Genomic DNA, 230686 nt, shown 5'->3' with positions numbered 1-230686 from the left:
TTTTACTTTCATCCGTTAAATCCCCATCTTGGTGGTTAATAAGTTGCCGTGAACTTCAGTCGGCAACTTGGCGGCGATTTTATCAGGTTTCGCCATTCCCTTAGTGGTCTGGAAGCTGAACTAAGTTTCAGAAGTTTCCGAAAATTTGTCCCGCAACCGATCCAAAGCGCGCTTGTAGCGCATTTTCGTTGCGCTCAAGCCCATGTGCATGATGTCGGCAATCTCTTGAAACTCGAGCTCTGCGACAAAACGTAGCACCAGAATTTCACGGTCTATCGGGTTGACGTGCACCAACCAGCGATCCAGACCGCCACGCTCCTCGACTTTGGGTGTTTTTTCGTCGGAAGCCTCTTCGAGCGGATCCAAACTCAAGGCGTCAATCAATCGACGCTTGCGCCGCTCTTTTCGATATTGGGTAATGCATTCGTTATAGGTAATGCTGTAGAGCCAAGTCTTGAACTTGGACTTACCCTCAAAGTTCTTCAGGCCATAGAGAACCTTGAGCATCACCTCCTGACAGACATCATCAGCGTCCCTGTCGTTCCCCAAGTAACGTGCGCAAACGTTAAATAATGTTCGCTGGTAACGCCGCATCAGCTCTTCATACGCACGGGTGATATGAAACAGCTCGTCATGGGCACGCGTCACCAGCTCCTCATCGGTGAGCTCGCGGGGGTCGTAGCGCGTTGGCAGGGCTTGAGCTTTGTTCAAAACGAGTCGGGCCGACAGTCAGGACGAAAAGTGCCCGGCAGGTCACACCTGCCGGGCAGCTGCATAAAATAACAGATTGGCGTCAGCGACTGTTCACGCGTTGCTCGAGCATGACGCGATTGGCCACCGATACTAGCTCACCGGTATCGGTCAACAGGGTGGTTTTCACTGTGCCGATCTCTTCGATCTGCCCTTCGACCTCACCCACCTGCACATGTTGCCCGACCTGATACAACTCGCGCACATAGATGCCGGCCAGAATCTGGCTGGCGATATCTCGGCTGCCCAGCCCCAGCGCCAATGCCACGGCCAGGCCGACGGAAATCAGTACGATGGCGATGACGTTGTTGAGCAGGTCGGTCTTGATTTCCAGCTGACCGATGGCAACCGAGATGCTGATGATGATCACCAGGCCTTGCGCCACACGTCCCAAGCCGTTGGCATACTCCAGGCCGACGCCTTCGGCGGCGCCACGCACCAGGCTGCTGACCAGTTGCGCTAGGAGCACGCCAGCCAGCAGTACCAGCGCCGCGCCGAACACCTTGGGTAGATACAGCGCCAGCACGTCGAGGGTCGCGGAGACACGTTGCAGGCCGAGCGATTCAGCGGCAGACACCAGGAAGATCAGCAGCACGAACCAGTAAACGATCTTGCCGATCAGGGTCGATACCGACGCATGAATGCCGACGCGCGCCAGCAGCTTGGTCAGGCCGGTACCGGTCATCAAACGGTCCAGGCCAACCTTGCCAAGCAGCTTGGACAGCAGCGTGTCGAGCAACTTGGCCACGACGAAGCCAAGCAATACCAGCACCAGCGCCACGAACAGATTGGGGATGAAGCCAGCAACCTTGCTCCACAGTGCGGTCATCGCGGAGATCAGGCTTTGAGTCCAGGGATCGAGTTCCATTTCAGTCAGCCTTGTCAGCAGAAGCGGAGGATTGGGTACGGCGTGATACTGGCGCCACATGCGCCGAACCATTATTCAGGGCGATCATCAGCGCCTGCGCCCAGTGACCGACCAGGCTGAACAGGTCACCCGCTCCGACCTGGCGGTTGGCGGTCTTGAGAACCCGGTGCAGACAGGCATCGTCGTCATGGCTGGACGGCGCGGCCTTGAGCAAATCGCGTAAAGATTCTTCGAATGGATCGTGCATGCGCACCTCACGGGATGTCACGGCTAGACGCAGTAGCCGGCGGATGAGTCACACATCACAACCAGCGCCAGCGGCGGAAAAGTAGCAGTTGGCCCAGCGCCAAAAGGATCATCAGGCCACAGGCGATAAAGAAACCGAGCGGGCTTTCGGCGCCAGGAATGCCGCCAACATTGATGCCCAGCAGGCCCGTAAGGAAGGTCAGCGGCAGGAACATACCGGCGATCACGGTAAAACGGTACATGATGCGGTTCATCCGCTCTGCAAGGCGCTGATTCTCAGCTTCGAGTACCAGACTGACGCGCTCGCGCAACAATTCGAGTTCTTCGAGATAGCGCGTCAGCCGGTTATGCAGTTCGTTCCAGTAGTCATCGTCATCCTCGACGAACCAGGGCTGGCGACTGCGCATCATCTGCGCATACAGATCACGCTGCGGCGCCAGGAAACGCCGTAGCCCGGCGGCGCGGCGGCGCAGCTGCAACATCAGGCTGTGATCGGGACGATAGCGCTCGTCAGCGTCCAGACGATCCTCTTCGACATCGAGCTGATCACTCAACTCGGCGATCAGGTCATCGACGCGGTTGGTCAGGTGCCGCGCCAGCTCCAGCAGCAGCTCGGAGGACGTGCGTGGCCCCTTGCCCGCCAGCAGATCGGCAATCAGCGCATCGGTCGCCAGCAGCGGTCGTAGGCGCAGGGAAATTACCCGACGAGCATCGGCAAAGATGCGCACCGAGACCATGTCTTCCGGCTCGGCGCCCGGGTTGCGATTGATGCCCCGCAGAAACAGCAGCAGTTCATCACGCGGCAACGGCAACAAGCGTGGCCGGGTGTTCTCTTCCAGTAGCAGATCACAGCTGAACTCATCCAGGCCACTGTGCTCGCGCAACCAGTGCTGCGCCGGGGCCTGACTACGATCCCAGTGCAGCCACAGGCTTTCCTGCTCGCTCAGTTGCAGGCCATCCAGTTGCTCGCGGCTGATGCTGCGCGCACCACCACGGCCATCGAGCACGAAGGCATGCAGCAGTGCCGAGCCCTGATCCACCATCGGGTTATTCCGGCATTTCCAGGGCTTGCGGAGAGACGATCACACCGTTGTTGTCGGCGTACAGGTAGTCGCCCGGCTTGAAGGTCACGCCGCCGAAGGTGACCGGCACATTCAGATCACCGATGCCGCGCTTGTCGGTCTTCATCGGATGGCTGGCCAGCGCCTGCACACCCAGGTTGGTCTGCGCGATGACATCAACATCACGGATACAGCCGTAGACCAGGATGCCCTCCCAGCCATTTTTGGCCGCTTTTTCGGCCAGCATGTCACCCAGCAGCGCCCGACGCAGCGAGCCGCCGCCATCGACGACCAGTACTTTCCCCTGACCTGGCAGATCGACCTGCTCCTTCACCAGCGAGTTGTCTTCATGGCACTTGATGGTGACGATTTGGCCACCAAAGGAATCACGGCCACCGTAGTTGGCGAACATCGGCTCGACGACCTGAACCAACTCCGGATAGGCATCGCACAGATCAGGGGTGATGTAGTGCATGGCAGAACTCCTTTCGACAATGAATGAACGACAGGCAAGTGGAAGATCAGGAAATGACCACCACCAAACGATGCGTCACATCTTACCGCCAAGCACTCGCCGAAGAAACGTTACGATAGCTCAGACACCCGCAACGGCGGCCTGCTCGGTGAACTCTACAGGCAGTCGCAGGTATTGCAGCCAGTATTCGGTCAGCGGCCAAACTTCGCGCTGCGCCTCTTTGCTGACCAACATTTCAATGTGCCCGAAATCGCTGCTGAAGCCTTTCTCCTTACCCAACAGTAGAAAGTGCCTCGGCGCGCTACTGCATTGCTCCAGAAGCTTGCGACAGGCCCAAGCAGGATCATCGAAATCGGCAGCAGCTGCCACGGCCATAAGCGGTACGCTCACCTCAGCGAGGCCTGCCCACCAGTCCTTCCGCCCATCACCGAATCGCCCGAACAGCCTGAGCCAACGTAGAACTTCCAGCGCCAGCCCGATAGGTTCATCTTCAGGGCCGCGCTTCAGGCGCCGGCCGGACAGGTAAGGAAAGGCGCGCAGCAGTAGACGCGCGCCCCACTCTATCGGAGGTATCTTCAGCGGCCAGTAACTGCGGCTGACCTGACTGCCGAACAACGCAACCGAGCTGGCACGCGACTGATCGAGATAACCACCACCCAACGCAGCCGCCAGGATCACCCCGCCTAGCGAGTGGCCAATCCAGTGTGCGGCCTGCCCGGTCTGCTCGAATAGGAAATCGGCGATGGCCGGCACGTCGTAGTGCACGTACTGCGCCACGCTGTTGTCGCGATAGCCTTCATTGCGCGGCGAAAGGCCGTGGCCGCGCATTTCGGCGATCCACACGTCAAACCCCGCACGCGCCAGATAGGCGCCAAGGCCTATGCCCTTGGGCGAGTACCAGAAACGTCGGTTGGAAAAACTACCATGCAGCAACACCACAGGCACGCCGCGCGCACCTTCGGCATCCGCCAGGCCTACTCGCGTTAACGCCAGCTCTACACTGGAATCCGGACTGTTGTTGGGCTTCAGACGATAGACGTCTTCACTGAGATCGCCACGTAGCTCGGCACTGATCAGCGCGACGGGGAAAAGCTCACTACTGCTTTGCATGGATCGGAAAACCGCAATGGCGCTGTACCACAAAGAAGAACGAAACCCATAAAAAACCGTCGGAGCGACGTTCAAATCGCTGGCGACGGCTTCGCGTGACTACCCAGAAAAAAGGCGGGATCAACCCGCCCTCTTTCCGCGTCAGCTACTGCTCTCAGGCAGGCTGCGCCTCGGCCAGGAAGAACCAGGTGTCGAGGACCGAATCGGGGTTCAGCGAGACGCTCTCGATGCCTTGCTCCATCAGCCACCTGGCCAGATCCGGGTGATCCGAAGGGCCCTGACCGCAGATGCCGATGTACTTGCCGGCCTTGTTACAGGCAGCGATGGCATTGGCCAGCAGCTTCTTCACCGCCGGGTTACGCTCATCGAACAGGTGGGCGACGATACCGGAGTCGCGATCCAGGCCCAGTGTCAGCTGGGTCAGGTCGTTGGAGCCGATGGAGAAACCGTCGAAGAACTCGAGGAACTCTTCAGCCAGAATGGCGTTGGACGGCAGCTCGCACATCATGATGACCTTCAGGCCATCCTGACCGCGAGCCAGGCCATTGCTGGCCAGCAGCTCGACCACTTGCGACGCCTCGCCCAGGGTACGCACGAACGGCACCATGATCTCGACGTTGGTCAGGCCCATCTCGTTGCGCACTTTCTTCAGCGCGCGGCATTCCAGCTCGAAACAGTCGCGGAAGGATTCGCTGATGTAGCGCGAAGCACCACGGAAGCCCAGCATCGGGTTCTCTTCTTCCGGCTCATACAGCTTGCCGCCGATCAGGTTGGCGTATTCGTTGGACTTGAAGTCCGACAGGCGCACGATGACTTTCTTCGGCCAGAAGGCGGCGGCCAAGGTGCTGATACCCTCGACCAGCTTCTCGACGTAGAAGTCGACCGGATCACCGTAACCGGCGATGCGTTTCTCGACGCTGTCCTTGATCTCCGGCGGCAGGCTGGAGAAGTTCAGCAGCGCCTTCGGGTGCACGCCGATCATGCGGTTGATGATGAATTCCAGGCGAGCCAGGCCAACCCCTTCGTTCGGCAGTTGAGCGAAGTCGAAAGCGCGATCCGGGTTGCCGACGTTCATCATGATCTTGAACGGCAGATCCGGCATGGCGTCGACCGAGTTCTTGCGAATGTCGAAGCCCAGTTCGCCTTCGAAGATGAAACCGGTATCGCCTTCGGCGCAGGATACGGTCACACCCTGACCGTCCTTGAGCACGCTGGTGGCGTTGCCGCAACCGACCACGGCCGGAATGCCCAGCTCACGGGCGATGATCGCCGCGTGGCAGGTACGGCCGCCGCGGTTGGTGACGATGGCGCTGGCGCGCTTCATCACCGGCTCCCAGTCCGGGTCGGTCATGTCGGAGACCAGCACGTCGCCCGGCTGCACCTTGTCCATCTCGGATACGTCGTGGATCACGCGCACCTTGCCGGCGCCGATGCGCTGACCGATGGCGCGGCCTTCGACCAGCACGGTGCCCTTCTCTTTCAGCAGGTAGCGCTCCATCACGGTGGCGCTGGCGCGGCTCTTCACGGTTTCCGGACGGGCCTGCACGATGTACAGCTTGCCGTCGTCACCGTCCTTGGCCCACTCGATGTCCATCGGGCGGCCGTAGTGTTTCTCGATGATCAATGCCTGCTTGGCCAGCTCGCTGACCTCGGCGTCGCTGATGCAGAAGCGCGCGCGCTCGGCACGGTCGACTTCCACGGTCTTCACCGAACGACCGGCCTTGGCTTCGTCGCCGTAGATCATCTTGATCGCCTTGCTGCCCAGGTTGCGACGCAGGATCGCCGGGCGCCCCGCTTCCAGGGTTGGCTTGTGCACGTAGAACTCGTCGGGGTTCACCGCACCTTGCACGACGGTCTCACCGAGGCCATAGGCACCGGTGATAAACACCACATCACGGAAACCGGATTCGGTGTCCAGGGTGAACATCACACCGGCGGTACCAGTTTCCGAACGCACCATACGCTGTACGCCGGCAGACAGAGCGACCAGCTTGTGGTCGAAGCCCTGGTGCACGCGGTAAGCGATAGCACGGTCGTTGAACAGGGAAGCGAAGACTTCCTTGGCGGCGCGAATCACGTTGTCCACACCGCGGATATTGAGGAAGGTTTCCTGCTGCCCCGCAAAAGAGGCATCCGGCAGGTCTTCGGCGGTGGCGGAGGAACGCACGGCCACGGCCATGTTGTCGTTGCCGGCGCTCATGGTGGCGAAGGCTTCGCGGATCTGCTTGTCCAGCTCAGCCGGGAACTCGGCGTCCATCACCCACTGGCGAATCTGCGCGCCGGTCTTGGCCAGGGCGTTGACGTCATCGACATCGAGTGCGTCAAGCGCTGCGTGGATCTGCGCATTCAGGCCGCTTTGCTCGAGAAAATCGCGGTAGGCCTGAGCCGTAGTGGCGAAACCGCCGGGAACCGAGACACCGGCGCCGGCCAGGTTACTGATCATCTCGCCGAGGGATGCGTTCTTGCCCCCCACATGCTCAACATCGTGATTGCCGAGCTTATCGAGGGAAACTACGTACTCTACCAAGATGATCTCTCCACTAACTGTATTGGAAAAGCTCAGTGGGCTGCGCAATGTCGAACGACCGAGGTCGCGCGATTGTGGCCTTGCCCTTGTATAAGTAACAATGCCGAACCCGGTGGGCCCGACGTAAAACGCGGCCTATCATAGCCAAGAATCGAACTCAGCTTAAGGCCTTTGGCGCAAATGAAACGAACCGCTTTCTTCATCTCCGACGGCACCGGCATCACGGCCGAAACCTTGGGCCAGAGCCTGCTCGCACAGTTCGAGAACATTCAGTTCACCAAACTGACGCGCCCTTATATCGACAGCATCGAAAAAGCGCGCGCCATGGTACAACAAATCGATGCCGCCGCTGAAAGGGACGGCGCCCGCCCGATCATCTTCGACACCATCGTCAATCGCGATATTCGTGCGATCCTCGATACCGCCAATGGTTTCATGATCGATATTTTCTCGACCTTCCTTTCCCCCCTGGAGCAGGAGCTGAGCTCGCACTCCTCCTACTCGGTCGGCAAGTCACACTCCATCGGCCAGCACTCCAACTACATGGAACGCATCGAGGCGGTGAACTTCGCCCTCGACAACGATGATGGCGCCCGTACCCACTATTACGACAAGGCCGATCTGATCCTGGTCGGCGTGTCGCGCTGCGGCAAGACGCCTACCTGTCTGTACATGGCCATGCAGTACGGCATACGCGCCGCCAACTACCCGCTGACCGAAGACGACATGGAGCGCCTGCAGCTCCCAGACTCACTGAAAAAGTACCGCGACAAGCTGTTTGGCCTGACCATAGACCCGGATCGTCTCACCGCCATCCGCCACGAACGCAAGCCCAACAGCCGCTACGCCAGTTTCGCCCAGTGCGAGTTCGAAGTGCGCGAGGTGGAAGGTCTGTTCCGCCGTGAAAACATTGCCTTCATCAACTCCACGCATTTCTCGGTGGAGGAGATTTCGGCCAAGATCCTGGTGGAAAAAGGTGTTGAACGGCGCCTTAAATAACCACAGCAAGCCGATGATTTAAAAGAGAAATAGCTCGAAAACTCGAGCCATTTCTAGCTTTCGCCGTCAGAAACTTCCGCCCGGCACCCGCACCGAGCCTTCCATCAGGATGCGCGCGCTGCGACTCATCACGGCCTTGGTCACTGTCCACTGGCCGTCGACCCGTTTGGCCTGAGCGCCAACGCGCAAGGTGCCGGACGGATGACCGAAACGTACCGCTTCGCGCTCACCGCCCCCCGCAGCCAGGTTGACCAGGGTGCCGGGAATCGCCGCCGCCGTGCCGATGGCCACCGCGCAGGTGCCCATCATCGCGTGGTGCAACTTGCCCATGGACAGCGCGCGTACCAGCAGATCGACATCACCCGCTTTCACCTGCTTGCCGCTAGAGGTGAGGTAGTCCTTGGGTGGGCTGACAAAGGCGATCTTCGGGGTGTGCTGACGTGTCGCAGCTTCTTCCGCCGTTTTGATCAGGCCCATGCGCAACGCGCCGGCAATGCGGATCTGCTCGAAGCGCGCCAGTTGCGCCGGGTCACCGTTGATAGCCTCGCGCAGCTCGGTGCCCTGGTAGCCGATGTCTTCGGCGTTGACGAAGATGGTCGGGATGCCGGCGGTGATCATGGTCGCCTTGAAGGTACCGATGCCCGGCACTTCGAGGTCATCGATCAGGTTGCCGGTCGGGAACATCGAACCGCCCTCCTCGCCATCATCAGATGGGTCGAGGAATTCCAGCACGATCTCCGCCGCTGGGAAGGTCACGCCGTCCAGTTCGAAATCGCCAGTTTCCTGCACCTGGCCACCCGTGACCGGTACATGGGCGATGATGGTTTTCTGGATATTGGCCTGCCAGATACGCACCTCACAGGTGCCATTCTCGGGAATACGTGCCGGATCGACCAAGCCGGCATGGATGGCGAAGGCACCAGCCGCAGTGGACAGGTTGCCGCAATTGCCGCTCCAGTCGACGAAGGCCTTGTCGATGGAGACCTGACCGTAGAGGTAGTCGACATCGTGTTCGGGCTGGGTGCTTTTCGACAGGATCACGCACTTGGAGGTGCTCGAGGTGGCGCCGCCCATGCCGTCGATATGCGCCGAGTACGGATCGGGGCTGCCGATCACGCGCATGAACAGCTTGTCGCGCGCCTCGCCCGGCACCTGGCAGCGCTCGGGCAGATCCTGCAGACGGAAGAACACGCCCTTGCTGGTGCCGCCACGCATATAGGTGGCGGGGATTTTAACTTGAGGCAGATGAGCCATGAGTGCAGTCCTGAGTAGCCCGGATGCAATCCGGGAATGATGGTGCTGGTTTTCCCGGATTTCATCCGGGCTACGCGCTTGTCTCCCCTCTCCCGCTTGCGGGAGAGGGGCCGGGGGAGAGGGTCTATCAGACAGCACCGAGCCGCCTGCACCACCCTCTCCCCAGCCCTCTCCCATAAATGGGAGAGGGAGCTATCAAGCCACCGCGCCTTCGAGGAAGTCCTTGGCGAAGCGCTGCAGCACGCCGCCGGCCTGGTACACGCTGACATCGGCAGCGGTATCCAGACGGCAGGTCACCGTCACCTTGAGTGTCTCGCCGTTACGGCGATTGATCACCAGGGTCAGGTCGCAGCGCGGCGAGATCTCGCCTTCGATGTCAAAGGTTTCGGTGCCGTCCAGCGCCAGGGTAAGACGCGTGGTACCCGGTTTGAACTCCACCGGCAGCACGCCCATGCCCACCAGATTGGTGCGGTGAATGCGCTCGAAGCCTTCGGCGACGATCACCTCGACGCCAGCGAGACGCACACCCTTGGCCGCCCAGTCGCGCGACGAGCCCTGGCCGTAGTCGGCACCGGCGACGATGATCAGGTTCTGCTTACGGTTCATGTAGGTTTCGATGGCCTCCCACATGCGCATCACCTGGCCTTCCGGCTCGACACGGGCCAGCGAGCCCTTTTTCACCTGGCCATCGACCACCACCATCTCGTTGACCAGTTGCGGGTTGGCGAAGGTGGCACGCTGCGCAGTCAGGTGATCACCACGGTGGGTGGCGTAGGAGTTGAAGTCCTCTTCCGGCAGGCCCATTTTCGCCAGGTACTCGCCCGCTGCCGAGTCCGCCAGGATGGCATTGGACGGCGACAGGTGGTCGGTGGTGATGTTGTCCGGCAGGATCGCCAGCGGGCGCATGCCCTTGAGCGTGCGCTCGCCAGCCAGCGCGCCTTCCCAGTATGGCGGACGGCGGATGTAGGTGGACTGCGGGCGCCAGTCGTACAGCGGACTCTCGGCCTCCTGCACGCTGCCCAGGTCGAACATCGGGATGTAGATCTGCTTGAACTGCTCGGGCTTCACCGAGGCAGCGACGATGGCGTCGATTTCCTCATCGCTCGGCCACAAGTCCTTCAGCGTGATCGGATTGCCCCGGGCATCAGCGCCCAGCACATCCTGCTCGATATCGAAACGCACGGTGCCGGCAATCGCATAGGCCACCACCAGTGGCGGCGAAGCGAGGAAGGCCTGCTTGGCGTAGGGATGGATGCGCCCGTCGAAGTTGCGGTTACCCGAGAGCACGGCAGTGGCATACAGGTCGCGGTCGATGATTTCCTTCTGGATCGCAGGATCCAGCGCGCCGGACATGCCGTTGCAGGTGGTGCAGGCGTAGGCAACGATGCCGAAGCCGAGTTTCTCCAGTTCTGGCAGCAGACCGGCCTCTTCCAGGTACAGCTTGGCGACCTTGGAGCCTGGCGCGAACGACGTCTTCACCCAAGGCTTGCGCACCAGACCCAGCGCGTTGGCCTTCTTCGCCAGCAGACCGGCGGCAATGACGTTGCGCGGGTTGGAGGTATTGGTGCAGCTGGTGATGGCGGCGATGATCACCGCGCCGTCCGGCATCAATCCTTCGGCCTCTTCGACCTTGCCGCTCTGCAGTTTGGCTTCGTCGGCAATACCACGCTCGGCCAGTGCCGAAGTGGGCAGGCGGCGATGTGGGTTGCTCGGGCCAGCCATATTGCGCACGACGCTGCCCAGATCGAAGTGCAGCACGCGCTCGTACTCGGCGGTTTTCAGTGCGTCGCTCCACAGGCCCAGGGTCTTGGCGTAGTTTTCCACCAGCGCCACCTGCTCCGGCTCACGCCCGGTGAGCTTGAGGTAGTCGATGGTCTGGCCGTCGATATAGAACATCGAGGCGGTGGCGCCGTATTCCGGGCACATATTGGAGATGGTCGCGCGGTCGCCGATGGACAGACTGTCCGCGCCCTCGCCGAAGAACTCGACCCAGGCGCCCACCACCCGCTCCTTGCGCAGGAACTCGGTCAGCGCCAGGACGATATCGGTGGCGGTGATGCCGGGTTGGCGCTTGCCGGTCAGCTCGACGCCGACGATATCGGGCAGGCGCATCATCGACGGATGGCCGAGCATCACTGTCTCGGCTTCCAGGCCGCCGACGCCGATGGCGATCACGCCCAGGGCATCGACGTGCGGGGTGTGCGAGTCGGTGCCAACGCAGGTGTCAGGGAAGGCGATGCCGCCGCGCGCCTGGATCACCGGGCTCATCTTCTCCAGGTTGATCTGGTGCATGATGCCGTTGCCGGCCGGGATCACGTCGACGTTCTTGAACGCGGTCTTGGTCCAGTCGATGAAGTGGAAGCGATCCTCATTGCGGCGATCCTCGATGGCGCGGTTCTTCTCGAAGGCATCCGGATCGAAGCCCGGCGCCTCGACGGCCAGCGAGTGGTCGACGATCAGCTGGGTCGGCACCACCGGGTTGACCTTGGACGGGTCACCACCCTGCTCGGCGATGGCATCGCGCAGGCCGGCCAGGTCGACCAGCGCGGTCTGGCCGAGGATGTCGTGGCAGACCACGCGCGCCGGGTACCAGGGAAAGTCCAGGTCGCGCTTGCGGTAGATCAGTTGTTCCAGCGCAGCAGTCAGATCCTGCGGGTCGCAGCGACGCACCAGTTGCTCTGCAAGCACGCGCGAGGTGTAGGGCAGCTTGCTCCAGGCGCCGGCCTGGATCGCCTCGACCGCCTCACGGGCGTCGAAGTAATCCAGCGCGGTACCGGGCAAGCGCTTGCGGTATTGGCTATTCACGGTGTCATTCATCTTATTTGCGATCCTTGAGCGGCACGAACGTCAGGTCTTCGGGGCCTGTGTAGTTGGCGCTCGGGCGGATGATCTTGCCGTCGATGCGCTGCTCGATGACGTGCGCCGACCAACCGGCGGTGCGGGCGATGACGAACAGCGGGGTGAACATGGCAGTGGGCACGCCCATCATGTGGTAGCTCACGGCGCTGAACCAGTCGAGGTTGGGGAACATCTTTTTGATCTCCCACATCACGCTTTCCAGGCGCTCGGCGATGTCATACATCTTGGTGTTGCCCTGCTCCACGGACAGCTCGCGGGCCACTTCCTTGATCACCTTGTTGCGCGGGTCGCTGACGGTGTAGACCGGGTGGCCGAAGCCGATGATGACTTCCTTCTTCTCGACACGGGCGCGGATGTCGGCCTCGGCTTCATCCGGACTGTCGTAGCGCTTCTGCACCTCGAAGGCTACTTCGTTGGCGCCGCCATGTTTCGGGCCACGTAGCGCGCCGATGGCGCCGGCGATGCAGGAGAACAGGTCGGAACCGGTGCCGGCGATCACCCGCGAAGTGAAGGTTGAGGCGTTGAACTCGTGCTCGGCATAAAGGTTCAGCGAGGTGTGCATGGCGCGCACCCAGGACTCGCGCGGCATCTCGCCGTGCAGCAGATGGAGGAAGTGGCCACCGATGGAATCGTCGTCGGTTTCCACCTCGATGCGCTTGCCGTTGTGGCTGTAGTGGTACCAGTACAGCAGCGCCGAACCCAGGCTGGCCATCAGCTTGTCGGCGATATCCCGCGCGCCCGGGTGGTTGTGGTCATCTTTCTCCGGCGCCAGGCAGCCGAGTACGGACACGGCGGTGCGCATCACATCCATCGGGTGGGCGGACGGCGGCAGTTGCTCCAGCGCCGCCTTGACCCCAGCCGGCAGGCCGCGCAGGGCCTTGAGCTTGGCCTTGTAGCCGGCCAGCTCGGCGACGTTGGGCAGCTTGCCGTGCACCAGCAGGTGGGCGATTTCCTCGAACTCGCAGCGATTGGCGAAGTCGAGCACGTCATAGCCACGGTAATGCAGGTCGTTGCCAGTGCGGCCAACGGTGCACAGTGCGGTGTTGCCGGCGGCGGTGCCGCTCAGGGCGACGGATTTTTTCGGTTTGAAGCCAGGGGTGGTTTCGGTGGCACTCATGGTTATCTCCTCGACTCTTTTTGTTCTGCTGAGCTCTGGGTAGGGTGGGCTTCAGCCCACCGCCTCAGCCAACCGGCAGCGCTGATGCGGTGGGCTGAAGCCCACCCTACGACCTCGCTGTTTTTACTTCTTGCCGGCGGCAAACAGCGCATCGAGCTTCTGCTCGAAGGCGTGGTAACCGATGCGGTCATAGAGCTCGGCGCGGGTCTGCATCAGCTCGATCACGTCCTTCTGGTGGCCGTTCTGGCGGATCGAGGTGTAGACACTTTCCGCCGCCTTGTTCGCCGCGCGGAAGGCCGACAACGGATACAGCTGGATGGCCACGCCAACCGAAGCCAGTTCGTCGCGGGTGAACAGCGGCGTGGCGCCGAATTCGGTGATGTTGGCCAGTACCGGTACGTTCAGCTCCTTGACGAAGCGTGCGTAGGTCGGCAAGTCGTAGGCCGCCTCGGCGAAGATTGCATCGGCGCCGGCCTCGACATAGCGCAGGCAGCGCTCGATGGCAGCGTCTACGCCTTCAGCCTGGATCGCATCGGTACGGGCGATGAGGAAGAACTCCGGGTCGGTCTTGGCATCAGCGGCAGCCTTGACGCGGTCGCACATCTCCTCGGTGGAGACGATCTCCTTGCCCGGACGATGACCGCAACGCTTGGCGCCGACCTGGTCTTCGATATGCGCGGCGGCGGCGCCGGCCTTGATCAGGTTCTTGATGGTGCGCTCGATGTTGAAGGCCGACGGGCCGAAGCCGGTGTCGATGTCCACCAGCAGCGGCAGATCGCAGACGTCGGTGATGCGGCGCACATCGGTCAACACGTCATCCAGAGTGTTGATGCCCAGATCAGGCAGGCCGAGGGAGCCAGCCGCGACACCACCGCCGGACAAGTAGATGGCACGAAAGCCCGCGCGCTTGGCCAGCAATGCATGGTTGGCGTTGATCGCACCGATCACCTGCAGCGGACTCTCGATGGCGAGGGCCTGGCGGAAGCGCTGGCCGGCGGAAAGCTGGGTCATGAATCACCTCGGGTCTTGGATGAAGTGGCGAGCGCATTCTGGTAATGGCGCTCGATATTGCGCTTAGACGCACCGATGTGACGGCGCATCAGCAGTTCGGCCAGTTCGCCGTCACGGTCGGCAATGGCATCGAGAATGCGGTGGTGTTCGGCGAAGGCCTGGTGCGGCCGGTTGGGCGTGGCGGAAAACTGCAGGCGGTACATACGCACCAACTGGTACAGCTCGTCGCAGAGCAATGTGGCCAGGGTGCGATTACCGCTGCCCTGAATGATCCGGTAGTGGAAATCGAAATCGCCTTCCTGCTGGTAATAGCCGACGCCGGCCTTAAAGGCGGCGTCCTGCTCATGCAGCTCCAACACCCGGCGCAGCTCGTCGATCTCCTGCTGGGTCATGCGCTCGGCAGCCAGACGACAGGCCATGCCTTCGAGCGACTCGCGGATTTCGTACAACTCGATCAGCTCGGCATGGCTGAGCGAGACCACCCGGGCGCCCACATGGGGTATGCGCACCAGCAGTTTCTGCCCCTCCAGGCGATGGATCGCCTCGCGCAGCGGCCCCCGGCTGATGCCGTAGGTACGCGCCAGTTCCGGTTCGGAGATCTTGCTGCCGGGCGCGATCTCGCCTTTGACGATAGCGGCCTGAATCAGGCGGAAAACATGCTCGGAAAGTGTTTCCGAATCCACCTGAGGACTTGTGGGGGTAGCTGATTCGACCAGCATGATTGTCGACACCGATATACTTCAGTGCCAGTAAAACTACGCCCAAAAGAGCAAAACGTCAAAGCAGACCAAAGTATTGTCGACAATATTTTGAGGAGACCCATACGAACAAGCCGCGACCTTACATGCAGAAAGCTGCATAACCTTCTGTCAGCACGGAAAATCCCCATGTTAGAATCCGCCCATTCGCGCCCGACTACCGACTTTTGCCATGCCTGCTAGACTGCCAGGCAGTTACTTATATGGCAGGATGCTGGCAGACGCTGTCGCCCACCCGCCTCTGGCAATCCCCTCTCAAGGACACATGAGACTGAAACCCTTCTCCTCGTTGCTCTGCCTGCTGACCCTGTCCTGCCCGGCTCTGGCCATGGACAAGTCGGTCTATGGCCTGAACGAATACATTCACATAGAAGAACTGGATCTGCAGGTCGCCGCCAAGCTCGATACCGGCGCCAAGACCGCTTCGCTCAGCGCGCGCGACATCAAGCGCTTCAAGCGTGACGGAGAGACCTGGGTGCGTTTCGTGCTGGCCATCGACGATGCCCATGAACGCACCATCGAACGCCCACTGGCGCGCATCAGCAAGATCAAGCGCCGCGCCGGCGACTACGATCCAGATGAAGGCAAGACCTACACGGCACGCCCGGTAATCGACCTTGAACTGTGCATGGGGCAGACCCTGCGCACGATCGAAGTGAACTTGACCGACAGAAGCGCATTCCAATACCCGCTTCTGATCGGCTCCGAAGCGCTCAAGTACTTCGAAGCCATGGTCGACCCAAGCCTTAAATACGCGGCCGGCAAACCCGACTGCACCGACGACGCAACCCCTGGCGAGTAATTCCCATGCGCTCTCTTACCCTGCATCTGAAAGTCCTGATCACCCTGTTGGTGACGTTGGGCATTCTGATTACGGCATACCAAATCTTCATTCTCGGCATTCCGGTCACCGAGGATGAGACCGACGATCTGTGGAACATCGACGCCAAGGTCGAGTTCCAGGCCACCCCGCGTGAGCCGGTGAAGCTGCAGATGTTCGTCCCGCCGCTGAACCAGGACTACGTCAGCCTCAACGAGAGCTTCATCTCCAACAACTACGGGGTCAGCGTCAATCGTGTCGACGGCAACCGCCGCGTCACCTGGTCGGCCCGTCGCGCCAACGGCAAGCAGACCCTCTACTACCGCCTGGTTCTAACCAAGCGCTACAGCGGTGAGCAGACGCCCGCCAAGGGCCCGATCTTCCGCGACAGCATTCCTGTGGAGGGCGCCGAGAAGATTGCCGCCGAAGCCCTGCTGGCGCCGATCCGCCAGCACTCGGCGGATGTCGAGACCTTCATCAGCGAGACCATTAAGCGCGTCAACAACGTCAATGACGACAACGTCAAGCTGTTGCTCGGTGGCGATGCCTCCACCGCCAACAAGGCCAAGGCCGTCGATCTGCTGCTGTCCATTGCCCACGTGCCGATGGAGCGCGTGCACACCATTCGCCTGCAAGCCGAGGTGGCGCAGTCGCCGGAACTCTGGCTGCGCAGCTTCAACGGCCAGAAGTGGCTGTACTTCAACCCGGAAACCGGTGAGCAGGGCCTGCCGGCTGATCGTCTGGTCTGGTGGATCGGCGACGGCGAACTGGTCAGCCTCGAAGGCGGTCGCCAGGCCACCATCAGCTTCAGCCTGAACAACAGCGAGATGAACGCCATTCGCCTAGCCAAGCTGACCGACGAGAACACCGACGCCAGCTTCCTCGAATACTCGCTGTACGGCCTGCCGCTGCAGACCCAGCAGACCTTCATGATCATGGTCATGATCCCGATCGGCGTGCTGGTCATCCTGATCCTGCGCAACCTCGGTGGCCTACAGACGCTGGGTACCTTCACCCCGGTGCTGATCGCCCTGGCCTTCCGTGAAACCCAGCTGGGCTTCGGTATCTTTTTGTTTACCGTGATCACCGCACTCGGCCTGTCACTACGCTCGTACCTCGAACACCTGAAGCTGCAGATGCTGCCGCGCCTGTCGGTGGTGCTGACCTTCGTCGTGGTGCTGATCGCCGCCATCAGCCTGTTCAGCCACAAGCTGGGCCTGGAGCGTGGTCTGTCGGTGGCGCTGTTCCCGATGGTGATTCTGACCATGACCATCGAACGCCTGTCGATCACCTGGGAAGAGCGCGGCGGCAGCCATGCCTTCAAGGTCGCCATCGGCACCCTGTTCGCCGCCACCATCGCCCACCTGCTGATGAGCGTGCCGCAACTGGTGTACTTCGTGTTCACCTTCCCGGCGATCCTGCTGATTCTGGTGGGTTTCATGCTGGCGATGGGTCGTTACCGCGGCTACCGCCTGACCGAACTGTTCCGTTTCAAAGCCTTCCTCAAGGACTAAGACCATGTTCGGCCTGATCAAGACGTGGAAGGCCCTTGAAGCCAAAGGCATCATGGGCATCAACCGACGCAACGCGGATTACGTGCTGAAGTACAACAAACGGCACCTGTACCCCATCGTCGACGACAAGATCATCACCAAGGAGCGGGCCATCGAGGCTGGCATCGATGTGCCGGAACTGTACGGCATCATCGAAACCGAGAAGGAAATCGACAAGCTCGATGAGATCATCGCCGGGCGCACCGACTTCGTCATCAAGCCGGCGCAGGGTGCCGGCGGTGACGGCATCATGGTGATCGCCGACCGCTTCGAGGATCGCTTCAAGACGGTATCCGGCAAGATCGTCAGCCACGAGGAGCTGGAACAGCAGATTTCCAGCATCCTTTCCGGCCTGTACTCGCTCGGCGGTCACCGTGACCGCGCGCTGATCGAGTATCGCGTGACCCCGGACACCATCTTCAAGAGCATCAGCTACGAAGGCGTACCGGACATCCGCATCATCGTGCTGATGGGGTATCCGGTGATGGCCATGCTGCGCCTGCCGACCCGTCAGTCCAACGGCAAGGCCAACCTGCACCAGGGTGCTATCGGCGTGGGTGTGGACCTGGCCACCGGCGTGACCCTGCGCGGTACCTGGCTGAACAATAAGATCAGCAAGCACCCGGACACCACCAACGCAGTGGACGGTGTGCAACTGCCGAACTGGGATGGCTTCATGAAACTCGCCGCCGGCTGCTATGAGTTGTGTGGCCTGGGTTACATCGGTGTGGACATGGTGCTGGATCAGGACAAGGGCCCGTTGATTCTCGAACTCAACGCCCGCCCCGGCCTGAACATCCAGATCGCCAACGACTGCGGCCTGACGCATCGCGCCCATGCGGTGGAAGCGCGCCTGGAAGAACTGAAAGCCAAGGGCATTCAGGAGACTGCCGAAGAGCGCGTGCGCTTCTCCCAGGAGCTGTTCGGCCATATCGTCAGCAAGGAAGTCTGACCCGCCATGCAGCCGTGAATCAGTCGCAACCTGCACTCAGGCAGGTTGCGCTCGATTCAGCTACAGCGTCATCGTCTGAAGCCCCTCCGCGCAGGGCAAACCCCTAGGACGAATGCTGACGGCAGACTACAATCGCGCTTCCGTCCCTTTCGACTGCCACGCATGCCCAGCTGCTCTCTGCACCCTCTTCCCTATCGAGCCGACCCCGGAGACTACTTCCGCCGCATCCGTCAGGCACCTGGCGCGGTGTTGCTCGATGCTGGCCGTCCGCTGGCCCAACGCGGGCGCTATGATCTGATGAGCGCCTGGCCCATGGCTGAGCTGGCACCCATGCCTGAAGAGTCGGGCAACGACTTTCTCCATCGCCTGCGCGATGCCCTGCAAGGCCTTGGCCAGGCCGAAATACCCGCGCACCAGGCACTGCCATTTGCCGGTGGCCTGATCGGCTATCTCGCCTACGACTTCGGGCGGCGCCTGGAGACGTTTGCCGAGCAGAACATCGATGATCAACACCTCGAAGATGCCCGCTTCGGCCTCTACGCCTGGGCACTGATCAGCGATCATCAATGCGAAACCAGCGTACTGATGTTTCATCCGGCGCTGCCACAGAACGAGCGCCAGCGCCTGCAGGCGCTGTTCGAGGCCGAGCCGGGCGATGACCAGGCAGCATTCCGCCTGCATCAGCCTTTTCGCGCCGATATCGATCAGAGCACCTATCGCCAGGCAATCGAGCGCATCCAGCACTATATCCTCGCTGGTGACTGCTATCAGGTGAACTTCGCTCAGCGCTTTCAGGCGCCCTGCGCCGGCGACCCCTGGGCGGCCTACCTGGCGCTACGCCAGGCCTGCCCCACGCCCTTCGCCGGCTTCCAGAACCTGGGCAATGGCAACGCCATTCTCAGCCTGTCGCCCGAACGTTTTCTCAAGGTCAGCGACAACCAGGTGGAAACCCGCCCGATCAAGGGCACCCGGCGTCGTGGCGCCGACACCGAAGATGACCAGGCACAAGCGCACGATCTGCTGGCCAGCCGCAAGGACCGCGCCGAAAACCTGATGATCGTCGATCTGCTGCGCAATGATCTCGGCCGTAGCTGCCGCATCGGCTCGGTCAAGGTGCCGCAGCTCTTCGCCCTGGAAAGCTACCCTAACGTGCACCATCTGGTCAGTTGCGTGACCGCCGAGCTGGCTCCCGGCAAGGACGCCCTGGATCTGATTGCCGGCAGCTTCCCTGGCGGCTCAATCACCGGCGCACCGAAGATCCGCGCCATGCAGATCATCGATGAACTGGAGCCGACAAGGCGCGGAGTCTACTGCGGCTCCCTGCTGTATCTCGACGTGCGCGGCGAAATGGACAGCTCCATCGCCATTCGCAGCTTGCTGGTCAAGAACGGCACGATCAGTTGCTGGGGCGGCGGTGGCATCGTCGCCGACTCCGACTGGCAGGCCGAATATCAGGAGTCGATCACCAAGGTGAAGGTGCTGCTGGAGACGCTGGAACACCTGCCCAAGATGCAGACCCCATGAATAACGCCGCGAAATCGCGGCGTTGTTCATGGATCTGGATTACAGACTCAACTTGCGGTTCGACGCCTTGAGAAACTCCTGCTTGAGATCCTCATAGCTGTGTACCGCCGGGAACTGCGGGAACTCGCGAATCACGTTGTACGGCGCATGGAACAGGATGCCGGCATGAGCCTCACTGAGCATGGTGGTGTCGTTATACGAGTCGCCAGCGGCGATCACGCGGTAGTAGAGGCTCTTGAAAGCGATCACCGACTGACGCTTGGGATCCTTCTGACGCAGCTGGTAGCTGACAACACGATCATTCTCGTCGGTGATCAGGCGGTGGCACAGCAACGTTGGAAAGCCGAGCTGACGCATCAGCGGCTGGGAGAACTCATAGAAGGTGTCGGAGAGAATCACCACCTGGAAGCGCTCACGCAGCCAGTCGACGAACTCCACGGCGCCGTCGAGCGGCTTGAGCGTGGCGATCACATCCTGAATGTCCTTGAGCTTCAGGCCGTGCTCATCAAGGATGCGCAGGCGCTGCTGCATCAGCACGTCGTAATCGGGGATGTCGCGGGTAGTCGCCTTGAGCGACTCGATACCGGTTTTTTCCGCAAAGGCGATCCAGATTTCCGGGACCAGTACACCTTCTAGGTCGAGACACGCGATTTCCACAGGCCACTCCTCGGTTGAGCCAAAAAGGAGTCGGCACTCTAGCCGCTGGCCCTTGCTCGCGCAATTACGCCTTCCTTATAACCATAAGAAAGACCAACAACCATCTTAGTTATTTAGCTGCATAACCGGCCTTTGTTACCATCGCGGCCTCACGCATACGATCTGGAGCCCTCAACATGGAACTCGACCTGGACGCGCTCAACACCGAACTCGGCAACCAGCCCGAAAAGCTGGTGCAATGGGCCATCGGGCTGGGCAAACCCGCCATCTGCACCACCAACTTCCGCCCGTTCGAAGCGGTGATCCTGCACATGGTCAGCCAGGTCAAACCGGACATTCCGGTGGTCTGGATGGACAGCGGCTACAACACCGAGGCGACCTATCGCTTCGCTGACGAGGTGACACGCAAGCTGGGCCTCAACCTCATCACCTATCTGCCCAAGCGCTCACGCGCGCATCGCGAGGCCATCGACGGCCCGGTGCCCAGCCTGGATGACCCTCGCCACGCTGCGTTCACCGAAGAGGTCAAGCTCGAGCCCTTTACCCGCGCCCTGCGCGAGATGGCACCAGGCGTCTGGTTCACCGCCCTGCGTGCTACCGATACCGCCGTGCGTGCGCAGATGGAACCGATCAGCATCAACCCGGACGGTCTGATCAAGGTCGCCCCACTGCTGCACTGGACATCCAAGGACCTGTATCAGTACCTGGTCGCCCACGACCTGCCAAACGAGTTCGATTACTTCGATCCGACCAAGGGCGAAGACAATCGCGAATGCGGCCTGCATCTGAACCACTGAGCTGCGTACAAAACCAAAATGGCGCCTTGATAGGCGCCATTTTTCGTGACACTTGCGGTGTCAGTGCATGGGCAACTCGACACCTGCAAACAGCTCTTCGAGCTCGGACTTGTTATGGCACTGCACGGCCTTGGCCAGCATGTCGCGGGTCAGGTGCGGGGCGAAGCGCTCGATGAAGTCACACATGAAGCCACGCAGGAAGGTGCCACGACGAAAGCCGATCTTGGTCACACTGGGCTCGAACAGGTCATCGGCATCGAGCACCACCAGATCAGGGTCGAGCTTGGCATCGACCGCCATCTTGGCCACGATGCCGACGCCCAGGTTCAGGCGCACGTAGGTCTTGATCACATCAGCGTCAGCAGCAGTGAATACCACCTTGGGTGTCAGGCCGCGATGGCTGAAGGCTTCATCCAGCTTCGAGCGCCCGGTGAAACCGAACACGTAGGTGACGATGGGATGCTCGGCCAGCGCTTCGAGGGTCAGCTTCGGCAGCTTGGTCAGGGGATGGCCCTGCGGTACCACCACGCAACGGTTCCAGCGGTAGCACGGCATCATGATCAGGTCGTTGAACAGCTCAAGGCCTTCGGTGGCGATGGCGAAATCGACACTGCCATCGGCGGCCATCTCGGCGATCTGCGTCGGCGTCCCCTGGTGCATGTGCAAGGCAACATCCGGGTACTGCTTGATAAAGGCACTGATCACCGGAGGCAGGGCGTAACGCGCCTGGGTATGCGTGGTGGCGATGGACAGCGTACCCTTCTTCTCGTTGGAGAATTCCTGAGCGATCTGCTTGATGCTTTCGACCTTGCGCAGGATCTCACCGGCCGTGGTGATGATGCGTTCACCCGCCGGAGTTACGCGGGTCAGATGCTTGCCGCTGCGGGCGAAGACTTCCACGCCCAGCTCATCCTCGAGCAAGCGAATCTGCTTGCTGATCCCTGGCTGCGAGGTGTACAGGCTCTGAGCAGTAGCCGATACATTGAGGTCGTGGTGCGCAACTTCCCAGATGTAGCGCAATTGCTGAAGCTTCATAGATTTCCCTCAGAGCAGTAAGGCGGGCCAAGAGCTGCCAACGCCATATATAACCATATTATTGGTCTAGTCTGTATATCAGCACATTTTATTATTTAAACTTACAATTCTCCCCGCCCCCGATGCTGCAGCATGGGCACCAGATACACCGGCACTTCTGATAGCTGCACGATCCGTGCGGACGTACGCCCCAGCGGTACGGTCATATCCGTGCCGTGGCTGTGACTGCCTACGACCAGCAGATCCACCCCAAGTTTCTGGGCCTCCTCGAGAATCACCGCAGGCGGGTCGCCCTGCAGTACGCGCACGGCTCGAATCATTTGCAGATCCTGCTGGCCTTCCCCCAGCTCGTCACGGAACCCTTCGAGCACACGCTGCTCGATACTGCTCATGACAGTGCCAAGGCCATTACGCCGTAACTCGCCAAGGGTGCCTTCGTCCAGGTAGGTCTGCAGGACGGACTCGGCAAACAACCCCATAGGCTCCACGGCATGCACCACGTACAGTTCGGCCTTGAAGCTGCGGCTCAGCGCCAGGGCATGCTGCAGCACATAGGAAGCATAAAGCCCCAGATCGGTGGCATAGAGTATCGAGCGGATCACGCGGCCTCCTTGACTGCTGGCGTAGGCCCTTATTGAGCTTAGCAGCGCATCAGGCAATGCAAGATCGGCAGCGTTATTTAGGACGAATGGCTATATGCAGGCGCCTGCGTGCCCTGGGGTCAGGGCAGCAGCTCGTTACTCACGCCATGCGGAACATGACCTGTGGCCACCACCTGACGCGCGCTCTCGCAATGCCCGGTCTGGTCATCGAAGAACACATCGGCGGCGAAGGCTTCGAGAACGGCCGACTTGTCCAGACCACCAAGGAAGAAGGACTCATCCAGGCGAATGTTCCACTCACGCAGGGTGCGAATCACTCGCTCGTGCGCAGGCGCCGAACGCGCGGTCACCAGCGCGGTGCGAATCGGGCATTCGGCTTCGGGAAATTCCTGCTGCAGCGCATGCAATGCGGCGAGAAACGGCTTGAAAGGCCCGCCAGGCAGGGCCTGTCGAGCGGATTCACGCTCATGATCCTGAAACGCGTTGAGGCCACCACTCTGGTAGACGCGCTCGGAGTCGTCGGAAAACAGCACGGCATCGCCATCGAAGGCGATGCGCAACTCGTTGCTGGTGGCCCGACGGGCGCCACCTGACAGCAAGGTAGCCGCGCCGAAACCGGCCTTCAGCGCGTTGCGCACATCATCGGCATGGGTAGACAGAAACAGATGGCAGCCGAAAGCCGCCAAATACGGATCAGGGCTACGGCCGCCAACGAAGGCGGCGCGGGAAATGCCGAGACCGTAGTGCTGGATCGAGTTGAACGCACGCAGCCCGGTATCGGCGCTGTTGCGCGACACCAGAATGACCTCGACGCGCTGCTCACTGAGTCGCGCGTTCAAGCCAAGCAGCTTCTCCACCAGCGGGAAGGCGTCGCCCGGCATCAGCACTTCGTCCTCATGCTCGATCTGGTAGCGGCGATAGGCTTCCACGCCTTCGCTTTCATAGATCTGGTGACTTTCACTCAGATCGAACAGCGCTCGCGAGGATATCGCCAGCACCAGCTTGTCCCCCAGTCCCTTGCCCATGCTTAGGCCTCCTGGCGAGCCTGAATGAACCGCAACGCCTGATACAACGCACGCACCCTGGGCATAACCAATCCCAAGGTTTGCGCAGCCGCCAGAGGCGCCTCGTAGATGGCATGCAACTCGGCCGGCCGCCCCTGGGCGAAGTCGTGGTACATGCTCGGCAGGTAATCGGGCATACGCTGCGTGGCGGCCAGCAGCTTGTCTGCGTAGCTTTCCGGCATGCTGTAACCGAGCGCCTGCGCGGCCTGCACCACTTCCTGCATCATATCGGCGATCAACGCGCGACTGTCGGCATTGCCCATCAGGCGCCGCGTATCGGCATCGAGCAGTACCGACAGGCCGTTATAGGGGATATTCCACACCAGCTTCTGCCAGCGCGTCTGCGCCAGATCACGCATTGCCGCCGAATCCAGGCCGGTGCTGCGCAGCAGGCTGGCGCCCTCCTCGGCCAACGCCAAACGCGCCTCGTCGCCATCCAGCGGCCCGGAGTGATAGGCCAGGTTGATCGCACCCAAGGCCTGATGCTCGATCACCCCGGGGGCACTGCGATGAACGCAGATGTAGCAGAGCCCACCGAGCAGATGCAGATCGTCGCGCAGCAACGGACGCAGCTCATCCTCCACCGCCAGCCCATTCTGCAACAGCACCACCTTGGCGCCTGGCGCTGCAGCCTTGGCAATCAGTGGCGCCAGCTCGGCATTGGCCGTGGTCTTGGCACCGACCAGCAACCAGTCGCACGGAGGCATCGCGTCAACATGCTGGTAGGCCTGTACCGGTGCCAGATTCAGTGCGCCATGTACCGCGCTGTTCAACTGCAGGCCTCGCTCGACCACCGCGCTGTACTCGCTGCGCAACAGAAAATGCACATCATGGCCGGCACGAGCCAGCAACATGCCGTAGAAACCACCGATGGCGCCGGTACCGATGATACCGATGCGTGGCGCGGGGAATTGGGACATCAAGGAAGCTCCTCAGCCGGACGAAGCAACGCCTCGTGCATGGCGGTTGACAGATCGCAATGGGTAAGGCGCGCAGACAGTGCGCCAAAGAAATGACCGTCCTTGACCATAAACAACGCTGGCAAGTGGAAAACTTCGTAGCGCGCCACCAGCCCGGCGTTATGACCGGCATCGATCCAGCACAGGCGCTCGAGCGGTAGCGGCATGGCGGGCAACGCCTGGCGTGCCCAGCGACAGCTGGCACAGCCCGTGCTTGTGAACACCACCAGCGAGGTGCCGGGAAGATCGAGCAGGCAGCGGTCGGCATCCAGATCGGTCAGTTCCAGTTGCGTCGCTATACTGAAGTCACTGATATCAGTTTGCCTGCATTCGAGGTCGGTGTTCATGCGTAAATTTCTGCGTCATCCAAGTGACATGCCGGTGGAGTTGGTGTTGCGCAGACAGTCCTGCATCCCCCGGCAACGGCTGAACAATATCAGCCTGGGCGGGGTCGCATGCAAGTCATCACGGGGCTTTCGTCGCGGCACCTCGATCGAGCTGCGCATCCCGCTGCTGGGCGATCAGGCGCGCTATCCCGGCGTGGTAGCCTGGTGCAGACGCCAGGAGAGCGACTATCTGGTGGGCATCGCCTTCATCGATGAGGACACCCTGTTCCGCGCCCGCATGGTCGAACAGGTCTGCCAGATCCAGCATTACCGGCAACAGCTCGAACACGAGTCTGGCCAGCCAGTCGCCATCGAGAAATGCGCGCAGGACTGGATCGCCAGGCATGCCGCCACCTTCCCCGACCTGGCCTAAGCCACTGTAGTACAGGCAGACAATCATCCGATACTGCCCATCTATCGGGCCTATTGAACTTAACGCCCATTGTCCCGCAGCCGCGTACGCGCTAAGGTTCGGCTCCCCCTGCACCAACTAGCTGTGCACCGCCATAGGGGATCGCTGGCGGCCGGCACCCGTGACCTGACGACCTGACCCGATGAATAGCACGATGGCTGATTTACCGATCGACGACCTTAACGTCGCTTCCAACGAAACCCTGATCACCCCCGATCAGCTCAAACGCGAAATCCCCCTGACCGATGCCGCGCTGAAGACCGTCGCCCATGGTCGTCAGGTGGTACGCGACATCCTCGACGGCAAGGATCATCGCCTGTTCGTGGTCGTCGGCCCTTGCTCCATCCACGACATCAAGGCCGCTCATGAGTATGCCGAGCGCCTCAAGGTGCTGGCTGCCGAGCTATCCGACAGCCTGTTCCTGGTCATGCGCGTGTACTTCGAGAAGCCGCGCACCACGGTCGGCTGGAAAGGCCTGATCAACGACCCCTATCTGGATGACTCGTTCAAGATCCAGGACGGTCTGCACATCGGCCGCAAGCTGCTGCGCGACCTGGCGGAAATGGGCCTGCCCACCGCCACCGAAGCGCTCGATCCGATTTCCCCGCAGTACCTGCAGGATCTGATCAGCTGGTCTGCCATCGGCGCCCGCACCACCGAGTCCCAGACCCACCGCGAAATGGCATCGGGCCTATCTTCGGCAGTCGGCTTCAAGAATGGTACCGACGGCGGCCTGACCGTGGCGATCAATGCCCTGCAGTCGGTTTCCAGCCCACACCGTTTCCTCGGCATCAACCAGGAAGGCGGCGTGTCCATTGTCACCACCAAGGGCAACGCCTACGGTCACGTGGTACTGCGTGGCGGCAACGGCAAACCCAACTATGATTCGGTCAGTGTGGCCATTTGTGAGCAGGAACTGACCAAAGCCGGCATCCGTCCGAATATCATGGTCGACTGCAGCCATGCCAACTCCAACAAGGACCCGGCTCTGCAGCCGCTGGTGCTGGAGAACGTGGCCAACCAGATTCTGGAAGGCAACAACTCCATCGTTGGCCTGATGGTCGAGAGCCACCTGGGCTGGGGCAACCAGTCGATTCCGAAGAATCTGTGCGACCTCAAGTACGGCGTCTCCATCACCGATGCCTGCATCGACTGGGACACCACCGAGAAAAGCCTGCGCAGCATGCACGCCAAGCTCAAGGATGTACTGCCCAAGCGCCCTCGCGGCTAAGCGGTAGCGCAGCAAAGCAAACGCCGGGCATTGCCCGGCGTTTTCATATCTGCGCTCAACGCAGGGTGGGCTTCAGCCCACCCCTGCCGAGCCGACTCTACTGGTGCCGCGAACGGCGTTCCATGTAGCGCTCAACATACGAACAGGAGGGAATCACCGTATAGCCCTTGCCTTCGGCATACTGCAGGGCATGTTCGGTGAGCGCGGCGGCAATACCGCGCCCGCGCAGGGTATTGGGGACGAAGGTGCGATAGATATCCAGCGTCTGCTTGCCCAGATCCATATAGGCCAGATAGGCGCGATCACCATCGACGGTCGTCACGAACTGATGACTCGTTTGGTCGTGATGGATGGAAAGCCCTTCGCTCATCTTCTCTCCTCAAGCCGCAAACCGTTAGCGGCGCACCTATTTTTACCTCATACCCGCATGTCGACGAAAGCGTAAATTTACATTTCAGCGCATTCCCTTCAAGACCCGGCCTTGCGGGCACAGACTGCCCGCGCAGGTTCAGAGGCTCAGAAGTGCAATGCACAGCAATACGGCAACCACTGGAATCAACACGGTGATGACGAAGATGTCCTTGTAGGCCTGCTTGTGCGTCAAGCCCATGATCATCAGCATGGCGATCACCGCACCGCAGTGCGGCAGCGAGTCCAATCCACCCGCAGCAATATTGGCGATACGGTGCAACACCTCAGGCTCGATGCCCATTTCCAGGTAACTGGGCGCCAGCGTCTGCATGAAAATCTGCAGGCCACCGGAAGACGAACCGACGATCCCGGAAACCACACTGACCGAAGCGAACACCGACAGCAGCGGCGGCAGATCCACCGCCAATATCCATTGAGCGAACTGGGCAAAACCCGCAGTCTGCGTCACCACACCGCCAAAACCGATCACCGCAGCCGTATTGAGCAGCGGCATGATCGCATCATCGGCCCCCTGCCCAAGCAGACTGACCGTGTTACGGCGCAGGCTCGGGAACAGCATCACGGCCACCCCTGTGGCAATCACCAGGGCAAGGCTGGGCCAGAGAATCGGCTGCGCCTGACTGAAGGCCAGCAAGCCTCCCAGAGCGCTCTCACCAGGCGCAGCCATACCTGATAAGGCGAGCAAGCGCGGCAGCAGAATGATCCCTAGCACCACGATGATCGGCACCAGCGCCATCCCCCAGTGCGGACCGCTACCGGGCGTGCCGGCCAACTGCTGCATGCGCTCATCCTGAGCATTGGGCTCGAAGCCCTCGCCACGCTCACGCGCCAGACGCCACTCGCGCTGCAGATAGGCCATCCCCAGAACGATCATCACCAGTGATGCGAACAAACCGATCCAGGCACCGGCGAACAGATCAGTCCCCAGCGCACTGGCGGCGATCACGTTATGAATCGAAGGTGAGCCAGGCAACGCCGTCATGGTGAAAGTGCCGGCGCCCAGCGCAGTGGCGGCACAGAATAGCCGCTTGGGCAGATTGGCCTCGCGCATCAGGGTGATACCCAGCGGATACATGGTGAAGATCACCACGAACACCACTACCCCGCCATAGGTCAGCACGGCACATACCAGCATTGCCACCCAGAGCGTGCGTTGCGTGCCCAGCCCACGGGTAATGGCCTGAGCGATACTGCTGGCGGCCTGGCTGGCAGCCATGACCTTGCCGAAAATCGCACCACAGAGAAACAGCACGAAGAACTTGCCGGCGAAGGTAAAGGCGCCCAACGGACCAAAAGGAAAATGCTCGAGTAACGCTCCCGTTACCGCTACACCATTGCTCAACGCCACCAGAATGGAACAAAGCAATGCCGCGATGAATATATTCACCCCACGCAACGCCATGAAGATAAGTAACGCCAAACCGAGCAACAGCCCCAAATTCCCAAGCATCTGCGTTCCCTCTTTTTGTTTTAGTTGCAAAGCTGGGGCATTTATAACAGCTCGTAAAAGCGTTGCACTGTTGCGATTGCGTAACTGAGTGTTTTTTAGCCAACCCCCTTGGGCGGTACCCTGCGCGCAGAAAAAAAACTGCAACTCTTGCCTTGGCTCCGTTTACTTACTAAAAGTAATAGGTAGTATGTACGCCGGCTAATTTCCCACAGTAGGGAAATTGCTTTTTATGGAAAACTCCACCTCAAGGGGAACACGATGAACAACGTTCTGAAATTCTCTGCTCTGGCTCTGGCCGCAGTTCTGGCTACCGGTTGCAGCAGCATGTCCAAAGAAACCGAAGCTCGTCTGACTGCTACCGAAGACGCAGCTGCCCGCGCTCAAGCCCGTGCCGACGAAGCCTACCGCAAGGCTGATGAAGCTCTGGCCGCCGCTCAGAAAGCTCAGCAGACCGCTGACGAAGCCAACGAGCGCGCTCTGCGCATGCTGGAAAAAGCAAGCCGCAAGTAATTTGCGACTCGTTTTTAGAAAGCCGCCCAGGCAACTGGTGCGGCTTTTTTATTGCCTGTCGCTGACCAGGCAATAAAAAAGCCGCCAACACGAATGCAGGCGGGTTGTAGACAACGGTATCGAATCAGAACGGGTTATCGTTGCTCGCAACGACCTGCTCGGTCTGCGCGGCAATCGGTACTGGCATACCGTCTTCGGCAGCCACCACCTCGCGTACCATGTCCCAGTCAAGACGCAGACCGCTGAGCTCGTCGCGCTTGAGCAGGGCGTTGATCACGGCCGTGTGCTTGTCGACAACCGACGGAACACCTTCATCGTCGAGCGGCGCATGCGCTTCCAGGTAGACCTTGTCGCCACTCACGCCGAACTTGTAGGGCTCATTGATGATGCGCACCGGCGTTCCCACCGGCACCATGCCTGCCAGTTCCAGCACGTTATGGTTGAGCATGCGGAAGCAGCCATGGCTGACGCGCATGCCAATACCGAACTTCTTGTTCGAACCGTGGATCAGGTAGCCCGGGAAGGACAACGTCATCTTGTACGGCCCCAACGGGTTGTCCGGGCCAGGCGGCACCACGGTGGGCAGAATGTCGCCCTCGGCAGCGTGCTCTTCACGAATCGACTTGGGCGGATACCAGGCCGGGTTCGGCGTCTTGACGGTCACACGCCCGGTTCCCAATGGCGAGCCCCAGCCTTCACGGCCGATACCCAACGGAAAGGTGTGCACCACATTCTGCCCTTTCGGGAAGTAATACAGACGGTACTCGGCCAGGTTGATCACGATACCTTCGCGCGGGCCAGGTGGCAGCACATAGCGGGTCGGCAGGATGATCTCGGTTCCCTCACCCGGCAGCCAGGGATCGACACCGGGGTTGGCGGCGACCATTTCCAGGTAGCCAAGATCGTTGGCCGTTCCCAGATCGGCGAACGTATCCTCGTACTTGGCCTTGATCACCTGTACCTGGCCCACCACATCCTCGCCTGGCGGCGGCAATGGCAGTTCGAGAGCCTGCACCGTGGCACTGCAGCACAGTGCGAGCAACGTCAGGCAGCGGTTGACCGCAGAGAAGCGCGACAACATCCGGGATGTCCCCTGAGAATGGAAAGATATGACGGCGATTGTACACCGCGTTTATAACAGCGGGCAGGCCTCAGCCGTCCGCCCAGTTCGAGCACAGACCCTGCCGCTGCGCCTCGAGCGTCGCCAAACAGGCGGGACAGAGTCGACTATCGCGCAGCCAGGGCTTTTCCAGTGCCTGCCAGCGTGGCCGGGCCGGTAACAAACCGCCACACAATGTCTGATCAGTATGGCCGCCCAGACGCAACTGGCGAGCCACCAGATGCACACGCACCTCACGACAGGCGAAAAGATCCAGCTGCTCATCCGGCTCGATCAATTGATAGGCGTATAGGGACCAGGCGAGACGCGGCATCTGGGGCTCCGTGACAGGCCGGCCACATTAGCCGAAAGGCTCGAGGCGGAAAAGCCTTGCTCGTTACAGTGTGCTGCACTCAAAACCTACTCAGAGCATGGGTTTGAGCGTCGGCCAGACATTATCCAGCAGTATTTCCTGCGCTGCCTCGGTCGGATGAATGCCGTCAGCCTGCATCATGCCCGGTACACCGCCCACCCCCTCAAGAAAGAACGGCACCAGAGGCACCTGCTTCTGCTCCGCCAGATCAGTGAAAACCTGGGCGAAAGCCGTGGTGTAACGCACGCCATAATTGGGTGGCAGCTTCATCCCCAGAAGCAGCACCTTGGCTCCTGCCTGCTGCGACTGCTCGACCATCGACGCAAGATTCTGTTGCAATTGCGCAAGGGGCTGTCCACGCAGCCCGTCATTGCCACCCAGCTCGATGATGACCAGCTCCGGCTTGTGCTCGACAAGTAGCGCAGACAGCCGTGCGGCGCCGCCTGCACTGGTGTCGCCACTGATCGAGGCATTGACCACCTGATGCTCGAACCCCTCTTGCACCAGGCGTTTTTCCAGCAAAGCGACCCAACCTTGCCGGCTATCCAGGCCAAAAGCGGCGCTGATACTATCGCCGACCACAAGCAGGGTGCCTGCAACCGCTCCCTGAGCCCAAAGCATCAGGCTCAAGGCACCACTGAACAACCATGCACGCATTTGGAATCTCCATGACTTCGAGCATTCTCGCTGCGCGGAACCTTAGCAAAGTGGTCAACAGCGCGGAAGGCGCACTGACCATCCTTCATGATCTCGACCTGGAACTGAACAAAGGCGACAGCCTGGCCATTGTCGGCGCCTCAGGGTCTGGTAAATCCACCCTGCTTGGCCTGCTCGCCGGCCTGGACTTGCCCAGCGGCGGCGCTGTATTGCTGGCCGGCAAGAACCTCAGCGAACTCGATGAAGACCAGCGTGCACGCCTGCGCGCCGAGCATGTCGGCTTCGTCTTCCAGTCGTTCCAACTGCTCGACAGCCTCACTGCGCTGGAAAACGTCATGCTGCCGCTGGAGCTGGAAGGTCAGGCCGATGCCCGTCAGCGCGCCCGCGCCCTGCTCGAACGGGTTGGCCTCGGTCAACGTCTGACGCACTACCCACGCCAGCTGTCCGGTGGCGAACAACAGCGTGTGGCCATTGCCCGCGCCTTCGCCGCCGAGCCGGACGTGTTGTTCGCCGACGAGCCCACCGGCAACCTCGACAGCCATACCGGCGAGCGCATCACCGAACTGCTCTTTCAGCTCAACCAGGAGCGCGGTACCACGCTGGTACTGGTCACCCATGACGAGCGCCTGGCGCACCGTTGCCAGCGCCTGATCCGCCTGGAAGCCGGGCACCTGATCGATCGCGTGGAGCCCTGATGAAACGCGTGCCCCTGTCTCGCCTGTTTTCGCTCGCTGCCCGCCAACTGCTGCGCGATGCCCGCGCCGGCGAGTTGCGGGTGCTGTTCTTCGCCTTGCTGGTGGCCGTGGCCTCCAGCAGCGCCATCGGCTATTTCAGCGCACGACTGAACGACGCCATGCTGCTGCGCGCCAGTGAATTTCTCGCTGCAGACCTGCGCCTGAGCGGCAGCACGCCCGCCAGCCAGGAGCAGATCGATGCAGGACTCAAGCTGGGGCTCGACCATGCTCAGGCCGTGGAATTTTCCAGCGTGGTCGCGGCACAGGGCGGCATTCAGTTGGCCAGCGTCAAGGCAGCCAACAGCTCTTATCCGCTGCGCGGAGAGCTGCGCAGTGCAACCGAGCCCTATGCCCCGGAAGAAGCCGGATCCGGCCCACGGCCGGGCGAAGTCTGGGCCGAAGCACGGCTGATGGCCGCGCTGAACCTGAACATCGGTGATGAACTGGAACTAGGCGCCAGGCCCCTGCGCCTTAGCCGCGTCTTGACCTATGACCCGGACACCGCCGGCGATTTCTACAGCCTGACACCGCGCGTGCTGATGCATCTGGATGACCTGGCCGCGACCGAGGTGGTACAACCCGGCAGCCGCGTACGATTTCGTGAGCTCTGGCGCGGCGACGCCAATGCCCTGGCGGCCTACCGTCAGGCAGTCGAAGCCGGCCTGCAGCCCAACCAGCGCCTGGATGACGCGCGCGACGGCAATCGCCAGGTCGGCGGCGCCCTCAGTCGCGCCGAACGTTATTTGAACCTGGCCAGCCTGGCCGCCGTGTTACTCGCCGGTGTCGCCGTGGCCCTGTCAGCGGCACGCTTCGCTGCCCGGCGCTTCGATGCCAGTGCCCTGCTGCGCTGCCTTGGCTTGTCGCGGCGTGAAGCACTGGCCTTGTTCGGCCTGCAACTGACACTGCTCGGGCTAGTCGCCTGCGTGATTGGCGCCCTGCTCGGCTGGGCTGGGCAGCACGTTCTTTTCTATCTGTTGCGCGGGCTGATCCCGGACGACCTGCCGCCCGCCGACCTGTGGCCCGCGTTGGCCGGGATGGCCACCGGTCTGGTGGCGCTGGCCGGTTTTGCTCTACCGCCGCTGGCTGCGCTGGGCCGCGTACCGCCATTACGCGTCTTACGCCGCGATATGCTGCCGGTACCGGCCAGCTCCTGGCTGGTCTATGGTGCAGCGCTGATCGCACTGGGCCTGATCATGTGGCGCCTGAGCCTGGATCTGCGCCTGACGCTGGCGCTGCTGGGTGGCGGGCTGCTCGCCGCTTTGCTGCTCGGTGGTTTGCTGTTGCTCGGCCTGCAGAGCCTGCGCCGCCTGCTGCAGCGTGCCGCCCTACCCTGGCGCCTGGGCCTGGGGCAACTGCTGCGTCACCCGCTGGCTGCTGCCGGGCAGTCGCTGGCTTTTGGCCTGATCCTGCTGGCCATGGCGCTGATCGCCCTGCTGCGCGGCGAGCTGCTCGACACCTGGCAGGACCAGTTGCCGGAGGACGCGCCCAACCACTTCGCCCTCAACGTGCTGCCGTCTGAGCGCGATGCCTTCGCCGCACGCCTGGCCGAACTGTCACCGCATCCGGCGCCGCTGTATCCGGTGGTGCCGGGCCGGCTGATCATGATCAACGATGAGCCGGTACGCCAACTGGTGAGCAAGGAAAGTCGCGGTGAACGCGCGACGCAACGTGATCTCAGCCTGACCTGGGCCGAGGAGCTACCAGCGGACAACCTGATCACCGCCGGCAGTTGGTGGGGCGCCGCACCGGCCGCTGACCTGCCCGGTGTCTCCGTCGAAGCCGAACTAGCCGAAAGCCTGCAACTGAAGCTCGGTGACCGCCTGCGCTTCAACGTCGGTGGCATCGAACGCGAAGCGCAGGTCACCAGCCTGCGCCAGGTGGACTGGGACAGCTTCCAACCCAACTTCTTCATGATCTTCGAGCCACAAACCCTGCAGGATCTGCCTGCCACCTACCTGACCAGCTTCTACCTGCCCCCCGGCAAGGACGTGGAACTGGTCAGCCTCAGCCGCGCCTTCCCCAGTGTCACCCTGCTGCAGGTCGACGCACTGCTGGCGCAGCTGCGCAGCATCCTCGCCCAGGTCACCCTGGCCATCGAATACGTGCTGTTGTTCGTGCTCGCCGCCGGCATCACCGTTCTGTTGGCCGGGCTGCAAGCCACGCTGGACGAGCGCATTCGCCAGGGTGCATTGCTGCGCGCACTGGGCGCCGAACGCGCGTTGCTGATCAGCGCCCGTCGCGCCGAATTCGGCCTGCTTGGCGCAGCCGCCGGCCTGCTTGCCGCGCTGGGCTGCGAACTGGTCAGTTTCCTGCTCTACCGCTATGCCTTCGACATGAACTGGCAGCCTCATCCCTGGCTGCTGGTGCTGCCGCTGATCGGCGCATTGCTGGTCGGGCTGGCTGGCGTACTCGGTACCCGCCGTGCACTGAATGCCAGCCCATTGAGCGTATTGCGCGAAGGCTGAGTTTGACGGAAGGGGTTTGCTAGACTGGCGCCCCTTTCATCGTTCAGAGCCACCATGAGCCGCTATCGCCCTCCTCGCCCTGCCGGTACCCCCTTGATCACGCCTGAAGGCGACGCGCGCCTGCGCGCCGAGCTGCACGAGCTGTGGCATGTGCGCAGGCCGCAGGTGACGCAGTCGGTCAGCGAAGCGGCGGCCCAGGGCGACCGTTCGGAAAATGCCGAATACACCTACGGCAAGAAGATGCTGCGCGAGATCGACAGCCGCGTACGCTTTCTCAGCAAACGCCTGGAGAAACTCAAGGTCGTCAGCGACAAGCCGTCCGATCCGAACAAGGTGTACTTCGGCGCCTGGGTCACCATCGAGGACGACAACGGCGAACAAGCGCGCTACCGCATCGTCGGCCCGGATGAGCTGGATCTGAAACAGGGGCTGATCAGCATCGACTCACCGCTGGCCCGCGCACTGCTCGGCAAGGAACTGGACGCCGAGGTACTGGTGCACAGCCCCAGTGGCGAGAAGACCTGCTATATCGTCGCAATCGACTATCCCTGAGCGTTTTCGGGGCGCGATTGCAAGGGCACTCAAGCGCCAGCTAGCGTCGGGTTATCAGGCCCTGGCGCGCTACCCGCACCAACTCGGCGACAGTGTGCGCCACATCATCAGCGCAGGGCGCCTGGATCACCGCCAGGTCGAAACTGTCGCGCGCGAAGCGGCTCAGTGACTCGCCGTTCTGCACGAACTGGATACGGAAGGCACGTTGCCCGCCCCAACGCTTGGGCCAGCCTTCGAGATAACGCAACAAGGTGGGTTGATGGCTGCCAGCGAGCAGCACGCGCGGATTGCGCAGCAGCAGCCCAGAGGTGATGGGGGCCAGACGAATAGGGGGTTGGGGACAGATCATGCTCAAGTCTCCGCCTCGAAAATCCCGCTGGGCAGCGGTGAGAGGCGACACCGAACCAGCGCTTTAGCGGAATTTCAGGCATCGATGACAACACCCTGTGGCGCCCCGCAAGTAGCTGTTTAAATCGGCGCAGGGCGCATCCTAGAGAAGCCTACGACGCACTGTCAAGGTACGCCCCGCGCCAGCTCGGCTCTGTTGCATGCAGCGTGCAGGCGCGGCTGAGGGCAAGCGTTCGTCTGGCTCAGGCGCTGTCGCGCATCACCAGTTCGAAGCCAACGTCGATGCAGTGCTGCTCGGGGGGGTCACCACGCATCAGGGCCAGCAGCATGTTGGCCGCCAGCTCACCGATACGGCCGCGCGTGGTACGCACCGTGCTCAGGGCCGGATGCATCCAGGCCGCTGCCGGCAGGTCGTTAAAGCCGGCGACGGCCAGGCGCCCTGGCACATCCAGACCCAGCTGCCGCGCCCGGAACAACGCGCCCATAGCCAGGTCGTCGTTATTGAAAAACACTGCATCGATCTGCGGCTGCTGCGCCAGCAGGCGATCGAGCAGCTCGGCGCCCAGGCCAATGGATGACAACTGCGGCGTCAGCAACTCCAACGCCGGGTCATGGCGATCCAGCTGACGCATCACCTGGCGATATCCCTCGGCGCGCTGCAAGGTACGCGGATCGAGCTGGGCTGCGGCGAAGGCAATATGCCGATAGCCACGCTGTACCAGGGCACGGGTCATGGCCGCACCGGCTTCGATCTGCGAGAAGCCGACGCAATACTCTTCCGGCTCTTCACTCAGTTCCATCAGCGTCACCAGCGGGCAGGTGCTGGCGCCGAGTATTTCCCGCGCTGCATCGCTGCGCTCGAAGCCGGTGACCAGAAGGCCTGCAGGCTGGTGCGCCAGGTAGGAGCGCAGCAGACGCTCATCTTCCTCGACCCGATAGTGGCTGACGCCAATCATCATCTCGAAACCGGCCGGCATCAGTACCCGCTGGATCGCCTCAACGGTATCGACGAACACCGAGTTCGACAGCGACGGAATCACCACCGCCACCAGGTTCGAGCGCGAACTGGCCAGTGCCCGCGCCGCCGGGTTGGGCACATAGCCCAGCGCCTGCGCAGCGCGCATCACCTGCTCGCGCAGCGCATCGGAGACCCGCCCCGGCTGCGACAACGCGCGCGAAGCAGACATCAGCGAGCAACCCGCAGCCTTGGCCACGTCGGACAGGGTGACGCGTTCGGCAGAGCGGCGACGGCGTTGAGTCATAGCGCCTCCATTGTTGATCAGCGGCCGATTCTACCAGCCCTGCCGTTGAATAAAGCGCGGGACACGCCGCCCGGGGTAACGCCACCATGCAAGGAGCGTTACCACCTGCGTGCCCCGCGAAACTGCGAACCTGCCCAGGTTCGGCTATATGCTACTCAGCCTGAGCCTGGGCAAGTCCTTACAAAGCAGCCTTCTCGGCTTCAGCCTGCACTTGATCGAACAGCTGCTGGCCGACTGTATCGACGACCTTCTGGATCGCCGGTGCGGCCTGCTCGCGCATGCGCTGTACTTCGGCCGGCGCCACTTCGTTGATCTGCATGCCCTTGTCTTTCAGCTCGGCCAACGCACGGGCGGCTTCCTCACGGGTGTCCTGACGCTCGAAGTCACGCGCCTTCTTCGCGGCTTCCATGAGAATGTTCTGCTCGGTCTGCGACAGGCCATCCCACCAGCGTTTGGACACGGTGACGATCCACGGGCTGTACACGTGGTTGGTCACGGTCAGGTACTTCTGCACCTCGTAGAACTTCGAGGAGAGGATGGTGTTGAACGGGTTCTCCTGGCCGTCGACGGCCTTGGTCTCCAGCGCGGTGAACAGCTCGGAGAACGGCAGCGGCACGGCATTGGCACCCATCAGTTTGAAGGTTTCGAGGAATACCGGGTTGGGCATCACGCGCAGTTTGACGCCGGAGAAATCCTCCAGCTTGCTGATCGGCCGCGTGTTGTTGGTCAGGTTGCGAAAGCCGTTTTCCCAGTACACCAGCCCGACCAGGCCCTTCTCCTCCAGCTTGTCCATCACCTGGCGACCCACCGGGCCGTCGAGCACGGCATCGGCCTGCTCGGCACTGCTAAACAGGAATGGCGTGTCCCACACCGCCATCTCCTTGGTGATGCCGACCAGGGTGGCGGTAGAGCCGACCATCATTTCCTGCGCGCCACCGATCAGCGCGCTCTGCATCTGATCGTCGGAGCCCAGGCTGGCGGCGCCGAAGGTGCGCACCTTGAGTTTGCCGTCGGAGGCCTTGGCCACCTCTTCGGCGAAGAGTTTGGCCGCACGGCCCTGGTTGCTGTTTTCGTTGAGGCCGTAACCGAAACGGATCATGCGCGAACGCACGTCATCGGCATGGGCGGTGAAGCTGGCGAGCGGGCTGCACAGCATGGCAGCGGTGAGGATGGCGAGCAGTGGACGTTTCATCGGGTCTACCTCTTATTGTTGTGAATGATGTCGGCGCGCCAACGCCGTCAGGTCAACTCAGCGCAGCCAGGCCAGCGGCACGGTGACGATGGACGGGAACGCCACCAGCAACGCGACGATGATCAGGTAAATCAGGAAGAACGGCATGACGCCGCGTACCAGCACCTCCATGCGCAACTTGCCGATACCGCCGACGACGTTAAGCACGGTGCCCACAGGCGGCGTGATCAGGCCGATGGAGCCGATCAGCACGAACATCACGCCGAAGTACACCGGATCGACGCCGGCCTTGATCGCGATGGGCGCCAGCACTGGCGCCAGAATCAGGATGGTCGGCGTCAGGTCGAGCACCATGCCCACTGCGATCATCAGCAGCATGATCGCCAGTACCAGCAGTTTGGGGTGCTCGGCCAGCGGCCCGAGCATGGCGCCGATTTCGTCCGGCAACTGCGCCAGGGTAATCATGTAGGCCGAGACCGTGGCCGCGGCGCACAGGAACATCACCGACGCCGTGGTGCGACTGGCACGGGTCAGGGTCTCCATCAGGTCGCTCCAGCTCAGCTCGCGGTAGAGCAAGGTGGACACGGCCAGCGCGTACATGGCGGCTACCACGGCGGCCTCGGTGGGCGTGAAGATCCCGAAGCGCAGACCGCCAACGATGATCACCGGCAGCATCAGGGCAGCGGCGCCGTCGATCAGCACGCGGCGACGCTCGGCGGCGCTGGCCTTGGGTGGCGTTGGCTCGGTGAAACCGCGAGCGATCAGCGTCCAGGCAACGATCAGGCCGGCGCCCATGATCAATCCCGGCACCAGGCCGGCCATGAACAGCTGGCTGATGGAGGTGTTGGTGACCACGCCATAGATCACGAACGGCATCGACGGCGGAATGATCGGCGCGATGATGCCGCCAGCGGCTACCAGGCCCGCCGAGGAATGCACCGGATAACCGCGCTGACGCATCATCGGCAACAGCAAGGTGGCCAGTGCCGCGGTATCGGCCAGGGCCGAGCCGGACATGCTGGCCAGCAGCACGGCGGCCGCAATGGCAACGTAGCCCAGACCGCCACGCAGGTGGCCGAAGTACGCCTGGGCCATGGCGATGATGCGCCGGGAAATGCCGCCGGCGTTCATCAGCTCACCAGCCAGGATGAAGAACGGCACCGCCAGCAGCGGGAAACTGTCGGCCCCGGCGAGCAGGTTCTGCGCCAGCAACTGTACGTCCCAGAAATCCAGGTACCACATCAGCACGGCCGCCGTGAGGATCAGGGCGAACGCTATGGGCATGCCAAAGGCCATGAACCCCAGCAGGGAGGAGAGAAATACCGCGACAGTCATCGGCAGGTCCTCGGTGGGCAGTGCCCGTCTTGTTGGAATTGGGCCAGCATCATTCGACGTGCGCCTGGGTCAGCGTTACCTGTGGCGCACGCCGCCAGAGATTGACCAACTGCACCACCGCCAGAATCGCCAGCACCAGCATGCTCGCCAATACCGGCAACATGGCCAGCACCACGGGGTAACCAACCACCGTACTGACGTTGCCCCAGCCGAACTGCACCTGATGCCAGGCACCCAGGGCCGAGAGCAGACTGGCGCCGGCAACCAGCAGCCAGCTCAGCGAATCCACCAGCCGTTGCGCCAGCAGCGGGAAGCGGTCGCGAATCATGCGGAAGGTCATCAGCTCGCCACGGCGCATGCTGGAGGCCACGCCGACGAACACCAGCCAGACGAAGGCCAGGCGCGATAGCTCCTCGGCACCCGGCCAGCCGGTGCCGAACACATAGCGCAGCACCACATTGGTGAACACGGCCACCACCATGAACGCCATCAGCACCGCCATCAGGTCGTCGGTCAGGCGATCGAACATGCGCGCGATGCGACCCTCATAGATCGGTTCGGCGCCTAGCTGGGCTGCCTGGTTAGCGCTATCAATTTCGCTATCGAAAATATCCTGAGCGCCGCTGGAAACCGCCTCCGAGGCATCGCGGCGCACCCATGCCTGGATATCGTCCACCAGCGCCTGTACCGGTTGCAGTGCATCGACCACACGCACATACGGCTCGCCCGCCGGGCTTTCGAGCGTGGCGAACTGGCTATCGACCAGGGAGATCGGCATGAAATGTCCGGGCCGAGCACCGACACGCTGCACCGCAGTGGCGTGGTCGATATTCAGGTGCACGAACTGCAGGCCGGGAATCGCCTGACGCAGGCGCTCACGGTAGGCACGCTTGAGCGCCGAACAGGCCAGCACGAAGCACTCGCCGGCGGCCTGCGCGGCCAGCATCTGCTCGCACAGTGCGTCCAGCCAGTGACGGCGGTCTTCATCACTCAGGGCAATGCCGGCGCGCATGCGTTCGACGTTTTCGGCAGGATGAAAATGATCGGCTTCGATATGGCGCCAGCCCAGGGCAGCTGCAACCGCCTGACTGATCTCGCTCTTACCGGAGCCACTGACCCCCATGACCACCAGGGTGGTACGGGCAGGCAATGCGGAAGGCTGCTGTTGCATGGGAACTCCATGGGCACCATCGCGTGGGCCGCTCATTGTTTGAGCCGGATGTTAGCGCTATCCAAAACGTTCGACAACCCTCCACCGGCAACATTTGGTAGAGCATTTCCTCCGCTCAAAGGCGATCCGCAGTGGATCGCCGCCGACTGACGCGATCAAGATCGCCTACCTGCCACGAAGGAGACATTTAGCGTATGCAACGGCTGAGACACTGCGCCTGGCTGCCCACCCTGTTCATGCCGCTGGTTGCCCAGGGCGAGGGTGCCAATGCCACTTACCAGGCCGAGCCACTGGTGGTGACCGGCAGCCGCTATCAGGCCAGCGGCTGGCAACTGCCCTTCTCGGTCAACCGCATCGATGCCGAACAGGCGACGCTGGGCAAACCGGGTGTCAACCTTTCCGAGGCGCTCGGCAGCGTGCCGGGCCTGGTGGTACAGAACCGCCAGAACTACGCGCAGGATCTGCAGATTTCCTCACGCGGCTTCGGCGCTCGCTCGGCCTTCGGCGTTCGTGGTATCAAGCTGCTGGCTGATGGCGTGCCGCTGTCCAACCCTGACGGCCAGGGCCAGGCCGCGACCTTCGACCTCGATACCCTGGAGCGTATCGAAGTGCTGCGCGGGCCATTCGCCAGCGTCTACGGCAGCAACTCCGGTGGCGTGATCCAGCTGTTCTCGCGTGATGGCGAAGGTGCGCCCAGGGTATCGGTCGACAGCTCGCAGGCCGCCTACGGCACCAGCCGTACTCGCATCGCGGCCGAGGGCGGCAACGACAAGGCCGGTTTCATCGTCAACCGCTCGCACTTCGAGACCGACGGTTATCGCGACCACAGCGGCGCCATCCTCGACAAGACCTTTGCCAAGCTGACGCTGTACCCGGACGATGTCAGCAAGCTCAGTCTGAGCTTCAGCGAGCTGGATCAGAATGACACCCAGGATCCACAAGGCCTGACCTGGGCTCAGGTGCAGAGCGACCGCCGCGCGGCGGCGCCCAGCGCACTGGAGTTCGATACGCGCAAGAACGTCGATCACCGCCAGTTCGCCCTCAACTACGAGCGCAGCTTTGCCGCCGGCACCTGGCAAAGCACGCTGTACAGCGGTACGCGGCGGGTGATTCAGTACCAGTCGATAGGGAAGGCATTCCAAGAAAACAACCCAAAACAATCAGGCGGTGTGATCGACTTCGAGCGCCGCTTCCACGGTATCGGCAACCGCTGGATTCAATCCTTCGACCTGGGCAGTAGCCTGCTCACTGTCACCACCGGCCTGGATTACGACTACTCGCGCGACGACCGTCAGGGCTATGAGAACTTTGTCGGCGACACCCTCGGGGTGAAAGGCAACCTGCGCCGCGACGAGCGGAACGAGGTCACCAGCCTGTCGCCCTACGTCCAGGCAGCCTGGCAACTGGGCAAGCTCGACCTGCAGGCAGGCCTACGCTACAACCATGTCGAATTTGATGTAGATGACAACTTTATCCTCTCCAGTGCCTGCCAAAATCCGCAAACTGAAAATTGCGACGACAGCGGCTCGGTCACCTACCGCGAACTGACGCCGACCCTGGGCGCCAGTTACGCCCTGCTGCCCGATCTGAACCTCTACGCCAGCTGGGGCAAGGGCGGTGAGACGCCGACGCTCAACGAACTGTCCTACTCCGGCCCCGACAACAGCTTCGGCTTCGACCTGCAGCCGGCTACCAGCGAGCAGATCGAAGTCGGCCTCAAGGCGCGTCTGACCGAGGCTACGCGCCTGCAACTGGCGCTGTTCCAGATCGATACCGACGACGAGCTGGTGGTCGAATCCGCCAGCGGTGGCCGCTCACGCTTCCAGAACGCCGCGCAAACCCGTCGTCGCGGCGTCGAGCTGGCGCTGGAAAGCCGTCTCAGCGACACCCTGCGCGCCAACCTGGCCTTCACGCAGATCGAGGCCATCTACAGCAAGAACTTCACCAGCAACACCCGCCTGATCGAATCGGGCAACAGGCTGCCGGGCATCCCCGCGCGCACCCTGTATGGCGAGCTGGCCTGGCAACCGCTGGGCTGGTTCAGCACCGCCGTCGAGGGACTCTATCGGAGCCAGCTTTACGTCGAGGACAGCAACACCGCCAAGACGGCGCCCAGCTATGCACTGTTCAACTGGCAAGCCCGCTTCGAGCAGAAGGCCGGCGCACTGACCTTTAATCAGGTGTTGCGCATCGACAACCTGCTGGATCGTGAATACATCGGCTCGGTGATCGTCGGTGACGGCAACGGCCGCTATTACGAACCCGGCCCGGAACGCGCCTGGTACGTTGGCGCCGGCGTGCAGTATCAGTTCGATTGAGGGACACGCTTTTGTAGGAGGCGCTTTAGCGGCGAGCTTTTGTCGTGGTTTGAGCACCTCCCACGCCCCATCACAAGTTGCGCGCGATCACCATCCGCTGCACATCGCTGGTGCCTTCATAGATCTGGCACACGCGCACGTCGCGGTAGATGCGCTCGACCGGGAAGTCTTTGAGGTAGCCGTATCCACCCAGGGTCTGGATCGCCGCCGAGCACACCCGCTCAGCCATTTCCGAGGCGAACAGCTTGGCCATCGACGCCTCGGTCAAACAGGGCTGACCGGCTTCGCGCAGGTTGGCGGCGTGATGCACCATCTGCCGGGCGACGGCGATCTGTGTGGCCATATCGGCCAGACGAAACGCCACCGCCTGGTGCTCGATGATCGGCTTGCCGAAGGTCACCCGCTCATGGGCGTAATCGCGCGCCGCCTCGAACGCGGCCCGCGCCATGCCCACCGCTTGCGCGGCGATACCGATGCGTCCGCCTTCCAGGTTGGCCAGGGCGATGCGATAGCCCTCACCCTCCTCGCCCAGGCGCAGATCGGCCGGGATACGCACGCCGTCGAACTGGATCTGGCAAGTATCGGAGGCATGCTGGCCGAGCTTTTCTTCGACCCGTACCACCGAAAACCCTGGCGTATCGGTGGGCACGATAAAGGCGCTGATGCCCTTCTTGCCAGCCTGCGGATCGGTCACGGCAAAGACGATGACCATGCCGGCGTGGCTGCCGGAGGTGATGAACTGCTTGGCGCCATCGAGCACGTAATGGTCGCCGTCACGCCGAGCGCGGGTACGCAGGTCGCTGGCATCGGAGCCGGCCTGCGGCTCAGTCAGGGCAAAGGCACCGAGCATCTCGCCACTGGCCAATGGGCGAAGAAATCGTTGCTTCTGCTCTTCACTGCCATATTTGAGGATCGGCATGCAGCCCACCGAGTTGTGCACGCTCATGATGGTGGAGCAGGCGCCATCACCCGCGGCGATTTCCTCGAGGGCCATGGCATAGGCCAGGTTGCTGGTCTCGGCACCGCCCCACTGCTGCGGCACCAGCATGCCCATAAAACCCAACTGGCCCATCTCGGTGATGGCTTCGGTCGGGAAGCGATGCGCGCGATCCCAGTCAGCAGCAAAGGGTTTCAGGCGCTCCTGGGCGAACTGGCGGGCCATATCACGGATCAGGATGTCTTCTTCGTTGGGCAGCATGGCTGGCTCCATACGTCGGGTGCGCCGTGCGCACCACTGTTTGGCAGAAACGCGCGGTGCGCACGGCCTGGGCGGCCCCACGACACCCTACGGGTCGATTCAATACAACTCGATGGCTACAGCGGTGGCTTCACCGCCGCCAATGCATACGGACGCCACACCACGCTTGAGCCCGCGTTGCTGCAAGGCCGCCAGCAGAGTGACCAGAATGCGCGCCCCGGACGCACCGATAGGGTGCCCCAGGGCGCAGGCGCCGCCGTGCACGTTGAGTTTGGCGTGGTCGATGCCCAGCTCACGCATGGCCACCATCGGCACCACGGCAAAAGCCTCGTTGATCTCGAACAGATCAACCGTCTCCAGGGCCCACTCGGTGCGCGCCAGCAAACGCTGGATCGCCGCCACTGGCGCGGTGGTGAACAGATTGGGCGCCTGCGCATGACCAGCATGGCCGACGATACGCGCCAGCGGCGTAAGGCCACGTTGCTGAGCCTGGGACAGGCGCATCAACAGCAGCGCGGCAGCGCCATCGGAAATGGAGCTAGCATTGGCCGCCGTCACCGTACCGCCCTCGCGGAACGCCGGCTTCAGGCCGGGAATCTTCTCCGGCCGCGCCTTGGGCGGCTGCTCGTCGCTATCCACCAGGCGCCGCTCGCGCCCCTCCGGCGCCTGCACGGCAACGATCTCGCCGGCGAAACTGCCGTCCGCAATCGCCTGCTGAGCACGGCGCAGCGACTCCAGGGCATAAGCATCCTGCTCCTCGCGGCTGAAGCGATACTGCTCGGCGCAATCCTCGGCGAAGGTGCCCATCAGCCGGCCACGCTCGTAGGCGTCCTCCAAACCGTCGAGGAACATATGGTCGAGCACCTGGCCATGGCCCATGCGATAACCACTACGGGCACGCGCCAGCAGATACGGCGCGCTGGACATGCTCTCCATGCCGCCAGCCACCAGCACATCGGCGCTGCCGACGAGCAACTGATCATGGCCGAGCATCAGCGCCTGCATGCCCGAGCCACACATCTTGTTCAGCGTGGTGCACTGCACCGCCTGGCTCAGGCCAGCCCCCAGCGCAGCCTGGCGCGCCGGGGCCTGGCCCTGACCGGCCTGCAGCACGCAGCCCATCAGCAGCGTATCCACCGCCTCGGCGGCGAGGCCGGCACGTTGCAGCGTGGCACGAATCGCCGCTGCGCCCAGTTCAGCCGCCGTCAGCCCGGCCAGATCACCGAGAAAGCCGCCCATGGGCGTGCGCGCGGAACTGACGATGACGACGGGGTCGAGTTGCTGGTTCATGAGCTTCACCTTCAATTGCGTAGCCCGGATGCAATCCGGGAAATATGCGTGGGGTCGTCCCGGATTGCATCCGGGCTGCCGTTACTTCGCCGCCATGCGCAGCGCGCCATCGAGGCGGATCACCTCGCCATTGAGCATGGCGTTCTCGACGATATGCCGCACCAATGCCGCGTACTCATCTGCTCGCCCCAGGCGCGGCGGGAACGGCACGTTGGCCGCCAGCGAATCACGCACCTCTTGCGGCATGCCGGCCATCATCGGCGTCTCGAACACGCCGGGGGCAATGCACATCACACGGATGCCCGAGCGCGCCAGATCACGCGCTGCAGGCAATGTCAGCGCCGCCACTCCGCCCTTGGACGCAGCATAGGCAGCCTGGCCCATCTGCCCGTCGAACGCCGCCACCGAGGCGGTATTGATGATGACCCCGCGTTCGCCCCCAGCGTTCGGGGTGTTTTGCGCCATGGCCTCGGCGGCGAGACGCAGCAGATTGAAGCTACCGATCAGGTTCACCTCGACGGTACGCCGGAAGCTGTCCAGACCATGCGCGCCGTTGCGCCCCAGCACCTTTTCGGCTGGTGCGATACCGGCGCAGTTGACCAATCCATGCAGCGCCCCGAAGGCCTCCAGCGCCTGCGCCACCGCTACGCGGCCATCTTCTTCGCGAGTGATATCGGCGCGCACGAAGCGTGCAGCCTCGCCCAGTTCGGTAATGGCCTGCTGCCCCGCCTCGGCGTTGATATCCAGCAGCACCACCTGGCCACCCTGCCCGACCAGTTCACGGGCCGTGGCCAGCCCAAGACCGGAGGCGCCGCCACTGATCAGGAATGTCGATTCGTCGATACGCATGCTCAGCCTCTGTGATTGTTGTGGGGTGAGATTGACAGGCAGATTTGCACAGGTTTACGTTAACGTAAAGGTAAACGAGCAATGACCATGTCCATCACCTACTCCATCTCCGATCTGGCCCGCGAACTGGACATCACCACGCGCGCCATCCGCTTCTACGAGGAGCAAGGCATGCTCGCGCCGGAGCGACGCGGTCAGGAGCGTATCTACAGCGCCAAGGACAAGGTGACGCTGAAACTCATCCTGCGTGGCAAGCGCATCGGCTTTTCGCTGGCCGAATGCCGCGAGCTGATCGAGCTGTATGACCCGGAAACCGGCAGCCGCAGGCAGTTGGAGACTTTCATGGGCAAGATCGCCGAACGCCGCCTGCAGCTTGAACAGCAGTTGCTGGATATCCAGCAGATGCAACTGGAGCTGGATACCGCCGAGGAGCGCTGCCTGGCTGCCCTGGCCGAGACTCAAGCCTAGCCAGCGCAGTGCGCAGCACAGATTCTGCCCCGGTGCGCATGGCGCACCCTACGACAACAACGACAGGTGACCCCATGAGCTACCCCACCCTCAACTTCGGCCTCGGCGAAACCCTCGACATGCTACGCGACTCGGTGCACCAGTTCGCCCAGGCCGAGCTGGCGCCGCGCGCTGCGCAGATCGACCGCGATAACGAATTCCCCATGGACATGTGGCGCAAGTTCGGCGACATGGGCCTGCTCGGCATCACGGTCAAGGAAGAGTACGGCGGCACCGACATGGGTTACCTGGCGCATGTACTGGCCATGGAGGAAATCAGCCGTGCCTCGGCCTCGGTGGGCCTGTCTTACGGCGCCCACTCCAACCTCTGCGTCAACCAGATCCACAAGAACGGCAGCGAAGCGCAGAAGCAGAAATACCTGCCCAAGCTGTGCTCCGGGGAGCATATCGGCGCCCTGGCCATGAGCGAACCCAATGCCGGCTCCGACGTGGTGTCGATGAAGCTGCGTGCGGAAAAGCGCGGCGACCGCTACGTGCTCAACGGCAACAAGATGTGGATCACCAACGGCCCGGACGCCCACACCTACGTGATCTACGCCAAGACCGACATCAACGCCGGCTCGCGTGGCATGACTGCCTTTATCGTCGAGCGCGACTTCAAGGGTTTCTCCCGCCACCAGAAGCTGGACAAGCTGGGCATGCGAGGCTCCAACACCTGCGAGCTGGTGTTCGAGGACTGCGAAGTGCCGGAAGAGAACATCTTGGGCGTCGAGGGCGGTGGCGTGCGCGTGCTGATGAGCGGCCTGGACTACGAGCGCACCGTGCTCTCCGGCGGCCCCACCGGGATCATGAGCGCCTGCATGGACGTGGTGCTGCCCCACGTGCATGAGCGCCAGCAATTCAAGCAGTCGATCGGCGAATTTCAGCTGGTGCAGGGCAAGCTGGCCGACATGTACGCCGGCATGAACGCCTCCAAGTCCTACCTCTATAACGTCGCCAAGGCCTGCGACCGCGGCGAGGAATCGCGCAAGGACGCCGCTGCGGTGATCCTCTATACCGCCGAAATGGCCACAAAAATGGCGCTGGACACCATCCAGTTGCTCGGCGGCAACGGCTACACCAACGAGTACCCGGCCGGGCGCCTGCTGCGTGACGCCAAGCTCTACGAGATCGGCGCCGGCACCAGCGAAATCCGCCGCATGCTGATCGGTCGCGAGCTGTTCAACGAGACCAAGTAAGGCATCTGTGATGGTTCCCACGCTCTGCGTGGGAACCTGAAACCGGACGCTCAGCGTCCGTTCTGGGGACGCAGAGCGTCCCTGGCGAAACTCCCACGCAGAGCGTGGGAGCGATCAAAACGGCACTGTGCGCACGGCGCACCCTACAGGAAGCGACCATGGCCATCCTGCACACCCAGATCAACACCCGCTCCCCGGAGTTCGCCGCCAACCAGGCGGCCATGCTCGCCCAGGTGGACGAACTGCGCGCCCTGCTCGCCCGCATCCATGAAGGCGGTGGCGCCAAGGCGCAGGAGCGCCACACCTCGCGCGGCAAGTTGCTGCCGCGTGAGCGCATAAACCGCCTGCTCGATGCCGGCTCGCCCTTTCTCGAGATCGGCCAGCTCGCCGCCCATGAGGTCTACGGCGAAGACGTACCGGCAGCTGGAGTGATCGCCGGCATCGGCCGTGTCGAAGGCGTCGAGTGCATGATCGTGGCCAACGATGCCACGGTGAAAGGCGGCTCCTACTACCCGCTGACGGTGAAGAAGCACCTGCGCGCCCAGGCCATCGCCCGCGAAAACCGCCTGCCGTGCATCTACCTGGTGGACTCCGGCGGCGCCAACCTGCCGCGCCAGGACGAGGTGTTCCCGGATCGCGAGCACTTCGGCCGGATCTTCTTCAACCAGGCCAATATGAGCGCGCTGGGCATCCCGCAGATCGCCGTGGTGATGGGCTCCTGCACCGCCGGTGGCGCCTACGTGCCGGCCATGAGCGACGAGACCATCATGGTGCGCGCACAGGCGACCATCTTCCTCGCCGGCCCGCCGCTGGTGAAGGCCGCCACCGGCGAAGTGGTGACCGCCGAAGAACTCGGCGGCGCCGACGTGCACTGCAAGACCAGCGGCGTGGCCGACCACTACGCCGAGGACGACGAACACGCCCTGGCCCTGGCCCGCCGCTGCATCAGCAATTTGAACTGGCGCAAGCTCGGCCAGCTCGACAGCCGCGCGCCCATCGCCCCACGCTACGCCGCCGAGGAGCTGTACGGGGTGATTCCGGCCGACGCCAAGCAGCCCTTCGATGTGCGTGAGGTGATCACGCGGATCGTCGACGACTCGCAACTGGATGAATTCAAGGCGCTGTTCGGCACCACCCTGGTGTGCGGCTTCGCCCGCATCAATGGCTATCCGGTGGCGATCCTGGCCAACAACGGCATTCTGTTCGCTGAAGCCGCACAGAAAGGTGCGCACTTCGTCGAGTTGGCCTGCCAGCGCGGCATCCCGCTGCTGTTCTTGCAGAACATCACTGGTTTCATGGTCGGCAAAAAGTACGAGGAAGGCGGCATCGCCAAGCACGGCGCCAAACTGGTCACCGCCGTGGCCTGCGCCCAGGTGCCCAAGTTCACCGTGATCATCGGCGGCAGCTTCGGTGCCGGCAACTACGGCATGTGCGGCCGCGCCTATGATCCACGCTTCCTGTGGATGTGGCCCAACGCGCGCATCGGCGTGATGGGCGCGCAGCAGGCGGCCGGCGTGCTGGTGCAGGTAAAGCGCGAACAGGCGCAACGCGCCGGTCAGCCTTACTCCGACGAGGACGAGCAGCGCTTGAAGCAACCCATCGTCGAGCAATACGAGCAGCAGGCACACGCCTTCTACTCCAGCGCCCGACTGTGGGACGACGGCGTGATCGACCCGGCGCAGACCCGCAAGGTACTGGCCCTGGCCCTGTCCGCCAGCCTCAACGCACCGATCGAGCCGACCCGTTTCGGCGTGTTCCGTATGTGACCCCCTGTAGGAGCGGCTTCAGCCGCGAACTCTGGCACGCTGATCGCGGCTGAAGCCGCTCCTACCCAGCCTTTCGAGCCTGACACCATGACCAACTTCACCACCGTACAGCTTGAGAAAGACCCGCGCGGCTTCGCCACTCTGTGGCTGAACCGCCCGGAAAAGAACAACGCCTTCAACGCCGAGATGATCCGCGAGCTGATCCTCGCCCTCGACGCCGTCGGTGAAGACAAGAGCCTGCGTTTTCTCCTGCTGCGTGGCCGTGGTAAGCACTTCTCCGCCGGCGCCGATCTGGCCTGGATGCAGCACGCGGCCACCCTGGATTACAACGCCAACCTGAATGATGCCCGCGAACTGGCCGAGCTGATGTACAACCTGCACGGTCTGAAGATCCCCACACTGGCAATCGTCCAGGGCGCGGCCTTCGGCGGTGCGGTGGGCCTGGCCAGTTGCTGCGACATGGCCATCGGTAGCGAAGATGCGCTGTTCTCGCTGTCGGAAGTACGCATCGGCCTCGCTCCGGCAGTGATCAGCCCCTTCGTTGTGCAAGCCATCGGCGAGCGCGCCGCCAAACGCTACGCGCTGACCGCCGAGCGTTTCGACGGCAAACGTGCCCGCGAACTGGGCCTGCTCGCCGAGTGCTACCCGGCCGCTGAACTGGACGCTCAGGTCGAAGCCTGGGTCGCCAACCTGCTGCACAACAGCCCACAAGCCATGCGCGCCAGCAAGGATCTGCTGCGCGAAGTCGGCAGCGGCGAACTGACCCCGGCCCTGCGCCGCTACACCGAAAACGCCATCGCCCGTCTGCGCGTCAGCGCCGAGGGCCAGGAAGGCCTGCGCGCGTTCCTGGAAAAACGCCAACCAAGCTGGCAGGAGCCATTCGCATGATCGATACCCTGCTGGTCGCCAATCGCGGCGAAATCGCCTGCCGCGTGATGCGCACGGCCAAGGCTATGGGCATTCGCACTGTCGCCGTGCACAGCGCCATCGATGCCCATGCACGGCATGTGCGCGAAGCTGACGTCGCGGTGAACCTCGACGGCGCCAAGCCTGGCGAAAGCTACCTGCTGATCGACAAGATCATCGCCGCCGCCAAGGCCAGCGGCGCACAAGCCATCCACCCGGGCTATGGCTTTCTCTCGGAGAACGCCGGTTTCGCCCGCGCCATCGAGCAGGCCGGACTGATCTTCCTCGGCCCGCCCGGCTTGGCCATCGATGCCATGGGCAGCAAGTCGGCGGCCAAATCGCTGATGGAGGCTGCCGGCGTGCCGCTGGTGCCGGGCTACCACGGCGAAGCGCAGGATTATGAAACCTTCCGCGAAGCCGCCGCGAACATCGGCTATCCGGTGCTGCTCAAGGCAGCCGCTGGCGGCGGTGGCAAGGGCATGAAGGTGGCCGAGTCCGAGGCGCAGCTCGCCGAAACGCTGGAATCTGCCCAGCGCGAAGCGCAGTCGGCCTTCGGCGACTCGCGCATGCTGGTGGAAAAATACGTGCTCAAGCCGCGCCACGTGGAGATCCAGGTATTCGCCGACCAGCACGGCAACTGCCTGTACCTCAACGAACGCGACTGCTCGATCCAGCGCCGCCATCAGAAAGTGGTGGAAGAAGCGCCAGCGCCGGGCCTGAGCCCCGAGCTGCGCCGCGCCATGGGCGAAGCGGCGGTCAAGGCGGCGCAGGCCATCGGCTACGTCGGCGCCGGCACCGTGGAATTCCTGCTGGACGAGCGTGGTGACTTCTTCTTCATGGAGATGAACACCCGCCTGCAGGTCGAGCACCCGGTCACCGAGGCCATCACCGGCCTCGATCTGGTGGCCTGGCAGATTCGCGTCGCTCGCGGCGAACCGCTGCCGATCACCCAACAGCAGGTGCCGCTGAACGGCCACGCCATCGAGGTGCGGCTGTATGCCGAAGACCCGGATCACGATTTCCTCCCCGCCACCGGCACCCTGGCGCTGTACCGCGAGGCCGCCAGCGGCGATGGGCGTCGTATCGACAGCGGCGTGGCCGAAGGCGACAGCGTATCGCCCTTCTATGACCCGATGCTGGGCAAGCTGATCGCCTGGGGTGAGAACCGTGAGCAGGCACGTCTGCGCCTGCTGGCCATGCTCGACGACACACTGGTCGGCGGCGTGAAGACCAACCTGGCGTTTCTGCGCCGCATCCTCGCCCATCCAGCGTTCGCCGCGTGCGAGCTGGACACGGGCTTTATCCCGCGTCATCAGCAGCAGTTACTGCCTGCACCAGGCGAGTTGCCGCAGGCCTTCTGGCAACTGGCAGCCGATGCCTGGGTGCAGAGCGAGGCGCCGCTGGCGCGCAACGACGACCTGCATTCGCCCTGGGCGGCCCGCAGTGGCTGGCGCTCCGGCGGCAAGGCGGAAATCGAGCTGCACCTGAGCTGCCAGGGCGAGAGTCGCAAGGTACGGGCGGCTCAAAACGCCTGCTTGCAGGGCGAAGTGCTGCTGGCGGAGATCGACGGTACGCGCCAGCACATTTGTGCCATCCGCCGTGGTGACAGCCTCTACTTGCAATGGCAAGGCGAGCTGTACACGATCAGCCGTTTCGATCCTATCGCGGCCGCCGAGGCCAGCCATGTCCAGCATAGTGGCCTCAGTGCGCCGATGAACGGCAGCATCGTTCGTGTGCTGGTCGAGCCCGGCCAGACGGTCGAAGCAGGCGCAGCCCTGGTGGTACTGGAGGCGATGAAGATGGAGCACAGCATCCGCGCCCCCGAGGCCGGTACGGTCAAGGCGCTGTATTGCCGCGAAGGCGAAATGGTCAGCGAAGGCACGGTGCTGGTCGAGCTAGAGCCGTAGATACTGTTATCTGGCGCAAGCGACATGGAGTTCGGGGTCGAACTTTCGTCCGGACTTCAGCACGCCAAAGGCCACATGCACGAGTTTGCGCATCATGGCACCGATGATGACTTTGGCTGGCTTGCCGTTACCGGCAAGCCGGTCACGATAGCGACGCCCCCAGTCGGTTCTGTACAGAGCCACCATCGCGGGCATGTACAGCGCACTGCGCAGCCGTGAGTGACCGACCTTGGACATCCGCGGCTTGCCCCTGACGCTGCTGCCAGACTCATACGCACGCACGCTCAAGCCGGCAAAGGCAACGAATTGGCGCGCCTTGTCGAAGCGTTCTCCTCCCAGGCCGTAGGCCAATAGAACGGATAAGGTGCGTTCCCCAAGACCAGGGATGGAGGTCAGCAGCTCACGCTTGCCTCGTAACATCGGGTCATCATCAAGCGTCTGGGATATCTGCAGTTCAATACGCTTGATCTCTTCGTCGAGCCATTGCAGGTGCTTGTCCAGACTTTCACGCACCGAGTCACGGGCCGACTCGATCCGGTTCTTTTCCTCGGTGCGCATGGTCACTAGGCCTTGAAGGCGCAGTACCAGCGCTTTTAACCGCTGCTCCGAAAGTGATGGAGCAACCCAAAGGGCAGGTTGTCGTTGCCGACAATAATCAGCCAACGCCCTTGCATCGATTGCATCAGTCTTGCTACGCAGACCCAGCGATTGAGCATGGGCTTTGGCCAGGGCTGGATTGATGACACTGACGCGATGCCCCGCATTGGCCAGATGTACAGCCACTGCCTCCCAGTAGATGCCCGTAGCCTCCATACAGATGTGCACTGTTGCTTGGGCGTGCTGATCGATCCAAGCGCACAACCCGACAAACCCTTCGGGGTTATTGGCGAAGACCTTGTTCTTGAATTTTGCACCCAGCATCAGGGCGCAATCGATTTTCTTCTTGGATATGTCGATTCCCAGAGGGATGAAGTCAAAAGAGCTCATGGCTTGCGCGATCCACCTTGTGAATGCTGACTCACGGCTTGGCCGGGTCGAAGATACTGTCCGATCTCTGGCAAGTTAAAGCAGGCAAACCGGTGCGAAATCTACATCACGGCCTTGTCGCCAAGGGTGGATACGGCATCCGGGTGCCTTGTGCTCAAGAGCGACTTGAGCAAAAACAAAATACAAGGGTGGATCACGCTTCACCGATCCACCGCATTCGCCTTGGACAAGGTGGGCTGAAGCCCACCCTACGCAGCAGATCTCGTGGGATGGGCCGGGCGGCGATCCGCTTCAGTCGCGTAGGGTGGGCTTCAGCCCACCGATTCAACTCGCTTTACTACGTCTTGCCGCAGACGGTGCGCACAGCGCACCCTACGGCATCCGCAACACCCGTGAGGACACCCTGATGAACCTGCCCAAATCCGTACGCCTGGTCGAAGTCGGCCCGCGCGACGGCCTGCAGAACGAGAAACAACCGATCAGCGTCGCCGACAAGGTACGCCTCACCGACGATCTCAGCGCCGCCGGCCTGAGCTATATCGAGGTGGGCAGCTTCGTCTCGCCCAAATGGGTGCCACAAATGGCTGGCTCCGCCGAAGTGTTCGCCGGTATCAAGCGGAAACCGGGCATCACCTACGCCGCCCTGGCGCCCAACCTGAAAGGCTTCGAGGCCGCGCTGGAGGCCAAGGTGGAAGAAGTGGCAGTGTTCGCCGCCGCCAGCGAGGCCTTCTCGCAGAAGAACATCAACTGCTCCATCGCCGAGAGCCTGCAGCGCTTCGTGCCGCTCCTGGAGGCCGCGAAAGCCGCCAATGTACGCGTACGCGGCTACGTCTCCTGCGTGCTGGGCTGCCCTTATGACGGCAACGTCGCCCCCGAGCAGGTCGCCAGCGTCGCCCGTGAACTCTATGCCATGGGCTGTTACGAGGTATCGCTGGGTGACACCATCGGCACCGGCACTGCAGGCCATGCACGCAAAATGATCGAGGTGGTTGGCCGCGAGATCCCGCGCGACAAGCTCGCCGGACACTTCCACGACACCTATGGCCAGGCGCTGGCCAATATCTACGCCAGCCTGCTCGAAGGCATCAGCGTGTTCGACAGCTCGGTTGCCGGCCTGGGCGGCTGCCCCTACGCCAAAGGCGCCACCGGTAACGTCGCCACCGAAGACGTGCTGTACCTCATGCAAGGCCTTGGCATCGAAACCGGCGTGGATATGAACCAGCTGATCGCTGCCGGGCAGCGTATTTGCCAAGTGCTGGGCAAGCACAACGGTTCGCGGGTGGCGCGGGCGCGCCTGAGTCAATGAGTGCAGGCGGATGACGCGTTGCTCATCCACCGTTGTGGTGGATCGGTGAGGCGTGATCGACGACGCGCAGTCCAGGATTACAGGCGGACTACAGGCTAAGCTGAAGTCGAGGGACAAGCACGACGAGGACTGAGCCATGCAGCACCCGCTATGGACACCTTCGCCCGCACGTATCGCCGCCAGCCGAATGGGCGCCTTCCGCTGCTTCGTCAACCAGCGCCATGGGCTGCAACTGGCCGACTACCCAGCCCTGCATGCCTGGAGCGTCGCGCAGCGTGAAGCCTTCTGGCAGGCCATCGTCGATTTCTTCGACATCCGCTTGCACACCCCCGCCGCATGCGTGCTGCGCGAAGGCCCGGCGATGCCGGACGCGCAGTGGTTCCCCGGTGCCACGCTGAATTTCGCCGAGCACCTGCTGCGTCGCCGCGACGGTCACCCGGCGCTGGTGGCCATCGCCGAGGACGGCAGCCGCGAACAACTCAGTCATGCGCAACTGGCCGCTCATATCGCCGGCCTGCAAAGAGCCCTGCGCGAGGCCGGCGTAGGCATCGGCGACCGCGTCGCGGCCTTCATGCCCAACACCTGGCAGACGGTGGTGGGTATGCTCGCCAGCGCCAGCCTGGGCGCCACCTGGTCGAGTTGCTCGCCGGACTTCGGCACCCAGGGCGTGCTCGACCGCTTCGGTCAGATCGAGCCCAAGGTGCTGATCGCTGCCGCCGGCTACCGTTACGCCGGCAAGTCCATCGACCTGACCGACAAAATCAATGAAATTCTCGCGCAACTGCCCAGCCTGGAGCGCCTGGTGATCGTGCCCTACTCACGCCATGAGGCCAGCCCAGCAGATTACAAGTCAGTTGCTCCAGTGGCCCTGTGGCAGGACTTCTACCAACCCGGCGGCGCGCCGCAGTTCACCCCGGTGCCGTTCGACCAGCCGCTGTATATCCTATACTCCAGCGGCACCACCGGCGTACCCAAGTGCATCGTCCATGGTGTTGGCGGCACCCTCTTGCAGCACCTCAAGGAACTGGGGCTGCACACCGACCTCGGCGCCAGCGACACCCTGTTCTACTACACCACCTGCGGCTGGATGATGTGGAACTGGCAGGTAGCAGGCCTGGCCCTGGGCGCCACCCTGGTGCTCTACGACGGCTCCCCCTTCCATCCTGCCCCCACGCGCCTGATCGACCTGATCGATGCCGAGAACATCTCGGTGTTCGGCACCAGCGCCAAATTCATCAGCGCACTGGAGAAGGCCGGCGTCAAACCGCGCGCGAGCCACACGCTGACCTCACTCAGGACGATCCTCTCCACCGGCTCGCCGCTGGCTCATGAAAGCTTCGACTACGTCTACCGCGACGTGAAAGCGGATCTGTGCTTGTCGTCGATCTCCGGCGGCACCGACATCGTCTCCTGCTTCGCCCTGGGCAACCCGACCCTGCCCGTCTGGCGCGGCGAGCTGCAGTGCAAGGGCCTGGGAATGGACGTGCAGGTGTGGGATGCAGACGGCCACCCGCTGAGCAGCGGCAAGGGCGAGTTGGTCTGCACCCGGCATTTTCCCTCGATGCCGCTGGGCTTCTGGAATGACGCTGATGGCGATAAATTCCGCGCTGCCTATTTCGCCACCTTCCCCGGCATCTGGGCCCACGGCGACTATGCCGAACAAACCGCGCATGGCGGCCTGCTCATCCATGGCCGCTCCGATGCCGTGCTCAACCCCGGCGGCGTGCGCATCGGCAGCGCAGAAATCTACCGTCAGGTGGAAAAGGTGCCGCAGGTACTGGAATCCATCGTCATCGGTCAGGACTGGCAAGGTGACGTACGCGTGGTGCTGTTCGTGCGCCTGCGCGATGGCGTGACGCTCGACGATAGCCTGCGTGAGGAGATCTGCCAGGCGATTCGCACCAACACCACACCGCGCCACGTACCGGCGAAAATCCTTCAGGTCGCCGATATTCCGCGCACCTTCAGCGGCAAGATCGTCGAACTGGCTGTGCGCAACGTCATCCATGGCCAACCGGTGAGGAATACCGACGCCCTGGCCAACCCGCAGGCCCTGGCGCTGTACCGAAATTTGCCCGAGTTGAATGAGTAGTCATGGCCCGAAGCCAGCACCCGGAAAAATCACTATACTGGCGCCATTTTTTCGTCCTCACTGAAATCGGGCCTGAATCGGGGGCCGATGGGGTACGCGGCGAGGGAGCGTCATGAACATCATCCAGCGCAACAACGTTCACTGTTTACCGGCAGCAGCGCACGATGCGCCAACGCTCGTCTATGGCCACGGTTTTGGTTGCAACAAGGACATGTGGAGCAGGGTCACGCCAGCCTTCACCCCGGCCTATCGGCAGGTTCTGTTCGACTATGTCGGCAGTGGCGAGTCCGACGCCAGCGCCTTCGATCCGATCCGCTACGGCCGGCTACAGGGTTATGTCGATGACCTGCTGGAAGTGTGCGATGCCCTCGCACTGTCGGGCGACCTGACCTTCGTCGGTCACTCGATCAGTTGCAGCATCGGCATACTCGCCGCCATCAGGCGCCCTCAGCTGTTTTCTCGGCTGATTCTTCTGGGCCCATCACCCTGCTTTCTCAACGACGAAGCGGATTACCGTGGCGGATTCGAACGCCAGGATCTGGAAGGGCTGCTGGAGCTGATGGCGCACAACTACATGGGCTGGGCCAAACAGTTCGCCCCGGTGGTCAGCGCCGCCGATGAATCGGCCGTCACCACACAACTCTCCGACAGTTTCTGCTCGACCGATCCGCTGATGGCCCGCACCTTCGCTCAGGCCACGTTCCTGTCCGATATACGCCCGGCGCTGCCGTCCTGCCCGGTGCCGAGCCTGATCCTGCACCACCAGCGTGACGCGCTGGTACCCGGCGCAGTTGCCGACTATCTGCACAAAGCGCTCGCCGACAGCAGGCTGGAAATCCTCGAAGTCAGCGGCCATTGCGCGCACATGAGCCACCCCGAGCTGGTCAGTGCCGCCATGCATCGCTATTTGCAGGGAGTCAACAGCCGTGTTCTATCTTGACTGTCTGCCCTGCCCGGTTCTGGTGACCGACTGCAATGGCCGCATCAAGCATGCCAACAACGATTTCAAGCGCCTGACAGACGCGGCCCTGAGCGGCGATATGGATCAGTTCTTTCCGCCAGCCAGCCGTATCTTCCTGCAAACCCATGCCTGGCCTTTGCTGCTGCGCAATGGCGAGTTCAACGAACTCTATCTGCAGCTGCAGTCGGGCGGCGGGCAGCTGATGCCCGTGATGACCAATGCCCGCATCAGTGAAGCCGAGGGTTCTGCCGAAGTCATCTGGCTGTTCTTCATCGCCAAGGATCGCCAGCGTTTCGAGACCGAGCTGCTCAAGGCCCGCCAGCAGGCACAGGAAAGTGCTGCACAACTGGCCAAGGCCAATCTGGCGCTGCAAAGCGCCTACGCGCAACTGGCCAACTACACGGTGGAAGTGGAAAGCGAGGCCGAACAGTTGGCACAACTGAGCCACAGCGACCCACTGACTGCATTGAGCAACCGCAGGGCACTGTCCCTGCATGTCGAACATTGGCTCGCCACTGCCACGGCGCAGGCCAATGGCAGCCTGCTGTTGATCGATATCGATCATTTCAAGCAGGTCAATGATCGTTTTGGCCACGCCGAGGGCGACAGGGTTCTGGTAGACCTCGCTCAGCGCCTGCTGCACAGCGTACGCAGTGGCGACAGCGTCGTGCGCTATGGCGGTGAGGAGTTTGCGATCTGGTTACCCGACGCTGATCTGGATGAAGCCAGCGATATTGCCCAGCGCGTGCATGAGCAGATCAGAACCCTGCAGGTTGCCAATGAAACGGTCACGGTGAGCATTGGCATTGCCTGCCTGCAACCTTGTGAACGCTACCTGACACAGTTGCTGGCAGCCGCCGACAGGGCACTGTATGAGGCCAAGGCCCAGGGCAGGAATCGCAGCGTCCGCCATGAGTAAGCCGCGTGCGCCGGGTCAAGGTGCACAGCGCCAATGCCCTCTACACTTCAGGTCACACTGACAACGGAACGTTAGCCGTGCACAACCTCTACTGCATATTCGCCACCGTGCTCTTCGCCGCAGCAGCATCGGCTGACGAGCCGGTGAAACTGTACATGCCGGACGCACCGCCGCTGACGCTGCACCAATACGAGGGCGGTCATGGCATGGTCGGCGATGTCACCCTGGCGGCTCTGGCCAGGCTCGGCAAACTGACCGAAATCGTTGCCGAACCCTGGCCACGCGCCCAGGCCAGCGTGGCCAGAGGTCGCAACATGCTGATCATTCCCCTGTCGCGCACGCCCGAACGCGAGGAGCTGTACACCTGGATCGCGCCGGTCATGGAACTGGAGCGTGCCTTCTTCAGCCTCGACGAGCCCGTGACGAGCTTCGCCGAGGCCCGTCAGCGTTACCGCCGCATCGGCGTTGGCCTGGGCACTGCGCAGGTCGCCATCCTCCAGCGTGAAGGCTTTCGCGACGAGCAGATCGTGCAACTCACGTCGGGCGAAAACCCCGTCCACCTGCTGAACCTGGAGCGTATCGACGCCTGGTTCACCGGCGTGCCGGAGGCGCTGTATATCTGGGAAGGTTCGAATTATCGCCAGCAGAATCTGCGCCGAAGCCCGACGCTGGTCAGTACCGGCCTCTATCTGAGCTGCTCGAAGGAATGCGATGCGCGACTGGTCGAAGACTTGCGCAGCGCCATCGCCGAACTCGAACTGGAAGGTATCAGCCAGCGCCTGCGTCAGGCCTATCTGCCGCTGCAGCCTGATCCTTGACGACCTGGCTGCCTGCCAGGCCCTGTTCTTTCCGCGATCCGTCAAATACCCTGCCGCCCCGGATCTTCTGGCAACGGCTCCTGCTCGATCTCCTCCAGCTTCAGTTCCAGCCCCCAATCACCGGCTGCAGCACTTTTCACTGCAACGGGCTGCGCCGCAGGGGCAGCAGCTACTGCAGGTGCAGGCCGTGCGTTGGCCGGGTTGTCGCGATGCAGCTTGAGTTTCAGGCGCACGTTGTTCGCCGAGTCGGCGTTCTTCACCGCCTCTTCCTCGTCGATTGCACCTTCGTGCACCAGATCGATCAGCGCCTGGTCGAAAGTCTGCATGCCGAGGTTCTTGGACTTCTCCATGATTTCCTTCAGCTCGGAAAACTCGTTGCGCTTGATCAGGTCGCGCACCGTCGGCGTGCCCAGCATCACCTCCACTGCGGCGCGGCGCTTGCCGTCAAGCGTCTTGACCAGGCGCTGGGAAACGAACGCCTTGAGGTTGTTGCCCAGGTCGTTGAGCAACTGCGGACGGCGATCTTCCGGGAAGAAGTTGATGATGCGGTCCAGCGCCTGGTTGGCATTGTTGGCGTGCAGCGTGGAGATCGCCAGGTGTCCGGTATCGGCGAAGGCCAGGGCGTGCTCCATGGTTTCGCGGTCGCGAATTTCGCCAATCAGGATCACATCCGGCGCCTGACGCAGGGTGTTCTTCAATGCCGCATGGAAGCTGCGGGTATCCACGCCCACCTCGCGCTGGTTGATGATCGACTTCTTGTGCCGGTGCACATACTCCACCGGGTCTTCGATGGTGATGATGTGACCGCCGCTGTTGCGATTGCGGTAGTCGATCAGCGCCGCCAGCGAGGTCGACTTGCCCGAACCGGTGCCGCCGACGAACAGCACCAGGCCGCGCTTCTCCATCACCGTGCCGAGCAGCACTTCGGGCAGTTTGAGGTCTTCGAAACGCGGAATATCCAGCTTGATGTTGCGCGCGACGATGGACACCTCGTTACGCTGCTTGAAGATGTTGATGCGGAAACGCCCGACCCCGGTCAGCGATATCGCCAGGTTCATCTCCAGTTCGCGCTCGAATTCCTCACGCTGGGCACTGTCCATGATCGAGTCGGCAATCGCCGCCACATCGCCGGCTTTCATCGGCTCCTGGCTCAGTGCCTTGAGCACGCCGTTGAACTTGGCGCAAGGCGGCGCGCCAGTGGACAGATACAGATCGGAGCCATCCTGACTGGACAGGATTTTCAGCATTGCGTGGAGATCCATGGCGGCGTTTCCGTGAGCGCGATTGAAATACCATAGGCCATGATTCGCTCGCGCAGCGGACAACGCACGGCCCATACAATTGACGCCATTCTGCTGGCGCAAGCAAAGCTGGCACAATAGCGCCCTGACAGAATTGAGGAGCCCATCAATGGCAAAGGCAATGGCCCGCCACATCCTGGTCAAGACCGAGGCAGAAGCCGCCGCCCTGAAAAAGCGTATCGCGGCCGGCGAGGCCTTCGACGTACTGGCGCGCAAGCATTCCACCTGCCCTTCCGGCAAGAAAGGCGGCGACCTCGGTGAAGTGCGCCCCGGGCAGATGGTGCGCGCCGTCGATCAGGTGATCTTCAAGAAGGCGCTGCGTGAAGTGCACGGCCCGGTGAAAACCCAGTTCGGCTACCACCTGATCCAGGTGTTCTATCGCGACTGAGGTTCGCTCAGGCGCTCGACGCGCTGGTTTGCGAGCCGACGGAGCGCCGTTGCCCTGCGCACAGGCGGCATGAGCACTACCGGCGCGCCTTCATAGCCTGTGCGGGTACCCTGGCACAGGCACGTGCTCGGCCATCAGCGCCACCACCCAATCGATGAACACCCGCAACTTGGCGCTGACATGCCGGTTCGCCGGGAAAGCCAGGTACATCGGCATCGGCGTCATCTGCCAGTCCTCGAACAAACCCACCAGCTCGCCACTGGCCAGATGTGGCCGGGCCATGTAGTGCGGCAACCAGAGTATGCCGAGGTCGGCCAGCCCGGCGGCCAGATACGCATTGCCGTCATCGACAATCAGCGCCGGACACCCCTGGGCTTCGATAACCTCCTCGCCCCGCCGCATGGCGTAAGGCAGGGCATTGCCTGTGCGCGACCAGAGAAAGCCCAGCGTGTCATGACTGCCATCTTGCAGCTCACGCGGATGGGCCGGTGTTCCCGCTCGTTGCAGGTAGCCCGGCGCGGCGTAGAGGCCCAGTTGCAGATCGCCGATATGCCGCGCAATCAGCGACTGATCGGTGATCTCCCCACCGCGCACCACGCAATCGACGTTCTCGCCAATGATGTCGACGATGCGGTCACTCACGCCCAGGGTCAGCTGAATGTCCGGATAGCGCGCGTAGAACGCCGGCAGCGCCGGGATCAGCAGCATGCACGCGAAGGGGCTGGGCACGTCCACACGCAAACGGCCGCGCGGTGCCAGTGACGCACTGGACAAGCTGGTTTCAGCATCGTCCAGCTCCGCCAGCAGACGTACCACACGCTCGTAATAGGCCGCCCCGTCGGCCGTGACGTTGACCTTGCGGGTGGTGCGATTGAGCAGGCGCACGCGCAGCCGCGCCTCCAGCTGCTGGATTAACTGCGTCACGCTGGTCTTGCTCATGTGCAGGGTGCTGGCTGCCTTGGTGAAGCTGCCGGTTTCCACCACCCGGGCAAAGGCCTGCATCGCATCGAAACGATCCATTTAACGCCACTCTTTAATCATTGATTGTTTGGATTCTACAAACAGTCATGACCAGAGTTGCACGTTTATCCAGCGCGGCGTCACTCCTAAAGTGCGGCTATCGATAACAGCGGGCCGCACTGGCTCCAACGGAGGTTCCCATGAATAGCAAGCGTGATGTGGTTTTCCCGGCAGAACGCCACGCCCTGTACGAGCTGCATCGCTACTCCCCGGCCATTCGCAGCAACGGCTTTCTGTTCGTCTCCGGCCAGGTCGGCAGCCGCAAGGACGGCTCGCCGGAACCGGATCTGCACGACCAGGTTCGCCGCACCTTCGCCAATCTCAACGCGATTCTCGCCGAAGCCGGTTGCAGCTTCGAAGATGTGGTCGACACCACCATCTTCATGGTCGACCCGCACGCCAAGTTCGAAACCATCTGGGAAGTGGCAGCCGACTACTGGGGCGAAGCGCCCTACCCGACGGTGACGGCCCTTGGCGTGACCTGGCTGGCCGGCTTCGATTTCGAGATCAAGGTGATCGCCAAGCTGCCACAGTGAATATTCCGCGCGCCGCCCGGCACGCCCCGCAAGACGCGGATCCACCTCACTCCCCGAGCAGCGCCCGCCAGCCGCCAGCGTCGCGAATCTGCAGTGACGCAGCGCGATCATCGTCCAACCGCAGCAGATACAGCCAGCCATGCTCGACCAGCTCGCGCACCACCTGATGGCTGGCGACCACCTGATCGATCATCGAGCGCGGCGCAGCGATGATCACGCTCAGACGCAGCGGCCGGTGTAGCCAGCGCTGGCCATCGTGCAGCGACTGGCGCGCCAGGCCGATGCGCAGATCGCCACCGTTGCCCTCGAATACCCCGATATTGCCGCCCACCACGTTGTGCAGCACCTTGTTGCCACTGCCAAAACGCTGGTTGTCGGTGGTCGAGGTCAGGTACTGCAGGTTGATCCAGTGCGCCACGACCATCGGTGCGGTCATGATCAACTCCAGCACCTTGCCACCCTCGTCATGTCGCCAGTCATAGTCATGCAGGAAGGCACGCCCCTGCAGGTCGAGACCGCGCGTGCGCGCACGCGGCGCAGCGATGAACGCGGCATTGCCGGCCAGCCCCCATTCCGGACGGGTCTGCGCCCAGTCAGCGGCGCGTCGGCGCAGGGCCGCCAGCAGGCGCTCCGGCCGCCTGCTCAGAGGCCCCAGCCCCAGACGCGCCGCACGCGCCTGACGCACCCGCACGGCTGCGCGGTCCAGCGCCTGGCGCAGGCGCTGCCAGCTTGGCACGAGGTCAGCCGGCAAGGCGTCACTGGCGAAGACCTGGACTTCGTCGGTGGTGGTGTTATGCAGCCCGGCCAGTACCTGGCAGTCCATCGGCAGCTCGATCCCCTGCCCGGCCAGCCCCAGGCGCACCTGCGGATCATTGAGCAATTCGGCCAGCGCGCGCGCATTGACCTCACCACTCTGGCCGCAACAGGCACCGCAATCCAGCCCGGCCGCCTGCGGATGGTTGGCGCTCTGGCTACCATGGCCGAGCAACAGGATCAGCGCTGGAAAATCTCGCGTCAGCCCCATCGCGCGCAGAATACGCGCCGCCAGTTGTACCCGCTGATCCGTGGCCAACGGCGCCAGCAGCGGGCTGAGACGCTGCCACTCGTCGCGCTTCAACCCCGCGCGCTCGGCAGGCGCCAGACCACGCAGCCAGCCGCCCGTGCGCCCGAGCAATGAGCCGGCGTAACCCAGGCCAAGCGACTCGACCAGGGTAAAACCCGACGCCGGCAAACGCTCGAACAGGCGCCAGCGCCCCTGCTGTGCCAGGCGAGCCTGACGCCGCGCGGCCAGTTGAGCGTCACCCGCCGCGTCACCGCAACTGTCGCTGACGCTCAGTTGCGGCGCCAGGAGGCCCGGCAACTGCGGCCGGCTGGCTGTCGTGCCGAGCGGCGTGTAAGCGATGGGCAAGCCGAAGAACCCGGCAAAGCCACCGGTCTGAACCGACGGACAGACCTCCTCCAGAGCACGACGCAGCGGCTCGGAGCGCACGTCGATGCAGAAATACACCTTGGCCAGCGTTGGCTCCACCGCCACGCCCTGCGCCTGGGCAGACTGCAAAAGCTGCTGCAGGTGCTCTTGCCAGGCCAGCTCTTCGGCGCGCTGCCATACCTGCAGCGCCTGCCAGGCAGACGACGGCTGGCGGCGGCGCCACTCCTGCCAGGCCTGGCGCCAGGCGTTCCAGCGGCTGCCCGGATCACGCCGGCGATCATCCACCAGCCACTCCCAGGCTGCACGAATGGCCAGCACGTCCAGCAGCGTGTCATCGTCGCCGCCGGCCTGGCGCGCCAGCCAGCGCCGGTAAGCGCACCAGGAGGCCCAACCCAGGCTGCGCAACAGCAGGCAGTCGAACCACTCCTCCAGCTCGTCAGCCCGCAACCCCAGGCGTTGCACGGCGACCTCCAGCGCCGCACGCGGCTGCCACGGCAACTCGACGATGCGGGCACTCAGGTCGCGACAGGCACTGAGCACGCTCATACCACGATCATCCTGCATGGCCTGACGCCAGGCCTGATACAGCCCGCCCTGGCGTTCGGCATGCCAATCGGCCTGATGCTCATCGAACCAGGCGGCGCAGCATTGACCGACTTGCCGGGTGATCAAGGCCGGCCAGCCCGGCAAGGCGATCTCGGCATCGGCCATGTCTTCCAGCAGCGGCAGGCCAGGTGCCTGTTCATTCTCGGCCTGCAGCGCCTGCAGCAGATCTGCCGGCGTCCGGCCCTGCGGATTGTCCCGCAGCACCTGCAGCAGGTGACGCTCGCCAATCTGCCCGTCAGCCCAGGCCTGGCGGTAATCGTCAGCCGCCAGCGTCAAGCGGCTGCCGGCACGCCGCCAGAGCTGCTCGGCCACTTCGGCCCAGGGCTGCTGGCGCCGCTCCCACAACGGGCTGACCGCGATCAGACGATCCAGCGGCCAGGTTGGCGCGATACGTTCGCAGGCTCGTGCAGCGGCGTCATGCAGGACGTCACGGTCGATGGCGACGACATGTTCGATGGCGGTCATGGGCGCTCTCCAGTGGCGGCGTGGTGGGCGGGCAGCGGACGCACAGGCCACAGACGGAAGGTCAGACGGGTGAAGTGTTCATCGAGGAAGAAGCCAGCAAATGCCGCCGGGTACAGGCGCCGCGCCAGCAACCCCTGTGGCCGCGCCACGATCAACGCCTGCAGCAGGTAAAGCCCGAAGAACAGCGCCAGGGCCACCAGACTCAAATACAGCGGCGCCGTGGCGGGCGCGGCACTGGCAGCGAGAATCCAGCCTGCCGCCAGGTGCCAGAGCAGATACAGGCCCAGCAACGCCACCAGCATCAGCACGGCGTACAGCGGCTGACGGCGCCGCAGGCACCAGGGCGCCAGGCCTACCGCAAGAATGGCCAGCGCCTCGAACGGCAGTGGGTGCATCGGCACCAGATAACGCCAGAGCTGATCAAGCAGCGCCATGGCCAGCACCGCAAGCCCCAGGGCCAGCAGCAGCGAGAACAGCTCCGGCGCCGCTCGCGGCTCCTGCAAGGCCTGATGGCGCACCTGCAACACCGTCTCTCCGCAAGCCAGGAAGGCATGCGCCTTGTACAGCGAGTGGGCCAACAGGTGCACCAGCGCCAGCTCGTAGAGGCCCAGGCCGCATTCGAGCAGCATGAAACCCATCTGTGCGCAGGTCGACCAGGCCAGACGCACCTTGATGCTGATGCCCGTCATCATCACCAGCGCTGCCAGCACGGCAGTCAGCCCCCCCACTACCACCAGCAAGGTCTGGGCAACCGGTGCTGCGGACAGCAAGGGGGCAAAACGCAGCAGGACGAAACCGCCCAGGTTGACCAGCCCGGCATGCAGCAGCGCCGACACCGGCGTCGGCGCCTCCATCACCTGGATCAGCCAGCCATGCACCGGCAACTGCGCAGACTTGAGGATCACCGCCAGCACCAGCAGCACCGCCGCCAGGTGCAGCTCCCAGCCCACAGCACCGCCAGCCTGCCGCAGCGCCACCTGCTCGAGAATCTGCGCCAGCTCGCTGCTGCCAGCCGCCTGCACCAGCAGTACGCAGGCCAACACCAGGCAGATATCGGCCAGGCGGCTGACGAGAAATTTCTTGTGCGCCACCACCAGCGCCATGGGCCGGTCGCGGTAGAAGGTCAGCAACTGATGCAGACACAGGCTGGAAACGATCCAGGCCGCCACCAGCGCGTACAGGTCACGACTGGTCACCACCATGGCCACCGCCGCCAGGGTGCCGAGCAACGCCAGCAGGTAGCGCCGCTGGCCGGGCTCGCCCTGCAAATAACGTGCGGAAAACTCGATGATCACCAGTGCCAGCAGACTGATCAGGCTGGCCATGGCCAGCCCCAGGCGGTCGGCCGGCTGGTCATCGAGGCCGGCCTGCACCAGCGCGGCCATCACCAACGCCAGGCCGGCGCCCCCAGCCAGGCGTCCCGGCCACCAGAGACTGGCCGTCCGGCGAGCCGGCCACAGTGCCACCGGTACCAGTGCCAGGGCGTACAGCCAGGGCAGCCAGGTGGCCAATTGAGAGGACAGAGGCAGCATGAGCGATCTCCAGAAACGAACGATGACGCCAGTCTCAGGGAGTGCTTTATTTATTTAAAATAGATTGATAAGAATCAAACATTCCTTTTTAGAGAACCAATCATGCGCCGGCTCAACTTCCATCACCTGCACTACTTCTGGGCCGTGGCCAAAGAAGGCAATCTGACCCGCGCCGCGCAATCGCTGCACGTTGCCCAGTCGGCACTTTCGACGCAGATCCGCGCCCTCGAGGAGCAACTCGGCCATGCGCTGTTCATCCGCTCCGGGCGTAATCTGCTGCTGAGCGAAGCCGGGCAGCTGGTGCTGGATTACGCCGACAGCATCTTCGCCCTCGGCAGTGAACTGCAGATGACCCTGCAAGGCGCGCTGCAGGCCAACCGGCAACTGCGCATCGGCGCCGTGGCCACGCTGTCGCGTAACTTTCAGGAGAACCTGCTGCGCCCTTTTCTCGGACGCAGCGAGCTGCGCATCACCCTGGAATCCGGCAGCCTCGGCGAGTTGCTGGAGCGCCTGGCCCTGCACAATCTCGATGTGGTGCTGACCAATCAGGCGGTCAGCAGCGATGCCCAACGCTCGTGGCGTTGCCGCCTGCTGGACAGGCAGAGCGTATGCCTGGTCGGCCCGCCGCGCTCCGGCAAGTTCGACCTGCAGCGCGACCTGCCGCAGGCCCGCCTGATCGTCCCCGGGCGCAGCAGCGATATCCGCAGTCAATTCGAACTGTTCTGCGACAGCCAGGGGCTGCAGCCGGACATCTGCGCCGAGGTCGACGACATGGCCATGCTGCGCCTGCTGGCCAGGGACTCCGGCGACCTGGCGCTGCTGCCGGCGGTGGTGGTGCAGGACGAACTGCAATCCGGTGCGCTACAGCTGTATGCCGAGATTCCCGAAATCGCCGAGCAGTTCTTCGCCGTTACCCTGCAGCGCCAGTTTCGTCTGGATATTCTCGATGAATTGCTGGGCCAGCCTGCGCTGACGACGCCGCGTATGCCACTGGCCCAGGCAGACCTCAGAGGTGAGTGAAGACCCGCTCGGCAGGCAGGCGCGACTTCGGCAGTGCGGCGTTGAAATCGCTGTCACTGCGATACCCCAGGGCCACGGCCACCACGCAGTTCAAGCCCTGCGCGACCAGGCCCAGTTCGGCGTCCAGCACCTGACGGTCGATGCCCTCCATCGGCGTGGCGTCGATCCCCTTGGCAGCAGCCCCCAGAAGCAACGTGCCGAGCGCCAGGTAGGCCTGCTTCTCCGCCCAGTGCGGGATGTCGCCCAGGCCACGGTGCAGTTCGACATAGCTGCGCCGCGTGTTGTGCTGGGTGGTGCGCGCCACCTCGTCACGGAAACGCCCATCATCGGCTTCCTGCTGCAGCAGATCGGCCAGATAGGCGTCGTCGAGATCGCGACGGACACAGATCAGGATCACATGCGAGGCATTGAGGATCTTCGCCTGGTTGTAGGCGAAGCCGCCCTGCGCGCCCTTGGCCAGGCGCGCCTTGCCCTCGGTGGTGCTGGCTACGACGAAATGCCACGGTTGCGAGTTGACCGAGGATGGCGACAGACGCAGCAACTCGAGCAACTCGTCGATAACCGCCTGCTCCACCTGGCGGCTGGCATCATAGGCCTTGGTGGTGTAGCGCTGACGCGCGAAGGAAACGGGGTTCATGGACAACCTCCTGATCGAATGAATGCAGCGAAATGAAAGTGAGTCTGACGCATGCCAAAGCAACACAACAGCGGTCATCTGCCCCTGGCCTTGCAGGGCAAAAATGGAAATCTCTCGCGTCTAGCCCATACAGGCCGGCGCCGCACGGTGCCATCCTCAGCCATTGCTGATCTGACGCGCGACGAAACGCTTGGCCGGCGCCACGATCTGTTCCTGCTCCGCCACCAGTGGCAAATCACGCGCGCCTTCGGCGGTCTGCCCGACCAGTGCGTAAAGGGTTGCCGTCGCCAGCTCCAGCGCCTGCGGCAAGGGCTGTCCGGCCAACAAGCGGCCCAGCAGCGTGGCCGAGAACACGTCACCCATGCCGTTGGGCAGGGGATGCAGGGCCAGCCGCGGCGTGGTCACCAGCCAGGCACCCTCGCCGTTCACGGCCAGGGTGCCCAGCTCGCTATCTGCGATATCCGGCGTCGCCAGGCTGGTGACCACCACCACATCCGGGCCACGGCCACGCAGCTGCCGGGCGACCTTCACCGCTTCCTGCAGGTTGGCCGGTTTCGCGCCGGTGAGCAGCTCGAACTCGAACTGATTGGGCGTGATGATATTGGCGCAAGGCATCGCCTGGTCACGCAAAAAGTCGGGAATCGCCGGATTGACGAACACGCCTCTGCCAACATCGCCCATCACCGGGTCGCACAGGTAACGCACGCTGGGGTTGTGCTGGCGAATCTCGCCCACGGCCTCGAGAATCACCCGCCCGCTATCGGCGTCGCCCAGGTAACCGGACAGCACCGCCGACAGCCGTTGCAGCACACCGCGCTCACGCAGCCCGAGCAGCACCTCGCGCACATGCTCGGCACCGAACACCTGGCCACGGAACTGGCCATAGCCGGTGTGATTGGAAAATTGCACGGTATGGATCGGCAGCACCTCGAACCCCAGGCGCTGCAACGGGAACACCGCAGCAGCATTGCCGACATGGCCCCAGGCGACATGCGACTGGATGGACAGAACGAGGGGCGGTTGCGTGGCGCTCATGGTGATCCCTGCTGATCGAGTACGACAGGCCACGGATTATTCGCCAAGCGCCACGCCCACGCCAGCCGCAAGGCCTCCATCGGAAGGAGCGGGACTCCTGCAACAGGACAACGCCACACCTGGCCTGTCGGCGCACGGCTAAGCCGCCGGCACGCCGCCCCACTCCACCCTGTTGCGCCCATGCGTCTTGCCCCAATACAGCGCCGTATCGGCCTCCTGCAAACGCTCGTCGAATGCTTGCGCGCTGCTGAAACGGTCTGACACACCCACGGTTACCGTACAGCGAATCCCCTGCTGCAAGCCGCTTTGCAGCACTTCCCCCTGCTCGATCGCGTCACGTATGCGTTCGGCCAGTTGCAGGGCTCCGGCCTTATCGGTATCCAGCGCGATGACCACGAATTCCTCACCACCGAGCCGGCAGATCAGGTCGCCCTGGCGCGCGCAGGCTTTGAGCACTTGGGCGACGCGACTCAGAATGAGATCGCCGACTTTGTGACCGTAGGTGTCATTGATGCCCTTGAAATGATCGACATCGACGATAAGCAGGTAGGCAGCGACAGCCGTGCGCGAGCGGAAGTACTGCTCCAGAGCCTCCATCAGGCCACGCCTATTGAGCAGGCGGGTCAATGGGTCATGAGCGGCCAGTGCACGCAAGTCGTCGGTGAGGCGACACAGCACCAGCCATATCACGCAAGGCGGCAACACCGTCGCCAGGAACGACATGTAGATGTAGAACACCTTCTGGAAAATGCTGCTCATATCCAGCGCCGGTAAACCGAGCTCGATAATCTTCATAAGCTTCATGGCGTTGAGCACGCCCAGACCGCCGATCAGCAGGGCAAAGACAACCATCTCGATACGCAGGTCGCGGGCAAAGGTACGCACGCCGTACAGCAGGGTGAGCGTCATGGCCATGAACAACGTCGTACACACAGCAGCCAGCATCGCATGGCGCGCCTCGCTGCCAAACCCGTACTGCACCAGTACCTGGAGCGACTAATAGACCAGCGCCAACCCCAATAATGGCTGCACCAATGCTGTGGACTGTCCAAAGAAACGCAGCGCGCCCAGCACATAGGCCACCGGAGCGCTGAGTGTCAGCGTGTGATTGACCACACTGAGCAGCCCCCACTCCGACGGGCCACTGCTCAATTGCAGGATATAGGCAATGCCGAGCAGCAGATTGCCCAGGGCAAAGACTTCCATGCCCATTGTCCTGCCACTGAGCCGTGTGCTGATCAGCAAAAACATCACGGAAAAGCACAGCAGATACACGCAGAGCATGCCGAGGATAACGGTCGCGACCATGGATTCCCGCTAATTGAACAATCCCTATGAGGAGCCTAGCACCAAGGCAATGGCCTCTGCGTACATACCTTCATCTGTGCGAACGGCAAAGCCTGGCGCATGTACAAGAAACGAATGCTAGGCGCATGGAGACGGGAAGGCAATTTGCTAGCAACCACAAACGAAGCGTAACCGCGCCAAACCAGGATGCCTCGGCTGGCATCACTGCCTGCATATGCATCCGGCGATACTGGCAGATCGCCTGCAAAGACTTCTATCATGCCCGCGCCAGCATTCGACATGATGACAAGGAGCAGTAGATGAGCGATTCGCGCCAGGCGGTATTCGCCAGGGAATGCGACCTGATCATGAAAGGCGGTATCACCAGCGGCATCGTCTACCCGCTGGCCATTACCGAGATCGCCAAGGCATTTCGTCTGCGCAGCATCGGTGGCACCAGCGCAGGTGCCATTGCTGCAGCAGCAGCCGCTGCCGCCGAGTTGGGGCGTCAGCGTTACCAACACGGTGAACTCGGCAACGACCCTGGCGGCTTCGCCGCCATCGAACGACTGCCGGCACACCTCTGCCTGCCCGCAGCAAGTGGCCATGGTACCAAGCTGCTGGCGCTGTTCAGACCGAACCCGGTCATGCGCACGCTGTTCGATACCTTCATAGCCATTTTGCAAAACAAAGACAAAAGTCCCGGCGTACGGTTGTTCGCTCCATTGCAGATCATGCTCAAACGGCACAGCTTCACTGCCCTGACCGGTGCCTTGCTGGCCAGCGGCCCCCTGTGGTGGAGCGCTGCCAGCAGCGCCAATGTGCTGGTTTGGGTCTGGGTCTTGCTGTTCGCGTCGCTGGGTGGCGTATTCGCCGTGATCGTCCGCCTGGCCATGATCGCCTTGCGTGAGTTGCCAATGAACGGTTTCGGCCTGTGCAGCGGCATGCCAGAGGCCAATGACGATGAGCCGGATGAAGTCCTAACCAGTTGGCTGACGCAGTACTTCGACCAGCTCAGCGGCCAGCGCGAATACTGCGCGGCTCGGGCTGCACATCTCGACTGCGAGCGGCCATTGACCTTCGGCGACCTACGCGCACATGGCATCGATCTGCAGGTGATGACCACATGCCTGAGCATGGCGCGCCCCTTCCGCCTGCCGTTTCGTGACGACGAGCAGGTACGCGAGAACAATCAGTTCCATTTTCGCCGGGAGGAATTCGCGCGGCTTTTCCCGCATCGCGTAGTGGCCTGGATGAGTGCACGCCAGCGCCCCGGCGAGGCGCGCAGTGATGGCTACCTGCGCCTGCCATTACCCGATGATCTGCCGGTGATCGTCGCGGTACGCATGAGCCTGAGCTTCCCCGTGCTGCTCAACGCCGTACCAGTGCACGCCGTGGACTACCGCAAGAGCAAGAAGACGCTGGAACGCTGCTGGTTCTCCGATGGCGGCATAAGCTCCAACTTCCCCATCCATTTCTTCGATGCCGCGCTGCCCAGACGCCCCACCTTCGGCCTCGACCTCGGGCCAACCGATGGCGCCGACGAACAGCGCGTGCGCTTCCCGCGCAACAACGGTGATGCACGACTGGCGTATTGGCGGCGTATTCCCGGGACTGGTTTGCCCGCCTTGCGGGGTTTCTTCGCACTGCTGAGCAATATCGCCAAGGACTGGAACCACGAAACCCTGTCGCTGATGCCAGGCTTTCGCGACCGCATCGGCCTAATTCAGCTGACCCGCGAAGAAGGTGGCCTCAACCTGACCATGCCAGCCGAGCGTATCGAGCGCCTGACCCGTTACGGCCGTGAAGCAGGCCAACAGTTCGTGTTGCGCTTCGGCGCCCGCAGCACTGGCAGCCTGGCGCCAAACCCTCGCCAATGAACTGGGAAAATCACCAGATCATTCGTCTGCGCCTGCAACTGGCCAGCATCGCCGAACAGCTGCAGAGCCTGGAAAGAGCCTGTCGCGAACTACAGGGTACGGAGCAGGATTACCAGCGTTTCTTCACTGCCGATGCCAAGCGCTACAGCTATGCCTTCAAAGGCCTGAGTTACCTGCAACAGAATCCGGACACCGGCCTGTATCGCACCCAGGCCGGGCTGGCCCAGGCCATGCTCGGCAAACTGCGGAAGATCGCCCAGCTGATCGAGCAACACCCGGACAGCCACCCCGCCACAGGCGCCCCCAAGCCCACGCCGGAACTGAAACTGCGCCCGCGTATCTAGGAAATCGGCTGCTCGGGGCAAAATACCGGCAGAGCTGAAGTTGCAGGCTCCAAGTGTTACCATTGCGCACCTGACGCCATCCCGAGCCCCGGCGTCACGATACCGAAACGCCCACCCATGCTTCTTCAGCCTTAGCGGCTATCTGCCGGCCGGGTGTTGGCCTCGCGCCTGTGCGCCGGCTCAGTTGCCTTGCTTAGTGCCGGGCAGATTAGGCATGAAGCGCTATCTCTTTCCAAGCAGCACACCTCAGCTACTGATAGGTAAGCCCCTTGATTTCCACCGCTAACATCACCATGCAGTTCGGCGCCAAGCCGCTGTTCGAGAACGTTTCCGTCAAGTTCAACAATGGCAACCGCTACGGCCTGATCGGCGCCAACGGCTGCGGCAAGTCGACCTTTATGAAGATTCTCGGCGGCGATCTGGAGCCGTCGGCCGGCCAGGTGATGCTCGAGCCGAACGTGCGCCTGGGCAAACTGCGCCAGGATCAGTTCGCCTACGAAGAATTCAACGTGATCGATACCGTGATCATGGGCCACGCGGAACTGTGGAAGGTTAAAGCCGAGCGCGACCGCATCTACTCGCTGCCGGAGATGAGTGAAGAAGACGGCATGAAGGTCGGTGAGCTCGAAGGCGAGTTCGCCGAGATGGACGGCTACACGGCCGAGTCCCGTGCCGGTGAGCTGTTGCTCGGCCTGGGCATCCCGCTCGAACAGCACTTCGGCCCGATGAGCGAAGTCGCCCCTGGCTGGAAGCTGCGCGTGCTGCTGGCCCAGGCGCTGTTCGCCGACCCGGACGTGCTGCTGCTCGACGAGCCGACCAACCACCTGGACATCAACACCATCCGCTGGCTGGAATCGATTCTCACGGCGCGTAACAGCACCATGATCATCATTTCCCACGACCGTCACTTCCTCAATGCGGTCTGCACCCACATGGCCGACCTGGATTACGGCGAGCTGCGCCTGTTCCCCGGCAACTACGATGAGTACATGACGGCCTCGACCCAGGCCCGCGAACAACTGCTGGCCGACAATGCCAAGAAAAAGGCGCAGATCGCCGAGCTGCAGACCTTCGTCAGCCGCTTCTCGGCCAACGCCTCCAAGGCCAAGCAGGCCACCAGCCGCGCCAAGCAGATCGACAAGATCCAGCTGGCCGAGGTCAAGCCGTCGAGCCGCGTCAGCCCGTTCATCCGCTTCGACCAGAACAAGAAGCTGCATCGCCAGGCGGTGACCGTCGAGAAGCTGTCCAAGGCCTTCGATGACAAGGTGCTGTTCAAGAACTTCAGCTTCACCATCGAAGCCGGCGAGCGCGTGGCCATCATCGGCCCCAACGGCATCGGCAAGACCACCCTGCTGCGCACCCTGGTCGGCGAGATGCAGCCGGACGCCGGTAGCGTGAAGTGGACCGACAGCGCCGAGGTGGGCTACTACGCCCAGGATCACGCGCACGACTTCGAAGCCGACGAAACCCTGTTCGAGTGGATGGGCCAGTGGACCAGCGGCGAGCAGAACATCCGCGCTGCGCTGGGGCGCATGCTGTTCTCCTCCGATGAGATCCAGAAGTCGGTGAAGGTGCTGTCCGGTGGTGAACAGGGCCGCATGCTGTTCGGCAAGCTGGCCTGCCAGAAGCCCAACGTGCTGGTGATGGACGAACCGACCAACCACCTGGACATGGAATCGATCGAGGCGCTCAACCTGGCGCTGGAGAACTACCCCGGCACGCTGATCTTCGTCAGCCATGACCGTGAGTTCGTCAGTTCCCTGGCCACGCGCGTCATCGAGCTGTCGGACAACGGCGTGACCGACTTCTCCGGCACCTACGACGACTACCTACGCAGCCAGGGCATCATCGTCTAAAGCTCGTAGCAGAAACAGAAACGACAAAGCCCGCTTTCGCGGGCTTTGTCGCATCTTGCCGGTCGATCTCAGATACGGAACTGCCGCACCAGCGCTCCCAAACGCTCACCAAGCCCCGCCAGACTGCGCGCGGTCTGCGCGCCACGTTCGGTTTCATCAGCGACGCTGTCCACGGCAACCGCAATCTGATGCACGCTGCGGTTGATCTCCTCGGCTACCGCCGTCTGTTCTTCCGCAGCACTGGCGATCTGCGCGTTCATGGCGTTGATGGTGGCGATCAGCCGGGCGATGGCATCGAGTGATTCACCGGCCTTGTTGGCCTGCTCGCTGGTCAGCTCGCCGGCATCGCTGGAGCGCCGCATCGCGGTCACCGCCTGCTGCGTGCCCTGCTGCAGACGGTCGATCATGCCCTGAATTTCCTGGGTGCTCTGCTGCGTACGACTGGCCAAGGCGCGCACTTCATCGGCGACCACGGCGAAACCCCGTCCGGCCTCACCGGCACGCGCCGCTTCGATGGCCGCGTTGAGTGCCAGCAGGTTGGTCTGCTCGGCGATGGAGCGAATCACATCGAGCACGCTGACGATCGACTGTACATCCTGCTGCAGACTGTCGAGTGACACACCGCTGCTGCGAATGTCCTCCACCAGCGAGTGAATGCTGCTGATACTGCCGTCGACCACGCTTTTGGCCGCGTTGCCTTCACGGTCGGTCTGCTGCGCAGCTTCGGCGGCGTTTTGTGCACTTTTGGCGACTTCATGCGCGGCTGCCGACATTTCGTTGATTGCCGTAGCCACCTGATCGGTTTCATGCCGCTGTTGCGCCATGGCCTGCTCGGAACGCTGTGCCTGATCCGAAACCTGGCCGACCAGTTCCGTAAGCTGTCCGGTCATTTCGACGATCTGCCGCACCAGGCCATGCACCTTCTCGACGAAGCGGTTAAATGACCCAGCCAGTTGCCCCAGTTCGTCCTGACTGGTGACCGGCAGGCGCCGAGTCAGATCGCCCTCACCCGCTGCGATATCGTCAAGGTTGGCCTTGATCTGCTGCAAAGGACGCAAGAACGCGTTGCCCAGCCAGACGCCGATGACCCCGAATACCAGCAACAGGACTGCCGCCACCACCGCGATGCTGGTGATGATGGTGCCAATGCGGCGATCAATCTCGACCTGCACCTCGGCGATACGTGCTTCTACACCATCGAGATTGAGTGCGGTCCCCAGGGCCATGTCCCACTTGGGCAGGTAATAGCTGTAGGCGAGCTTGGGTACCAGCACCGACTCGTTACCCGGCAGTGGCGAGGAGTAGTTGACGAAATAGGTGTTGTTCTTCGCCACATTGACCAGCTCGCGATTGATGTAAACACCATTGGGATCGCGCCGATCAGCCAGGCTTTTACCGACGTCCACCGGACTGTCGCCCCGGAACAGACGTACCACATTGGAGTCGTGAGCAAAGAAGTAACCGTCGGCGCCGTACTTGATTTTGGACAGGATGGCGATGGCCTGTTCGCGGCTGGCCAGGTCTCCCTGCGCCGTATCATCGTAAAGCCCCTTCACCGAGCCCAGGGCTATCTGGATGTAGTGTTCCAGCTCGCTGCGTTTTTCCTGGAGGAGTCGCTCACGCGTATCGGCCACCTCTTCGGCAGCCAGCCCCTGCAGAACATTGGCAGCCGTGCCACTGAGCACCAGCGCAAACAGGATGACGGGAACCAGTGCAAGCAGAATGACCTTGGTTTTAAGTGTCAGGCGCATTGTTATTGTCCTTGTGCGAAGCCAACGCAAAAACGGGGCTACCCGTCTATCGGCAGCCCCGTTCAGGAGTTAAGCGACCCATGGTGCCGACAACTTCAGTTCGGCGTTAGTCACGCCTCACAAAAGCATAGCGGCTGCCCAACCGAACGCCAGCAAGGGCAGGTTGTAGTGCAGGAAGGTGGGTACCACGCTGTCCCAGATGTGGTTGTGCTGGCCGTCGGCATTGAGCCCGGACGTCGGTCCAAGCGTCGAGTCCGAGGCGGGTGAGCCGGCATCGCCCAGAGCACCGGCCGTGCCGACGATACAGACGATGGCCAGCGGGCTGAAACCCAGTTGCACGCCCAGCGGTACGAAAATCGCGGCGATGATCGGGACAGTGGAAAAGGACGAGCCGATGCCCATGGTCACCAGCAGGCCGACCAGCAACATCAGCAGTGCTCCGATCGCCTTATTGTGACCGATCAATTCTGCGGAACTGTCCACCAGCGTCTTGACCTCGCCGGTGGTCTTCATCACCTCGGCGAAGCCGGCAGCAGCGATCATGATGAAGCCGATCATGGCCATCATCTTCATGCCTTCGGTGAACAGGTCATCGGCCTCTTTCCAGCGCACCACACCGGATACCGAGAAGATCACGAAACCGACCAGTGCACCGATGATCATCGAATCCAGCCAGAGCTGCATGACGAACGCCGCCGCGATGGCCAACCCTGCCACCAGCAGGCTCAGCGGGTTGTAGTGCACATCCACGCGTTCGGCCTGCGCGACTTTCTCCAGGTCATAGACGCGTTTACCACGGTAGCTGAACAGCACCGCGACAAGCAGGCCGGAGAGCATGCCCAGGGCCGGAATGAACATCGCCTGGGTGACATTGATACCCGTGACATCCACCCCAGACTTGGCGACATTGGCCAGCAGGATCTCGTTGAGGAAGATGCCGCCGAAACCGACTGGCAGGAACATGTAGGGCGTGATCAGGCCGAAGGTCAGCACACAGGCGATCAGCCGGCGATCCAGTTGCAACTTGCTCAACACATACAGCAGCGGTGGTACCAGCAGCGGAATGAAGGCGATGTGGATCGGCACCAGGTTCTGCGAAGAGACCGCCACCACCAGCAATAACGAGATCAACAGCCATTTCAGCGCGCCACCGGTACCTTCCTGCTGCCTTTCGACCAGCGTCAGCGCTTTGTCCGCCAGCGCATGGGCCAGCCCGGATTTGGCGATGGCCACTGCAAAGGCGCCCAGCAACGCATAAGACAGTGCCACGGTCGCACCACCGCCAAGCCCCTGATTGAAGGCCTGCAGCGTCCCCTCGACACCAAGGCCGCCGAGCAGACCACCGGCCAATGCCCCAACGATCAGCGCCACGACCACATGCACGCGACAGAGACTCAGGATCAACATGATGCCGACTGCGGCGATTACAGCATTCATAAAGTATTCCACCTGCGAGCGCGCCGTGAAGACCGGCGCAAAAAGCCGCGTACTCTGCCGGATGCAGACTATTCTGTCAAAATGAGCAGTCGTTCAGAATTTAAAGCAAAACGTGCATAATCCCGATCGAAGCCTGCAGCAGTCAAGAAAGTGCCCCACGCACCGATAACCGCATAAGTCCATATAGAAGAAAGGAACGCACCATGCTGTTCAGCCGTCTTTCGATCCAGTGGAAGATCACCCTGCTCGCCGGCCTGTGCCTGCTCGCCATCGTCACCTTGTTGGTGGGTGCCTCGCAGTATCAGGCCAGCCGCAGCGCCAGCCTGGTGCGCGAAGCCAGCTCCAGCATGCTCGAAGAAAGCGCCAGGCTACGCCTGAAAGCACGTGGCGAATTGCAGGCAATACGCATCCAGCGCTATTTCATGGATGCCTACCAATACGGCAAGGGCGTCTCCCGGCAGATTCTGTTTCTGCGCGAGCAGGCTGAGAAACGTTTTCTCGATGCCTTCGATCTGCGTGAGGATCTGACCCGCCAGGTACGCAGCAGCCTGGAAGCCAACCCGTCACTACTCGGCCTGTACCTGGTGTTCGAACCCGACGCGCTGGACGGCAAGGACGAATTGTTCGCCGATCAGGCCGAGCTGGGCAGCAACGAAGCCGGCCGCTTCGCGCTGTACTGGGCACAACCCACTGCCGGCCAGTTGGAAGCCGAGGCAATGAGCGAAGAATTGCTCGGCGATACCACGCCAGGTGACAACGGCGTGGCCTATAACGCCTGGTACACCTGCCCCCGCGAGACCCGCCAGCCCTGTGTACTGGAGCCCTATTACGACGATGTCGGCGGGCAACGAACGCTGATGACCAGCATCGCCTTCCCGCTGGAACTAGACGGCACGATCATTGGCGTGATTGGCGTGGACATCAGCCTGGCCAGCCTGCAGCAGCTCAGCCTGGAAGCCAATCGTGAGCTGTATGAAGGCCAGGGTCATATCAGCATTTTCAGCCCAGGGGCACTGTTGGCCGGCCACAGCCGCGACGGCAGCCTGCTGAGCCAGTCGGTCGAGCGCACCTTTACCGAAAACGCCAGCGAACTTAGCGGCCTGATCCAGAGCGGCAGCGATGCCGAGCTGCATCACGGTGACCTGCTGCGTGAACTCAGCCCGTTCAAACCGATCCCCGAGAGCAAGCCCTGGTCGGTGCTGCTTGAGGTTCCTCAACACGTGCTGCTGGAAGGCGCCACCCAATTGGCGGCACAGCTCGACAGCAACCGCGCCCGTGACAGCCTGGTTGCACTGCTGATGGGCATGGCAGCAGTAATCGCTGGCCTGCTGCTGATGTGGTTGACTGCACGCGGCGTGACCCGTCCGATTCTCGGCGTAGCCGCCATGCTCAGGGACATAGCCAGTGGTGAAGGCGACCTGACCCGCCGCCTGCAATACGCCCGCAAGGATGAACTGGGTGAGCTGGCCGGCTGGTTCAATCGCTTCCTCGATAAGCTGCAGCCGATCATCGCCGACGTAAAAAGCAGTGTGGTCGATGCCCGCGCCACGGCCGACCAGTCGGCAGCTATCGCCAGCCAGACCAGTGCCGGCACGCAGCAGCAGTACCGCGAGGTCGATCAGGTGGCGACTGCCTTCCAGGAAATGAGCGCCACCGCCCAGGATGTCGCGCATAACGCCGCGCAGGCCGCAGAGGCAGCGCGTAATGCCGACCAGGCCAGCCGTGAGGGCATGCAGATCATCGACCGCACCACCAGCACCATCGACCTGCTGGCCAACGAAATGAACGTGGCCATGCAGGAAGTCGAGGGTCTGGCCAGCAGCAGCGAGCAGATCGGCTCGGTGCTCGAAGTAATCCGCTCGATAGCCGAGCAGACCAACCTGCTCGCCCTCAACGCAGCGATCGAAGCCGCACGCGCCGGTGAAGCCGGTCGCGGCTTCGCCGTGGTCGCCGACGAGGTGCGCAACCTGGCCAAACGCACCCAGGATTCGGTCGAGGAAATCCGTCAGGTGATCGAGGGTCTGCAGAACGGCACGCGCGAAGTGGTCAGCACCATGCACAGCAGTCATCGCCAGGCTCAGGGCAGCGTCGAGCAGGTGCAGCAGGCCGTTGCCGCGCTGCAGCGCATCAGCCAGGCGGTCAGCACCATTACCGACATGAACCTGCAGATCGCCAGTGCGGCGGAGGAGCAGAGCTCGGTGGCTGAGGAGATCAACCGCAACGTCGCCTCGATCCGCGATGTGACCGAGGCCATCACCGCGCAGGCCGACGAGTCGGCGCAGGTGAGCCAGAACCTCAACCGCCTGGCCAATCACCAGCAGAGCCTGATGGATCAGTTCCGTGTGTAACTTCAGCCAGGAGGCGCAATACCGAGGCATGGCAGAGCTGGACATGACGCCCAGTCATCCGTGATCTGGCCGCGTCTCCCTTGCAGTTCAGGCAGGCGATCGCCTAGCCTGCACTCTTTTTCGAGGGTAGCAGCATGCTCAACATCGCCTTGGTCGCCGGCTCCAGCCGCAACAACAGCCAATCGGGAAAGGTCGCCCGCGCACTGCGTCAGCGCCTGGTCGAGATGGGGCAAACCACTCAGGACTGCAGCAGTATCATCGATCTTGGCCTGGCCCCACTGCCGCTGTGGCCTGCTGAAGATGCCGGCCCATGGTCCATGTACCAACAGCAACTGGCCGCCGCCGCCGCCGATGCCGTGGTGATCATTGCGCCGGAATGGAACGGCATGGCCTGCCCGGCGATCAAGAATTTCTTCATCTACGCCAGCAAGGCCGAACTGGCACACAAGCCTGGTCTGCTGGTGGGCGTTTCCTCGGGCATCGGCGGCGCCTACCCGATCAGCGAACTGCGTGCCTCCAGCTACAAGAACTGCCGCCTGTGCTACCTGCCGGAGCACCTGATCGTGCGCCAGGTCGAGAAAGTGTTGAACGGCCCGCAGGCAGTGGACGAAGCCGATGAGCGAATCCGTGCCCGCATCGATTACACCCTCGATGTACTGGTGCGTTACGCCCACGCTCTGCAGCCAGTGCGCGCCGCCATCAATTTCGATAACCCGGTCTTCGGCAACGGGATGTAAGGGGCCGTCTTGCACGCCCTGCAGGGTGGGTTAGCGGTGCTGAACACGGCGCTTGCAGATGCCAGCGATTGATCGCGCTGCATAACTCAACTAGCGGTGGCGTGCCTGCGTGAACCTGAGGCTCAACGCCGTGGCAGACTGACCACCACTCGCAGCCCGCCCAATGGGCTGTCCTGCAACGCTATATGGCCCTGCCAGGCCTCGATGATGTCGCGCACGATACCCAGGCCCAGGCCATGCCCGGCCACCTGCTCGTCCAGGCGGGTGCCGCGCCCCAGTACCGCCTCGCGGCGTTCGGCATCGATACCCGGGCCGTCATCATCGACACACAGGCGATAGCCCTCGGCGCCCTCCTCCACTGTCAGCTGCACGCGTTGATCGGCCCATTTACAGGCGTTGTCCAGCAGGTTGCCGAGCAGTTCCAGCAGGTCTTCACGGTCACGCGGCAGTACCAGACCAGGAGGTGCCTGCCAGTCCAGGCTCAGCCCACGGTCATGAATCATCGCCAAGGTGGCGAACAGCCCCGGCAGTTCCTGCGCACAGTCGAAACGTGCCCCCGGCAACACCTCGCCAGCCAGACGAGCACGCCCCAGCTCGCGGCTCAAGCGCTGCTCAATCTGCTCCAACTGCTCGCGCATGCTCGCGCGCAGGGCCGGATGAGCCGCCAACTCCTCGCGACCCGCCAGGCTGATCAGCACTGCCAGCGGCGTTTTCAGCGCATGACCAAGATTACCCAGAGCATTGCGCGAGCGCTTGAGGGTGTCCTCGGTATGCGCCAACAGGTGGTTGATCTGCGCGACCAGGGGTTCTAGCTCCTCGGGCACCTCGGCATCCAGATCGCTACGTCGACCTTGCTGCAGTTGCGCTATCTGCTGGCGCACCTGCTCCAACGGACGCAACGCGCGGCGCACGGTGTAACGTTGAGCGATCAGAATTAGCAGCAGCGCCGCACCGCCCAGGCCGAGGCCAACCCACTGCATACGGCGAAAACTCTGCAATATCGGCTGGTAATCCTGAGCCACGCTAATCGACAGGTTCTCGCCATAACGACGGTAATCGGCGCGGTAGATGAGCAGCAACTGCCCCTGCGGACCATCCCCCAGTTCGGCCTGCATGCCCGTGACATCAGGCTTTAGCAACTCACGATCCCATAGCGAACGCGAACGCCAAGTACGCTCATCAGCAAAGTCGATGCGAAAGTAATGCCCGGAGAATTGCCGCTGGAACGAGGGGTCGAGGCGGCGCTCATCCAGCTGCAAGCCGGACGGACCACGCACCAAAGCGGCCAGCAGCCCCTGCGCTTCATCACGCAAACCTTCTTCAAGATAAACGCGCAGACCGCGATCGAAGACCCAGAGGCTCGCCTGCGCCAGAGCCAATCCAACCAGCAACAGCGTCGCGGCCAGGCCAATACCGAGCCGACGCTGAATGGATCTCAACCCTGCTCTCCGGTAAAGCGGTAACCCTGCCCTCGGCGCGTTTCGATCACGTTGCGACCAAGCTTTCCGCGCAGGCGGTTGACGTGCACTTCGATGACATTGGAGTCGCGCTCGGTCTCGCCATCATAAAGATGGTCGGCCAGATGACTCTTGGACAGGATCTGCCCGGGGTGCAACATGAAATAACGCAGCAGACGAAACTCGGCAGCCGTCAGGTCGATGGCTTCGCCCCCGGAAGTGACGCATTGACGACTCTCGTCCAGTTGTAAGCCTGCGGCCTCCAGTTGCGGCTGGTTGGCCAGGCCATGGGCGCGGCGCAGAAGTGCCTGAATACGCAGGGCCAGCTCCTCGGGATGAAAAGGCTTGGTCAGGTAGTCATCGGCACCGGCCTTGAGGCCCTCGATGCGCTCGGCCCACGACCCTCGCGCGGTCAGCACCAGCACGGGTGTCGCCAAGCCACCGGAGCGCCATTCCTGCAAGACCTCAAGGCCTGGTTTACCCGGTAGCCCCAGGTCGAGAATGATCAAATCATAAGGCTCGCTAGCCCCTTGATACGCCGCATCACGACCATCGGCCAACCAGTCCACGGCATACCCCTGACGCGTCAGACTGGCGGTCAGCTCATCAGCCAGGGGTACATGGTCTTCCACCAGCAACAGGCGCATCAGTCGTCTTCCTCATCCTTCAGAATAGTGCCGTTGCGGGCATCCAGTTCGAGTTCACGTACTACACCGGAGGTTGTCAGGATCTCGACTTCATACACCAGCACGCCATCCTCTTCCTCAAGCTCGGCTTCGAGCAGCGTGGAGCCCGGGTAGGCATTGCCGATGTGCTGCATCAATTGCTCAAAGGGCATGATGATGCCCTCGCGCCTCAGGCGCAGCGCCTCATCCTGATCGAGATCACGGGCAATGCCTGGCACACTGACAACCCCGCATGACAGCACCAGCAATAAGGCGGTGGTACGTCGAAACTTCATCAATCGTCCTGGTGGTTCTTGAGAATTTCCCCGGTGCTGGCATCCAGCTCCAGGTCCCACTGCACGCCCTGAGTATCGCGCAGTTCTATCTGGTAGATGTAGCGGCCGTATTCGTCTTCCAGCTCGGTTTCTTCGATGCGCGCGCCTGGATGCTGAGCCAGAGCCGTTTCATTGAGCTGTTCGAAAGACTTGATAGTCCCGGCATCACGCAGACGCAGAGCTTCATCAGGGCCGAGATCGCGCGCTTGCGCCATGGTAGCGGCGCTGACGAGGGTGGCAAGTGTTGCGAGGCTGATCAATCGTTTCATGGGCTGCTCCAGCAGTGAATCAATGACTGCCACTCTAGGCCCAGGCACTTAATTCAAGCTGAATTCACTGGCGTCATTCAGCACATGAAGTTGCTTGGCCTGCTCATTGAGCGCTCTATAATCGCCTGCTGCGAAAGGAGGCACCGATGAGCGCGATCCATATCAAATCCCCCGCCCTGACTCTCAAGGCCGGCGCCAGAGCCCTGGCACGCATTCGCCAGAACGGCCTGAGCCCGACGGACGTCGGCATCCTGCCCGGCGCAGCAGGCGGCCCCAAGGGTATCGGCATTCAGGGGCTGGACCTCGCTCTGTTTGCTGACTGGCTGCTTCGCGCACCGCGTGAACGCGCGCTGATCGGCGCTTCCATCGGTTCCTGGCGCTTCGCCAGCGCCTGCCTGCCCGATCCGGCATTGGGGATTCGACGACTCGGCGAGCTGTACACCACTCAACGCTTCGCCAAGGGCGTAGGTATGGCCCAGGTATCGGACAGCTGCCGGCAGATGCTCAATGAGCTGCTCGCCGATCAGGATGCCACCATCATCGCCAACCCCCACTATCGCCTGCATATTGTCGTGGTGAAGAGTCACGGCCTGCTGCAACACGATCATCGCGGCAAACTCAGCCTGGGTCTGTCACTGGTGATCGGCAATAACTTGCTGGCTCGCCAGCGTCTTGGTCGCCATTTCGACCGTGTGATCCTGCACGATGCGCGACAAGCGCCGCCGCTGGCGCAACTGAATGACTTCCGCTCTCATTTCCACGTGCTGACTCCGGAAAACCTGCGCCACGCCCTGCTGGCTTCGGGTTCGATCCCCATGGTGATGGAGGCGATTCGTGAAATCCCGGGCCTGGAGCCAGGTGCTTATCGTGATGGTGGTCTGCTCGACTATCACCTCGACCTGCCCTACAACGGCGAAGACATCGTGCTCTATCCGCACTTCACCGACCGGGTGATACCCGGCTGGTTCGACAAGAGCATGCCCTGGCGCCGTGGCGACCGCACCCGCCTGCAGGACGTACTGTTGCTGGCACCGTCACGTGACTATCTTGCACGCCTACCGCATGGCAAGCTGCCGGATCGTACCGACTTCAAGCGCTACCTGGACAATGATGCAGGGCGTGAGCGCTACTGGCGCCAGGCCATGGCCGAGAGTGCACGGCTCGGCGACGAATTTCTCGAGTTGGTCGAAAACGGCCGCTTGGCAGAACGCCTGCAACCACTTTGATGAGCGCACCGGACATAAGCCGCGATCCAGAGCAGACCTGATAAACTGCGCCGCTCAACGCCAACCGGGCTGAATCACTTACGCGAGCGCTGTTCAGTGGAATTGTTCAAAGAGTTCATCTTCGAGGCGGCCCATCGCCTGCCGCACGTACCGCAAGGCCACAAGTGCGGCCGTCTGCACGGCCACTCCTTCCGAGTTGCCATTTATATCGAAGGTGAAGTTGACCCCTATACCGGCTGGATACGTGACTTCTCCGAGATCAAGGCGATTTTCAAGCCGATCTACGAGCAACTCGACCATAACTACCTGAACGACATCCCCGGCCTGGAAAACCCCACCAGCGAAGTGCTGGCCAAGTGGATCTGGCAACAGGTCAAACCACTGCTGCCAGAATTGTCGCGAGTACGCATCCACGAAACCTGCACCAGCGGCTGCGAATACCGCGGCGATTGAACAGCACCCAGAAACACCCAAGGCCACCTCAGGGTGGCCTTTTTGTTGATGCCTATCCCCTTACCGCTCCGACCAGTTTCGCGGCGGGACGCCGCCAGCGATCAACGCTGAACGGGTAGGAGCGTGCTCTGCTCGCGAAGCGTCAGCGGATCACCGTAGGGTGCGCAGGCGCACCGACCTGTCGGCGTCCTTGTCGGTGCGCGCAGCGCACCCTACACGCAGCTCTATTTTTCCGCGCTAAAAGAAGAAACCCCCGCCTCTTTCGAAGCGGGGGTTTCGTATAGGAGCTTGACGATGACCTACTCTCACATGGTGAAGCACCACACTACCATCGGCGATGCGTCGTTTCACTACTGAGTTCGGGATGGGATCAGGTGGTTCCAACGCTCTATGGTCGTCAAGCAATTCGGTTGGGATCTCGCGGTTAGGCGCTATCCCTTGGATACGTGATAGATGCTTTGTAGTTCTTGCAAATTTTCGGCTTTCTGTCGACTTCACCATCGACACCCTCTGTCTCCGGCTTATGCCTTCGCAGATTGTTTGGGTGTTATATGGTCAAGCCTCACGGGCAATTAGTATTGGTTAGCTCAACGCCTCACAGCGCTTACACACCCAACCTATCAACGTCGTAGTCTTCGACGGCCCTTTAGGGAGCTCAAGGCTCCAGTGAGATCTCATCTTGAGGCAAGTTTCCCGCTTAGATGCTTTCAGCGGTTATCTTTTCCGAACATAGCTACCCGGCAATGCCACTGGCGTGACAACCGGAACACCAGAGGTTCGTCCAACCCGGTCCTCTCGTACTAAGGTCAGCCCCTCTCAAATCTCAAACGTCCACGGCAGATAGGGACCGAACTGTCTCACGACGTTCTAAACCCAGCTCGCGTACCACTTTAAATGGCGAACAGCCATACCCTTGGGACCGGCTTCAGCCCCAGGATGTGATGAGCCGACATCGAGGTGCCAAACACCGCCGTCGATATGAACTCTTGGGCGGTATCAGCCTGTTATCCCCGGAGTACCTTTTATCCGTTGAGCGATGGCCCTTCCATACAGAACCACCGGATCACTAAGACCTACTTTCGTACCTGCTCGACGTGTCTGTCTCGCAGTCAAGCGCGCTTTTGCCTTTATACTCTACGACCGATTTCCGACCGGTCTGAGCGCACCTTCGTACTCCTCCGTTACTCTTTGGGAGGAGACCGCCCCAGTCAAACTACCCACCATACACTGTCCTCGATCCGGATAACGGACCAGAGTTAGAACCTCAAGGTTGCCAGGGTGGTATTTCAAGGATGGCTCCATGAGAACTGGCGTCCCCACTTCAAAGCCTCCCACCTATCCTACACAAGCAAGCTCAAAGTCCAGTGCAAAGCTATAGTAAAGGTTCACGGGGTCTTTCCGTCTAGCCGCGGATACACTGCATCTTCACAGCGATTTCAATTTCACTGAGTCTCGGGTGGAGACAGCGCCGCCATCGTTACGCCATTCGTGCAGGTCGGAACTTACCCGACAAGGAATTTCGCTACCTTAGGACCGTTATAGTTACGGCCGCCGTTTACCGGGGCTTCGATCAAGAGCTTCGCTTGCGCTAACCCCATCAATTAACCTTCCGGCACCGGGCAGGCGTCACACCCTATACGTCCACTTTCGTGTTTGCAGAGTGCTGTGTTTTTAATAAACAGTCGCAGCGGCCTGGTATCTTCGACCGGCATGGGCTTACGTAGTAAATACTTCACCCTCACCGGCGCACCTTCTCCCGAAGTTACGGTGCCATTTTGCCTAGTTCCTTCACCCGAGTTCTCTCAAGCGCCTTGGTATTCTCTACCTAACCACCTGTGTCGGTTTGGGGTACGGTTCCTAGTTACCTGAAGCTTAGAAGCTTTTCCTGGAAGCATGGCATCAACCACTTCGCATTCTAAAAGAACGCTCGTCATCAGCTCTCGGCCTTAAGATCCCGGATTTACCTAAGATCTCAGCCTACCACCTTAAACACGGACAACCAACGCCGTGCTGGCCTAGCCTTCTCCGTCCCTCCATCGCAGTAACTAGAAGTACGGGATTATTAACCCGTTTCCCATCGACTACGCATTTCTGCCTCGCCTTAGGGGCCGACTAACCCTGCGTCGATTAACGTTGCGCAGGAAACCTTGGTCTTTCGGCGTGCGAGTTTTTCACTCGCATTGTCGTTACTCATGTCAGCATTCGCACTTCTGATACCTCCAGCAAGCTTCTCAACTCACCTTCACAGGCTTACAGAACGCTCCTCTACCGCTCATCCAAAGGATGAACCCGTAGCTTCGGTGTATGGTTTGAGCCCCGTTACATCTTCCGCGCAGGCCGACTCGACTAGTGAGCTATTACGCTTTCTTTAAAGGATGGCTGCTTCTAAGCCAACCTCCTAGCTGTCTAAGCCTTCCCACATCGTTTCCCACTTAACCATAACTTTGGGACCTTAGCTGACGGTCTGGGTTGTTTCCCTTTTCACGACGGACGTTAGCACCCGCCGTGTGTCTCCCGTGCTGACACTTGCTGGTATTCGGAGTTTGCATCGGTTTGGTAAGTCGGGATGACCCCCTAGCCGAAACAGTGCTCTACCCCCAGCAGTGATACACGAGGCGCTACCTAAATAGCTTTCGAGGAGAACCAGCTATCTCCGAGCTTGATTAGCCTTTCACTCCGATCCACAGGTCATCCGCTAACTTTTCAACGGTAGTCGGTTCGGTCCTCCAGTCAGTGTTACCTAACCTTCAACCTGCCCATGGATAGATCGCCCGGTTTCGGGTCTATACCCAGCGACTAAAGCGCCCTATTAAGACTCGCTTTCGCTACGCCTCCCCTATTCGGTTAAGCTCGCCACTGAATATAAGTCGCTGACCCATTATACAAAAGGTACGCAGTCACCCAACAAAGTAGGCTCCCACTGCTTGTACGCATACGGTTTCAGGTTCTATTTCACTCCCCTCTCCGGGGTTCTTTTCGCCTTTCCCTCACGGTACTGGTTCACTATCGGTCAGTCAGTAGTATTTAGCCTTGGAGGATGGTCCCCCCATGTTCAGACAAGGTTTCTCGTGCCCCGTCCTACTCGATTTCATTGATAAGAGCGTTTCGTGTACGGGGCTATCACCCACTACGGCGGCACTTTCCAGAGCCTTCCACTACACTCAAATCAACTTAAGGGCTAGTCCCCGTTCGCTCGCCACTACTTAGGGAATCTCGGTTGATTTCTTTTCCTCAGGGTACTTAGATGTTTCAGTTCCCCTGGTTCGCCTCTTGCACCTATGGATTCAGTACAAGATACCCGGCTTATGCCGGGTGGGTTCCCCCATTCAGAGATCTCTGGATCACAGTCTGTTTGCCGACTCCCCAAAGCTTTTCGCAGGCTACCACGTCTTTCATCGCCTCTGACTGCCAAGGCATCCACCGTATGCGCTTCTTCACTTGACCATATAACCCCAAGCAATCTGGTTACTGTCTCAATCGTGAAGACGACATTCGCCGAAAATTTGCGTCTTGAGAACTACAAATTTTACCTTGACCAGATCAATTGCCAGTGAAAGCAATTAATCAGTCACTTCTATCACATATCCAAATTTTTAAAGAACGATATTCGTACCGGTCAAAAGACCAGAAATCAGCACTCGCAAGATCTACCCTGAAGCGCTCATTTCTGAACTCTTTATCTTCACACCGTAACCGCGTAGAGAGTGGTGGAGCCAAGCGGGATCGAACCGCTGACCTCCTGCGTGCAAGGCAGGCGCTCTCCCAGCTGAGCTATGGCCCCGTATTCTTCTGCACCAAGCAATTGGTAGGTCTGGGCAGATTTGAACTGCCGACCTCACCCTTATCAGGGGTGCGCTCTAACCAACTGAGCTACAGACCTATAACAGGGTCGCGTTACAGCATCGTCTTCGACTATGAATCAAGCAATTCGTGTGGATACTTATGAAGAAGCTGATGTCTTCGATTAAGGAGGTGATCCAGCCGCAGGTTCCCCTACGGCTACCTTGTTACGACTTCACCCCAGTCATGAATCACTCCGTGGTAACCGTCCCCCCGAAGGTTAGACTAGCTACTTCTGGAGCAACCCACTCCCATGGTGTGACGGGCGGTGTGTACAAGGCCCGGGAACGTATTCACCGTGACATTCTGATTCACGATTACTAGCGATTCCGACTTCACGCAGTCGAGTTGCAGACTGCGATCCGGACTACGATCGGTTTTATGGGATTAGCTCCACCTCGCGGCTTGGCAACCCTTTGTACCGACCATTGTAGCACGTGTGTAGCCCTGGCCGTAAGGGCCATGATGACTTGACGTCATCCCCACCTTCCTCCGGTTTGTCACCGGCAGTCTCCTTAGAGTGCCCACCCGAGGTGCTGGTAACTAAGGACAAGGGTTGCGCTCGTTACGGGACTTAACCCAACATCTCACGACACGAGCTGACGACAGCCATGCAGCACCTGTGTCTGAGTTCCCGAAGGCACCAATCCATCTCTGGAAAGTTCTCAGCATGTCAAGGCCAGGTAAGGTTCTTCGCGTTGCTTCGAATTAAACCACATGCTCCACCGCTTGTGCGGGCCCCCGTCAATTCATTTGAGTTTTAACCTTGCGGCCGTACTCCCCAGGCGGTCAACTTAATGCGTTAGCTGCGCCACTAAAATCTCAAGGATTCCAACGGCTAGTTGACATCGTTTACGGCGTGGACTACCAGGGTATCTAATCCTGTTTGCTCCCCACGCTTTCGCACCTCAGTGTCAGTATCAGTCCAGGTGGTCGCCTTCGCCACTGGTGTTCCTTCCTATATCTACGCATTTCACCGCTACACAGGAAATTCCACCACCCTCTACCGTACTCTAGCTCAGCAGTTTTGGATGCAGTTCCCAGGTTGAGCCCGGGGATTTCACATCCAACTTACTGAACCACCTACGCGCGCTTTACGCCCAGTAATTCCGATTAACGCTTGCACCCTTCGTATTACCGCGGCTGCTGGCACGAAGTTAGCCGGTGCTTATTCTGTCGGTAACGTCAAAACACTAACGTATTAGGTTAATGCCCTTCCTCCCAACTTAAAGTGCTTTACAATCCGAAGACCTTCTTCACACACGCGGCATGGCTGGATCAGGCTTTCGCCCATTGTCCAATATTCCCCACTGCTGCCTCCCGTAGGAGTCTGGACCGTGTCTCAGTTCCAGTGTGACTGATCATCCTCTCAGACCAGTTACGGATCGTCGCCTTGGTGAGCCTTTACCTCACCAACTAGCTAATCCGACCTAGGCTCATCTGATAGCGCAAGGCCCGAAGGTCCCCTGCTTTCTCCCGTAGGACGTATGCGGTATTAGCGTTCCTTTCGGAACGTTATCCCCCACTACCAGGCAGATTCCTAGGCATTACTCACCCGTCCGCCGCTAAATCAGGGAGCAAGCTCCCGTCGTCCGCTCGACTTGCATGTGTTAGGCCTGCCGCCAGCGTTCAATCTGAGCCATGATCAAACTCTTCAGTTCAATACTGCTTGGGTTTTGAGAAAACCCTAAACTTGGCTCAGCAATCGCAAAACTTTCAAATTAATGAAAGGTAACTCTCGAATTAACGAGTGTTGCTTTGTGATGCTGATAATCAGTTGACTATCAGTCTTACCTCACAAGCACCCACACGAATTGCTTGATTCAGTTGTTAAAGAACAGTTGGTTAAGCCTTTCGTCTCAACCGAGGCCACGCATTCTACAGCAGCCTTTCTACCTGTCAAGCTGTTTTTCGATTTTGTTTCCGGAGAAACTCTTTTCTACTCAACCACTTGCGCTTTCGATCAGAACTTCTTCTCTCCAGCGGGAGGCGCATTCTACAGCGTTCAAAACCGCTGTCAACCACCTCTTTCAAACCGCTTTCGATCCATTCGACCGAAGCACCAACAGGATCAAACCACCACCCTGTCGACCGGCGCGCATTCTACACGCCAGATTCAGCTTTACAAGCCCTTCATTCAACTTAACTTATTGATTAACAAGAAGTTTTTGAAGCGCTTCATCGCTGAAGTGGCGCGCATTCTACCTCCAGCAGAATGCGCGTCAAGCTTATTTTGCAGTTTTATGACTCATAGCGCTTCGAGCGCCTCGCGCAGGCCGCTGCGGCGCTGCACGCGACGCTGTACCGCCTGCTCGAAGATGCCTGCGCGACTTTCAATGAGGCTGAACCAGTGGCGAGCCCGCGTGATACCGGTGTAGACCAATTCCTTGGTCAGTACCGGGTTGAGGTTATCGGGCAGGATCAGCGCACAGTGGGCGAACTCCGAGCCCTGCGACTTGTGTACGGTCATGGCGAACACTGTTTCTACCGCGCTCAGGCGGCTGGGCAGGATATGACGCAGGGCGCCGCTACCGTCGTTGCGCGGGAATACCACTCGCAACACCTCGCGTACAGGCGCGCCCGGAGATTCAGGCGGCTCCGGTAGGCGCAGCGCGATGCCGATATCGCCATTCATCAGACCAAGGCTGTAGTCATTGCGCGTTACCAGCACAGGCCGCCCCTCATACCAGCCATAGGCTTGCTCCAGCAGGTTACGGCGCACCAGCGCTTCGGCGATACGTTCGTTGAGAGCCTCCACACCCCAGGCACCCTTGCGAACGGCGCAGAGCAGTTGGAACTGATCGAACGCCGCCAGGACATTAGCGGCCCAACCATCCCAGGCCAGGGAGTCAGCATCTGGGGCGGGGCGCTGCGCCTGCATCACCTGCAGATAATGGGCATATCCCTGCGGACGAGGCTCCCTGCCGCCCAGCCCCTCAATAAGCAGTCGCTCCAGCGCACGATCCTGCTCACTCGATAGACGCAGCACATGCAGGTCATCCGCGCCGGCTGCCAAAGTCGCACGAGCCGTCTGCGCATCGCCCTGGTTTACCGCACGCGCCAGACGCCCAATACCCGAGCCACTGCCGAAGCGGCGCGAGTGGCGCAGCATGACGATATGTTGCGCCAGCGCTTTGTCACCGCGCCGCAACACCGGATCGTCCAGCCGCTCTCCCGTCTGGCTTTCCAACCAGGCGCGCGTCGCTTCGCTGTAGCCGCCGCTTTCTGCCTCCCGACACAGGTCGCCCAGCACCGCGCCAGCCTCTACCGACGCCAGTTGATCCTTGTCGCCCAGCAGAATCAAACGCGCATGCGCTGGCAGCGCGTCCAGCAGGCTGGCCATCATTTCCAGGTCGATCATCGACGCCTCGTCCACCACCAGCACATCCAGCGGCAGAGGATTGGCGGCATCGTGACGGAAATGCCGGCTGCCAGGACGACTGCCGAGCAAGCGGTGCAATGTCGTGACCAAGGTTGGAATCTGCACACGCACCTTTTCATCCAGCGCCAGGGACTGCACTTGCGCGCCAATGGACTCGGTCAACCGCGCGGCTGCCTTACCGGTGGGCGCTGCCAGACTCAGGCGCAGGGGCTCGCCAGTGGCCATAGCCGCCTCCTGCAACAAAGCCAGCAGGCGTACCACCGTGGTGGTCTTGCCGGTGCCTGGTCCTCCGGTGATCAGGGTGAAGCGCCCTTGCGCCGCCATGGCGCAGGCCAGCTTCTGCCAGTCGGTCAGACGCTGGCCGTCCACCATCAGCGGTTCGGGAAAGAGTGAAGCCAGCCGCGCAGCCAGGTCGGCCGGCGAAGCAGCGCTCGCCTGCAGTCGCCGGGCGATATCGCCTGCCACCTGGCGCTCATAGTTCCAGTAACGCCTCATATATAGACAGGCGCCGCTGAGCACCAATGGCGCCCCCTCGGACTCCAGCAACGAGCTGCCGGCACAGGCTGCGAGCCAGGACTCCAGGCTGAGCCCAGTCAGTACCTGAGACGGCAGGATCATCGCCTCTTCTGCGTCCTCCCCTTCCGGCGGCAGGGACAGGGTGAAGTCAGGGTTGGCCAGCGTAGCCGCCAGATCCAGGCAGACATGCCCCTGGCCCAGCTGGTGACTGGCCAGTGCGGCGCCGAGCAGGAGCAGCGGTGAAGCCTGCGGATCCAGCTCGGCGAACAACTGCGCCAATGTACGATCCAGCTCGCGCAGCCAACCACGCTCGCTCCATATAGAAAGCAAGGTAAAGAGTTCGGCGCGATCGCGCAGCGCCGGTGCAAGCATCGTACTCATGCTGCGCCCTCCCCGACTTCGCCCATGAACAGCGTATCCAGGCGTTCGATCAGCGCGCGCGGCGGTCGCGCCAGGTAGGCGCCCTGCTGCGGAGCCCGGATAAAGAGGTAGAGCGCCCCCCCTAAATGCTGGTCGTAGTCGTAATCCGGCAGGCGCAGACGCAGTTGCCGATGCAGGGCCAGCACGTAGAGCACATATTGCAGGTCATAACGGTGGCTGGCGATGGCCACTTCCATCGCTTCACGGGTGTAGGCGCTGTCGTCGCTGCCAAGCCAGTTGGATTTGTAATCCGCCACGTAGTAACGCCCCTGATGCTCGAATACCAGATCGATAAAACCCTTGAACATGCCGTTGAGGGTGTCAGCCCGCAGCGGCTGCCTGGCGACACCCGGCAACTCACACTGTTGCACCCACTGATCCAGCAGCCTGACATCCACCCCACGCGCCTCGAACCAGAATTCCAGCTCGGGCTGGTACTGGGTCAGTTGTGCCAGCACGACGGTATCCGTGCCGGTCAACGGAAGCGGCTCGGTCAGCAGTGCCAATAGCCAGTCCAACAGCGGATCGATCCAGTTTTCCAAGCCGCGACGCTGACAGCGCCTGGCCAGTGCCTCGCGCAACTTAGAAGGTTCCTGCGCAAGCGTGGCGAAGCCTTCCTGCGCCGCCATTTCCAGCAGACCGTGGAGGAAGGTGCCCGGGTTCGGCCCACGCGGGAAGCGATGCAGCCCCTGGGCGGATGCCGGCAGCGGCGCCAGGGCCAGCAACGGGTTCTCGTCGTCGATGGCATTCTGCATAGCCGGACTGTCAGGCGCGGCGTCCTCATGGCGACTGACCTGGCTGGGCGCATCCTCGTCCAGGCGCAGCGCACTGTAGGAGGCGATCCACCAATGTTCGGCTGCGCGTCGTACTGGCGTACGCCAATGCGGCTCGAACTGCTCATCTTCGATCATGCGATAGCGCTGCTCGCTGATGGGCGGTACCGGCGCCACGGTGCTTTCCAGACCAGCAGCAAAGGGTGCGAGCCAGTTGGCAAGTTCGCCACTAGCGCCCAGCGATACGCCCCCACCAAGCAGATAGCCGATAGCCGACTCATGCAGACGCGACTTCTTGCCGTTACCGATCTTCAGATCCGCCACGCCCAGCCAGCAGGCGTGACGGGCACGGGTCAGCGCTACGTAAAGCAAGCGCAAATCTTCCCCCAGACGCTCACGCTCGGCGCGCGCCAGACTCTCTTCATCGGCCTTGAGCACCAAACGTCGGCGTTCGCCGTCGTGGATCTGCAGTGGTTTCTTGTCATCCACCGGGCGGAAGGCGCAGATGAACGGCAGGAACACCAGGGGATACTCCAAGCCCTTGGATTTGTGAATGGTCACCACGCGAACCAGCGCCTCGTCACTCTCCAGGCGCAGCACCTGCTCGTCGGCAGCCTGCCCCTCACCGGCCAACAGATCGCTCAGATGCCGAATCAGCGCCAACTCGCCATCGAGCTCGGCGGCAGCCTGCTGCAGCAACTCGGCCAGGTGCAGCAGATTGGTCAACACCCGCTCGCCATCGTCACGCCCCATCAGCCGCTGCGGCAGTTCAAAGTCCTGCAGCAACTGGCGCAGCATCGGCAGCACACCCTGGCGCTGCCAGCGCTGGCGATAGTCGCGGAACTGCATGACGCGGCGCTCCCAGGTGCGCTCGTCGAGATTGAGCTGCTCCAGCTCGCTCAACCCCAGCCCTAGCGTGGCACTGGCCAGCGCCGCACGCAGCGGGCGATCCTGATCCGGCTCGGCGCAGGCACGCAACCACAGCAACAGGTCACGCGCCTCCTGGGCGGCGAACACCGAATCCTTGTCGGAGAGGTAGACGCTGCGTACGCCGCGTGCAGCCAGCTCGCCGCGAATGGCCTGCGCCTCGTTGAAGTCGCGCACCAGCACTGCGATATCGCTGGGCCGCAGAGTATTCAGCACCTCGTCCTTGATGAAACCCGCCTGCCCGCGCTGACCCAGATCCAGCAGACGCACGATTTCGCTGGCCGTCCCAGCTGCCATGACATCCAGATAGGCGCCCTTGGCAAGCGGCTCGTCGCTCGCCAGTTGCCACACCGTCAGGGCTGACTGCGCTTGCCCGTCGACACTCCACACCTCGCCTCGGCCCTGCGCGCCCACCTCGATAAAGGGCAGGTCGTCGCGCAGCAGAAACGCTCCCTCGCCGCCATCACGCTGTTCGGCACGCAGGAAAACACCGTTGACGGCATCGACCATGGCCTGGCTGGAACGGAAGTTTTTCTCCAGGTTGTAATGTCGGCCGACGGTTGCCCGGCGCGCGCGCAGATAGGTGTGAATGTCGGCGCCACGGAAGGAATAAATGGCCTGTTTGGGGTCGCCGATCACGAACAGGCCGCAGTCTTCACGATTGGCCTCTACTTCGTAGAGCGTATCGAAGATGCGGTACTGCAGCGGGTCGGTGTCCTGGAACTCGTCGATCATCGCCACCGGAAACTGGCGACGGATCACCTCGGCCAGGCGCGGGCCATTGCTGCCTTGCAGGGCAACGTCCAGGCGCACGAGCATGTCATCGAAGCCCATTTCCGCGCGCTGGCGTTTCTCCCAGTCGAAGCGCTGGCGAACCCAGGCAGCCGCGTGGCGCAACGCCGCATCAGCGGGATCAGGCAGCGCATCGAGTTGCGCCTTGAGCAGAGCCATGGCCTCCAATGCCGGATGAGCAGGCGCTTCGCCCTTCCAGGCTTCGGCCAGACCATCAGGGGTTAGGCGGGTGAAGCCGGTACCCAGATCGAGATGCGACTCTTCGCCGCCAGCCCACTCGCGTAACTTGGCCAGCCAGGGGTTGTAAAAGCGCGCCTGGATTTTCTTGCCGTCCACCTGTTTGGCCGCCACCGCAGCATCCAGCAGCAACTGCAGTTCATCGGCCCAGGTCAGCCAGGGCGCCTTGAGCTCGGCCAGTGCCTGCTCGCGCTGCAGCAGCGCGCCATCGAGCAATTCGCCTAGCACTTGTGTCGCAAGCTGCCCCTCTTCGCCCAATAACGGTCGCAGTCTGCTACCCAGCCCCGCAGGCGTCCCCCAGACACCCGCCACCCATTGCAACGCCGCGCCCTGCAACGGATAGCAGTGCTGCCGCCAGTAGTCGCGCACCACCTCGGCCAACAGCTCGCTGTGATCGGTCTCCAGGGTCTGGCTGAACAGGCTGCCGCTGTCGAAGGCATGCTCGCGCAGCATGCGCTGGCACCAGCCGTGGATGGTGGACACGGCTGCCTCGTCCATCCACTGCGCCGCCAGTTCCAGGCGGCGGGCACACTCGTCCCACTGCGTCTGGGCGAAGTCACTGCGCAATTCGCGCAGCAGATCATCGCCCTCGGCATCGTCCCGGAATACAGTCGCGGCCTCGACCAGGCGTGCGCGAATCCGGTCGCGCAATTCGCGGGTGGCCGCGTCGGTGAAGGTCACCACCAGAATCTGCGGCGGTAGCAACGCCTCGCGGAACGCGGCGTCGCCGCCATGCCCTAGAATCAGCCGCAGGTAGAGCGCGGAAATGGTGAAGGTCTTGCCCGTACCAGCGCTGGCCTCGATCAAGCGGCTGCCATGCAGGGGAAACGTCAGGGCCAGAGGGCGCTGCTGGCTCATGCTGCGTCCTCCTTGAGTGCTTGCGGATGGCTGTCGAGCAGTGGCTGATAGAGCTGCTCGCTCCATACCGGAAACTGGCCATCGGCGGTGAGCGCGGCGTAATTCGGGAACTGCCTGGCCAGACTGGCACTGCCCTGGACTTCACCTGTGAGGTTGTAGCCGCCTTCGTAGACACTGCGGACCTTGTCTTCGTTTTTGTCTTGCAACCAGGCCAACGAGGTTTTCAGAGCCACCGGCAGAGGCATCTGCATGCCGGCGTTCCAGGCTTCCAGCCAAGTGGCCAGTATGCGGGCTGCGTGCTCCGTAGGTAGAGGTTCGAAGGCTAAACTGCGATCTTCCCCCACCAGCAGCGTGGTCAGCGGCACGCCGCAGGCCGACGCGATGACATGCAGCACGTAGGGCCGCAACAGACGATGCCATTTCCAGCTTTTGTCCTTGTGCAGCGCCCCCGGCAGCAGCTCCAGACGCGCCAGGCCGCCATCGGCTTTCTGCCGCAGCCCGGCAAGCCAGCCATCGAGTTCAACACCGGCTGCGCTGAAGAGCAGACGCTGCGGCGACTCGATCGGGCTCGGCCAGCACAGGCAAAGTCCCTGATAACGCCGTAATTGTGCTGGCAGGGGCTCCAGCAAGGCGTTGCGATACTGCTCGCCGAAACCGGCCAGCGGCAGGACACCGCTGCGTTGCAGGCGGTCGGCTGCCACCCTCAGCGCATCATCGCTGTCGCCCTCGCCTGCGGTCGCCGCCTTGAGCAAGGTTTCCTGCAACTGATAACGCTGCAGTCCGTCGAGGGCGAATGGCTCGCTGTCGAGCCGCGCCTGCTCTTGTTCATCGAGAAACACCTTCAGGCGACGGGTGAAGAAACACTTCACCGGATCACGCAGGAACGACTGCAACAGTTCAGGCGTAAGCTGCAGCCCCTCCTCCCAGGCCGGCAAGGGCGCAGCACTTTCGCGGGTCGAGACCTGGCCATGCAGGGCGGCCCACTCGTGGGCATAACTGAACAACTGCCCCTGGCCATCGAAGTAGCGGCGGCTAAACGGTTGCAAGGGATGCTCGGTGGTCAGTCCATGCAGCAGATCACCGCCACCGACCAGCGTCCAGGCGCTGGCAAGATGGTCGCGCAGTTGACCAACCAACACGGACGGCGGGCGCTCGCTGTTGTCGCGAATGCTGCGCCCCACCCAACTGATATACAGACGATCACGCGCCGCCAGCAGCGCTTCCAGTAGCAGATAGCGATCATCCTCGCGGCGCGAGCGGTCACCGGGGCGGTAATCTCCAGCCATCAGGTCGAAATCCAGCGGCGCCTGGCTGCGCGGATAGTCGCCATCGTTCATGCCCAGCAGGCAGACCTGGCGGAACGGAATCGCGCGCATCGGCATCAGGGTGCAGAAATTCACCGCACCGGCGAGAAAACGCTGACTCAGCCGCCCCTGATCGAGCCCGCCCAGCCAGGCTTCGCGCACCACCGGCAGGGTCAGCGCTTCTTCCAGGGTCGCCGCCTCGCACAGCTCCAGCCAGGCATCCAGCGTATCGAGCAACTGAGTCGTGAGCACGTCTTCGCGGTCGTTTTGCGCCAGGAAGAAATCGTCGAGCACGCTGCGCAAGCGTTCGCCCCAGTGCACCGGCGTGGCCGGCTCGCGCAGCTGCTGCAGATGCCGATCGAGGCTTTCCAGCAGGCGCGTCACCGGGCCGATCAACGCAGCGTCGAGCCCGCCGATCTCGTCATAGGGTTCGATACCGGCAAAAGCATCGGCCGTGCCCACTGCGTAGCCCAGCAGCATGCGCCGCAGGCCGAAACGCCAGGTGTTCTGCTCCAGGTTCTCGCCCAGGCCCAGCGACTGTCGCTGGCTCGAATCCAGCCCCCAGCGCACACCGGCGCCTTCCAGCCAGCGGCGCAGGGTGGGCAACTGCTCCTCGGCGATGGCGAAGCGCTGACGCAGCGCGGCGACATCCAGCAGATCAAGAATCTCGCTGACGCTAAAGCGGCTTTCCGGCAGGCGCAGCAGGTGCTCCAGCGCGATGACCATCGGCTCCTTGCCGCGCAGTCCCTGATCAGCCAGGGTGAAGGGAATGAAACGCGGGTCGTCACTGGCGAACTGGCCGAACACTGCCTGGATATGGGGTGCGTAGGCATTGACGTCCGGCACCATGACGATCACGTCGCGCGGCCTTAGCGTGGCGTCCTCGCTGAAACTGGCCAGCAGTTGATCGTGCAGCACCTCCACCTCGCGCTGAGCGCTGTGGGCGATGTGAAAGCGCAGCGAATGATCTTTGGCGGGGTCGACGGGAGGCCAGGTGCTGCGCGTTTCCGCCAGCGGACGCAGGTCGAGGATGTCGTTCTGTAGTTGGCCAAGCAGGCAGCTCTCACTGCCCGGGCTGAACAGGTCGATGCGCTCGAACTGCTCGCGGTAACGCTGCGGCTCGTCGTACTGATCCAGCAGATTGATGTAGTCGCGCCCCTGCTTACCCCAGGCCGCGAGCAGTGGCTGCCCGTGCTGGTACATGTCCTCCTGCTCGAACAGGCCGATCTGCGCGCCCGGCCCGCCCTTGCGCTGCTGGCGGCGATATTCGTGGCGCAGCAGATCCTTGTCTTCGACGATATCGCCCCAGTGATGCTGACAGGGGTTGTGCACGTAGAGCATGACCTGGCTGAAACGCGCCATGGCCGCCAGTGCTTCCAGCACCTGGGCCGGCAATGAGGAAATACCGAAAACGGTGATGCGTCGCGGCAGCCCGGCTGGCGGCGTTTCCAGTTCGCCCATGCGCGCAACGAAGCGTGGGTGCACGCCGGCGCGGCTCTCGGCCAGGTGCTGCTCGCCAACATCCGCCAGCAAGACGCGCCACAGCGCGGGTTGCCAACGGGAATCGCCCTCCAGCAGCCGCTCGCCGCCACGCGAGGTACGCAAGCGATCATGCCCGGCGACCCAGTCCGCCAGCCAGTCGGCGCGATAGACCTGGTATTGGTCGAACAGATCCGCCAGACGTTCGGCCAGTTGGTGGCGCTTGCGCAAATCCTGGTCATCGGCAAGGAAACGGCGCAATGGAGCGAACGCCTCCTCGGCTAACAAATCCGGCAACAGGCGCATCAGACGCCAGGTCAGCGGCGCCTTGTCTAGAGGCGACTGCTGCGGAATCGCATCGCTACCCAGCACGTTACGGTACGCCTGCCAGAGAAAGCGCGCCGGCAGGTCAACGTCCAGCGCCGCCGCGATACCGCAACCATCACGCTCGGCCAACGCCAGCTTGAGCCACTGGGCGATGCCATTGCTCTGCACCAGCAACACTTCGTTCTCCAGCGGCCGCAGCGGATAGCGCCGCATCCACTGCACCGCCAGCGCACGCAGCTCTTCGAGGTGATTGCCGTGAATAACGATAAGGCCGGGGGACAGCTCCGGGCTGGCGGGCATCGACTGACTCCTGTCGAAAATCGAAGCGCAAGTTTGCCAGCATTTACTGAAGAGGTGAGTCCTTGGCCGGCTATCACGACCGATTTGAGGCTTTTGAACAGGCTCAAACAACAAAAAGGCCGGTCAATGACCGGCCTTGATGGCGATACCTGCAGGCGTCAGTCGACTACCAGTTTGTCGCGATTCTTATTCAGAGTCGCCTCACCAATACCCTTGACCTCAAGCAGTTCGTCAACAGAAGCAAAACTGCCATGAGCCTCACGATAGGCCACGATTGCCTGAGCTTTGGTTGCACCGATACCCGCCAGCTCATGCTGGAGCGTCTCGGCATCAGCAGTATTGAGATTGACGGTTACAGCCTGAGTGACTTGCGCGGAGGTCGCTTCGCCAGCCTCGGCGTTTCCAGTGTCGACTGCGGATACAGCGAAGGAGAAAGAGGCAAGAAGCGCAAAGAGGACAGAAGAGAGGTAGTTTTTCATGGTTTAACGTTCCATGTAGGTGAGTGAGACGAGCACGTTAGGCTCATTTTTCAACCTAGACGCTAATTCTCTACTGTCAAATCCACACTCACGATCTGAAGTCGAAGGCTTTGGGCAGACGGGATAACGGTAGCATCACCAGTCACTACTCAGCCGCCGAGTTGGGCAAACTGATCGATGAAGCCAACAGGATTTCGGCTACCGACTCGCGTAATCCGCGCCCGTTCTGGATATCACCGAAATCGCCGGGTAGTTTTGCGCCAGTTTTGCGCAGCCCAAAAACAAAAACAGCCAGTGATTGCTCAACTGGCTGTTTTCGTTGGAGTTTTTGGTCGGGACGGAGTGATTCGAACACTCTACCCCTTGCACCCCATGCGCTTATTTGGTGGATTCCAATAGATCCTATCGGACACTGACGGACAAGCTTAAGCCTAGTAAATACGGGGCTTACAGGCTAATATCACATCCCATAGCGTCCAATACCGTCCACCACCAGCCACGCAGTTCGGTGGGGCAAAAGTGGGGCAAAATTCGTAGTCAACCGAATCAAGCAAGGGGTAGAGAGTGGCAAAGCTGACAGCGAAACAGTTGGAGGCACTAACCGCAGCCGACGATGGCAAGACACTTCGCGAGGATGGTGGCCTGGTCGCCAAAGTCCGCGCCGGTATTCGCGGAGTCACTGTCCTGTTTCGCTATGAGTTCAAACTGGACGGAGTCAAACGCGACCACCGCCTGGGTAGCTGGCCGAAAAAGTCTCTGGCTCAGATTCGCGCCGATCGTGATGAGGTTAGAGCGACGGCCGCAAAAGGCATCGATCCAACCGCTGCTCGCAAAGCTTCCAAGATAGAAGCTCAAGCTGCAGTAGCAGCGACCATCGCCGAAGCCGAACGCCAAGCGGCCGAAAACAAGACGGTGGCGGACCTCTTCGACGAATGGATTCGCGACGGCGTCTCCCGCCAAGATGGCAATGCCGAACTGACCCGCAGCTTCAAGAAAGATGTCCTACCGCTGATTGGCAAGAAACCACTGCGCAACCTGACCGAAAAGGATCTACTCGCGGTGCTGCGCTCAGTCAAAGCCCGTGGCCTGAACCGCACCGTCGTTATCCGCAACAACGACATTGGCCAGATGCTCCGCTGGGGTGAGAAACGCAAACCCTGGCGAGGCCTGATGACTGACGGCAATCCAGCCGACCTTATAGATGTTAGCAAGCTGCTCGATCACGATTATGAAGAACAACGGGACCGCCTTCTCTCCCCCGACGAGATTCGCGAGCTGCGTGACATCCTCGAACGCCTGGAGAGAGACTACGAAGAGCTTCCTGCTGGCCAGAAGTATTCAGGCATTCGCCCGGTCAATACGCGCGTCCAGTGCGCGCTGTGGATCTGCCTGAGCACACTCTGCCGAATCGGCGAGTTGCTTAAGGCCGAATGGCGCTTCGTGGATCTGGAGAAGGGGACTTGGTTCATCCCGGCCGAGGCCACCAAAGGCCATAAAGGCAAGCGCCAGGATCACCATGTGTTTTTGTCAGCGTTTTCCATCGCGCAGTTCAAACGCCTGCAGAAAGAAACCGGCGATACACCGTTTTGCTTCCCCAGCAAGGACAACCAAAGCCACGTTGACACCAAGACTGTCAGCAAGCTCATCGGAGACAGGCAGTGTCGATTCAAGAACCGGAGCAAGCCTCTGGCTGGCCGCCATCATGACGACTCACTGGTACTGGGCAAGGGCATAAAGGGTGAATGGACACCGCACGACCTGCGTCGCACTGGTGCAACCATGATGCAGGAGCTCGGTGTCACGCTGGAGATCATCGATCGCTGCCAGAACCATCTGCTGGGTGGCTCCAAGGTTCGACGGCATTACCTGCACCACGATTACGCTAAGGAAAAAACCGAGGCGTGGCGGTTGTTGGGTGAGAAGCTGGAGTCGATCCTTGCTGAATGCACAGTAGCTGCACCCCAGCCTCAGTAGCCGGCTTCTTTCTGATGGCGGAAGGCCAAAACATAGGCCGTGTCATCTGCTCGCTCATAGCGGTACAGAGCGACGTAACCTGAGTCACCAAACTCGATGATGAGCTCACGCAGCTCCGGCAGATCTGGAAATGGACGCCCTACTTCCGGACTTTCCTCCAAGCGAGTGAATTGGCGCTCAATCGCCTGCGCAGCACGTCGCGCGACCTGGGGGTCTTTATCGGCGAGGAATCGTCGGCAACGCTCCAAGCCCTTCGCCGCGCCTTCAGTGACAATCAGTCGTGGCACTTGGGAAGCTCTGCCTCGGCATCTGTACCCCAGCTACCAAGCCAGGTACGAGTCTCTTGGCCAGTCAAATGCCGTCCGGTTTCCTGATACGCAGCCCAAGAAGCCAACGCTTCTTGCTTGAAGCTCTCACGGGCCTCCTCACGCTCGACGTACTGGATAATCGCCTCACGCATGATCCAGTGGGATGAGCGCTGCCGCAAACCAGCCAAATGCTGAATGCGACCTTTCAGATCGTCGTCAATTTTGATGGAAGTGGCCATGGTCAGCCCTCCGTTATCTAAAGGTATTACCTGTGAATATCGTAGCAGAGAAAAAACTGTGCTGCGCATTCAGACGCCGATGGGCATAACACTGGATGGCTCAATCCAAACCCGAGCATCTGCTGCTTACAGGTCTTCCAAGGTGCGGATTCCACGCCATCCGGCCACCCAGTCCACGCTCATCTGGCCAGGCATTCCACGGCCATCTGGCCACCTGTTCCACGGCCATCCGGCCGGGCAGTCGGAGCGCAGCGACGCAGGGGTGGCATTGTTAGTCCGGGTTGGCTGGCGTCGTCAATTTCTGCGTCCGTTTGCGCATTGATTCACCCTTCAGATTGATCCGATAAGCGTTGTGCACCAGGCGGTCGAGGATGGCATCGGCCAGGGTCGGATCGCCGATCAGTTCGTGCCAGTTGTCCACCGGCATCTGGCTGGTGACCAGGGTCGAGCGCTGGCCGTAGCGATCATCCAGTAGCTCCAGCATGTCGCGACGCTGTTCGGCGGTGAACGGGGCCAGACCCCAGTCATCGAGGATCAGCAGGTCGGTCTTGGCGTAGCTGCTCATCAGCTTGGCGAAGCGCCCGTCGCCGTGAGCCAGGCCCAACTCCTCCAGTAGGCGCGGCAAGCGCAGGTAACGCACGCTGTAGCCCTCTCGGCAGGCCTGGTGGGCCAGGGCGCAGGCCAGCCAGGTTTTGCCCACGCCGGTGGGGCCGCCGATGATCAGGTTGAGGCCGTCGCGTAGCCACTGGCCGCCGCTCAGTTGCAGGATCAGCGCCTTATCCAGCCCGCGCGGGCTGCGGTAGTCGATGTCTTCGAGGCTGGCGTTGTGCTTGAGCCGGGCCTGGCGCAGGCGGCTGCTCAGGCGCTTGTCGTCGCGTTCAGTCAGTTCGCGGTCGACCAACAGGCCGAGGCGTTCCTCGAAGCTCAGGCTGTCGATGTCCGGGGTTTTCAGTTGCTCGGCGAGTGCCTTGAGCATGCCGTGCAGGCGCAGGGTCTGGAGCTTGTCCAGGGTCGGATGGGGCAGCATGGTGGGATTCCTTGTGTTCAGTGGTAGTAGCCGGGGCCGCGCAGGTTGGCGTGGTCGTCCGGCAGCAGGGGCAGGTTGGCTTGAGCCAACGGCAGGTTTTCCAGCCCCTGGCGCAGGATCGATTCGAGGCTCTTGTAGCTGCACGCACCGAGGCTGAGGGCGCGACGGCAGGCCAACTCCAAGCGCACTTCGCCATGGGTCTTGCCCAGGCGCAGGATGCCCAGGCAGGCCCGGTAGCCTTGGGTTGGGTGGATGCGCCGTTCGAGGATGTGGCTGATCACGCCGGCCGTGTTCGGCCCGGTCTGCTCAGCCCAGCGGATCAGCCGTTGTGGCGTCCACTCGGCGTGCTCGCGATGGCTCTTGGGCATGTGCTCGGCCTGTGTGCTGTGCCGGCCCTTGTGCGGTGAGCGCAGGTGGCTGGCCACCCGCTGATTGGCGTGGAAGCACTCCACCGTGCGCGCTGTCAGGCGTACTTCCAGTTGTTTCTTCACCAGTTGGTACGGCACCGAGTAGTAGTGCCCATCGACCTCGACGTGGTAGTCGATGTGCACCCGCGCCTTCTTCCACTCGGCATACACGTAGGGCTGCTCCGGCAGTGGGCGCAGCGCTGGACGATCCAGGGCTTCGAAGGCCGAGTGCCGGGAGCCCGGCAGCTTGCGAAACGGTCGTCGGTTGAGCCGCTCCAGCAATAAGGCAATGGCGCTGTTGAGTTCGTCCAGGGAGAAGAACTGGCGGTTCCTCAGCGCGGCGAGGATCCAGCGCTCGACCACCTGCACGCCGACCTCAGCCTTAGCCTTGTCGCGCGGCTTACGCGCCCGCGCCGGCACCACCGCCACGCCATAGTGCTCGGCCAGATCGCGGTAGCTCGGGTTGATGTCCGGCTCGTAGCGATGGCTCTTGCTCACCGCGCTGCGCAGGTTGTCCGGCACCACGATCTCGGGCACGCCGCCGAGGAAGGCGAAGCAGCGGGCATGGGAGCCCAGCCAGTCAGGTAACTGCTGCGACCAGGTGGCTTCGGCGAAGGTGTAGCTGGATGCACCAAGCACCGCGACGAACACCTGCGCCTGGCGGATCTCGCCGCTGTGGCGGTCGATCACCGGCACCGTCTGCCCGGCGTAGTCGACGAACAACTTCTCGCCGACGCGATGCTCCTGGCGCATCACCACGTCCAGCTTGCCCTGCCAGGCTCGGTAGTGCTCGCAGAACCAGCTGTATTGAAAGCCCTGCGGCTGGCTCAGGCGATACTCCTGCCAGAGCAGCGCCAGGGTCACGCCGGGGCGACGCAGCTCGGCGTGGATCATGGCCCAATCGGGCAGCGGTCGTTGCTCGCTGGGTACCGCCGGCGGTGGCGGGAACAGCTGATGCTCCAACTCGGCATCGGACAACGAACAGGGCCAACTGAGACCGCTGGCGGCAAAACGATTGAGGTAGTCGCCGACGGTGACACGACCGACCTGCACGCTGACCGCAATCTGGCGAGCCGATAGTCCGACCTCGAACTTGAGACGTAGTACTTCGCGAATCTTACGCATGGATAAATGCTCCACGACGACCTCTCTGCTTCGAAAAAGAGGTCGATGGTAGTGAAGAAATCCTGCGTTACTGCCTGCCCGGTTGAGTGGCCGGATGGCCGTGGAATCAGTGGCCGGATGCGCGTGGAATGGGTGGCCGGATCACCGTGGAATCGGTGGTCAGATGCTCATGGAATGGGTGGCCAGATGACCGTGGAATCCGCATTCCAAGGAAACCTGGATGGATTTTTCAGCTGCCCGAGCCTCGCTGACCGTCCAGCCTTTAATCCTACGGATCTTTTCTTCCTCTTCGGACCAGGTCATGGGGAACCTGTTCTCTCCCGACAACAAGCCATCCATAGCCAGACGACCAAGTGCATGAGCAAGCACGCCATGCTCTTGGAGATAACGTTGGAACGGCTGGATGAAATGCCCCTTAAAGAAAGGCTCTGTCTGAGTTAGCTGTTGCAGTGGTCTAAACTGAATCGTGATCTTTCCCAGCATGAGGGATCTATCATGAAAGCGGTTCAGTTTTCGCGGTGGATGGCACAGCTCTCCAGCCTCAACCCAGAGCAACGTGACCAGTTGAGATCCAAGCTCTTGCCAGCTGCGAGGCACTCGCAGGACGCAATCAAGGCCCCAAGCCATTGCCCGCATTGTCAATCGCGGGAACTGCGCCCCTGGGGTTCCAGTGGTGACTTGCCGCGATACCGCTGCAAGGTTTGCGGCAAAACCAGCAATGCCCTGACGGGCACCCCAATGGCGCGACTGAGAAAGCGCCATCTCTGGCAAGACTATGCGGACGCACTGACCCAGAGCCTGAGCGTGCGCAAGGCCGCCGTTCATTGTGGCGTCAGCAAAAACACAGCTTTCCTGTGGCGACATAGGTTTCTTTCGCGGATTGCCGATCACCAGGCCCAGCACGCGTCAGGCATTGTTGAAGCAGATGAAACCTTCTTCCTGGAGTCCTTCAAGGGGCAACGCGAACTGCCTCGACCGCCTCGTCGGCGCGGTGGCAGCGCCAAACGACGCGGACTGTATGCCGAGCAAATTCCTGTGCTGGTGGTAAGAGATCGCAGTGGTCAGCAGGCAGACTTCAAGTTGGAAAAGCTGGATGCACAGCACATAGGGGAGCGGCTACGCCCGCTGATAGACGCGGATGCGATTCTCTGTACTGACAGCGCAAGTGTCTACGCCCATTTCGCCAAGGTTGAAGGCATCACTCACCGACCGATTAACCCGAGCCAGAATCGACGGGTTGATGGTGCTTTCCACATCCAGAATGTGAATGCCTACGACAGCCGACTCAAGAGCTGGATGATTCCTTTTCATGGTGTGGCCACCAAGTACCTAACGAACTATCTGGGCTGGCGCCGCCTGCTTGAGCGCTACAAAACACAGCTCAACCCATTGATTTGCTTGAAAGAGGCGTTGGGGTATAGGGATATGCAACAGTTAACTCAGACATAGCCTAAAGAAAACCGAGGCCAGCTCGCTTGCCAGCAACACATTATGAAGCTGAACCTGGGAGCCATCACCGAGAGACAGCCGGTCAGCCAAACCATAAATCTGCTGCAATTGCAGCTCACTGCGCATCGCCTTGATATAGGCCAGCTGATTCAATTCATGGTTCTCTGGCTTGCCAATGACTTGCTCAGCTATGCCCGAGTGGATGAAGGCCTGAACAGCACGATTCATCCAGTAGTGCCAAAGCAGGTCGCTCTTGCGCCCGGTTCGCTGCCACTGCTCTGTTCCCGCCTCTGACTGGTTGTAGATAACCGACTCACCCGGCTTTAGCTGGTACCGGCACTCTGGATCAAAGCAGAACCAGTCAATTGAGTCCTCGTAGTCGATTCGCTCTTGGGTAGCCACAATCAGAACAGCCAGCGATTCGAGATTGTCACGACATCTGGCTGCATCTGCGCTGGATGGCTCTGGGAGAATAATCGGTATTAAGTGGCGCTTCAGCGACCGCCCAAGCCGAGACTCAGTCAGGCGAAAGTCCTCTTCCGGGCATGTCTGGAGTTTCCTCACAGTGATGCGGTTAAAGACCTTCCACTGCTGACCGGAGCGATCTGCAGGCGGGTAATCCCCCCATTTTTAGTACTCACCAGAAGTAGAGGTCAGGCCGTGAGGGCCAACTGAGCGCACTGCCAAGGGAATCGCGGAAGCGGCAGGAGCCAGCGCCGAGGTAAGAATCATCGACAGCTACCTGACCACCACCAACAACCCCGAACTGACCGAGCGCATGGTGCCGACCCTGCGCCGAGCAGCACAGGATCGCGTGATGGTATCGCCAATGGTTACCGGCTCGGAAGACTTCTCGTTCTATGCCAACCAAGCACCGGGCCTGTTTGTCTTTTTGGGTGTAACGCCAATGGAGCAGATGGGCAAGGCCGCGCCGAATCATTCCCCCGGGTTCATGGTTGACGACGCCGCGCTGGTGACCGGCATACGAACGCTGAGCATGCTGGCGACCGACTATCTGCAGCAATCGAAACTCGGCAACTGATCGGTTACCGCGCGGCGCCGGCTTATCCGAGCCAGGCATACTTGATCAGTCCAAGCAGGCGTTGATCATCTTTGACCAGTACTGACGCGCGGAACTCATCGCTTCAGAATCCGGACTCTCTGATGAACAGCGCCATCAGACGCTGCAACTGATGCAGCAATGCACTCCGTGGCTTGCCTTCAATGACGGCCACGCCGACCTCCCTTTTCTGTCGAAGAACCTCGGGTACAGGGCCTTCAAGCGTCATTTCGACGCGATAATGTGCGGCTTCCGGTATCAGCCGGTCATCCTTGAGTCGTGCGGCGATAGGGCCGCCCGCGTCAGAGCCGAGCTCTGCGTAGGGCAACGCCGGAACAGCGCTGATATCAATTTGTGCAATCCGCACAGGTATTCGCTCGCCCTCACCGGAGGATGCGACAAATACACCGACCTGACCGTGCTCAAGAGAGGTCAGATAACGCTCGTTTACCAATCCTTCAATGATCAGTTGGTCACTGTTGACCAGTGTAAGAATCGGCTCATCGCGTCCGATCCACTGGTTGCCAGACAGGCTTGCCATGGCGCCGACAAAACCGTTGATCGGAGCCCTGACGACCAGCTTCGCCTCCCGCTGGCGCAACCCGGCCAACTGCTCATTCAACTGCTGCAGACGCTCAAGGTTGACCGCCTGAGCGACCTGGTCATCACGAAAAGTCGACTGACGAGAGAGCTTCAGGCGAACCAGCTGAAGCTGTTCCAGCGTTTCCTGCACTTGCTGCCTGAGTTCCGGCGACTGCAATTGCACAAGTACCTGACCCGCCGTCACCTGATCGCCGGACTGCACGTGAACCGCCACTACCTGAGCCGGCTCCGACGCAAACAGCGCTTGCACCTGCTGAGCACGCAAGACGGATGGCAGCCGAACATCAACCGACAAGGGCAGCAACATCCAGACTAGCGCCAGCAATGGCAGTGCCCACCCGACCAATCGCCAGCCTGTCCAGTGAAAATCAGCGCGACGCTCTCGCCACGTACGTACTTCCTTGAATATGGGCATGACGATGAACCAGAGCACCTCGACAATGAATAGAAAGATGCCAAGCACCTTGAAGAAAAAGTGATACACCAGCAGAGCAATACCCAGGAACAGGAAAAAGCGGTACAGCCATGTGCCCCAGGCATAGAGGATCAGCAGCCGTGCGCGTCGACGTGGCATCGGCTCCGGCAGCGGATCATTCAGCCCCCATAGCCAGCGACGCAACCGCCAGCGTCCGAGTTCGAACGCACGCTGCTGAAGGTTCTCTACCCCAATCAAGTCGGAAAACGCGTAGTACCCGTCAAACCGCATAAACGGACTGATGTTGACCAGGACAGAGGTAACCCAACTGGTGGTCGCAATAAAAAACGCGGCACTGCGCAGCGAACCATCCGGCAGGACACCCCACAGGAACGTGGCAATGAGCGCGAGATAAAGCTCTGTTCGGACGCCAGCAGTGACAATACGCAGGCGATCGCGACGGGACTGCAGCTTCCAGGCATCCGTAGTATCGGTATACAGCACCGGAAACATCACCAGGAATGCGACGCCCATGGACGCCACTCTGCAACCTAGTCTTTGCGATACCAGCGCATGCCCCAATTCATGGGCACTCTTGACCAGCACCAGCGTCAGGCCGTAAAGCAGAAACCCTTCCAGGCTGAAGAAGTAAAGAAAGGTCGCACTGAACTCGTCCCATTGACGCAGCACCAGCAGACCGCCCAGAACTCCGAGAACCATAACGATCCGATGAGCAGTACTGCCGAGCAGCCATGACAGCTTCGGACCGACTTTATTCAGCCAGTTGTCAGGCCGAAACAGCGGGATTCGAATAAACAGATAGTTATGCAGTAACCATTGCAAGACACTGGGCCGGCTGCCCTGCTGTTGACGATAAAAGGCGTCACTGGCACCGTTGCTGCGGGCAAGCACCAGGTTGTTTGCAATCAGAAAATCGGAAAACGCGCGAATCTCCTCGACCGCATGATCCAGCCCTCGGGCCTGCAGAAATGCATGCATCTCTTCCAGCGTGCGGCCTGGCTGCCAGTGGCGAATCAGCGCCAGGGCGTCTATCGACAGGGTGAAATAACGGTTACGCACTCGATCATGCAGCAGATAACGTGGCGCACCATCTTCGTCATGCCCTCCCGGCAGCAGCTTCAGGTCCTGCCTGAGTGCAGGTAGCCTGAACTCTACCATCCCAGCCACTGCCGAACCGAGGTAATGGGGCGGCGAAACAGGTAGAAGAAGATGCTCACCTTCTCACCGTACACCTTGGCGGTACCACGCAGGCCAACACGGGGAGGCTCTGCCTGCCGCTCAGACTCGCTGAGCTGTGCGATCAAACGGTAGGCCAGCTGCTGATCCGGCGTCGTCTGTGGTTCGTAACCGGACTCACTGAGCTGTGCCGACCAGGCATGCAGAGGATCATTGTCGAGAAAAACCCTTACCTCCGATCCCGATACCAGGGAAATCGAATCCTTGACCGGCAGCATGATTCTGAACTCCACCTGGGTCGGATCCGCAACCTGCATAATCCGTTCCCCTACCCTCACAGGCCGGCCCTTCCAGTCGTCCGGGTTGTCGAGTACGGCAACACCCGGCCGGTCAGCCGTAATCACCGAGCGTTCCAGCTGGTCCTGGGAAAACTGCCACTCGGCCTGTCTCAAACGAACCTGCGCTTCCAGTTCGGCGAGCCTGGCTTTCTGCGTGGGATCCAGAAAGCCGCCCTGCTGAACCGTTTTCAACTCGGCCTCGGCAACGGATAACGCCTGCCTGGCAACCGCCTCCTTACTGGCAAGCTCACTTTGCTCAAGCTCGATCAGCACGTCGCCCGGGCGCACCTGCTGATTGGGTTTTACCGCTACCTGCCTGACCACCCCTTCCAGGGGGGCTGCAACAACATGGGGCGACTTCGGTACCACTTCAACCGGCGCCAGGGTGCTCAGGCGCACCGGTAGCAGCATTATCAGCAGAACCGCCAACAGGCTGGCCAGCCACACCTTGCGGTGCTGCAGGTTGCTTTTCAAACGAGTGAACTGCTGACCACGCCGCAGAGCAAAAAGCGCGTGCCCGGCACTCCCCGCCAGATGCTGCAGTACACTCTGTTCAGCTTCGCTCCAGCTTTTGTCCCGCAGAAGAAGCAGAACGCCTGCAACCTCGCCATTTCTGGCCTCGATCCGCAGCGGTTGCCAAAGGATATGGTCGGGCAGACCAAGCTCTCGCCATTCGTTGGCAAGGTCTGCGCTCAGATCAGCCGGCCTCAACTGGGTCTGATTTTCCGGACTCCCCTGCCCAATTACAAAACGCGCCAATTGCTCAACCCAGGCGATGTAGGGTGAGGTGTAATCAACGGTAGGCAAATCAGACGCGGCAACGACATGCGGCCGCTGCATACGCTCACCGACCAGCAAAACGCTCTGGGTGTAAGGCACGCAGGTATGTGTCTGATTGACCAATGTATAAAACAACTGCGCAAGGCTTTCAGCCTTGCGCAGTTGCTGTTCAAGCCCCAAAAGGGCCGCGACAGTATCGCTCACCAATACCCCTTAAACTGACTGGAGCATCGACACGAGTCGGCTGCCATAGTGGTCACGTGCCGCTATTTCCGCAGCCAACTGGTCATTCAGAGGAATGAATCCCGTTGACTCGACGTCGGCAGGCTCCGCAGTTTCCGCATCAGCGCCGGCCGCCCGCTTGAACAGCTCCTCAAGGTCAAGCTTGAGCTCAAGCACACGAATCTGCCCGTCGGAGCCGATCGCCTGAACCCGGATACTGACCTCTTTCTGACCAGCAGGCGGATTGCTGATGGTGACCGACCCAGTGGTTGGATCCAGCTGAATCCAGCCGGGGAGCTGTTCACCACTCGACAGCGTTCCGCCGTATCGCTGGGAACCACCGTTGGTGCTGGTGTCCTGAATCGCGATCACCACCTGCCCTTCGGAGTTGTTCTGGATGCTGGTTACAACCAGCGAAACAACGCCAAATGCATCCTGCTGAACCTGGCTGAACTCGACCTGACCCGCCTCGTTTACATTGACGTCAACCGATGCGCGAACGGTCGTTGACCCATCGGTATTTCTGACCTGAACCACAATAGCGCCCGGCTCGGACAGAATGACCTGCTCTGATGAACCTTCGCTACCGTTGCCCGCACCCTGCAGATCATCAGACCCCTCGCTACCCTCACCAATGGCATCTTCAACAACACTTTCGAAGCCAAGGCCGGACGACGGCATATAACCACTGGAATCCAGCGGGTCACGCCTGTCGCCGCTCTCGCTGACAAGACCATCTGGCATACCCGACTGCGGGAGTTCAACCGGCTGGGAGTCAGTATCGGGCGCTGGGGGCGGAGTACTGCCCGGGCCGGGATTGGCCGGAGCTTCGTTAGGCACTGCAGTGACCGTCAGCTCGAACACTCTGGAGACAGTGGCACCCTCGGCATCAATTGCCGTTACCTGAACCTCGAACACACCGGGCTCGCGCGGCGAGCCAGAGATCGAACCGGTCTCCGGGTTGTAAACCAGCCCGCGCGGCAGTCCGCTGATACTGAAATCCAGATCCTCTCTGCTTAGCGTCGAGTCCTTGTCGGAGAACAGACTGTCCACTTCGAGCGCATAGCGGTCGCCCAGCTGCACAGTGGTTTCCTCACGGATCAGCTCGCGCGCGGTGACTTCTGGGGCATCGTTGGTGCCGAGGATCCGGAAGTTCACAACAGCCTGATCAGTCGCGCCCTGACTGTCTTCAACTGTCACGGTATAGCTGAAATTGATCTGGTCACCGGCGTTAAGGAAGTCGAGATCAAGGCCACGAACATCGTACGTCCAGCCAATGCTTCCTTCGTTATCCAGCCCGGTGGCACCGGTGCTGAATGCGTCAACCAGCGCCTGAGCCAGCCCTGCAGGCAGCGAACCTACGACACTGTCATCCGCGCGGCTCCAGGTGATGTCGTCATTCGACTCAAAGCTGACATCAATCGTGTCCGTCAGATCGACATCCGCAAAGTGGACCTCGCCGGACTGCACCAGATCCTGGGCTGCGGCGTCACCTGCTTCGGTAAAGTCCTCAGGCGCGTCAACGGTGACCTGCGGTTCATCGTTGCTGCCGGTCAGGGTAACGGTGACATCCTGCGTGTCAGTACCGCCCTTGCCATCGTTGACCGTGATGGTAAACACGGCGGTAACCACTTCACCCTTAGCCAGGAATTCCAGGTCGCCGGCGTCAATGTCATAGGTCCAGTTGATGGTACCGTTATTGTCATTACCCGCCGCCGCGCTGATGCTGAAGGCATTCTCTATCGCTGCCAGCTGCTCGGTGGTCAGCGGCAGATTGGTGGTGCCGTCGGCTTTCTTGGCGGTGACTGACTTGATTACTTCGCTCGCCGTCGGGCGGTCGGTCAGATCCACATCGCTAAAGCTGATCGAACCGCTGTCAGTCAGGTCACTGCTGCCGTCGGTGATCTCGCCGGCAACATCACCTACGCTGATCTCCGGCACATCATTGCTGCCGGTCAGGGTAACGGTGACATCCTGCGTGTCAGTACCGCCCTTGCCATCGTTGACCGTGATGGTAAACACGGCGGTAACCACTTCACCCTTAGCCAGGAATTCCAGGTCGCCGGCGTCAATGTCATAGGTCCAGTTGATGGTACCGTTATTGTCATTACCCGCCGCCGCGCTGATGCTGAAGGCATTCTCTATCGCTGCCAGCTGCTCGGTGGTCAGCGGCAGATTGGTGGTGCCGTCGGCTTTCTTGGCGGTGACTGACTTGATTACTTCGCTCGCCGTCGGGCGGTCGGTCAGATCCACATCGCTAAAGCTGATCGAACCGCTGTCAGTCAGGTCACTGCTGCCGTCGGTGATCTCGCCGGCAACATCACCTACGCTGATCTCCGGCACATCATTGCTGCCGGTCAGGGTAACGGTGACATCCTGCGTGTCAGTACCGCCCTTGCCATCGTTGACCGTGATGGTAAACACGGCGGTAACCACTTCACCCTTAGCCAGGAATTCCAGGTCGCCGGCGTCAATGTCATAGGTCCAGTTGATGGTACCGTTATTGTCATTACCCGCCGCCGCGCTGATGCTGAAGGCATTCTCTATCGCCGCCCGCTGAGCTTCACTCAGCTGCAGATCGGTGACGCCATCCGCTTGCTTGGCTGTAATCGATTTGGTCGATTCGGTCGCGGTCGGCCGGTCAGATTGATCCGAATCAGTGAACGTGATCGACCCACTGTCAGTCAGGGTGCTGCCATCAGTGATCTGGCCAGCTACATCCATAGCCGCGATCTCCGGTGCATCATTGCTGCCAACAACGGTCAAGGTAATGGTTGCTGTTTCACTAACCGCTCCATTGTCATCAACCGCTCGGTAGGTAAAGCTAACTTGTCTGCTCTCACCCGCAGCCAGATCGTCGAATGACGTACCTGGATTGAACGAATAGCTTCCGTTGCTGTTGAAGATCAGAGCCCCGCTGGCAACAGAACTGACCAGCTGATATCCAGTGATTGTGCCATCGACGTCGGTTGCAGCAGGAACGTTACCGGAGTAAGCCCCGTTCTCGGCAACACTCTGGGTGCCCGACTGCGCGACAGGAGCATCGTTGACCCCTTCGATAATGATCTCAACAGTCTGCTCAGCAGTACCGCCATTGCCGTCATCAGCGGTCAGGGTATAGCTCAGAACCAGCGTCTCGCCTTGCCCCAGAAAGTCGAAGCCCTGACTACCGGCGTCGAAGGTCCAGTCAAAATTGCCTGTGGTGCTGACGGCGTCAACCACCGTTTCAGGAGTGATATTCAACATGGACAGCAGTGTTGCTTCATCCGGCACATTACCAAGCGCAATCGGGTTACCAGCGGAGTCGCGCTGCACAGCTCTGACACTGGTCGGGGTTACCGTTACCACATCACCGGTGTCGACGTCCGACACAACATACTCACCATCAGCAATGAGCTGAGCGCTACCCTCTACCAGGTTAGTAGAGGCTGCGGCAGCCACTTCACCGATGATCGAATCGATCTGCTCGCTGGAGCCAGCGGCATAATACCAGTCAAAGCTTTGACTCTCTCCCGCAGCCAAGTCTTCAAGTCGAACAAACAGCGCATATCCGCCATCATCAGGGCCTTGCTCATAGGCCGATTCCTGAGGGTTGATGGAAGGAGTATCTTCTCCAGCCGGATCGTTTGGATTCCAGCCGTAATTCTGACCAATGATGGTGTTGGCCTTATCGGACGTAGAAAAAAACAGAACTGCGGTGTCATCACTGTAAATCTTGATTGCCTGCGCTTGCTGCTCCGCGCTGGTGATGACATCAAATTCACCGCCGACAAGGTTGCCTTTCTGCTTGGAAGGGTTGTCAGCACCAGCAATGAAATCGTCTTGTGTACCAACCCAAATCCTCAGGTTGGTTGCATCACTGGAACCTATATTGGTGATGTAGGTCCGCGTTTGCAAAAACGCGGAGTCGGCCGGCAACGTGTACACATGTGTGACCTGCAGCTGAGCGCCATTGATCGTAATATCGCCACGCCAGATCAAGGTTCCGCTTCCGCTGCTGAAGCCACTGGTGTCCACAGTCACATTGGTAAACTGCGGCGCCATGTTCAAATCGCCGTTCAGGTTCCAATCGTTGGTACCGTCACCGTTAACCCCAAGGGAGAAGTTCAGAGCATACTGCGCGAAGGTTAGCTGATTTGCACTTCCGCCCTCATAATAGAACGGCTGCTCCAGCATGCCGGTGAGCGCATTCAGTGACTCCTGCACACCATTGCCGAACTTCAGCAAACCATTATCGAACACCTCAACGCCTGACGCTGGGTCGCCACCGCCGCTCAGGTCAGGCGGTGTTGTTGTGGTATCGACCGTCTCGATTGTGCCAAATACAGGCGCATCGTTGGTTCCATTGATGTTAAATGTCAATGTCTTGGCGACCGTTGTTGTGCCGTCGCTGACCGTTACGGTGAAAGAATCGGTAGTTGCGCTGCCGAGCGCATTGATCGCCGCTGAGTTTGGCGTGTAGGTATATTCACCTGTCTCTCTGATGACCTTCAGAGTGCCATAGGCACCCTCCAGAGACACATCGGCAACCAGTAACTCGCCACCCTGGATGCCGTAGCGCAGATCAGCGGTCGCTGTATCACGGTCGGAAGCAGTTAATGTCCCGTTAACCTCACCAAATGTATCCAACTGGTCGGTATCATTTATCGATGGAGATGCCGGGGTGTCCATAACAGGAGCGTCATCTACCGCAGTGATCGATGTCGCCAGACTGACCGCGCTAGCCGAAACGGCTGTTGTACCGCCAGTATTTCCGACAGCGGTCGTATCATAGGCTTGCCGAGAGGCGCCAGACGTGAAGGTAATTCCAGAATCGGAGCTATCTACCGCATGGACGCTAAGGCTACCCGGGGTACCATTGTAATCCGCCGCAGGAACGAACCGCAGGCTCGCAGTAGAAGATAGCAGCAGACCCGCATTGGCCGACACAGTACCAACCGCTAGCCAGTTGGTGCCATCAGTGGAATATTGCCACTCACCTTGGGATGGGCCGCTGGCGTCACCGGTAATAATGATGCCAGCCAGAGAGTCAGCCGGTGTATAGGTAGTATCTGGATCAGCAAATACACCGTTAAACAGACTACCAACGGTTGAGCCGCCAGGAGACGTTGTGTCCTCATTAACAGCGCCAAGGGTAGCGTCACCTGAGAATGCTGGTGCATTATTGAGCTGATTAACTCTCAGGGTTATCGTATCGGACCCTACTGCCCCACCGCTGTCCATAGCAGAGACAGTTATATTTCGCTCCGTTTCTGTATCGGTGGCAGTACTGTTGTAAGCAACCTGCGAAGCAATATTGCTCGCGATTGTATCTGTCACGACAGTAGAAGAAATCAAGCGAATGTTATCGACGTAGAGGTTTGATCCTACTAAATAACCGCCGGAGGCATCATAAGTCCCACCGACAAACTGAAAACGATATTGACCTGCACTCAAGCCCGCCTTATCAACACGTATATAGCCATTGGTATCGGCCCCCCGCTCCGCAAACAAGATGACGTTCGCAGGGTCATTTGGGTCATCACTAAGGAAATTGCCGGAACCGTCTACAGCACGCAGCAAGCCGAACACTTCGTAATCATCACCACTACCTACCGCACGAAAATCCAGCGAGATGGAATCTCCATCCTCGACGGTAATAACGGAGCTAGTAGCATACGGACCGTGGATAGAGCCATAACCATCCGTTTGGTAACCATTACCTTGGGGAAGCTGGTCTTCTTGAACAATATTACCGGTACTCTTGAGATAGAGTGCCTTGCTATTGTTAACGCCCTGACCATCTTCAATTGACGCTTGAGGATCAAAGCTACCACTGCTAGCTACTGTATTAATCGTACCGTTGCCGCTAGTGGGATAGGTTAGATTGGCGTCTCCATGGCCATTAAAGTTGATCGGCTGGCCATCAAAGTTGATCTCCCCGGCACTATCCCCATAGATTTCACTAGACAAAGCCCAATTCGCAGTCCCCTCCTCAAAACCGGAATTCGGAAGAGGTGAAGAGAGAAGAATTTTCAGTGGCTGACCGTTGCGCCCGTTCTCAACCGCGTCGATTGATCCAATACGTTCACGGCCTGCGCCATTTCCTCGGTATACGTCGTTGCCAACTACCGAGATAGCACCCTCTACATTGACGTCGCTAGCGTCTTGCAGAATAAAGTTATCACCTGAGGTCGGATTATCAACGGCGAAGCGAATGTAGCCCTCTCGGTAGTCCCCGCCACCGTTGAAGGAAATGCCGGCATCAATCAGAACCGGCGCTCCACCCTCGGTGTAGGTAACAGAGTCAGCGATAGCCGACACAGTCGGAGCCAACACTCCTTCGAAGCCAGCCGCAACCAATGCAGTCGTCTCAACCGAACCACTGGTCACCTCAAGCTCCCAGTCCCCGCCGAGTGCCTGGGCACCGGTCAGGTCTTCGGACGCAGCAACATCAGCGCTGGTGAGTTGCGCTACAGCATCCAGAAACCCCTGCCCTTCACTGTCAGAGCCGACGTAGCAACCATAGAGCATCAGGTCACCCGACTCGGTCAGCGTTTCACCCAGCGCGGCGAGCAGTTGCGCATTGGCATCCAGATTCTCACCATTAAGCGTCAGTGTGCCGAGTTTCAGCTCACCCACATCACCGTGAGAGAACAGGTGGATGGCATCAATACCCGACTGCCCCTGCAGCGCGGCGACCATTTGTTCCAGGCCGTTCTCGCTGCTGTCTATCAGAATGACTTCAACACCGTCATCCAGCCCATCGACCAAGTCCTGATAGTTGTCTACCGAGGTATCGACAAAAGCGACTTCGCGGCGATTACCAGGCTCACTTGCCGTGGGCGCCGGCGCAGCAAAATGCATACTCTGTTCGGCCGAAGCGGTATGCGTTGCGGCCTCCTGAAAAGCCACGTCCGTGGTCATTTCTACAGCGGTAGCAACCGCAGCACCATCAAGCAGAATGCGCGGCTCCAGCGCACTGATCAGGGGCTTGCGGCGAAAGCGAACTGCGTTAGCGGGGGTGTGTTTTTTCATGTCCTCTATCCCTTTAGGGCACCGGCCAGATGGTCTGTTTCAGGGGCTGACTTGTTCTTCGGCGGGCGCGGGCTCGCTGAATACGGCAGTCGCGCTCATACCGGGTATAAGTTGCGTGTTTTGTGGCAATTTGGCTCTCAGCAGGACTGTCTGGCTGACAGCATCAATTGCGGGAATAATCGCCCTAACCTCGGCAGATTCGGGTTCGGCAAGGTTGTCCACCAGCAAGCTGATTGGCTGGCCCACGGTCAGCCAGTTCAGCCAGGCTGCAGGCACAACCACTTCCGCCTCGAGGTTCTGGTCACCCACAACCTCAATCAATTCCTGTTGCTGGCGAATATTCTCGTGGGCGTTGACCCGCAGACCGACAACGCGGCCTCGCCAGGGTGCCTTGATTACACAGCGGTCGGTGTTGAGACGGGCAATTTTCAGCTCAGCCAGAGCCTGGGCATATTCTGACTGCGCCAGAGCGACATCCAGCCCACCGATTGAGTTCAAGGCATCAAGCTCACGAGCATTTTCGCTTTTGATTCGCGCTGCCTGAACTTCAGCAGCCACCTTCTCGGCCTGGGCGTCATACAGGGAACAGTCCAGATCAACCAGAACTGCTCCCCTTTCAAAGGCCTCACCGGGAAGGTAAGGAATGCGCTCAACGCGCGCAGCCAGCTCGCCCGAGAGTACGGCGCGATCCAGTGACTTGATCACTGCTCGCGCCTGGTACTCGGCCTGAGCCGAAGCCGCGCTTGCCAGCAGGGCCAGCGACAGCCCCAGATTGAATTGCTGACGCATCAGCTGGTCTTGTCGCTGGCGACGACTTGATCAGACTCAACTGGCACAACGGCCTCCGCAGACTGTGCACTTTGAGCTGAATGCTGCCACTGATCAAAGCGCTGTCCGATCTCCTGGCCCAACGCCTCAACATTCAGAGTCTGATAATCCTGCGGGAGCAGATCCATGCCGATGGTCACAAAGACACGACCGTAGCTGTTCTGCAGATCGGCATACGCAACATCACGGCGCAGCTCGGCCAGGACAGTGTTAAGCGACTCACGAATCAGATCGAGCTGCGACATGCGCTTGTGCTCCGCAGCATTGCGGGTCTGCTCGCCAATGCGCTCGGCAACACCGAGATACTGAGTAGCCAGGTCGAAGCTTTTGCGCGCCTGCTCATAGCGGATGCGAGAGAGATGCACCTGAGTGAGAACCGCCATGGAGGTAGCCAAACGCTGCTCTTCGGTCAGCGCCTCGCGGGTCTCTGCCATCCGACGCTCAGCGCCAATCTTGAACACGTCCAGCATGTTCCAGCTGATCTGCGCGCCGACACTGGTCCAATCCTGGTTCAGCAGATATTCGTTACTATCCTGGTAGGAGCCGGCGGTCAACTGAATGCCCGGGAGCAGGCTCAGCATTGCTGCCTTTGTCTCTGCAGCAGAAATGCGTTTCTGGTAGTGAGTTTCGACCAGTTCAGGGCGCTGCTGCAGCGCCTGCTCTTCCATCTCGGCCAGGCCCACGCTCAGCTCCGGCACTACAAAAGCCGGATTCGACACGTCAACCAGCGAGAACTGCGTGCCCGGCTTCAAACCCATGAGGGCCGACAACTCGGTCTTGGCCCCCATAAGGTCCTGACGCAGGGCCTGCAGCGCGCGGAGAATATCCAGCAACTCACGCTGGTAATACAGCGCATCCAGCGGTGAGCGCAATCCTTGAGTTTCTACCTGGCGAGAGTTCGCCAGTGCATCACTGGCTTGGTCGATCAGGGGGTTGATCTTGCTCAGCAGGCGCTCTGCCGAGACTGCTCGCCAGTAGGCAGCGCGCACGTCCTGGGTAATGTTGTGAACAACCTTTCGCTCACGCTCCCTAGTAATCAGATAACGATCCGCATGCTGCTGAGCACGAACATAGGACAGACCAAAGTCGAGGACATTCCAGGAGAAGGCAACATCCTGAGTATCACGCTCACGCCCCTGTGAAACGGAGTAAGCCGGGTTCGGTCCCAGCGCATCCGGCTCGCCGTCAGTAAAGTTGACGCTGGCAGACGCTGCATATTCGCTGCGCTTCGAATAACCCGCCGATGCCGTCAACTCAGGCAACATCTCATGGCGAACAAGATCGATTTGCCCTTGGGCCAGAGCCGCTTCCAGGGACTTCAATTTCTTATCACGATTGTTGAGAACGGCGCGGGCGATCGCCTCATCCAGAGAGATCGCTGCCTCAACAGCCTGCTCCTGCGCCAAGCGTTCGATATCCGAAAGCGCTGTCGTTTCAAGGCTTTGCGGAGTAATCACGTTGGGAGTAACAGAGCAACCACTTGCGAGGGCAACAACAGATAAAGCTAGCAGGGACTTCTTAAGCATGAACTCTTCCTTCGGTAGAAGATCGAACCAATCCAATGGCGACATGCCAGCATACTAATCATTCTGCAACTCAACAACCACCGACTGAAGTCGGTGGGTTAGTGACTTACGGACTGAAAGTCCGGATACGCGTCGACTGAACGACGCGTCGGATCAGTCAGGCTCCATCCTGAAATTATCGTTCGGGCTCGGCTCAAAATGATGCTCCAGATACTGCTTGATCATCTCTTCCGTCATCTGCCCAACCGTCGCGCAAAAGTACCCGCGAGCCCAAAAATGCTGCCCCCAATAGCGCTTTTTCAGATGGGGAAACTCCTCGAAAATCTTGCTCGCCGTACGCCCCTTGATCCGCCTCATGATCTCACTCGGCGCCAAATTCGGCGGACTGCTCACCAGAATATGCACGTGATCCTTGCTCACCACACCTTTCACAATCCGAATTTCAAATGCTTCGCACGTCTGTCTCACCAGCTCTCGCACTCGCTCAGCAACCTCACCGCTGAGCACCTTGTATCGGTACTTAGTCACCCAAACAAAGTGATACTCGATCTGGTAGACCGTATGACTGCCGTATCTGTAATCCATGCGCTTGCCCTCCAGCCCCGCATGGTGGCGCTAAAGCTCACCGGCTGAAAGCCGGTGGTTTTAACCTTTCGATGGAAAATCAAAAAACAAGGCGGCGGCAAAAACTGAGTGCAACACCTGACCTTTCCGGTACGGTGCTGCCCCTATGTCTTATTCCGAACTCAGCGTTGAAGAACGCGCCACCATTCAAATCGGCCGTGCCCAAGGGTTCAGCCTGCGCAAGATTGCTTGCTTGATCACCCGATCCCCTTCGACCATCAGCCGGGAGCTGCGCCGCAATCGAGATGTCTGTGGCGGCTACTCGGCCCGCATGGGCCAGATGTTGCGCTGGGGTGAGAAACGCAAACCCTGGCGAGGCCTGATGACTGACGGCAATCCAGCCGACCTTATAGATGTTAGCAAGCTGCTCGATCACGATTATGAAGAACAACGCGACCGCCTGCTCTCCCCCGACGAGATTCGCGAGCTGCGTGACATCCTCGAACGCCTAGAGAAAGACTACGAAGAGCTTCCCGCTGGCCAGAAGTATTCCGGCATTCGCCCGGTCAACACGCGAGTCCAGTGCGCTCTGTGGATCTGCCTGAGCACCCTATGTCGTATCGGCGAACTGCTTGAGGCCGAGTGGCGCTACCTGGACCTGAAGAAAGGCACCTGGTTCATCCCTGCCGAGGCTACCAAAGGCCATAAAGGCAAACGTCAGGATCACCATGTGTTCCTATCAGCTTTTTCCATCGCGCAGTTCCAGCGACTGCAGAAAGAAACCGGTAATACACCGTTCTGCTTCCCCAGCAAGGACGGTAAAAGCCACGTTGATACCAAGACTGTCAGCAAGCTAATCGGAGACCGGCAGTGCCGGTTCAAAAACCGCACCAAGCCTTTGGCTGGCCGACATCATGACGACTCACTGGTACTGAGCAAGGGCATAAAGGGCGAATGGACACCACACGACCTGCGTCGCACAGGTGCAACCATGATGCAGGAGCTCGGTGTCACGCTGGAAATCATTGATCGCTGCCAGAACCACCTGCTGGGTGGCTCCAAGGTACGCCGGCATTACCTGCACCACGATTACGCCAAGGAAAAGACCGAAGCATGGCGGTTATTGGGAGAGAGGCTGGAGTCGATTCTTGCCGGGAGCCCGAAAGCTGCTGTCCAGCCTCAGTAGCCAGCTTCTTTTTGATGGCGAAAGGCCAAGACATAGGCGGTGTCATCTGCGCGCTCATAGCGGTACAACGCGACGTAACCTGAGTCACCAAACTCAATGATGAGCTCACGCAGCTCTGGCAGATCTGGAAATGGACGCCCTACTTCCGGACTTTCCTCCAATCGAGCGAATTGGCGCTCGATTGCCTGTGCAGCACGGCGCGCGACCTGCGGATCTTTATCGGAGAGAAATCGCCGGCAACGCTCCAGGCCCTTCGCCGCGCCTTCCGTGACGATCAGTCGTGGCACTTGGGCAACTCTGCCTCAGTATCTGTTCCCCAGCTACCGAGCCAGGTCCGAGTTTCTTGGCTGGTCAAATGCCGTCCGGTTTCCTGATATGCCGCCCACGATGCCAGGGCTTCCTGCTTGAAGCTCTCACGGGCCTCCTCACGCTCGACGTACTGGGTGATTGCCTCGCGCATGATCCAGTGAGACGAGCGCTGGCGTTGGCTCGCCAACTGCTGAATGCGGCCTTTTAGCTTGTCATCAATTTTGATGGAAGTGGCCATGGTTAGCCCTCTTTATCTAAAGGTATTACCTTTTAATAAGGTAGCAGCAGTCGTGAAAGCTGTCTATCCGATGCTCACAAACAGATCACGATGCTGGGGGTTCGACCGGGTCACTCGCACCGGTATAGCTGAGTCATCTTCAGCATCTTGGTACGAGCGCTTTCATTAAAACCTAAACCAGACGCCCCCCCCCGAAAGGGGCAATTTCAGTCTCGAAACCGGCAATGCGTGAATCTACGCAGTGCAGCGGATACTTCGCTGGCCAACAAGCCGGGAATCATGAACGCTGCTAACACGCTACGCGATTCAAAAATATTTCAGACCTTTATTACCCATGGGAAGACGAGCACTAAAGGCTCGTTTCTACCTCTGGGTATCCTCTTTTGAACAGGAGTCTGAATGATGAGTATTTGCTGTCCTTCCTGCGGTTCTCTTCGAGTTGTAGCGCGCAATCATGGTCGGAAAGTCGGGGGCGCTATTGGTGCCGTTGGCGGCACGGCGAGCGGAGCAGCAGGCGCTATGGCTGGCGCAAAAAGCGGCGCGCTTATAGGTGCTTTCGCTGGCCCCGTGGGTATTACGCTGGGTAGCCTGGCTGGCGCGATTCTGGGCGGCCTGGCAGGTGGAACTGCCGGGGGGCTGGCCGGCGCTAAGATGGGTGAAGAGTTTGACTCTCACGTACTCGACAACTATGAGTGCCATCACTGCGGCACTGCCTTTACACAAAATGAGCGTTGAATTCATCGCGCCGATAAACGAAACGTTATTACGTATACATGCGTAGAAGGAGTATTGTAATGGCTCATCTCGTCGAAACCATGGCCTACGTTGGCGCTACCCCGTGGCACGGCCTGGGCAACAACCTGCCGCAGAAACAGCCCATCGAAGTCTGGCAACGCGAAGCCGGTATGGACTGGCAGATCCTGGAAAGCCCTGTGCACTTCAAGTCGGACGCAATCGGCCATCTGGGCGCGATCCACTCATTCCCCGAGCAGAAGGTGCTCTACCGTTCGGACACCAAGGCACCGCTGTCGGTGGTCTCGCAGCGCTACCACACCGTGCAGCCTCGCGAGGTGCTGGAGTTCTACCGCGATCTAACCGAGGTCTCCGGCTACGAGCTGGAAACCGCTGGCGTGCTCAAGGGTGGTCGCAAGTTCTGGGCGCTGGCGCGTACCGGCCAGGGCGCTGCGCTCAAGGGCAACGACCAAGTGAATGGCTACCTGCTGCTGGCCACTTCCTGCGACGGCACCCTGGCCACCACGGCAACGCCCACCACCATTCGCGTGGTCTGCAACAACACCCTCACCATCGCCCTGGACGGCACCAGCCGTGCGATCAAGGTGCCGCACAGCACCCGCTTCGATGGTGAGCTGGTGAAGAAGCAGCTTGGTGTCGCCGTCTCGCAATGGGACGACTTCATGTACCGCATGCGCCACTTGGCGGAACGCAAGGTGCAGTGGCATGAGGCACTGGGCTTCTTTATGAAAGTGATGTGTGAGACCAGCCCGACCGGTCCGCTTCCTGAACAGCTGCCGAACGAGCGCGCTCTGCGCAAAGTGCAGGAGCTGTACGAAGGCCGTGGCCGGGGCAGCCAGCTGGACTCAGCACGCGGCACTGCCTGGGGCCTGCTCAATGCCGTGACCGAGTACGTCGATCACGAACGCCGGGCGCGCAGCACTGAGTATCGATTGGACTCTGCCTGGTTCGGCCAGGGCGCGCAGATCAAGCAACGCGCGCTTGACGCAGCACTGCAGCTCGCCGCTTAAGCTGGTGCGGCATAAACACAGCCCCTGATCGCCACAAGGGTGATCAGGGGTTGTTCAGCTGCTCTGCATTAAATGATCGCCCTTAATCAGGCGTTCACCCAATCCTCGACGCGCAAACCTGGAACTCGCTCGAACTCACGAAGATTATTCGTGACCAGAATCAGTCCCTGGGCACGTGCGTGTCCTGCAATCATCTGATCATACGGGCCAATAGGCTTGCCGATACGAGCCAGCTCAGCTCGCAATTGCCCGGAATGAGCCGCTGCTTGAGCGTCGTAAGGCAGTACTTCCAGGCGCGCAGCGAAACCCTCAACGTCCGCCAGATTACGCTCGGGATTAGCGGACTTCTCGGCGCCGTAAATAAGCTCCATCAGGGTGACAGTGCTGATGCTAAGCTGCCCTGAATGGCGCTTGAAGGCTTCCCGCACCTGCTCAGGACGATTCTTGATCGTGAAAATGCAGATGTTGGTATCAAGCATGTACTTCAGCATCAGAACGCATCTCGCTCTTGATCTGCAGGCTGCTCGCGATCCGCCATGTAGTCAGCGGTCACACCTTCGCCATCGAACCAGAGGTCCCAGGCCTCGCCTGCCGGCGTGATGATTCGGGCTCGACCAACTACCACTACATCCACCCGCTTCACATCCTCAGGCAGCGCAACCGCCTTGGGCAAACGCACCGCCTGACTGCGGTTGCTCTGAAAAACTGCACCTTGTTCCATGGAAACCTCCTGGGGATATACCTTACGTATAGCCCATTGTGCCAATCAAACGGGATATGTCAACGGCATATCCCTAACTAGCCATCCACCTACCACCATAAACGCCCGGTCAGCCTTGTGCTGGCTGGGCGTTTTTATGCCTGCAGGAGAAACATGATGAAAGCTACTTCATTGAATCGCAGCACCAGCAAATCCCGCCCGGCTCTGCGCCTGGTCAGCACCAAGGAGCTGCCACGTGAGGACTGGCTGCAGATCCGCAAGCAAGGCATCGGTAGTTCAGATGCAGCTGCAGCGGTCGGCCTTAACCCCTACAAGTCGCAGCTGGAACTCTGGATGGAGAAAACCGGTCGCGATGCCGGCATGCCCAAGGCCGACCCGCACGATGAGGAAAGCCCGATGTACTGGGGCAACGTGCTGGAGCCCATCGTGGCCTGGCATTACAGCAAGCGCACCAAGCACAAGGTGCGGCGCATCAACGCCGTACTGCAGCACCCTGATCCGGAGCTGCCCTGGATGCTGGCCAACATCGACCGCGAGGTTGTCGGGGCCGATGGCGTGCAAATCCTCGAATGCAAGACCGCCGGCATAAACGGCGCACGCCTCTGGAAAGAGGGCGTGCCCGAGTACGTGCAACTGCAGGTCATGCACCAGCTCGCCGTCACCGGCAAGCAGGGAGCGGATGTGGCCGTATTGCTGGGCGGCCAGACGCTGGAGATCCACCGTATCGAGCGGGATGAGCAGATGATCGCTCGCCTGATCGAGCTGGAGCGCCAGTTCTGGCACTACGTGGAGACTGATACGCCGCCACCGGCTGATGGCACCGCTTCGGCAGAGTCAGCCCTGCGCTGCCTCTACCCGGAGGACAACGGCCAAGTCGTCGACTTCACCCAGCATGCCGGGCTCAGCGCGGCTTACGTCGAGCTGAAGGCTGTTCGTCAGTCGATTGCCGACAAGGAAAAACGCGAGGCTGAGCTAAAGCAGATGCTGCAGCAGGCCATGGGCGATGCTAGCCGGGCGGAGTTCTCCAACGGTTACATCACCTGGCGCAAGGCCAAAGACAGTGTCGGCTTCGATGTCGCGCAACTGCTCAAAGACAAGCCGCACCTGCAGGCCAAGTACCCACTGCTGAAAACGGGTGCGCGGCGCTTCCTGGTCGGCTAATCCCACCCCGCTCAACCACTCCCTCCCCCTGGCCAGTCCATGCAGTTCGCGCTGCGTGGCTGGCCTTTTTTCGTTTGCAGGAGAACCACCATGCTCAAAGGTTTGGCAATCACCCCGCCCGTGCTCGGACGGATTTCCATCGGTAAAGTCATCGAGAAGAACGGCAAGCGCCTGCCGGAGAAAGATGACCAATTCACCATCACGTCCCAGGTGCAGGGTAAGGACGGCTGGCTGCTGCACCCGCTCAATAACGAGCTGCGTCAGGGCAAGGACGACAAGCTGCGCAGCATTCCGGTACGACTGCTGTTCAACGAACCGGAGCTGAACTTCAGGGCTGACTACACACTGTTCGACCGGCAGTCTGGCCGGCCGCTGTGCGTGGGCAATGGTGAGGCCTGTAAACGCGTTACCCAGGACGGCATGCAGTCACTGCCCTGCCCTTCACCGGACGCCTGTTCACTGGCCAAAGGCGGTGCCTGCAAACCCTATGGTCGGCTGAACGTGCTGATTGGTGATGACGATCCGCTGGGTAGCTTTGTATTCCGCACCACCGGTTTCAACAGCATCCGCACCCTGGTCGCACGCCTGCATTACTTCCAGGCTATTTCTGGCAATCGGCTGGCCTGCCTGCCGCTGGAATTGCGTCTGCGTGGCAAGTCGACTCGGCAGAGCCATGGCACTCCGATCTTCTATACCGACCTGACGGTACGCAGTGGGATGGATATGGCCGAAGCGCTAGTGACCGCCAATGAACTCGATTCGCGGCGGCAAGCTGCAGGCTTCGATCAAGCCGCCTTGGATGAGGCAGCACGACGCGGCTTTGGCAACGGAGCATTCGAAGACAGCGAGGAGGATGCCAGCGCCATCGTGGAAGAGTTCTACCCCGAGGGTGAAGCCCCTGCTGCAGCAACAATTTCGCAACTCAACCCCACCAAACCCAGCCTGACTGAAAAGCTCGATGCACAAGCTGCTCGTCAAACCCCACCCACAGACCGAGACCAAGGAGGCCGCCATGCGCCTGCACAAGCTGAAAGCCAGTGACACGACCGGCACCTACCTGGTCGAGTCGCCGGTGACGGAAAACGACATCCTACTGATGGCCAGGCAACTGGCCAGTCTGCGCCTGCGCAAGGGACGAGCCCTGACATCGCCGAAGGAGGTATTCAGTCACCTGCAGGCGCTGCTGGCTGATTATGAGCACGAGGTGTTCGCACTGCTCATGCTCGACAGCCGGCACCGAGTGATCGCATTTGAGGAAGTGTTTCGCGGCACGCTGGATAGCGCCAGCGTCTACCCACGGGAGGTCGTGAAACTCGCCCTGGAGCACAACGCCGCTGCCCTGATCCTGGTGCACAACCACCCTTCGGGAGACCCTGAGCCCAGCATGGCGGATCGCAATCTCACCACAAAACTGCAGGAGGCACTGAGTCTGGTCGGAGTTAGAACGCTCGATCACATCGTGGTGGGGAACGAAGGCTGCGTGTCACTGGCAGAACTGGGCTACCTGTAAGGAGGCGATATGAAGCTACTGCTACGCACGTTCGCAGCCGCGTTCATGTTTGCCGGGATACTGGCTGGCTGCCTTACGATAATGCTACTGGTGATTCTGATGGTGCGCATCCCACCATTGCTGATCGCTGTACTTATCGCTTGCTGGCTTCTCAGTCGACTACAGAAGTCATCTCAAAAGGTCCTAGAATAAGAAGCTTAACCAGGACGGGTAGCCACGCGGCTATCCGTCCGCAATCATCCGGCCAACTTTCTTTTTTTGGATTGAACTGCAACCGTAGCTCATAGACCACACCTACAAGTCATCCAGATTTACTGGGAGGGCTGTCTCACTTGAACGAGACTTAGCAATTTCGATCAGCTCAAGGTCTTCTGAAAGCATTTTATTCACCGGTTGCTGAGAAATTCCCCGCCGTAAAAACACACTCTCCTGCTCCAATGCCAAGCCCATTCCTTGCAGAGCATCACACAGCTCGGCCAACTCGCTGGGCATGCCCAACGATCGAAGTCGACTTACCGCATCCTGATAGTTCGCTAAGTTGTCCTGCCAAATCCGTTGATTGCCATACAGCCTCAACCGCTCCTGCCAATCCGGCATTAACCAGAGTTTGCACGTGTCCCCAATGAGCTCATAGAGTCGAGCGAAGTTCTGAAGCCCAATACCGTCGTAATCGGGGAAAAGGATTACCTGTGAGGCGCGCGGCCTCTCGACCAACCAATTCAGCATTAGGCTGCTTAGCTGTCCGGAGTAATAGCACAAGGTGCCGCTCGCATCGGCGGGCAGCCAGCTGATATCGTCGAACAGGGCTTGGTTCTCGATCAGCCACAAGGGCGCAGCCGTGTGCCAATCATCGCCGCTCTGCACAGCCAAAGCGGCAGCCCCGCAGGTCTGCGTCAGCTGCGATACATCGAGTAGTTCGCCCTTGCCATCACGCCAGTACTGCCCGTCGTTTACGGCTTTAAGCAGCAGGTACTGTACCGAGTGCCGCGCACTACCACTTTTACTGTCACGGTTCCGCGACATGTTGAGGGCGCGCTGCGGGATCACACTGGCCGCATTTTCCGTGTGTCCCGGCCTTAGCTGAGCAAGGTGGGCCTGAACCTGTTCTAGGGCGGCAATCTGATACAGACTGCCGCGACCACTAACTGACAACCGCACCGCCAGGGTTCTCCGAGCGAACTCCTCCAGCGCTCCGCGCTGGGCAGCTGTCAGTTGGCTGGCAGCCAGCCTACCGCCAGCAACAAGCAGCTTTTCCAGTGCATCGGCCAGTGAACGGCTCACGCACCAGCCCCCGCCACGCACGGCTCCAACTCCTGCCAATTCTTGCGGCTGACGTGATTGTGTCCGCCGTGGCGAGTGATTGGTACGCAGTAACGAACGGTTGCCAGCGGCGCGGGAGAGGCGAAGATAAGCGCAAAACCGAACTCAGCAGCTGTGTCGATCAAACTCGTCTGGTTTGGCCCATCAAGCGCCAGCGCCTCATCCAAGTAGCAGGCAGCCCGAACCGAATAGCGTTTGTCCTGCATCTGGTGCAGTAGCGCCAGCCCCGTTACCAACTTTGCCATCAGCACCGTGCCGTTGGAGGCTGCGCCATCAATATCAGCAAAGGCCTCAGGTTTCTGGCCCTCTTTGCCGACGATGAAGCTCAGACGAAACAGATGCTCAACAGCCAGACCGCCTCGGGCATCACCCTCTCGGATCAGCAGGGCCTTTGCCCGCGTGAGACTCTCATCATCGAGCACACTTCCGTGGTCGAACAGCTCAAAGCTCTGGCCTGAATCCACCTGCTCCGCTGTGTTGATAAGCGCCTCGATCGCCCAGACCAGCTCCCGCTCGTCTTCAGGCTCGATCTTGAATACCGAAAGGTCGGACAACCGACGCCGGCCGATCAGCTGGTTGAATTGGCGCATCTTGGCTTTGAAATCGTTCAGGCTGCCTCGCAATTGCCGCAGGCACGCCGTGACGTTGACCACGGCTGTGCGCGCCTTACGCTCGATGGTCTCAAACTCCTGGGGCAGATGCCGGCCAAACTCGACCATCAGACGGATCTCTTCGTCCGGATCGTCGGCCGTCTGGAACTTGGTCAAACCACCCGCGTGCAGCTCGGCAAGCAGCCCGCGCACATCACTTTCGATGGTCAGCAGCCGGCGGCAGTCCTGCTGATACTCGCGCAGGTGCTCGGCCAGCCGCTCAATTGCCAGCTCTGCAGCACCAACCCACGTGTGATGCGGCTGATCAGCCAGATAGCTGAAGACAGGGTCGCCATCACTGCGCCGATCGCGACCAGTACAGATCTCCCCGTGCTGGCCGTCGAGTTCATCCTGCTGCTTACGTATGCCATCCAGCTGTCCTCGAAGACGCTGCACCTCGGCCTGGACTCCTCTCAGCTTCGCCTCCAAATCAGCCAAGACGCTCCGGCAGTCCAACAGAGATCGCTCGCGTTCAGCTCCGCGCTCGCGCAAGATGGCGAGCTCGTCAAAGGCTTCCAGCTCGCGCTGGGCCTGCTGGTAGTCATGCTCTCGTTCAAGCTTGAGTGCCTCAGCGGCCCGAATTTGCTCCGCAGCCTGTAGCTGCTCATCGACCTGAGCCAGCTGGCGCTGAAGGTCAGACAACTCCTGATCGATTTCTTCAGCGCTGCGCTGACAGTGCTGGTCGGGCAGGTCAGCCAACTGCAGATCCAATCCCGGCAGTTCAAGGCGGCCAGCCTGGCTGAGCCATTTCTCAAGGCTTTGATGCAGTTGCTCGCCGTTGAGACGGAAGCCGCTCTCCGGCAGCGTCATAACCTCCCGTGCGAACAGCCGGTTCAGGGCAGCCAGCTGCTCCGCGTTCAACTCCCGCTGCAGATGCTGATACAGGTTGCCCGCCAGGCTTGCTCTTTCGCGACTGAGCCGCTGCACGTCCTGCGTAACCCTGTTGCGATCGCGAACAATCTCATTGGGGCTTCGACCCTGTACTCCGGCAACGAGCGCAACCTGGGCCTCGTAGGCTGCACGCGCATGCTCGATGCTACGCTCCAGCGTCTCGCGTCGGTCGATCAGCGCGAACCGGCGCTCCAGTTCAGCCTGCCGGTCATCCTCGCGTTTCAGCGCAGCTTCAGTCTGCAGACTGCGCTCACGGGCAGTTGACCACTCTAACCGGTCATGTTGCAGCTGCTCTTCGGCCTGCTCGATGCCGGCGCGGGCCTGTTGCAGGTCAGCTGAGCGAGACTGGTAATAGCTCTGCCAATCCTGTAACGCCCGATCGATCAGCGGCCGGAAGTGAAACAGCTTGCCGCGCAACTGCAAGCGCTCCTCATGCAGCGTTTCGAGGCGGCCGATCCGCTCTAGCTGTTTTAGGGCCGCTTGATATTGCTCACGGTCGGCATTTACATCGGAGAAAGCCTTGTCCCACTCCTGCTTGAAGTCGATGCCCGCGTCCGAAAGATCTCGGTGAAAGATCTGCAATAGGTAGTCCTTCACCTCCTTAGATTGCAGCTTGTCCAAGCGCAGAGTTCGGGTGAGCACCCGCTGGAATACCTCAGCGTGGCGGGCCTGCTCCAGGCGGAAAATTGTGAAGTCACCGTTTTCTCCCCGCACCCGCCGACTGTTGCCATACACCATGCTGGTGAACTCGCTACCGCTATAGCGTTGGGCGAGCAAGCCGCGAGTGGCTAAATGACTCAGCAGCTGCGGTTGTGCCACCAGACAGCCGTCATCGCGCCGGTAGTCATCGAGGTTCAGTTGGCCACGGTAAGCGAAGTATTCGTAGTCGTTGCTGACACCCTTGCCAACACATCCCAGCACCACACTGCCCGACTCAGGAAGCAGCACCTCCAGCAGGATGTAGGCGCTGTTGTTGGGGAAATAGAAGCGCCGACTGCGCTCTACGTCGTAGGCACCAAAGTCCATTCGTCTCCGGTCGATGATCAGCAAGAACTGCAAGGCATTGATCAGACTGGTCTTGCCTGTATTGTTCGGAGCCACCAGCGATACAGACGCATCCAAAGGCAACTCTGCGCGCTCGTAGCCAGCACTGTTAAGCAGCACCAGCCGCTGAAATCCATAATCCATCATGCAGGCTCATCCTCTTCGCTGGTCTCGATGGCCTCGGTCACATCAACACCATCTTCAAGCTCGTCGTTCTGCTCTCCGGCCAGCTTCACAAAATGGTCCAGATACCTCCAGACGGCAGGCAGTAGCCGCCATCCTCCGGCAGCTGACTCAGCAAAACCATATACACAAGCACGATCGAGCAGCCCTACGAGCGACTCTTCCTCTAGCCCCTCGGCCAAAAGCAAGTCATGGCCACGCTCAAGCAGCTTGGCCAGCACAGCGCGGTCAATGATCCAGTCACCGAAGCGGTGCAGGTGCATACCTTCGTCGGCCTTCAACTCGAACAGCAGCATAAAAATCAGCGCCAGCTGGCGTGTGGTGCGGCTGACGTTGCTGCTCGCATTGTCGAAGTGAAACCAGGCAAACCCGCGCCTATCCACGCGCAGTGTGAAGCCAAGACGCCCGAACAGCTCCTGGTACTGCTCCTGCTCTTTCTCGAGCTCAGCCCACAGAACGGGCTCTGCAATGTGATTCAGGTACTTGCCCGCATTGAACAACTCGAACAGCGGGCCAAGGCTCGGCAAACGGTCCAGATGAAGTGTGGCTGCTTGATTCATCGTGCGGGTATTCCATGAGGATAGTGAGTCACGCGCAGCAGATTAAGGTCAGTACTGCGCTTCAGGTCGTCCTGCTGGAACTCCCACTCCGGCTCCCTGACAAGCTCGTGGTAAAGGCGCAGGACAGTGGCATCATCCAGGTAGGCGTAGTTCGTCCGTATCCAGTCAAGCAGGCTAGGCACAGGGCCACTGGCAGCCAGGCGCTCGCGCAGCTCGACACCATCGACGAACTGCAGCTCTGTTGCTGACTCAGCTGGAGCTTCATCGGGGAAGGCCTGACTCACAGGCTCATATGCCAGGCCCTCTGCCATGATGGTGAGTACCTCATCGCCAACCGTTACCCGCCGGGGACGCTCTGCGCGCCACACTGGGAAGTCAGGTTGGCGGAATGTGCGCGACAAGCCGCGCTTGCGCACCTGTCCAAGAAGCTGGCTGACGGCAGCAGACAGGCTGTTATGCCGCCTGAGCTCTTCACGCAATGGTAAAAGCGTATCGCTGCACTGCTTCAGCACCTCCCGGCCAAGCCGACGAAGCTCTTTGACCTGGAAACCGGCCTGACGTACCAGCATACGTAAGGTGTAAAGCGCGCCCTGAACAGCGAGTTTCTCCTGGCAGTAGTCAATCTGCCGTTCTGCATCCTCCAACAATCGGTAAAAGCTGCCCGACGGGCCGCTGTCCATCATTTCCGCCATCGGCTCGATGTAATTATCATAGGCCTGCAGCACTTGACGGTAACGCCGCTCTGCCGGCACATGGGCCTCAGTGCTCTTGGCTTTCTCGGCGATTTCGAGAATGGCGTGGCGATCCTGGTCCAGCTGCTGGGCAATCTGGCGAAACAACTCGGTAAGCTGAACGGCGCACTGGCGCAGCAGATCCAGGTCATTACTCTCGATCGCCTCATTCAGGTGTTCCGTAGCATCGCGAATTCCTTGCACTCGAGCCTGAAGCACTGCAGATAGCCCAAGCTCATGCTCTCTGTTCAGACCACGGACGAATTCAAGCACCAATGGATTGAGCTGTAGGAGCTCATCCCTGGGGAGCACGCGAAGAATTTCGGTGTTGATCAGCGCTCGCAGAACATTCTCACGAGCGTCTCGCGGCATGCTTGGATCAACCTTACTGATCAGCGCCAGCACCTGCTCTGATTCAAATGCTGGAATCTCACGAGTGCGCTGTACCAGCCATTCGACCACCGGCCAGTGGCTATAAAGGGCGAACACCAAAGAGCGTGGGTTAGCCATGGACAATGTTCCTCAATCCTTTGTGAACTGGCCATATCGGCGGGCCGTGTAAATCCGCCCTTAACCACCCAGTTGCGCAAGCCATCGAAAACAGGATCACACACGGCCAGCAACCCTACAGTTTTACTTTTCTATTAAATGCTGCACTCGATTCCACTCGATCGCGCGACGGCGCCAATGCTGCTCGATAGCTTGGGTAAAATCGGCGCGTACCAGCTTCGCGCGAGCTTCACACCAGTCGGCGGATTCGCGGCGGATTACCAGCCCCTCCAACGAACCATCACGATAATGGCTGGGGGTGGTCTGAACCTGCTTAACAAGCTGCTTTACGCTGGTATGTCCAAAGAACACCTTAGGAACAAGCTTTAGGCCTGCCTGCTCGGCTAAAGCATTACGTCTTCTCGAATTCCAGAATTTGCCTTTGTTACGATCATAAACATCGAATACAAGAAACCAGTCGGGCAATGCTACATAGTCCAGCGAGTGGCGCGCCGCACACCACTCACCGAACAGAATCAGCTCGGGGCGCAAGACGGCACGAACCGCTTCGCCGTGTTGCGCTAACCAGGCTTGCAGACGGGAGAATTGGCCGGAGTGCGGATCCTGCAGGTACTGACCGCGGTTCTGCGCCCGCAGCTGCCCATCGTCAGCCAGCGACAGGCCGAGGTTCGCACCGTCCAGCTTTTCCTCCACTAGCACGCTACCCCTCAATAGGGCCTCAGCTTCGACCGGATCAAGCACCTTGTCGTCACGCGGGGTCTCGGTCCCGAGCCAGGTCAGGTGGGGGGTGTGAGGAAAGCGGAAAAACTCACCCATAATCTCGACCCTCAGGGCAATGCAGGCAATTCCTTGCCCGGAAATTTCTTGGCGTAGAAACGACAGGCATCGTCAGGACAGAGAAACTCTACCTTGACGCCTGCAGCGGCCAGAGCCTTCCACCAATCCAGCCATTTGCAATCTGCAGCCTGCCAGATCGATGGCTTGAGTGGATGGGCATTAGCCACCGCAGCGAATTTGCGGTCCGGGGCGTCAAAAATCGCCTGCAAGGCAGCATCCGGAAACTCGACGAACTCGTTCGGTGCCGACTCGGTAATGCTGACCTTTTCAACATTCATAGGTTGGCCGGCATGACGAAGTAGCCACTTGAGAAAGACATCACCAACCCCCTTGGGAGGATTGAGGCTTGTCTTGTGCTGATACTCACCCAGAATCCGATACCCGTCATCCAGCACCACTACATGCTTTCCAGCCTGTACTGCCTGTAAACCCTGAACACACTCGGCAATGCACTCGGGAGATACATCGGCGTGCTTCCGGTTGGCCACCAGTAGCACGTTAGTATCAATCACCAGCCTGGCCATATTCACCGTCCCTGCGTTGCTCCTGCATGCGTTTGACCGCTGCCAAGGTTCGACCGGCGATATCGGCCATCTCATCGCCAAAGAAGTTTTCCGGCCAGTTCTCGATTTCTCCGTAGAGATTGAGCTTCAAAGGCTCCAGTTCGGTCGCCTCGCCGGCTCGGCGGCAAAAATACACCGCTACATCCTCTGGACTCAGCTCGCCTTCGGCAACCCGGCGCTGCAGGCGATTAAGGAAGTGTTCTGAGTGGCTTTCCACGATCAACTGTACGTTGCGTGACTTGCCATTTTCCCTAGCCTGGATCGCAGAGATGAACACATCGGCAAGTTCGGCCTGAACCTGCGGATGCAAGTGAATTTCAGGCTGTTCCATCCAGACGGTCGAGTTGGGTGGGCAATAAAACGCCTGTACCAATGCAGGCAACACTTGCGATACACCAAAACCTACATCAGTTAACTTGACTTCGCTGGCGCTGGAATGAGTCTTGACCAAGACTTCATACTCTTTGCGCCCCTCCGCCACCGACTGAACCTTGAAGCTATCGATAACCCCAAGATCCTCAAGCCACTTGGCAATAAATTCATCAAAGGGCGCATTATGTCTCCTTGGCCCCCGATTTAGCAGTCGCCCCTGCGCGCGCGCAGCGAGAAGCGCCGGGATCGATAGTTCTCCTTTCTGTCCGACACTCTCCGGTGTTTCACCAGACCAGGTGTAAATGCGTCGTGGATACTCACGCAACGGCCCCAGGTAGTAGAGCGCGTTGAGCGCAGCTTCAAGCTGCAAGGCCAGGTCGTTAAGAAAGTCAGCATTCTGAAAGCGTGCTCGACTCTGATCTGAGATTCGGTAAAACTTGTCTGGAGCATCCAGCGGCCAGGCTCGACCGCTGGTACGAACTAACTTGTAATCACCTGCATCCAGATTCCATTTACCTTTTTCATCAAGCGCATACCGCAGAGCCAACTTAGGCGCATGAGACTCTCCAAGCCTGTAGCAAAGTTGATGAACTTGCGGCTGTTCCTGCTTGTCCGCCAGCATGCTGACGTCAATCTGCAGAATATCAGCGGCATATTTGCTATGGCTGAGAGGGTCACGCACTTCAAGACGCTGTTCCGCACGCCACTCCAAGGAAAAGCCCAAAGCCTTTGTCAGATCATGTTCATGAATGCACTCAGCAAAGGTGCCTAAATCAATCGGCGAATTCTCATCACCCAACTGAAGAGGCCGCTTTCGGTCAGCAGACAGAACAGTTTGCTTTAGAGCCAACAGCAAGTGACCGAGGCTACTCTTGCCAGCACTGTTGGCGCCGAAAATCACCGTCAGAGGAGCAAGGCGAATCTCACCAGTATCCTTCCAGGCTTTAAAATTCTGTATACGCAGTGACGTCAACATAAATTCACTCTTTCATTACTGCCACGCCCAAACAAATATCTGGAAATCTAAAGCGTGCAATTAATTTTTTAGAACACACTAAAAGCCACCGCTGTACAGCACTTTTAAAAACTCGGCAACGGCAACAACCATACCCTCTTCTTTAGGCTCCAGCACCAAGGGTTCATATTCCGGATTAAGCGGCTTAAGCGTTATCTGCTCGTGTTGCCACTCACCATCATCACTCGCAGTTTTTTGGCTGGAATAGACTTTCAAGGTGTACTCCCCACCCGTCTCGGTATCGGCAACGCCAGCATGCCAGATGAGCAACTTTCGGCCTTGCCGACTACCAACCGGCACTGGCCGGAATAGGCAGTAGCTACCATCAGGCACCAGGGGTTCCATGGAGCGACCGACCACCTGGGCCACAAACATGCCGGGCTCCGACTTTTCTTCTACCAACAAGACCCATTCTTCTGCATGTTCGGCCAACTCAAGTAGCCCGTCCTGCTCTTTGCTCCAAGCACCAGCAGCGACCTGTAGGCCAACCAATGGAACGCAGCCCTGATAGGGCTCAAAGCCCGCGTCATTTGGGGTCACGGTTTTGAACGGCAATACCTTGCCACTGGATGTAGCCACCCCAACCATTGAGCTGCTTGCAGAATCAAACCAGTAATCACTAGCAGCAAGCTCCTTAGCCTTCGCCTTACCGATTACGGCTCGTGCAATGCGGCGCATGTGCTCACGCATCACCGTTTTGTCGTACAGCTCCTGGAACTGGATCTCGATCACCTCGTAATCAGTATTAAGCAACTCCTGGCGGATCTGCCGGTCCTTAGCTGCTGTCTGAGCGTTGCCATGCAGGTGCTCACTCATTCCATCCAGGTAGATGCAGACACCTTCGTACTGATCATTGGGCTCATGGAAATACACGTCCGGACGGGTCGTGATGCCACCGGCTAGCTGAATCGGCCGTTCAGTCTCAAATGCAGCCATGCCGGCGGCTTTTAGTAGCGCTACCAACTGTTGCTCAGGGTGATTGCCTGGTTGCTGAGTCAGGGTTTCATCTGGCAGCACAGGCGCCAAATCATGGGCAAAGCTCAGGGTATTTCCCCAATCATTGAACACTTCAAGCGCGGTATGGCGATTCAGCTTGTCGTGATAGAACGAGTTGCGGAAATGCTGCAGGCAATCCACACAAGACGATTCACAGGCTGACGGGCACTCTTCAGCCAAACGTTTCGCCGCAGCGACAACATCAGGCCAGTGCTCCAAGAGCTGTTCCAGCAGACCTGAGCCACCTGGCATAGGGTCATACAACAGCGCATCGACCGATTCACTCCCCGGTCTTCCAATCACCTGAACCTGGAGATCGGATATTTCCATATCCAGCACATCGGCAGCCCCCTGACGCAGCGCCTCCATGACGCTGTAGGCCGCTTCCTGGGAAGCGCAGTCATGCAGCACCAGCGCGTCGGCTACTACTTCGGCATAGAAAGCTATGGTCTGAATAGGGCGGCCACAACGCTCGGTATGGTGTTCGTTGAACTTATCCAGTTCGGTCTGGCTGCTCATGGCCGAACGGCTCGCGCCGCAGACCAAACACATGGGGTAACCCAGCAAAGCTCCCGAGCGTACTTGCGAGGCGGCACCGACGTTCACCAGACGCATGTGCAGACCATGCTTCAGTTGCAACTCTGCTCTGCCCCACTCGTAAACTTTACCGCCGGAATGCCGCCCCTGGTCTTGGGCAAAAACAGCCACCGACATCTGGAAGCGATAGTCCTCATCGTCCGAAATATAGGAATGATGGGGCGCATCCACATCGCAGATGGCTACACCTGGAATTTGCGTGACCGACATGGAGCTGGCTTCACTGCCGGCCTTAGTGCTCGGGCCAGTTTCCTGGATTGACTCACTAGCCACATCTACCGCAAACACCAGAGGTTCTTCAGGGACCAAGTGGAAATGACGGGGCACAAATTTATGCGCATTGGCGTAAATGAGATTACCTGGGACATATTCGCGAACAGCCAGAGCCGTGTTGCGGCGTAGCTCCCAATCACTGATATCGCTGCTGTGGCGCGGCGCCACGTGGGTCAGAGTTACCGCACCGGTATCCAGACCGTAACCCGGCAAAAAGCCCTCAGCCGCCAATACGCCATAAGTATTGGTGTCATCAAAACCCTCTGCCTGGCTACGATTGCGCTTGGCCTCGCCTTTTAGTTTTTTTACCAACCGTTCACATCGGGCGCGCAAGGCCTCTTCATCGGCGTCTAGCGCGCCCTTACCAGCGGCCACCTTACGCAACCGCTCCAACTGCCCAAGAGCCCACTGCAGGCGCTGGAATAAACGATTGATCACCCCCTGCAGCTGTTCAGCAAAACTACCAATGAGCAGCTCTAACTGGGCACGGGTTACGACCTCGCTATCACTGATCGGCCACCCTTGATGGAAGGCTTTGATAACAGCATTCAAGAGATCGTTTTGATGCTGCGATATCTGCTGGCTCAATGCTTCAACAGATAGCGGCTCAGCACGCACCATGCCATCAGAGCTGAACAGATACGGTCGGATCTGAGGCGGCAGGCAAACAGACAAGGCCTCCTGTAGCGCAGCTGCCTGCTGCCCTGGCAGATAGTTACTACGCAGCATCTGTAACAGCGTAGTCAGCACAGTGGCATTGACGTGCTTGGCCACCATCACTGGGTTGCGCAGATTGAAGCTGGGCGGCTCCACCAAACCTTCGAGCATTTTTAAGGGCTCATTGAAGTAGGCACGGTCATGACTGGTGGTCCGCGCATAGGTCAGATCCAGCGCCATACGGAACTGGCGCCCGGCACGGCCAGCTCGCTGCCAGTAATTGGCTGGCAGTGGCGGTACGTTGCGCATCAGCACTGCATCCAGCGAACCGATGTTCACGCCCATCTCAAGCGTGGGCGTACACACCAGCGTATTGATCCGTTCGCTCTCGCCCTTGAAAGCGTTCTCGATGCGCTCACGCTCCGGCCCTGGAATTTGCGCCGAGTGCTCACGAGCCCGGAGCATGGAAAATTCCTGATCAAGCAAAAGCAGATCGTAGTTGTCTGGATTCTCGGCCTCAAACTCCAGCTTTCCACTGCAACGCCAGGCCATACAGGTCATACCAGGGTTGACCCGAGCATGGAGGCGGCGACAAGTTTGACAGCGATACATCCCTGACGCAGGCACCAGCTTCATGTGATCCACATGGACTTGGCTGGCACCGTGGCAGCCTGGCAAGTTATTACCGCGCGCGCCCTTGAACTGCACCTGCGTCAGTAGTTCCAGTTCATCGGTGCAAAGCCGCCACACATCATCCAGAAACGACTGGACGTGATCTGGATCGACTCCCCAGCTCACAGCCGCCTGTTTGGCGGAGCTGTCATATGTGCTGAACCACTGTTTGATACGCCCTTTGTCGTGTTGACCATCGCGTTCAAACACCAAACCTTCCGGCACACCGCGCATGATCGGCAGATAACCGCGCAGCACTTCCTTCTCACCGTCCAGCCAGAACTTGGAGAACATACGGGTGACAGGATCAAACAGCATGCGCCGGGAGCGGGCCGCATCCAGAAGCGAGGCGATACCTTCACGCAACTCAGCAGGCGAGCAACCCAACGCTCGTGCCCATTTCTGTATGGTGGGCTGTGCTTCATCCAGTCCAAGATACTGAATCTTCAAACGCCCCAGCGGCTCAAGACCTGTGCTCTGCCGTGCCCCCAGCGTCAACTCACGCAACACCTGAGCACGCAAGAACCACTTGCGCTCCTCAGCATGGGCCAAGCTGGCTTCCGATTTTGGTTCGACTCGCCAGACTTCAGGGATCAAGGCCCGCGACAACTCATCGTCGGCATCAAGAAACCTGTCCAGCCACAACACCAGATCGCTGACCGATACCTGCCCCTGGCGCAGCTTCTTGTAAATCAGCTCTCGCAAGCGGTAGCGACGGGAGCGATCCTGCATCCAGCCCGCCTGAAACGCCGCATCCTGACGATTATCTGCAAACACCAGTAGGCGCTTGCGTTCGGCACGATGGATCATGCTTTGCGCCAATACATGCACATCAGCCACGCCAGTGGCACGCACCGGACGAGCGGGTTCTCGATAGCTGCCAGTCACCCGGCGGCCGTGTGCACCGCAAGATACACAGCGGGTCAAACGGCCAATGTGTTCATCTTTCTGCTGTACAAAGTGCAGTGCTTTGAGAGTCTTGTTGCGACCGCACCCCACACACTCAGCGGCTTGCCGGTCATGGGTTGTTCCGCAATAACGGCAAACGAAGAGCACCTCCGTGCGAGCAGGCTCTTCCTCGCCATCAGACCCGACCTGATGATCCAATGAAACCGCTCGCACGCCACCTAACGGAATGTCTTGCGATCGCCATACACGGTTCTTCCCCTCCGCAGATCCTCCGCCAGGCGAGTCGCCGGTGTAATCGAAATCTTCAAGGCCATGCTCGAAGTAATGCTGGCCGCAGGTTGTGCAGCTCGAAAGCGGAAAGGCTTTCAGCTCAGGGTCACGGCCATCGGTTGCAGCCAACGCATCCTCGGCTGACAGCCAGAGTCGTGCCGGTTGCCCCTGCCCCTCCTCGAAGGTCACCACAGCACCGCTGACGCCACGTACAAAACCGTGTACCACCGGGCGTAGCAAGGGGCGATCACCATTGCGCGCCGCCGCACCCAGTGCCAACCAAATCAGAATTTCTTCTTCGGTAATCGGACGCCCGAGTTTTTCATTCAGGTCTTCCAGCAAAGTAGCCACGGCTCGCGGACGGCGGAGCACCTCAGCGATCTGGAACACCACCTCGTTGTGGCTTAGCCACTGATTCAGTGCTTCACGCCAATTATCACCGGCCATACGCATGCCGCTGGTGGTCTGGAACCAGATACGGAAGGCCTGCAAGGCAGCAGGCTCTACCTCGGGTCGGTCCAACGTACCGAGCATTTCCAGAACGGTTTTCAGCTGCATGGCCTGATCGCCATTGAAGGGCGCGCTGACGCTGCGTGGCTCGCCCCAGATATCCTCTTCGTAAGCCTCCCCGATCAGTTCAACATGCTGGCCATCGACGCCAAAGAAACGGCTGGCAAACTCGCGGCCGGCTTCGATACCGCGGAGTGGATCCGCGATGGTGGCCGAGGTGGCGATGCAAGTGGTGCTGTTTTCGTCTTTGCCGCAATAGGCGCGCAGACGGCGGATCAGGCAGGCGGTTTCGGCACCTCCGGCGCCGGTAAAGGTGTGCGCTTCGTCGAAGACCATGAACTCCAGGCGAGCGTTATCGAACAGTTCCAGATCCTGCTGGCGGGTCAGCAACAGCTCCAGCTGCTTGACGTTAGTCAGCAAGATACGAGGTTGCTGCCCGGGCGTGCGCATGGCTTCACGACTTACACGCTCCTCGGCCGGGTGCAGAGCCACATCCATTTTCTGTTGCTGCATCTGCTGCAACTTACTGCGGTAGTCCGCCACCGTGCTGCCAGGAGCCAGGCGCACACCGTTAATGTCGGCCTCAGTGCGTGGTGTTTTACCCACATACATGCCGAAGGTGACACCCGTACCGACCAGCAGCTCGCGCATCCGCTGCAGCTGGTCTTCGGCCAGGGCGTTCATGGGGTAAACGATCACAGCCGTTACCCCTGCCTCGGCGCCGTCATCACGCAATTGCAGGCAACGACTGATGATCGGCAACAAGAAGGACTCGGTCTTGCCCGAACCGGTACCGGTCGCCACCAGCGTGGTCCGACCAGCTTTGATGGAGCGGAAGGCCTTTTCCTGGTGCAGATAAGCGCCGGGATAAGGGGATAGCTGGCGAATATGCGGATGCAGCACGCCTTCCTTGACCAGTTGTTCCAGGCTGGCACCTTTCATAAAGGTGCGCGAAAGCGAGATAAACGGCCCCTTCATCAGCGGCGTATTGCGGGTGTGCTCCAGATTGAGCAGTTCGCGCATCTGCCGATACAAGCCCTCATCGGCAAAGGCGTAGGTGCTGAGCTGGTAGCGCAGAAAATCGCTGACCACATCTTCGGTATAGGTAATGGGGTTCAGCATCAGAACAGTGCTCCCTGCGGTGATTCTGTTTTATAGACAGCCGGCGCTTCGGCGATGCCATCGGCTTGCTCCGGCTGTGGCAGCGGAACAATACGGCGGATCAACTCGGCATGGGCAGCGCATTCCTGCCAGGAGCGCTCCACATCCTCATTGAGTTGCCAGTCATAGAAGCGCGGGCCGAGGCGTGAGGCCACTGGTTGATATTCCTGAGCGCGCTCATCGTGACCTAGGCCGTAATCAGCCAGCCGCAACTGCTCCGGTATCATCCAGCCTTCTCCGTTATTCTGGGCGAGAAAGGCATCAAGGCCTTTTTGTTGCAGATCGTGGAAGGCGACCAGCGACAGAACAGTGTGGCGTAGCTCAGGGGGCGACCCTTTGCCAAGACGCCAAAAGCCTTTCGGATTAAGCGCTTTCGCTGCGTCCCCAGAAAGTTCATCCACAGGGAGGTCACAATCCTTCAGAATATGACAAGCCCCCTCCCAGTCCAGGCCAGCGATTGCAAATAGCACCGCGTCAATAATTACCCTCTGCCTTGTGCGTTCATGCTCTGAAACAGCAGCCCTAACGCCAGTGCGTGCGAGTGACTCAAGGACGGGTGAATAGATTGGATTGCTTACTGAAATCAGACTGAAAGCTGCCTCCACAAGCTGCTTCGGAACATTTTGTAACGGAGGTAGTGGTGACTCTTCTGCAATAAAGTAGTTGATCGTCAAACCGCCCAGCCTGTTGCGTATTGCAAAATCGAAGACAAAAGAATCCAGACACGCAACAAGTGCGATTCCAGCTGCCTCCCCTTTATTTGGGATCAATAGCGGCACCTTGTTTCCACAAGGAAAATCCCACACAGCAGAGGAAATCATCGTTCTTGAGTTGGTGGCAGAACCAACGTCCATATAGCAGGGTTTCAGGCCACGGGCAGTTTTCGGATTTCCGTTCTTGTCCGTAGCACTGACGTAGTCTGCGTAGCTCATCAGGAACTGCGGCTCAATTACCTTCTCTTCGAACGGAATATCCCGCCATACGGCCGAGCGGCCTTTGCCACTCACCCAGCCTTTCTCACTGAAATCGAACTGTCCAATCATCCGCCCTTCATAGAGCGGCAACGCCACATCCTCAATCTCCTCCACCCGCAGCGCTTGCCGCCCATCACGAGACAGCACCAGCCCCGGCTCGCGATCCAGAATATGCTGCGGGCCGCTGTAATCCTGCCAGGGGCCTTTCAGCCAGTGGCCGTACTCGTCGGGGCGGTAGCCCTTTTCTTCCCACTTGGGTCGCGGCGGGAACAGCTTGGAGTCGTTGGTCATATCGAACTCGCGGGCGTACTTGATGCCCCAGCCGTTTTCACTCTGGTCGCCCAGCAGCACGCCGTTGGCGTAGATCTTTTGTAGCACGCGCAGGTCCTGTTCGCTGCGGATTTCCAGAATGGCCTTGGAGTAAGGTGAAAACTCCTCCACCCGCGCCCGGGGATAAGCCAGCACATGGCGCTCGGCTTGTTCCCAGTCGTCCACATTGCGATGCATAAAGGCGGCGCGGATGGCCTCCGTTTGGCCGCTTTTCTGCACAATCAATGGGCAGAATTTGAAGGAGCGGTGGATATCGAAAATACCTTCGCGGTTCTCGAAACCAAACAACCATTGCCAGTCGCACTGGCCCAGGAACAGCTCGCGCAGGTCGGTGGTGCCCTTGTCGGTGTAGATACCACTTGGCACGATCATGCCCAGCCGCCCCTGACTCCGCAGCAAGGCATGGCTCTGCTCAAGGAACAGCTTGTAGGTATTGAGGTCGGCCGAGCCCTGATACAGGAAGGGGTGCAAAGTATCGGCAAATCCCTTGTGCTTTTTGCGCTGCTGCAACCATTTTTGGTGGACAGCCACTGATGCCTCGAAGCTGTTGCGGCCGCTGCCCAGATTCAGGTCATGTTTCTTTTTGCCGTTTTTGTCTTCGGTGACGCGATCACCAAAGGGCTTGCCCACGTACTTCGCCCAGTTGGACATACCCTTGAGGTTGGCGTTGTAGGCAATCCAGTCGTGCTCCAATTGCGGCAAAGCACGGAAGTAGTCCAGCTGTTTGGCCAGCGCATCCTGCTTACCATAGGCGCGGTACAGCGGGTCGTGGTTGGAGAAGAACTCCTTCGAGTTGGGCTTCTGGATTTCCCACGGCGGATTACCCAGCAACACATCAAAACCGTCCTGGGTGGCGGTAAACACATCCGGGAACTCCAGCTCCCAGTGGAAGAAGCGCTGCCGGCGCGCCACTTCGGCGGCAATGGACAGCGCCTGCTCCGTGGGGTTAGCAAAGTCTCGCGGCAAGGGCGCCAGCTCGATCTGCTCGCCCGGCCAGAACCAGAGCGCGCACCACAGGTCCATGCGCGCTTTCAGCGCGTGGTAATGAGGGTTGTTCAGCACCTCGTCGCGGTAGACCCCGGCGCGCTTTTCACTTTCGTGTACCGGCAGGCGATGCAGCTTGCGGAACACCTTGAGCAGCTCGTCGTGCACATTACCGGCATCCAGCCCGTTCTCCAGGCTGAGCTGGCCACTGAGCAGCGCCTGCAGCTGCTCGGGTACCGCCTTGGCGCGGGCTTTGATGGCATCAGTAAAAACATCGCCCTTGCGCTTGCCCCTGGCATCTTCATACCAGTGGTTTATCAGGTTATCCGGCTTGTTCTTCTGGTAGTCCTTGTCACCGCCTTCCCGCTCCCACGCCATAGCCGGGTAATCGCGGTACGTGTCGAACCAGGTGCCGACCAGCGCGTTGCCGACCTTAAGCTTGTGATCGAGGAAGCCAAAGGGCAGATCACGGTCCATAGTTTCTACCCACAGCGCCATGCGGCCCAACTCTACTGCCAACGGATCGAGATCTACGCCGTACAGGCAGTTTTCAACGATGTGGCGCTTGAGTTGAGAGCGCAGCGCTTCTTCAAAACCATCATCCTTGGGGTTGAGCTTGGTCAGCTCATCACTCAGCAGCTCGGTCAATTTGCCGTCGGCCATGCGCGGCACGCCGCCGTCTTCGCTGCGCTCAATCAGCTTGTGATGGAACAGCGACTGGGTCAGTGCATCGGTGAGGTAACGCAGGGCGCTGGCGAGGAAGGAGCCCGAGCCCATGGCCGGGTCGCAGACCTTGAGGGCCAGAATCTGCTCGGGCTTTTTCGGTGCCCACTCCACCACTGCGTCCAGGCCAGTCCGCGGATCGACCTCACTACGAACGCCTTCATAGGCCAACGGTTGCAGGGTACGACGCACAGTGGGTGCGGCCAGTTGCGGGCGGGTATAGAAGGTACCCGCACCTTTACGGGTGCCGCCCCAACGCACCAGGAAGAATTGACCGGGCGCAACCATGCGAACGCACAACTGCTTGCCGGCCTTCTCCAGTGCTTGCTGCCCTTCATCGCCTGTGGTGTTGGCTTTGCGTCCACGGGGCTTTTTCACCAGCCCAGCAAGCTGCGCAGCGTGTTGCAGCCAGGCATTGGCGCGGGCGAGGTGGTCTTCGCTGATAGTCAGCTCTTCATCGCTTTCGGCGCTGACGGGGTTGTCTTCGTCGCTTTCATCCTCGATGGATTCTGCTTCGTCGTCGTAGTCATCGGTGTCAGCAGCCTCCTCGGCCTCGTCTTCACCTTCGTCGCCGCTGTCATCACCGGCCTTATCTTTTTTCTTCAGGGCCTCGAACAGCTGCTTGATGTCCTTATCCTCCATGGCCTCCAGCTGCGATAAGGTCAGCGCTGGCTGGTTGCCCACGGCGAGAAATATCACCGGGTCATTCTCAGCAGCTTGTTTCAGCTCGAAGTCGAGCAGGCCTTCGTAGAGGATGCCGATGTATTCCGAGGACAGCGTGGAGAAGTCCACTGGTGCATCCACCCAGCGACTGCTGCGGCCCTGACGCACCTTCATCTTGGTGCGGGTCAGCAGGCGAAGCAGTTTATGCACCTGAAGGTCGCTGACCAGGTTCTGGTGGCTTTCCAGCAACGCGAGCGCGCGGGAAATACCATCGTCGCTGGAGGGATTGCCCGGCTCAAACAAGGCACCACCGTACTGAGGCACGGTAAGGCGCTCATGAGCCGAACCTTCGTGGATCAGGTTGAACAGGCCAATCAGGCGCGGCCAGGCGCTACGGCCCTGGCTCAGTCGTTCGTTGCCCCGGCCACCAGCACGACGATCCAACTGATGACGAAGCCCCTCCAGGCTGTAAGCCTGCTGGTAAATCGGGTTGTCGACAGGCATCAGACCGCGGGCTTCGGCAAACAGGGTGATGATGCAGCGCATGATGATGCGCGAGCCTGCAACATACAGATCCTTGTAATCGTGAGCCTGTCCTTGCTGTTGAGCCTGCTCGATGGCGATATGGGAGGCGGTGATCAGCTCCTCCACGCCCTGGCGAACGCGCTCACCCAGTACGCTGGAGAGCTCAGCCTGCCCCTTACGAGAGGCGCTGATGGCCAGCAGGAATTGGCTTTGGCCCTGCTCCGCCAGCAGTGTGTTGCGATTGAGCAAGGTGCGCCAGACGATGGTCTGGGCAGATGGCTGACCTTCGTTGAACCAAAGATCGATATCCCATTCACACCAAGCGTCGTAATCAGCACCGGCGTGCACCAGTCGCCATTGGCGACCATTGGTGACCAGCGCCAGCGCCTGCCCGGTACGGCGCAGCCACTCCACCACGCGGCCCAACAATTGCCGTGACCGCCCTACCCCCAATCGGCTGGTGAACTGGCGCGAGCCACCATCATCAGGCACGAACACCGCTAGAGTCTCGCCGTTAGGCCCAAGCCAAAGGCGACGCGGCTTAATCTGGGCGCCGGTAAAGCTCCTTACGGCCCAACGGCTGTCGACACCCTGGGCCTTTTGCCATTCATCTGCGGGCAGATCTGAAAGATCCTGCAGGATGTAATCCAGCAGACTGCTCAGGCTTTCATTACTGCCGTCAAAGGCTGTGAGTGCTCGCCGCAGCTTCTCAGCCTGGTAATCGGACATCTCCGCCGCTGCACGAGGGAAAAATTCATCCAGCTTGGATGGTGCAATCAACAAGCCGCCGTGCTTGAGTTGCGCCCATCCTTCTGCGTGCAGACTCATGCCCCCACCTCCGGAAAACGAATTTCGATAGTGACAGGGAAGACCTGTGCTTCGCCGCGCAGCTCGAAGCGACGAGGTAGCACCTGCTCCAAAATGCGACGTTTCTCTTCGGTCAAGCGCTCCTGCAGATCACCGAACTGGGTCTGACGACGCTTAAGCTCATCCTCCAGATCACGCAGACGCTTTTCCGCCAGCGCATCGGCATCGTCAAACAGTTGGTGCTGGATGCTGGCAACGCGCTGCTCTTCAATCTCTCGCTTCAACTTCTCGATACTCTGTGCTTTTTGCAGCGCGGCGACTTCACGAATGCGTTGCTCGAACGCTTCCTTTTCATGCTCCTTCGCTTGCTCGTACGCTGTCTTGAGTTGAGTACGAAGGCTCTGAGTCAGCTCAGCTCGGTAATTGCTCAATAGAGCCCTGATATCGTCTTCAACCTCGTCCCATAGCTCGCGTGCAGCAGCTACGTCGGCAACGCTTTGCTCCGCCAACAAACCGTGGTGTGGCCCCTGATAAGGCAAAGGCTCACCCAAGGTGTTGTTGCTCAATGGCAAAGCCAGGGTGCGGGTCCAATGGTGAAAGGTTTCACGCAAGTTGTTGACCGCCATTTCTTCTACGGTGAACAACACCAAAGCCTCGACGCCAGCCGGCACCTGGCCGCGCGTAACCAGCCACCGGGTAGGCGGCTGAAAGTCGGTTTGGCCTCCTGGAAAACGCAGACGCGCAAAGGCATTAAGCGACTGACGCAGCAACGGATGCCCCAGGTGCAACAGCACAGTATCTGGAGATGGACGGAAGACTGGGCGTCCATTGATGTTGTGGATAAAGAAGTGGTTGTCGAACACCAGCCAGGGCATAGCGCCGCTGATACCTCTCTGAGAAGGTAAGCGCAGGCTGTCATCAACCACTGCCTGCCAACGCATAGGTAGCGGTGTACGCAAGCGCATGCGCCCCTTGGCATCCGGGCCATCGAGCACTTCACGTGAAGCACCTAGGCTCATGGCAACGCCGAGTGTGTCTTTGAGCGTTTCAGGGCTCAGGTCAAGATCGGCCAAGAGTTGCTGAAGGCGCTGCTTTTCGTCCTCACCTCTCTCCTGGGTGTGTACCTGAGCGTCTTCGGTGGCACTCCTACGACTGGTTATCTGATGATCGAGATCACCTAGCACATCACGATCTTCATTCATCTCCATCATTCGACGCTGGAACGCGGCATCGAACAATTCTCCTACCGAGCCCAGATCCTCACGGATGTCGTTGACCTTACTGAGTACACGGGCAACGAACTGCAGGTCGCTGTCATCTTCGCTGGTGAAGTGAAAGATGGTGACATCCCGAGATTGGCCGTGACGATCGATACGGCCGTTACGCTGCTCAAGACGCGATGGGTTCCACGGGATCTCGTAATGCATCAACAAGCGAGCGGTGTGCTGCAGGTTAAGACCTTCAGAAGCAGCATCGGTCGCGACCAGAATGCGCACCGGCGCATCCGGGTCGTTGAAGGCGCGTTTTACCGCCTCGCGCTCTTCCTCATGCATGCCACCATAGAGCTGACAGATGCTACCGGGCTCAGCCCCATATTCTGCATTCAACCGGTTGACCAGGTAATCGAGTGTGGTCTTGTACTCGGTGAAAATGATCAGACGCTCATCGATCTTCCACTGCTCTGCATTACGCAGCTCCTTGCCGATCAGCTCACGCAAGCGATCAAAGCGGGCATCAGATTTAGGCTTGGCTTGAACAACGGGTTGCTTGTCGAGACCCAAAGACTTGAGCGCAGCATCAATTGCATCAATCTCAGGCTGCAGTACATCCACATAGGGGTGCATCCAGGCGCCAACAACCTGAGCGGCATGCCGGCTGCGGCTCTCACGCTCCTGGTCATCATCGATATCTTCTTCACTGGCGCGGCGGGCCGCCGCGACCTCAGCAGCCTGAAGCGCCTCTTTGGCAGCCAAGCCCTCCTTGAAACGCAGCCAGCTGTCGGCAAAAGCCACTGGGCAGGATAAGAGGCGCTTGCGCAGAATTTCGATAGCGAAGTTGAGCACCATGCGTGCTTCTGGAGCGGTGCGGATGATGCCTTTCAATTGCGTGCAAAACTTGCGAACGGCAGCCGCCAGCTCCTGTTCCGGTTTGAACATATAAAGCGGCAGCGGCTCCAGATAACGCTTGGCAAAACGCGGTACTCGTCCTGCCTGACGATCCTGATCGTTGATCTCGCTTTTAAGTCGGCGGATCAACACATCGCCGATCATCTTGCGCTCTTTGTCGGTAAAGTCTGGCGTTTGAGTGAAACGGACCGGATCAAGCTGCTGCAGCAGGCCCGAGAAACAGCGGGTATGGCCATTGTGAGGCGTGGCAGTCAGGAACAGGCGGTGCTCAAAATACGGCGTGATTAGCCGCAGCATTTTGGCCAGATCGCTGTCCTCACCAAAATTGGACGGCATCAGGTTGTGGGCTTCATCGACAATCAACAAATCCCACGGCAGCTGTGCCCCACCCCGTTGCTTAATAGATTCGCAATTGGCGATGAACTGCTCCAGCACATCAGGCTGACGTAGATAGTGATACGAGGTGATGATTCGCGGTAGCGCCCGCCAGGGGTTGGCATCAAGCCCCATCTCTTTTTGCAGCTTGTGAGTGGCGGCTTTGTCGACGATATCGAAGCCCAAAGAGAACTTCTCTTCCATCTCCTGCTGCCACTGGGTGCGCAATGCCGCAGGAGTGATGATTAGCACCCGACGGATACGACGCTTCCGGATCAGCTCAGCCAGAATCAGACCGGCCTCGACGGTTTTACCCAAACCCACATCATCGGCCAGCAGTAGAGAAACGCGGGGCATGCGCATCGCTCGCGCCAGAGGCACAAGCTGGAAGTCATCGACGCTGACCGCCCCATATACCGGCGCAGTCGGCACTGGCTCGGACCGCTCATGAGGGTCACTTGCCGACAAGAACGGAGTGAGGGCGCTCCAGCGAGCGGCACGCTGCAAAGCCAGGAACTCGCCCTGCTGCATCGGTGCTTCGCGATCAATTTTGGGCAGCGCATTCGGCTCCAATACCACCGGATCGCGCTCGCGCTCCCACAGCAGGGACTCTTCCGCATCACCATCGGCATCACTGAACTCGATGGTAACCAAGTGCAGCAAAGCAGACGTCTTGCTATCACTGAAGGGCTCTACGGAGGAGATCACACCGCGGCGGTTACGGACGGTGGCAAGCATGCCAACCCGAGGCAAGTGACTGGCCGCTGTGTCTGAATTAGTCATTGGTGATTCCGTTCAATTTTGAAGTCAGCAAAATGGCTATTAAGAAATTGGATTTCTTGGCTCTGCTCGAAAAATCCTTATTAGCCATAAGAAGATACGGTTTTATGCTGAACCTTAACCGTATGAAGCGAATCGAGCCAGGGCCTCGTTGTTGAGCATCAGTTCTGTTTTCAGTTGACCGGCGTGCAATCCTTCGACATGGGCGTTTTCGCCACATCACCGTGACCTGTGCAGATCAAGCTGATGCGCAGCCCTGACTGCAAACCGGCCGCATAGTTGGCGTGATCCTCATCCAGCTCGAACTGCGGTTCCATGAATTGGTTTATCCCACCACGCAGGGTGACGTAAGGGTTGCCGAACATGTCGGTGTTGATGGAGTCCACCGTGCCCGTGATCTTGAAGCGCTTGCCTTTGAACTGCTGATCGGCCGCGACTGTGTTGCGGTCATAGGCCTGGGCCAGTTGCTGAGCGCTAACTTCTATCATTGGCTCGGCCGGTGCAGCCACCTTGGCTGGCTGAGTCTGGTTACTTGAGTTCGTAGCAGCCTTGCCGGACGGGCGATCCCCCGAAGCCATCGCAACTAGCACCAGCGCCAGCCAGGCAAAGCCGATCACCCTGCTAGTAGTGCTATGCCCTTGGCGTAGAAGGAACCAAACAAAAATGACCGGAAATAGAAAAATGCCTACGCCCAGCCAGAAGCCGACTCTACGGTTGACTACGAATACCGGCTGCGTTCGAGGCGTAGCAGCCTGCTTAGCGATGGGGGCACCACAGTGAGGGCAAGCCGTCGCCTGATCGCTAGCCATACGATCGCACTCGTAACAGGTGATCAATGCCATGTTGCTACTCCTTGATTGTGATTCCTGGTTTGCAGGCGCTACCGGCTTGCTTGTGCCAATCAAGATATGTAGCGTTACTGGACGCATCTAGAGTGTTTACCTGTACAGGTAAAATTTTCGCGCAGATGGAGCCGTGATGAAACGCAAGCAGTCAATCGAGTCCGTGCGCTGGGATCTGGCCCTTCGCTACCGCCTGATCGAGACCATCGCATGGTGGGAGGGCCGTCTGACCACAGGTCATCTGATGCAGAGCTTCGGCATCAGCCGGCAGCAGGCGTCGAAGGACATCAATTCCTACATCACCGACTACGCGCCGAAGAACCTGGAATACGACAAGCATTTAAAGGGGTATGTGCCAAGCCGCTACTTCAAACCGCTGTTTATCGATGACAGCGCGAGCGCTTACCTGTACCTGCTCAACCAGAATCACGACCGCGCACCGTATGTTGAGGGGCTGGCATTGGCCTATGCGCACACTGAGGTACTGGATGTGCCGGATCGCTCAGTGCGCCCAGAGGTGCTGCGCCCGTTACTCAAGGCCTGTCGCGAGGGCCTGCGACTGGAGTGCGAGTATGTGTCCTTCACGACGCCGGATGGCGAAACCCGCCTGATCGCGCCGCATACGCTGATCTACACCGGTATGCGCTGGCACGTTCGCGCCTATTGCGAGAAGAATCGAGATTACCGGGACTTTGTGCTCAGCCGCTTTCGTGGTGAGCCCGAGTTAATGGACGACGAAACCGAAAACACCCGTGAGCAGGATCCGGGCTGGAACAGTCAGGTGCAGGTCATCATTGAACCGGATTCTCGCCTCAAGCCAGAGCAGCGCGCGATTATCGAAGCCGACTACGGCATGCGTGACGGACAGCTGGTGATCGAGACCCGAGGTGCGTTGGTGCAGTACGTGCTGCAGCGCTATCAGATCGATCCGACCAAGGTGCATGCCAAGGCCACGGCTCAGCAGATCGTGGTCGCCAACCTGGAAGAGCTACAGCCCTGGCTGTATCACTGACTAACGGCAGGCACGCCAGGCTTTGAGTCGATGCCGCCAGGCGAGGCTATCTCTCAATCAGTCGTGCCGCCGTAGGCCAGCTTGGCCAGCCCGAGCAGTGCAGGCAGCAGCAGCGCCAACGGCAAAAGATCGTTAAGGGTGGGTAGCAAGTTCATAGGAGATCCTCCTGGTCGGTTTCCACCAACCTAGCGAGAACGGCCCGACAGCGCGATCTGTCTACTTTTCGCCTGTAAACAATCCGTGCATACCCCAAACACCGGCGACGAACGCGCCTTGTCTGGATAGCGGAGCGATGATTACTGTATACAAATACAGTTACTGGGCAGCCCGTTATGAGCACCGCACTTATCCTCGGCCCGCTGCAGCGCAGCAGGGCAGTCCTTCCCCTCTTTGATGCACGTGTTCCAGCTGGCTTTCCCAGCCCAGCGCTGGATCACATGGAACATAAGCTGTCGCTTGATGCTCTGATGGATCTGCAAGCACCGCACACCTATGTGGTTGCCGTGAGCGGTGACAGCATGAGCGGGGCTGGCATCTTCGACGGCGATTATCTGATCGTCAGCCGCGCCATCCCAGCAAAACCGGGCCATGTGGTCGTTGCCTGCTTAAACGGCGATGTCCTGGTAAAGCGCCTGGCACAGGAACAGGGCCAGTTCATCCTCCAGTCGGAGAACCCGGCCTACTCTCCGCGTTACATCCTGGAGAACGATGAGCTGACGATCTGGGGCGTCGTCACTCATAGCCTGCGGAATCACCTCACCCATGGCTGAGCCGGTATACGCACTGGTTGACTGCAACAGCTTCTACGCCAGTTGCGAGCGTGTGTTTCGTCCAGATCTGTTGCGCACGCCCATCGTCGTGCTCAGCAACAACGACGGCTGTGTGATTGCTCGCTCTGCCGATGCCAAGCCGTTCGTGAAGATGGGCGCTCTGTTCCACGAGATCAGGAGCGACCTCAAGCGCAACGGCATCGTCGCCTTCAGCAGCAACTACGCCCTCTACGGCGACATGAGCGAGCGCGTGATGACGATCTTGGAAAGTCGCTTGCCAAGCATTGAGGTCTATAGCATCGACGAGGCCTTTGCCGATATGACCGGGCTACCTGAACCTCTGGAGTCGATAGGTCGCCAGGTGCAGGCAGAGATCAGGCAGAAGACCGGCATACCCGTTGGTATTGGTATCGCCACCACCAAGACACTGGCCAAGCTCGCCAATAACGCCGCCAAGCGCTGGCAGAAGCAAACTGGTGGCGTCGTAGACATCCGCGATCCGGTTCGGCGCGACAAGCTGCTCAAGGCCATGCCAGTAGAGGAAGTCTGGGGCGTTGGTCCACGTATGCGCGCTCACCTGGAAGGCATGCAAATCAAGACAGCTTGGGACTTGGCACAGATGGATGCCTGGACTCTGCGCAAGCGATTCAATGTCGTGGTGGAGAAAACTGTGCGCGAACTGCGCGGTGTGGCGTGTCTGGAGATCGAGAACGAAATCGAACCCAAGCAGGAGATCTGCAGCAGTCGCTCATTCGGCAAGCGTCTGCGTGAGCTAGCCCCCATCCAGGAGGCTGTCACGAGTTATGCCACTCGCGCTGCTGAAAAGCTGCGCAAGCAGGAGTCGCTATGCCGGCAGGTGCGTGTGAGTCTGCGCACCGGGATGTTCAACCCAACCGAGGCTAAATACGCCAATGGCATCCTCTGCCAACTGCCCTACCCTACCGACGACAGCCTACTGATCATCAAGACCGTCCAGGCTGGATTGCAGCAGGTCTTCAGAGAGGGCTTCAGCTACGCCAAGGCTCAGGTGCTGCTGTTGGATCTATGCCGCAAGAATGAGTACACACCGGATCTGTTCGCCCCCGAGCAGCCCGTGAAAACCGAGCGACTGATGAGCACCCTAGATGCGATCAACAATCGCTGGGGACGTGGAACGCTGCAGCCGGGACGCATCGCCAAGCCTGTCGAGTGGGCTATGCGCAGAGAATTGCTCTCCCCCGCATACACCACTCGCTGGTCTGAGTTGATGGTCGCAAAGGCCAAGTAGCCTTGCCATTGACCTATCTGCGACGACCACGGTTCAGAGTGCCCTTACGCAGGCAACGAGCCCCTGCAGGCTTCAAGCCCAGGTGCTGATTGCGGATTCCACGCTGGCTCGGACACTTATTTCACGCACATTCGGACAGTGATTCCACGCTGATCCGGACATTTTCTGGCAGGCAGCTACGCAAAAATTCTTCACTACCTTCAGACCATCCTTAGCTTCAGCAGTTAGATTCGACTGCTGTCAAACCCATGTCTGCCATCGCCATAAACCTTGGTAGGCGCCTTGCATAGGTAACTGGCTCGATAGAAAAACTCTTCAACCCCTAGGCCATCGCGACGCAGGCTATAGCTCGGATTGTCAGGAATCTCAACCAAACCCCTCACTGCCTCAACCGACGTTCCCAAGGCACTTGCCCAAGCTTCCTGGAGTCGATTGAACATGTTATCCCTTCCAGGCTCAAACTTACCCAAAGCGTTGAATGCATCGTAATTGAGAACGAATGCAACATGGTAATGCGGCTTCCCATGCTGCCCAAATTCTCTAGCCCAAACGTACCGCACGCGGCTCTGATGCGCATGTTTGTTTTCCCTAAGCGCCATACAACGATTGTGGTGTATTTTGGACTTAAAGGAATCTAAAAATTTTTTAAATACTTGACTTGCATTATCGTCTCTGCCGTGCACAAACGCTGCTGGAAACCTAAGATCAACCCTGAAGGCAAAGACACGAGAATACTGTTGAAGAGCTCGATCAATCGTAGCATGCAGCTTTTGTAGATACTGACGAATGAAAGGCCCTTTATCTACCTGAATAGGCAAGCCACGATAGTCAAGCTCATTATGAATAATGAGATTACTATTCTGCGAATGTCGAATCATGTTTAATACTCCAATGCTTAAATGCATATCCTAGGAGCACTATGTATTTACTAACCTGAATAAAATTCACACGTCAGGTATCTTGGAGATACCTGACATAGCATTGTATAGCTCTTACAACAAACAATGGAACCATATGAGCTATAAGCGCATACTACCAATACCGAAACAAGTATACTAATCAACAACCAAAAAACACCTTACAACGCCACAAAAAATTACCGCAAAACAATAAAATCAACTCCGATAAAAAACCATCAAGGCCGCCAGCGGCCTTGATGGTTTTCTAAAGCACCTAAACAAGACCAGAAAAACTTCAAGAAGCAAACTTCGTATCGCGCTCTTCTATTCGAGCCAAAATCCATTCATGAACTTCACTTTCCAACCATCCCACACTGCGCCCCCCCCAGAGGGACTGGTTTAGGAAACCAACTGTCCGAAATATACTTATAGATCGTAGAGCGTCCCAGCCCAGTCATTACCATTACTTGTTGCAATCGAATCAGTTTCATGATGAGTCCTCATATCCATTCAAGGAATAGGACTCCTCAGTAATGATTTACACGACCCACCATAGGCGTGCCCCTTTATATCCAAGTGGCTAGCGACAATTCTGAGCGCCACGTTGAGCTCACACAGTCACCCAGAAAGGCTTGCGTGAGCACCTAGACCGAACGCAGAAGCCTTTCAACCATAGAAAGCAGCCTTATCCGAGAACCTAGGAACATTTGTTCATTAGGATACCCCCTAGGGAATCCACTAGGAATCCCCTAGGAATCTTCTACGATTCTCCTAGGAATTTTGCATTGACCTAATAGGTTTATCCTAAGTATCATCCAAAGTGAATTCTCCTAAAGGCGGCAACTATGCCGAACCAAACACCAAGCAGGAACTAATTATGGTCAACGAAAAAACCGATAAAAGAACCCTGTTATGGCTCTGGATGTATATAAACAAATTTTATGCTGCACAGGAAATCGGGCCATATGGCAACCCAAAAATAATAGAAAAAATTCAAGCAGCATTAAAACAAATACCGCAAGAAGAAATAGATCAGCAGCTTAAATCCACCATGATAACTGCGCCCTATTACAATTGGGTATCAGATGATCCGGCGCAACTACAATGGTTAACTGAACGCCTAATAAAAGCGACACAGGCTCCGCAATCAATCCAATATTCAATGCGGTGCGACCGAGACTACGTTATAGGCTTATTTGATTTACTAGGCACACTGCCAAGAACGATAATTGACGCAACAAACATTAATAACCACATAAAAAAAACGCTTGAACAAAAGAAGAAATCGGTACTATACCTAAAAAAAGAATGGGAAATCTTCAGCCAGCCAAATAAAATCCTAGAATGGTTTAATGACGACCAAGATCCTGTAAAACTTAAAGCCGCCTCGCAGATATTTAATAAGCAATTCCCCCATTTCACATCCTTTCTTTCAGAGTTTAGTAACTTTGCAGAAATGGTAGATACTTTCGAAAGAAACCAAATACCCACCGCAGAAAGATTAATTTTTCTTTCTGCTGCAAAAAGAAAGGCTTCGAAATTAAGACACAAAGAAAACAACAAAGACAAGAAAGTTCAATGCAACCTAGATATTTCGTTAACTGCAAAAGCCAGACTAAAAAAACTTGCTGCCAAGCACAGGATATCTCAAGCGAACGTTATAGAATTTCTTATACAAAAAGAATTCGAAAAGAGCTCTACATTCCCGGAAGCTCAAGAACAAATACGAAGATTTAAATAACCTACCCAGCACTTCGCCATGCCGAAAAAGCCCAAGCAATTGGAGAGTTCATACGTGCACAATAAACAATTAAAGCTGGAATATGATTTCATTCTATTTATGTTTCAACGTATATGTCATTCATATCAAGCCTCACCGACTCGCAGCCCCCCCCCCCCAACGATAGATCAATCACTTTTCTGAGCCGCCACTCCGAAAACTGAGCGCGTCGATCTCATCAGCCCATGCCTGCATCATCTGACGTCGCTCTTCCAAATATTCTGCCTAGTTGTAACTTGCACGAACCTTGTTTCTCTCGGGATGAGCCAATTGGCGCTCAATCACATCTGAGCGAAACCCAATTTCATTCAGCATGGTCGAGGCAGAAGTGCGAAAGCCATGTAACCGCTCCATAAACCCCACCTTCAACTGACCTGTCCGTTCCCGGATGCTGGGCTCCCCATTTTTTCCCGTGGAGCTCCGTCATGATGCGTCCCGACGCCAAGGTGCAGAAGGTCTATCTCTACCCAAAGCCCGTCGATTTCCGCAAATCCATCAACGGCCTGGCCGCTCTGGTCGAGCTGGACATCAAGGTGGAAGTGTTCAACCCCGTGCTGTTCGTGTTCCTCAACCGCACCCGCAGTCAGGTCAAGATCCTCTACTGGGAGCGCAATGGCTTCTGCCTGTGGCTCAAGCGTTTGGAAGCCGAACGCTTCAAGACCAAGCCCGATGCCGGCGACGAGGCCATCGAGCTGACGGTCGATGAGTTGAACTGGCTGCTCGACGGCATCGACCTGTGGCGCAACCGTCCGCACCAGATACTGACGCCGCGTTTCGTGACCTGAGCCGGTATAATCCACGGCCATGATCGCCGTGCCCGCCCCCCTTCCTGACGACCCAATCCTGCTCAAGCATTTACTGCTGCTGGCCAGTGAACAGGCGGCTGCGAAAGATGCTCGCATAGAACAACTTCAGGAACAGGTCGCCCTGCTGCGCCACAAGTTGTTCTCGCCCAAGTCCGAGCGCAGCCCTGAAGATACCGACTCGCCGCAGTTGGCCATGTTCAACGAGGCCGAAGAGCTGATCGAAGCGCTGTCCGCCGCGCCAAGCGAAGCCGAAGCCGAAGCCGAAGCCGAAGCCGAAGAAATCGTTGCGCCGGTCAAGCGCCGTGGCAAGCGCAAGCCGTTGCCGGCCAACCTGCCGCGTGTCGAGGTCATCCACGACCTGCCCGAGCACGAGCAGACTTGCGCCTGTGGCGCCTGCAAACAAGTCATCGGCGAGGAGACCAGCGAGCAGCTGGAGATCATCCCGATGCAGGTGCGGGTCATCCGCCATATCCGCAAGACCTACGCCTGCAAGGCCTGCGAAGCGGCGCCGATCACTGCCGACAAGCCGGCCCAACTGATCGAGAAGAGCCTGGCCAGCCCCAGTGTGCTGGCGATGCTGCTGACCACCAAATACGCCGACGGCATCCCGCTGTACCGCTTCGAGAAGATGCTCAGCCGCCACGGCGTCGAGATCCCGCGCCAGACCCTGGCGCGCTGGGTGATCCAGAGCGGCGAGCAACTGCAACCGCTGCTCAACCTGCTGCGCGACAAGTTGCTCGAATACCCCGTTTTGCACTGCGACGAAACGCGCTTGCAGGTACTGCATGAACCGGGACGCGATCCCACCGCGCAGTCCTGGATGTGGGTACAAAGCGGTGGACCACCGGATAAGCCGGTCATCCTCTTCGACTACACCGCCAGCCGCGCGCAGGAGGTGCCGCTGCGCTTGCTCGACGGCTATCGCGGCTACCTGATGACCGACGACTACGCCGGCTACAACGCCGTGGCCGCGCAAGAAGGCATCGAACGCCTCGGCTGCTGGGCGCATGCGCGGCGCAAGTTCGTCGAGGCGCAGAAAGTGCAACCCAAGGGCAAAACCGGCCGTGCCGACATGGCGTTGAACCTGATCAACAAGCTCTACGGCATCGAGCGTGGCCTGAAGGACGCTTGCGATACCGAGCGCCTGGTCGCCCGTCAGCAACGCAGCCAGCCGCTGCTCGATCAACTCAAGACCTGGCTGGACAAGACCCAGCCGCAGGTCGTCGGGCAGACGGCGCTGGGCAGGGCGGTGAACTACCTGGCCAGCAACTGGAGAAAGCTGGTGCGCTACGTCGAAGGTGGACATCTGCCGATCGACAACAACCGCGCGGAGAACGCCATCCGCCCGTTCGTTATCGGGCGCAAGAACTGGCTGTTCAGCGACACGCCCAAGGGGGCCACGGCCAGCGCGCAGATCTACAGCCTGATCGAAACCGCCAAGGCCAATGGCCAGGAGCCTTACGCCTGGCTGCGCCACATCCTCGAACGCCTGCCGGCCGCCAATAGCGTCGAGGATTACGAAGCGCTGCTGCCGTGGAATTGCTCGCCAGTGAGCGCATCCTGACAGACCCGCTCCATCAGCAGTAGGTGGGGTTTATGGAGCGGTTACAAAGCCATGAGCTGAAAAACCGATGCTGTCCTTGCCATTGAATCCCATACGCTCCAGCGCCCGGTTCAATGTCGTGCCGGTCATGCATTCGGTAGGCCTGCGATAGTTCGGCAATAGCAGCGGACGACCGCCAGTATGGGTGCGCAACTCACGCAACAACTCGACCGCCTGCTTGGAGAGCGGAACTATGTGCAGCTCGCGCATCTTCATGCGCTCGGCAGGAATGCGCCACTGTGTGCACGCTCCAGATCGAACTCTCCCCACTTCACCTTGCTCTCGGATCATCTGGGCCACGTGCAGCTTGAAGCCGGCATCAAAGCTCCACGCATACGGTTCATGTCTAGCAAGGCTCTCGTTGGAAAGGAATCCGCAGTAGTCAACCACAAGCGGGTGGAACGTCTGTATGCCGAAGCCCGCTTGCAGGTGAGAAGGCGTAAGCGCAAGAAGATCCCGATTGCAGATCGACAGCCGCTGGACCGCCCTCGGGCCGCCAACCAGGTCTGGTCGATGGACTTTGTATTTGATCGCACGGCTGAAGAGCGTGTCATGAATATCCTGACAATGGTGGATGATGCCACCCATGAGGCTGTCGCCATCGTGCCGGAAAGAACGATTGGCGGGCTTTCGCTGACGCGCATCCTGGATGCGTCTGGCCATGTCACGCGGTCTGCCCAAAGCCATCCGCACGGATAACGGCAAGGAATTCTGTGGTCGGGCCATGCTGACCTGGGCTCATCCGCGAGATGTACAGCTGTTCCTGATTGAACCAGGTAAGCCCAATCAGAATGCCTATATCGAATCGTTTAACGGGCGCTTCCGTGACGAGCGCCTGAACGAGCACTGGTTCACCAGCCTGCCGCACGCCAAGGTTGTGATTGAGTGCTGGCGGAGTGCGGATTCCACGCCATCCGGCCACCCAGTCCACGCTTATCCGGCCGGGCATTCCACGCACATCCGGCCACCTGTTCCACGGCCATCCGGCCGGGCAGTCGGAGCGCAGCGACGCTAGGGTGGCATTGTTAGTCCGAGGTGCTCGGCGTCGTCAATTTCTTCGCCCGTTTGCGCATCGACTCGCCCTTGAGGTTGATCCGGTAGGCGTTGTGCACCAGGCGGTCGAGGATGGCGTCGGCCAGGGTCGGGTCGCCGATCAGTTCGTGCCAGTTGTCCACCGGCATCTGGCTGGTGACGATGGTCGAGCGCTGGCCGTAACGGTCGTCCAGTAGCTCCAGCATGTCGCGCCGTTGCTCGCCGGTGAACGGGGCCAGGCCCCAGTCGTCGAGGATCAGCAGGTCGGTCTTGGCGTAGCTGCTCATCAGCTTGGCGAAGCGGCCGTCGCCATGGGCCAGACCCAGCTCTTCCAACAGGCGCGGCAAGCGCAGGTAACGCACGCTGTAGCCCTCTCGGCAGGCCTGGTGGGCCAGGGCGCAGGCCAGCCAGGTTTTACCGACACCGGTGGGGCCGCCGATGATCAGGTTGAGGCCGTCGCGCAGCCACTGGCCACTGCTCAGTTGCAGGATCAGCGCCTTATCCAGTCCGCGCGGGGCACGGTAGTCGATGTCTTCGAGACAGGCGTTGTGCTTGAGCCGGGCCTGGCGCAGGCGGCTGCTGAGGCGCTTGTCGTCGCGTTCGGTCAGTTCGCGGTCGACCAGCAGGCCGAGGCGTTCCTCGAAGCTCAGGCTGTCGATGTCGGGGGTTTTCAGTTGTTCGTTCAGCGCCTTGAGCATGCCGTGCAGGCGCAGGGTTTGCAGCTTGTCCAGGGTCGGATGGGGCAGCATGGTGAGTTTCCTTGGGGTCAGTGGTAGTAGGCGGATCCGCGCAGGTTGGCGTGGTCGTCCGGTAGTAGCGGCAGGTTGGTTTGAGCTAGCAGCCTGTTGAAATTCGCCGCGATGATTATGTCCACTGCTTCTGGCAGCAGCGGTCGCGCTCGTTTACTTCCCGTTTAGGGCGCCAATCGATGGAAATAGCCCGATTTGGCGTGCTCCAGGCGCACCTTCCCCGTCAACGCGCTCATGCCATTGAGCCTGTAGCCAGCAGCTTCGGCAGGCGCACCAGGTTGCTTGCCGCCATGGCCAGCTGGAACAGCGCGTCGACACGCTCAAGTCCGCGTTGCTTCACCTGGCGCAGGCCTGCCGCCGCCTTGAGCAGCCGAAGTGGGTTTCGATCCAGGCGCGAATCTTCAGGCTCAGACCATAGCCGGCGTGGCGCGTGGTACGGCCATCGATGGCGCTGCGCCGACCATTGGTGTTCTGCGCAACATGGGGTGTCACGCCGAGGGCACGACAGGCGGCCACGAAGTCTGCCGTGTCGTAAGCCTTGTCCGCGGCCAAGGTGCGGCGACGGCGACCACCCAGCTTGCTCAGCATCGCCAGCGCGGCTTCGCGTTCGCCATGGCCACCGGCCAGAGTCACATGAGCACTGCGCACCAGGCCACTGCGGTGTTCCATCAGCACATGCCCCATGTAACTCAGCTGCGCGCCGGTGTTGTGGCTCTTTCGGTACAGCCGGGCATCCGGATCGCTGGTCGAGGCGTGGGTGTCGTTGCTGCGCTTGTGCCCCTTGAAGTCCGGCGGGGCATTGCGCGGGCCGGGGCCCGGGTCGTCTGGCGTATCGTCCTTGGGACGGAAACTCTTCTGAGAGGCCCAGGCTTGCAGCAATGTGCCGTCGACCGAGAAGTGCTCATCCGAGATCAGCCCCTGCTTCTCCGCCAGGCGTACCACCTCGCTCAGAAACTCAGCGGCCACTGCCTGGGCATTGAGGCGGTCACGATTCTTCGAGAAGACCGAGTGATCCCACACCGGATCATCAATGGCCAGGCCGACGAACCAGCGGAACAGCAGGTTGTAGCCCAGCTGTTCCATCAGCATTCGCTCGCTGCGCAGCGAGTAGAACAACTGCAGCAACTGCGCCCGCATCAGCTTCTCGGGGGCGATCGAGGCGCGGCCGGTGTCGGCATACAAGGTGTCGAACAGGGCGCTCATCCGCTGCAGAGCGGTGTCTGCCAGCTTGCGGATGGCGCGCAGGGGGTGAGTCGCTGGCACAAAGTCATCAAGCTTGGCGACAGTGAACAAGGATTCCTGTGTGATATCGGCGCCACGCATGGAAATCGGGGTTCCCGGCAGATTGGAGCCGATATCGTAAACCTTACACGGCAAAGTCAGACAGGCCGTAGGCGAATTTCAACAGGCTGCTAGCGGCAGGTTTTCCAGCCCCTGGCGCAGGATCGATTCGAGGCTCTTGTAACTGCACGCACCGAGGCTGAGGGCGCGACGGCAGGCCAACTCCAGGCGCACTTCGCCGTGGGTTTTGCCCAGGCGCAGGATGCCCAGGCAGGCCCGGTAGCCCTGCTGCGGATGGATGCGCCGTTCGAGGATGTGCCGGATCACGCCGGCGGTGTTCGGCCCGGTCTGCTCGGCCCAGCGGATCAGCCGCTGCGGCGTCCACTCGGCATGCTCGCGATGGCTCTTGGGCATGTGCTCGGCCTGCGTGCTGTGCCTGCCCTTGTGCATTGAGCGCAGGTGGCTGGCCACTCGCTGGTTGGCGTGGAAACACTCGACGGTGCGCGCCGTCAGACGTACTTCCAGTTGCTTCTTCACCAGTTGATACGGCACCGAGTAGTAATGCCCATCGACCTCGACGTGGTAGTCGATGTGCGCCCGCGCCTTCTTCCACTCGGCGTAGACGTAGGGTTGCACCGGCAGGGGGCGCAGCGCCGGACGATCCAGAGCTTCGAAGGCCGTCTGGCGCGAGCCCGGCAGCTTGCGAAACGGTCGTCGGTTGAGCCGCTTCAGCAACACGGAGATGGCGCTGTTGAGTTCATCCAGGGAGAAGAACTGCCGATTCCTCAGCGCGGCGAGGATCCAGCGCTCGACCACCTGCACGCCGACTTCGGCCTTGGCCTTGTCGCGTGGTTTGCGCGCTCGTGCCGGCACCACCGCCACGCCATAGTGCTCGGCCAGATCGCGGTAACTCGGGTTGATGTCCGGCTCGTAGCGATGGGCCTTGCTCACCGCGCTGCGCAGGTTGTCCGGCACCACGATCTCCGGCACGCCGCCGAGGAAGGCGAAGCAACGGGCGTGAGAACCCAGCCAGTCCGGCAACTGCTGCGACCAGGTGGCCTCGGCGAAGGTGTAGCTGGACGCGCCAAGCACCGCGACGAACACCTGCGCCTGGCGGATCTCGCCGCTGTGACGGTCGATCACCGGTACCGTCTGGCCGGCGTAGTCGACAAACAGCTTCTCGCCGACGCGGTGCTCCTGGCGCATCACCACGTCCAGTTTGCCCTGCCAGGCTCGATAGTGTTCGCAGAACCAGCTGTACTGGAAGCCCTGCGGCTGGCTCAGGCGGTACTCCTGCCAGAGCAGCGCCAGGGTCACCCCGGGGCGGCGCAGTTCGGCATGCACCCATGCCCAATCGGGTAAAGGCCGCTTCTCGCTGGCAACCGCCGGGGCCGGCGGGAACAGTTGCTGCTCCAACTCGGCATCGGACAACGAACAGGGCCAACTGAGACCACTGGCGGCAAAACGATTGAGGTAGTCGCCGACGGTGACACGACCGACCTGCACGCTGACCGCAATCTGGCGAGCTGATAGTCCGACCTCGAACTTGAGACGTAGTACTTCGCGAATCTTACGCATGGATAAACGCTCCACGACGACCTCTCTGCTTCGAAAAAGAGGTCGATGGTAGTGAAGAAATCCTGCGTAGCTGCCTGCCCGGTTGAGTGGCCGGATGGCCGTGGAATCAGTGGCCGGATGCGCGTGGAATGGGTGGCCGGATCAGCGTGGAATCGGTGGTCAGATGTTCATGGAATGGGTGGCCAGATGACCGTGGAATCCGCACACATGTGGAGGACTTGCCATGAACATCACTGCTACCTGCACCCGCCGGCCCTGGAACAAAGGAAAGTTGGTCGGACAGAAAACCCCGCTCCGGCTGAGAGATATCTGGGCCATCCGAGTAAGGCTTCAGCTTGCAGAACGAACCCGGGATCTGGCTTTGTTCGATCTGGCCATCGACAGCAAGCTTCGAGCCTGCGACTTAACCAAGCTCCGTGTATGCGACGTTGCTCATGGCGAGCATGTGTCATCACGAGCAATGGTTATGCAGCAGAAAACGAAGCGACCAGTGCAGTTCGAAATTACTGAGCAAACACGGTCTGCTCTCGCGGCCTGGATACACCAAGCCCAGCTCCGTAGCCAGGACTGCCTTTTCCCGAGCAGGCTGCACACCTCAGACCATCTATCCACTCGTCAATACGCTCGTATCGTCAAAGGCTGGGTGCAAGCCATTGGCCTTGATCCAGCCATGTATGGCACTCACACAATGAGACGTACGAAGGCATCACTGATCTATCGCAGGACGAAGAACCTGCGGGCGGTTCAACTGCTGCTCGGCCATACGAAGCTGGAGAGCACCGTTCGATATCTGGGGATTGAGGTCGATGACGTCCTGGAGATGGCGGAACAGACCGAGGTTTGACCATGCATAGCGACGGTCGCAGCCAGGCCGTCGCTAACCGGCCAAGAGCAGCCATTCAGATCTATCTAGCCCTTGGGCGAATCAACCGATACCCTTCAGCACAAAACCACTCTGAATCGCGCAACCCTTCATAAAGCGCGGTCTTCCATGAATTACGATCGCGTGCGTAGCGCGTTCTGAACTGCTGATCGAGCTGCTGATAGACCCCAATCGCACCTGCTGCTGCGCCAAGCTCTTCCATGAAGAACGAAACATCAGCGAGCTCACTAGCTGCCTGAGCGGCGTACAACTCCGCCAGCCCCATAAGCCCGAAGTGATGAGTTACACGTGCAGCAAGGACGTCATCCCATGCAGCAGGAGCTCGGACTTTGAACTCCACCGTTGGTGGTGATGAGGGAGACACCTCGGCGAACAACCAACGATCACTTCCTAGATCGTCATAGTACGGATGCAACGTTTGATCTTCTGCGCGCGCTGCCACCATGGCCAGCTTTCGCTTGTTGCAGTCCGAACAAGCTGGGATCAGGTTCACCGGGGTGAGATTAAGCGAAGGGAAATGCTTCTGGGGGAGGTAGTGATCGACTGTAGCGACGACACGCTGGCTGCATAACGGGCAGATGCCGAACTCCGGTGCCATTTTTATCAGTTCGTACAGCTTTCTGGATGGAGAGTTGTTTCGCGCAAAATGCGACTTATAGATGACCCCCATCAGGGTACCGTCCAAATCAGGTGTAACCTGATCGCTGCCCTGCATTTCGTAGAGCCTTCCGTGCGGAGCAAGCTCACGATACGCCGTCTCAGTATGCTGAATGACCGGTAAGGCATCTAACAGTGCCTGGGCCCTCTCCGCTATCGTGATACCGGACGCGCACACTTGCACGGCTTCGGCCACATCGAAGGTCGGTAGCGGTAAACGGATCATGGGTTGCTGCCCCTGATGACTAACCCACGAGCCAGCGCTTGCGCCTCTGCTCCCAACTGTCCACCGAAATGCCGCTCAACAGCCTCAAACGAGGTTCCCGGCTGGTTCGAGACGGCTGCTATCAGTTGATGGAAGCCGGAGTTCGAGACCTCAAGCCCAAAGACTTCTCGGGTCAACACCCCCGCACTTTCACCAAAGGTCTCGAGAGAGGGGCGCTCTACAGCCGCCAGTGTTCTGGTGCGTCGCAGCATCCACACGCAGCTTTTTGGGACCTCCTGCAGTACAACCGGAGAATGAGTGGATATCAACGCAAATCCGTTCCTTGCGACCAAGAGATCTGAGATGGTACGAATGAATGCTGATAGCAAAGGGGGGTGTAAGTGCCCCTCGGGCTCATCGAGCACGACCAGTGTCTGCTCATCGACTAACTCAACAAGGCGCGTGGTCGTCAGTAGCACAATCGCGTGCCCAGAACTAAGCAGCTTGAAAAAACGCCTGGCTCGTTCCTGCCAATCGAATTCGTGCTCGACCAAGGTTTCCACGCCTGTTTCACCGAAAAGCGGATCAGTAGAAAGCGTTTGAATAGCGCGCAGCCAGCGATCCCTTCGGGGGCCGTTGCGACATACTGCCAAGCTGTCTACAAAATCTGTAGCCAGTGCGTCAGGCGTCTTGAGCTCATCAAGCATCTTCCCATCTGATGGTCGCTGCGTTCGAAGGCCAACAAAGGTGGCTGCTGTGCGCTGCTGGCCGACTGGCGGAAGCTCGAAACTGTCGAAGGCGCTGAATGAAACGGACACCAGGCGAGAAAATGCCCACTCGTCTTTATTTTCCCCTAGACGCATCAATTGCCCGCGAGGGGCCGTGTCGCTATCTCTTTCCAGAATCGTATTTATGATGCTTTGGATGCAACGCGTCTTCCCCACACCATTGCGGCCAACCAGCACGTGCAGGTTTGTCGGCGGCTCCGAGTTAGGGGTTACATTGAAGCTCATGATCGGTGGAACGCGTGGAATCTCGTTTTCACCCAGCGGAGCCGGTGGAAACATGAACTGAAATTCGAACTTGGTCAGTATTGGGTTGCCATGAGCGAGTCGATGCAGCCGATTGAGAACCGACGACTCATGGACAGATCGCAACAGGGAAACGGACATGACACCCTCCTCCTTGTGGCGCCGAAAAATGTCCAAATCATAGGCACAGTCACACAGTGCCTCTAGCACTTTCACGCCGAACCCGTAGGAGAGACCTGTCAGTGTTTCGTAGTAGTCCTCGTCCTGGCCAAGCGAAAAGTGCACCGAGGGGTCGAGCTGGCTGAAGTGGTCATTAAGCGTTGGAAAGCGTGTGCCTCTCGGGGTTTCCGGGCCGCCAGGGCCTCCAACTAACCCCACTTCCCCAATTTTTACAGAGCCCGGCCTATGGCGGACGCCAGCTCCGTCAAATACGAACAGAGTGAACATCGTTCGATACGCGAACCAATCGTCCCAATTGTCGCAGACGAGGTAGGCCTGAGAACGGCCTTGATTGGGAAGCGATTGCCCAGGGCGAATTACTGTAAACACTGGCGTTGAACCTATTCCTTGGTTGAAGAGATCTCGCGGATTTATCGCAACCGCGACCTCACGCGTCTCCCGAGAGACTCATCTTACAGACCCTGGCAGGCTGCGTGGAGTCAGCCCCGGACGCCTCAGGATAAGAATGGCACCGGCCCGCGTAATTAAACAATTCGGTGATACGCAAGCCCACCGTATCACGAGTTGATCCTGAACCATCCCTATGCCCCTAGACGACCTTGGGGCTTGACGGTTATGCCAATGATCTGACGCTCAAACGTGTCGAGGCTGATGCGAGTATCTATCTACCGCACCTTAAATCCGAGGGGACACTCCTAAACTCAGGATTGTCTGGCGCAGTGTCAAATTGATAGCTTACCGAGGCTCATGCCCCATCAGCTGCCTAGGGACAGAGCACGCGCTTTCCCCAACTACGCGCACGTTAGAAGGAGTGAACATGCCGGCTATCAAAAAAATGGTGGTCAAGAATTTCAAAAGTTTCGGCGACCTGACCCTTGAGTTTGACCCAGGCAAGAACGTCCTGATCGGCGACAACGAGACTGGCAAGAGCAGCGTGCTATTGGCCTTGGATCTGGCGCTGAGCGCGAGTCGCAGCCGCGTCGAGAGCATAGGTTATGAAGCCTTGCTGAATCAGGGGGCGGTGCAGAGATTTCTGGCTGGCCCTGCGACGCTGGATTTGCTTCCCGAGGTCATCGTGGACGTGTTTCTCGAAGAGGGAGACGAACAGGGTTTTCATGGTGCCCAAAACGCTCAGGGAACGCAGACAGATGGTCTACGCATGACCATCGTCCCATTGATCGAGGAGTTCGGCCAGACGATAGTCGACCTACTCAAAGCCAACAGGGATAGCTTTCCCTTTGAGTATTACAGCGTGCAGTTCTCGACGTTCGCCGGGGCGCCTCACGTCACCTACCGGCGGCCGGTCAAGCACCTGATGATCGACAGCTCTCGTATTGACAGTGAATACGCCGCTCGCGAATACACCCGGGCGGCGTTCGGATTCCATACCGAGGTGCGGGATCGCTACCGCCTCGAAAATCGCTACCGGCAAGGGAAAGAGGCGTTCGGTCGAGAGAACCTGAAGGATTTGAACGACACGCTCGGCGACTATCAGTTTGCCTTGCGAACCAGCTCGCGCTCCAACCTTGAAACCGATTTGGTGATCACCAAGGGCGGCATCCCTATTGAGAATCGCGGCAAAGGTGAGCAGTGCTTCATCAAGACCAGTTTTGCCCTGCAGAAACACGAGGAAAAAGGGAGCCTGCACGCGCTGTTGCTGGAAGAGCCCGAAAACCATCTGAGCCACACCAACATGAAGCGCTTGGTTGAGAGGCTGGCGGGCACGACAGGCACTCAGTTGTTCATCGCGACGCACAGCAGCCATATCTGCGCACGGCTCGATCTACGCCACGCGCTGCTGCTCGGATCTGGTCATGCGGGACGCTTGAAAGACCTGTCGGAGCCCACCGCAACCTTCTTCATGAAAGCACCCGATAACAACGTCCTTGAGCTCGCTCTCTCCACGCGAGTCATCCTGGTCGAAGGTGATGCAGAATTCATCCTCATGGAGCATTTCTACACGCAGCAGGCAGGCCACCTTCCCCAAGCTAATGATGTGCACATCATCTCGATCGGCGGAACGAGCTTTAAACGCTACCTGGAGCTCGGAAGGCTCCTGAACATCAGAATCGCCGCAATTCGGGATAACGACGGTGACTATCAACAGAACTGTGTAGCGAACTACGAAGGCTACCTTTACGAGTCGGCCAAGATTTTTGCCGATCCAGATCCTGAGCGAAGCACCTTCGAAATAGGGCTGTACAGCGACAACCAGAAAACCTGCGACGACCTTTTTGCTGCGGGACGCAAAAAGCTGACCGTTCAAGAGTACATGCTCAAAAATAAAGCGGATGCCGCTTTCGAGCTGCTGACCAATAAGTCCGCTGAACTGATCGCCCCTAAGTACATACAGGAAGCGATCGAATGGATAAGAGCGTAATTTTTTCCGTTGCAGGATCCGGAAAAACCAGCCTGATCATCGAGCGTCTCAGCAGTGATCAGCGGGCATTGGTCATCACTTACACGGACAACAATCACCGGCACCTGCGTAACAGGATCATCCAGAGATTTGGGATGATCCCATCCAACATCACGCTCATGACGTACTTCTCGTTCCTGCATGGGTTCTGCTATCGGCCCTTGATGCAATTGCAGCTAGGAACCCGAGGCCTGAATTTCAGGCGCCCGCCCGACAGGCACTACCCCCTGGACGATCTCAATCGGTACCGCGATGGCAGCGGCAGGCTCTATCACTGCCGCCTCGCCAAACTGCTACAGGTCGTGAAGGCCATACCGGACGTGCGCGCCCGCCTGGAGCGCTTTTACGACTGCCTGTACGTCGACGAGGTACAGGATTTCGCGGGCCACGACTTCAACCTGCTGCTGGAGGTTTCCCAGGCGAGAATTGGCATGATGTTCGTCGGTGACTTCCACCAGCATACCTTCGATACCAGCAGAGACGGAGCGATAAACAAAAACCTTCACGACGATGTCGCCCGCTACGAGAAGCGCTTTCGTGATGCCGGTCTCACGGTAGACAAGGCAACACTGAGCCGCAGCTGGCGATGCGCAAAAACGGTCTGCGACTTCATCAGCGAAAAGCTACAAATCGCGATGGGTGCCCATGAGGAACGGGGCAGTCGGATCATTACGGTGGACGACCAAGACCAGGCCAACTTGTTGCACGCTGACCCAGCCATCGTGAAGTTGTTTTTGAGTGAACACTACAAGTACGGCTGCCACTCCGAAAATTGGGGGGCAAGCAAGGGCATGGATCACTTTAACGATGTTTGCATTGTGATGGGCCCGGGTATCTGGAAAGACTATGTGGCTGAGAGGCTACATCTGGCCAACCCGCAAACCCGCAACAAGCTGTACGTAGCCTGCACCAGGGCCCGGGGTGATCTGTATTTCGTGCCCGAGAAGCTGTTGAGGGCGTTTAAGCAGGGAAAATAGGTGAATCGGCCCAGCATCGGTAGATACTCGATGACCGCTCCTGGCCGAGAGAGGCCTCTGAGGCCCTTAGTCAGGCCGACCTGCAATACAGGAGCAGCTGAAATGGCAGCCTTATTCCCCCTCCAGTATTGCCACGTTCAGCGGTGGGGCAAAAAGTGGGGCAAAAATCAAAGACAGTCATAATCCATCAGGCATAAAAAAATCCAGCCACCGTTAAGTGACTGGATTTTCTAGGGTTTTTTGGTCGGGACGGAGTGATTCGAACACTCGACCCCTTGCACCCCATGCAAGTGCGCTACCGGGCTGCGCTACGCCCCGACGATGCCTCCGGGTGACCGAAAGCGGGATGAACTATACATTAAGCTTTTGAAATAAGGCAACTTTTTCTTGGCCTTACTTCCTCAGCACGTACAGCACATCCTCTAGCTCGGCGACCATCTGCTTGATCAACTGACGATACTGGGTGGTGTCGTCCTTGGCTTCGTCACCGGAAAGACGCTGACGTGCGCCACCGATGGTGAAGCCTTGATCGTACAGAAGTGCACGAATCTGCCGAATCATCAGCACATCCTGACGCTGGTAATAGCGACGGTTACCCCGCCGCTTTACCGGGTTCAGTTGTGGGAATTCCTGCTCCCAGTAACGTAGAACGTGGGGTTTGACCGCGCAGAGTTCACTGACCTCACCAATGGTGAAGTAGCGTTTGCCGGGAATTACCGGTAGTTCGTCGTTATGACTTGGTTCCAGCATAGGCCTCGACCCTGGCTTTCAATTTTTGCCCTGGACGAAAAGTGACCACACGGCGAGCCGTGATTGGAATCTCTTCCCCTGTTTTCGGGTTACGGCCGGGTCGCTGGCGCTTGTCGCGCAAGTCGAAGTTGCCGAACCCGGACAGCTTGACCTGTTCGTTCAGCTCAAGAGCCTGGCGGATCTCTTCAAAAAACAGCTCCACCAGTTCCTTGGCTTCCCGTTTGTTCAGGCCGAGCTCTTCATACAGACGTTCCGCCATTTCAGCTTTCGTCAGAGCCCCCATACGCTACTTCCTTAACGTGGCGTTGAACCTTTGTTCGAGGCAGGTGAGGATATTTTGCGTAGTAGTACTCACCTCATCGTCATTAAGAGTGCGCGATGGATGTTGCCAGGTCAAGCCGACGGCAAGGCTTTTTCTAAGCGGATCAATACCTTTACCGTGATAGACGTCAAATAGCTTGAGGTCTGTCAGCCACTCACCCGCTGTTTCACGAATTGCAGCCAATACGGCTTCGGCAGGCTGCTCACGCTCGACCAGCAGCGCCAGGTCACGGCGCACCTCAGGGAAGCGCGACAACTCGCTGAATACAGGCATACGACCGGCCGCAACCTCGGCCAGGACCAGTTCGAAGAGGAACACTGGCTGATCCAGACCCAGGGTCTTGGCAAGCTCAGGATGCAGAGCCCCCATGAAGCCTACCAGGCGCCCTTCACGCTCGATGCGAGCGGTCTGGCCTGGATGCAACGCTGGGTGCTCACCCGGCACGAAACGGAAGGCATCGGCCGCACCGGCATAACCCAGCAGCGCTTCGACATCAGCCTTCAGGTCGAAGAAGTCGGCACTCTCGCGACTGTTAGCCCAGCCTTCAGGTAGACGGCTGCCGCTGATCACACCAGCAAGCATGGCTTCCTGCTGCAGGCCTTCCAGCTGACCGACGAAACGCAGACCGCTTTCGAACAGGCGCACGCGCGACTGCTGACGGTTGAGGTTGTGCTGTAGCGCCTTGACCAGACCGGGCCACAGCGAAGAACGCATGGCAGCCATGTCGGCGGAAATCGGGTTGGCCAGTTGCAGCGGCTCCACGCCCGGGGTGAACAGCTCGAACAGCTTGGGATCGATGAAGCTGTAGGTGATCGCCTCCTGATAACCACGGGCGACCAGCAAGCGACGTAACGCAGGCAGCTCGGCACGCGCCTCGGCCTTGGTCTGCGGCTCGAGACGAGCCTGCGGGTAACGCACCGGCAAGCGGTTATAACCATACAGGCGACCCAGCTCTTCGATCAGATCCACTTCCAGGCTGATATCGAAACGATGACTTGGCACGCTGACCAGCCACTGGCCAGCACCCTGAGCACTGACGCCCAGCCCCAGCGCGGTGAGCAGGCGCTCGGCCTCGGCGCCGTCCATGTCCATACCCAGCATCTGGCTGATGCGCTCGGCGCGCAGAGTGATCGGCGCCACATTCGGCAGATCGGCCTCGCTGCTGACTTCGATGATCGGACCGGCTTCGCCGCCAACGATCTCCAGCAGCAGCGCAGTCGCGCGCTCCATCGCTTTGCGCGCCAGTTGCGAATCCACACCCCGCTCGAAACGGTGCGAAGCGTCGGTGTGCAGGCCATAGAAGCGGGCCTTGCCGGCAACGGCGATATTGTCGAAGAAGGCACTTTCCAGGAACAGGTCGCGCGTCTTGTCGCTCACACCGCTGTGCTCACCGCCCATCACACCTGCGATGGCCAGGGCGCGACTGTGATCAGCGATGACCAGCGTATCAGTACGCAGGCTAACTTCCTGGCCGTCGAGCAACACCAGCTTCTCGCCCTCTTCAGCCATGCGCACGCGAATGCCGCCGTTAATCTCAGCAAGATCGAAGGCATGCATGGGCTGACCCAGCTCGAGCATCACATAGTTGGTGATGTCCACCGCCGCATCGATGCTGCGGATATCGGAGCGACGCAGACGTTCGACCATCCACAACGGCGTCGGACGAGACAGGTCGACGTTACGCACGACGCGACCGAGGTAGCGCGGGCAAGCCTTGGGCGCGAGCACTTCGACCGGGCGCACTTCGTCATGCACAGGCGCAACGGCGTCGACAGCAACTGGAGAAACTGCAGCGCTGTACATGGCGCCGACTTCGCGGGCCAGGCCAGCGAGCGACAGGCAATCGCCGCGGTTAGGCGTCAGGCCGATCTCGATGCTGGCGTCATCCAGGCCCAGGTAGGTACGAATGTCCTGGCCTACCGGGGCGTCTGCCGCCAGCTCCATCAGACCACTGTTGTCCTCGCTGATCTGCAGCTCGGAAGCCGAGCACAGCATGCCCTGGGACTCCACGCCACGCAGTTTGGCCTTCTTGATCTTGAAATCGCCTGGCAGCTCGGCACCGATCATGGCGAACGGAATCTTGATGCCGACGCGAGCATTGGGCGCACCGCAAACGACCTGGAAGGTCTCGGCGCCATTGCTGACCTGGCAGACGCGCAGCTTGTCGGCGTCCGGATGTTGCTCGGCACTCAGGATCTCACCGACCACCACACCACTGAAGGCGCCGGCCACAGGCTGCACGGCGTCGACTTCGAGGCCGACCATGGACAGGCGCGCGACCAGCTCCTCGCGGGATACGCCGGGATTCACCCAGCTGCGCAGCCACTGTTCACTGAATTTCATGTTGTCTGTTCTCCTTGACGGGCATGCCGCGTAGGCACCCTCATCATGCAAGCCTACGCTGCATACCCCACCCTCATCCGGCGCTTTGCGCCATCTTCTCCCAAGGGAGAAGGATTTGAAGGAAGCGTCGCTACGCGACTGTCACGCTAAATGAATTCGATCACGAGAGGCGGGTGCTAGCGAAATTGAGCCAGGAACCGCAGGTCGTTATCGAAGAACAGGCGCAGATCATTGACGCCATAACGCAGCATGGCCAGGCGTTCGACGCCCATACCGAAGGCGAAGCCGGAGTATTTCTCCGGATCGATGCCACTCATACGCAGCACGTTCGGGTGCACCATGCCGCAGCCCATCACTTCCAGCCAGCCGGTCTGCTTGCACACACGGCAACCCTTGCCGGAGCACATCACGCACTGCATGTCGACTTCGGCCGACGGCTCGGTGAACGGGAAGAACGATGGACGGAAGCGCACGCCCAATGGCTTCTCGAAGAACACTCGGAGGAACTCCTCGATGGTGCCCTTGAGGTCGGCAAAGCTGATGTCCTCGTCGACCAGCAGGCCTTCGACCTGGTGGAACATGGGCGAGTGAGTGATATCGGAGTCGCAGCGATAAACGCGACCCGGGCAGACAATGCGGATCGGCGGCTGTTGCGACTCCATGGTGCGCACCTGCACCGGCGAGGTGTGGGTGCGTAGCAGCATGTTCGCGTTGAAATAGAAGGTGTCGTGCATCGCCCGTGCCGGGTGGTGACCGGGGATGTTGAGCGCCTCGAAGTTATGATAGTCGTCTTCGACTTCCGGGCCTTCGGCAACGCTGTAACCAATGTGAGTAAAGAACTGTTCGACACGCTCCAGCGTGCGAGTCACCGGATGCAGACCACCAGAGGCCTGACCGCGGCCAGGCAAGGTCACGTCGATACGCTCGGAGGCCAGCTTCTCGGCGAGCAGAGCCTGCTCAAGCACGGTTTTGCGGGCATTCAGCGCATCTTGCACCTGATTCTTGGCAGCGTTGATCAGAGCACCAGCCTGCGGACGCTCTTCGGCCGACAGCTTGCCCAGAGTCTGCATCAGGGCGGTCAGCTCACCCTTCTTGCCGAGGTACTGAACCCGGAGCTGCTCCAGGGCATTGACATCTTCGCTTTGTTGCACGGCCTCGAGCGCTTGCGAGACCAATGCATCCAGATTTTCCATTTACAGACTCCAGATACAAAATAGGGGAAGAGCTGTTAAGGCTCTTCCCCTATCTTTGACGTTGCCACCGGGCAAGCCCGGTGAATTGTCGGGGGACTTAAGCCAGAACGGCCTTGGCCTTCTCGACAATCGCAGCAAACGCCGCTTTTTCGTTCACTGCCAGATCAGCCAGAACCTTACGGTCGATTTCGATCGACGCTTTTTTCAGGCCAGCGATCAGACGGCTGTAGGACAGACCGTTGACGCGGGCACCAGCGTTGATACGAGCGATCCACAGTGCGCGGAACTGACGTTTTTTCTGACGACGGTCACGGTAGGCATATTGACCCGCCTTGATGACAGCCTGCTTGGCAACACGGAACACGCGCGAGCGCGCGCCGTAGTAGCCTTTAGCCAGTTTCAGAATCTTTTTGTGACGAGCACGAGCGATAACGCCACGCTTAACACGAGCCATGAGTAATTACCTCTAAGTATCTTGACCGATTAACGAACGCGCAGCATGCGCTCGACTTTAGCTTTGTCCGACGGACCGATCAGCGAGCTGCCACGCAGCTGGCGCTTACGTTTCGTGGACATCTTGGTCAGGATGTGGCTCTTGAAAGCGTGCTTGTGCTTGAAGCCTGTAGCAGTCTTCAGGAAGCGCTTCGCAGCACCGCTCTTGGTTTTCATTTTTGGCATGTTTTGTACTCCGCATTCATTAACAACTGATAACCATCAGGCCTGCCAGTGCCCGGTAGATTATTTACGCTTCTTGGGAGCGATGACCATCATCAGCTGGCGTCCTTCCAGCTTAGGATGCTGTTCTACGGTGCCGAGCTCGATCAGGTCTTGTTCGACCCGCTTGAGCAGCTCCATACCCAGCTCCTGGTGAGCCATCTCACGACCGCGGAATCGAAGCGATACCTTGGCCTTGTCCCCATCTTCAAGGAAACGTATCAGGTTGCGTAGTTTTACCTGATAATCCCCTTCCTCCGTCCCTGGACGAAACTTGATCTCTTTGATCTGCTGCTGGTGCTGATTCTTCTTGGCAATCGCAGCCTGTTTCTTCTTCTCGAACAGGTGCTTGCCGTAATCCATGATGCGGCAAACTGGCGGTACTGCATCAGCCGAGATCTCTACCAGATCCAGCTTGGCTTCTTCAGCCACGCGCAATGCCTCATCGATCGACACAATACCAATCTGCTCACCATCGGCATCAATCAGGCGCACTTCGCGAGCGGTAATGTTCTCGTTGATCGGCGCCTTGGGGGCGGCCCGCTTGTCCTGTCTCATTTCACGCTTAATAGTTATTACTCCAAATCTTGGCGACCACGCCGGGAAACCGCTTGCTGCAACTGTGCGGCGAACTGCTCGATGGGCAGAGAGCCCAGATCGACGCCTTCACGGGTACGGACAGCAACGGATCGAGTCTCGACTTCCCGATCTCCAATAACCAAGAGATAGGGAACCTTGAGCAAGGTATGCTCGCGGATTTTAAAGCCGATCTTTTCGTTTCTCAAGTCAACCTTGGCACGAAAACCGCTTTGATTGAGAGTTTTCTCGACTTCACGGGCAAAATCGGCCTGTTTGTCGGTGATATTCATGATCACCGCCTGGGTCGGCGCGAGCCAGGCTGGGAAGGAACCGGCGTAGTGCTCGATCAGCATACCGATGAAGCGCTCGAACGAACCGAGGATCGCGCGGTGCAACATGACCGGGCGTTTGCGGTTGTTGTCTTCGGCGATGTAGCTGGCATCCAGACGCTCAGGCAGGTTCGGATCGTACTGCAGCGTACCGCACTGCCAGTTACGACCCAGACAGTCACGCAAGGTGAACTCGATCTTCGGACCGTAGAAGGCGCCCTCGCCCGGCTGGTATTCCCAGGCCAGGCCGGACTCGTTCAGCGCCTCGGCTAGCGCACCCTCGGCACGGTCCCACAACTCATCAGAGCCCACGCGCTTGGCGGGACGGGTCGAGAGTTTCATGGCGATATCGGTGAAGCCGAAGTCCGAGTAGACCTGCAGAGTCAGCTTGATGAAATCGGCCGCTTCCTTCTTGACCTGATCTTCGGTGCAGAAGATGTGCGCATCGTCCTGCACGAAGCCACGCACACGCATGATGCCGTGCAGCGCGCCGGACGGTTCGTTACGGTGACAGGCACCGAACTCGGCCAGACGCAGCGGCAGGTCACGGTAGGACTTCAGGCCCTGATTGAAGATCTGCACATGGCACGGGCAGTTCATCGGCTTGACCGCGTAATCGCGGTTTTCCGAGGCCGTGGTGAACATGTTCTCGGCGTAGTTGGACCAGTGACCGGAACGCTCCCACAGGATGCGATCAACCACCTGCGGCGTGCGAACCTCAACGTAGCCGTTCTCACGCTGCACCTGGCGCATGTACTGCTCCAGCACCTGGTAGACAGTCCAGCCATTGGGGTGCCAGAACACCATGCCCGGCGCTTCTTCCTGCAGATGGAACAGGTCGAGCTGCTTGCCGATGCGGCGGTGATCGCGCTTCTCGGCCTCTTCGATGCGCTGGATATAGGCAGCCAGCTGCTTCTTGTCCGCCCAGGCAGTGCCGTACACACGCTGCAACTGCTCATTCTTCGAGTCGCCGCGCCAGTAGGCGCCGGAAATACGGGTCAGCTTGAACGCCTTGAGAAAACGCGTGTTCGGCACGTGCGGGCCGCGACACATATCGACGTATTCTTCATGGAAGTACAGACCCATGGCCGTTTCGTCCGGCATGTCGTCGATCAGACGCAGCTTGTATTCCTCGCCACGCGACTTGAACAGCTCGATGACTTCGGCACGCGGCGTCATCTTCTTGATGACGTCGTAGTCCTTCTCGATCAGCTCGGCCATGCGCTTTTCGATGGCCGCCATGTCTTCCGGCGTGAAAGGACGATCAATGGCGATGTCGTAATAGAAGCCTTCATCGATAACTGGGCCGATCACCATCTTGGCATTCGGATACAGCTGCTTCACGGCATGCCCAACCAGGTGAGCACAGGAGTGACGAATGATCTCCAGCCCCTCTTCGTCCTTCGGCGTGATGATCTGCAAGGTGGCATCGGTATCGATCACGTCACAGGCATCGACCTGCTTGCCGTTGACCTTGCCTGCCAGGGTGGCCTTGGCCAGACCCGCACCAATGGATTGAGCGACCTCCAGCACGGATACCGGATGATCGAACGAACGCTGACTGCCGTCGGGAAGAGTAATGATGGGCATGGCGCCTCCTCTCCTAGTGGTGACCCCTACCAAAGGTCACGTGGGTTGGGATGAGCCAGGAAGCGATTCAGCGGTATACCCACCTAACGATGGCAGGAGCCCAAAGGCCAACCAGACCGAACCAAGTCACTGGAAGTAAAGAGTGCGGATGCTTTCAGAAAGCCTGAGCCCTGACAAGCAGCTACCTATAACAAACACGTAAAGCTTGCCCGAAAAACGCGAGCAATAAAAAAAGGGGTCGCTTGGCGACCCCTTTTTATCGATTTGGTAGGCACAATTGGACTCGAACTACCGACCCCCACCATGTCAAGGTGGTGCTCTAACCAACTGAGCTATGTGCCTTCGATGGGTGCGCATTTTACGCAGATCTTTTCGGCCGTCAACAGGTTTTTTCGCTAACTCACTGAAATAGGCCAATTTTTTATCGAAACCGGATCGTTGAATATTTTGCACGGGCACTAGCCGGCTATTTTCAACTCAGGTAGCATCAAATCATTCGTAAAAAATAAAGAACAGAGGTTCAAGATGGCGCACACGGCATACCCACAATCCTATTACGCCGCTTCAGCCAATCCCGTGCCGCAACGCCCTGCCCTGCAAGGTGAGGTGGAGACCGAGGTGTGCATCATCGGCGCGGGTTACACCGGCCTGTCCACTGCACTGTTTCTGCTGGAAAACGGTTTCAAGGTGAGCATCGTTGAAGCGGCCAAGGTTGGTTTTGGCGCCTCCGGTCGCAACGGCGGCCAGATCGTCAACAGCTACAGCCGCGACATCGACGTGATCGAGCGCACGGTCGGCCCCAAGCAGGCGCAACTGCTCGGACAGATGGCCTTCGAAGGCGGGCGCATCATTCGCGAGCGCATCGCCAAGTACGATATTCAGTGCGACCTGAAGGATGGCGGTGTATTCGCGGCGCTGACCGGTAAACAGATGGGCCACCTGGAATCGCAGAAGAAGCTGTGGGAACGCTACGGGCATACCCAGCTGGAACTGATGGACGCCAAGCGCATCCGTGAAGTCGTTGCCACCGAGAACTACGTCGGCGGCATGCTGGACATGAGCGGCGGCCATATCCATCCGCTCAATCTGGCCCTGGGCGAAGCCGCTGCTGTGGAGTCACTGGGCGGTGTGATCTACGAACAGTCGCCTGCTACCCGTATCGAGCGCGGCGCCAACCCGGTGGTACATACCCCGGAAGGCCGCATCAAGGCCAAGTTCGTCGTGGTCGCCGGTAACGCCTACCTAGGCAACCTGGTGCCGGAGCTGGCGTCCAAGTCGATGCCGTGCGGCACTCAGGTGATCACCACCGAGCCGCTGTCCGATGAAGTTGCAGCCAGCCTGCTGCCGCAGGATTACTGCGTCGAAGACTGCAACTACCTGCTCGACTACTACCGCCTCACCGGCGACAAGCGTCTGATCTACGGCGGTGGCGTGGTATACGGCGCACGCGATCCAGCCAATATCGAAGCGATCATCCGTCCGAAGATGCTCAAGACCTTCCCACAGTTGAAGAATGTGAAGATCGACTTCGCCTGGACCGGCAACTTCCTGCTGACCCTGTCGCGCCTGCCGCAGGTCGGTCGTATCGGCGACAACATCTACTACTCGCAAGGTTGCAGCGGCCATGGCGTGACCTACACGCACCTGGCGGGCAAGGTGCTGGCAGAAGCGTTGCGTGGTCAGGCCGAGCGCTTCGATGCCTTCGCCGGGTTGCCGCACTACCCCTTCCCGGGCGGTCGCCTGTTCCAGGTGCCATTCAGTGCCATCGGCGCCTGGTACTACACGCTGCGTGACAAACTGGGCGTCTAAGCAACGCATCAATGAAAACGGCGCCCAAGCAGACTGTGTGAAAACCTAGCAGTCTGAGTGCAAGGTGAAGACAATGCCTCTATCGGTCGATAGGGGCATTGTCGTTTATGGGCTATATCCAAGGTGAAGATCGGCAACAAAGCAGCCTGTTTCCGCCGACATTGGAAGAGCTGGTTCCTGAGGATCATCTAGTTCGAGTCATCGAGGCCTATGTGGCTCGTCTGGATCTGAAGGTACTGGGGTTCAGCAAGGCTGAGCCGCTCAAGACTGGGCGCCCTGGCTACGATCCAGCTGATTTGCTCAAGCTATACCTATATGGCTACTTCCAGCGCATTCGCTCCTCTCGTCGATTGGAGGCGGAGTGCCAGCGCAATATCGAGGTGATGTGGTTGCTGGGTCGTCTGGCGCCGGACTTCAAGACCATCGCGGATTTTCGCAAAGACAACAGCATGGCCTTTCAGGCGACTTGCAAGGCTTTCGTCCAGTTCTGTCGCCAGGCGAGCTTGATCAGTGGGGAGCTGGTGGCCAAAGCGACTCAGGCGGTTCTGCAGCAGCCTGAGCTGACCGTCACGGCTGATGCAGGTTATTCCAACGGGGCGCAGTTTCAGGCCTGCGAAGAAGCGGGCATTACGGCTTTCGTCCCCGTGAATCGCGCGCCCAACAACCAGGGCGGCGGCACGCTGTTTGTGCGTCAGGACTTCACTTACGATCCTGCGACCGACAGTTTCCAATGTCCTGCGGGTAAGACCCTGTCGCTGAAACAGCTCAATCGTGGCACTCGCCTTTACGCAGCCCGTGCCGAGGACTGCGGGAACTGCCCATTAAAAGCCAAGTGCACACAGGCCCAACGGCGTCATATCAGCCGCCATCCCAACGAAGAGGCGTTCGCGCGGATGGAGAAACGACTCGAAACTCACCCTGAGATGATGGGACGGCGACGAGCAATCGTCGAGCACCCTTTTGGCAATCTCAAACAATGGATTCTGGGCAACGGTCGTTTTCTAGTGCGCCATTTCAGCGGGGTGAGAGCTGAGATGGCGATGGCCGTGCAAGCCTACAACCTCAAACGTGCTATTTCGGTACTCGGGGCGCGCCGCATGATCGAGCTACTGACCTGAACGCTGCACTTTGCATCATTGCATCAGTAAAAACACAGACGCCCCGAATCAATCGAGGCGTTTGTATTGAACCGGTTCAGTTCAGAGCGTTTTCACACAGCCTGCAAGGGCGCCGTTTTCATTGGCATCACGGACAGGCCGGCAAGGCCTGACACTGCCCACCGGAACCACTGGCTTTCGGCGTTAAAGCGAATCGCGAATCCTCCGGTGCCAGACGCTGTGCGCAGGCCTGGGCCTGCTGCGCCTCGGAAGCACAACCCTGCTCACCCAGCACTTGCGACAGGTTGAACCAACCCGCAGCAAAACCCGGCTCGCGCTTGAGGCTTTCACGCAATGCCTGCTCGGCGCCCTTGCGGTCGCCATCGGCGTAGCGGCTGTTGCTCAGGGCGAACCAGGGCAGCGACTGCTCCGGCCAGGCCTCGGCGGCGCGGCGATAGGCGCGCCGAGCGGCCTGTGCGTTGCCGGTTTGCTCCAGGTCGTTGGCGGCTTTCATCCAGGTGTGGACATCGGCCTGCGCCGGCAGACGCTCTGGCGGCAAGGTCACGACCGCCCAGCGCCCACCGCGCGCCCAGGTTCTGTCGAAGCTGTTGAAGCTGTCTTCGAGCCTGCGCGTGGTGGCGGAACGTAAAATCAGCGTGCGCTCGCGACGGTCGTAACCCACCACCACCGCGAAGTGCCATTGCGGATACCAGTCGAATGCCAGGTTCTGCAGCACCAGCACCGGGTTGCCAGCGGCCACCTCGGCGAGCACCGCCTCCAGGCGTGGCTGTAGCGGATACACCAGCATTTCGTGATTGCGCGCCGCGGCGACCATCTCCACCTGCAGGCTGCCTTCACGGCTGGGGATGTAGACCTTGTCCCTGAGCGCACCAGGCGTGGTCAGCACACCACGCTGGTTGAGCATGGTAGCCAAAGCCGCCGGCCCGCACTGGTAGGCATCCTGAGGAAAGAAAGGCACATCGGTGAGTTCCACCCGCTCAGGCAAACGCTCGCCCACCGGTGATAACACCGGAGAGCGAGCGCAGGCTGTCAGTAGAACGATCGAGGCGATACAGCAGAGGCGAATCAGCGATTTATGCATTTGACGAAATTGAAGATGTTGGTGGCGCACAGCATATCAGTGATGATGAAGATCACCAGAAACAACACGATGATGCCAACCACACCCGCACCGGCTGGTGCCTGATCCAGCTGCTGGTTGAACTGCGCCAGTTCGGCCGGGGTCAGGCTGGCGATACGCGATTCGACCTGGTCACGGTCAACGCCCATCGATACCAGTTTCTCCTTCACCTGCTCGTCATCGAGCATGGCCATCAACTGCTGCTGATCCACCTTGTGCTGCTGCTCGGCGATCACCTCGTGCGTGCCGACCATCGCCGCGTTCGCGGCAGGAATCTGCACCACCAGCAACAGGTGAAACAACGCGGTGATGGCTGCCAGACGGCGCATAACGGGGTTCATGGAAATTGTCATTGTGGTTATCTCCTGAGGGACGAGGTAGCCAATAGACAGCACCCCAGTCACCCAGGTTCACTCCGTCAATCGCTGCGAGCTCAAGCGTCGATCAGTAACTGGCTGAGTACCGCGCGCAACTTGCCCGGCTTGACCGGCTTGTTCAGCAGCGGCGCCCCCAGTGCCTGCAACTCATGACGGCAGTCATCACTGCGATCAGCGCTGATGATCAGCGCCGGAATCGGCCTGGAAAATTCGTCACGCAGTTGCTGAATCACCTGACAACCGAGCACCCCATGATCGAGGTGAAAATCCGCCAGGATCACCTCTGGCGCCCTGCCCTGCAGTTTCTGCAAGGCTTCAGCCAAGTCGACCGCCGTGACCACCTCGCAGCCCCACTGCCCGAGCAGTGCGTCCATGCTATGCAGGATGTCGACTTCATTATCGATCACCAGCAGGCGCCGCCCCGGCAGGGGGTTACCGAGGATCGGCTGCGCAGCGGATTGTACCTGGCGCCGCGGAGCCTCCTGCGCCAGCGGCACGCGGATACTGAAGACGGAACCACGCCCTGGCTGCGAGAACACCTGCACCGGATAGCCCAGCATGCGTGCGATACGCTCGACGATAGCCAGGCCCAGGCCAACACCCTTGCGCTCGGCGGCGCGCCCGACCTCAAGCTGGCTGAACTCGAGGAAGATCGTGTCCAGCTGATCGGCGGCGATACCACGCCCGCTATCCCATACCTGCAACTCGACGAAGGCGCCACGTCGGCGTACGCCGAGCAGTACACCACCGCGCTCGGTGTAGCGGCAGGCATTGCTGAGAAAGTTGCGCAAAATGCGTGTCAGCAGACGGAAATCGGTGTGTACCGCATAACTCGGGACTCGCGCCCGCAGGCGCAAACCACTGGCCGAGGCCACGCTGTCGAATTCAGATACCAGCGGCGCGAGCACCTCTTCCAGGCGATAGACATCGAGATCCGGCTTGATCGCCGCCTGATCCAGCTTGGAAATGTCCAGCAGATCCGCCAGCAAATCCTCAGCGCCTTCCAGGGCCAGGTGGCTGCGCTCGACCAGATTCCGTTCGGCGCCGGGCAGCTCGCGCTCACGCAGGGTGGAAATCAGCAGGCGCGCGGCATTGAGCGGTTGCAGCAGGTCGTGGCTGGCCGCCGCCAGGTACTTGTCCTTGCTGCGGTTGGCCGCCTCGGCGGCGTCGCGCGCCTCGCGCAGGGCCAACTCGATACGCTCGCGCTCCTCGATCTGCCGTTGCAGGTTGCGGTTGGATTCGAGCAGCTCATAGGTACGCGCGGCAACGCGACGCTCCAGTTCGTCATTGAGCTGCTGCAGGCGCTGCTGCGCCTGTTTGCGCTCGGTGATATCGGCGACGAAACCTTCGAAGACCCCGCCCCCTTCGGGCTTAAGCAGCAAATTCATCAGCACGTCGATAGTGCTGCCATCGCGCCGGCGCAGGCGTGTCTCATAGCCCAGCAGCACCTGTCCCTGGCTCAGCTGCTGGCGAATCACCTCCAGCTCATCGAAGCCGCCAACGAACAGGTGCCGGGCCAGATCATCCGGCGACCACAGTACCTGCTGCGGATCGTCATAGCCGAGCATGCGCGCCATCGCCGGATTGGCCGCCAGTACACCGTCCTGCAGGCTGGCCTGGATGATGCCGTGCACGGCATGCTCGAACAGCCATTTATAGCGGTTGCGCTCGGTTTCCAGCTCTTCCAGGCGCGCCAGCAACTCCGGGTAGTGGCTCTTGCGCGCCGATTGGCTGCCGAGCCCGAGCAGCCCGGCCAGCGCTTCGTCAGAGCGCCTCGCCATACACCACCTCGACGTCACGCTGGGTCGACTCACGCGGATTGGTGAGGATGCACGGATCGTCCATGGCATGGCTGGACAGGAACGGAATGTCCGAGGTGCTGACGCCGTGCAGGCCAAGCGTCTCGCGGAAACCCATGGCGTGCTTGAAGGCGATAAGATGCTCGACCAGGCGCTGGCGAATCTGCGCGTGATTGAGCCCACGGCAGTCGATACCGAGGGTTTCGGCGATGACCTTGAAACGCTCCGGCGCCGCGCTGTAGTTGAACGCCACCACGTGCTCGACCAGCACGGCGTTGCACAGGCCGTGTGGCAGGTCGAGGAAACCACCGAGGCTGTGGCTCATGGCATGCACGGCGCCGAGAATCGCGTTGGAGAAGGCCAGGCCGGCCTGCATGCTGCCGAGCATGATCTTCTCGCGCAGGGCAATGTCGCCCGGGTTAGCGATCATCTGCACCAGGTTGCCGTTTATCAGGCGCATGGCTTCCAGCGCGTGCGGGTCGGTCAGCGGGCCATGGCCGGTGGAGACGAACGCCTCGATGGCATGCACCATGGCATCGATGCCGGTGCAGGCCGACAGGAACGGATCCATGCTCAGCGTGGTTTCCGGATCGATCAGCGACACGTCCGGCACCACGGCCTTGCTGACGATGGAGAACTTCATCCGCTCCTGCTGGTTAGAGATGATCACGAACTGCGACACGTCGGCTGAGGTGCCGGCGGTAGTCGGGATCAGGATCAGTGGCGGGCTGGGCACGCGAATGGTGTCCACGCCTTCGAATTCGAGAATGCTGCGGCCATGGGCAACGACGATGCCGATGCCCTTTGCGCAGTCCATCGGGCTACCGCCGCCGACCGCGACGATGACGTTGCAACCCTCGCTGCGATACAGCTCGGCGCCCTCCATCACCTCTTCCACGCGTGGGTTGGGCGATACCCTGGTGTACAGGCAGTAGGCAATGCCCTGGGCCTGCAGGCTGGCCTCGACATCGCCGGCCCAGCCAGCGGCAACCACACCGGGATCGGAGACGATCAGCACCTTGCGCGCGCCGAAGGTCTTGGCGTAGTTGCCGACGTTATGCCGGGAGCCGGCACCAAAGATGATCTCGGGGGAAACGAACTTTCGCAGCTGATTCAAATCGTGGCTCATACAACGGCCTGAAATTTCTTGTTATGGAATGGCGATCAGCCTACTGCATTGCCCGGTTTATGCAATGCGACCTGCGATCAGCTCAGATGCTGATAGAAGGCATGCTCGGCACGCAGTGCTTCGGCCAGATTGGTAGCCTGACGGAAACCGTGGCGTTCCTCGGCGAACAGGTGGTATTGCACCGGCAAACCGCGCTGAAGCAGCGCCTCGACCATGCTTTCGGTCTGGCTCGGCACCACCACCGCATCCAGCGCGCCCTGGAAGAAAATCACCGGCGCCCTGATCCGTTCGGCCTGCAACAGCGGCGTGCGCTCCCGGTAGCGCTCGGCATCCTGCTCGGGGTCGCCGATCAGCCAGTCGAGGTAATCGGCCTCGAACTTGTGCGTCAGCCGGCGCAACGCCAGCGGGTCGCTGACACCATAGAGGCTCGCACCACCACGTAACTGCGGTAACTCGGCCAGAGCACGCAGCGCGCTGAAGCCGCCAGCGCTACCACCGCGCACAAACACACGTTGCGCATCGATACGGCCATCACCGGCCAGTGCGTCGATGGCGGCGCGGATGTCCTCGACTTCCAGCTCGCCCCACTCGCCAGCCAGACGCAAGCGGTAGTCGCGACCGTAGCCACTGCTGCCACGGTAGTTGAGATCGAGCACGGCGAAGCGGCGCAGCGTCCAGAAGGCGATACGCGAATCGAACACCGGGTAGCAGGCCGAGGTTGGCCCGCCGTGGAGGAAGATCACCAGCGGCGGGCACTCGGCCCTATCAATCGGCGCATAGAAAAAACCATGGCAATGTTCGCCCTCACCCACCGTGCAGCTGAATGGCTGAGGCCGTGACAGCTGCTCTTCAGCTAACGGCTGCTCACCACCGGCCAGTATCCGCACGCTGTCATCGCTGCGGCGAATGGCAAGCACCGCCGGCAGGCGATCCGATGCGGCAGCGATGCAGTAGAAATATTCGCTGTCGGCAGCCAGGGAGCGGAAGCGGGTGAAGTCTTCAGCCAGACGCCGTTCGTAGGATGCACTGTGCGCACCAACGGTATCGGCATTCAAAGAATTGGTACGCACGGCGCACCCTACTCCCTGCTCGAAACGCGTCAGTAGCAGCTCGTCATTCTCCAGCGGCAGATAGGTGCGGCTACCCAATTGCCAGGGCGCGGATGCATGATCGTAGGGATCACCCTGCGGGTTCGCTTCGCTATCGACACACCAGGGCTGCCACCAGCCGGCCTGGTCGCTCAACACCCATAACCGTCCCTGCGCATCGAAACGCGGCTGCTGCAGAGATCGATCACCCGCCTCACCGGCCAGCACGCGGGTACGTTCGCCCGACTCACGCTGGCACAGGCGCGTGGCGACCCAGGGCTGATGCGGGCGATCCCACTCGATCCAGCCCAGACGCTGGCCACTAGGGTCGGCCACCGGCGCAGCGTAGAAATCGGCACCCTCGACCAATACTTCGCGCTTGCCACCCAGACCGATGCGTACCAGGCGATGCACCACTACGCTGCCTTCATGGCTTTCCTCAACCGCCAGCAACGCTTGCCAGGCGGGCACGAAGGACAGGTCGCCGTAGCGGCAGTGGGACTGGCTGGTGATCAGATAGGGTGCGCCGTGCGCACCGCCGTCCAAGCCGATATCGATGCGATAGACCTGCTGATCACGCTCGTTGACGAACGCCACGCCCTGCTGCGTGGCGCAGCAGGCGCCGCCACCGTACTCATAAACACGGCTGCGCACGGAAAACCCTGGCGGAGTCAGTTGGCACACGATGCCGTCGCGACAGAAGAACAACCCGCAACGCGCCTGCAACGGATCGAACGCCACCCACAGCACGCCACCATGAGCCGCATGCAGCTCGGCGAAGTCGGCGCTGGCGGCCGCGGCCTGTTCAGCGCTCCAGATCGAATCGGGATCGGTCACACCTTGCATATGATCCGCGAGGCCTTCTCGTTGCGGTACTGCAGGGCATCCAGCCCCAGCGGCGCCTCATCGGCCTGCTGGCGCGCGGCGAGAATCACACCATGGTACGCGGACTTGCTGCACACCGGGTCGGCGTTGCTGGCATCACCAGTGAGCATGAAGGCTTGGCAGCGACAGCCACCGAAGTCCTTGTGCTTCTCGTCGCACGAACGGCACGGCTCGGGCATCCAGTCGTCACCGCGAAAGCGGTTGAAGCCGAACGACTCGCGCCAGATGTGTGCGAGGCTTTGCTCGCGCACGTTGGGGAACTGCACCGGCAGCTGTCGCGCGCTGTGGCAAGGCAGCGCCGTGCCGTCCGGGGTGATGTCGAGGAACAGATTGCCCCAGCCGTTCATGCAGGCTTTGGGGCGCTCCTCGTAGTAATCCGGGGTGACGAAGATCAGCTTGCACGGGTGATTCTCGGCCGCCAACTTGTCGCGCCACTGATTGGTGATGCGCTCGGCACGCTCCAATTGCTCGCGGGTCGGCAACAGGCCAGCGCGGTTGAGCTCGGCCCAGCCATAGAACTGGCAGGTGGCGAGTTCGACGAAATCTGCCTCCAGCTCCAGGCAAAGTTCGATGATGCGCTCGATGTTGTCGATGTTATGCCGATGGGTGACGAAGTTGAGCACCATCGGGTAGCCATGGGCCTTGACCGCGCGGGCCATCGCCAGTTTCTGTGCAAAGGCCTTCTTCGAGCCGGCCAGCAGGTTGTTCACTTCCTCGTCGGCGGCCTGAAAGCTGATCTGGATATGATCCAGCCCGGCATCGGCAAACTCGGCGATACGTGCTTCGGTCAGGCCGATGCCGGAGGTGATCAGATTGGTGTAGTAACCCAAGCCGCGCGCCGCTGCGATCAGCTCGGCGAGATCCTGGCGCACCAGTGGTTCGCCACCGGAGAAGCCCAACTGCGCCGCCCCCAGTTCACGCGCCTGGCGAAACACCTCGATCCACTCGGCAGTCGACAGTTCGGCGCCCTGCTGGGCGAAATCCAGCGGGTTGGAGCAGTACGGGCATTGTAGCGGGCAGCGATAAGTCAGCTCGGCCAACAACCAAAGGGGTGGGCCAACCTGTACGCCCGGCTTAGCGAAGTTCGATCCAGAACTGAGCATGGGCCACCTCCATGAAGGCAAGAATGTCTTCGTCGATACCCGGCACATCAGGGAAGCGCTGCTGCAGGCTGCCGATGATCTCGGCCACCGAGCGCTTGCCGTCGACCTGCTGGAGAATCTCGCTGGCGCTGTCGTTGAGCTTGATCATGCCTTCCGGGTAGAGCAGCACGTGGCAGCCCTGGGCAGGCTCGAACTGCAAGCGAAAGCCACGGCGGATGGCGGGCACGCTGGGTGGCAGGATGGCAGTAGTCATTGTTCAGACTCCTCACTGGTGCGCGCGGCGCACCCTACAAAGGACTCGGCCGTAGGGTGCGCCGTGCGCACCGCTTGCTTGAGGCTCATAGCGCTATGCCCCGATGCCAGACGCGCTGGTCAGTCACCGTGTGATACGGCGGGCGTTGCAGCTCGTAGGCCATGCTCATGGCATCGAGCATGCTCCACAGCACATCGAGCTTGAATTGCAGGATCTGCAGCATGCGCTCCTGCGCTTCACGGGTGCAGTAATGCTCGAGGGTGATGCGCAGGCCATGCTCGACATCACGGCGCGCTTCTTTCAAACGCTTGCGAAAATAGTCGTAGCCACTGACGTCGATCCACGGGTAGTGCTGCGGCCAGGCATCCAGGCGTGACTGATGGATCTGCGGGGCGAACAGCTCGGTCAGCGAGCTGCTGGCGGCTTCCTGCCAGCTGGCGCGACGGGCGAAGTTGACGTAAGCATCGACGGCGAAACGCACGCCGGGCAGCACCAGCTCCTGCGACAGCACCTGATCACGGTCGAGACCGACGGACTCGGCCAGGCGCAGCCAGGCCTCGATACCACCCTCTTCTCCGGGCGCACCGTCATGGTCGAGGATGCGCTGAATCCACTCGCGCCGGGTTTCGCGATCCGGGCAGTTGGCGAGGATCGCCGCATCCTTCAGCGGGATATTGACCTGGTAGTAGAAGCGGTTGGCCACCCAGCCCTGGATCTGCTCACGGGTGGCGCGCCCTTCGTACATGGCGCGATGGAACGGGTGATGGATGTGATACAGCGCGCCCTTGGCGCGCAGCGCCTGCTCGAACTCGGCAGGGGTCATGGCAGGTTGGCTCATCAGTATCTCCGATACGCGTTGCCGTAGGGTGCGCCGTGCGCACCAGCATTCTTCAAGGTACGCATGGCCTGAGCGGCCCCGCACACCCTACAAAACGATGCTCATGCCATCGAACGCGACCTCGATGCCGTGGGCGTCCAGTTCGGTGCGCTCGGGCGAGTCCAGGTCGAGAATCGGGTTGGTGTTGTTGATATGGATAAGGATCTTGCGCGCGGACGGCAGGCCGTTTAGCACCTCGATCATGCCGCCAGGGCCGCTCTGGCACAGGTGGCCCATCTCACTGCCGAGCTTGTCGCCCACCTCACACACGCGCATCTCATCGTCACGCCACAGCGTGCCATCGACCAGCAGGCAGTCCGCGCGGCGCATCCAGCCCAGCAGGTGCTCGTCTACCTGGCCCAGCCCCGGCGCGTAGAACAGGCTGCGGCCGCTGCGACGGTCCTCGATGAACAGGCCGATGTTGTCCCCCGGGTGCGGATTGCCGCGATGCGGCGAATACGGCGGCGCGCTGCTGCGCAGGGCAATGGCGGTGATGCTCAGCGCCGGACAGGCGGGAATGCTGAAGGGTTTTGCATCCAGTTCGATCAACTGGTGCTGCAGGCCACCGTTCCAGTGGCTGAGCATGTTGAACAGCGGAAAACCGGTGGTCAGGTCCTGATGCACCATCTCGGTACACCAGACCTGATGCGGGCAGCCTTCGCGCAAGGTCAGCAGACCGGCGCAATGGTCGATCTGGCTATCGAGCAGGACGATGCCGGCGATGGCAGTGTCACGCAGCTTGCGCGCTGGTTGCAGCGCCGGAAAGGCCTCGATCTGCGCACGGATGTCCGGCGAGGCATTGCACAGGATCCACTGCTCACCGTCATCGGAAATGGCGATGGACGATTGCGTGCGCGGCTGCGCCCGCAGGGTACCGGCACGCACGCCGTGGCAGTTGCGGCAGTTGCAGTTCCACTGGGGAAAGCCGCCGCCAGCGGCGGAACCGAGAATCTGGATATGCATGGAAGTCACCAGCGGGGATGCCCCGGACGAGCCGGGGCCAGGAGCGATCAACGGTTGGCGAAATACATGGTCACTTCGAAGCCAATGCGCAGATCGGTGTAGGCGGGTTTAGTCCACATGGTGCGGTCCTCTTGTTATGAAGCCGGGGCATTCCGGCAACCCCATTAAGCCCCCGCCAGGCAAGAGGCCAAATGGTACTTTGGGATGAATCGGCACTGGCATTGGTAGGTGACGCTATCAGTAGGCATGCCTCGCGCCTGGAAGGTTCCAGTCATAGCCCGAGCTGAAACATGCGATCGAGTAGGAGGCGGGGTCGCCCCCGCCGTCCTCTCACACCACCGTACGTACGGTTCCGTATACGGCGGTTCAGGCCATACGGCTAAGCCGAGTGATCGTATCCAGTATTGACACCAGTCCAAGCGCATCCCAGCGTTTCTTCGGCAGCGCCTGCCGCAGGTGCAAGGCGCCGGCGTTCCACCAGGGGCCGCGCCCGTTGGTGGCCGACTTCCAGGCCCGCTCCTCCGGTAAGCCCAGCCGCATCAGATTGCGTGCCCGGGTAACCGGTCGTTTCCAGTGCCGCCACAGCACATTGCGCAGCAACCGCCGCACCCAGCCATCCAGCTCTTCCACAGGCCGCTTGCTCTGGCTCAGCTTGAAGTAGCTGCTCCAGCCACGCAGAACCGGGTTGAGCCGCTCGATCAGCCAGGTCAGCTGACTACCCCGCCTAGCACGTAGCAGGCTTTTCACCCGTTCGCGCAGGCGCTGCAGACTGCTGCCGGCAATCCGCAGTTTCGGCTGCCGGTGCACGGTCATGCCGTAGCCCAGGTAACTGCTGCGCCACGGGCGGATGACCTGGCTCTTGGCCCGGTTCAACCGCAACCGCAGCCGCTGCTCCAGGAAACGCTCCAGACTGGCCAGCACCCGCTCGCCCGCCTGCCGACTGCGGACGTAGACGTTCGCGTCGTCGGCATAGCGCACGAAGCGATGGCCGCGCCGGCTCAGCTCCTGGTCCAGCTCGTTCAGCAGGATGTTCGAGAGCAGGGGCGAGAGCGGCCCGCCTTGCGGCGTGCCTTCTCGTCGCAGGCTCACGAGCCCATCCGCCATGACACCGGCTTCCAGGTAGCGCCGAACCAGCCGCCGCACACGCGGGTCTTCGACCTGACGCGCCAGCAGATCCATCAGCAGATCGTGGTCGACCCGGTCGAAGAATTTCTCCAGGTCCAGTTCCACGCTCCAGCGATAGCCCGACGCCACATGGGCGCGGGCCATTTCGATGGCCTGGTGCGCGCTGCGCCCCGGACGAAAGCCGTAGCTGAAGTCCGAGAACAGCGGTTCGAAAAGCGGCGTCAGTTGCTGCAGCAGTGCCTGCTGGATCAGGCGATCCAGCACGCTGGGTATCCCCAGCGTTCTGACCCCGCCCTCGGGCTTGGGAATGTTCACCGCACGGACGCCGTGCGGCTGGTATTCACCCGTCTGCAGCCGCTCCCGCAGGGACGGCCAATACTGCTTCAGGTAGCCCGCGAGTTCGTCCACCGACAGGCCATCGGCCCCAGGTGCGCCCCGGTTGTTCACCACCCGTCGATACGCACGCCTCAGGTTCGCCGGCGACAGCACCCGCTCCATCAGCGCGTTCGGCTCCGCTTTCGTCCACGTTACAGACGCCATCGGTGTCTGCGCACTGTCAGCCGGCATGCGCGGATTCCGTCCACCATGCCGGGGAACAGCCTTCCCCTGGGGGGAAGCTTCTGCGGTTCGACATCCCATGAGACTCCAACGCCTACCGGCGGTATGACCTGTTCGGCCCTTGGTGACGTGGTTGCTCGTCACTTACTACGGCCTCGGCTGACTTCTGCACGCCCATCCCGTCGCCTCTCGACGCCCGGTAGCCCAGCGGCAAACATGCAGATCTCCCAGGGTAATTCGCGCGACCTTCCGGCTTATGCCTGGCGGATCTACGTCGTAGCGTGCCGTGCAAGTACCGGGCTTTGACGAATTGGGCCGTCTCACCCCGCTACGCCGCCTCCATCCGCTTCCTGTTCGTCAGGCCAGCCATTTGCTTCCGGCTTCCTTCAGATTCGCAGTCACCCGCGACACCCTTGCCTTCCGCTAGCACTTCCCCTTGCCGGGCGTGCAGAGGACTTTCACCTCCAAGTCGTCCGGTTCACCACCACAGTGAACCGAACAGCGCCAGTCACGGCGCTACGCGCCATGCCTGGCGCACCCAATAAAAAACGCGGCCGAAGCCGCGTCGCGATAAGGATCTGCTGCCGTTCAGGCCCATGGCTGCCTGCAGATCCACCCGGGTAGGGTTGTTCGCCTGGCAAGAGGTGGCGCGCCGGAGCGAGCGTGCCACCGTTGGGATGCATCACAACTCAGAAGAAGCCGAGCGGATTAATGTCATAGCTCACCAGCAGGTTCTTGGTCTGCTGGTAGTGGTCGAGCATCATCTTGTGGGTTTCACGGCCGACGCCGGACTTCTTGTAGCCACCGAACGCAGCGTGTGCCGGGTACAGGTGGTAGCAGTTGGTCCACACACGACCGGCCTTGATCCCGCGGCCCATGCGGTAGGCGGTGTTGATGTCGCGGCTCCACACACCGGCGCCCAGGCCGAACTCGGTGTCGTTGGCAATCGCCAGGGCTTCGGCTTCGTCCTTGAAGGTGGTCACGCCGATCACCGGGCCGAAGATCTCTTCCTGGAACACGCGCATCTTGTTGTGACCCTTGAGCAGGGTCGGCTGGATGTAATAGCCGCTGGCCAGGTCGCCTTCGAGCCGCTCGACAGCGCCGCCGGTCAGTACCTGCGCGCCTTCCTGCTGCGCGATCTCCAGGTAGCTGAGTATCTTGTCGAACTGCTGCTGCGAGGCTTGGGCGCCGACCATGGTCTCGGTGTCCAGCGGGTTACCGCGCTTGATCTGCTTGACCTTCTTCATCACCTCGACCATGAAGGCGTCGTAGATCGACTCCTGCACCAGTGCGCGCGCCGGGCAGGTGCACACCTCGCCCTGGTTGAAGAAGCCCAGCACCAGACCTTCGGCGGCCTTCTCGATGAAGGCCGGCTCGGCGTTCATGATATCGGCGAAGAAGATGTTCGGCGATTTGCCGCCCAGCTCGACAGTGCTCGGGATGATGTTCTCGGCAGCGCACTTCATGATGTGCGAGCCCACAGGGGTGGATCCGGTGAAGGCGATCTTGGCGATGCGCGTGCTGGTTGCCAGCGCCTCACCGGCCTCACGGCCGAAGCCCTGAACGATGTTGAGCACGCCCGGCGGCAGCAGATCACCGATCAGCTCAATCAGCACGGTGATGGAGAACGGCGTCTGCTCGGCCGGCTTGAGCACGATGGCGTTGCCTGCAGCCAGCGCCGGAGCCAGCTTCCACGCGGCCATCAGCAGCGGGAAGTTCCACGGAATGATCTGCCCGACTACGCCCAGCGGCTCGTGGAAGTGATAGGCCACGGTGCCGTCGTTGATCTCGGCGGTGCTGCCTTCCTGAGCGCGGATGCAGCCGGCGAAGTAACGGAAATGGTCGGCGGCCAGCGGTACGTCGGCGTTCAGCGTCTCACGCACCGGCTTGCCGTTGTCCCAGGTTTCGGCCACGGCGAGCAGTTCGAGGTTGGCTTCGATGCGGTCGGCGATTTTCAGCAGGATGTGCGAACGCTCCTGCACGCTGGTGCGGCCCCAGGCGTCGGCAGCGGCGTGAGCAGCATCGAGAGCCTTGTCGATGTCGGCAGCGTTGGAGCGGGGGAATTCGCCGATTACCGAGCCATCGACCGGGCTGGTGTTGCTGAAGTACTGGCCGCTGAGCGGGGCGACGAACTCACCGCCGATGTAGTTGCCATAGCGCGGCTTGAGGGTGACGAGGGCGCCTGCAGTACCCGGTTTGGCGTAAATCATGATGCTGACCTCTCTTGTTGTCGGAGCCCGCTGCCAGTCTGGGAAGCGAGTCATGGATCGATCTTAGGAAGCCCCTGAAAACCTCGGTATGCGCCCATGGCACAGATAGCCTAGTCATTTGGTAGTAGAGCGGTCTGGCACGGGCCTTTGGTAGCGAGGTACGAGGCGATGGAAGCTAAAGGCTAGACCCGTTGGCCTGGTCTTGCGTTCCAAACCAGGAAAATTAGCCCGTGGCATTTCGCAGCGGCTCGGCGCTGGCAGCCAGAAGCCAGAAGCCAGAAACGACGATGGCCGGACAGAGTCCGGCCATCGTCTGAGACCTCATGCGATCAGTGCTTGGCCACCAGCTCCTTCGGCAGCTTGAAGGTCCAGAGCATGCCACCCTGGTTCAGGTGCTTGACGCGCTTGGCCACCTCGCCGCCCCACAGCGGTACCGCACCGCCCCAGCCGGACAACACGGAGACATACTGCTCGCCGTCCATTTCCCAGGTTACCGGCGAGCCGATCACGCCCGAGCCGGTCTGGAATTCCCAGACTTTCTCACCGGTCTTGGCATTGAACGCCTGCAGGTAGCCTTCCGGGTTGCCGGTGAACACCAGGTTGCCCTTGGTGGTCAGCACCCCGCCCCACAGCGGCGCGTAGTTCTTATGGCGCCAGACTTCCTTGCCAGTTTTCGGGTCGATGGCGCGCAACACGCCGATGTAGTCCTCGTTGAGCGGCTTGATGGTAAAGCCGGCACCCAGGTAGGCCGCGCCCTTCTTGTAGGCGATGTCCTCGTTCCAGATGTCCATGCCCCACTCGTTGGACGGCACGTAGAACAGGCCGGTGTCCTGGCTGTAGGCCATGGGCATCCAGTTCTTGGCGCCGAGGAAGGCCGGTGCGGAGAACACGCTCGTGCCCTTCTCCTTCGCGCTCGGCGAACCGGGCCGGTTGCTGTCGTCGTAGATCGGCCGGCCATTCTTGTCCAGACCCTTGGCCCAGGTGATCTTGTCGACGAAGGGGAAGCCACGGATGAACTTGCCGTTGGTGCGGTCGAGCACGTAGAAGAAGCCGTTACGGTCGGCGGTCGCAGCTGCCTTGATGGTCTTGCCGCCTTCCTGATAGTCGAAGGAGATCAGCTCGTTGACGCCGTCGAAGTCCCAGCCGTCGTGCGGCGTGGTCTGGAAGTGCCATTTGATGCTGCCGTCGTCCGGGTTCAGTGCCAGGCGCGAGGAGGAATAGAGGTTGTCGCCAGGACGCAGGTGCGAGTTCCACGGTGCCGGGTTGCCGGTACCGAAGAACAGCAGGTTGGTGTCGGCATCGTAGTAGCCGCCGAGCCAGGGCGCGGCGCCGCCGGTCTTCCACAGGTCGCCCGGCCAGGTCTTGCCGGCCTCGCCACCACTGATGCCATTCTCGACGGCCTTGCCGTCCTTGAAGACGTAGCCCATGTGACCTTCGACGGTCGGGCGACTCCAGAGCAGCTCACCGTTCTTCGGATCGTAGGCTTCGATCTTGCCGACCACGCCAAACTCACCACCGGAGACGCCAGTGATCAGCTTGCCGTTGACCACCAGCGGCGCCGCGGTGATGGAGTAACCCGCCTTGTGATCGGCGACGTTCTTGCGCCATACCACCTTGCCGGTGTCCTTGTTCAGCGCCACCAGCTTGGCGTCGAGGGTGCCGAAGATCACCAGATCGTCATACAGGGCGACGCCACGGTTGATCACGTCGCAGCACGGGCGGATATCGTCCGGCAGGCGCGCTTCGTACTGCCACAGCTCGCGGCCGGTACGTGCATCGACGGCGAACACCCGCGAATAGGAGGCGGTGACATACATCACACCGTCCTTGATCAGCGGCTGCGCCTGCTGGCCGCGCTGCTTCTCGCCACCGAAGGACATGGTCCAGACCGGGCGCAGTTCCTTGACGTTCTGCTCGTTGAGTATGCTCAGCGGGCTGTAGCGCTGGCCCTGCAGGCCGAGACCGTTGGTGACGATCTGGTCGGTGGTGGTGGCGTCCTTGAGAATCTCGGCGTCGGTAACCGCCAGCGCGGCGGCGGACGGCAACAGCATGGCGGCACAGAGTGCGGTGAGGAGGAAAGGCTGGCGAAGACCGGCGTGTTTCATTGCGGCTACCTCTGCGGGTTCATTGTTATTGCCGGGAATTTTTCCCGGTCTGCCGCAAATTCTTGGCTCGCACAGGCCACCCAACAATTGCACCCCCAGCCGATTTTCCTCGTTCCTTGGTAGCAATACCTGCCGTACCCGCCCCTGGACAGATCGCCGCAAGTAGCAACCAGGCGCCACCAAAAGCCCATGGTGCAGGAATGACGCGGCCCGTAGAAAGGCACCTCCCAACCATAAGGAGAATGCCCATGGGACGCGTACTGCTCGCACTGCTACTGGCCGCGTTGCTTGGCCAGGCGCAGGCCGAAAGCCTGAAGATTGGCCTCAACTATCCGCGAACCGGCAACTACAAGGATGAAGGCCTGGAACTGCGCCGCGGCGCCCTGCTCGCCGTCGAGGCGATCAACCGGCAAGGGGGCCTGCTCGGCCAGCCGTTGGAGCTGCTCAGCGAGAACACCGACTCCGATGCGGCCCAGGCCACACGCAACGTCGACCACTTCGCCAGCCAGGGTGCACGTATGGTCTTCGGCAGCGCCACCAGCGAAGAGGCCATCGCCGCCGGGCAACGGGCCCGCGAGTTGGGTCTGCTGTATTTCGCCACCCTTGGTTACGCCAACGAAGTCACCGGCCAGGCCGGCCAGCGCTACCTGTTTCGCGAATCCGGCAGCGCCTGGATGAGTGCGCGGGTGCTCGGCGAGTACCTGTCCTGGCATCTGCCGCGCCAGCGTTATCACTACATCGTCATCGACGATGCCTGGGGCCGCAGCATCGAGCAGACCCTGCGCCTGGCCACCGGCAGCGCCGACCGTGCCCGTCATGGCCGCAGCGCCCTGCCCCCCGGCCCGTTGCGCCGCGAGCAATATCGCGCCGCCATGGACAAGGCTGCGGCGAGCGGTGCCGACGTGCTGGTCCTGGCGCTACTCGGCGACAACCTGCAACGCAGCATGCGCATGGTTCACAACATGGGCCTGAAGCAGCGCATGCAGATCATCGTGCCGAACCTGACCAAGAGCCTGGTCCAGCAGGTTGGCCCGCAGGTGATGGAAGACGTGATCGGCACCGAAACCTGGACCTGGGACACCCCGAAACTGGAAAACAGCGAGGCCGGCCAACGCTTCGTCGAACGCTATCTGCACGAGCATCAGGAGTATCCAGGCGGTACCGCGGCCTCCGCCTACACCGTCGTCCAGCAATGGGCCGATGCAGTCAGGCGCAGCGCCAGCACCGACGCCGAAACCCTGATCGCCGCACTCGAAGGCCACCGCTACCAGTTGCTCAAGGACGAGCAGCAATGGCGCGACTTCGACCATCAGAATCTGCAGAGCATCTACGCCGTGCGCGTGCGCAAGCGTGACCAGATCATGCGTGACACCCTCAAGCAACATTACTTCGAGATCATCCACCGCATGAGCGGCGAACAGGCCGCGCCCAGCCATGACGAATGGATCCAGGAGCGCGGCGAAGTGCTCAGTCTGCAGTGACTTCCGTCACCAAGCCGCCTGAACAGATTCCACGATGATTGCGGCGGCCCCGGCTTTGCCCGACACTTGGCCGCCCGCACAATCTGATCGGAGACGCCCGTGCCCCACCCTCGCCAGGAAATTCTCAACCATCCCGATGCACTGGACTGCACGGTCTATCGCCCGGACGAGCAGGACCCGGATGCCGAAGAGCAGGATCTGGGCGACGGCAAGGTACTGATCACCGGTGCCTTCGAGCCGCCGCAGGATTGGGATGCGCACCAGCGCGAGGATTACTACGGCGAAGAAGACCCCACCCACTTCGTCACAGCCCATATCGAATGCCTGGCCAAGCCGGCGACTCGGGATTTCTTCATGCCCGAGAGCGGTGACTATGTGGCCGTGCAGTCCAGCCTGGGCGAAGTGGTGATGTATTACGTCTACGACCACGAAGAGACCGAGCACGGCCGCCATTACGTGCTGATTCGTGACGACGAGGAGCTCTGATCGCTGAGCGAGGGAGGCGTTTCAGTGGCGACGCCCTATACGCAAGTCGCGGCTAAAGCCCCTCCCACAAGAGCCGCCTGTAGCGCGGATGAAATGGCGGATAGCGAGCATATTCCTCGCGAATTTCATCCGGGCTACGAAGCCGTGGCGACGTGCGCACCGATGATTGTGCAAGTCTCTAATCCTGACGATCCACCCGCGCCATGGCATTGCGCTCATAGCGCGGGTAAAGATGGCTGACGCTGCGGGTCAGCTCATAGCGTGACAGGCTGACCTCGGCGAAGCGCTCAGGGATCGGCGCGCGGATCAGCTCGTTCATCTCCGCGCCCTGCTCCGCGCCCTTGCGCAGCAGGTCATCGAGCCAGCCGAGGTAGTCGCGCATCTGCGCGAACGGCGCTGCATCACGGCTCACCGGGCCATGGCCGGGCACGATCTGCTGCCATGGCAGCGCTTCGAGGCGATCCAGATCGGCCAGCCACACATCCAGCCCCGGGCTGTTCGGCGTGGTCAGCGCGCGCTGGTAGAACAGGATATCGCCGGCGAACAACACGCCCGTGCGCTCGTCGAGAATCGCCAGGTCGGCGCCGGCGTGACCGCGCAGCGCCAGCAACTGCAGGCGCCGGCCGCCAATCTCCAGCGGGCCTTCCTGTAGCGCCTCGGTGGGCAACACCACTTCGGTACCGCGCATCCAGTCGCCGACCAGGCGGTACATGTTCTCCGCCATGGCGTCGCCCTGCTCGGCCAGCAGCCTGGTGGTTTCGGGTAACGCCGCAATGGGCACGCCGGTGAAAGCCTGGTTGCCCAGCACATGATCGGGGTGATGGTGCGTCAGCAACACGCGCACCACCGGCTTGCCGGTGGTCTGCTCGATGCTCTGGCGCAGCGCCTCGCCGTAGCGACGCGACGGACCGGTGTCGATCACCACCACGCCGTCGCTGGTCTCGATGAAGCCGACGTTGACGATATTGCCGCCGTTGTCCACGGCAAAATTGTCGGTGCTGCCCTCCAGCAGCCAGATGCCGGGCGCGATCTGCTTCGGGGCCAGACGGTAATCGAGCGCAGCCTGAGCCGCGAGGCTGCAGCCAAGGACGAGACAAAGCAGCAGGAAACGCAGCATGGAACCTCCGGATGGCGGGGTCAGGACAGGCAGACCTCGCTGATCTGCAGCACGGGCGTGGCGTTGGTGAAGTTGGGCAGATCGCCCATGATCCGCTCGGCATGCGGGGCGAAGGCCTGCTGGAAGGGCTCCAGGCTGTCGAACAGCAGATGCCCGACCGCCACGAACGGCGCCGGCTCACCGGGCGCGCCACCCGCCAGGCCGTGGTCTACGGCAATGCCCTTGCAGGCCGCGCCGAGGCACTCGCGCACCAGCGCCATGTGGGTGTCGCAGTAGTAGTCGAGGTCGAAGCGCACCCCGGCTGCGTTCGGATACAGCACACTGACTTTGATCATGAGGATCTCCTGTTCTCGGCCGGCAGATCGGCCTGAAATTCATTGCCGTTGTTGTCGCGCAGCCACAGCTCCGCGGATTGATCATCACGCAGGTCGAAGGTCAGCGTCGGGTTCTCGCCGACCGCCGGGAACAGTTCCAGGCGGCCCAGCACCTGGCCGTCGACATCGCGCAACTCGGCTTGCTCGATATAGAACTCGGGGATACCACCGACCAGGCCGTTGTCCATCGGGTGCGAGACCTGCAGGCGCAGGCGGCTGCCGTCGCCGCGTTCGAAGCGCTTGCCGAGCACCTGGCCCAGGCGCTCCTCCCAGCCGGCCTCGGCGCGTACCACGCTGGGCGCGGTGCAGCCACCACCGGCAGCCTCGATGCGCGCCGAGCCGATATGCCAGACGCCGTCGTCGGTCAGCACCGCCGCGCGGATAGGCGTGGCCTGCTCGACGCGGATGCGAATCGCCAGGCTCGGCTCCAGCTGCTCGCCCGGGGTGAAATCGAAGATCTGCGGAATCGGATTGAGCTCGGCCCAGGCCAGAATGCGCCTGACCTTGCCGCGATAGGCACTGGCGTCGATCTGGATCGGCACCTGGCGCGCATCCTCGGCGAACGGCGGTACCTCGAGGCGAATCCTGTCGTCGAAGACGAAGGCCTCACCGTTGAGCAGACGCTGGTGGTAGTAATCCCACATCACCGAGGTGACCGGATCGGGCGCGGCGGCCCTTGCTTCCCAGGCCCAGGCAATCAGGGCCAGCAACATCAGGCTACGCCAATCCATACCCCACCTCCGCTGCGGCTGAAACCGCTATTGGTATTGTTCAGGCTTCTCGTAGCGCAACCCGTAGCGCGCGTACAGGCGTTCGAGCGAGCCGTCGAGAATCAGGTTTTCCAGCTGTTCTTCCAGGGCATAGGCCAGTTGCCGATTGGTTTCGTGCACCGCCATGCCGATTTCCCAGATCTGCCGGCCCATGTCCGGGTAGGCGTTCTCGGCCAGTGCCAGTTGCGGGTCATCGGCCTCGTGCAGCAGCCAGTCCACCTCGCCACGCAGCGCCATCACCGCATCCACCTCACCACCCTGCATGGCCGCAAAAGCTAGCTTCGGCGTTGCGTAATGGCGGGTTTCCTGGCTGAGCAGGCCGCCCTGCACCGAACTCAGGTAGAACGACGGCACACTCTCCACCTCGACACCCACCGGATGCTGGCGCAAGGCATGAATGCTCGGCACCTCGGGCAGACGCCGGCGATCAAAAGCCAGTTGCCAGCGCTCGCGCTGATAGGGGCCGAACATCACCACAAGCTCGTTGACCAGCTCACCCAGCTCGTTGCGCATCTGCGCGTAGTCGCGGTCGTAAGGCACACGCAGCATCACATCAGCCAGTTGGCCTTGCGCGGTTACCCGGCCACGCCAGATGTAGTCGCGCAGATCATCGTCGAGCTTTTCACCCGGCGGCGCCCACATCACATCCAGTTTCAGCCCAAGCCCTTCGGCCAACGCCTTGGCCAGCTCGTAGTCGACACCAAGCGGCTGACCGTCCTGCTCGTAGCTGTAGGGCGGGAAGTTCTGGTATAGCGCCACGCGCAGGGTGCCCGATTCGGTGATGCGATCGAAGTCGCGCACCTGCGCCTGGGCAATGCCCAGACTTAGCAGCAGGCCACACAGGAGAATCAGCCGGCGCATGACGCGAGCGCTTATGAAGAAATTGTCGCGAGCGATGGCAGGTCGCGCTGGGCCTGCGCGCAGCAAGCGGAATGTACTGAAATACATGAGCATTGCGAGCACCGCCGAAACGCGAGATGCCGAGCGCAGCAGATTTATCATCAGGCGCTTACTCCTCGACGTGCACGCTCTCCAGGTAGCTACGCACCGCCCACAACGCTTCCTGACTGAGGAAGTCGGCCATCTTCGGCATATACACGCGGCCATCGCGCACCGCACCGTTGATCACCCGTTCCTTGTACCACTCATCACCCATGGCACCCAGCTCGAGCAGGCGCAGGTCCGGGGCGATACCACCGGACTTGGCTTCCAGGCCGTGGCAAGCCGCGCAATTCTGGTTGTAGGCCGACGCACCGATCTCGATGGCGCGCGGGTTGTCGCGATAGGGATTCTCGTCCAGCCATTCCTCACCCAGCGGTTCCAGGCCCTCGGTGTTCACCGCCTGCGGTACCACATCACCGTGCGCCCAGAGATTGGTCGATGCGGCGAGCAACAGCAGCGCCAGGGTGGATTGGATCTTCTTGTTCATGGCTAGGACCTCATCTAATGCACGCAAGACAGCCCATACAGAGCTCGTGGCGATCATCTTAGAAAGGCCGCGCGACACGCCGAATGCTGCTTTGGTGGTCGCGTTCTAGTCCCTTGGTAGTAGGGCTTGGGAGGGGGTGTGCGTGATGCCTTGGCAGCAAGGCCAAGTCATGGCCCGGTCGGGAAATCCTCCCGGCAAAGGCGGGAGTTTTTCCGTAGGCGCAAAGGTGGCCGGGTTCCACCATCGGCTTGCCACTGCGGCAACCACTTTCTTCAACGGGAAGCACAACCATGACAACAAGAAACCTACCCAGCACCCCGCGCCCCCTGGCGCTTGCTCTGATGCTGGCTGGCGGCCTGGCGCTGAGCCAGGGGGCGTTGGCCAAACCGGTCACCTGGGACGACATTGCCAATGACCACCTCACCACCAGCAACGTGCTGCAGTACGGCATGGGCACCAACGCCCAGCGCTGGAGCCCACTGGCTCAGGTCAACGCCGACAACGTGTTCAAGCTGACCCCGGCCTGGAGCTACTCCTTCGGTGACGAGAAGCAGCGCGGCCAGGAATCGCAGGCGATCATCCACGACGGCGTGGTCTACGTGACCGGCTCCTACTCACGCGTGTTCGCCCTCGACGCCAAGACCGGCAAACGCCTGTGGACCTACAGCCATCGCCTGCCCGACGACATCCGTCCGTGCTGTGACGTGGTCAACCGTGGCGCCGCCATCTATGGCGACAAGATCTACTTCGGCACCCTCGACGCCCGCGTCGTGGCGCTGAACAAGGACACCGGCAAGGTGGTGTGGAACAAGAAGTTCGGCGATCACTCAGCCGGCTACACCATGACCGGCGCGCCAACCATCGTCAAAGATGGCAAGACCGGCAAGGTGCTGGTCATCCACGGCAGCTCCGGCGATGAATTCGGCGTGGTCGGCAAGCTGTTCGCCCGCGATCCGGAGACTGGCGAAGAAATCTGGATGCGCCCCTTCGTCGAAGGCCACATGGGCCGCCTGAACGGCAAGGAAAGTACCCCGACTGGCGACATCAAGGCGCCGAGCTGGCCGGATGACCCCAACCACCCGACCGGCAAGAAGGAAGCCTGGAGCCAGGGCGGTGGTGCGCCGTGGCAGAGCGCCAGTTTCGATGCCGAGACCAACACCATCATCATCGGCGCCGGCAACCCGGCACCTTGGAACGGCTGGGCGCGCACCAGCGACGGCGGCGACCCCAAGGACTACGACAGCCTGTACACCTCCGGCCAGGTCGGCGTCGACCCCACCACCGGTGAAGTGAAGTGGTTCTACCAGCACACCCCTAACGACGCCTGGGACTTCTCAGGCAACAACGAGCTGGTGCTGTTCGATTACAAGGACAAGGACGGCAAGGTCACCAAGGCCACCGCCCACGCCGACCGCAACGGCTTCTTCTACGTGGTCGACCGCAGCAACGGCAAACTGAAAAATGCCTTCCCCTTCGTCGACAAGATCACCTGGGCCAGCCACATCGACCTAGAAACCGGTCGCCCGGTAGAGAATCCGGGGCAACGCCCGCCGAAGCCCAAGCCTGGTGAAACCAAGGGTGAAGTGGTCGAAGTCTCCCCGCCCTTCCTCGGCGGCAAGAACTGGAACCCGATGGCCTACAGCCAGGACACTGGCCTGTTCTACGTCCCGGCCAACCACTGGAAGGAGGACTACTGGGCCGAGGAAGCCACTTACAAGAAGGGCTCCGCCTACCTGGGCATGGGCTTCCGTATCAAGCGCCTGTATGACGACCACGTCGGCATCCTGCGCGCAATGAACCCGACCACCGGCAAGGTCGCCTGGGAGCACAAGGAGCGCCTGCCACTGTGGGCCGGGGTGCTGGCTACCAAGGGCAACCTGGTATTCACCGGCACCGGCGACGGCTACTTCAAGGCCTTCGACGCCAAGAACGGCAAGGAGCTGTGGAAGTTCCAGGTCGGCACCGGAATCATCTCCCCGCCCGTCACCTGGGAACAGGATGGCGAGCAGTACATCGGCGTAACCGCCGGCTACGGCGGTGCCGTACCTCTCTGGGGTGGCGACATGGCCGACCTGACCAAGCCGATTGCCCAGGGTGGTTCCTTCTGGGTGTTCAAGCTGCCGAGCTGGGACAAGACCACTGCCAAACGCTAAAGGCTGAATGCATGGCGCACCCCGGGGTGCGTCATGCGCACCAGCTTCTTGCCATGGCCATTCGATCAGGGGGCGCGCAGCGCCCCCCTACCCCTGCTCCCCACCGTATTCGTGTAACAGCGGCTGGGCGTCATTGCGCATCGGCCGCGAAGCGAATCAGGCAACCACTCCGAGGACTCGCCATGAACTACCTGCCCCTGCTTATTCCGGTTCTGCTGCTGGTAATCGGCAGCCACGCCATCGGCGCCGAGACCGACGGCGTGCCACAGATCAACGGCTGCCGTATCGAACCCGATAGCCAATGCCCCAACGCCAACCTGCGCGGCGCCGACCTGCGCAACCTCGACATGCGCCGCATGAACCTGTCCGGTGCTGACCTTTCCGGCGCTGACCTGCGTCACGCCACGCTGGACCTGGCCAACCTGGAAAGAGCCAAGCTGCGTGGCGCCAACCTGACCCGCGCCAGCCTGCAACAAAGCAACCTGCGCCTGGCCGACCTGTCTGGCGCCAACCTGGTGGCCATCAGCGGCTGGGCGCTGTTCGCCCAGGCGGCACAATTCGAAGGCGCTGACATGCGCGCCGCCAACCTGGAGTTCGCCCGCCTCTCCGGCGCCAAACTGCACAACGTCCAGCTGCAGGCCGCCAACCTGGAAATGACCTGGCTGAGCAAGGCCGACCTCAAGGGCGCGCACCTGGAAGATGCCAACCTGCAGGAAGTGAAACTCGGCGGCTCCAACCTGGAAAATGCCAACCTCACAGGTGCACGCACCCGCTTCGGCAACTTTCAGGACGCCAACATGCCCGGCTGCATCGACTGCCCGAAAGGCTGGGACTGATTCGCCGCACCCCATGTTAGGTGGGCCGCGCGGCGATCCGCTTCAGCCCACCAAACAACCAGGCAAATTCAGCTTGGCGGATGGTGCGAGAAGGCAGCGGAAGCGACATATGGCTCCCACGCTCCGCGTGGGAGTTAGCCCGCGACGTTCTGCGTCGCCAGCGGATGCATATGCGCCACGACCGACACGCGGACGCGGAGCGTCGAGGGCTGCATTCCCACGCAGAGCGTGGGAACGATCAAACGTCAGCAGGTCTCGCCCTGATCAGGCACTCTCCATCCCCACCCTGACCACCCCACTATCAATCGCCAAATGCACCAACTCCGCCTGCGAGCTGATCTGCAGTTTGTTCTTTACCAGGGTCTGGTAGTTGGACAGGGTCTTGGCGCTGATGCACAGCTTCTCGGCGATCTGCCGGGGTGGCAGGCCGCGGGCGAGCATGACGAAGATTTCGAACTCGCGCTGGGTCAGTTCGCGCAGGCGCGGATCGAGGCCGTCGCTGCTTGCGGGATTGCAGGCCAGTTGGGTCGCCAACTGCTGCTCGATATAGGCGTGGCCGGCGGCGGTGCGTTTGACCGCTTCTACCAACACTTCCGGCGAGGAGTTCTTGGTCAGGTAGCCGATGGCACCGGCGTCCAGTGCCTGGCGTACCAGGGGCAGTTCGTCGTGCATGCTGAAAAACAACACGCGCAGTTGCGGCAGGCGCTGACGCAGGCGGCGGGTGGTTTCCAGGCCGCTGATGCCGGGCAGGCCGATGTCCATGATCACCAGATTGGGAATCTCCTCCTGCACCCGTTGCAGAGCCTGTTCGCCATCGCAGGCTTCACGCAGCTGCACCTCCGGCAACAGCGCGCGCAGCAGGCTGGCGTAGCCCTGGCGCACCACGGCGTGATCGTCCACCAATAGAATCTTCATGACGCGGCCTCCAGAGGAATGTTCAGACACAGCGCCCAACCGGCTTGCGGGCGGCTGTGCAGGCGCAGTTCGCCGCCGAGGCTGCGGCTGCGTTCGCGCATCGAGCGCAGGCCGATGCCGGGGCGCAGCGGCAGTGCAGTGCCCTGGCCGTTATCACGCACCAGCAGGCGCAAGCCCTGGCCACGGCGTTGCAGGCGAATGCGTACTTCGCTGGCCTCGGCATGGCGGGCGACGTTGGTCAGCGCCTCCTGCACCAGGCGATAGAGGTGGGCTTTGCTTGCCAGCGGCAGGCTCGGCAGGCGCTCGCCCAGTTGCAGACGGCAGCGAATGCCTTGCGCCTGCTGCCAGTCGGCTGCCAGTTGCTGCAGCGCCGGGCCCAGCTCCAGGCGCTCCAGCACCACCGGATAGAGGTCGCGGATCAGGCTGCGAAAGCCCTGCTGCAGGCGCTCGCAGTTATCGTCGAGCAGGCGCGCGGTGTCCTGCACCTGCTGCGGCCGGTCGGCAATCACCTTGAGCAGGCAGGCCTGGGCACGGATGCCACTCAGGTACTGGCCGAGGTCGTCATGCAGGGTCTGGCCAAGGCGCGTGCGCTCGCGCTCCTGCAGCGCCAGCAACGCCTGGGTCAGCTCGGCGTTGTCCGCCTGCACCTGCTGCAGGGTGGTGGCCATGGCGTTGAAGTTACCGGCAAGACGCCTGGCTTCAGCCACGCCATGATCACGCAGACGGGTATCGAAGTGACCGGCGCCAACTTCGCTCAAGCCGGCGAGCAATTCGTCCAGCACCCGTTGAGCGTGGCTCACGGCAAGACGAATGGTCAGCAGACTGAGGATCAGGGCGAAGGCACTGAGCAACAACAGTTGCAACAGCGAGTCCTGGATTTCCTCGATTTCATCGAAAGGGTCGAGGGTAATGTGCAACACGCGGCCCTCTGCTAGCGGCCAGACCTCGGCCGTCAGCGGCGCCGGGCCGAGCAGACGGGCAGCGATCCAGCGTTCGATGACAGGCTTGCTCTGCGCCCTGGGCTCTTCGCCCGGACGCAGCCAGCTCACGCGGATGTGCCGCAGGTTATTGGTCAACTCCGGGCGCAGGCTGCCCGGATTGTTGCGCGCCACTTCGCCGAGGTATTCGACTACCGCTTCGGCGGCCTGCAACTCGCGCTGCACGTCATGGCTGGCCTGACGCAACAACAGCGCCAGCCCTGCCAGGGTGACCAGCACGAACAGCAGGCTGACCACCAAGTTGATACGGCCGAGGGCGCTCATCTATCTGACCACGCTACTTGACCACGAAGTAGCCGAGCATGCCCTTGCCTTCCAGACCCTTGGCATAGAAGCGGTATTTGCCCGGTTTGACCGGCAGGAAGAAGATCTCCGCCTGACCGGCGTCCTCGAACTCCAGCTCGGTGAGGGTGATCGCCTTGATCTCCACACCGCCGGCCTCAACCTTGCGCAGATAGATGGAGGTGGCGAACTCAGGCGCCTGGAAGGCGTATTCCTTCTGTCCGCTGGCGATGATCTTGAGCTGGTAGGCCTGGCCGGTTTCCAGCTGGTATTCGGTCTGCGACATGAAGTAGTCGCTATCGTCGTTACCCAGCACCAGGTCAGGCAATGCCACCGGGCGGCGGGTCATATCACCGGCTGCATGCAGTTGATCGACACCGAGCAGGCTGATGATCAGCAACAGCGGCAGTAGCAGGGCCTTGAAAATACGCATGGCGTTCACCTGTTCTTGTTATTGGACGTCGCCTGCCATGCTAGGAAGTAAAGGCCCACACCGGGTTACTACCTTGGTACTGCCCAGCTGGTACTTTGGGCATATTTCCCGCCAGATCCGGGCCGAATGCCCATCGCCCCTGCCCTACCCGCCACCATCGGCGCATCCATCCGCCACCATCGAACTAAATACCGCACGTACCCGGCTTGTTAGCCTAATTCACCGCTTCCACCCTCTGGAGTACCGCCATGCGTCATCTCGCCTGCCTGCTGCTGGGCACACTGCTGAGCACGCCGCTGAGTGCCGGCGACGACGAACAAACGCGTATCGCCCGCGAGATGATCCAGGTGCTGGACGCCTATGCGGTATACAAGATGGGCGACTTCGATGAGGCCTTCGAGCGCTATCGCCAGCTCGCCGAAGCCGGTAACCGCCAGGGCATGCTCAACCTCGGCAACATGTTCGCCGCCGGCCTGGGCACCGCAGCCGACCTCGAGCAGGCGTTGACCTGGTACCAGCGCGCTGCCGATGCGGGTGACGCCATCGGCATGTACGAGGTGGCCCGCGCCCATGACCTGGGGCTGGGCACCGAGGCCGACCCGGACCAGGCGGCGCAGTGGTATCGACGTGCTGCCGAGCAGGACAACGCCGAGGCGCAGTGGACGCTGGGTGAACGCCTGTACAAGCAAGGCCAGCACAGTGACGGGCTGAGCTGGATACGGGCCGCGGCCAGGCAGGGAGAACATCCGCAGGCCCAGCAGTTTCTCGCCAGCCGCGAAGGCAGCCGCACCACCATCACCCCGACCGAGCACGAACGCCGCGCCGCACTGGCGGCCCTCGCGACGGTCGACCAGGCAGCCCAACGCCAGGATGCCGAGGCACTGGTGACGCTGATCGACGATGACGCGCAGATCCTGGTTCGCCTGCCGCACGAGCGTAACTGGCAGCATCTGAGCAAGGAGCAGCTGCGCACGCTCTGGCAGCAGACCTTTGCCCAGGCCGACGAGTACAGCTACCAGCGCAATGAGCCCGAACTGATAAACGCAGGCGGCACTATCCTGGCCTTCTCGCTGATCCGGGAGAAGCTGAAACGCGGCGACCGGATACAGCAGCTGGAAATTCGCGAAAACGCCCAGTTACGCGTCCGCGACGGCAAGGCCAGCATCCATGGCCTGCGCCTGGATATCCGCCAACAAGCCGAGTGAAGGCCTTGAGGAACGGCCCTGAAGAGCTACGACCTTTGTACTAAGCCGGCGCTACCTTGGGCATATTTCCCGACCTGGCGACGCTTCCTATGCTGGCGACACCCTTTGCAGGAGTCGCCCCATGCACCGGATCAGTTACCGCCTGTTGTTCTGCCTCGCCGCCGCATTCGGCGTGGCGACCAGTGCCAGCGCGGACGCATTGCAGGTGCGCATCGGCTATCTGGCGCATCTGCCGCCACGCGGGCCGCTGCTGTCCAACGTCATCCCCGAACCGCTGGACGCCGGCCAGCGGGGCGCCGAACTGGCCATCGCCGACAGCAACAGCACCGGGCGTTTTCTCAAGCAGAGCTACATGCTGGAGAGCGCCGAAAGTGACGACGCCGCTGCCGTGCTCGCTGCTGCCGAACGCCAACACCAGGCGGGCATTCGTCTGTTCGTGATCAACGCCCCCGCCGCTACCCTGCGCCAGCTCAGTGCAAAACTGCCGGACAGCCTGCTGCTCAATGCCGGCAGTGCCGACGACGGCCTGCGCCGCGAGCAATGCCTGGGCAACGTGCTGCACACCCTGCCCAGCCGCGCCATGCTGGCCGATGCCCTGGCGCAGTTTCTTGCCGTGCGCAAATGGACGCGCTGGCTGCTGGTTACAGGTACCACCGAGGACGACAGCGCCTACGCCGACGCGCTCAAGCGCGCCGCCAAACGCTTCGGCCACACGATTATCACCGAGAAGCCGTGGAGCTTCGACAACGACCAACGGCGCAGCGCCCAGGCGGAGATGCCGCTGTTTACCCAGGCCGGCGAGTACGACGTGGTGCTGGTGGCCGACGAGCGCGGCGACTTCGGCGAATACCTGCCCTACAACACCTGGTATCCGCGCCCAGTAGCCGGCACCCAGGGCCTGACCCCGACCGCCTGGCACAAGACGGTGGAAACCTTCGGCGCCGCGCAGTTGCAGAAACGCTTTGAGGCGCTGGCCGGACGCTGGATGAACGACCGCGACTTCGCCGCCTGGATGGCCGTGCGCAGCGTGGCCACGGCCATCACCAAGCAGCGCACCGCCGAGCCACAGGGCATTCGCCACCTGCTGTTGAACGAACAACTACCGCTGGACGGTTTCAAGGGCCGCAAGCTGAGCTTCCGCCCGTGGAATGGCGAGCTGCGCCAGCCGATTCCACTGGTACACCCGCGCGCGCTGGTCAGCACCTCGCCGCAGGACGGCTTTCTCCATCCGAGCAATGAAATGGACAGCCTCGGTTACGACAGCCCGGAAGTGAGCTGCGATCTGGCGAACATGCCTTAGCAGCTGAGCGTTCAGCACGATTGTCCTGTGGAAGGTAATGGTCACAGGCGAAGAAATTCTGTCCCCTCGCCCCGCTGGGGAGAGGGTTAGGGAGAGGGGTATACAGGCATTTCGCTGTATTTCAGCCCTCTCCCCCAACCCCTCTCCCATAAATGGGAGAGGGGAGCAAATGTGTACGACTTTGAACCGAGCTGCCCCAACTTCCGAGGTAAGCAGCGAAAACCGCCAAGCAATAACAACAAGAGGATCAACCCCATGCGCCTGACCCGTCTCGCCTGCGCCGTCGCCTTCAGCCTGGCCTGCCACTCGGCCTTCGCCGCTACTGCCTACGTGTCCAACGAGAAGGATGACAGCATCAGCGTCATCGACCTCGACAGCCTGGAAGTCACCGCCACCCTGGACGTCGGCATGCGCCCGCGCGGGCTGCTGCTGTCTTCCGACAACAAGCTGTTGTACATCTGCGCCAGCGATTCGGACCGCGTACAGGTGATGGATCTGGCCACGCGCACGATCATCAAGGAGCTGCCTTCCGGCGCCGATCCCGAGCAGTTCGCCCTGCACCCCAACGACCGCTGGCTGTACATCTCCAACGAGGACGATGCCCTGGTCACCGTGGTCGACACCCAGAGCGACGAAGTGCTGGCGCAGATCGAAGTCGGCGTGGAGCCGGAGGGCATGGCGGTGAGCCCGGACGGCAAGTGGGCGGTCAACACCAGCGAAACCACCAACATGCTGCACTGGATCGACACCAGCACCCATCAACTGGTGGACAACACCCTGGTCGACCAGCGCCCGCGTCACGTCGAGTTCGATAAGGACGGCAAGCGCCTGTGGGCCTCGGCCGAGATCGGCGGCACGGTGACTGTGCTGGACGTCGACTCGCGCCAGGTGCTCAAGGTGCTCAACTTCGCCATCAAGGGCGTACACCCGGACAAGGTGCAGCCGGTCGGAGTCAAGCTGAGCGACGACGGCAAGTACGCCTTCGTCGCCCTGGGCCCGGCCAACCATGTGGCCGTGGTGGATGCCAAGACCTACGAGATTCTCGACTACCTGCTGGTGGGCCGGCGCGTCTGGCACCTGGCGTTCACCCCGGATCAGAAGCGCCTGCTGACCACCAATGGCGTCAGTGGCGACGTATCGGTGATCGACGTCGATACGCTCAAGGTGACCAAGTCGATCAAGGTTGGCCGCTATCCCTGGGGCGTGGTGGTGACGCCATGAAAGCGCTCGAGGTGAGCGGCGTCGGTTTCGCCTATGGCGCCCGCCAGGCGCTCAATGACCTGGCCTTCGAGCTGGCGCCGGGGCGCTTCGGTGCCCTGCTCGGCCCCAACGGTGCCGGCAAGTCGACCCTGATCGCCCTGCTCACCCGCCTGTACGACTTGCAGCAGGGCGACATCCGCATCTTCGGCCATAGCCTGCGCGACGAACCGCGCCAGGCGCTACGTCAGTTGGGTGTGGTGTTCCAGCAGAGCACGCTGGATCTCGACCTGTCGGTGCAGCAGAACCTCGCCTACCACGCCGCGCTGCACGGCATGCCGCGCCGCGAGGCGCAGGCGCGTATCGACGAGGAACTGTTACGTCAGGATCTCGCCGAGCGCCGTCACGACAAGGTGCGCACGCTCAACGGCGGCCATCGTCGCCGCGTGGAGATTGCCCGCGCCCTGCTCCACCAGCCGCGCCTGCTGCTGCTCGACGAGGCCAGCGCCGGGCTCGATCCGGCCAGCCGCCTGGCGCTGGGGCGGCACGTGCGCAACCTGTGCCGCGAACAGGGGTTATGCGTGCTGTGGACGACCCACCTGCTGGATGAGATCGAGTCCAGCGACGACCTGCTGATCCTGCATCGCGGCGAGCGCGTGGCCTGGGACAAGGCCAGCCAGTTCGGCGATGACCTGGCCATCAGCTTCGCCCGCCTGACCGGCGACGAGGCGCTGGGCCGTGGCCATGTGCGTGAGGCGCTGCGGCCGAAGCGTGCCGACGACGTTGGCGATGATGAAACGGCCCCGGTGCGCAGGGCGCACCCTACGCGAGGAGCTAGCTGATGACCGCCTACTGGGAATGCCTGCGCGGCATCGTCCTTCGCGAATGGCTGCGTTTCGTCCTGCAGCGCTCGCGTTTTCTCAGCGCCCTGGTGCGCCCGTTGCTGTGGCTGCTGGTATTCGCCACCGGTTTCCGTGCCGCGCTGGGCATCGCCATCATCGAGCCGTACGACACCTACATCACCTACGACACCTACATCGTGCCGGGCCTGGCCTGCATGATCCTGCTGTTCAACGGCATGCAGGGTTCGCTGTCGATGGTCTACGACCGCGAGATGGGCAGCATGCGCGTGCTGCTCACCAGCCCGCTGCCGCGCGCCTTCCTGTTGGTAGCCAAGCTGCTGGCCACGGCGCTGATCTCGCTGCTGCAGGTCTATGCCTTCCTTGGCATTGCCTGGGTCTACGGCGTGCAGCCGCCAGCCTGGGGCCTGCTCGCCGCACTGCCGGCGCTGCTGCTGGTGGCGCTGCTGCTCAGCGCCCTGGGGCTGCTGTTGTCCAACGGCATTCGCCAGTTGGAGAACTTCGCCGGGGTGATGAATTTCGTCATCTTCCCGATGTTCTTCCTGTCGTCGGCGCTGTACCCGCTGTGGAAGATGCGCGAGTCCAGCGAGTGGCTGTATTGGCTGTGTGCGTTCAACCCCTTCACCCATGCCGTTGAGCTAGTGCGCAACGCGCTTTACCTGCGCCTGCATATCGAGGCGCTGCTGATCTGCGCCGGCCTGACGGTATTACTGACGCTGCTCGCCGTAGCCAGCTTCAACCCGCAGCATGCCGCGCTGCGCAAGGCGGGCTGAACATGATCGTTCCCACGCTCCGCGTGGGAATGCATCCCAGGACGCTCCGCGTCCGCTGTCGAACTTGCCGTCAGTCAGCAATGGCGCAGAGCGCCATTTCATCTGCTCCCACGCAGAGCGTGGGAGCCATCAATTCCAGGCACTCCCCACCAGCCACATCTACTACTTTGGTACTGGTTTTCCTCTCCAACGTAGAATTCCCAAGCCTGCGACCATGGCCTGTAATACCGCTACAAAAATAACTAGAGACCTTGCCATGAAGTACCGTCTGCCCGTGCAAGCAGGCCTGATGCTCGCCTCGGTGTTACTGGCCTGCCTTGCGCACGCCGAAGATCTGTTCGACGCCGACGGTTATCGCAGCAGCCAGTACCGCAGCCCGACACCGTCAACGCTTGAGGGTGTTCAGGTTCTCGATACTCCCGCCCTGCAAAAGCTGCTCGACGAACGCCCCGATGTTCAACTGGTCGATGTCTACCGTCAGCTGTGGCGCCATGATCGCTTCATCGAAGAAGAGCCCCACGCCAACATCCCCGGCAGTCTGTGGCTACCCAACACCGGCAGCGGAAACCTGGAAGCGCTATGGCTGCGCTACTTCACCCATTACCTGAACCAGGCCAGTAAAGGCGACCTGGACAAGCCTTTCGTTTTCTACTGCCGCCCCGACTGCTGGCCGAGCTGGAACGCCGCGCGACGCGCCCATGCCATGGGATACCGCCAGCTGTATTGGTATCGTGATGGTATCGACTCCTGGGAACAGGCCGGCCTGCCGATGGCGCCCGCCCAACCGGCCGAATTGCCTGCTGCTTTCCTCACGCCCACTGCCAACCCATAATCACGACAACGAGGTGCAAGGCCATGTACAAGATTCTGATTGCCGACGACCATCCGCTGTTTCGTGAAGCCATCCATAACGTCATCGCCGACGGGTTTCCCGGCAGCGAGATCATGGAAACCGCCGACCTGGACAGCGCCCTGGAGCTGACCCAGAGCCACGACGACCTGGACCTGATCCTGCTCGACCTGAACATGCCTGGCATGCATGGCCTGGGCGGGCTGATGAACCTGCGCAACGAGGCGCCAACCATCCCGGTGGTGATCGTCTCCGCCGAGCAGGACAAGCAGATCGTGCTGCAGGCCATCACCTATGGTGCGGTTGGGTTCATCACCAAGTCCTCGCCACGGGCACAGATGACCGACGCCATCGCGCAGATTCTCGACGGTAACGTTTATCTGCCGCCGGACATCATCCGTTCGCAGAAGAGCGGCAGCTCGCGCCAGCACCTCGACCACCCCAGCATCGCCCCGGAGCTGCTGCAGGCGCTGACGCGCAAGCAGTTGCTGGTGCTCGAACGCATGACCAAGGGCGAGTCGAACAAGCAGATCGCCTACAGCCTGGATATCGCCGAAACCACGGTCAAAGCCCACGTCTCGGCCATCCTGCGCAAGCTCAACGTGCACAACCGCGTGCAAGCGATTCTCTCGGCCGGCGATATCGATTTCGCCTCCTATCTGCGGCGCTGACGTCCGATAGGTTAGCCGTCATTCCCGCGCAGTCGTGAAGCCAGAAGCCGAGATGCAACTGGGCTCGCGCCTTCGCGGGAGTGTCGAACGAGGTTGCCCTGACTCCCGTCATCAAGCCGTGCTAAAACGGCGGCCTCACCGATTGGAGTCCACCATGCATATCCGCCCCTTCCGGCTCGCTGACGAAGCTGCCGTCGTCGATCTCTGGCAACGCTGCGACCTGACCCGTCCGTGGAACGACCCGCACAAGGACATCCAACGCAAGCTGACGGTGCAGCCCGAGCTGTTTCTGGTCGGTGAGATCGACGGTAAACTGGTGGCCTCGGCCATGGCCGGCTACGAGGGGCATCGCGGCTGGGTCAACTACCTGGCGGTGTGCCCGGAGCAACGCCAGCAGGGCCTGGCCCGTCAGCTGATGACGCATATCGAAGTGCAACTTCTGGCCCTGGGCTGTCCCAAACTCAGCCTGCAGGTGCGCGACAGCAACGCAGCGGCATTGGCCTTCTATGAGCGGCTTGGCTACAAGGTCGATGCCTCGGTCAGCCTGGGCAAACGCCTGATCGCGGATGATTGACGGCGCACCCGCATCGTAGCCCGGATGCAATCCGGGGCAGAACGGCATGATCCTCCCCGTATTGCATCAGGGCTGCGGGCTCGCATCGGTGCGCGCAGCGCACCCTACGGGATCGAGGCCGCCTGCGCGGTTGGCGTCATGCGAGTACATCGTAGGGTGCGCCGTGCGCACCGGGTTTCAAGCCCCCGCCCCACGCTCCATCAAATGGCTCATCGCCGCCTTCAGCTTCATCGGCCGTACCGGTTTGTGCAGCAGGCTATGGCCCAGTTCGCGCATCTGCTGCTTGAGCTCGTTACTGTAGTTGGCGGTGATCATCAGCGCTGGTAGCGGCGTACTGCGTCGGGCGTTGATCTGCGCCACCGCGTCGACGCCATTGCGCTCGTCGTCGAGGTGATAGTCGGCAATCAGCAGGTCAGCCTCGGCGTGGTAGTTGTCCACCTGGCGCGCCAGGTCTTCTTCACTCAGGGCGGTAACCACCCGACAGCCCCAGCCTTCGAGCAGGGTGCGCATGCCGGCGCAGATCGCCGCGTCGTTATCCAGCACCCAGACCCGCGCACCGCTGAGGCGTTCAAGCAGCAGATCCGGGCAGTCCTGCACGGCACGCACGCGCGGCGCGCGGCGGGTCAGCGGCACCTCGACGGCAAACATCGAGCCCCTGCCCTGCTGCGACGCGACGCGAATGCGGTGGCCAAGCATGCGTGCGATCTTCTCGACGATCGCCAGGCCAAGGCCCAGACCACGATCCTGCTTGCGCTGCACGTTATCGCCGCGTTTGAACTCCTGGAAAATCTCCACCCGCTTGTCCTGGGCGATACCGATGCCGGTGTCCCAGACTTCGATGGACAGGCTGTTGCCGCGCCGCCGGCAGCCCAGCAGGATGCGCCCGCTGGCGGTGTAGCGAATGGCGTTGCTCAAGAAGTTGCGCAGAATCCGCGCCAGCAGCTGCACGTCGCTGCGCACCAGGGCCGAGCTGGGCAGGTAGTCCAGGCGCAAACCCTCGCTACCGGCGATCTGGTGATACTCGGCGGCCAGGTTCTCCAGCAGCTCGCTGACGGCGAATGGCGCGATATCGGGCTTGATCACCCCGGCATCGAGCTTGGAAATGTCCACCAGCGTGCCGAGCAGGCTTTCCACGTCTTCCAGCGAGTTGCTGACGTTGCGCACCAGTGGCGCGCAGCCACTCAGGTCGTTCTTCTCCAGCAGGGCGCTGGTGAACAGCCGAGCGGCGTTGAGCGGTTGCAGCAGGTCGTGGCTGACGGCGGCGAGGAACTTGGTCTTGGACAGGTTGGCCTGCTCGGCTTCGCCCTTGGCCTCACGCAGGCGCGCTTCCATCTGCGTGCGCTCGTCGATCTCGCGGCGCAGTTGGTCATTCACCGTGGTCAGTTCGGCGGTGCGCTCGCGCACCCGCTGTTCCAGGTGTTGATAAGCCTGGTGTAGCGCTTCGGCCGTGCGGCGACGCTCGGTGATATCGCGGATCAGCACGAAGATGCCGACCACCTCGCCACTGGCCTGACGGTTGGGTACATAGGAACGCAGCATGTAGCGTTCCTGGCCGTTGTGGTTGGTTTCGGCGAATTCGAAGGTCACGCTCTCGCCGGACAGCGCCAGTTCGACGTAGGGCTCCAGGCGCTGGCAATGCTCCTCGCTGTGCACTTCGCGCAGGCTCTGGCCAAGCATGGCGCCGCGCGGCCAGCAGTACCATTCCTCGTAGACCTTGTTGGTGAATTCATAGACCAGGTCGGCCGACAGGTAGGCGATCAGCGCCGGCACGTGGTCGGTGATCAGGCGAATCCAGCGCTCGCTGTCACTCAGCGCCTGAGCCTGGCGATGGCGCTCGGTGATATCGGTGAAGGTGTTGACGAAGCCGCCGGTGGGCAACGGATGGGTGCGCACTTCCAGCATGCGCCCGTCGAACAGGCGCACCTCCACCTGGCGCAGCGGTTTGCCGGTGGCATCGCGGCTGTCCGGGGTCAGCGGCTCAAGTTCGCTTTCCGCCATCACTTCGGCGAACGGCCGATGGGCGTTGATCGGCGCCAGCCCGCAGAGCTCGAGGAAACGGTGGTTCCACAACTCCAGCGCGCCCTCGGAATTGACCATGGCCATGCCCTGCGACAGGTTGTCGACCGCGCGCTGCAGCAGGCGCGACTTCTGCGCCAGGGCCTGCTCGCGGCGCAACGCCTCGCTCTGCTTCACCTCGGTGATGTCGGTGTAGAGGATCACCAGCCCGCCCTCGCGGGTCGGCCGCTCGCTGACCTGCACCCAGCGTCCATCCTGCAGGCGGAACAGGCTCGGCTCGCCCTCCTTGCCCAACTGTGCCTCCACCACCAGGCCGGTGCTGCGGCTCAGCCGGCGAATCTCCTCCAGCCGCGTGCCGGTGCCGATGCGCGCGCGGCTGCGCGCCCAGAGCGCCTTGAAACGGCTGTTGAACAGCACGATGCGCTGGCGATCATCGAACAGCACGAAGGCGTCGGAGATACTCTCGATGGCGTCGATCAAATGCTGGTGCGCGGTCTCGGCACGCAGCCGCGCGTCGCTGAGCAACTGGTTGCTGGATTTCAGTTCGGCCATTGCCTGGTTCAGCGCGTCGGTGCGCTCGCGCACCTGCTCGGACAGTACCACCGAATGCTGGAAGGCCGCGTAGGCGTCATCGCCACGGGAATGGATCGACTCGACCCGCTCGATCAGCGCGGCGTTGATGCGCCTGAGCTTGGCGTTTTCATGCTCCAGCGCCGTACAGCGTGCCTGCAGCTCAGCGCTCGGCACGCCCAACAGGTCGGCCAATGGCGACACCGGTAAAGGTCTGGTTGATGTGCATGCCATTGAACTGCTCTCCGTAGGTGTTGAAGCCGATCACCCGCTGCTGGCGCAGCAGCGTGGCGACCGACTCGACGCCGCCATCGTTCTCGATCTCCAGGCGACGCAGGAAGCAGTCGCAGCCGATGGTCAGCAGCAGCGGACCGAGGCGCTGCTCCAGCCCGGCGAACAGTTGCTGCAGGTTGGGCAGCAAGGGGCCGGGATGCATGGCGGTGAGGACGATGCCGTTCTCCACCGCGCAGTAGAAGGTCAGGCTGAGGTCGTCGTGCACCTGCTGGATCGAGCGCACGTAGTAGTGATCGCTGATCCGTACCGCCAGCGGATAGGCGGCGAACGCGCGCAGATCCAGCGCCTCGATCGGCACACCGATCAGCTCGGCATATTCCTGCGCGGCCGGTGCGGCATTGAGTTCATAGACCCGGCGCGTGGCGCTGTCGGCGCTCGTCACCACCAGCTTTTCCGCGCTGGGTTGGATGTGGTGGGTGCTGAACACCTCGAACTCCAGCCAGGTATTGAACAGCACCACGACCGCTGCACCGCTGTGGAAGCGGCCGCCGTGATAGACGTGGGTGTGGGTCAGGTGGTTGTCATCGCCGGCCGAGCCGCCGAAGTGCGGGATGCTGCCCAGCGCCGCACTGAGTGCGCCGAGCACCAGTTCTTCGCGGCTGGACAAGCCGTCGAGCAGGGTCAGGGCGAAGCTGTGGCCCTTGATCGAGGCCAGCTCGTTGCTGCGGCAATCCTTGACCAGGCCATCGACCAGATGCTGCGCATCGAGCAGATTGAAGCGCTCCATCTCGTCGATCAGCACGCTGGCGATGGAGAAGCAGCGCAGGTCGAAGCCCAGCGCCACCACGCAGCCACGGCCATAGCCCTGCGGGGTGATCTCACCGGCGCTGGTACAGCCCACCAGGCTGACGCCTCCAAAATGGGCCTCCAGCGCCTGGCCGAGGCCGTCGAGATCGTATTCGGCCGAGCAGAAGAACAGCACGAAACCGAGGTAAGGATGGATCAGCTGGCGTGCCAGTTCCTGGGCGGCCAATTCCACATCCTTCGTGCTGGAGACGGCGCTGAGCACGCCCTCCGACTGTTCCAAGGCCATATCACGCCCCAATGCACCTGCTGATCATGGGGAAATTCTACGAAGCCGGCGCTGCCCGCCCCATGCTACTTGAGTACTGAGTAGTCGATCCGTAGGGTGTACTCGCGAAGCAGTACAGCGGCGACAAGGGCAATGACAGTCTGCCATCAGGCCCTACCCGGCTCTCCATCACGGCCCGGAATCGCTGGTGCGCATGGCGCACCCTACCTGGGACGCCGCCATGCGTGTGTAGGGTGCGCCGCGCGCACCAGCGTTCTTACGGAGCCGGCCAGAACATCAGGGTCAGCACGAACATCCCGGCGTAGAAGCCAATCTCCAGGGTTTCCGTCCACGGCTGGATGCGCTTGATCGCGCCATGCACATGCACCAGAACCATCAGCAAGGCCACCGCGGCCAGCACCTCGAAGGTGGTGTGCAGCGCTTCACCAGTCAGCGCGACGCGCAGCATCAGCGCCTCGACAATGAGGATGAAGGCACCCAGACAACGCCCGAAGTACACCGCGAGGTCGATGTCCTGCGGGATGCGCCAGCGCATCAGGCGCGCCCAGGTCAGCGGCAGGAGGAAGATGGGTAGCGCGAAGACCAGCGTGGTGCTGATCGCCAGCACCAGCAGAAAGGTTTGAGCCGATTCGCTCTAGAGTCCGATCATTGAATTCCTCCTTTCGATCCCTGAGAGTCTGTTCACGATCTGGCGAGCTAGAGCGATACAACACCGATGGCGGCCCCGCAAAAACAAGCGAGGAGCGGCCGAGGTCGCGGGCGACTGTACTTTTGCACATGAGCATTCCGACCGGGCTGGCGATCCAGCTTGTTTTTAACGCAGTAGCGCCGACGCGCAGCAGATCGTGAACAGGCTCGAAAAGAATGGGAGGCCCTTGAGCCTCCCGTCGTCCGCAAGCCGTGTGGCTTACCAGCTGAGTACCGCACCGACGGCGAAGGTGTCGGTGTCCTCGTTCAGACCACTGCCGGCGGCGGCGTCGATCTGGTACTGGTTGTACTCGGCGACCAGCTTGAGGTTGTCGTTGATGGTGCGGAAGTAGGCGATACCGCGGGTCTCGTAGTCCGCCGCCACGCCCAGGCCGTTGCCGTCGTCCTCGGTCTTGCCGTAGGACAGCGCCACGCGGTTCTTGCCCCAGGTGTAGGAGCCCTGCAGCAGGTAGCCGTCGCTGTCGATGTCACGCAGGGTCGGCTCGCCCAGGTTGTTGGTGAAGAACGGGTTGATGCCCTTGGCCTGGAAGCCCGAGCCGGTCAGCGACAGACCACCGAATTTGGCCTGCACACCATAGCCAAGACCCTTGGAGGTGACCTTGTCGACGGTGTCGTCGGTGTTCTCGGAGGTCTGGTAGGCGCCGTTGACCCAGGTGTAGATGGTCGAGCCACCCAGATCGAACTGATAGCTGACCTCGGACTCGAAGCGCGGGTTTTCCTGATAGGCCTTGCCAGTGGCGCTGTCGTCATTGGTGTCGACCGGATCCATGATGCCGACCGCGACACGCAGGCCTTCGGCCAGGTTGTTGTTGCGGTAGGTGATCTGCGAGGTCGGGAACGGGTACGGGTAGCCGGTGCCGATGTTGCCGAAGGACACGCCGTTGCCGTCCACCAGGCCCAGGGTGTCGGAGACGTTGCCGTACCCGGCCAGCAGCTCGTCGAGGAAGATGTTGGAGCGCGAGAACAGGCCGAAGTCCTTGCCCACCAGCACCTCGCCCCACTCCGGGCTGGAGACGGTGCCGTAGAACTGACGAACGTCGATGGCAGTGTCGGTACCGTTGGTTTCGCTGTCGTTGATGGTGACCCAGAAGGACGAGCGGCCGGTCAGCTTGAGACCATCGATCTGCTTGCCAAAGTTGAAGCCGATCCAGTTGGGCAGAAAACCCATCTTCACCCGCGACTGACGGCGGTCGAACTGCTCACCGTCGCGGTCCACGTCGCTGTTGACGTAGAAGGCGTTGATATAGCCGTCGGTGGAGAATGTGGTGTCGTCCTTGTCATACAGGACGATCTCGGCGGCGGCCTGCTGCGCGGTCGCCAGAGCGACGGCGGTGGCCAGGGTCAGGGGCAGAAGTCGAGTGATGGCGATCTTGTTGTTGTGCATAACGCTCTCCGCTTGAGTGGCGACCGCCAGGGCAGTCGTGTCGGAGGCGATTATCGAAAGCGGGTCCGGCGGGCCATACGCTGCCTTGGCAGCGATTCGCTGCTGCTTTGGCTGGGCGCTACCGTCGCGCTTCCGCCGGCTCGCGACCGACCTGCTACCGGTAGTGGGAGAAAGGTATTAGTACCGTGCCAACCCTAGGGCGTAGACATGCGCCAGTAACTAAGCGGCAGGGGTCGCGCACCGCAACGAACGGCGGCGGCGCGGCTGCACAAGGCTTCGCCCCGGGTCGGGGCTCCTACGATAGCCCCAGACGCAGCCTCATCCTGTAGGAGCCGCGCCCCGCGGCGAATCAAAAGAACGCCGCAAAGCCAGAGCCTCGCACCAGATCGGGGCTCCTGCAGAAAAAGGGCGTTGGAAATTCGCGCGCAGTCGCGCAAAGAGCGCTGAAAAGAACGCAGCCTAGGCCAGCGACGGCGCTCCGCTGGCCAATACGCGCCAGTCGCTGGCGCTTAGCAACTGCTCATGAGCCTGGAGCAGATCGTTTTGAGTCAGGGCTGTCAGCGCCTGCTGCACCCGTTGCAGGTGCACCTCGGGCAAGCCTGCCAGATGCAGCTGCCACAGCTGCTCGGCACGCGCCAGGTTGGCCTTGGCCGGGCTCAGCGCTGGCAGCAAGGCATCGCGGTAACGCGACAAGGCCGTATCGTCCAGTGCGGCGAGCGCCTGCCATTGCTCGCGCAGAAAGGCGCGGATATGGTCGAAGATGCCGGCCGCCTCGCAGACGGGTGACTGCAGGGCAAACAACAGGCCCCGGCAACCCTCGACCTGGTGGAAACCGGCGAACAGCGCGTAACCCAATTGCAGCTCGCCACGCAGGCGCTGATAGAAACGCCCCTGCAACACCTGCCCAAGCAGACGCCAGGCAGCCTCGGTGCAGACATCGCCGGCAGGCAAGGGACAGAACAGCAGCAACGCGGCATCCGTACCCGGCTGCGCGACCTGATGCCAGTCGATCCTGGTTTCGCTACATGGCGCTGAAGGCAGGTCAGCAAGCGCCTCAACGGCCACGCACAATTCAGCCAACTGCGCCTGCTCGCTAGCGCCAAGACCGACACTCAGCCCTTCCAGTCGCGACGCTCTGGGTAGCTCGCATAGTTGTGGCAAACGCTGCAGCAGCACCCGCAACAACATGCCCTGGGCAGCAGGCTCAGCCGGTTGATCGAACGCAGCCAACAGCAGCGGCACCAGCAAAGCACTGAAGGCCGGCAACAGCGACGCCGGCCCGCGCAGCGAAAGGCTCCAGCCAGCGGCTTGTACGTTCAGTTGGCAGGTGATGCCCAACCGCTCACCACGCCATCGCAGGTCGGCGCTGCGCGCCAGCAAACCAGCCTCGATCGCCGCCGAGTCGCCCGCACCTGAACAGGGGCCACGCCAGTAAAGCGCGGCCGGCCCACCCTCGGCCTGCCCCGGATGATGTCGCAACGCGGCCAATGGCAAAACGGCTGATGCTACGGCAGCGCCGCACAGCAGCGGATCATTGCCAGGCAGCCGCCATGGGTGGCTCGGAATTGGCGCTGGCGATGACACCGGTGGCAGAGTCTGCAATGGCAAATCCAGTCCGATTGCCGGCCACAGCGGCTGGGCCTGTTCACCACACTGCAATTCGATCAACCCGTCACCGCGAGCCAGGCAAGCCAGCAGTGAGTTCAGGTCACGCAAGGTGTGGCTGTCGTCCTGAGCAGGCGATTGCAGCGCCCTGGCCGCCGCCAACGGGCTGAGCCCGAACAATCTGAGCGCTGCCGCCCGCTGCTGGTGTTGCAATCGCTGGGGCCAAGCTGCATCGCCCTGCAACTGCGCGGCCCAACGCTGCACGGCAGCGCGCAATGCGGCGCTCTGCTCCGCGCTGGCGGCGGTAAAGTCCAGGCGCAGCAGGCATTGTCCCGCGTGCTGATACAACACCCGCGCCTGCAACTGTCGGCACAGCTGCAACTCACGTAAACCCGCCAGCAGGCCGCCGGGCGCAGGGTCGTGCAAGGTATCCAGCAACACATCCAGAGAAGCGCGCAGATTGCGCGTCTGGAGCTGCACGGCAACACCCAGATGTATCCCGGGACGACTGTGTTGCAGATACAAACGGGGCGCTCGAAGTGGCAGCAGGTCGAGCGTCGGCACGTGACAGGCGTCGCCCTCATCGACCGGCAATGCCTCAAATAGTGCTTCGGCGATATCCAGTAATTGCTCGGCCGGTTGTGGCCCGACCAGAGTCAGGCACATGCGCCCGGCCTGGTAGTGGCGCTGGTGATACGCACGCAGCGCCCGCTGAAACTCCGCAGACTCCACCGCCAGCGTGCTGCGATCACCTGCCAGAAACGCGCCGCAGCGATGCCCGGCAGCGAGCGCCTGTCCCAGAGCATGATCGATGCGACTGTCGGCATCCTGGCTGCGCGCCTGGTATTCGGCATGCAGCACTTCGCGCTCACGCAGTTGCGCCTCGCTATCGAGCAGCGGCTGGCAGAGCATATCCAGCAGACGCCTCAGCACCGGCTGCAGCAGCTCGGCCGGCACCTCGCAGACGAAATCGGTGTGCCGCGCCTGGGTCGAGGCATTGACCATTGCACCATGGCGCTGGACGAAGGCCATCAACCCCTGATCAGACGAGTGGTTACGGCTGCCGAGAAACAGCAGATGCTCGAGAAAATGCGCCAGCCCAGGATAAGCCGGCGGCTCGTCATGACTGCCCGCTGCCACCCGCAGGCACAAGCCGACCTGCTGCGCCCAGGGCTGTTGCTGCGCGCGTAGCAGCGCACCATTGGCCAGGCGCCGAACTGGGGCAGGAAGTGCAGCATGCAGGGTCATCGAGGGTTCTCTGGGCAGCGTACCGTTCAGCTTCGACAACGCATCAGGACCGGACAATGCTGCTTTCGGCTGAATAAAACGCGCCTTTGGTCGTAAAAATGGTGCACGCAGAAACGCAAACGCCCCGACACCCGCCTTGTGGCGAGTGTCGGGGCGTCGATTGGCAGACGTCAGCTGCGACAGTCTTCGATCAGGCCTTTGACCAGACCAATCATCAGCAACAGCATCAGCAACATGAACGGCAGGCCCATCGCCACGGCACCAGCCTGAATGCCCTTGAGCGCAGTATCGCCGCCAATCACGAACAACGTGACGGTCACCAGCGCGATCATCACCAGCCACAGCACGCGCTGCACCGGCTGGGTGTCGGGGTCGCCACCGGCCGACAGATTGTCGACCACCAGCGCACCGGAGTCCACCGAGGTCACCATGAAGAACACCAGCAGGGCGACCACCAGCAGCGAGCCGATACCGGCCAGCGGCAGCATTTCCAGGAACTGGAAGATGGCCATGTTGACGTCGCTGAGGCCAGCCGCCAGGGCGCCACTGCCGTCGATCACCTGGGCGATGGCGCCACTGCCAAAGGCAGAGAACCACAGCAGCGTGACCACGGTTGGCGCCAGCATCACCATGCCCACCATCTGGCGCAGGGTGCGGCCCTTGGAAACGCGAGCGACGAAGATCCCTACCAACGGCCCCCAGGTGCACCACCAGGCCCAGTAGAACACCGTCCAGCCCTGGAACCAGTCCTGATCAGGACGATCGATCCAGTTGCTCAGTGGCAGGAACATCTGACCGTAGTCGACCGCTGCGCTCAGGGTGTTGGAGAAGAACGCCATGCCGCCAATACCGACCGCGACCAGCAGAAACAGCACCAACGCCAGCAGCATGTTGATGTTGCTCAGGACCTTGACCCCGGCATCCAGCCCCCGCCACAGCGAGAACGCTGCCAGACCAGTGACCGCGACGATGAACAGCAGTTGAAAGGCGAAGGTGTTCGGTGTGCCCAGTACGTGGGCAATACCGGCCGTGGCCTGCATCGCGCCCAGACCGAGGGAAGTGGCCAGGCCGAAGATGCTCAGCACCACGGTGAACACGTCGACCATCTGCCCCGGCAAGCCACGATGCCCACGCCCCAGCAGCGGCTGCAGGCCGGAGCTGAGCGACAGTGGCAGGCCCTTGTTGTAGGAGAAGTACCCCACCACCAGCGCGCTGGTCAGGTAGATCGCCCAGGGGTGAAAGCCCCAGTGATACAGCGTCGCGCCCATCGCCGCATGGGCGGCCTCCGGGGTGCTGGCAGCCACGTTCAGCGGCGTTTTCCACCAGGCCGTGTATTGCGCCACCGGCTCGGCGACGCCCCAGTACAGCAGGCCAACGCCCATGCCGGCGGCGAACATCATGGAGAACCACGACAGGGTGCTGAATTCGGGTTTGGCATCACGACCACCGAGACGCACCTTACCCAGCGGCGACAGCGCCAGACCGGCGCAGAACAGCACCGCCAGATTGCCCATGATGATGATGAACCAGTCGAAATTCTTCAGGATCCAGCCCTTGATGCCTTCCAGCGTCTCGCCGAAGACCACGGGATTGCTCAGTGCCAGGAGGACCAGCAACAGGATGATGAAGAAGGAAACGGGGAATATGACGCGATGGAAGTTCAAGCCGAGCACTCGAATATTCAAGTCTCGACCGACTATGTTTTCCGCAACCATAGGCTTCATGCACGCACCTCGATTTTGTTCTTGTAATAGTTTTCTCCGCATCCGGGCCGAGCCCTGCAGGTGCAGTTGGCGGCTCGGTAATCGCTGCGGGTGATCAATAGTCGAACAGGCCCGAATCCAACGACAAACCATTTAATCTGCGTGATTTATGACTTTTAATCATCAATCAACACGATCACTCAGGGCGCCACTAGAAAGCCTCAAAGCCATATTTCACGGTCGCTGGCGAGCCATCAGGCAGGCGTCTTCCTGCCCGGTGCTCTGGCTGAGCTTTGCGCATCCATTCGCAGGTAGAGATGGATCGTTCAGAGCCTCTGGCTGGGTGCCTCCTCGAGTCGCTCCTCCACGCTGACCGCTGGTTCGATAACCGCAGCCAGGGTCGTGCAGGCAAGGGCATTGGGTGTGGCCTGATGCTGCAGCGGCGCATCTTCCTGCAGGTGCTTGCCGGTCACGCGCCCTTGCCCCACGGCAACCGCCAATACCGCCGCGCTGATGGCAAAGAACAGATAGAGGCTGGAGGGGCCGAAATGCCCCATCAGCGCACCGGCCAGCAGCGGGCCTATGCAGGCTCCCACACCGAAGGTGGCGAGCAACAAGCCCGCCAGTGACACGCGCAGACGCGGCTCCATGTTGTCGTTGGCCAGGGCCACGCCCAGCGGGTACAGGCAGAACTGCAGGAAACCGATGCAAGCGCTGAACAGCAGCAGCACGCCGAACGACAGGCCCTGATAGAACGCCAGCGGCAGGCAGGTCAGTATCAGCAACGCCGCCACACCGCAAATCAGGCTGGCGCGTGGCAGGCGATCCGACAGCCAGCCCAGTGGTAGTTGTGCAAGCAGCCCAGCCGCAATCGCCAGGGCCATGAACTGGCCCACTTCCACCGTGCTCAGGCCCTGTCGGCTGGCATAGATCGATGACAAGCCATAGAAACCACCGTTGATCATCCCCGAGATCAGTACGGTGAACAGCGACTGCGGCACCCGTTGCAAAAACAGGCGCAGGTCGATCGGCTCGGAGTCCGGTAAGGTCGGATGGGTACTGCGGGTCAGCGCCACCGGCACCTGGCTCAGGGTGAAGGCGATGACCACGCCGAGTAGCGCATGCAGGCCTAGATTGCCGTCGATGCTCAGCGCCAGTTGACCGAGCATCATGCCGACGTAGGCCGCGACCATGTATATGCCCAGTACCCTGCCGCGCTGATCGCTCTGCGCGCAGTCGTTGAGCCAGCTCTCCACCACCATCAGCTGGCACATCATCGCCACGCCGACGACAAAACGCAGCAACAGCCAGAGCGGTAATGCCTCACTGAAGGCATGTGTCAGCACCGCCGCGCAGATGATGCCGGAGCAGGCCACGTAGGTACGGATGTGACCGACACGGCCGATCAGCACCTGGCCGACTTTGCCGCCGACCACCATGCCCAGGGCATTGGCTGCCATCAGCGCGCCGCCCCAGAATTCGGCGACGCCGCCGGCAGTCAGGCGCAGCGCCAGATAGGTCATCAGCAGGGTCGAGCCGAGCTGCATCAGCAGGCTGGCCAGATAGAGTGCAGCGAACGCCTGGGTCAATCCGAGCAATTGCTCACCCCTTTATCAACGACAACCACCACGCCTGAGCCGGGCGCGCAGCAAAACGGGACCATCGGTAATCCTTCCAGCGGGCGAACCCGATGCCGATGTTCGGCGAGATCTCGTGGCTGATCCCCAGCGCGACGAACTTCAGAACGATGGTGATCGACCAATTGCACCGGGCCTTTCCCGGAAACGACCTGGCTCATCGCTCGCCCCGACTGTTCCAGGCCGCACCGACACCCTTGTCGCAGGCCGTGGCGAACACGCCCGGCTGCAGCTCGCTAAAGCAATGGCTGAATGGCACATCGCCCCACTGCGGGCAGCGCACCTGGAAAGCCTTGCGATGGTCGGTGCGTACCGAATCGCGCATGGCGCCGCTGAGGCTCTTGCCGTACGTGGGCACGTGCTTGCAGGTATTACGGGTGATCAGACGGCGATTCTGGGTCATGTGCACCGTGGTGTCCCCTTCCTGTGGCCCACCCCAATCACAGCCAGTCCGTTTGCCACGGGTAGCGCGACAAGGCTTCACAGCCGTTGGCGGTGATCAGTACCTGCTGCTCCAGCTTGATGCCCTCCTTGCCACCCTGCTCGCCGATATAGCTTTCCACGCAGAGCACCATGTTTTCCTCGAATACGCCGTCGTAGCCGCCGCTGACCCAGTCGGCGCCCTTATGCGCCAGCGCCGGGTACTCGTCGACCAGGCCGACGCCGTGCACGACGCAGCAATAACGGTTGTGCCAATAGGCCGGCGGAATGTCCCAGGATTGCTCGACGAACTCGCGGTGACTCAAGCCCGGACGCAGCAGCGCCATATTGTGCTGTACCTGTTCATGGGCCAGACGATAAAGCTTGCGCTGCTCGGCGCTGGGAGCAACGTGACCGACAGTCCAGGCTCGAGAGATGTCGGCGCAGTAACCGTATGGGCCGATCAGGTCGGTGTCGAAGCAGACGATCTCACCTTTCTGCATCACCCGGTCGCTGGACTCCTGCATCCAGGGATTGGTACGCGGCCCTGAGGCCAGCAGGCGGGTTTCGATCCATTCACCACCGTGGCGCACGTTCTCGTAGTGCAGCCAGGCCCACAGCTCGTTCTCGGTCATGCCGGGGCGCAGTTCATCGTGCATGCGCTGGATGCCGCGCTCGCACACGGCGATGGTCCAGCGCATCAATTCCAACTCCTCGGGGGATTTGATCCGCCGGGCCTGCTCCATCAGGCTGTGCCCTTCTATCAGCGTCAGGCCAGCCTCGCGCAGCAGGTCGAGGCCC

General features: G+C 60.7%; 184 protein-coding genes, 4 tRNA genes, 3 rRNA genes and 12 pseudogenes (2 of these 203 cut by a window edge). 70 read left to right on the top strand and 133 right to left on the bottom strand.

Features of this window, described 5'->3' with window-relative positions; translation table 11 throughout:
- From J7655_RS10515 to ppsA, 8 genes are all read right to left on the bottom strand, one after another.
- Positions 1–12, bottom strand: partial view of an OmpA family protein gene (locus J7655_RS10515; RefSeq protein WP_230924400.1) — the 5' end (the start) only. The gene continues 969 nt to the left of window position 1, outside the view; only the first 12 of its 981 coding nucleotides appear in the window; the start codon lies at positions 10–12; its stop codon lies beyond the left edge, outside the window.
- A gap of 108 nt (positions 13–120) precedes the next feature.
- Positions 121–711, bottom strand: coding sequence for an RNA polymerase sigma factor SigX (gene sigX, locus J7655_RS10510; protein ID WP_230924399.1), 591 nt, complete (start codon positions 709–711; stop codon positions 121–123).
- Between the two features lie 82 nt (positions 712–793).
- Positions 794–1618, bottom strand: a complete 825-nt coding sequence (locus J7655_RS10505) for a mechanosensitive ion channel family protein (protein WP_074858247.1) — start codon at positions 1616–1618, stop codon at positions 794–796.
- Between the two features lies 1 nt (position 1619).
- On the bottom strand, positions 1620–1871 hold the full coding sequence (locus J7655_RS10500; protein WP_420850943.1) for a CrfX protein: 252 nt from the start codon (positions 1869–1871) through the stop codon (positions 1620–1622).
- Positions 1872–1920: 49 nt separating this feature from the next.
- Complete coding sequence (locus tag J7655_RS10495) at positions 1921–2907, bottom strand: CorA family divalent cation transporter (protein WP_230924397.1); 987 nt, start codon at positions 2905–2907, stop codon at positions 1921–1923.
- A gap of 4 nt (positions 2908–2911) precedes the next feature.
- On the bottom strand, positions 2912–3400 hold the full coding sequence (rraA, locus tag J7655_RS10490) for a ribonuclease E activity regulator RraA (RefSeq protein WP_003460058.1): 489 nt from the start codon (positions 3398–3400) through the stop codon (positions 2912–2914).
- A gap of 120 nt (positions 3401–3520) precedes the next feature.
- Positions 3521–4510 (bottom strand): alpha/beta fold hydrolase, encoded by a 990-nt coding sequence (locus J7655_RS10485; RefSeq protein ID WP_003460056.1) that lies wholly within the window; start codon positions 4508–4510, stop codon positions 3521–3523.
- Positions 4511–4664: 154 nt separating this feature from the next.
- Positions 4665–7037 carry a phosphoenolpyruvate synthase gene (gene ppsA, locus J7655_RS10480; protein ID WP_230924396.1) on the bottom strand — a complete coding sequence of 791 codons (2373 nt, stop codon included), beginning with the start codon at positions 7035–7037 and terminating at the stop codon, positions 4665–4667.
- On the opposite strand from ppsA, the gene J7655_RS21030 reads away from it, so the two are divergent.
- Together J7655_RS21030 and ppsR are read left to right on the top strand one after the other, a co-directional pair.
- Positions 6984–7181 carry a hypothetical protein gene (locus tag J7655_RS21030; protein WP_420850863.1) on the top strand — a complete coding sequence of 66 codons (198 nt, stop codon included), beginning with the start codon at positions 6984–6986 and terminating at the stop codon, positions 7179–7181. The two genes, ppsA and J7655_RS21030, sit on opposite strands and share 54 nt — an antisense overlap.
- Before the next feature lie 36 nt (positions 7182–7217).
- Positions 7218–8036, top strand: coding sequence for a posphoenolpyruvate synthetase regulatory kinase/phosphorylase PpsR (ppsR, locus tag J7655_RS10475; protein WP_017676811.1), 819 nt, complete (start codon positions 7218–7220; stop codon positions 8034–8036).
- A 66-nt stretch (positions 8037–8102) separates the two neighbouring features.
- Here ppsR and prpF read toward each other — a convergent pair whose 3' ends face one another.
- The 5 genes from prpF to J7655_RS10450 all read right to left on the bottom strand — a co-directional run bounded on the left by prpF (position 8103) and on the right by J7655_RS10450 (position 14996).
- Entirely contained in the window at positions 8103–9290 is a 1188-nt protein-coding gene (gene prpF, locus J7655_RS10470) for a 2-methylaconitate cis-trans isomerase PrpF (RefSeq protein WP_230924395.1), read from the bottom strand.
- 195 nt (positions 9291–9485) lie between these two features.
- Positions 9486–12095 (bottom strand): Fe/S-dependent 2-methylisocitrate dehydratase AcnD, encoded by a 2610-nt coding sequence (gene acnD, locus J7655_RS10465; protein WP_230927711.1) that lies wholly within the window; start codon positions 12093–12095, stop codon positions 9486–9488.
- A gap of 13 nt (positions 12096–12108) precedes the next feature.
- Positions 12109–13266, bottom strand: a complete 1158-nt coding sequence (gene prpC, locus J7655_RS10460; RefSeq protein ID WP_230924394.1) for a bifunctional 2-methylcitrate synthase/citrate synthase — start codon at positions 13264–13266, stop codon at positions 12109–12111.
- 123 nt (positions 13267–13389) lie between these two features.
- Positions 13390–14277 (bottom strand): methylisocitrate lyase, encoded by an 888-nt coding sequence (gene prpB, locus J7655_RS10455; protein ID WP_230924393.1) that lies wholly within the window; start codon positions 14275–14277, stop codon positions 13390–13392.
- Positions 14274–14996: a GntR family transcriptional regulator gene (locus J7655_RS10450; protein WP_230924392.1), complete on the bottom strand. Its 723-nt coding sequence runs from the start codon at positions 14994–14996 to the stop codon at positions 14274–14276. The genes prpB and J7655_RS10450 overlap by 4 nt, the downstream gene beginning before the upstream one ends.
- Positions 14997–15300: 304 nt before the next feature.
- On the opposite strand from J7655_RS10450, the gene rloA reads away from it, so the two are divergent.
- The 4 genes from rloA (at position 15301) to pabB (ending at position 19884) form a co-directional block, all read left to right on the top strand.
- Positions 15301–15837, top strand: a complete 537-nt coding sequence (rloA, locus tag J7655_RS10445; RefSeq protein ID WP_230924391.1) for a retropepsin-like aspartic peptidase RloA — start codon at positions 15301–15303, stop codon at positions 15835–15837.
- A gap of 5 nt (positions 15838–15842) precedes the next feature.
- Positions 15843–17369 (top strand): osmotic stress tolerance membrane protein RloB, encoded by a 1527-nt coding sequence (gene rloB, locus J7655_RS10440; RefSeq protein ID WP_230924390.1) that lies wholly within the window; start codon positions 15843–15845, stop codon positions 17367–17369.
- A 4-nt stretch (positions 17370–17373) separates the two neighbouring features.
- Positions 17374–18360, top strand: a complete 987-nt coding sequence (locus tag J7655_RS10435; protein WP_230924389.1) for an alpha-L-glutamate ligase-like protein — start codon at positions 17374–17376, stop codon at positions 18358–18360.
- Between the two features lie 162 nt (positions 18361–18522).
- Positions 18523–19884, top strand: a complete 1362-nt coding sequence (gene pabB / locus J7655_RS10430) for an aminodeoxychorismate synthase component I (protein ID WP_230924388.1) — start codon at positions 18523–18525, stop codon at positions 19882–19884.
- A 39-nt stretch (positions 19885–19923) separates the two neighbouring features.
- Here pabB and thrH read toward each other — a convergent pair whose 3' ends face one another.
- On the bottom strand, positions 19924–20541 hold the full coding sequence (gene thrH / locus J7655_RS10425; protein WP_230924387.1) for a bifunctional phosphoserine phosphatase/homoserine phosphotransferase ThrH: 618 nt from the start codon (positions 20539–20541) through the stop codon (positions 19924–19926).
- A gap of 176 nt (positions 20542–20717) precedes the next feature.
- Here thrH and J7655_RS10420 point away from each other — a divergent pair, with 176 nt between their 5' ends.
- Positions 20718–21338, top strand: coding sequence for a phosphoadenosine phosphosulfate reductase domain-containing protein (locus tag J7655_RS10420; protein WP_230924386.1), 621 nt, complete (start codon positions 20718–20720; stop codon positions 21336–21338).
- 60 nt (positions 21339–21398) lie between these two features.
- Here the strand turns inward: J7655_RS10420 and cysB are convergent, their stop codons facing one another.
- The 5 genes from cysB to J7655_RS10395 all read right to left on the bottom strand — a co-directional run bounded on the left by cysB (position 21399) and on the right by J7655_RS10395 (position 25345).
- Entirely contained in the window at positions 21399–22373 is a 975-nt protein-coding gene (gene cysB / locus J7655_RS10415) for an HTH-type transcriptional regulator CysB (protein ID WP_003460027.1), read from the bottom strand.
- A 101-nt stretch (positions 22374–22474) separates the two neighbouring features.
- On the bottom strand, positions 22475–22975 hold the full coding sequence (locus tag J7655_RS10410; protein ID WP_230924385.1) for a universal stress protein: 501 nt from the start codon (positions 22973–22975) through the stop codon (positions 22475–22477).
- Between the two features lie 119 nt (positions 22976–23094).
- Positions 23095–24000: a 5'-nucleotidase gene (locus tag J7655_RS10405; protein WP_108233114.1), complete on the bottom strand. Its 906-nt coding sequence runs from the start codon at positions 23998–24000 to the stop codon at positions 23095–23097.
- Positions 24001–24002: 2 nt separating this feature from the next.
- Positions 24003–24959, bottom strand: a complete 957-nt coding sequence (locus tag J7655_RS10400) for a putative 2-dehydropantoate 2-reductase (protein ID WP_230924384.1) — start codon at positions 24957–24959, stop codon at positions 24003–24005.
- Positions 24959–25345 (bottom strand): thioredoxin family protein, encoded by a 387-nt coding sequence (locus J7655_RS10395; RefSeq protein ID WP_230924383.1) that lies wholly within the window; start codon positions 25343–25345, stop codon positions 24959–24961. The genes J7655_RS10400 and J7655_RS10395 overlap by 1 nt, the downstream gene beginning before the upstream one ends.
- Here J7655_RS10395 and J7655_RS10390 point away from each other — a divergent pair.
- Both J7655_RS10390 and J7655_RS10385 read left to right on the top strand, forming a co-directional pair.
- A complete protein-coding gene (locus J7655_RS10390; protein ID WP_230924382.1) occupies positions 25344–25757 on the top strand; it encodes a PilZ domain-containing protein in 414 nt (137 codons plus the stop codon). The two genes, J7655_RS10395 and J7655_RS10390, sit on opposite strands and share 2 nt — an antisense overlap.
- A gap of 193 nt (positions 25758–25950) precedes the next feature.
- Positions 25951–27027 carry a 3-deoxy-7-phosphoheptulonate synthase gene (locus J7655_RS10385; RefSeq protein WP_039964564.1) on the top strand — a complete coding sequence of 359 codons (1077 nt, stop codon included), beginning with the start codon at positions 25951–25953 and terminating at the stop codon, positions 27025–27027.
- A gap of 97 nt (positions 27028–27124) precedes the next feature.
- Here J7655_RS10385 and J7655_RS10380 read toward each other — a convergent pair whose 3' ends face one another.
- A complete protein-coding gene (locus tag J7655_RS10380) occupies positions 27125–27397 on the bottom strand; it encodes a GNAT family N-acetyltransferase (protein WP_003460019.1) in 273 nt (90 codons plus the stop codon).
- Between the two features lie 138 nt (positions 27398–27535).
- The gene (locus tag J7655_RS10375) at positions 27536–28909 is read right to left on the bottom strand and encodes a GntP family permease (RefSeq protein ID WP_230924381.1); all 1374 of its coding nucleotides are present in this window, start codon (positions 28907–28909) and stop codon (positions 27536–27538) included.
- 258 nt (positions 28910–29167) lie between these two features.
- Here J7655_RS10375 and oprI point away from each other — a divergent pair, with 258 nt between their 5' ends.
- Positions 29168–29419, top strand: coding sequence for an outer membrane lipoprotei OprI (gene oprI, locus J7655_RS10370; protein ID WP_003239826.1), 252 nt, complete (start codon positions 29168–29170; stop codon positions 29417–29419).
- 124 nt (positions 29420–29543) lie between these two features.
- Here the strand turns inward: oprI and J7655_RS10365 are convergent, their stop codons facing one another.
- From J7655_RS10365 to J7655_RS10355, 3 genes are all read right to left on the bottom strand, one after another.
- On the bottom strand, positions 29544–30500 hold the full coding sequence (locus J7655_RS10365) for a L,D-transpeptidase family protein (RefSeq protein WP_230924380.1): 957 nt from the start codon (positions 30498–30500) through the stop codon (positions 29544–29546).
- 70 nt (positions 30501–30570) lie between these two features.
- A complete protein-coding gene (locus tag J7655_RS10360) occupies positions 30571–30852 on the bottom strand; it encodes a hypothetical protein (protein WP_230924379.1) in 282 nt (93 codons plus the stop codon).
- A gap of 90 nt (positions 30853–30942) precedes the next feature.
- Positions 30943–31548, bottom strand: a complete 606-nt coding sequence (locus J7655_RS10355; protein ID WP_230924378.1) for an arylesterase — start codon at positions 31546–31548, stop codon at positions 30943–30945.
- A gap of 11 nt (positions 31549–31559) precedes the next feature.
- On the opposite strand from J7655_RS10355, the gene J7655_RS10350 reads away from it, so the two are divergent.
- Genes J7655_RS10350 through greB form a run of 3 tightly spaced genes read left to right on the top strand, consistent with a single transcriptional unit; the run spans position 31560 to position 35299 of the window.
- On the top strand, positions 31560–32243 hold the full coding sequence (locus J7655_RS10350; RefSeq protein WP_169968041.1) for an ABC transporter ATP-binding protein: 684 nt from the start codon (positions 31560–31562) through the stop codon (positions 32241–32243).
- Positions 32243–34747, top strand: a complete 2505-nt coding sequence (locus J7655_RS10345) for an ABC transporter permease (RefSeq protein ID WP_230924377.1) — start codon at positions 32243–32245, stop codon at positions 34745–34747. The genes J7655_RS10350 and J7655_RS10345 overlap by 1 nt, the downstream gene beginning before the upstream one ends.
- Positions 34748–34801: 54 nt before the next feature.
- On the top strand, positions 34802–35299 hold the full coding sequence (greB, locus tag J7655_RS10340; protein ID WP_230924376.1) for a transcription elongation factor GreB: 498 nt from the start codon (positions 34802–34804) through the stop codon (positions 35297–35299).
- 40 nt (positions 35300–35339) lie between these two features.
- On the opposite strand, the gene J7655_RS10335 is transcribed toward greB, so the two are convergent.
- The 5 genes from J7655_RS10335 to J7655_RS10315 all read right to left on the bottom strand — a co-directional run bounded on the left by J7655_RS10335 (position 35340) and on the right by J7655_RS10315 (position 40607).
- Positions 35340–35648 carry a class I SAM-dependent methyltransferase gene (locus tag J7655_RS10335; protein ID WP_230924375.1) on the bottom strand — a complete coding sequence of 103 codons (309 nt, stop codon included), beginning with the start codon at positions 35646–35648 and terminating at the stop codon, positions 35340–35342.
- A 241-nt stretch (positions 35649–35889) separates the two neighbouring features.
- Complete coding sequence (gene gntR, locus J7655_RS10330) at positions 35890–36909, bottom strand: HTH-type transcriptional regulator GntR (protein WP_230924374.1); 1020 nt, start codon at positions 36907–36909, stop codon at positions 35890–35892.
- Between the two features lie 178 nt (positions 36910–37087).
- Positions 37088–38101: a TRAP transporter substrate-binding protein gene (locus J7655_RS10325; RefSeq protein ID WP_230924373.1), complete on the bottom strand. Its 1014-nt coding sequence runs from the start codon at positions 38099–38101 to the stop codon at positions 37088–37090.
- Between the two features lie 57 nt (positions 38102–38158).
- Positions 38159–39436, bottom strand: a complete 1278-nt coding sequence (locus J7655_RS10320; protein ID WP_045736001.1) for a TRAP transporter large permease — start codon at positions 39434–39436, stop codon at positions 38159–38161.
- 49 nt (positions 39437–39485) lie between these two features.
- Positions 39486–40607 (bottom strand): gluconokinase, GntK/IdnK-type, encoded by a 1122-nt coding sequence (locus J7655_RS10315; protein WP_230924372.1) that lies wholly within the window; start codon positions 40605–40607, stop codon positions 39486–39488.
- 194 nt (positions 40608–40801) lie between these two features.
- Here J7655_RS10315 and J7655_RS10310 point away from each other — a divergent pair, with 194 nt between their 5' ends.
- Complete coding sequence (locus J7655_RS10310; protein ID WP_230924371.1) at positions 40802–42925, top strand: TonB-dependent receptor family protein; 2124 nt, start codon at positions 40802–40804, stop codon at positions 42923–42925.
- A gap of 70 nt (positions 42926–42995) precedes the next feature.
- Here J7655_RS10310 and J7655_RS10305 read toward each other — a convergent pair whose 3' ends face one another.
- The 3 genes from J7655_RS10305 to J7655_RS10295 all read right to left on the bottom strand — a co-directional run bounded on the left by J7655_RS10305 (position 42996) and on the right by J7655_RS10295 (position 46262).
- Entirely contained in the window at positions 42996–44123 is a 1128-nt protein-coding gene (locus J7655_RS10305; RefSeq protein ID WP_230924370.1) for an acyl-CoA dehydrogenase family protein, read from the bottom strand.
- 99 nt (positions 44124–44222) lie between these two features.
- Positions 44223–45413, bottom strand: coding sequence for an acetyl-CoA C-acyltransferase (locus J7655_RS10300; RefSeq protein WP_230924369.1), 1191 nt, complete (start codon positions 45411–45413; stop codon positions 44223–44225).
- Positions 45414–45494: 81 nt separating this feature from the next.
- On the bottom strand, positions 45495–46262 hold the full coding sequence (locus J7655_RS10295; RefSeq protein WP_230924368.1) for a 3-hydroxyacyl-CoA dehydrogenase: 768 nt from the start codon (positions 46260–46262) through the stop codon (positions 45495–45497).
- A gap of 87 nt (positions 46263–46349) precedes the next feature.
- Here J7655_RS10295 and J7655_RS10290 point away from each other — a divergent pair, with 87 nt between their 5' ends.
- The 5 genes from J7655_RS10290 (at position 46350) to J7655_RS10270 (ending at position 52547) form a co-directional block, all read left to right on the top strand.
- Positions 46350–46730 carry a MerR family transcriptional regulator gene (locus J7655_RS10290; protein WP_230924367.1) on the top strand — a complete coding sequence of 127 codons (381 nt, stop codon included), beginning with the start codon at positions 46350–46352 and terminating at the stop codon, positions 46728–46730.
- A gap of 74 nt (positions 46731–46804) precedes the next feature.
- Positions 46805–47968 carry an isovaleryl-CoA dehydrogenase gene (locus tag J7655_RS10285; protein ID WP_230924366.1) on the top strand — a complete coding sequence of 388 codons (1164 nt, stop codon included), beginning with the start codon at positions 46805–46807 and terminating at the stop codon, positions 47966–47968.
- A gap of 158 nt (positions 47969–48126) precedes the next feature.
- The gene (locus J7655_RS10280; RefSeq protein WP_230924365.1) at positions 48127–49734 is read left to right on the top strand and encodes a carboxyl transferase domain-containing protein; all 1608 of its coding nucleotides are present in this window, start codon (positions 48127–48129) and stop codon (positions 49732–49734) included.
- A gap of 87 nt (positions 49735–49821) precedes the next feature.
- Positions 49822–50622: a gamma-carboxygeranoyl-CoA hydratase gene (locus J7655_RS10275; protein ID WP_230924364.1), complete on the top strand. Its 801-nt coding sequence runs from the start codon at positions 49822–49824 to the stop codon at positions 50620–50622.
- Entirely contained in the window at positions 50619–52547 is a 1929-nt protein-coding gene (locus J7655_RS10270; protein ID WP_230924363.1) for an acetyl/propionyl/methylcrotonyl-CoA carboxylase subunit alpha, read from the top strand. The genes J7655_RS10275 and J7655_RS10270 overlap by 4 nt, the downstream gene beginning before the upstream one ends.
- Before the next feature lie 6 nt (positions 52548–52553).
- Here the strand turns inward: J7655_RS10270 and J7655_RS10265 are convergent, their stop codons facing one another.
- Positions 52554–53534 carry an IS110 family RNA-guided transposase gene (locus tag J7655_RS10265; RefSeq protein ID WP_230924362.1) on the bottom strand — a complete coding sequence of 327 codons (981 nt, stop codon included), beginning with the start codon at positions 53532–53534 and terminating at the stop codon, positions 52554–52556.
- Between the two features lie 406 nt (positions 53535–53940).
- Here J7655_RS10265 and J7655_RS10260 point away from each other — a divergent pair, with 406 nt between their 5' ends.
- The 5 genes from J7655_RS10260 to J7655_RS10240 all read left to right on the top strand — a co-directional run bounded on the left by J7655_RS10260 (position 53941) and on the right by J7655_RS10240 (position 59630).
- On the top strand, positions 53941–54840 hold the full coding sequence (locus tag J7655_RS10260; protein WP_230924361.1) for a hydroxymethylglutaryl-CoA lyase: 900 nt from the start codon (positions 53941–53943) through the stop codon (positions 54838–54840).
- Positions 54841–54976: 136 nt separating this feature from the next.
- Positions 54977–56932 (top strand): acetoacetate--CoA ligase, encoded by a 1956-nt coding sequence (locus tag J7655_RS10255; protein WP_230924360.1) that lies wholly within the window; start codon positions 54977–54979, stop codon positions 56930–56932.
- A gap of 112 nt (positions 56933–57044) precedes the next feature.
- Positions 57045–57872, top strand: coding sequence for an alpha/beta fold hydrolase (locus J7655_RS10250; protein ID WP_230924359.1), 828 nt, complete (start codon positions 57045–57047; stop codon positions 57870–57872).
- A complete protein-coding gene (locus J7655_RS10245; RefSeq protein ID WP_230924358.1) occupies positions 57859–58812 on the top strand; it encodes a sensor domain-containing diguanylate cyclase in 954 nt (317 codons plus the stop codon). Before J7655_RS10250 ends, J7655_RS10245 begins: the two co-directional genes overlap by 14 nt.
- A 155-nt stretch (positions 58813–58967) precedes the next feature.
- Positions 58968–59630, top strand: coding sequence for a substrate-binding periplasmic protein (locus J7655_RS10240; RefSeq protein WP_420850942.1), 663 nt, complete (start codon positions 58968–58970; stop codon positions 59628–59630).
- Positions 59631–59671: 41 nt separating this feature from the next.
- Here J7655_RS10240 and J7655_RS10235 read toward each other — a convergent pair whose 3' ends face one another.
- Complete coding sequence (locus tag J7655_RS10235; RefSeq protein WP_230924356.1) at positions 59672–60892, bottom strand: PilT/PilU family type 4a pilus ATPase; 1221 nt, start codon at positions 60890–60892, stop codon at positions 59672–59674.
- A 148-nt stretch (positions 60893–61040) separates the two neighbouring features.
- Here J7655_RS10235 and J7655_RS10230 point away from each other — a divergent pair, with 148 nt between their 5' ends.
- Positions 61041–61319, top strand: coding sequence for a peptidylprolyl isomerase (locus J7655_RS10230; RefSeq protein WP_017362973.1), 279 nt, complete (start codon positions 61041–61043; stop codon positions 61317–61319).
- A 90-nt stretch (positions 61320–61409) separates the two neighbouring features.
- Here the strand turns inward: J7655_RS10230 and J7655_RS10225 are convergent, their stop codons facing one another.
- The gene (locus J7655_RS10225) at positions 61410–62339 is read right to left on the bottom strand and encodes a LysR family transcriptional regulator (RefSeq protein WP_230924355.1); all 930 of its coding nucleotides are present in this window, start codon (positions 62337–62339) and stop codon (positions 61410–61412) included.
- A gap of 140 nt (positions 62340–62479) precedes the next feature.
- On the opposite strand from J7655_RS10225, the gene J7655_RS10220 reads away from it, so the two are divergent.
- A complete protein-coding gene (locus J7655_RS10220; RefSeq protein WP_230924354.1) occupies positions 62480–62875 on the top strand; it encodes a RidA family protein in 396 nt (131 codons plus the stop codon).
- A gap of 46 nt (positions 62876–62921) precedes the next feature.
- Here J7655_RS10220 and J7655_RS10215 read toward each other — a convergent pair whose 3' ends face one another.
- Both J7655_RS10215 and J7655_RS10210 read right to left on the bottom strand, forming a co-directional pair.
- Entirely contained in the window at positions 62922–65375 is a 2454-nt protein-coding gene (locus tag J7655_RS10215; protein ID WP_230924353.1) for a YbcC family protein, read from the bottom strand.
- Positions 65372–66907, bottom strand: a complete 1536-nt coding sequence (locus J7655_RS10210; protein WP_230924352.1) for an NADH-quinone oxidoreductase subunit L — start codon at positions 66905–66907, stop codon at positions 65372–65374. The genes J7655_RS10215 and J7655_RS10210 overlap by 4 nt, the downstream gene beginning before the upstream one ends.
- Before the next feature lie 102 nt (positions 66908–67009).
- On the opposite strand from J7655_RS10210, the gene J7655_RS10205 reads away from it, so the two are divergent.
- Complete coding sequence (locus tag J7655_RS10205) at positions 67010–67927, top strand: LysR family transcriptional regulator (RefSeq protein WP_230924351.1); 918 nt, start codon at positions 67010–67012, stop codon at positions 67925–67927.
- Here J7655_RS10205 and nfsB read toward each other — a convergent pair.
- The 4 genes from nfsB to J7655_RS10185 all read right to left on the bottom strand — a co-directional run bounded on the left by nfsB (position 67914) and on the right by J7655_RS10185 (position 70907).
- A complete protein-coding gene (gene nfsB, locus J7655_RS10200) occupies positions 67914–68564 on the bottom strand; it encodes an oxygen-insensitive NAD(P)H nitroreductase (RefSeq protein ID WP_230927635.1) in 651 nt (216 codons plus the stop codon). The two genes, J7655_RS10205 and nfsB, sit on opposite strands and share 14 nt — an antisense overlap.
- 156 nt (positions 68565–68720) lie before the next feature.
- The gene (pdxY, locus tag J7655_RS10195) at positions 68721–69599 is read right to left on the bottom strand and encodes a pyridoxal kinase PdxY (protein ID WP_230927634.1); all 879 of its coding nucleotides are present in this window, start codon (positions 69597–69599) and stop codon (positions 68721–68723) included.
- Positions 69600–69737: 138 nt separating this feature from the next.
- Complete coding sequence (locus J7655_RS10190) at positions 69738–70514, bottom strand: GGDEF domain-containing protein (protein WP_230927633.1); 777 nt, start codon at positions 70512–70514, stop codon at positions 69738–69740.
- A gap of 81 nt (positions 70515–70595) precedes the next feature.
- Entirely contained in the window at positions 70596–70907 is a 312-nt protein-coding gene (locus J7655_RS10185) for a hypothetical protein (RefSeq protein ID WP_230927632.1), read from the bottom strand.
- A 299-nt stretch (positions 70908–71206) separates the two neighbouring features.
- Between J7655_RS10185 and J7655_RS10180 the strand changes: the two genes are divergently transcribed.
- From J7655_RS10180 to J7655_RS10170, 3 genes are all read left to right on the top strand, one after another.
- Complete coding sequence (locus J7655_RS10180) at positions 71207–72766, top strand: patatin-like phospholipase family protein (protein ID WP_230927631.1); 1560 nt, start codon at positions 71207–71209, stop codon at positions 72764–72766.
- On the top strand, positions 72763–73110 hold the full coding sequence (locus J7655_RS10175; RefSeq protein WP_230927630.1) for a hypothetical protein: 348 nt from the start codon (positions 72763–72765) through the stop codon (positions 73108–73110). Before J7655_RS10180 ends, J7655_RS10175 begins: the two co-directional genes overlap by 4 nt.
- A gap of 269 nt (positions 73111–73379) precedes the next feature.
- Positions 73380–74966 carry an ABC-F family ATPase gene (locus J7655_RS10170; RefSeq protein ID WP_230927629.1) on the top strand — a complete coding sequence of 529 codons (1587 nt, stop codon included), beginning with the start codon at positions 73380–73382 and terminating at the stop codon, positions 74964–74966.
- A gap of 68 nt (positions 74967–75034) precedes the next feature.
- Here the strand turns inward: J7655_RS10170 and J7655_RS21025 are convergent.
- The 3 genes and pseudogenes from J7655_RS21025 to J7655_RS10160 form a co-directional block, all read right to left on the bottom strand.
- Positions 75035–76033 (bottom strand): annotated as a pseudogene (locus tag J7655_RS21025) (methyl-accepting chemotaxis protein); the annotation flags it as partial.
- Between the two features lie 159 nt (positions 76034–76192).
- Positions 76193–76717: pseudogene (locus J7655_RS21020) on the bottom strand (cache domain-containing protein); the annotation flags it as partial.
- 117 nt (positions 76718–76834) lie between these two features.
- Entirely contained in the window at positions 76835–78154 is a 1320-nt protein-coding gene (locus J7655_RS10160; RefSeq protein WP_230927627.1) for a Na+/H+ antiporter family protein, read from the bottom strand.
- Between the two features lie 203 nt (positions 78155–78357).
- Between J7655_RS10160 and J7655_RS21015 the strand changes: the two are divergent.
- The 3 genes and pseudogenes from J7655_RS21015 to J7655_RS10150 form a co-directional block, all read left to right on the top strand.
- A pseudogene (locus J7655_RS21015) lies at positions 78358–79644 on the top strand (cache domain-containing protein); the annotation flags it as partial.
- A 153-nt stretch (positions 79645–79797) separates the two neighbouring features.
- Positions 79798–80502, top strand: coding sequence for a methyl-accepting chemotaxis protein (locus tag J7655_RS21010; protein ID WP_420850941.1), 705 nt, complete (start codon positions 79798–79800; stop codon positions 80500–80502).
- A gap of 134 nt (positions 80503–80636) precedes the next feature.
- Entirely contained in the window at positions 80637–81239 is a 603-nt protein-coding gene (locus J7655_RS10150) for an NADPH-dependent FMN reductase (RefSeq protein ID WP_230927625.1), read from the top strand.
- A gap of 122 nt (positions 81240–81361) precedes the next feature.
- Here J7655_RS10150 and J7655_RS10145 read toward each other — a convergent pair whose 3' ends face one another.
- Genes J7655_RS10145 through J7655_RS10130 form a run of 4 tightly spaced genes read right to left on the bottom strand, consistent with a single transcriptional unit; the run spans position 81362 to position 83965 of the window.
- Positions 81362–82678, bottom strand: coding sequence for a sensor histidine kinase (locus J7655_RS10145; RefSeq protein ID WP_230927624.1), 1317 nt, complete (start codon positions 82676–82678; stop codon positions 81362–81364).
- On the bottom strand, positions 82675–83343 hold the full coding sequence (locus J7655_RS10140) for a response regulator transcription factor (protein WP_230927623.1): 669 nt from the start codon (positions 83341–83343) through the stop codon (positions 82675–82677). The genes J7655_RS10145 and J7655_RS10140 overlap by 4 nt, the downstream gene beginning before the upstream one ends.
- Positions 83343–83657 carry a PepSY domain-containing protein gene (locus J7655_RS10135; RefSeq protein WP_230927622.1) on the bottom strand — a complete coding sequence of 105 codons (315 nt, stop codon included), beginning with the start codon at positions 83655–83657 and terminating at the stop codon, positions 83343–83345. The genes J7655_RS10140 and J7655_RS10135 overlap by 1 nt, the downstream gene beginning before the upstream one ends.
- The gene (locus tag J7655_RS10130) at positions 83657–83965 is read right to left on the bottom strand and encodes a PepSY domain-containing protein (RefSeq protein WP_230927621.1); all 309 of its coding nucleotides are present in this window, start codon (positions 83963–83965) and stop codon (positions 83657–83659) included. The genes J7655_RS10135 and J7655_RS10130 overlap by 1 nt, the downstream gene beginning before the upstream one ends.
- Positions 83966–84111: 146 nt before the next feature.
- Here J7655_RS10130 and J7655_RS10125 point away from each other — a divergent pair, with 146 nt between their 5' ends.
- Positions 84112–85191: a patatin-like phospholipase family protein gene (locus tag J7655_RS10125; protein ID WP_230927620.1), complete on the top strand. Its 1080-nt coding sequence runs from the start codon at positions 84112–84114 to the stop codon at positions 85189–85191.
- Positions 85192–85287: 96 nt separating this feature from the next.
- The gene (gene queD / locus J7655_RS10120; protein WP_197859068.1) at positions 85288–85644 is read left to right on the top strand and encodes a 6-carboxytetrahydropterin synthase QueD; all 357 of its coding nucleotides are present in this window, start codon (positions 85288–85290) and stop codon (positions 85642–85644) included.
- A 286-nt stretch (positions 85645–85930) separates the two neighbouring features.
- Here the strand turns inward: queD and rrf are convergent.
- The 9 genes from rrf to J7655_RS10075 form a co-directional block, all read right to left on the bottom strand.
- A 5S ribosomal RNA gene (gene rrf / locus J7655_RS10115) occupies positions 85931–86046 on the bottom strand.
- A 149-nt stretch (positions 86047–86195) separates the two neighbouring features.
- Positions 86196–89088 (bottom strand): 23S ribosomal RNA (locus J7655_RS10110).
- Positions 89089–89349: 261 nt separating this feature from the next.
- Positions 89350–89425: transfer RNA gene (locus tag J7655_RS10105), tRNA-Ala, on the bottom strand.
- Positions 89426–89447: 22 nt separating this feature from the next.
- Positions 89448–89524: transfer RNA gene (locus J7655_RS10100), tRNA-Ile, on the bottom strand.
- An 85-nt stretch (positions 89525–89609) separates the two neighbouring features.
- Positions 89610–91145: ribosomal RNA gene (locus J7655_RS10095) — 16S ribosomal RNA — on the bottom strand.
- The 16S, 23S and 5S rRNA genes sit together here with 2 tRNA genes alongside, the layout of an rRNA operon.
- A 587-nt stretch (positions 91146–91732) precedes the next feature.
- Complete coding sequence (gene recD, locus J7655_RS10090) at positions 91733–93763, bottom strand: exodeoxyribonuclease V subunit alpha (RefSeq protein ID WP_230927619.1); 2031 nt, start codon at positions 93761–93763, stop codon at positions 91733–91735.
- Positions 93760–97389: an exodeoxyribonuclease V subunit beta gene (gene recB, locus J7655_RS10085; protein ID WP_230927618.1), complete on the bottom strand. Its 3630-nt coding sequence runs from the start codon at positions 97387–97389 to the stop codon at positions 93760–93762. Before recB ends, recD begins: the two co-directional genes overlap by 4 nt.
- Entirely contained in the window at positions 97386–100799 is a 3414-nt protein-coding gene (recC, locus tag J7655_RS10080) for an exodeoxyribonuclease V subunit gamma (RefSeq protein WP_230927617.1), read from the bottom strand. Before recC ends, recB begins: the two co-directional genes overlap by 4 nt.
- A gap of 158 nt (positions 100800–100957) precedes the next feature.
- A complete protein-coding gene (locus J7655_RS10075; protein ID WP_230927616.1) occupies positions 100958–101278 on the bottom strand; it encodes a ComEA family DNA-binding protein in 321 nt (106 codons plus the stop codon).
- A gap of 71 nt (positions 101279–101349) precedes the next feature.
- On the opposite strand from J7655_RS10075, the pseudogene J7655_RS21005 reads away from it, so the two are divergent.
- Positions 101350–101496, top strand: a pseudogene (locus J7655_RS21005) (tyrosine-type recombinase/integrase); the annotation flags it as partial.
- Here J7655_RS21005 and J7655_RS21000 read toward each other — a convergent pair.
- Complete coding sequence (locus J7655_RS21000; RefSeq protein WP_420850924.1) at positions 101424–101633, bottom strand: hypothetical protein; 210 nt, start codon at positions 101631–101633, stop codon at positions 101424–101426. The pseudogene J7655_RS21005 and the gene J7655_RS21000 sit on opposite strands and share 73 nt — an antisense overlap.
- A 209-nt stretch (positions 101634–101842) precedes the next feature.
- On the opposite strand from J7655_RS21000, the gene J7655_RS10065 reads away from it, so the two are divergent.
- The gene (locus J7655_RS10065) at positions 101843–103252 is read left to right on the top strand and encodes a tyrosine-type recombinase/integrase (protein WP_230927615.1); all 1410 of its coding nucleotides are present in this window, start codon (positions 101843–101845) and stop codon (positions 103250–103252) included.
- Here J7655_RS10065 and J7655_RS10060 read toward each other — a convergent pair.
- The 5 genes from J7655_RS10060 to J7655_RS10040 all read right to left on the bottom strand — a co-directional run bounded on the left by J7655_RS10060 (position 103246) and on the right by J7655_RS10040 (position 106841).
- Positions 103246–103539 (bottom strand): type II toxin-antitoxin system RelE/ParE family toxin, encoded by a 294-nt coding sequence (locus J7655_RS10060; RefSeq protein WP_230927614.1) that lies wholly within the window; start codon positions 103537–103539, stop codon positions 103246–103248. The genes J7655_RS10065 and J7655_RS10060 overlap by 7 nt on opposite strands.
- A complete protein-coding gene (locus J7655_RS10055; RefSeq protein WP_230927613.1) occupies positions 103527–103799 on the bottom strand; it encodes a CopG family ribbon-helix-helix protein in 273 nt (90 codons plus the stop codon). The genes J7655_RS10060 and J7655_RS10055 overlap by 13 nt, the downstream gene beginning before the upstream one ends.
- A gap of 271 nt (positions 103800–104070) precedes the next feature.
- Positions 104071–104826: an IS21-like element ISPpu7 family helper ATPase IstB gene (gene istB / locus J7655_RS10050; RefSeq protein WP_230925724.1), complete on the bottom strand. Its 756-nt coding sequence runs from the start codon at positions 104824–104826 to the stop codon at positions 104071–104073.
- A gap of 17 nt (positions 104827–104843) precedes the next feature.
- A complete protein-coding gene (istA, locus tag J7655_RS10045) occupies positions 104844–106358 on the bottom strand; it encodes an IS21 family transposase (RefSeq protein ID WP_230925725.1) in 1515 nt (504 codons plus the stop codon).
- A gap of 159 nt (positions 106359–106517) precedes the next feature.
- Positions 106518–106841 (bottom strand): hypothetical protein, encoded by a 324-nt coding sequence (locus J7655_RS10040; RefSeq protein ID WP_230927612.1) that lies wholly within the window; start codon positions 106839–106841, stop codon positions 106518–106520.
- Between the two features lie 12 nt (positions 106842–106853).
- Between J7655_RS10040 and J7655_RS10035 the strand changes: the two genes are divergently transcribed.
- Positions 106854–107807, top strand: a complete 954-nt coding sequence (locus J7655_RS10035) for an IS1595-like element ISAchd1 family transposase (RefSeq protein ID WP_230927611.1) — start codon at positions 106854–106856, stop codon at positions 107805–107807.
- Here J7655_RS10035 and J7655_RS10030 read toward each other — a convergent pair.
- The gene (locus J7655_RS10030; RefSeq protein ID WP_230927610.1) at positions 107793–108209 is read right to left on the bottom strand and encodes a hypothetical protein; all 417 of its coding nucleotides are present in this window, start codon (positions 108207–108209) and stop codon (positions 107793–107795) included. The two genes, J7655_RS10035 and J7655_RS10030, sit on opposite strands and share 15 nt — an antisense overlap.
- 274 nt (positions 108210–108483) lie before the next feature.
- Between J7655_RS10030 and J7655_RS10025 the strand changes: the two are divergent.
- Positions 108484–108849 (top strand): annotated as a pseudogene (locus J7655_RS10025) (M20/M25/M40 family metallo-hydrolase); the annotation flags it as partial.
- 103 nt (positions 108850–108952) lie between these two features.
- Here J7655_RS10025 and J7655_RS10020 read toward each other — a convergent pair.
- The 6 genes from J7655_RS10020 to tnpA form a co-directional block, all read right to left on the bottom strand.
- Positions 108953–111064, bottom strand: a complete 2112-nt coding sequence (locus J7655_RS10020; RefSeq protein WP_230927609.1) for a site-2 protease family protein — start codon at positions 111062–111064, stop codon at positions 108953–108955.
- Complete coding sequence (locus J7655_RS10015) at positions 111058–112404, bottom strand: efflux RND transporter periplasmic adaptor subunit (protein ID WP_230927608.1); 1347 nt, start codon at positions 112402–112404, stop codon at positions 111058–111060. The genes J7655_RS10020 and J7655_RS10015 overlap by 7 nt, the downstream gene beginning before the upstream one ends.
- A gap of 9 nt (positions 112405–112413) precedes the next feature.
- On the bottom strand, positions 112414–119439 hold the full coding sequence (locus J7655_RS10010; protein ID WP_230927607.1) for a VCBS domain-containing protein: 7026 nt from the start codon (positions 119437–119439) through the stop codon (positions 112414–112416).
- 39 nt (positions 119440–119478) lie between these two features.
- Positions 119479–120228, bottom strand: a complete 750-nt coding sequence (locus J7655_RS10005; RefSeq protein WP_230927606.1) for an efflux RND transporter periplasmic adaptor subunit — start codon at positions 120226–120228, stop codon at positions 119479–119481.
- The gene (locus J7655_RS10000) at positions 120228–121793 is read right to left on the bottom strand and encodes a TolC family protein (RefSeq protein ID WP_230927605.1); all 1566 of its coding nucleotides are present in this window, start codon (positions 121791–121793) and stop codon (positions 120228–120230) included. The genes J7655_RS10005 and J7655_RS10000 overlap by 1 nt, the downstream gene beginning before the upstream one ends.
- A 153-nt stretch (positions 121794–121946) precedes the next feature.
- Positions 121947–122378: an IS200/IS605 family transposase gene (gene tnpA / locus J7655_RS09995; RefSeq protein WP_230924495.1), complete on the bottom strand. Its 432-nt coding sequence runs from the start codon at positions 122376–122378 to the stop codon at positions 121947–121949.
- A gap of 145 nt (positions 122379–122523) precedes the next feature.
- Here tnpA and J7655_RS09990 point away from each other — a divergent pair.
- Both J7655_RS09990 and J7655_RS09985 read left to right on the top strand, forming a co-directional pair.
- Positions 122524–122697: pseudogene (locus J7655_RS09990) on the top strand (helix-turn-helix domain-containing protein); the annotation flags it as partial.
- A pseudogene (locus J7655_RS09985) lies at positions 122680–123543 on the top strand (site-specific integrase); the annotation flags it as partial. The pseudogenes J7655_RS09990 and J7655_RS09985, both read left to right, overlap by 18 nt.
- Here J7655_RS09985 and J7655_RS09980 read toward each other — a convergent pair.
- Together J7655_RS09980 and J7655_RS09975 are read right to left on the bottom strand one after the other, a co-directional pair.
- Complete coding sequence (locus tag J7655_RS09980; protein WP_010953434.1) at positions 123537–123830, bottom strand: type II toxin-antitoxin system RelE/ParE family toxin; 294 nt, start codon at positions 123828–123830, stop codon at positions 123537–123539. The pseudogene J7655_RS09985 and the gene J7655_RS09980 overlap by 7 nt on opposite strands.
- Positions 123818–124090: a CopG family ribbon-helix-helix protein gene (locus tag J7655_RS09975; protein ID WP_096862010.1), complete on the bottom strand. Its 273-nt coding sequence runs from the start codon at positions 124088–124090 to the stop codon at positions 123818–123820. Before J7655_RS09975 ends, J7655_RS09980 begins: the two co-directional genes overlap by 13 nt.
- Positions 124091–124884: 794 nt before the next feature.
- On the opposite strand from J7655_RS09975, the gene J7655_RS09965 reads away from it, so the two are divergent.
- Positions 124885–125853: a DUF932 domain-containing protein gene (locus J7655_RS09965; RefSeq protein ID WP_230927604.1), complete on the top strand. Its 969-nt coding sequence runs from the start codon at positions 124885–124887 to the stop codon at positions 125851–125853.
- A gap of 86 nt (positions 125854–125939) precedes the next feature.
- Here J7655_RS09965 and vapC read toward each other — a convergent pair whose 3' ends face one another.
- On the bottom strand, positions 125940–126344 hold the full coding sequence (vapC, locus tag J7655_RS09960; RefSeq protein ID WP_009408500.1) for a type II toxin-antitoxin system tRNA(fMet)-specific endonuclease VapC: 405 nt from the start codon (positions 126342–126344) through the stop codon (positions 125940–125942).
- Positions 126344–126574 (bottom strand): type II toxin-antitoxin system VapB family antitoxin, encoded by a 231-nt coding sequence (gene vapB / locus J7655_RS09955; protein WP_057391045.1) that lies wholly within the window; start codon positions 126572–126574, stop codon positions 126344–126346. The genes vapC and vapB overlap by 1 nt, the downstream gene beginning before the upstream one ends.
- A gap of 156 nt (positions 126575–126730) precedes the next feature.
- Here vapB and J7655_RS09950 point away from each other — a divergent pair, with 156 nt between their 5' ends.
- The 4 genes from J7655_RS09950 (at position 126731) to J7655_RS09935 (ending at position 129437) form a co-directional block, all read left to right on the top strand.
- Complete coding sequence (locus J7655_RS09950; RefSeq protein WP_230927603.1) at positions 126731–127735, top strand: YqaJ viral recombinase family nuclease; 1005 nt, start codon at positions 126731–126733, stop codon at positions 127733–127735.
- A gap of 90 nt (positions 127736–127825) precedes the next feature.
- Positions 127826–128776 carry a recombination directionality factor gene (locus tag J7655_RS09945; protein WP_230927602.1) on the top strand — a complete coding sequence of 317 codons (951 nt, stop codon included), beginning with the start codon at positions 127826–127828 and terminating at the stop codon, positions 128774–128776.
- Positions 128748–129245 carry a RadC family protein gene (radC, locus tag J7655_RS09940; RefSeq protein WP_230927601.1) on the top strand — a complete coding sequence of 166 codons (498 nt, stop codon included), beginning with the start codon at positions 128748–128750 and terminating at the stop codon, positions 129243–129245. The genes J7655_RS09945 and radC overlap by 29 nt, the downstream gene beginning before the upstream one ends.
- A 9-nt stretch (positions 129246–129254) precedes the next feature.
- Entirely contained in the window at positions 129255–129437 is a 183-nt protein-coding gene (locus J7655_RS09935; protein WP_230927600.1) for a hypothetical protein, read from the top strand.
- A gap of 102 nt (positions 129438–129539) precedes the next feature.
- Here the strand turns inward: J7655_RS09935 and J7655_RS09930 are convergent, their stop codons facing one another.
- The 11 genes from J7655_RS09930 to J7655_RS09880 all read right to left on the bottom strand — a co-directional run bounded on the left by J7655_RS09930 (position 129540) and on the right by J7655_RS09880 (position 153095).
- A complete protein-coding gene (locus tag J7655_RS09930) occupies positions 129540–130526 on the bottom strand; it encodes a DUF7281 domain-containing protein (protein WP_230927599.1) in 987 nt (328 codons plus the stop codon).
- A complete protein-coding gene (locus tag J7655_RS09925) occupies positions 130523–133297 on the bottom strand; it encodes a hypothetical protein (protein ID WP_230927598.1) in 2775 nt (924 codons plus the stop codon). The genes J7655_RS09930 and J7655_RS09925 overlap by 4 nt, the downstream gene beginning before the upstream one ends.
- Positions 133294–133893, bottom strand: coding sequence for a condensin complex protein MksE (locus J7655_RS09920; protein ID WP_230927597.1), 600 nt, complete (start codon positions 133891–133893; stop codon positions 133294–133296). The genes J7655_RS09925 and J7655_RS09920 overlap by 4 nt, the downstream gene beginning before the upstream one ends.
- Positions 133890–135134 (bottom strand): hypothetical protein, encoded by a 1245-nt coding sequence (locus J7655_RS09915; protein ID WP_230927596.1) that lies wholly within the window; start codon positions 135132–135134, stop codon positions 133890–133892. Before J7655_RS09915 ends, J7655_RS09920 begins: the two co-directional genes overlap by 4 nt.
- Before the next feature lie 123 nt (positions 135135–135257).
- On the bottom strand, positions 135258–135950 hold the full coding sequence (locus J7655_RS09910) for an RNA ligase family protein (protein ID WP_230927595.1): 693 nt from the start codon (positions 135948–135950) through the stop codon (positions 135258–135260).
- A gap of 11 nt (positions 135951–135961) precedes the next feature.
- Entirely contained in the window at positions 135962–136495 is a 534-nt protein-coding gene (locus J7655_RS09905) for a hypothetical protein (RefSeq protein WP_230927594.1), read from the bottom strand.
- The gene (locus tag J7655_RS09900) at positions 136476–137882 is read right to left on the bottom strand and encodes a DUF3696 domain-containing protein (protein ID WP_230927593.1); all 1407 of its coding nucleotides are present in this window, start codon (positions 137880–137882) and stop codon (positions 136476–136478) included. Before J7655_RS09900 ends, J7655_RS09905 begins: the two co-directional genes overlap by 20 nt.
- A 78-nt stretch (positions 137883–137960) precedes the next feature.
- A complete protein-coding gene (locus J7655_RS09895; RefSeq protein WP_230927592.1) occupies positions 137961–143927 on the bottom strand; it encodes a DEAD/DEAH box helicase in 5967 nt (1988 codons plus the stop codon).
- Complete coding sequence (locus J7655_RS09890) at positions 143927–148993, bottom strand: Eco57I restriction-modification methylase domain-containing protein (protein ID WP_230927591.1); 5067 nt, start codon at positions 148991–148993, stop codon at positions 143927–143929. The genes J7655_RS09895 and J7655_RS09890 overlap by 1 nt, the downstream gene beginning before the upstream one ends.
- Positions 148990–152211, bottom strand: coding sequence for a DISARM system SNF2-like helicase DrmD (drmD, locus tag J7655_RS09885; RefSeq protein ID WP_230927590.1), 3222 nt, complete (start codon positions 152209–152211; stop codon positions 148990–148992). Before drmD ends, J7655_RS09890 begins: the two co-directional genes overlap by 4 nt.
- A gap of 215 nt (positions 152212–152426) precedes the next feature.
- The gene (locus J7655_RS09880; RefSeq protein WP_230927589.1) at positions 152427–153095 is read right to left on the bottom strand and encodes an OB-fold protein; all 669 of its coding nucleotides are present in this window, start codon (positions 153093–153095) and stop codon (positions 152427–152429) included.
- 136 nt (positions 153096–153231) lie between these two features.
- On the opposite strand from J7655_RS09880, the gene J7655_RS09875 reads away from it, so the two are divergent.
- The 3 genes from J7655_RS09875 (at position 153232) to J7655_RS09865 (ending at position 156144) form a co-directional block, all read left to right on the top strand.
- Positions 153232–154107: a WYL domain-containing protein gene (locus tag J7655_RS09875; protein ID WP_230927588.1), complete on the top strand. Its 876-nt coding sequence runs from the start codon at positions 153232–153234 to the stop codon at positions 154105–154107.
- A gap of 332 nt (positions 154108–154439) precedes the next feature.
- The gene (locus J7655_RS09870) at positions 154440–154877 is read left to right on the top strand and encodes a LexA family protein (RefSeq protein WP_216891514.1); all 438 of its coding nucleotides are present in this window, start codon (positions 154440–154442) and stop codon (positions 154875–154877) included.
- Positions 154870–156144: a Y-family DNA polymerase gene (locus tag J7655_RS09865; protein WP_230927587.1), complete on the top strand. Its 1275-nt coding sequence runs from the start codon at positions 154870–154872 to the stop codon at positions 156142–156144. Before J7655_RS09870 ends, J7655_RS09865 begins: the two co-directional genes overlap by 8 nt.
- A 224-nt stretch (positions 156145–156368) precedes the next feature.
- On the opposite strand, the gene J7655_RS09860 is transcribed toward J7655_RS09865, so the two are convergent.
- Both J7655_RS09860 and J7655_RS09855 read right to left on the bottom strand, forming a co-directional pair.
- Complete coding sequence (locus tag J7655_RS09860; RefSeq protein WP_023127664.1) at positions 156369–157022, bottom strand: inovirus Gp2 family protein; 654 nt, start codon at positions 157020–157022, stop codon at positions 156369–156371.
- A 316-nt stretch (positions 157023–157338) separates the two neighbouring features.
- A pseudogene (locus J7655_RS09855) lies at positions 157339–157534 on the bottom strand (helix-turn-helix transcriptional regulator).
- A gap of 386 nt (positions 157535–157920) precedes the next feature.
- Between J7655_RS09855 and J7655_RS09850 the strand changes: the two are divergent.
- A complete protein-coding gene (locus J7655_RS09850) occupies positions 157921–158784 on the top strand; it encodes a hypothetical protein (RefSeq protein ID WP_230927586.1) in 864 nt (287 codons plus the stop codon).
- A 171-nt stretch (positions 158785–158955) separates the two neighbouring features.
- Here J7655_RS09850 and J7655_RS09845 read toward each other — a convergent pair.
- A pseudogene (locus J7655_RS09845) lies at positions 158956–159165 on the bottom strand (tyrosine-type recombinase/integrase); the annotation flags it as partial.
- 83 nt (positions 159166–159248) lie between these two features.
- On the opposite strand from J7655_RS09845, the gene tnpB reads away from it, so the two are divergent.
- The 3 genes and pseudogenes from tnpB to J7655_RS09830 all read left to right on the top strand — a co-directional run.
- A complete protein-coding gene (tnpB, locus tag J7655_RS09840) occupies positions 159249–159608 on the top strand; it encodes an IS66 family insertion sequence element accessory protein TnpB (RefSeq protein WP_003460146.1) in 360 nt (119 codons plus the stop codon).
- A gap of 19 nt (positions 159609–159627) precedes the next feature.
- Positions 159628–161193, top strand: coding sequence for an IS66 family transposase (gene tnpC / locus J7655_RS09835; RefSeq protein ID WP_230927585.1), 1566 nt, complete (start codon positions 159628–159630; stop codon positions 161191–161193).
- Between the two features lie 417 nt (positions 161194–161610).
- A pseudogene (locus J7655_RS09830) lies at positions 161611–162127 on the top strand (DDE-type integrase/transposase/recombinase); the annotation flags it as partial.
- 130 nt (positions 162128–162257) lie between these two features.
- On the opposite strand, the gene istB (J7655_RS09825) reads toward J7655_RS09830, so the two are convergent.
- From istB (J7655_RS09825) to istA (J7655_RS09815), 3 genes and pseudogenes are all read right to left on the bottom strand, one after another.
- Positions 162258–163013 (bottom strand): IS21-like element helper ATPase IstB, encoded by a 756-nt coding sequence (gene istB, locus J7655_RS09825; RefSeq protein WP_230927584.1) that lies wholly within the window; start codon positions 163011–163013, stop codon positions 162258–162260.
- Positions 163014–163245: 232 nt separating this feature from the next.
- Positions 163246–164336 (bottom strand): annotated as a pseudogene (locus J7655_RS09820) (IS5-like element ISPa8 family transposase).
- Between the two features lie 87 nt (positions 164337–164423).
- A pseudogene (gene istA, locus J7655_RS09815) lies at positions 164424–165872 on the bottom strand (IS21 family transposase); the annotation flags it as partial.
- Between the two features lie 223 nt (positions 165873–166095).
- Between istA (J7655_RS09815) and J7655_RS09810 the strand changes: the two are divergent.
- The gene (locus J7655_RS09810; protein ID WP_230927583.1) at positions 166096–166716 is read left to right on the top strand and encodes a tyrosine-type recombinase/integrase; all 621 of its coding nucleotides are present in this window, start codon (positions 166096–166098) and stop codon (positions 166714–166716) included.
- A 61-nt stretch (positions 166717–166777) separates the two neighbouring features.
- Here J7655_RS09810 and J7655_RS09805 read toward each other — a convergent pair whose 3' ends face one another.
- Together J7655_RS09805 and J7655_RS09800 are read right to left on the bottom strand one after the other, a co-directional pair.
- On the bottom strand, positions 166778–167638 hold the full coding sequence (locus J7655_RS09805) for an HNH endonuclease (RefSeq protein WP_230927582.1): 861 nt from the start codon (positions 167636–167638) through the stop codon (positions 166778–166780).
- On the bottom strand, positions 167635–168789 hold the full coding sequence (locus J7655_RS09800; protein WP_230927581.1) for an AAA family ATPase: 1155 nt from the start codon (positions 168787–168789) through the stop codon (positions 167635–167637). The genes J7655_RS09805 and J7655_RS09800 overlap by 4 nt, the downstream gene beginning before the upstream one ends.
- 856 nt (positions 168790–169645) lie before the next feature.
- On the opposite strand from J7655_RS09800, the gene J7655_RS09795 reads away from it, so the two are divergent.
- Both J7655_RS09795 and J7655_RS09790 read left to right on the top strand, forming a co-directional pair.
- Positions 169646–171208 carry an ATP-dependent nuclease gene (locus J7655_RS09795; RefSeq protein WP_230927580.1) on the top strand — a complete coding sequence of 521 codons (1563 nt, stop codon included), beginning with the start codon at positions 169646–169648 and terminating at the stop codon, positions 171206–171208.
- Positions 171193–172224 (top strand): DEAD/DEAH box helicase family protein, encoded by a 1032-nt coding sequence (locus J7655_RS09790; protein WP_230927579.1) that lies wholly within the window; start codon positions 171193–171195, stop codon positions 172222–172224. The genes J7655_RS09795 and J7655_RS09790 overlap by 16 nt, the downstream gene beginning before the upstream one ends.
- Before the next feature lie 241 nt (positions 172225–172465).
- On the opposite strand, the gene J7655_RS09785 is transcribed toward J7655_RS09790, so the two are convergent.
- The 10 genes from J7655_RS09785 to J7655_RS09740 form a co-directional block, all read right to left on the bottom strand.
- Positions 172466–172542: transfer RNA gene (locus J7655_RS09785), tRNA-Pro, on the bottom strand.
- Between the two features lie 75 nt (positions 172543–172617).
- A complete protein-coding gene (locus J7655_RS09780; RefSeq protein WP_230927578.1) occupies positions 172618–172974 on the bottom strand; it encodes a MerR family transcriptional regulator in 357 nt (118 codons plus the stop codon).
- Entirely contained in the window at positions 172955–173257 is a 303-nt protein-coding gene (gene ihfA / locus J7655_RS09775; RefSeq protein WP_003243414.1) for an integration host factor subunit alpha, read from the bottom strand. The genes J7655_RS09780 and ihfA overlap by 20 nt, the downstream gene beginning before the upstream one ends.
- Before the next feature lie 3 nt (positions 173258–173260).
- On the bottom strand, positions 173261–175639 hold the full coding sequence (gene pheT / locus J7655_RS09770) for a phenylalanine--tRNA ligase subunit beta (protein ID WP_230927577.1): 2379 nt from the start codon (positions 175637–175639) through the stop codon (positions 173261–173263).
- A 176-nt stretch (positions 175640–175815) separates the two neighbouring features.
- Positions 175816–176832, bottom strand: a complete 1017-nt coding sequence (gene pheS, locus J7655_RS09765) for a phenylalanine--tRNA ligase subunit alpha (RefSeq protein WP_230927576.1) — start codon at positions 176830–176832, stop codon at positions 175816–175818.
- 97 nt (positions 176833–176929) lie between these two features.
- Positions 176930–177286 carry a 50S ribosomal protein L20 gene (gene rplT / locus J7655_RS09760; RefSeq protein WP_003461224.1) on the bottom strand — a complete coding sequence of 119 codons (357 nt, stop codon included), beginning with the start codon at positions 177284–177286 and terminating at the stop codon, positions 176930–176932.
- 29 nt (positions 177287–177315) lie between these two features.
- Complete coding sequence (rpmI, locus tag J7655_RS09755) at positions 177316–177510, bottom strand: 50S ribosomal protein L35 (RefSeq protein ID WP_003461222.1); 195 nt, start codon at positions 177508–177510, stop codon at positions 177316–177318.
- 60 nt (positions 177511–177570) lie between these two features.
- Complete coding sequence (gene infC, locus J7655_RS09750; RefSeq protein WP_230927710.1) at positions 177571–178122, bottom strand: translation initiation factor IF-3; 552 nt, start codon at positions 178120–178122, stop codon at positions 177571–177573.
- The gene (gene thrS / locus J7655_RS09745; RefSeq protein WP_230927575.1) at positions 178122–180044 is read right to left on the bottom strand and encodes a threonine--tRNA ligase; all 1923 of its coding nucleotides are present in this window, start codon (positions 180042–180044) and stop codon (positions 178122–178124) included. The genes infC and thrS overlap by 1 nt, the downstream gene beginning before the upstream one ends.
- Positions 180045–180309: 265 nt before the next feature.
- Positions 180310–180386 (bottom strand) — tRNA-Val (locus tag J7655_RS09740).
- A gap of 183 nt (positions 180387–180569) precedes the next feature.
- Between J7655_RS09740 and J7655_RS09735 the strand changes: the two genes are divergently transcribed.
- Together J7655_RS09735 and J7655_RS09730 are read left to right on the top strand one after the other, a co-directional pair.
- A complete protein-coding gene (locus tag J7655_RS09735) occupies positions 180570–181853 on the top strand; it encodes an NAD(P)/FAD-dependent oxidoreductase (RefSeq protein ID WP_230927574.1) in 1284 nt (427 codons plus the stop codon).
- A 107-nt stretch (positions 181854–181960) separates the two neighbouring features.
- Positions 181961–182971 (top strand): transposase, encoded by a 1011-nt coding sequence (locus tag J7655_RS09730; protein WP_230927573.1) that lies wholly within the window; start codon positions 181961–181963, stop codon positions 182969–182971.
- Positions 182972–183098: 127 nt separating this feature from the next.
- Here J7655_RS09730 and J7655_RS09725 read toward each other — a convergent pair whose 3' ends face one another.
- From J7655_RS09725 to J7655_RS09665, 13 genes are all read right to left on the bottom strand, one after another.
- Positions 183099–184052, bottom strand: a complete 954-nt coding sequence (locus J7655_RS09725; RefSeq protein WP_420850923.1) for a PA2778 family cysteine peptidase — start codon at positions 184050–184052, stop codon at positions 183099–183101.
- On the bottom strand, positions 184037–184444 hold the full coding sequence (locus tag J7655_RS09720) for a PA2779 family protein (protein WP_003461210.1): 408 nt from the start codon (positions 184442–184444) through the stop codon (positions 184037–184039). Before J7655_RS09720 ends, J7655_RS09725 begins: the two co-directional genes overlap by 16 nt.
- Positions 184445–184524: 80 nt before the next feature.
- On the bottom strand, positions 184525–186249 hold the full coding sequence (locus J7655_RS09715) for a hybrid sensor histidine kinase/response regulator (protein ID WP_230927572.1): 1725 nt from the start codon (positions 186247–186249) through the stop codon (positions 184525–184527).
- On the bottom strand, positions 186233–187396 hold the full coding sequence (ercA, locus tag J7655_RS09710) for an alcohol dehydrogenase-like regulatory protein ErcA (RefSeq protein WP_230927571.1): 1164 nt from the start codon (positions 187394–187396) through the stop codon (positions 186233–186235). The genes J7655_RS09715 and ercA overlap by 17 nt, the downstream gene beginning before the upstream one ends.
- 77 nt (positions 187397–187473) lie before the next feature.
- Positions 187474–189330 carry an alpha/beta hydrolase family protein gene (locus tag J7655_RS09705; RefSeq protein ID WP_230927570.1) on the bottom strand — a complete coding sequence of 619 codons (1857 nt, stop codon included), beginning with the start codon at positions 189328–189330 and terminating at the stop codon, positions 187474–187476.
- Positions 189318–190472: a pyrroloquinoline quinone biosynthesis protein PqqE gene (gene pqqE, locus J7655_RS09700; protein WP_230927569.1), complete on the bottom strand. Its 1155-nt coding sequence runs from the start codon at positions 190470–190472 to the stop codon at positions 189318–189320. The genes J7655_RS09705 and pqqE overlap by 13 nt, the downstream gene beginning before the upstream one ends.
- Positions 190444–190725: a pyrroloquinoline quinone biosynthesis peptide chaperone PqqD gene (gene pqqD, locus J7655_RS09695; RefSeq protein WP_230927568.1), complete on the bottom strand. Its 282-nt coding sequence runs from the start codon at positions 190723–190725 to the stop codon at positions 190444–190446. Before pqqD ends, pqqE begins: the two co-directional genes overlap by 29 nt.
- 85 nt (positions 190726–190810) lie before the next feature.
- Entirely contained in the window at positions 190811–191563 is a 753-nt protein-coding gene (gene pqqC / locus J7655_RS09690) for a pyrroloquinoline-quinone synthase PqqC (protein ID WP_230927567.1), read from the bottom strand.
- An 87-nt stretch (positions 191564–191650) separates the two neighbouring features.
- Complete coding sequence (pqqB, locus tag J7655_RS09685; RefSeq protein ID WP_230927566.1) at positions 191651–192565, bottom strand: pyrroloquinoline quinone biosynthesis protein PqqB; 915 nt, start codon at positions 192563–192565, stop codon at positions 191651–191653.
- Positions 192566–192612: 47 nt separating this feature from the next.
- Positions 192613–192684 (bottom strand): pyrroloquinoline quinone precursor peptide PqqA, encoded by a 72-nt coding sequence (pqqA, locus tag J7655_RS09680; protein ID WP_003243383.1) that lies wholly within the window; start codon positions 192682–192684, stop codon positions 192613–192615.
- 247 nt (positions 192685–192931) lie between these two features.
- A complete protein-coding gene (gene ltrA, locus J7655_RS09675) occupies positions 192932–194257 on the bottom strand; it encodes a group II intron reverse transcriptase/maturase (protein ID WP_230924730.1) in 1326 nt (441 codons plus the stop codon).
- 680 nt (positions 194258–194937) lie between these two features.
- Positions 194938–196458, bottom strand: coding sequence for an acetaldehyde dehydrogenase ExaC (exaC, locus tag J7655_RS09670; RefSeq protein ID WP_230927565.1), 1521 nt, complete (start codon positions 196456–196458; stop codon positions 194938–194940).
- A 329-nt stretch (positions 196459–196787) separates the two neighbouring features.
- Complete coding sequence (locus J7655_RS09665; protein WP_230927564.1) at positions 196788–198563, bottom strand: methanol/ethanol family PQQ-dependent dehydrogenase; 1776 nt, start codon at positions 198561–198563, stop codon at positions 196788–196790.
- A gap of 248 nt (positions 198564–198811) precedes the next feature.
- Between J7655_RS09665 and J7655_RS09660 the strand changes: the two genes are divergently transcribed.
- Together J7655_RS09660 and J7655_RS09655 are read left to right on the top strand one after the other, a co-directional pair.
- Positions 198812–200044 (top strand): ABC transporter substrate-binding protein, encoded by a 1233-nt coding sequence (locus J7655_RS09660; RefSeq protein ID WP_230927563.1) that lies wholly within the window; start codon positions 198812–198814, stop codon positions 200042–200044.
- A gap of 99 nt (positions 200045–200143) precedes the next feature.
- The gene (locus tag J7655_RS09655; protein WP_212631833.1) at positions 200144–200530 is read left to right on the top strand and encodes a hypothetical protein; all 387 of its coding nucleotides are present in this window, start codon (positions 200144–200146) and stop codon (positions 200528–200530) included.
- A 178-nt stretch (positions 200531–200708) separates the two neighbouring features.
- Here the strand turns inward: J7655_RS09655 and J7655_RS09650 are convergent, their stop codons facing one another.
- From J7655_RS09650 to pedF, 5 genes are all read right to left on the bottom strand, one after another.
- Entirely contained in the window at positions 200709–201647 is a 939-nt protein-coding gene (locus J7655_RS09650) for a quinoprotein relay system zinc metallohydrolase 1 (protein WP_420850922.1), read from the bottom strand.
- 20 nt (positions 201648–201667) lie between these two features.
- On the bottom strand, positions 201668–201982 hold the full coding sequence (locus tag J7655_RS09645) for an EthD family reductase (protein WP_230927562.1): 315 nt from the start codon (positions 201980–201982) through the stop codon (positions 201668–201670).
- The gene (locus J7655_RS09640; RefSeq protein WP_230927561.1) at positions 201979–202752 is read right to left on the bottom strand and encodes a quinoprotein dehydrogenase-associated SoxYZ-like carrier; all 774 of its coding nucleotides are present in this window, start codon (positions 202750–202752) and stop codon (positions 201979–201981) included. The genes J7655_RS09645 and J7655_RS09640 overlap by 4 nt, the downstream gene beginning before the upstream one ends.
- A 27-nt stretch (positions 202753–202779) precedes the next feature.
- A complete protein-coding gene (locus J7655_RS09635; protein ID WP_230927560.1) occupies positions 202780–203652 on the bottom strand; it encodes a substrate-binding periplasmic protein in 873 nt (290 codons plus the stop codon).
- Between the two features lie 148 nt (positions 203653–203800).
- The gene (gene pedF / locus J7655_RS09630; protein ID WP_230927559.1) at positions 203801–204220 is read right to left on the bottom strand and encodes a cytochrome c-550 PedF; all 420 of its coding nucleotides are present in this window, start codon (positions 204218–204220) and stop codon (positions 203801–203803) included.
- 290 nt (positions 204221–204510) lie between these two features.
- Here pedF and exaA point away from each other — a divergent pair, with 290 nt between their 5' ends.
- Together exaA and J7655_RS09620 are read left to right on the top strand one after the other, a co-directional pair.
- Positions 204511–206373 (top strand): quinoprotein ethanol dehydrogenase, encoded by a 1863-nt coding sequence (gene exaA / locus J7655_RS09625; RefSeq protein ID WP_420850921.1) that lies wholly within the window; start codon positions 204511–204513, stop codon positions 206371–206373.
- A 182-nt stretch (positions 206374–206555) separates the two neighbouring features.
- The gene (locus J7655_RS09620) at positions 206556–207209 is read left to right on the top strand and encodes a pentapeptide repeat-containing protein (protein ID WP_230927558.1); all 654 of its coding nucleotides are present in this window, start codon (positions 206556–206558) and stop codon (positions 207207–207209) included.
- 264 nt (positions 207210–207473) lie between these two features.
- On the opposite strand, the gene J7655_RS09615 is transcribed toward J7655_RS09620, so the two are convergent.
- The 3 genes from J7655_RS09615 to J7655_RS09605 are packed head-to-tail and all read right to left on the bottom strand — an operon-like array spanning position 207474 to position 209837.
- Positions 207474–208124 (bottom strand): response regulator transcription factor, encoded by a 651-nt coding sequence (locus J7655_RS09615; RefSeq protein WP_230927557.1) that lies wholly within the window; start codon positions 208122–208124, stop codon positions 207474–207476.
- A complete protein-coding gene (locus J7655_RS09610) occupies positions 208121–209386 on the bottom strand; it encodes a HAMP domain-containing sensor histidine kinase (RefSeq protein ID WP_230927556.1) in 1266 nt (421 codons plus the stop codon). Before J7655_RS09610 ends, J7655_RS09615 begins: the two co-directional genes overlap by 4 nt.
- A 13-nt stretch (positions 209387–209399) precedes the next feature.
- Positions 209400–209837 (bottom strand): cupredoxin domain-containing protein, encoded by a 438-nt coding sequence (locus J7655_RS09605; RefSeq protein ID WP_169968328.1) that lies wholly within the window; start codon positions 209835–209837, stop codon positions 209400–209402.
- A gap of 248 nt (positions 209838–210085) precedes the next feature.
- On the opposite strand from J7655_RS09605, the gene J7655_RS09600 reads away from it, so the two are divergent.
- From J7655_RS09600 to J7655_RS09565, 8 genes are all read left to right on the top strand, one after another.
- Complete coding sequence (locus tag J7655_RS09600) at positions 210086–211042, top strand: tetratricopeptide repeat protein (protein WP_230927555.1); 957 nt, start codon at positions 210086–210088, stop codon at positions 211040–211042.
- A gap of 121 nt (positions 211043–211163) precedes the next feature.
- Positions 211164–212342, top strand: coding sequence for an ABC transporter substrate-binding protein (locus J7655_RS09595; protein WP_230927554.1), 1179 nt, complete (start codon positions 211164–211166; stop codon positions 212340–212342).
- Positions 212343–212597: 255 nt separating this feature from the next.
- Entirely contained in the window at positions 212598–213563 is a 966-nt protein-coding gene (locus tag J7655_RS09590) for a YVTN family beta-propeller repeat protein (protein ID WP_230927553.1), read from the top strand.
- The gene (locus J7655_RS09585) at positions 213560–214381 is read left to right on the top strand and encodes an ABC transporter ATP-binding protein (protein ID WP_230927552.1); all 822 of its coding nucleotides are present in this window, start codon (positions 213560–213562) and stop codon (positions 214379–214381) included. Before J7655_RS09590 ends, J7655_RS09585 begins: the two co-directional genes overlap by 4 nt.
- Positions 214381–215172, top strand: a complete 792-nt coding sequence (locus J7655_RS09580) for an ABC transporter permease (protein ID WP_230927551.1) — start codon at positions 214381–214383, stop codon at positions 215170–215172. The genes J7655_RS09585 and J7655_RS09580 overlap by 1 nt, the downstream gene beginning before the upstream one ends.
- Before the next feature lie 256 nt (positions 215173–215428).
- Positions 215429–216004, top strand: coding sequence for a PQQ-dependent catabolism-associated CXXCW motif protein (locus tag J7655_RS09575; protein WP_230927550.1), 576 nt, complete (start codon positions 215429–215431; stop codon positions 216002–216004).
- 23 nt (positions 216005–216027) lie between these two features.
- Entirely contained in the window at positions 216028–216693 is a 666-nt protein-coding gene (locus tag J7655_RS09570; RefSeq protein ID WP_230927549.1) for a response regulator transcription factor, read from the top strand.
- 154 nt (positions 216694–216847) lie between these two features.
- Positions 216848–217267: a GNAT family acetyltransferase gene (locus J7655_RS09565; protein ID WP_230927548.1), complete on the top strand. Its 420-nt coding sequence runs from the start codon at positions 216848–216850 to the stop codon at positions 217265–217267.
- A 177-nt stretch (positions 217268–217444) separates the two neighbouring features.
- Here the strand turns inward: J7655_RS09565 and nahK are convergent, their stop codons facing one another.
- The 9 genes from nahK to J7655_RS09520 form a co-directional block, all read right to left on the bottom strand.
- Entirely contained in the window at positions 217445–220087 is a 2643-nt protein-coding gene (nahK, locus tag J7655_RS09560) for a hybrid sensor histidine kinase/response regulator NahK/ErcS' (protein WP_230927547.1), read from the bottom strand.
- The gene (gene nosP / locus J7655_RS09555) at positions 220017–221180 is read right to left on the bottom strand and encodes a nitric oxide-sensing protein NosP (RefSeq protein ID WP_230927546.1); all 1164 of its coding nucleotides are present in this window, start codon (positions 221178–221180) and stop codon (positions 220017–220019) included. The genes nahK and nosP overlap by 71 nt, the downstream gene beginning before the upstream one ends.
- A gap of 256 nt (positions 221181–221436) precedes the next feature.
- Positions 221437–221787 carry a hypothetical protein gene (locus tag J7655_RS09550; protein WP_230927545.1) on the bottom strand — a complete coding sequence of 117 codons (351 nt, stop codon included), beginning with the start codon at positions 221785–221787 and terminating at the stop codon, positions 221437–221439.
- Between the two features lie 300 nt (positions 221788–222087).
- Entirely contained in the window at positions 222088–223272 is a 1185-nt protein-coding gene (locus J7655_RS09545; protein WP_021490563.1) for a porin, read from the bottom strand.
- 459 nt (positions 223273–223731) lie between these two features.
- On the bottom strand, positions 223732–226125 hold the full coding sequence (pqqF, locus tag J7655_RS09540; protein WP_230927544.1) for a pyrroloquinoline quinone biosynthesis protein PqqF: 2394 nt from the start codon (positions 226123–226125) through the stop codon (positions 223732–223734).
- Between the two features lie 170 nt (positions 226126–226295).
- Positions 226296–227849 carry a BCCT family transporter gene (locus J7655_RS09535; protein WP_230927543.1) on the bottom strand — a complete coding sequence of 518 codons (1554 nt, stop codon included), beginning with the start codon at positions 227847–227849 and terminating at the stop codon, positions 226296–226298.
- Between the two features lie 305 nt (positions 227850–228154).
- Positions 228155–229426, bottom strand: a complete 1272-nt coding sequence (locus tag J7655_RS09530; RefSeq protein ID WP_230927542.1) for an MFS transporter — start codon at positions 229424–229426, stop codon at positions 228155–228157.
- A 196-nt stretch (positions 229427–229622) separates the two neighbouring features.
- Positions 229623–229868 (bottom strand): hypothetical protein, encoded by a 246-nt coding sequence (locus J7655_RS09525; RefSeq protein WP_230927541.1) that lies wholly within the window; start codon positions 229866–229868, stop codon positions 229623–229625.
- Positions 229869–229905: 37 nt separating this feature from the next.
- On the bottom strand, positions 229906–230686 hold the 3' portion of the coding sequence (locus tag J7655_RS09520; RefSeq protein ID WP_230927540.1) for a M24 family metallopeptidase. The gene runs 467 nt beyond the window's last position; 781 of the gene's 1248 nt are visible here — the last part of the coding sequence; the start codon falls outside the window, past its right edge; the stop codon is at positions 229906–229908.

Source organism: Pseudomonas wenzhouensis (assembly GCF_021029445.1).
Classification (GTDB): Bacteria; Pseudomonadota; Gammaproteobacteria; order Pseudomonadales; family Pseudomonadaceae; genus Aquipseudomonas; species Aquipseudomonas wenzhouensis.
This window is presented reverse-complemented; position numbering and strand designations above follow the sequence as displayed.

What these genes read in the sequence shown, in the direction of transcription:
- tnpC (WP_230927585.1), top strand. Translation starts at nt 159,628, where the DNA reads ATGATCGCCGTGCCCGCCCCCCTTCCTGACGACCCAATCCTGCTCAAG.
- J7655_RS09900 (WP_230927593.1), bottom strand. Translation starts at nt 137,882, where the DNA reads ATGTTGACGTCACTGCGTATACAGAATTTTAAAGCCTGGAAGGATACT.
- pqqE (WP_230927569.1), bottom strand. Translation starts at nt 190,472, where the DNA reads ATGCTCAGTTCTGGATCGAACTTCGCTAAGCCGGGCGTACAGGTTGGC.
- J7655_RS10160 (WP_230927627.1), bottom strand. Translation starts at nt 78,154, where the DNA reads ATGAATGCTGTAATCGCCGCAGTCGGCATCATGTTGATCCTGAGTCTC.
- J7655_RS10345 (WP_230924377.1), top strand. Translation starts at nt 32,243, where the DNA reads ATGAAACGCGTGCCCCTGTCTCGCCTGTTTTCGCTCGCTGCCCGCCAA.
- prpB (WP_230924393.1), bottom strand. Translation starts at nt 14,277, where the DNA reads ATGACCCAGCTTTCCGCCGGCCAGCGCTTCCGCCAGGCCCTCGCCATC.
- J7655_RS10285 (WP_230924366.1), top strand. Translation starts at nt 46,805, where the DNA reads ATGAGCTACCCCACCCTCAACTTCGGCCTCGGCGAAACCCTCGACATG.
- J7655_RS09590 (WP_230927553.1), top strand. Translation starts at nt 212,598, where the DNA reads ATGCGCCTGACCCGTCTCGCCTGCGCCGTCGCCTTCAGCCTGGCCTGC.
- oprI (WP_003239826.1), top strand. Translation starts at nt 29,168, where the DNA reads ATGAACAACGTTCTGAAATTCTCTGCTCTGGCTCTGGCCGCAGTTCTG.
- J7655_RS10315 (WP_230924372.1), bottom strand. Translation starts at nt 40,607, where the DNA reads ATGCAACAGCAGCCTTCCGCATTGCCTGCCCGTACCACCCTGGTGGTC.
- J7655_RS10210 (WP_230924352.1), bottom strand. Translation starts at nt 66,907, where the DNA reads ATGCTGCCTCTGTCCTCTCAATTGGCCACCTGGCTGCCCTGGCTGTAC.
- J7655_RS10225 (WP_230924355.1), bottom strand. Translation starts at nt 62,339, where the DNA reads ATGGATCGTTTCGATGCGATGCAGGCCTTTGCCCGGGTGGTGGAAACC.
- J7655_RS10220 (WP_230924354.1), top strand. Translation starts at nt 62,480, where the DNA reads ATGAATAGCAAGCGTGATGTGGTTTTCCCGGCAGAACGCCACGCCCTG.
- pqqD (WP_230927568.1), bottom strand. Translation starts at nt 190,725, where the DNA reads ATGACTACTGCCATCCTGCCACCCAGCGTGCCCGCCATCCGCCGTGGC.
- J7655_RS10495 (WP_230924397.1), bottom strand. Translation starts at nt 2,907, where the DNA reads ATGGTGGATCAGGGCTCGGCACTGCTGCATGCCTTCGTGCTCGATGGC.
- J7655_RS10125 (WP_230927620.1), top strand. Translation starts at nt 84,112, where the DNA reads ATGAGCGCGATCCATATCAAATCCCCCGCCCTGACTCTCAAGGCCGGC.
- J7655_RS10400 (WP_230924384.1), bottom strand. Translation starts at nt 24,959, where the DNA reads ATGTCCCAATTCCCCGCGCCACGCATCGGTATCATCGGTACCGGCGCC.
- J7655_RS10295 (WP_230924368.1), bottom strand. Translation starts at nt 46,262, where the DNA reads ATGCGTATCGACGAATCGACATTCCTGATCAGTGGCGGCGCCTCCGGT.
- rloA (WP_230924391.1), top strand. Translation starts at nt 15,301, where the DNA reads ATGAGACTGAAACCCTTCTCCTCGTTGCTCTGCCTGCTGACCCTGTCC.
- J7655_RS10180 (WP_230927631.1), top strand. Translation starts at nt 71,207, where the DNA reads ATGAGCGATTCGCGCCAGGCGGTATTCGCCAGGGAATGCGACCTGATC.
- J7655_RS09880 (WP_230927589.1), bottom strand. Translation starts at nt 153,095, where the DNA reads ATGGCATTGATCACCTGTTACGAGTGCGATCGTATGGCTAGCGATCAG.
- J7655_RS09790 (WP_230927579.1), top strand. Translation starts at nt 171,193, where the DNA reads ATGGATAAGAGCGTAATTTTTTCCGTTGCAGGATCCGGAAAAACCAGC.
- J7655_RS21030 (WP_420850863.1), top strand. Translation starts at nt 6,984, where the DNA reads ATGCTCAACATCGTGATTGCCGAGCTTATCGAGGGAAACTACGTACTC.
- J7655_RS10275 (WP_230924364.1), top strand. Translation starts at nt 49,822, where the DNA reads ATGACCAACTTCACCACCGTACAGCTTGAGAAAGACCCGCGCGGCTTC.
- nahK (WP_230927547.1), bottom strand. Translation starts at nt 220,087, where the DNA reads ATGGCATGCACATCAACCAGACCTTTACCGGTGTCGCCATTGGCCGAC.
- J7655_RS10395 (WP_230924383.1), bottom strand. Translation starts at nt 25,345, where the DNA reads ATGAACACCGACCTCGAATGCAGGCAAACTGATATCAGTGACTTCAGT.
- J7655_RS10375 (WP_230924381.1), bottom strand. Translation starts at nt 28,909, where the DNA reads ATGCTTGGGAATTTGGGGCTGTTGCTCGGTTTGGCGTTACTTATCTTC.
- J7655_RS09805 (WP_230927582.1), bottom strand. Translation starts at nt 167,638, where the DNA reads ATGATCCGTTTACCGCTACCGACCTTCGATGTGGCCGAAGCCGTGCAA.
- J7655_RS10450 (WP_230924392.1), bottom strand. Translation starts at nt 14,996, where the DNA reads ATGCTGGTCGAATCAGCTACCCCCACAAGTCCTCAGGTGGATTCGGAA.
- ihfA (WP_003243414.1), bottom strand. Translation starts at nt 173,257, where the DNA reads ATGGGGGCTCTGACGAAAGCTGAAATGGCGGAACGTCTGTATGAAGAG.
- vapB (WP_057391045.1), bottom strand. Translation starts at nt 126,574, where the DNA reads ATGGAACAAGGTGCAGTTTTTCAGAGCAACCGCAGTCAGGCGGTGCGT.
- J7655_RS10305 (WP_230924370.1), bottom strand. Translation starts at nt 44,123, where the DNA reads ATGCTGCCCAACGAAGAAGACATCCTGATCCGTGATATGGCCCGCCAG.
- J7655_RS09645 (WP_230927562.1), bottom strand. Translation starts at nt 201,982, where the DNA reads ATGATCAAAGTCAGTGTGCTGTATCCGAACGCAGCCGGGGTGCGCTTC.
- J7655_RS10255 (WP_230924360.1), top strand. Translation starts at nt 54,977, where the DNA reads ATGCAGCACCCGCTATGGACACCTTCGCCCGCACGTATCGCCGCCAGC.
- J7655_RS10260 (WP_230924361.1), top strand. Translation starts at nt 53,941, where the DNA reads ATGAACCTGCCCAAATCCGTACGCCTGGTCGAAGTCGGCCCGCGCGAC.
- J7655_RS09575 (WP_230927550.1), top strand. Translation starts at nt 215,429, where the DNA reads ATGAAGTACCGTCTGCCCGTGCAAGCAGGCCTGATGCTCGCCTCGGTG.
- J7655_RS09525 (WP_230927541.1), bottom strand. Translation starts at nt 229,868, where the DNA reads ATGACCCAGAATCGCCGTCTGATCACCCGTAATACCTGCAAGCACGTG.
- ltrA (WP_230924730.1), bottom strand. Translation starts at nt 194,257, where the DNA reads ATGCCGGCTGACAGTGCGCAGACACCGATGGCGTCTGTAACGTGGACG.
- rloB (WP_230924390.1), top strand. Translation starts at nt 15,843, where the DNA reads ATGCGCTCTCTTACCCTGCATCTGAAAGTCCTGATCACCCTGTTGGTG.
- J7655_RS10290 (WP_230924367.1), top strand. Translation starts at nt 46,350, where the DNA reads ATGTCCATCACCTACTCCATCTCCGATCTGGCCCGCGAACTGGACATC.
- pedF (WP_230927559.1), bottom strand. Translation starts at nt 204,220, where the DNA reads ATGAACAAGAAGATCCAATCCACCCTGGCGCTGCTGTTGCTCGCCGCA.
- J7655_RS10185 (WP_230927632.1), bottom strand. Translation starts at nt 70,907, where the DNA reads ATGGTCGCGACCGTTATCCTCGGCATGCTCTGCGTGTATCTGCTGTGC.
- istB (WP_230927584.1), bottom strand. Translation starts at nt 163,013, where the DNA reads ATGCTGCCCCATCCGACCCTGGACAAGCTGCAAACCCTGCGCCTGCAC.
- J7655_RS10360 (WP_230924379.1), bottom strand. Translation starts at nt 30,852, where the DNA reads ATGCCGCGTCTCGCCTGGTCCCTATACGCCTATCAATTGATCGAGCCG.
- pheT (WP_230927577.1), bottom strand. Translation starts at nt 175,639, where the DNA reads ATGAAATTCAGTGAACAGTGGCTGCGCAGCTGGGTGAATCCCGGCGTA.
- J7655_RS09545 (WP_021490563.1), bottom strand. Translation starts at nt 223,272, where the DNA reads ATGCACAACAACAAGATCGCCATCACTCGACTTCTGCCCCTGACCCTG.
- J7655_RS09715 (WP_230927572.1), bottom strand. Translation starts at nt 186,249, where the DNA reads ATGGCGAGGCGCTCTGACGAAGCGCTGGCCGGGCTGCTCGGGCTCGGC.
- J7655_RS10235 (WP_230924356.1), bottom strand. Translation starts at nt 60,892, where the DNA reads ATGGATCTCCACGCAATGCTGAAAATCCTGTCCAGTCAGGATGGCTCC.
- J7655_RS09635 (WP_230927560.1), bottom strand. Translation starts at nt 203,652, where the DNA reads ATGCGCCGGCTGATTCTCCTGTGTGGCCTGCTGCTAAGTCTGGGCATT.
- rplT (WP_003461224.1), bottom strand. Translation starts at nt 177,286, where the DNA reads ATGGCTCGTGTTAAGCGTGGCGTTATCGCTCGTGCTCGTCACAAAAAG.
- ppsR (WP_017676811.1), top strand. Translation starts at nt 7,218, where the DNA reads ATGAAACGAACCGCTTTCTTCATCTCCGACGGCACCGGCATCACGGCC.
- J7655_RS09810 (WP_230927583.1), top strand. Translation starts at nt 166,096, where the DNA reads ATGAACATCACTGCTACCTGCACCCGCCGGCCCTGGAACAAAGGAAAG.
- J7655_RS09935 (WP_230927600.1), top strand. Translation starts at nt 129,255, where the DNA reads ATGAAGCTACTGCTACGCACGTTCGCAGCCGCGTTCATGTTTGCCGGG.
- J7655_RS10010 (WP_230927607.1), bottom strand. Translation starts at nt 119,439, where the DNA reads ATGAAAAAACACACCCCCGCTAACGCAGTTCGCTTTCGCCGCAAGCCC.
- J7655_RS09725 (WP_420850923.1), bottom strand. Translation starts at nt 184,052, where the DNA reads ATGCATAAATCGCTGATTCGCCTCTGCTGTATCGCCTCGATCGTTCTA.
- thrS (WP_230927575.1), bottom strand. Translation starts at nt 180,044, where the DNA reads ATGCCCATCATTACTCTTCCCGACGGCAGTCAGCGTTCGTTCGATCAT.
- J7655_RS10130 (WP_230927621.1), bottom strand. Translation starts at nt 83,965, where the DNA reads ATGAAACGATTGATCAGCCTCGCAACACTTGCCACCCTCGTCAGCGCC.
- drmD (WP_230927590.1), bottom strand. Translation starts at nt 152,211, where the DNA reads ATGCTTGCCACCGTCCGTAACCGCCGCGGTGTGATCTCCTCCGTAGAG.
- J7655_RS10355 (WP_230924378.1), bottom strand. Translation starts at nt 31,548, where the DNA reads ATGCGTGCATGGTTGTTCAGTGGTGCCTTGAGCCTGATGCTTTGGGCT.
- J7655_RS10300 (WP_230924369.1), bottom strand. Translation starts at nt 45,413, where the DNA reads ATGAACCAGCAACTCGACCCCGTCGTCATCGTCAGTTCCGCGCGCACG.
- J7655_RS09865 (WP_230927587.1), top strand. Translation starts at nt 154,870, where the DNA reads ATGGCTGAGCCGGTATACGCACTGGTTGACTGCAACAGCTTCTACGCC.
- J7655_RS10230 (WP_017362973.1), top strand. Translation starts at nt 61,041, where the DNA reads ATGGCAAAGGCAATGGCCCGCCACATCCTGGTCAAGACCGAGGCAGAA.
- exaC (WP_230927565.1), bottom strand. Translation starts at nt 196,458, where the DNA reads ATGATTTACGCCAAACCGGGTACTGCAGGCGCCCTCGTCACCCTCAAG.
- J7655_RS10280 (WP_230924365.1), top strand. Translation starts at nt 48,127, where the DNA reads ATGGCCATCCTGCACACCCAGATCAACACCCGCTCCCCGGAGTTCGCC.
- J7655_RS09875 (WP_230927588.1), top strand. Translation starts at nt 153,232, where the DNA reads ATGAAACGCAAGCAGTCAATCGAGTCCGTGCGCTGGGATCTGGCCCTT.
- J7655_RS09600 (WP_230927555.1), top strand. Translation starts at nt 210,086, where the DNA reads ATGCGTCATCTCGCCTGCCTGCTGCTGGGCACACTGCTGAGCACGCCG.
- J7655_RS09650 (WP_420850922.1), bottom strand. Translation starts at nt 201,647, where the DNA reads ATGCTGCGTTTCCTGCTGCTTTGTCTCGTCCTTGGCTGCAGCCTCGCG.
- J7655_RS10140 (WP_230927623.1), bottom strand. Translation starts at nt 83,343, where the DNA reads ATGCGCCTGTTGCTGGTGGAAGACCATGTACCCCTGGCTGATGAGCTG.
- J7655_RS10505 (WP_074858247.1), bottom strand. Translation starts at nt 1,618, where the DNA reads ATGGAACTCGATCCCTGGACTCAAAGCCTGATCTCCGCGATGACCGCA.
- J7655_RS10035 (WP_230927611.1), top strand. Translation starts at nt 106,854, where the DNA reads ATGAAAGCGGTTCAGTTTTCGCGGTGGATGGCACAGCTCTCCAGCCTC.
- nosP (WP_230927546.1), bottom strand. Translation starts at nt 221,180, where the DNA reads ATGGCCTTGGAACAGTCGGAGGGCGTGCTCAGCGCCGTCTCCAGCACG.
- J7655_RS09860 (WP_023127664.1), bottom strand. Translation starts at nt 157,022, where the DNA reads ATGATTCGACATTCGCAGAATAGTAATCTCATTATTCATAATGAGCTT.
- J7655_RS09905 (WP_230927594.1), bottom strand. Translation starts at nt 136,495, where the DNA reads ATGGCCAGGCTGGTGATTGATACTAACGTGCTACTGGTGGCCAACCGG.
- prpC (WP_230924394.1), bottom strand. Translation starts at nt 13,266, where the DNA reads ATGAGTGCCACCGAAACCACCCCTGGCTTCAAACCGAAAAAATCCGTC.
- J7655_RS10150 (WP_230927625.1), top strand. Translation starts at nt 80,637, where the DNA reads ATGCTCAACATCGCCTTGGTCGCCGGCTCCAGCCGCAACAACAGCCAA.
- J7655_RS10320 (WP_045736001.1), bottom strand. Translation starts at nt 39,436, where the DNA reads ATGACTGTCGCGGTATTTCTCTCCTCCCTGCTGGGGTTCATGGCCTTT.
- greB (WP_230924376.1), top strand. Translation starts at nt 34,802, where the DNA reads ATGAGCCGCTATCGCCCTCCTCGCCCTGCCGGTACCCCCTTGATCACG.
- J7655_RS10215 (WP_230924353.1), bottom strand. Translation starts at nt 65,375, where the DNA reads ATGACCGCCATCGAACATGTCGTCGCCATCGACCGTGACGTCCTGCAT.
- J7655_RS09565 (WP_230927548.1), top strand. Translation starts at nt 216,848, where the DNA reads ATGCATATCCGCCCCTTCCGGCTCGCTGACGAAGCTGCCGTCGTCGAT.
- J7655_RS10485 (WP_003460056.1), bottom strand. Translation starts at nt 4,510, where the DNA reads ATGCAAAGCAGTAGTGAGCTTTTCCCCGTCGCGCTGATCAGTGCCGAG.
- J7655_RS09735 (WP_230927574.1), top strand. Translation starts at nt 180,570, where the DNA reads ATGGCGCACACGGCATACCCACAATCCTATTACGCCGCTTCAGCCAAT.
- J7655_RS09610 (WP_230927556.1), bottom strand. Translation starts at nt 209,386, where the DNA reads ATGAGCGCCCTCGGCCGTATCAACTTGGTGGTCAGCCTGCTGTTCGTG.
- J7655_RS09780 (WP_230927578.1), bottom strand. Translation starts at nt 172,974, where the DNA reads ATGCTGGAACCAAGTCATAACGACGAACTACCGGTAATTCCCGGCAAA.
- pqqF (WP_230927544.1), bottom strand. Translation starts at nt 226,125, where the DNA reads ATGACCCTGCATGCTGCACTTCCTGCCCCAGTTCGGCGCCTGGCCAAT.
- J7655_RS09705 (WP_230927570.1), bottom strand. Translation starts at nt 189,330, where the DNA reads ATGCAAGGTGTGACCGATCCCGATTCGATCTGGAGCGCTGAACAGGCC.
- J7655_RS10240 (WP_420850942.1), top strand. Translation starts at nt 58,968, where the DNA reads ATGCCGGACGCACCGCCGCTGACGCTGCACCAATACGAGGGCGGTCAT.
- J7655_RS09870 (WP_216891514.1), top strand. Translation starts at nt 154,440, where the DNA reads ATGAGCACCGCACTTATCCTCGGCCCGCTGCAGCGCAGCAGGGCAGTC.
- gntR (WP_230924374.1), bottom strand. Translation starts at nt 36,909, where the DNA reads ATGACTCAACGCCGTCGCCGCTCTGCCGAACGCGTCACCCTGTCCGAC.
- J7655_RS09850 (WP_230927586.1), top strand. Translation starts at nt 157,921, where the DNA reads ATGGTCAACGAAAAAACCGATAAAAGAACCCTGTTATGGCTCTGGATG.
- J7655_RS10020 (WP_230927609.1), bottom strand. Translation starts at nt 111,064, where the DNA reads ATGGTAGAGTTCAGGCTACCTGCACTCAGGCAGGACCTGAAGCTGCTG.
- vapC (WP_009408500.1), bottom strand. Translation starts at nt 126,344, where the DNA reads ATGCTGAAGTACATGCTTGATACCAACATCTGCATTTTCACGATCAAG.
- J7655_RS09605 (WP_169968328.1), bottom strand. Translation starts at nt 209,837, where the DNA reads ATGCGTATTTTCAAGGCCCTGCTACTGCCGCTGTTGCTGATCATCAGC.
- J7655_RS10270 (WP_230924363.1), top strand. Translation starts at nt 50,619, where the DNA reads ATGATCGATACCCTGCTGGTCGCCAATCGCGGCGAAATCGCCTGCCGC.
- recB (WP_230927618.1), bottom strand. Translation starts at nt 97,389, where the DNA reads ATGAGCCAGCAGCGCCCTCTGGCCCTGACGTTTCCCCTGCATGGCAGC.
- J7655_RS10175 (WP_230927630.1), top strand. Translation starts at nt 72,763, where the DNA reads ATGAACTGGGAAAATCACCAGATCATTCGTCTGCGCCTGCAACTGGCC.
- J7655_RS10205 (WP_230924351.1), top strand. Translation starts at nt 67,010, where the DNA reads ATGCGCCGGCTCAACTTCCATCACCTGCACTACTTCTGGGCCGTGGCC.
- tnpA (WP_230924495.1), bottom strand. Translation starts at nt 122,378, where the DNA reads ATGGATTACAGATACGGCAGTCATACGGTCTACCAGATCGAGTATCAC.
- J7655_RS09665 (WP_230927564.1), bottom strand. Translation starts at nt 198,563, where the DNA reads ATGAAACACGCCGGTCTTCGCCAGCCTTTCCTCCTCACCGCACTCTGT.
- J7655_RS10335 (WP_230924375.1), bottom strand. Translation starts at nt 35,648, where the DNA reads ATGATCTGTCCCCAACCCCCTATTCGTCTGGCCCCCATCACCTCTGGG.
- J7655_RS09945 (WP_230927602.1), top strand. Translation starts at nt 127,826, where the DNA reads ATGCTCAAAGGTTTGGCAATCACCCCGCCCGTGCTCGGACGGATTTCC.
- recC (WP_230927617.1), bottom strand. Translation starts at nt 100,799, where the DNA reads ATGCCCGCCAGCCCGGAGCTGTCCCCCGGCCTTATCGTTATTCACGGC.
- prpF (WP_230924395.1), bottom strand. Translation starts at nt 9,290, where the DNA reads ATGGCTCATCTGCCTCAAGTTAAAATCCCCGCCACCTATATGCGTGGC.
- J7655_RS09920 (WP_230927597.1), bottom strand. Translation starts at nt 133,893, where the DNA reads ATGAATCAAGCAGCCACACTTCATCTGGACCGTTTGCCGAGCCTTGGC.
- recD (WP_230927619.1), bottom strand. Translation starts at nt 93,763, where the DNA reads ATGAGTACGATGCTTGCACCGGCGCTGCGCGATCGCGCCGAACTCTTT.
- pqqC (WP_230927567.1), bottom strand. Translation starts at nt 191,563, where the DNA reads ATGAGCCAACCTGCCATGACCCCTGCCGAGTTCGAGCAGGCGCTGCGC.
- J7655_RS10040 (WP_230927612.1), bottom strand. Translation starts at nt 106,841, where the DNA reads ATGCTGGGAAAGATCACGATTCAGTTTAGACCACTGCAACAGCTAACT.
- J7655_RS10420 (WP_230924386.1), top strand. Translation starts at nt 20,718, where the DNA reads ATGGAACTCGACCTGGACGCGCTCAACACCGAACTCGGCAACCAGCCC.
- J7655_RS10190 (WP_230927633.1), bottom strand. Translation starts at nt 70,514, where the DNA reads ATGGCCATGACGCTCACCCTGCTGTACGGCGTGCGTACCTTTGCCCGC.
- J7655_RS10435 (WP_230924389.1), top strand. Translation starts at nt 17,374, where the DNA reads ATGTTCGGCCTGATCAAGACGTGGAAGGCCCTTGAAGCCAAAGGCATC.
- J7655_RS10365 (WP_230924380.1), bottom strand. Translation starts at nt 30,500, where the DNA reads ATGTTGTCGCGCTTCTCTGCGGTCAACCGCTGCCTGACGTTGCTCGCA.
- J7655_RS09595 (WP_230927554.1), top strand. Translation starts at nt 211,164, where the DNA reads ATGCACCGGATCAGTTACCGCCTGTTGTTCTGCCTCGCCGCCGCATTC.
- istA (WP_230925725.1), bottom strand. Translation starts at nt 106,358, where the DNA reads ATGCGTAAGATTCGCGAAGTACTACGTCTCAAGTTCGAGGTCGGACTA.
- J7655_RS10000 (WP_230927605.1), bottom strand. Translation starts at nt 121,793, where the DNA reads ATGCTTAAGAAGTCCCTGCTAGCTTTATCTGTTGTTGCCCTCGCAAGT.
- J7655_RS09910 (WP_230927595.1), bottom strand. Translation starts at nt 135,950, where the DNA reads ATGGGTGAGTTTTTCCGCTTTCCTCACACCCCCCACCTGACCTGGCTC.
- J7655_RS09720 (WP_003461210.1), bottom strand. Translation starts at nt 184,444, where the DNA reads ATGACAATTTCCATGAACCCCGTTATGCGCCGTCTGGCAGCCATCACC.
- J7655_RS09795 (WP_230927580.1), top strand. Translation starts at nt 169,646, where the DNA reads ATGCCGGCTATCAAAAAAATGGTGGTCAAGAATTTCAAAAGTTTCGGC.
- radC (WP_230927601.1), top strand. Translation starts at nt 128,748, where the DNA reads ATGCGCCTGCACAAGCTGAAAGCCAGTGACACGACCGGCACCTACCTG.
- J7655_RS09925 (WP_230927598.1), bottom strand. Translation starts at nt 133,297, where the DNA reads ATGATGGATTATGGATTTCAGCGGCTGGTGCTGCTTAACAGTGCTGGC.
- J7655_RS10250 (WP_230924359.1), top strand. Translation starts at nt 57,045, where the DNA reads ATGAACATCATCCAGCGCAACAACGTTCACTGTTTACCGGCAGCAGCG.
- J7655_RS09975 (WP_096862010.1), bottom strand. Translation starts at nt 124,090, where the DNA reads ATGGCCACTTCCATCAAAATTGATGACAAGCTAAAAGGCCGCATTCAG.
- tnpB (WP_003460146.1), top strand. Translation starts at nt 159,249, where the DNA reads ATGATGCGTCCCGACGCCAAGGTGCAGAAGGTCTATCTCTACCCAAAG.
- J7655_RS09615 (WP_230927557.1), bottom strand. Translation starts at nt 208,124, where the DNA reads ATGAAGATTCTATTGGTGGACGATCACGCCGTGGTGCGCCAGGGCTAC.
- J7655_RS09965 (WP_230927604.1), top strand. Translation starts at nt 124,885, where the DNA reads ATGGCTCATCTCGTCGAAACCATGGCCTACGTTGGCGCTACCCCGTGG.
- pabB (WP_230924388.1), top strand. Translation starts at nt 18,523, where the DNA reads ATGCCCAGCTGCTCTCTGCACCCTCTTCCCTATCGAGCCGACCCCGGA.
- rraA (WP_003460058.1), bottom strand. Translation starts at nt 3,400, where the DNA reads ATGCACTACATCACCCCTGATCTGTGCGATGCCTATCCGGAGTTGGTT.
- nfsB (WP_230927635.1), bottom strand. Translation starts at nt 68,564, where the DNA reads ATGAACCCCGTTTCCTTCGCGCGTCAGCGCTACACCACCAAGGCCTAT.
- J7655_RS10265 (WP_230924362.1), bottom strand. Translation starts at nt 53,534, where the DNA reads ATGAGCTCTTTTGACTTCATCCCTCTGGGAATCGACATATCCAAGAAG.
- J7655_RS09915 (WP_230927596.1), bottom strand. Translation starts at nt 135,134, where the DNA reads ATGGCTAACCCACGCTCTTTGGTGTTCGCCCTTTATAGCCACTGGCCG.
- J7655_RS10075 (WP_230927616.1), bottom strand. Translation starts at nt 101,278, where the DNA reads ATGAAAAACTACCTCTCTTCTGTCCTCTTTGCGCTTCTTGCCTCTTTC.
- pdxY (WP_230927634.1), bottom strand. Translation starts at nt 69,599, where the DNA reads ATGAGCGCCACGCAACCGCCCCTCGTTCTGTCCATCCAGTCGCATGTC.
- J7655_RS10055 (WP_230927613.1), bottom strand. Translation starts at nt 103,799, where the DNA reads ATGGCCACTTCCATCAAAATTGACGACGATCTGAAAGGTCGCATTCAG.
- J7655_RS09800 (WP_230927581.1), bottom strand. Translation starts at nt 168,789, where the DNA reads ATGTCCGTTTCCCTGTTGCGATCTGTCCATGAGTCGTCGGTTCTCAAT.
- J7655_RS10325 (WP_230924373.1), bottom strand. Translation starts at nt 38,101, where the DNA reads ATGAAACGTCCACTGCTCGCCATCCTCACCGCTGCCATGCTGTGCAGC.
- J7655_RS09585 (WP_230927552.1), top strand. Translation starts at nt 213,560, where the DNA reads ATGAAAGCGCTCGAGGTGAGCGGCGTCGGTTTCGCCTATGGCGCCCGC.
- J7655_RS10135 (WP_230927622.1), bottom strand. Translation starts at nt 83,657, where the DNA reads ATGAAGTTTCGACGTACCACCGCCTTATTGCTGGTGCTGTCATGCGGG.
- J7655_RS10310 (WP_230924371.1), top strand. Translation starts at nt 40,802, where the DNA reads ATGCAACGGCTGAGACACTGCGCCTGGCTGCCCACCCTGTTCATGCCG.
- J7655_RS09570 (WP_230927549.1), top strand. Translation starts at nt 216,028, where the DNA reads ATGTACAAGATTCTGATTGCCGACGACCATCCGCTGTTTCGTGAAGCC.
- J7655_RS10005 (WP_230927606.1), bottom strand. Translation starts at nt 120,228, where the DNA reads ATGCGTCAGCAATTCAATCTGGGGCTGTCGCTGGCCCTGCTGGCAAGC.
- J7655_RS09660 (WP_230927563.1), top strand. Translation starts at nt 198,812, where the DNA reads ATGGGACGCGTACTGCTCGCACTGCTACTGGCCGCGTTGCTTGGCCAG.
- J7655_RS10390 (WP_230924382.1), top strand. Translation starts at nt 25,344, where the DNA reads ATGCGTAAATTTCTGCGTCATCCAAGTGACATGCCGGTGGAGTTGGTG.
- J7655_RS10350 (WP_169968041.1), top strand. Translation starts at nt 31,560, where the DNA reads ATGACTTCGAGCATTCTCGCTGCGCGGAACCTTAGCAAAGTGGTCAAC.
- rpmI (WP_003461222.1), bottom strand. Translation starts at nt 177,510, where the DNA reads ATGCCAAAAATGAAAACCAAGAGCGGTGCTGCGAAGCGCTTCCTGAAG.
- J7655_RS10385 (WP_039964564.1), top strand. Translation starts at nt 25,951, where the DNA reads ATGGCTGATTTACCGATCGACGACCTTAACGTCGCTTCCAACGAAACC.
- cysB (WP_003460027.1), bottom strand. Translation starts at nt 22,373, where the DNA reads ATGAAGCTTCAGCAATTGCGCTACATCTGGGAAGTTGCGCACCACGAC.
- J7655_RS10405 (WP_108233114.1), bottom strand. Translation starts at nt 24,000, where the DNA reads ATGGGCAAGGGACTGGGGGACAAGCTGGTGCTGGCGATATCCTCGCGA.
- J7655_RS09890 (WP_230927591.1), bottom strand. Translation starts at nt 148,993, where the DNA reads ATGAGTCTGCACGCAGAAGGATGGGCGCAACTCAAGCACGGCGGCTTG.
- ercA (WP_230927571.1), bottom strand. Translation starts at nt 187,396, where the DNA reads ATGAGCCACGATTTGAATCAGCTGCGAAAGTTCGTTTCCCCCGAGATC.
- J7655_RS09580 (WP_230927551.1), top strand. Translation starts at nt 214,381, where the DNA reads ATGACCGCCTACTGGGAATGCCTGCGCGGCATCGTCCTTCGCGAATGG.
- pheS (WP_230927576.1), bottom strand. Translation starts at nt 176,832, where the DNA reads ATGGAAAATCTGGATGCATTGGTCTCGCAAGCGCTCGAGGCCGTGCAA.
- J7655_RS09535 (WP_230927543.1), bottom strand. Translation starts at nt 227,849, where the DNA reads ATGAAGCCTATGGTTGCGGAAAACATAGTCGGTCGAGACTTGAATATT.
- J7655_RS09730 (WP_230927573.1), top strand. Translation starts at nt 181,961, where the DNA reads ATGGGCTATATCCAAGGTGAAGATCGGCAACAAAGCAGCCTGTTTCCG.
- exaA (WP_420850921.1), top strand. Translation starts at nt 204,511, where the DNA reads ATGACAACAAGAAACCTACCCAGCACCCCGCGCCCCCTGGCGCTTGCT.
- istB (WP_230925724.1), bottom strand. Translation starts at nt 104,826, where the DNA reads ATGCTGCCCCATCCGACCCTGGACAAGCTCCAGACCCTGCGCCTGCAC.
- J7655_RS09620 (WP_230927558.1), top strand. Translation starts at nt 206,556, where the DNA reads ATGAACTACCTGCCCCTGCTTATTCCGGTTCTGCTGCTGGTAATCGGC.
- J7655_RS09950 (WP_230927603.1), top strand. Translation starts at nt 126,731, where the DNA reads ATGAAAGCTACTTCATTGAATCGCAGCACCAGCAAATCCCGCCCGGCT.
- J7655_RS09895 (WP_230927592.1), bottom strand. Translation starts at nt 143,927, where the DNA reads ATGCTGAACCCCATTACCTATACCGAAGATGTGGTCAGCGATTTTCTG.
- J7655_RS09640 (WP_230927561.1), bottom strand. Translation starts at nt 202,752, where the DNA reads ATGGATTGGCGTAGCCTGATGTTGCTGGCCCTGATTGCCTGGGCCTGG.
- J7655_RS10380 (WP_003460019.1), bottom strand. Translation starts at nt 27,397, where the DNA reads ATGAGCGAAGGGCTTTCCATCCATCACGACCAAACGAGTCATCAGTTC.
- pqqB (WP_230927566.1), bottom strand. Translation starts at nt 192,565, where the DNA reads ATGCATATCCAGATTCTCGGTTCCGCCGCTGGCGGCGGCTTTCCCCAG.
- J7655_RS21010 (WP_420850941.1), top strand. Translation starts at nt 79,798, where the DNA reads ATGAGCGCCACCGCCCAGGATGTCGCGCATAACGCCGCGCAGGCCGCA.